The sequence below is a fragment of the Trinickia caryophylli genome (genome assembly GCF_034424545.1).
Lineage (GTDB): Bacteria > Pseudomonadota > Gammaproteobacteria > Burkholderiales > Burkholderiaceae > Trinickia > Trinickia caryophylli.
On record NZ_CP139970.1, the window covers coordinates 57672 to 288357 of the forward strand.

Consider the following 230686-nt stretch of genomic DNA (forward strand, 5'->3'; position numbering starts at 1 on the left):
CGGGCAGGTAAAACAGCGTCAGCACCGTTGCGCTCGTAATGCCGCCCATCAACGCCGTTGCCATCGGCCCGAAAAAATTCGAGCGCAAAAGGGGAATCAGCGCGAGCACTGCGGCAGCGGCCGTCAGGGTAATGGGCCGGAAACGCCTGACCGTCGCGCCGACTATCGCATCGAAGCGGCGATGCCCCGCCGCAATGTCCTGCTCGATCTGATCGACGAGAATCACGGAATTGCGCATGATGATCCCGAACATCGCGATCACGCCAAGCATTGCGACGAAGCCGAACGGCTTGCCGAAGAGCAGCAGCGTTGCGACTACGCCGATCAGGCCGAGCGGCGCGGTCAGCACGACCATCATGACCCGCGCGAAGCTTTGCAACTGAATCATCAGCAAGGTCAATACCGCGATCGCCATGAGCGGCATTTGCGCATTGATCGATGTCTGGCCTTTCGCACTTTCCTCGACCGATCCGCCGACCTCGATCCGGTAGCCGAGCGGCAACTGTGCGCGCTCGGCGGCAAGTGCTCGATCGATGTCGTGCGTGACGTCGATGCCTTGCGCATTGCCGCGCACGTCCGCCTGCACGGTGATGGTCGGCTGGCGGTCCCGTTCCCAAATGACGCCGTACTCGAGCGTATTGCGCACATGCCCGAGGCTGCCGAGCGGCACAGCGCCGTTCGGCGTCGGCATGGCGAGGTTTTCGAGCTTCGCCGGATCGACGCGTTCGCGCTTTGGCGCGCGCAACTCGACACCAATCAGCTTGTCGCGCTCGCGGTATTGCGTGACGGTGTAGCCCGAGAGGGTCATGGCGAGAAAGCTCGAGACGTCCTGCGAACTGACGCCGAGCTGGCGCGCCTTGTTCTGATCTATTTCGAAAGAGATCGAGCGTTCGGCAGGCTCGTCCCAGTCGAACTGCACGTTGCGCGTGCGCGCGTCGGCACGCATGGTGGCCGCCACCTTTTCCGCAACGGCGCGCACGGTTGCGATTTCGTCGCCGCTCACGCGAAATTGCACGGGAAAGCCGACCGGGGGCCCGTTTTCGAGCCGAGACAAGCGTGTGCGCACGCCCGGGTACTCGTTTTCGAGCTTCGTATCGAGCCAGCGTGCGAGCGCTTCGCGTTGCTCCACCGTTTTCGCCGTGACGACGAATTGCGCGAAATTGGGCTGCTGCAACTGCTGATCGAGTGGCAGGTAAAAACGCGGTGCGCCCGTGCCGATGAAATCGACGAAATGATCGATCTCGGGGCGTCCGTCCAGCGTCTTTTCGAGGCGCTTTGCCTCGCGCAGCGTCGCCTCGAATGATGCGCCTTCGGGCAGCCGCATGTCGATCAGCAGTTCGGGACGGTCCGAACTCGGGAAGAACTGCTGCGGCACCAGCGAGAACCCGGCCAGCGCGATGACGAACATGACGACCGTGATCGCCAGCACGACATAGCGGCGTTCGATGCACCAGGTGATCCATACCGACAGACGCCGGTAAAAGCGCGTATCGTAAATGTCGTGCTCGTGCTCGTGCTCGTGCTCGTGCTCGTGCATCGCATCGGGTTGGCTCGCAGCGCCGGCTGTGCGCTTGCGCTCGGGCAGCAGGTGATAGCCGAGCAGCGGAATGAGCACGACGGCCGCGAACCATGAGGCGATCAGCGCGATCGCCGAGACTTCGAAAATCGACCGCGTATATTCTCCGGTGCTCGATTTCGCCAGTGCGATCGGCAAAAAGCCCGATACCGTCACGAGCGTGCCGGTGAGCATCGGAAACGCCGTGCTGGTATAGGCGAAGGCGGCTGCACGCGCGCGGCTCCAACCTTGCTCCAGTTTCACCGCCATCATTTCCACGGCGATGATGGCGTCGTCGACCAGCAGGCCGAGCGCCAGCACGAGGGTGCCGAGCGAGACCTTGTGCAACCCGATGTCGAAGACGTACATGCACAGCGCCGTGACGGCCAGCACGATCGGGATCGAAATGGCGACGACGAGCCCCGTTCGAAGGCCGAGCGAAACGAGGCTCACGACCAGCACGATGGCGACGGCTTCACCCACGGCTTCGAGAAAATCGTTGACCGAGTGCGATACCGCATGCGGCATGCTCGATACTTCTGCAAGCGTGAGGCCCGCCGGCAGATGCTTGCGCAGTTCGTCACGCTTGGCGTCGAGCGCGCGCCCGAGACGGATCACGTCGCCGCCGGGCTGCATCGTGACGCCGATGCCGAGCACGGCGTGCCCGCTCGCACGCATTTGCGTGACCGGCGGGTCGTCGTAGCCGCGCTCGATTTTGGCGATGTCGCCGAGGCGGAAGGTACGCTGGTTGATGCTGATCAACGTGTTTTCGAGCGCGCGGACGTCGTTGAACTGGCCGCTCGGACGCACGAACACGCGGTCGTTGGCCGTCGTCACCGTCCCGCTCTCCGATACCGCGTTTTGCGCATTGATCGCCTGGGCGATCTGCTGCGGCGAAATGGCAAGCCGGGTCAGCGTCGCATTGGGAATTTCGATGAAGATGTGCTGATCGGGATCGCCGAAGTAGTCCACCTTGGCGACGCCGGGCACGCGCAGCAGCACAGTACGCAATCGGTCTGCGTAGTCGTGCAGCTGCGCGGGCGAAAAGCCGTCGCCTTCGAGCGTGTAGACGTTCGTGTAGACGTCGCCGAACTCGTCGTTGAAGAATGGGCCGACCGTGCCGGGCGGCATTGTGGCGGCGATGTCGCTGACCTTCTTGCGGACTTGATACCAGGTTGGGGCGACGTTGCTGACCGGTGCCGAATCCTTCATCGTGAAGAAGATCATCGATTCGCCGGGGCGAGAGTAGCTGCGCTGGAAGTCGATGTCGGCGGTGTCCTGCAGCTTGCGGCCGATCCGGTCGGTGATCTGCTCTTGCACCTGACGCGCTGTCGCGCCCGGCCAGAGCGTGCGAATCACCATGACCCGGAACGTGAACGGCGGGTCTTCGGACTGAGCGAGGCGCGTATAGCCGAGGATGCCCGCGAGTGTCGCCAGCGCAATCACGAAGATGACGAGCGATTGATGACGCAGTGCCCACGCTGAAAGGTTGAAGCGGTCTTCGCTGCCGTGCGCGCTCGCAGCCGGTGCCGGATCGTGGCCCGAACGATGCGCCTCGTTGCGATCGGAGGTGCTCATGACGCGAAATCCTCCGGGTGCAGCGGGGCAACGACACGGACATGCTCGCCCGCGCTCACGGCGTGCACGCCTTGAAGGACGACGCGCTCGCCGTCCGCGAGGCCGGTCGCGACGGAAATGGTGCGCTCGTCGTAGCGCGCAACCTCGATGGGGCGCAACTCGAGCGTATCGCTGCCCGCACGTACGACCCAGACCGCAGGCCGCTCGCCCTGATGGAAGAGCGCCGTGCTCGGCAATGTATAGCGATGGCCTGGCGCGCCGGCGCTCGCGGCTTCGAACGAAACATTGGCGGTCATGCCGAGCCGCACGTCAGGGCCCGGGGCCTGCATTGTGAGCTTCACCCGGTAGGTGCGGCTTTGCGGGTCGGCCGCGGGGGCCACCTCGCGCACGCGGGCCGCGAAGGATTTGCCGGGCAGGGCCGGCAAGGTCACGGTCGCGGTCCGCCCCGCGCCCAGCGCACCGAGCGCGCCCTCGGGCGCGTCGCAGACAACGTCGGTTTCCCCGCTCCAGGCAAGGTGGTAGACGGCTTGCCCGGCCGCCACATTCTGGCCCGTATCCGCGTCTTCCGCCGTAATGACGCCTGAATGGTCGGCATCGAGCGTCGTGTATCGAAGTTGATCCGTGACGAGCGCAAGCTGCGATTGGGCGGCATCGCGTTGGGCACGCGCCGCGGCATAGGCATCCTGCGTCTGCTCCAACTGGGCGGGTGCGATCAGGTTTTCCTGCGCCTGGGCGCGATCGCGCTCGAGCTGTTGTTTCGCATACACGAGGCGGTGGGCGGCAGCATCGAGTTGGGCCTGCGCGTTTGCGACGTTTTTCTGCGCGTCGGCAGGGTCGAGCTTAGCCACGCGTTGCCCCGCCTTGACGGTATCGCCGAGCCGCACGAGGCGCTCGGTGATCTTGCCCGCCACCCGAAACGACAGCGGCGTGCTGTAGCGAGCCTCTATCTGCCCCGGCAACGTGGCTTTCGGGGGCTGACCGTCGGGATGAACGGCCACGGCGACCACCGGTTTCGGCGCCTGGGCTTCCTCGTGCCGGGAATGACAGCCTGCGAGCGCAAGCGCGCCGAGGGCAACGAGCGCGAGGGAGCAGCGGCGCGCGAGCGGGCTGCCGACGGACATGGGCGAACGCGCAGGGCGCGGCGCGGCGATATCGGGTCGATTCACGATGCTCCCGAGGGCAGTGAGAGTGAAAAAAGAGGCGACGCGTGAAACGCGACAGGCGGCTGACAATCGCAACGGGGCTCGCTTGTCCTGAGGTGCCGGCGCATTCTAATACAGATCTGTATTTGAGTGCAAAGATGAATTTTAACGCCGGGCGATGCTACACTTGCAACATGAAACGAGTCCGCCTTACTCGCGAGCAGAGCCGGGATCAGACGCGCGAGCGCCTGATCGAGGCTGCGCGCATCACATTCCTCGAAAAGGGGTATGCCACCACGAGCGTGGAGGATATTGCCTCGGCAGCCGGCTATACGCGCGGCGCGTTCTATTCCAATTTCGAGGGCAAGCCAGAACTGCTGATCGAGGTGCTGAGGCGCGACCATGACCGGATGCAGGCCGACTTTCAAGCGATCATGGACGACGGCGGCACGCGGACGGAGATGGAAGCGCGCGCGCTCGCCCATTACAGCCAGTTGTTTCGTGACGACGCCTGTTTTCCCCTCTGGGCCGAAGCGAAGTTGCTCGCGGGGCGCGATGCGCAGTTCCAGGAGAGCTTCAACGCCTTTCGTCGCGAAAAGCTCAAGTGGATCGCCGCGCATATCGAGGCTTTTTTCGCGCTTACCGGCGCGCCCCTCTCTATGCCGGCCGACGTTCTGGCGCTCGGCCTCGTCAGCCTGTGCGACGGCGTGCAGTCTTTCCGAATGTCCGACCCGCAGCAGGTAACGGATGATCTGGCCGAATCGGTATTGGCGACCTTCTTTTCGAAGGCCATCCTGGGCTGAACCGCGCCAATCCGAAAATTCGAAACGGCTTTTTGCCGGCCCGGTCGTATAACTGTTCTGTAGCACGACTCCACACCCCTGTGCTGGAGCGAGCGCAGTACAGGAGCGATATATGACCAAAGGGTCTATGGGCGTAGCCGTACGATATCCAGCCAACGAATTCATTCTGCGGGAGAACGCAAAACGCCTGGTCAACGCGGGCGTCGAGGCGCAGAGACTGAAACGGGACAACCCCTATCTGCAGGAGACGCTCAGAAGGCTGGAGCAGATCCAGGCGGAAGCGCGTCAGACGATGAGCGAGGTGAGCGCGCACAATGAGCGCAGGCTGGCCGCGCTGCACGGAGCGACAAGAAAAAACGACAGGCGACTCCTTGACCAGATGCATCAGCTGCTTCCCAGGATCGAGCAGCGGACCCGGTACAGGGCCGAGGCGCCAAGCCACAAGGAAAGCAGACAACTTGTCCTGGCCACGCGGGAAGCCATTGCGCGAGAGGAGGCGATAGAGCAGCATGCAAAGGACCTGCCTGACTCGCTTGCGGCTGTGGTCCGGCCAAGCCCGGGCGGCGTGGCCTCGAGGCTGGACTGCTCGTCGCGAGGAGGCGCGGGCAGTTTCAGCTTGATTGGCTCGTCGGCTTTCGAGAAAGCGGCTGAAATCCAAAGTACTGCGGATCTCAACACGACGCGCGCCCTCGATCAGCGCTACTTCAAAACGGATTTCGTGGCGACGGCCGAGTCCCTGGCGCTCCCCTATATCGAAGCGGTCCTCGCCACCCTGCACGAGAACGTTGCAACGCAATTCCTCGATAAACTCGGTGCCGGCGAACTCGGTAGGGAGGTGGCCGACGGTCTCGAGCGCCTGCGCGAGGGCGTGGGCGCATCGATCACGCTCGCCAGGAATATCCCGCTCGCAGGCGCCGTGACGGACGCGCTGAATGTGACCGTTCCCGACGCTGCGGTGACGGTGCTCCAGGATTTCGCCCATCCGGCAAAGATGGCGCTCGACGCCGTTGTCGCCCACCTTCCGGCGCACGGTCTGTTTGCCGCCGCAGCCAGTGTGCAAAGCCTCGCGATGCCCGTGACGAAGCTGATTCAGCCGCTCGCGTCACTGGCCGCGCTGCTGAGCAGATATCCGCAGATCGATGCGATGCATGCGCTTAGTCAACGCCTTCGCGCCGGCGGAGCCTGCCGTGATGCGGCTTTTCAGATCGTCGACAAATGGGAGAACGGCCTCGTCGACAAGATCGGCGCGGGCAACCCGCTGTCAGCGTTCATCACGGCGATGAAAAGCGTTTGCGGCGAAAAGCCGGGCGACCGAACGGAGGGCCCTGCGCAACTGTTGTGGACTGCCGCGCAAAGCTCGCCGACAGGCAAAAGCGCAGACCGTGACGAGGCGCTGCTCGTGCTGGCCACGCTTTTCGGCGGCGGCAACGCGGCGAGCGGAGTCGACGAAGCCGTTGCCGCCGCCGTCTCGGACCAGGCATCGGGCATCGCGGCGATCGATCGCAGAATCGAGCGCTTGCTCTGACCACGGGCCCGCAGGCTGCCTTCCGGCGTGCCGCAGGTCGGGCCGTGCGGCGCTCAGGACGAAACCCCCGGCCCGTAATTGGCGCTGATCAACCGGCCGGCGGATGCGGCATCCGCGTAATCCTGCTCCGGCAATCCGTCGAGGATCGCCAGCAGTTCATTGCTCGCGCCGGCGTCGCGAGCGACGCGCACGATCTCGTCCTTGTTCGCGGGGTAATCGACTGCCCGCAGGACGTCGGCAATCTGAAGGTCGATCGGCTCGCCGGGGATTTCGGATGTCGTCATGGTCTGAGTTCCAGTTCTTGTGTCGATGGGCGCCGCGCGCGGGTGTCGTCACGTGTCGTCATGTCTTGGCCCGCGGCGCGCGAGCCGTGAAGCGGCCGGCGAGTCCGTGTGCCTTCGGCAGTTCGATACGCATCCAATGCTCGTGCTCGGCGCTTACACCAGCGGGCGCGCCCGGGACCGGCGCGGCTACAGGCGCCGCGTTGAAGGCGGCGCGGCCGACCAGCCCGTCGAGCGCCGTGGTATGGTTGGACGGGGCGAATGGCGATGCGGCGAGCAGTGCTATGGCCGTTAGTGTCGAGACTTTCATTGCCCGACCTCCTTCTCGAATCCGCGCCAGACCGAAAACCGTCGGCCAACGTGGCAGGCAAGACGATGCATAACGCATGCCTGCGGCAGCGGGGCGCTAGCGCAGCACCTCGAAGCGCGTCCACGGCCACGATGGCCGATCGCGCATGTAACCGTTGAGCCAATTCCACTGCGGATGGCGTTTCATGAATGCCTGCGCGTCGAACGGGCGCCCGCACGGATGCCCCCAACGTGCCCAGAACGCGAGCTCGCGCGCCATCTCGCTGTCGACGACCTTGCCGTCGTTCGCGCCCCACGGATTGAATGGCCCGAGATCGGAGCCGCCGAAACGGGCATCGTCGAGTTCCAGGTGCCCGCAGATCGTGCGCGAGCAGGGGTTGTCGGCCCGATCGAGATAGACGTCGTGATGGTCGGCGATCATTTCCTTCGCGAGTTCGACGTCGATCTTGCCGCGATGCATCTGCTCGAGCTGCATGAAGCGAAGGCGGCGCGCACCGTTCTTGCGTACGTCGGTGTAGTCTTCGCCCTCGTCCGCGCATTCCTGGTTGCGGATCTTCAGGTCTGTTGCCGTGTTGTAGCCGCTGTAAAAACCGTCTTTTGTGCTTTCGAAGCCGGAGTAATGGAGCCCCAGCTCATAGCGCGCGATTTCACCCGTCTTCGCGTCGCCAAGCAGCCAACTGTTGGCGTAGCCGCCGTTGTTGCTTCGCGCGAACATTTCGCACCATTCCCCGATCGAATTGGCATATTGCGTCGCCCTGCGCGAGCGGTAGAACTCCGGCGCGCCGGATGGCTGATAGCCGGCGAAGTTCGAGATCGTCGTCTCCGTCACCATCAGTCCAGCCGAGGTCAGCCAGAAGTCCGTGAGGCTCGAAATGCAACCCGGCAGACCTTGCATCAGGATCCGGTGGCCGGTGTCGGGCACGATGTCGAATACCACATTGAACGCATCGCCCGCCGCGTAGCGATCCCACGAGTTGTGGGCCATGACGATGCGCCCACCCCGGGTGGCGCTGCCGGTTGCGATGAACGCGCTGCAGTGATGTCCGCGCCGGCCTCGCCACAGCTTGCCGCCGAGCCGTGGGTCGCGCGCGGCAACCTGCGTCGGCCACCAGCTTTGCAGGAGGTCCATATATCCGTTCCATGCCAGTACCTCGGCGAACGGGACTTTCGCGCCGTCGGCAATGCCCTGGATCTCGTCCGCGAACTCGGTGTCGAGCTGCCGGGAGAACTGCTCGAGCGCGGCGCGCGTGAACGTTTCGAACTCCTCGCCCGTGTCCCAGCGCGCCAGATACCTGGCGGTGCGGATCGCGTTCTGGATCTCGGTTGCCAGCAGCTTGCCGTGCTGCTCCCCGCGGTCGTACGGCTCGCCTTCGATGTGGACGAAAATCCAACCCGCGTGGTCACGGCGCACGGCATCGAGGGACGGTTCGCTCATCTTCGCTCCGAATTCGACGAATCGACGAATCAACGAATCGGCCGGGAGCACGCTTCGCCTGCCGTTTCTTGACGGCCGGCCGGCGAGGCCTCGCAGCCTCGTTTCATTGTAGAAAAATTGCCGGGCTTTGCCATCGGCCGGGACGTGCGTTCGGACGCGAACGCCTACACTGCGGGATTCATCCGACGGTAGGCATCGAGCAGCGCGGTCTTGTAGACGGCCCCCACGAGCTTCGGCTCGCGAACGCTCGCGATGACCGGCAGCCGTTCGCCCTGAAACACCAGGAAGTGCTGCAGCGCGACGCTGATCGGCATGTCCGGCGTGAGCGTGGCGAACTCGGGCTGGAGATAGTCCGCCGCAGTGCGCGACGAGGTGTCGCGCTTGTCGAGCAGATCGGACGTGATGTCCTTCAGCGCGACGACGCCGCAAAAACGGCCGCTCTCGTCGGTGACGTACAGGTACTTCACCGGGTATTCGAGGAAGAGGCGCGTCATTTCCTGCACGGGCGCGTTGAGCGGCACGATCGTGTTGGCCGGCTTGATGAGCTCGCGCATCTGTGTGGCGCGCAGGCGCATGCGCTCTTCCTCGTCCGCGAGGCGGCGCAGCGTGATTTCGTACATCGAGGTCTTGCCGATCGCGCGCGCGACGAAGTAGGCGACGACACACGACAGCATCAGCGGCAGAACCACCTGATAGCTGAGCGTCATCTCGAAGATCATGAGGATGGCCATCAGCGGCGCCTGCGTGGCGCCCGCAAGGAAGGCACCCATGCCGACCATCGCGTAGGCGAACGCGCCCGACGTACCGTGCGGCCAGAGGGCGTGCGCGGCGAGGCCGATCAGCGAGCCGAGCGTCGCGCCAACAAAGAGCGTTGGAGTGAATACACCGCCGACGGCCCCCGAGCCGACTGTCGCCGCCGTGGCGACGAGCTTGGCGAGCAGCACGACGACGAGTGCCTGCCAAGTCCATGGCGAGTGGAGAATCGAGTTGACGACGCTATAGCCGTTGCCCCATACCTCCGGCACCCGCACGGAGACGATGCCCACGATCAGCCCACCCGCCGCGAGGCGCAGCGGCAGCGGCAAGGGCAACTGCTTGAAATGCCGCCGCGCGAGCTCGATGATGCGCAGGAACTGCGGCGCGGCGGCTCCGCAGAGCAGGCCAAGGGCAACGAAAAGCAGAATCTCGAGCCCGGCAATCGCTGGGAATTCGGGCATTTCGTACGGCGGCCGGTACCCGGCGAACTCGCGCATCGTGATGTTGGCGACGACCGAGGCGACTACCACAGGGCCGAAATGGTCCATCGCGATCGAGCCGAGCACGATCTCGGTCACGAAAAACGCCCCGGCGATCGGTGCGTTGTAAGCCGACGTGATGCCCGCCGCGGCGCCGCAGGCCACGAGCAGCCTCAGCCGCGGCGGATCGAAATGCACGAGCCGGCCGATGACCGAGCCGGCCAGCGCGGCGAGCTGGACCATGGGCCCCTCGCGGCCGATCGATCCGCCGAAGCCGATCGTGAAAAGCGACGACACCGAGCGCCATGCGCTTTGCCAGACGGGCACCACGCCGTCGCCGATGGCGATCGCTTCCATATAGTCGGTGTTCGAGCGCTTGTCGGCACGGCGCTCGGCCACGAGCAGCAGCGCGCCGGCGATCAGGCCGCCCAGAGCCGGCAGCCAGATGCGCACGCTCCAGGGCAATTGCCGCGCCATCTCGACGAAACTGCCGGCATGGCCGGTGAAGATCCACTGGAAGAACTCGATGCAGCGCCGAAACGCAACCGTGGCGAATGCCCCGAGCACGCCCGTGACGACGGCCCATAGCAGCATCGTATGGGCTTCCGAGAGGCGGAAGACGCGCTGGGCGCGGGTACGCAGGCGAAGAAGGAACGAAAGCACGGGAGCGTCGGCAGTCTGAATGTGTGCGCAAGGATAGCATCGAGGCTTCGCGCACAGGCACGTTTGCGGCGCGCAGCCGCCGGTTCCCGTGGGTTGGGGTTGATGTGTTCGCCGTTCCGTTCGTCACGTGGACTGGTCGAGTTCCGGATAGTGACGGAAGATGCCGGTCTCGTTGAAGGGCAGCCGCCGCTCCGATGCGAGATACGCCGCGATGTTCGGTCGGGCCGCGACGGCTTCGCGCAGCGCGGTGAGCCGCGGATAGCGCGTGGCGAATCGTTTCATCGCACGCGGAAATGCGTAATAGAGGCCTTCGATCAACTGGAACGCAGAAAGGTCGACATAGGTCAGCGTATTGCCGACGAGGTGTGCGTCGCCTTGCGGGTTTTGCGCCAGCACGCGCTCGAAGTAGCGCATGAACGTGGGGAGGCGGTGCTCGAGAAAGTCGGACGCGCGTGCTTTCGCGGCGTCCTTCTGGTCTTCGTAAAACAGGCCGCTCGCAATGGGGTGATGCGTGTCGTGGACTTCGGTGACGACGTCGGCGATCGTCAATTGCAGCCCGTGCACGACATAGCGCAGATCATTGTCGGGCGCCAGCGCGAGCTTTTGCCCGAGATACAGCAGAATGTTGGCGGTTTGCGGCACGATGAGCTGGCCGTCCTTGAGAAACGGCGGGGCGAACGGGAGGTGCGGCTCGCTCCTGCTGTTCATGATCGCGAGCATGGCGCTTTCGCCGAGACCGTCCGCGTGAACGCGCGCCACGTCGACGTACGGCGCCTGCGCCTCTTCCAGCGCGAGCCGCACGAATTCGCCGCGGCCCTGCAGGCCGTTCCAGTAATAGAGTTCGTAAGCCATCGATCTTCCCTCCGAAGCGAATGGAATGCGAAGCATGCGAAAGCGGCGCGTGAGCGCCGCCTGTCTATGATCCCTCGCTTCGCGCATTCGTTCAGCGCTCAGCCGAAAAGGCGTTCGACGCCCCATGTGATCGCGAGCCCGCCGATGCTCAGCCAGACGTAGAGCACGAGGCCCGTGGCGAGCGCGCGCGGTCCTGCCTTGCGCACCTGCGAGATGTGCGTTTCGATGCCGAGCGCTGTCATCGCCATCGTCAGCACGAACGTGTCGAGCGCGTTGATCGTCGTGGTTGCTTCGGTGGGCAGTACATGCAGGGAGTTGACGAGCACGCAGCCGAGAAAACCGAGCGCGAACCACGGTACGGCGAGCTTGCGCGGTGCATGTCCGCTCGCTCCGGTGGGCGCCGCGCTGCGGGCGAGCCATGCACCCACGACGAGTAATACGGGGACGAGCAGCATGACGCGCGTCATTTTGACGATCGTGGCGACGTGCGTGGCCTCGGCGCCGACGTTGCTGGCCGCGCCGACCACCTGGGCCACCTCGTGGATGGTGCCGCCGAAAAAGAGACCGACGCCGAGCGTGTCGAGCCGCAGCCAGCCGGCGTGATAGGCGAACGGATAGAGAAACATCGAAAGCGTGCCGAAGAGCACGACGCTGCCGACCGCGACGGCGCTTTTTTCGGGCTTCGAGCGCAACGTCGACTCGAACGCGAGAACGGCTGCCGCGCCGCAGATCGCGCTTCCAGCCGCCGTGAGCATCGCGGTGTCGCGATCGAGCTTGAATATCTTCGTGCCCACCCACATTCCGACCGCAAGCGTCGTCACGACGACGAGGACCGAGACGGCAAGCCCCGCCGGCCCGACCTGGGCGATTTCCTGCAAGCTGACGCGCAGACCGAAAAACGCGACCGCGAGCCGCAGAAGCTGCCGTGCCGAGAAGTTGATGCCGGCACTCCATGGCGCCGGCATGCCCGCGCGCAGCGTATTGCCATAAAGTGCGCCGCCCACGATGCCGACGATGAGCGGGCTCACGCCGAGACCCGCGATGGCCGGCACCGAGGCGATGCGGGTAACGGCTGCGGCGAACAGTGCAACGAAGAGGATCCCGTTCAACCGGCCACGCGAGAGCGCGGCCGGCGACGGCGCATGAGCAGCGACAGCGGGAGAGTGCGACATGAAGTGACCTTTCAAAAGGAACGCGAACAGGGCTTATGCTAGTTCGAAGCTATGCATATGAAAAATTGTCATTAGTGAGCTAAACTATCGGCTAAGCTGATAGTTGTGCGCCATGACACCCGACCAATTGATCACGTTCGCCGCAGTCGCCGAGCACCTGAACATCAGCCGTGCGGCCGCGGCCTTGCACCTTTCGCAACCAGCCGTGTCGGGGCAACTGCGCCTGCTGGCGGAGGAGTTCGGAGAGCCGCTGTATCGGCGCGACGGACGCGGCGTGGCGCTTACGCCGAGCGGCAAGCAACTGGCCGCCTACGCGTCGCGTCTGCGGGAGACCTACCGGCAGGCACACGCCTATAGAGATGCCCTGCGCGGATTGGCACAGGGAACGCTGCGCGTGGGCGCCAGCACCACACCCGCCAGCTATCTGCTGCCCTACCTGATCGCGGCGTTCCGTCAGCGTTATCCAGCGGTCACCGTTCGGACGGCAGGCGGCAATACGGCGGATATCGTGGCGGCCCTCGGCGAACTCGACATCGCCATCATCGAGGGGCCGCCGCCTGCCGATCTGCCTCCTGGCACGGGCCTTCACCCGGCGCACGAGGACGAAATCGTTGCCATCGTTCCACGCGATCATCCGCTCGCAGGCAGGCCCGGCGGCGCCACGTTCGCCGAACTCGGCGCCTTTGCGTTCGTTTTGCGCGAGGACGGCTCAGGCGTGCGTCAGTTCGTCGAGCAAGCCTTCGAAGGGGCCGGGGTCGACATGGATGTCGCGCTGGTCGTGGCCGGCGTGGAAGGCGTGAAGGAAGCGGTCCGCGCGGGTATGGGCGTGGGATTCGTGTCCCGGATGGCCATGCGGCATGAGGACGGCGCATTGCAGCGCATTTCGATCGCACCGCGGCCACTGATACGCCGATTCACGGTCATGGTGCCGCACGAGGGCGCGCCGTCGCGCGCTGCGGCCTCCTTTCTGCAAATGTGCCTGAACCCGGCCGGCATGCCCCAAGGCTAGGGGTTTCCTCTATGGCGCGGTACGCTGTTGCGGCGCCATCATGCACGCATGAGTTGCGGCTCTTTTTTTAAATAGACAAATGGAACCGGTTCCATCGTTGACAATCCGGGACCCGGAGATGAAGACGGACAAAGGAGCGGGCAGGGCGATGACAGAAGTCGTAATCGTTGCGAGTGCGTTTGGCGCGGAGGCGGTGAGACGCGACGGACATGAGCGGTGGCTCGACGTTGCAGCCGAGGCGGGCGCATCGGGCTTCGAGGTGCGTCGCGAGTTGTTCCGCGACGACGCACAGGCATCGCTCGCATCGCTCGCGCGGCTGGGCAGCGAGATCGGGGGGCGCGGGCTCTGGTGCGTCTACTCGACGCCGGCTGGGCTTTACGACGAAGTCGGCAACCTCGACGCCGCCGCGCTGGCCGAAGCGCAAGCTGCCGCCGATGCACTGGGGGCACGCTTTCTGAAGATGCAACTCGGTGCGTTCACGGGCAGGGCCGCGGTGCCGACTCTTACGGCCACGATCGCCGGCGCACGGGCTCGGTTGCTCGTCGAGAACGGGCAGCGCCCCGAGGACGGCACGCCGCGCCGGTTTTGCGCCTGGTTCGAGGCGCTCGCCGGCGAAGGCGCGGCACCCCTGGCCGGCATGACTTTCGACATCGGCAACTGGCATTGGACGGGCACGGCGCCGGTCGATGCCGCGCGCATGCTTGGCCGCCATGTCGAGTACATCCATTGCAAGGCGGTGCGTGGCAGCGGCACGCGCCGCTACCCGGTCGCACCGGCACCCGAGGACGGGCGCTTCGCTGAAATTTTCCGATCGTTGCCGCACGCGGTGCCGCGGGGGATCGAATTCCCCTTCGACAGCGTGGATCTTTCCGGTGACGCAAGGCGCCGTGTCGCATGGCTCGCGCACGTCTAGCCGCAACGCATAAATAACGAATGGAGCACTCAATGGCTTTCTCACTCGATGTTCTTACCTACGGCGAAGCGATGGCGCTTTTCGTCGCCGACGAGCCTGGGCCGCTCTCGCAGGTCGGTCGGTTCACGAAGCGCATTGCCGGTGCCGACCTCAACGTGGCGATCGGCCTTGCACGGCTACGCTTCAACGTGGGCTGGATGAGCCGCGTGGGCGACGACTCGTTCGGCCGCTATGTGCTCGATACCTTGGCCAAGGAGGGCATCGACGCGCAGCATGTGAATATCGACAAGCGTTATCCCACCGGTTTCCAACTGAAAGCGAAGCAGGACGATGGGCGCGACCCCGGCATCGAGTACTTTCGGAAAGGCTCGGCAGCGAGTCACCTGTCGACCGAAGACTACGCGGCGGATTACGCGCTCGCGGCCCGGCATCTGCACCTGACGGGGGTCGCACCCGCGATCTCGCTCAGTTCCCGCGAGCTGGCCTTTCACCTCGCGCGGGAAATGCGCGCGGCCGGCAAGACAATCTCCTTCGATCCGAACCTCCGCCCGACGCTTTGGCCCTCGCGCGAGGAGATGGTGACGACGCTGAACAGTCTCGCCGCGCTGGCCCATTGGGTACTGCCGGGGCTCGAAGAGGGCGCGGTGCTGACCGGTTTCGAGGCGCCCGAGGACATCGCCGCCTACTATCTCGATGCGGGCGCGCGTGGCGTCGTAGTGAAGCTCGGCGCCCGTGGCGCCTATTACCGGACAGCGCAGAGCACCGGTTACGTCGCGGCGCAGCCCGTTGCCAAGGTCGTCGATACGGTGGGCGCGGGCGACGGATTCGCCGTCGGCGTCATCAGTGCGCTGCTCGAAGGACGGGACCTTTCCGATGCTGTCGCGCGCGGCAATCGGATCGGGGCACTTGCCGTGCAGGTGATCGGCGATTCCGAAGGCTTTCCTACGCGCGACGAACTGGACCGGATAGAGCGGGCGGCCGCGCCCGCCTGATTTCCCTTGAACGACGGAGGAGACACTATGCAGCCAACCCTTGCCCCGCGCCGCTGGTGGGCGATCATGCCGGTCGTGTTCATTACCTACAGCCTCGCCTATCTGGACCGGGCCAACTATGGCTTCGCATCGGCGGCGGGCATCAACAAGGATCTCGGCGTGAGCGCGGGGCTTTCCTCGTTGATCGGCGCGCTCTTCTTCCTTGGTTATTTCTTTTTCCAGATTCCCGGAGCGATCTATGCGGAGCGCCGCAGCGTACGCAAGCTCGTCTTCGTGAGCCTGATTCTATGGGGCGGCTGCGCGGCGCTGACGGGCGTCGTCTCGAGCGTGCCCGCGCTCGTCGCGATCCGCTTCGCGCTCGGTGTAGTCGAGGCCGCTGTCATGCCGGCCATGCTGATTTTCATCAGCAACTGGTTCACGAAAGCGGAACGCTCGCGCGCCAACACGTTTCTGATCCTCGGCAACCCGGTGACGGTGCTCTGGATGTCGGTCGTTTCGGGCTATCTGGTTCACTCGTTCGGCTGGCGCGAGATGTTCGTTGCCGAAGGTTTGCCCGCGGTTGTCTGGGCGGGCGCGTGGTGGATGCTCGCGCGCGACAGGCCGCGCGAGGTGAACTGGCTCTCCGACGCGCAAAAGCGCGACATCGAAGGTGCGCTCGCGGCCGAGCAGGCCGCCCTCAAGCCTGTGCGCAATTATGGCGAGGCGTTTCGCTCGCCTGCCGTCATCAAGCTCTGTGCGCAGTACTTTTGCTGGAGCATCGGCGTGTATGGCTTCGTACTCTGGCTGCCGTCCATCTTGAAAAACGGCTCGGCCCTCGGCATGGTGGCGACCGGCTGGCTTTCCGCTTTGCCGTACCTGATGGCGACGATCGCGATGCTGGCGGTTTCGTGGGCGTCGGACAAGCTGCGCGTGCGCAAGGCGTTCGTCTGGCCCTGCCTGCTCGTCGGCGCCGCGGCGTTCGCCGCGTCGTACGGGCTCGCCGGCACGCATTTTTGGCTCTCATATGGTCTGCTCGTGATCGCCGGCGCGGCGATGTACGCGCCGTACGGGCCGTTTTTCGCCATCGTGCCCGAGCTGTTGCCAAAGAACGTGGCTGGCGGCGCGATGGCGCTCATCAACAGCATGGGCGCACTCGGTTCGTTCGTCGGCTCGTATTTCGTCGGCTATCTGAATGGCGCGACGGGATCCCCAGCCGCGTCGTACGCCTTCATGAGCGCCGCGCTCGTCGCCGCAGTCGTGCTCACGCTATCCGTCAAGGCGCAGCCGGCCGGCGCCGCCACCTTCGCTCATTCGCCTGGAAAATGAATCGATGAAGCACCGAATCGTCGTCTACAAGACCTTGCCTTCCGACGTGCTTGCGGGACTTGCCGAGCATGCCGAACTGGACGTGCTGGAGCCCGCCGCGTTCGATTCGCGCGATGCGTTTTGTGCCGCGCTCGGTCGTGCGCTCGCGCACGCGGACGGTGCGATCGGCGCGAGCGTGACGATTACGCCGGCGATGCTCGACGGCGCGCCGAGGCTGAAGGTGCTGTCGACGATTTCAGTCGGCATCGACCACTTCGACGTGCGAGACCTGACATGGCGCGGCGTCGTGCTTGCGCATACGCCGGACGTGCTGACCGAATCGACGGCCGATACCGTTTTCGCCCTCGTGCTCGCAACGGCAAGACGTATTGTCGAGCTTGCCGAGTGGGTGAGGGCGGGGCAATGGCGCGGCAGCGTCGGCGCGCCGCAGTACGGCGTCGAAGTGCAGGGCAAGACGATCGGCATCGTGGGACTCGGGCGCATCGGCGCGGCCGTGGCGCGCCGGGCCGCGCTCGGTTTCAACATGCGCGTGCTCTATGCGAACCGGCGGCCCAACGAGGCGGCCGAGCAGGCCTATGGCGCCCGCCGGGTCGAACTCGACGATCTGCTCGCGAAGGCCGATTTCGTCTGCCTGCAAACGCCGCTGACGCCCGAGACGCGGCATTTGATCGGCTGCGACCAACTGCGCAAGATGAAGCGTGGCGCGATCCTCATCAATGCGTCGCGTGGCGCCGTCGTGGATGAAGCGGCGCTCGTCGCGGCGCTCGAGGAGGGCACGATAGCGGGCGCCGGTCTCGACGTTTTCGAGCACGAGCCGGTGAGCCCAGACTCGCCCCTGCTTCGTATGCGAAACGTCGTCGCGTTGCCGCACATCGGCTCCGCGACGCACGAGACGCGCCATGCGATGGCGCGATGCGCGGCCGACAACCTGCTCGATGCGCTGGCGGGGCGCCTCGTGCGCAATGTCGCCAACCCCGAAGTGCTTGCGCGGCAAGGCGCGTGAGCTGCCGCACCTGCCAGATCGAGTAGGCCGCAAAAGTGGGCAGGCGGGTGGTGTCGCTCGCCCGGCTGCGCTATGATGCCGCCACCGTATGAGTCGGGAAGCGCGCCAAGGCGCGCTTTTTTCTATGCTTCGGCTGATTGCGGCACCGTTTCCCACGAGGAGATATCCGTTGAATCAAACAATATCGATGAAGCGCGGGCGCACCGAGGGGGCGCCATGAGCGTCAATCCGGCGAGACTCCCTCGCCGCGCGACCATCAGTGATGTGGCGCGCGAAGCAGGAACGGGGAAGACGAGCGTGTCGCGCTATCTGAACGGTGAGACCAATGTGCTCTCCGCCGAGTTGCGGGCGCGCATCGAGGCCGCCATTGCACGCCTGGACTATCGACCGAATCAGATGGCGCGCGGGTTGAAGCGCGGGCGCAATCGCCTCATCGGCATGCTCGTTGCCGATCTCACGAATCCTTATACCGTCGAGGTGCTGCGTGGCGTGGAGGCGGCCTGTCACGCGCTCGGTCTGATGCCTCTCGTGTGCAACGCCGCCAACGAGCTCGAGATGGAGCGTCGCTACGTGCAGTTGATGACGACGTACCGTGTCGAGGGGGTAATCGTCAACGCCATGGGCGTCAACGAGGAAACGCTGCGCCCGCTCGGCGCCAGCGGCACGCCCGCGGTGCTCGTCGACCGCACGGTGGCCGGGCTCGAGGCCGACATGGTGGGGCTCGACAATGTAGCGGCTGTCGAGCTCGGGATGCACCACTTGATCGAGCAGGGTTTCGAGCGCATTCGTTTCGTCGTGCAGCCGTTCGAAAATGTCAGCTCGCGCCGGTTGCGGGTGCTTGCGTTCGGCAATGCGCTCGATGCGGCAAGGCAGGCGGCGGCCATGCCGGCATGGCTCGACGGCAAAACCTTTGTTCTCGATCTGACCGACGCCGAGGCTGTCGCACGCACGTACGCCGAAATCGATGCCGACCTCGACGCGGCCCGCAATGGGGAACGCATCGCTTATTTTGCGGCGAATGGACTCGCGGGCCTATCGCTCGCGCTTCACTTCCATACGCGCTACGGCGACGACTGGCAGCGTCGGGTCGCCCTCATGGCGATCGACGATCCTGAATGGGCCGAGCTCGTCGGCGTGACGACGATCCGGCAGCCTACCTATGCAATCGGCTACCGCGCCGTGGAGTTCCTGCACGAGCGTATCGAAGGCGCGACCGCGCCGGCGCGCGCAGCGATCCTGCCGGGCGAACTCGTTGTGCGAAACTCTACGCGGCGTGCACAATAGCGGCGAGCGCGCGCGAGCCCGAACGTTCGATGCCGCGCGCAAGCCGTTTCAACAGGATCGAACGCACCGATTGCCGCACGCAGGATCATCCCCCACATGGAAGCGTATCGATACGAGTTCGCGGACGCCGAGCTGGAGACGCTGGCACGCGTCATCAGCGACCTTTTTCCCGAGCAGACGTCGTTCGCCGGACGGACACAGGACGACAGTGCGACCGAACTCGTCGTGCAATGGATTGCCATGCGTTTTGGGTCGACGGCCCGCCGCATGGTACTGACGGTGCGCTTCACGCCCGCCGCCTATGCGCGCTATCGGGCGATGCCGCCGCGTGGCCGGGCGCGCAGCTTCGCGGTGCTGCGTGCGTTCGTCGAAGCCGAACTCGGCTCGCTCGAGGAGCGGTACGCCAATGGCGAAACCGTCCCGCGCGAGGCGACGATCGAGCTTGGCGACGAATTCGCCTGAGCCGCGGAGCCGGGCAGCAGCGCGGGGCCGCAGGCAACGCGGGGGCGCGCGGAATCAATCCGCTTGTTTGTAGACGGCTGCGAAGCGCTGTGCCTGCACGACACCGTGGTCGCCAGGGGCATATTGCATGACCCAGTCGCCGGCGTCGCCGCGCAGGACGTCGCCGCCGGTTGCGCGGGCGATCGAGAACGCCGCGTCCATTCGCTTGGCCAGGACGACGACGGGCCGGTTCCGGTAGCGCCCCGCCTTGCCGTGAGCAAGCCCGGGCGAGGCAGGCAGATACTTCGCGTCGAAGCGATCGCGATGGACGACCCAGCGCGCGCCGGCCGTGCCAGTGACGAGGGCGTCGCCCGGGCCGTATCGATTCGGCCCTTCGAGACTCATCAATTCGCCGGCTCGCGCCGCGAATTCGACCTCGACGGTTTCGTCTTTTACATAGCGGCCGGCAGCAGGGTCCTGGCGCAGGTCGACGTCTTTCAATTCAATCATGGCTGAGGCTGGGCTCGTGCGCGGAAAACGCATGAGCTTAGCCTGAAATGGCCCGGCACGCAGGACCCGCGCTGCCGGGCGCTGCGGCGGCTCGGTTCGTTACGGCTGCTGGGCCGGCTTCGGCATTTTCGAATGCGGGATGCGATGCCGCGGGCCGCCCATGCGCTCGCGAAACGTCGTGTCGGCCAGTTGCTTTTGCTGCGCGGAGAAGCTCCCGTAAAGCGGCTCGAATGCTGCGACGAGCTTTTTCGCGCCGTCCGCATGGGCTTGCGTCAGCTCGGCATAGCTGCGCATGTTGTCGAGCGCCGATTCGCTTTCGACGCCTTTGACGCGCTGCGCGTAGAGTTTGCCCATCGTGTCGCCGTCTTCGCGCATTGCGTCGGCAAACGCCTTCCATTGCGTTTCTTGTTCGGGCGTGATCTTGAGTTGCTTGTGCAGATAGGCGATCCGCTCCTCCACGCGCGCCTCGTGCCGCGCCGCCGGCGAGACGGCGGCTGCCGACGAGGCAGGGGCTGAAGCCTGAGCGAACACGCCGTTGGCCGCGAGTGCGCAGGCAAGGACGACGAGTGTCTTTTTCATTGAAGCTCCTTATGACGTGACGTGTGGGAAACGCCCGACACGGCCGGTCGGGCGCGCGTCTTCACGCGGCAGTATTTTTACCACCGCTGTGTTGCACCAGCGCGCGCGGAGATATGTGCTTACAAATGAAACGTGCTGGTAAGGCGGCCTGTCGCGGATCGCATGAGCGATAATGCAGCGCTTCTCCAACATGCGGGAGCGCGAGTCATTCGCGCGATCATCGATGAGACCTCCGCGCCTCGACCAGCTGGACGACCTCGACCGTCAACTCATTGCGTTGCTGCAGGCCAACGCGCGCGACAGTGTTGCCAACCTCGCGCGCCGCCTTGGGGTCGCGCGAACGACCATCGTCGCCCGCATCGAGCGGCTCGAGCGTACGCAGGTGATCTCAGGCTACGGGGTGCGTCTCGGCCAGGACGTGCTCGATGCGAGCCTGCAGGCCTACGTGGGCATCATTCTCGCGCCGAAGTACGGCCCGGACGTTCAGAAACGGCTTGCCCGCATGCCCGAGATCCAGCTGCTTTGCGCGGTAAGCGGCGAATACGACTACGTTGCCTGGTTGCGGGCCGATTCGCCCGAACGGCTCAACGAACTGCTCGATCAGATCGGCTCGCTTCAGGGCGTCGAGCGCACCACGACTTCCATCATCCTCGCGCGCAAGATCGATCGCGGTACCCTGGGCTGAGCACGTTTCGCCGGCCGCGCGTCGTTGGCGCCGCTTCGGAGCGCGCCACATCGTCGCACGATGTCCTTTTCGACGAATCGTCGGAAAACATCGTCGATTCGTCGAAACAGGCCCCATCGGACGGCGGATTGCGCCTGTTTTCCGTTTCCGCGCTTCCCTAGACTGTCGGTAATGACAACGCGCTTCGCGCGGGCGCAGTGCTCGCGCGGGTTCGTTTCCCTACCGTTGAAGACCAAGGAGAACGCGCATGAAAGTAGCTATCGTCGGTGCAGGGCTGATTGGCCATACCATCGCCCACTTGCTGCGGGAAACCGGCGACTACGAAGTGGTGGCGCTGGACCGCGACGCTCAGGCACTCGAGAAGCTCGCGGCGGTCGGCATTGCCACCGAGCGCGTGGATTGCGCCGATGCCAACGCAATGAAAGCGTCGTTGAAAGACTTCGATGCCGTCGTGAATGCGTTGCCGTACTACCTGGCCGTCAACGTTGCCGCGGCGGCGAAGGCGGCGGGTGTCCATTACTTCGACCTGACCGAGGATGTGCGCGCCACGCATGCGATTCGCAGCCTGGCAGATGGCGCCACGCATGCGTTCATGCCGCAGTGCGGGCTCGCTCCAGGCTTCATCGGCATTGCGGCGCATGAGCTCGCGAACCGCTTCGCGCAACTGCGCGAGGTGAAAATGCGCGTGGGTGCGCTGCCGGAGTTTCCGACCAACGCGCTCAAATACAACCTCACCTGGAGCGTGGACGGGCTCATCAACGAGTACTGTCAGCCCTGCGAAGCGATCAGGGATTCGCGCAAGCAATGGGTGCAGCCGCTCGAGGGGCTCGAGCATTTCTCGCTCGACGGCATCGAGTACGAAGCATTCAATACGTCAGGCGGCCTGGGCACGCTCTGCGAGACCTTGTCCGGCCGCGTCGAAACGCTCGACTACAAGTCGGTTCGCTACCCAGGGCATCGGGAACTGATGCAATTCCTGCTCGAAGACTTGCGGCTGTCCAGCGAGCGCGACACGCTCAAATCGATCATGCGGCGCGCGGTGCCAGCCACGCAGCAGGACGTCGTGCTCATCTTCGTGACCGTGACCGGCATGCGCGACGGCCAGCTCGTGCAGGATGTCTTCACCCGGAAAATCTTCGCGAAAACGGTTTGCGGTATGCCGATGAGTGCCATCCAGATCACGACGGCCGGCGCTATGTGCGCGGTGCTCGATCTGTTTCGCGAAGGCAAGCTGCCGCAAAGCGGGTTCGTTCGGCAAGAGCAGGTGTCGCTCGCCGATTTCCTCGCCAATCGTTTCGGGCAGCTCTACGAGGGCGCGGCCTTGCACGCGTCGGCGCAGGTGACGGCCTGAGCGTCAGGCCCGGCCGACCGCTCACTGGCCGGGCGGACCCTTGACGAGTGCGTCGAGCAGGCCGTCATAATCCGCCTGCGTCGGCGCCGTGTTGTCGAACATCAGCAGGCCCTCTCGGGCGGCTTCCGCCGGATGGAAGCGGCGCTGCCGATACTCGTCCCAATGCGCGAGTTTGTAGGCGTCGTTCGGATTGCGGCGCGCGACGATCCGCGCATGAGCCGTCTCCTCCGAGGTGTAGACCCACACGATGCGGATATCGATGTTCTCGCCGATACCGAGCCACGCCCGATCGAAAAGGCGCCGGTCGCGGATTTCGCGCGACAGCGGCCCGACCACGACGGCGCTAATGCCCAGCTCGAGGTTTTCGCGTGCCGTATCGAGCAACCCCTGGTATTCGGGCTCGCGCAAATGCTGCAGATAGAGCGGGCTATCGCGGTCGTTGGCGTCGCCGGTCAGCGCGTGCATGGCTGCCGCACTATACCGGCCGTAAAGCGTGTCTTTGTCGAGCAGGCAGAATGCCTCGTTGGTTGCCCGCATGAGCGGGCCGATCAGGCGTTTGGCAAGCGTCGTCTTGCCGGTGCCCGCATGACCGCAGAAAAATACCAGATGCGTCACGAGCCGATGTCCTCGAAGCTTTTGTCGAAAATGCCGCACGCCGCGCGTGCGTGCCCGATCATGACGAAGATGACGAGGCGCCGCAAGAGGCCGCGACGAGATGGGCCGCTGGCCGCCGCACACGGGCGCGCGCTAAACTGCAAGCCTGCCGTGCCCGGCACGCCTGAAGGACGATTCCGATGCCTGATTCCCGAAACGCCGCTCGTGCGCTGGTCGACAGCCTTGGCCTCGCGCCGCACCCCGAGGGCGGCTACTACCGCGAGACGCACCGCGACCCGGCGCGCGTCGCGCGCCTCGGCATGCGAGGTGCATTGCCTCTCGACGAGACGCGGGCTGCTTCGACGGCCATCTATTATCTGCTCGATGGCGGGGCGTATTCGGCGTGGCACCGCATCGATGCCGATGAAATCTGGCACTTCTATGCCGGCGATCCGCTCGCGCTGCATGTGCTCGATGGCGCCGGCAAGTTGCGCACACGGCGGCTCGGCAATGCGCTCGAGCATGAAGGTGTCACCTTCCAACTGGTCGTGCCGGCAGGCTGCTGGTTTGCGGCCGAGTGTACGACGCAGGGCTTTTCGCTCGTTGGCTGCACCGTCGCACCGGGCTTCGAGTTCGCCGCGTTCGAGTTGGCCGACGTGCGCACGCTGGCTGAGCTGCACCCGTCTCACGAGGAACTGCTGACGCGCCTTGCGCCGCGCGGTGCGGCATGAGCGTCGGCATGAGCGTCGGCATGAGCGTCGGCATGAGCGTCGGCATGAGCGTGAGAATGCGCGCCGATTTCCCCGTCAGCGTATCGGCGTATCGGCCTGATCCCCGACCACCGTGGTCCACGGGCGAATCGTCCAACCCGTGACGATTCCCGCGCGAACATAGGGGTCATTACGGGCAAAGGCATCGACGGTTTCGCGCTCGGCGCATTGAAAAAGCAGCAGCGACTGATCGACCGGATCGGCAAGCGCGCCGCCAAGTACCAGCTCGCCGCGCCCCACGGCTTGCCACGCATACCGCAGATGTTCGGCGCGGTACTGCGGGCGCCGCTCGAGATAATCCGGTGCGAGTTCGTAAAAAAGCAGAAAGTGCATGGCGTGACTCCTGTGGCGCAATGAATTCGTCGGCATCTTAGCAGTGAGGCAGCGACTGGCAAGCGACCGCGCGCCGGGCACGTGCGGTGCTGGCGGTCAACGGCTGAACCGACGCTGAATGCCGCGCGTGGACGCGGCCGGAGAAGCCCATGCGCATTGCTCAAGTTGCTCCGCTTTACGAAGCCGTTCCGCCGCGCGGGTATGGTGCCACGGAACGTGTCGTCCATTATCTGACGGAAGCGCTCGTGGCTCTCGGCCACCGGGTGACGCTCTTCGCGACAGCCGATTCGACCACGTCGGCCGAACTCGTGCCGCTTTGCGCGCGCGGATTGTGGCGCGATGCACAGGTATGGGACACCCTTACGCATCACGTTCGGGAACTCGAAGCCGTCGCACAGCGCGCGGGTCGCTTCGACGTCGTGCATTTCCATGGCGAGCCGCTGCATTTGCCGATTGCGCGCCGACTTTGCTGCGCGCACGTGACGACGATGCATGGAGAATTGCTTGCAGCCGATCACGGGCCGCTTTTTCGCGAGTTTTCCGAGGCGCCGCTCGTGTCGATTTCCGACGATCAGCGTCATCCCGTCGACTGGGCAAACTGGCAGGCTACCGTTTATCACGGGATCTCGCCGCAGGCACTTTCGTTCAACGAGACCCCCGACGACTATCTGCTGTTTCTCGGGCGGATCATGCCGCAAAAGCGTCCGGATCTGGCTATCGAAATCGCGCGTCGCGCCGGCCTTCGGCTGAAGATGGCCGCGAAGGTTCACCCGGGCGAAGCGTCGTACTTTCAGGAGCGGATCGCGCCGCTGATCGAGGCGAACCGGTCCGTGGTCGACTATCTCGGGGAGGTAGGCGGCACCCAACGATCGGATTTGCTCGCGGGCGCGCGCGCGTTGCTCTTTCCGATCGAATGGCGCGAGCCGTTCGGGATGGTGGTGGTGGAGGCGATGGCGTGCGGCACGCCGACCATCGCTTTTCGGGCTGGCGCCGTGCCGGAGATCATCGAGCACGGCGAAACAGGGCTGCTCGTCGACGACGTGCCAGGCGCCGTGGATGCGGTGGCGAGGATCGGCCGCCTGAGCCGCAGACGCTGCCGCGAACGCTTCGAGCAGCGGTTCACGGCGGCACGCATGGCGGCGGACTACGTGCGTGTCTACGAGCGGCTGGCGGCGCCGCGAGCGACGCCGCACGACCGCATTCGCCATCTACCGGGGCGCCATGTCTGAGATGGGGGACAACCGGCTAGCCGCGCCCCTTGTCCTCCTTATCCGTACGAATGGGCCGTGCCGCGCCAAAACGCCAGCAATCCGCGTGCATGGCATCGGGGTATCCCCTCGTACGCGGGTCAAAGTAAGTTTTGGGTAAGTGAAGCCGATTAGCTTAGGGGTCGAGCACCGCAAGCGGGAGGAGGCGGACGTCATGCAACGCATGGCGCCGGCCGCTGCGGAACTGCGCGCCTGGCGCGGGCGCCCATTCGGCGCCTGCAGCAGCGCGCAGCCGGAGGATGACCGCCGACGCGCAGTCAACCCGGCCACCAGACGGCCGGCGGTTCGCGCATTGGCCTGTGCCATGGAGGAGACAGTGGGTATCATCGAATCGGTCTTGCAAGAAGGCCGCATCTTTACGCCGTCCGCGGAGACGGTTGCCAATGCCGCCGTGTCGGGCATGGACGCCTATCAGGCGTTGATGGCCGAAGCGGAGCAGGACTATGAGGGGTTCTGGGCCAAGCTTGCGCGCGAGACGCTGGCGTGGAACAAGCCGTTCACGAAGGTGCTCGACGAGACGCGTGCGCCGTTTTACACGTGGTTCGAAGACGGCGAGCTGAACGCGTCGTACAACTGCCTGGACCGTCAGGTCGAAAGCGGGCTGGGCGAGAAGACGGCGATCGTGTTCGAGGCGGACGACGGCACGCTCACGCAGGTGAGCTACGCGCAGTTGCTGGGGCGCGTGTGCCGGCTGGCCAACGCGTTGAAGGCACGCGGGATCGGCAAGGGCGATCGGGTGGTGATTTACATGCCGATGTCGATCGAGGGCGTGGTGGCGATGCAGGCGTGCGCGCGCATCGGGGCGACGCATTCGGTGGTGTTCGGCGGGTTTTCGTCGAAGTCGCTCAACGAGCGGCTGGTGGATGTGGGGGCGGTGGCGCTGATCACGGCCGACGAGCAGATGCGCGGAGGCAAGGCGCTGCCGCTCAAGAGCATCGCGGACGAGGCGCTGGCCATGGGCGGCTGCGAGGCGGTCAAGAGCGTGGTGGTGTACCGGCGCACGGGCGGGGCGGTGCAGTGGCAGGCGGGGCGGGACGTGTGGCTGCACGAGATCACGCAGGGCGAGGCCGAGACGTGCGAGCCGGAGTGGGTGGGCGCGGAGCATCCGCTGTTCGTGCTGTATACGTCGGGCTCGACGGGCAAGCCCAAGGGCGTGCAGCACAGCACGGGGGGCTACCTGCTGTGGGCGGCGCAGACGATGAAGTGGACGTTCGATCTGAAGCCGTCGGATGTGTTCTGGTGCACGGCCGACATCGGCTGGGTGACGGGGCACAGCTATATCGCGTACGGGCCGCTCGCGTGCGGCGCGACGCAGGTGATGTTCGAAGGGGTGCCGACCTATCCGGACGGCGGGCGGTTCTGGCAGATGATCGAGCGTCACAAGGTGAGCATCTTCTATACGGCGCCCACGGCGATCCGCTCGCTGATCAAGCTGGCCGATGCGGACGAGAAGGTGCATCCGAAGCGTTACGATCTGTCGACGCTGCGGGTGATCGGCACGGTGGGCGAGCCGATCAACCCGGAGGCGTGGGTGTGGTACCACGAGAACGTGGGGGGCTCGCGCTGCCCGATCGTGGACACGTGGTGGCAGACGGAGACGGGCGGGCACATGATCACGCCGCTGCCGGGGGCGACGCCGCTGGTGCCGGGCTCGTGTACGCTGCCGCTGCCGGGGATCATGGCGGCGATCGTGGACGAGACGGGGCAGGACGTGCCGAACGGACAGGGCGGGATTCTGGTGGTCAAGCGGCCGTGGCCGGCGATGATCCGCACGATCTGGGGCGATGCGGAGCGCTACAGGAAGAGCTACTTCCCGGAGGAATTGGGCGGGCGGCTGTATCTGGCGGGCGACGGGTCGGTGCGTGACAAGCAGACGGGTTACTTCACGATCATGGGCCGCATCGACGACGTGCTGAACGTGTCGGGCCACCGGCTGGGGACGATGGAGATCGAATCGGCGCTGGTGTCCAATCCGCTGGTGGCGGAGGCGGCGGTGGTGGGCCGGCCGGACGACACGACGGGCGAGGCGGTGGTGGCGTTCGTGGTGCTCAAGCGCACGCGGCCGCAGGGCGAGGAGGCGGCGAAGCTGGCCAACGAACTGCGTGCGTGGGTGGGCAAGGAGATCGGGCCGATCGCCAAGCCGAAGGACATCCGCTTCGGGGAGAACCTGCCGAAAACGCGCTCGGGCAAGATCATGCGGCGGCTGCTGCGCTCGCTGGCCAAGGGCGAGGCGATCACGCAGGACGTCTCCACGCTCGAAAACCCCGCCATCCTCGAGCAACTCGCCGAGGCGCGCTGAGGACGCTGAGGGAGAAGCTTGCGCGCCTCGTATCCGCGAGGCGCGCGCATGTCACGCGGAGTGATGGACAAACGCGGGGGCGATGGACGCCAGCAGCAGGGCGGCCATCGTCCAGTTGAAGGCGCGCAGCACGATGGGGCTCGAGAGTATGCGCCGCAGACCGACGCCAAATGCGGTCCAGACCGAAATACTCGGCAGATTCACGATGGCAAACGCCAATGCAAGCAGCAGTGCATTCGCGACGAGGTTGTCGTGGAGCCGGAAAGCGGTGACGCCCGTCACGGCCATCATCCATGCCTTGGGATTGACCCACTGAAAAGCGGCGGCTTGCCAGAACGTCATCGGCCGCCGATCGCCGTTGCCGACCGCCGGGCCCTGCGACACCGCGATTTTCCAGGCGAGATACAGCAGGTACGCCACGCTTACGGTTTCGAGCACCGTATAGAGTACCGGCACGTGCTCGAACAGCCGGCCCAGCCCCAGGCCGATGACGATCATCATCACCATGCAGCCGAACGTGATACCGACCATGTGCGGCACCGTCCGACGAAAACCGAAATTGACGCCGGACGCGAGCAGCATCGTATTGTTGGGGCCCGGCGTGATCGACATCACCAGCGCGAAGGTCATTGCGGCCGAGACCACGGCAAAGGGTAGGGAAAGCATCGTTGCGGGCATTGCTCGGAAACAAGAGGAGCAAGCAGTCTATCAAGGGAGTCCGGTACGGTACCGGTACAATCTTTCGGATGGCCAGCAGTACGCGCGGGGCGGGGCTATCAGCACAGCCGATACAATCGCTTCGGGCGCGTCTTCCTGAACGAGGTATCCGGCCGCACGGAACTTTGACTACATATTCGCAGCGAGTGGAGCGTCTCGTTCGGGACGGCGTTCTTGCGCAGGTGAGAAATGCACGGCGAAGTCGGTGCCGGGCTTCAGACGCGACACGCTCAGGTGCCATCCGTGAGCGGTGGCGATTTCCTTGCAGATGGCGAGCCCGAGCCCCGCACCGTCGTATTCCGTGCCGGGTGCACGCCAGAACCGCGCAAAAAGCAGGGGCAGATGCTCATCGGGAATTCCGGGGCCCTCGTCGATTACGTGAATCGACGAAGCCGATACAGCCAGCAGAACGATTCCGTGCGAGGGGCTCGCATGGATGGCGTTCTCGACGAGGTTCTTGAGAAGAATGAAGAGCGCCGAGGCATCGGCTTCGACCGTCGATGCACGAGCCCGCACATCGATGTCGAGCGTGACCCGCTTCTCGTTCGCCTTCGAGGCCATATAGCGCACGACTTCACGGGCGCTATCGGCCGGATCGATTTCGGCGTAGGCAAAATTCTGCGCTTCGCTGACTTCGGCAAGATGCAGAAGCTGGCGGACCTGCCTCGCCATCAGATCGATATCGCGAAACACTTGTTCGTTGTCGGCCAGGCGCGGGTGCAGCTCCAACTGGCCACGCAGCAGCGTAAGCGGTGTTTGCAGTTCGTGGGCGGCCGAAGCGAGAAACTGCTGCTGGACGACGAAACCATGCTCGAGCCGGCCCAGGGCTTCGTTGAAGGATTGGATCAAGGGCTCGAGCTCGGTCGGGACGTCGCGCATGGAAATGCGGGCTGACAGGTTGCGCGTCGTCAGATTGGATGCCTCTGCCGACGCTTGCCGAAGCGGACGCAGTTGGCGTTTGAGTGTCACGGTCAGCGTGAGCCCGAACACCACGATGGCGGTAAAGACGGCTGCCCCGACAGTCACGGGTATCTGACTGATCTTCGAGCGAACGGTCGCTCGAACGATCAGACGGCTGAACGCGACCTGTACGTAGTATTGGCAGGCCCCCGGCGCGAGGCGATGAGTGACGACCTCGAAGGGGCGGCCGTCGAGCGTCGCCGCCTGCTGGGTGCCGGCCACCGCTGACGGTGCGCCCGTCAGCCACGCGCCACCGCCCAGCGCGTTATCGGATGCGTGGATCACTTCGCCGCTCTCGTCGAGCACGCGGTACATCGCCTCCGTGCGCAGCACGTCGTAGAACCATTTGAACTGCTCCGCAGCCAGAGAAACGATGCATCCGTTGCTGTCCAGTGCCATTGCTTCTTCGATTTGCCGAATTTTCTTCGATTGCTCCTTGCGACCGAGCGTCTGTTCGGGATACTGATCGAGAACGTAGATTGAACCGGCGGCGAGCAAGCACAGCGTGACGGAGAAAGCGGCGACGCTCGTGAGCCAGAGCCGGACCGACAAACGACGAACCCAGGCCGTCGTCATGGCACAAGATGCGTGGCGTCGTACTGCAAGGCGAAACCGGCACCGCGCACGTTGACGAGGCGTGTGGCCGCGCCGAGTGCCTGCAGTTTCTTGCGCAAGCGATGTACGGTGACTTCGAGCGCGTTCGGCGTGACGGCGGTGTCGAATCCCCATGCGGCGTGCTCGAGTGTCGCATGCCGCACGATCTGGCCAGAGGCGCTCATGAGACATTGCACGATCTGCAGTTCGGCGGGAGCGAGCAGCACCGAGCGCGTACCACAGGTGAGTCGATGCTGCGGCGGATCGACCGACAGGTCCCACAGCGATACATCGAGCGCCTTGATAGGTGCCGGACGGCGCATCAACGTCCGCACGCGCGCCACGAGTTCGCTCATTGCAAAGGGTTTGGTGACGTAGTCGTCCGCACCGCTTTCGAGCCCATGCACGCGATCGTGCAGCGCGTCTCGCGCGGTCAGCATGAGACACGGCGTGGTGACGCCAAGCGCGCGCAGATTGCACAGGAGTTCGAGTCCATCGCCATCGGGCAGGCCGCGGTCCACGATCAGCACGGCATATTCGGCGCGGTTCACCCCGTATTTCGCTTCGGACACGTTGCGGAAAACGTCGACCTGGATCCCCGCGGCAGCCAGGGCCTGACTCACCATCCGCGCCAAGCGCTCATGGTCCTCGATAACGGCGACTCGCGACATTCCAATAGCTCTATTTGAATCGATACATGTAGCCAAGTCTTGCTTCGGGCAGCCAGCGCCGGCCGGTCAGCGGGCTGTCGGAAATGCCCCGGCCCAAATACGAAACGCCCACATCGAAGGTCACCTGCTGCCGAGGGGTGAGCGAATAATCGACACGCACGCCGCCCGAAGCTTTCCATGTCGAACTGCCGCTGTACGCGGGCCGCCAGGTACGGGCCTCCGGTGCGGTCACGCCGTAATAGTAATCGACATATTCGTTGCTCAGCCATTCGGCGCCAAGCCTCGGCGTGAGCGACCAGTTGCCGGATTTGAACGATTTGGAGAAATCGATCGTCGCGCGCTGCCCCTTGTTGCCGCCGACGAGATAACTGCCTGACAGCGTGCCGAAGGGGCTCTGCCACGCAAGCGCCGGACCGTACCAGAAGGCGATGCCGTCGCGGTCTTCCATGCCGTTCAGTATCGGAGCGTCCGATTGCTTGTAACCGCCGAAAAGCCCGACCTGGCCGCGCAGCGCAACGGAGACGCCTTCCCATTGGCCAATCTTCAAGTCGAGCGTCGTACCGAAGAGGCGAGCCCATTTGTTCTCGAAATAGACGAGCGGCAGCGGTGTCACGTCGGCGCCATCGCCGGCGTAGGGGCTCGCCCGCACGCCGACGCCCGCACCGAGGCCCCAGTGGGTGACGTTGGGCGTATCGCTGAGGAACGTGAAGCCGTTCGAGGCGGCAGTGGCGTCTTCGTCCGCATGCGCGACGCAAGGTAGCCAGGCGGCGGAGCTGAGCGCGAGCAAATACACGCGAAGGGGCCGGTTCGTGGTCAAGGGCACTCCTGACTTCGGTAAACGAGGAAGCCCGAGTCTGGGACCGAAAGGCTTACCGGCGACTTACCGTCAAAAACGGCGACGAGGAGTGGGGCGCAGCCGCGCACAACAGGCACGGACGGCGTGCGCCTGGTTCGGCCGGTGCAAGCCGGCCGCTAGGGAAAACACTTACCCCTGTAGTGAGCCTGTAGTGAGACTACTTTCATAACATGGAATGGCATGAAGTTTGGCTACGCCGTGGGACCGGTCCCGGCCCCTCGGCCCGGGACCGAAGGGCCACGGTGGCAGTGGGGCATCCACTGCGTTTCGAGGTTGCCGGTACCTGCCGGGTACCCGGAGCCGCCAGTTCCGGAGATCGGCGAGACCCGGTGTTATCCGTTGCTTGATTATCAACGTTCATGGAGACACACATGCAGGTCAATCGTTGGCCAATGGCGTTGGCGTTGGCAGCCGTAATCGCGAGCGCTCATGCGGGCGATAGCGATAACGCCGTCACATCGTTTTCTCCCTCGTTTGCTTCCCCCATCAGCGATTATCTCGCTCACCGCCGCGCCGATATGCTCGTCCGGCAAATGACGCTCGACGAAAAACTGCAACTCATTCACTCCAAGTACCAGATGAGCGACGTGCCGGGCGGCGGAGCAGGGTTCATCCAGGGCGTGCCGCGGCTGGGGATCCCCGATCTGAACATGGTGGATTCAGCGACCGGTTCCGGGAGCACGTCGCAACCGAGCACGACGTTCCCTGCGACGATCGCGCTGGCCGCGAGTTGGGACCGGAGGCTTTCCTACGATTTCGGCGCACAGGTGGCGAAGCAGTTGCGCGCGCAAGGATTCTCGATGGGGCTCGGCGGGGGGACGAATCTCGCTCGTGAGCCGCGGGGAGGGCGGTTGTTCGAATACCTGGGCGAGGACCCGGTATTGGCGGGCGAAATGCTGGCGGCGCGCACCGTCGGCACGCAAAACCAGAAGGTCATCGCCACCGTCAAGCACTATGTGGGCAACGAACAGGAAACGGGCCGGTTCGGGGGCAACGATCAGATCGACGAGCGCACGCTGCGCGAGCTTTATCTGTTGCCATTCGAAATCGCAGTCAAACAGGCGCATCCGGGCAACGTGATGTGCAGCTATAACCGGATCAACGGCACCTATGCCTGCGAGAATCCCCACGTGCTGACCGATGTTCTCAAACGTGACTGGGGCTTCCAGGGGCAGGTGCAATCCGACTGGGGCGCGGCTCACAGTACGGCCGCTTCGATCAACGCGGGACTCGACGAAGAAGAAGACGTCGGCCCAACGGTTTTTCTGACGCCTGATCTCGTCAAGCAGGCGCTCAGCAGCGGTCAGATTACGCAAGCCCGGCTCGACGAGATGGTGAGCCGCAAGCTCTACGTGATGATCAAGACGGGGGTATTCGACGATCCGGCAAAAGCCGGCGGGACGATCGATTTCGCGGCAGGTCGCAATTTCGCGCAGTATGCGGAAGAGCAATCGATCGTTTTGCTGAAGAACGACAATGGCCAACTCCCGCTGCCGGCATCGGGGCTGGGCCGTGTTGCGGTGATCGGTGCGCATGCCGATGTGGCCGTGCTGACGGGCGGGGGATCGGGCAACACGCGCGATCCGGTCACGGGCAACTTCGCCGGCTGCGGCGGCCTGACGTTCGGCACGTCGACGGGCTGCAACTGGTGGACGAACCCGTGGATCACGCTCAACGTGCCGCTCACGAAAGCAATTCAGTCACTCGCGCCCTCCGCGCAAGTCAAATATGCGGGCAATCCCGATCAACAATCGCCGTTCAGGGCTTACACGCAGCATGAGATCGATACTGCCGCGACGCTCGCCAGGGACTCGGATGTTGCGATCGTCGTCGTCACGCAATCGTCGGGGGAGGACTTCGGCGAGTTGCCGAGCCTCAGTCTTGCGAACCCTTCCAACCAGGATCAACTCGTCGAAGCGGTGGCTGCTGCGAATCCGCACACGATCGTGGTCGTCCAGAGCGGCAACCCGGTGCTCATGCCATGGAAGGACAAGGTGTCGGCGATCGTCGAAGCCTGGTTCCCGGGCGAGGGCGGTGGGCAGGCGATTGCCAACGTGCTGTTCGGCAAGGTCAATCCTTCCGGCAAGCTGCCGGTGACGTTCCCGGCGCGAGACCAGGATACGCCGACCTGGATTGGCGACGGTACGTTGCCGACCGATCCGGTGTATTCGGAGAAGCTCAACATGGGGTATCGCTGGTATGACGCGAAGAACGTCGCGCCGATGTTCGAGTTCGGCTTCGGGCTCTCGTACACGCACTTCAGCTATTCGGACCTTTCGGTGAAGCGCGGTCCCGGCCATACGCTGCTCGCGAGTTTCACGGTCAAGAACGACGGGCGGATGGCAGGTGCCGATGTTCCGCAGGTGTATCTCGGCGTCAACTACACGGGCGAACCGCCGCGCCGGCTAGCCGGATGGCAGAAGGTCTTTCTGAAGCCCGGCGAGGCGCGCCGTGTCGACGTGCCGATCTCGGAACGGATGCAGAGCGTTTGGGATACGTCGAAGAACGGCTGGCAGTATGTCTCGGGTAGTGCCGTGTACGTCGGGGCCTCCTCGCGCGATATCAGGTTGCAGAGCCGATAATTCGGTAATCGGTGGGCGCCGGCTGAAATGCCGGCGCCCTGTTTGTTTACGGGGCCCATCTTCGCTTTTTATAGAGGCAAAGTTCGGGTGGGTGCCGATTCACCGCACGGTAGGTGCGAAACCAGGGTGCGTGCCTACCCAGGCGCTCGCCACGTCGCCCCGAATGCGCGTTGTATCAGTGCGTGGCCGTCTCATTGGCGATGGCACGAACCTTGAATTGAATCGCTGCATACCGTGCTATCAGGAGCGTGTCATGCGGCATTCCAATGGCAGTGGACCGGTCGGCCCGGGGCCGCTCAATGCGCTTTCCGATCCTGTTTTCGAGCCGCCGACGCGGCGCTTCGATCCGGGGCACGGAGCGGTAGGCAGCGGGCGCGTGCAGCCATCGGAACGTGGCGTACATTCGGCGAGCCGGGAGTTGTCGCCGATGGCTCAGAGCCCCAAGCCGCAGGAGAACACGAACCCGCTGTCGCAGATGCATGCGCCGCCGTCCCGGCCAAGCGGGGAGCCTCTGTCCGCGATGCCGCCATCGAACAGCGGCAGTCCGGTCAGGCATACTGCCGACAATGTCGCGATCGACATAGTCCAACCTTCCGCGGTGCCCGATCCGGTCGTGCGATCGTCGCCGCAACAGCTGGCAAGTACGGAGAGCATGCGGCAGAAGGTGGGCAAATTCGCTCCCGCCGTCGATGCGCTGGCGGCGGGCGCTTCACTGGCGGCGTCGAGGGTTTCATCCGGGTCGGTCGCATCGACGGTAACCGGTGCGGTCAGTGGGCTGCTCTGGGGCGGGAGCGCCGCGATGTCGGAAGCGGGCAATACGCAGCCGGCGAGCCGGCTGGCAAGCGCCGCCAATCTGCTCAACTTCGGTGCCGGCGCATTGAGTACGGCGGCGGTATTCAATACGGACAGCACGCAGACCAATCTCGGCTACGCGTCTTCCGCGGCATGGGGATTGAGTGCGTTCACGAGCATGGCGCACGCCGCCTTCGACACCACGCGCAATAAAGTGAGCCGCGGGCTGCAGATGGCAAGCGGGGTGGCGAATCTCGCTGCGGCAGGGTTGTCGGCGGCATCCGTGCGTGCGTCTTCGCAGGAGGATACGGCGAGCGCGGCGTGGTACGGCACGGCGTCTTCGCTGTCATGGATGGCGGGAGCGGCGCTCGCTTATGGCTCCGCGCGCACGGCGTCGAATTCGTCCGCCCATAACATGCCGCCAGTTGCCTCGGAGTCGACCGTGCTGGGCCCGGGTGCTGTCCGTTCGTTTGGCACGATCCAGTCCGTGTAGGTTGCCATTAGTATCGGCGTATCGGTGTATCGGCGCGCCTGAACGTAAGCGGGCATTTGAACTTAGCTAAAAGCGGACATCTGAACCTGGGACCTGCAGGTGAAACGTCGATAATTCGCGTTATGTCAAATCATCCTAGCCGAGCCGCCCGATGTGTCGCCCGATGAAATGCTCGCATGGGTCGGCGTGCACGCGTCTCATTACTTGTTGAGCCAACGAAGCTTTGTGCTTTATGTCCGAGGCTGGAACGTCGTCGACAAGGTTCGAAGAGCGAAGCACGACGGAACGTTCGCGGTGGTCTTGGCGCAATGGTGCCTTCTCTCCCGCGATTTGCCGCGCCTGTGGCGCAGCGGCCCGTTATGGTCGGCTATCGGGCCTCCGGCCTATCGCCCTCGCGAATGACGCCGAGCAGCCTTACGCGGCGTTCTCACTTGCTTCTCGGGTCAATGTCATGCTTTCGAAGCAGCGCCCGCAGGCGCCGATTTTCAAAGAACATTGAAACGACAGTCAGCAGCGTGATGGCAGGAAAAAACCACTCGCCCGAGTAGTGAAGAATGGCCCACGCTCCCGCTGCGCAGGCCGTGCCAACGAGCAGCAGCGCGATTTTGTCGCCAATCCAGTTCATTGCTTCGCTCCGTGCTGCCGCGCGCGCATCGCATACGACTGACGGCGCGGGCTGTCGTCTATCACTTCCGGGTTGTTTTGTACAAATATCTGGAAATCGATCGGAACCATTACGCCGCGGCTCGCAAGCCAGATCCAGAAGGCGCGGTATCGCTGTACCGACAGATTATTCCGATAGGGGTCTTTGCAGGCCTCCGCTGCTTGTGCAGCGACGAGAATGCTACCGATGGTGGCGCCGATATAGTACGACGCAGCCATGAGGCCCCCGACCGAAAGTTTTTCCTTCAACGTCGTCGCTTTCAGAATCTCCTCCACTGTCGCGGTTGGCCCCACTGCATCGAACGCCCCGAGGAGCGCAGTGAGGTTGCCGAGCGCAGTTGTCAGCGACGAAAACAAGCTTTGCGGGGCGGGCAACCCCAGCGCATTCATATTTTCCTGAAACTTCTTCGAGAATGTTGCGCAATCCATGCTGTGGCCCTCTCAGTGATTTTTGTCTGCCAGTTTTCCGGCTGCCGGTATGGTATCAAATCGATGCCGCGGCACAGCCAGGAACGCCGGCGGGTTCACTTGTCCGACTTGCGAAAGTGCGAGCGGTGCCGGTCGGTGGTCGGCTCGTCGCGAACCTCCAGCGCGAGCTGTGTCGTAAAGCCAGCCAGCTCTTTTCGCGCCGCTCGTGCATGGTGTTCGTCATCGAGGCCGACTTTGCGCGAATCGTCAGAACGTCGGGCGAGCCGCTATGTTCAACTTCGTCGTAAAGCTTCCCTTGCTCGTCAGCGGCTCCCCTGCCCATCTGATAGACAGCTTGATATCGGCGCCGCGACTCGGGATATCGAAGGCGCCCTTCGAGTTATGTCAAATCACTTAGGCACGGCTGCCCGCTAGGAACCGGCATCCGGATCTGGCCGTCGATGAAACTTACCGCGCGAATTCGGTAGCGCGGACTGCGTCGACCAGATAGTCCACAAAGGAAGCAATGCGCGCAGATATCGTGGTATTGCGGTAGTACACGGCGTTGATCGGCTGCCTGACCTCCTGCGTCTGCCGGGCGAGTATCTGTACGAGCCGCCCCTCGCGGCGGTCCTGCGCTGTCATGAAATCGGACAGGCAGACGACGCCCGCCCCCTCGAGCGCGAGATGTCTCAGCGTTTCGCCGCTGGAAGACGAAATCGCGGGCGTGATCCGGTAAAGCTCGTTGTCGGAGCCGAGTATCGGCCATATGTTGAGCGATTCCGGCTGGTTGAATCCCAGCAGGGTGTGCTTCGCCAGATCGCCGGCGTGCCGGGGATGACCGCGGGTTTTCAGATATTCGGGGCTGGCCAGGATCCGTATTCGGCTGCTGCCGATCGGCCTGCTGTGCAGCGTCGAGTCCTTCAGCTTGCCGATGCGGATCGCCACGTCGGTGCGATGCTCCAGCAAATCGATGATGCCCTCGTTGCTCACGAGTTCCAGTTCGACCTGCGGATACCGGGCTCGATAGCCACCCAGGATCGGAACGATCACATGGAGCATGAACGGTGTCGCCGCATCCACCCGCAAACGCCCCGAGGGCCGTTCGCGGCGCACCGCCAGTTGCTCCTCCGCCGTCTCGACGGCATCGATGATTCCGCGCACGCTTTCGAGGAAAGCTTTGCCTTCCTCCGTCAATTCCAGCCGTCTTGTCGTTCTGCGCAGCAGCGTCGTCTGCAACTTCTCTTCCAGCCTTGCCAGCGTCCGGCTGGCGGCCGAAATCGTCAGATCGAGATGCTCGGCCGCAGACGTGATCGAACCGGTATCCACGACTGTGGCGAACGTCTGCAACTCGTCGAGTGTCACTTTCATATTTGATTCGAAATCAAAAGTGTTTCATTTGGGGATCGGTTTTTCTGCAAAAGTAAAGTAGGCACACTTCGTTCGTCAACTGAATATCCGGATGGGTGAACGACCATGCCTCTTGCCCTTTTCGCGCTGACGCTCAGCGCATTCGCCATCGGAACCACCGAGTTCGTCATTGTCGGCCTGATACCGACGATCGCCACCGACGTGCGCGTCAGCCTGCCGTCGGCCAGGTTGCTCGTCAGCCTCTATGCCTTGAGTGTGGCTGTCGGCGCCCCGCTCCTCACGGCCCTGACGGGCCGCGTGCCACGTAAAGCGTTGCTCGTCACGCTGATGGCGCTGTTCACCGTAGGCAACGCCCTCGCATGGAAAGCGCCATCGTACGAATCGCTCGTGATGGCCCGGATCGTCACCGGGCTCGCGCATGGCGTCTTTTTCTCCGTCGGCTCGATCATCGCCACGAACCTGGTAGCGAAAGAAAAAGCCGCCAGCGCGATCGCCACGATGTTCAGCGGCATGACCGTCGCCTTCGTCGCGGGCATCCCGCTCGGCACACTCATCGGTCAGCATTTCGGCTGGCGCGTGACGTTCCTCGTCGTGGCCGCGCTCGGGCTCCTCGCATTGCTGGGCGCCGCCATCTTCATGCCGAACAAACTGCCGCGCGAGCAGCCCGCCTCGCTCCGCGAGCAGGCGCGCGTCATCGTCCAGCCGCGGTTGCTGCTCGTCTACGCGATGACGGCCGTCGGGTACGGTGGGTCGCTCATCGCATTCACGTTCATGGCACCGATTCTCGAGCGGATCACCGGATTTTCGCCCGCCGCGGTCAGCATGGTCTTGGTGGCATACGGTGTATCCGTTGCCTTCGGCAATGTCTGGGGCGGAAAGCTGGCCGACCGCCTCGGCCCCGTCAAGGCACTCAAGCGCATTTTCCTGCTGCTTGCGGCGGTTCTGTTCGCGTTCACGTTCACATCGCACAACGCATGGCTCGCCGTCCTCACGATGCTCGCCTGGGGCGCCGTGGCGTTCGGCAATGTTCCCGGCCTCCAGGTCTATGTCGTCAAGCAGGCGCAGACGTTGGCGCCGCAGGCGGCAAACGTCGCCTCGGGCTTGAACATCGCGGCATTCAATCTCGGCGTGGCCGGCGGCTCTTCGCTCGGCGGATTGATCGTGGCTCGCCTCGGTCTTGGTCACACTCCGTGGATCGCCGCAGCCGTCACCTTGGTCGCGTTCGCTTTGACCGCTTTCAGCGGCCGGCTCGATCGTCGCGCGGCGTCGACGATGGGCGGCGCCGCAGCCGCCGAGCTGGCCCATTGAGCCGGGAGGCCAATGTCGATCGAATCCCGCGGCATTGGCTTCCCGGCTTCATCGTCCTCAATATTTACAACGGAATACCATCATGGGTACGAACACCCTTCCCGCCTTCGGCCTCGGTACGTTTCGTCTGAAAGGGCAAACTGTCATCGACTCGGTTCGCCACGGCCTCGAACTCGGCTATCGGGCCATCGATACAGCGCAAATCTACGGAAACGAAGCGGATATCGGCCAAGCCATCGCCTCATCCGGTGTAGCTCGCGACTCGTTGTTTCTCACGACCAAGATCTGGGTCGACCACTATTCGCGCGACCGCCTCGTTTCCAGCCTGAAAGACAGCCTGGCGAAGCTGCGCACCGATTATGCCGACCTGACATTGATCCATTGGCCGGCGCCCGGCAACGGCGTGCCGCTCGAGGAGTATATGGGCGCACTTCTCGAGGCCAGGACGATGGGCCTCACGAGACTCGTCGGCATCTCCAACTTCAGCATCGCGTTGACAAAAGAGGCCATCGATGCGATTGGCAAGGACAACATCGCCACCAATCAGATCGAGTTGAGTCCGTATCTGCAAAATCGCAAGCTCGTGGCATTCCTGCGCGAACAAGGCATTCACGTGACGTCGTATATGACGCTCGCGTACGGCAAGGTGCTTGGCGATCCCGTCATCGCAGATATTGCGCGGCAACGTCGCGCCACGCCGGCACAGGTTGCGCTCGCGTGGGCGCTGCAACTCGGATATTCCGTGATTCCCTCGTCGACCAAGCGCGAAAACCTTGCAAGTAATCAGCTCGCAGCGAATCTCGAGCTGACCGCGGACGAGATGGACAGAATCGCGGCGCTCGAACGCAACGGCCGCGAAGTCAGCCCCGACGGCCTCGCACCCGTGTGGGATTGATGGGCCCCACGTTCCGCGCTCCCCCCATCGAGCGATCGCAAGCAACTGATGCCTGTGGCGCACGTGCCGCAAGCGAAACACGGAAACCTATCAAATGAACGACCCGCTTTTCGAATCGATCCGGCTCGGCGAACTCTTGCTGCCGAATCGGATCGTCATGCCCCCGATGACGCGTTCGCGCGCGACACAGCCCGGAGATGAAGCCAACAGCCTCATGGCGACCTACTATGCTCAGCGCGCCAGCGCCGGACTCATCGTCAGCGAGGGCACGTACGTTTCCCCGCTTGCGAAGGGTTACGCCTGGACGCCGGGAATCCATACGCGTGCACAAGCCGAGGGATGGTGCAAAGTGACTGCGGCGGTGCATGCCTCCGGCGGGCGCATGTTTGCGCAACTCTGGCATGTCGGCCGGCTGAGCCATACAAGCTTGCTGGGCGGCGAGCAGCCTGTTTCGTCATCCGCTATCCAGGCAAAGGGCGTCAACGTCTTCATCGCGGATGGCGCGGGTGCCATACCGGGGTTCGTGCAGGCGTCGGTGCCACGGGCACTTAGCGTGGCCGAAATCGCCGAGGTGGTCGGACAGTTTCGCGACGCCGCACGCAATGCCATGCAAGCCGGCTTCGACGGTGTGGAGCTGCATGCAGCGAATGGGTATCTCGTCAATCAGTTCATCGATTCAGGTGCAAACGACCGTACCGACCAATATGGAGGATCGCTCGAGAACCGTCTGCGTTTCCTCGACGAAGTCGCCCGCGCGCTGATCGAGGGAACCGGCGATGCGCGCCGCGTCGGCATTCGGCTTGCCCCATTGACGACGCTGAACGGCTGCGTCGATGCGGACCCGGAGGCCACCTATGTGGCGGCAGTCCGGCACTTGGCCGAAATCGGCGTCGGTTATGTCCACATCGCCGAAGCCGATTGGGACGATGCACCGCACATGCCTGTCGAATTCAAGCAGGCGATCCGTCGAGCCTACCCGGGCCTGCTGATCTACGCGGGAAAATACACAGCCGAGCGCGCGCGCGAAGCCATCGTCGCGGGATGGGCCGACCTGATTGCTTTCGGCCGCCCTTTCATCGCGAACCCCGATCTGCCTGAACGCTTGCGTTCGGGCGCGGACCTGGCTCGCCACGACCGCGACACGCTGTTCGGCGGCGGCGCGCACGGGCTGATCGACTACCCGTCGCTCGCGCCAACAGGCTCCCGCATCTGAGGCCGGGCGTCATAAGTCGCGGCTTGCCAACCGCGTAGGATTCTCCCCGCTCGTTTGCGCGGGGGCATGGACCCGCGCCCCCCCTCGCGTGACATGCCTCTTCGGCCGCCGATGGAGCCGGTCAGGCGACCGGCCCGTCTATCAGCCCGCCTCTCGGCCCTTCTTTCGGCCCTTCTCTCGGCCTATCAAGCGCCGGTTTAGGCCAATTCAAATTCTTCTTCCTGGCACGGCCGGATCCGGCCGCGCCCCGCCGCTTCCATCCTCTCCTCACTCGGCTGACCGACTTTCTACCTCGTCGCCAGGTAATCCAGTCGCGTCAGCTTTCATGAGCCCCGAAACATCCGGATCATGACTATCCGACGACGCTCTTCGTAACAAGCCTGCTTCGCATGAAACTCTCGTACCGATCTTGGCTCATCGGATCCGCCGTACTGGCCGGAATTCCCTTGATGGCGATTTTGCTCAGCCCCTTGGCAACCAAGCCAAAGGATCCACCGTTTGCCGTTGTCTCTGTCGAGCACGCCGATATCCAGCAGGTCGTGCTCGCTACGGCCCAACTGAGGCCCAAAGTGATGATGGATGTCAAAGCAGGAACATCGGGGCGCGTGACTGCAGTATTTGCCGCGCCGGGCGATACCGTCGTGCGCGGGCAATTGCTCGCCCAGATCGATCCCGCCGCTGCCGACAACGAGCTCGTTGCGGCACAGTCCGAACTGAAACGGGACCAAACCGACATGCAAGTGGCGCTTTCCGCGCTGCAGCGTGCGAGAAGAAGTCTCGCCAATCAAAAGATCCTCCTCGATGCGAATGCAACCTCTGGAAAGGAGTACGACGACGCGAAGGATGCGGCCCAGCGGGCTCGGGTAGATGTGATCGACCGCGAGTCCAGGCTGCGGGCGGCCCGGGCCAAAATCAGCGCCTGCCAGCAAAAACTCGACGCCACGAGAATTACCGCACCCGAGAGCGGGCAGATCGTTTCGATGAACCTTTTGCGAGGTCAGATGCTGAATGCCGGAAACGACACCCCCGTAGTCAAGATCGCACAGCTTGACGTGATGACTCTCAGCGCACTGGTGAATCAGAGCGATGTGGCGCTTCTGCAACCCGGGCAGGAGGCGTTCTTTACGATTTCACTGCAATCGTCACAACGCTATCACACCAAGCTGCGTTCGATCGCTTTGATATCGGCTGACTACGATGCAAAGCCAGGAACCAGAGACGCCGGGAACGGCAACCCCGCGCTTTACGAAGTGACGTTCGATGTGAATAACGATCACCGCATGTTTCGCGCGGGCATGACGGTTCAGACACACATCACGGTGGCTCAGGTCCGCAACGCGCTGGCGGTACCGCTGATCGCATTGAGTGAAATAGGTGACGACGGCACCTCGAACATTCGCGTTCTGTCGTCCGACGGGCGCGTCTACCCCAGAAAGATCCGGTTGGGCGTGCGCAACGAACGATTCGCTGCAATTCTGAGCGGGCTGCGCGATGGTGAAAAGATCATCGTCGATAAAAGCGAGCCCGCTCGCACCGGGGCGGAGGGATAGTCAGATGACGCAGCCCTTGCTCCGCGTCCGGAACGTGACGCGCTCTTTCCTCTCCGAGCACGGCCAGGTCGACATTCTCGACGAGATCAACCTGGATATCGAGGCCGGAGAGTTCGTCGCAATCATCGGGGCCTCGGGGTCCGGCAAATCGACGTTGCTGAATGTACTTGGATGTCTGGATAGACCGACAAGCGGCAGCTACGAAGTTCAAGGCGTCGATGCCGCGACGCTGTCCGAAGATGGATTGGCCGCGTTGCGGCGCCGCACCTTTGGATTCGTATTCCAACGCTATCACCTCATCCCTTCGCTGACGGCCGCGGAAAACGTGGAACTTCCCGCGCTTTACGCATGCCGGCCGAGAAGTCAGCGAAAGGCCCTCGCCTCCAGGCTGCTGGCTTCTCTGGGGCTTTCGCACCGGGCCAATAACTTCCCATCGAAGCTCTCCGGAGGGGAGCAGCAACGAGTCTGCATTGCCCGGGCACTGGCGAACGAATGCCGCGTGATTCTCGCGGACGAGCCAACGGCCGCGCTCGATCCCGATAACAGTCAGGAGGTAATCCGCACGCTACATCGATTGAACAAGGAAGGCCGCACAGTCGTTCTCGTCACCCACGACCCGTCGATTGCGGCGCAGGCAACCCGGACCATCGAGGTCTCCCGAGGCCGCATCGTCGCGGACCGGTACCGGGGCGAGCATCGCGCAGCCGGCCGGCGGCAAGTGGCCCGGCCGCCAAGCTGCGACGAGACGCAACCCGGCTCGCTCGCGCCGGAGCCGGATGGCCGGGCGCACGCACGGCAACGAGCCAGCGACATCCCGAACTGGCAGCAGTCCCCTGGCTGGATCGAGATCGGTCGAATGGCAGCTGCCAATCTCCTCTTTCATCGCCTCTATTCATGGCTGACCATCATCGGCGTTTCGATCGCAATAGCATCGCTTTCGCTGACTCAGGCGGGAGGCGAGTCGATGCTCAATGACACACTTGCCGATATGAAACCGTTCGACACGCATGTGATAACGTTTTTCTCTTCATCCGCGCGCGGCCGGCCTCAAGGACGCGCATTCACCAGCGAAGACGCCGTAGCGGTTTCCGACGCGCCCTACGTCGAGGGTGCTTCTCTGAGTCAGTCCAAGGACGTCGCCATAAGCGATGGCGCCACGCGCGTGCAGGTTTCAGGAATCGGGGTGGCGCCGCCCTACTTCAAGATCCAAAATCTGAGTTTGAAGCAAGGGGTACTGTTTTCGGGTGCGCACGTAAGCGACGCAGCGCGGGTCGTCGTTCTGAACGAGTCCGCGCAGAAGAAGCTGTTTCGTGACGCACTCGCCTCAATCGGCAAGACGATCCTCGTTAACGGCACACCATGCACAATCGTGGGCGTGGTTAAAAGTGCGGATACAGTGGGCAATCAGCCGCCGTCCGCAGAAGTGTACCTGCCATATACGACGATGCGAACGCGCATATCCGGATCGCCCGGGATGTCGGTTCTCCTGGCAAAGGTTCGCGCGGATGTATCGACAGACGCCGCTGAACGGCCGCTGACCGCCCTGCTGTCTTCGAGGCACGGCAGTCGTGATTTCGACGTATTCAACCCTACCGCGTTTGCGCGCACCCTCCGCAAGGCGGCATACGCGATGACGATGTTTCTGGTTGCCATCGGACTTGCAAGTCTTGTCGTCGGCGGCACCGGCATCTGCAATGCGATGATTATTTCGATTTCCAATCGCACTTCAGATATAGGAATACGGAAAGCGATCGGGGCTCGGCCCGCCGATATCAGGCTGCAGTTCGTTATGGAGGCTGCTTTTCTGTGCGCCATCGGCGGGCTGCTCGGATGTGCCGTTTCGTACGGTGTCGGCATGGTGGCGCCGGCCGTCGGCGGCGGGATGAAACTCGTTCCGTCCGTCCATACGCTAGCGATCGGCATTGTCTGCGCCATATTCACCGGGCTCCTGTTCGGCATCTACCCTGCGAGCAAGGCGGCACGGCTCGACCCCATCGACGCGCTGACGCGAGGTTGATTCCATGATGGAAACACTGTTCCTCTGCAAACGCAGGGCCGTGTGGCTAATCGCCTGTATGAGCTTCGCCACGGCCTGCACGACGATCTGCCCGTCGGCGCCGGACGCGCCTCCGGTGGGCAACGTCATCGCCGAACCGTCGGACGCATCCTTCAAGGGCGAGCGGTTCGAATTGTCGCCGGACATGGCGTGGTGGAAAAACTACCATGACGATCAGCTCGACGCGCTGATGGCCAAACTCGAACCCTCGATCGAACGCGTCACCCAGGAAGCGTCGGCGTCTTCCTCGATCGCTCGTTCGAATTACGCGCGGTTATTCCGGTACCTGCCGAAGCTGACGATCAGCGCAGGCGCCAGCTTGAAAGCAGAACGTAAGCAGGGGAGCAACGCGGACTCCGGCGCAAAGGTGGAGCGTACGCCGGAGATTGCGCTGCCGCGCCTCGAATTCGACGCAAGTCCGATCTTGGGCATCTTCGGGAGTGGGTGGAGCGCGGTTTCCAGCAGCGCGATAAGCAGGCGAACAGCCATTGCCACCCGTTTCCAACAACGTTTGGACATTCAGGCTTCGATCGTCCGCATCTATTTTGCGCTGAGAGCGACCGCGCGCACTCGCGAACTTCTCGACGCGAAACGTACCGTTGTGCAACAAGCGCTCGCTTTGGAAGAGCGACGCGCTGCGCTCGGCGCGTCTGAACCGGGTGCGCTGGCGCGGCGTCGAGAAGAGGTGTCCAGTGTGCGGCAAGCGGTTTTGGACAACACGCGGGATCGCAGGAAGGAGGAGCACGAACTGCTGATGGTTCTGGGAGGGTATCCGTCCGGCATAACGACTGTTTCCACGTTGCCGCTCGCCCCACCCCCGGTACCCCAAATCAACGGAACGTCGCTTTCGAGGCAGTCGCCACCGGTGGCCTTGAGCGCACTCCATGCCGCCCTCGAGGCGGAAAACGTAAAGAGCAAATATATGGATCTCATTCCTCTTCCGAGTTTCTTCGCAACCGGTCTTCTATCTGATGTCTCGCTCTTCCCGTTGGCTTGGGTAGGGCCGATATGGACGGTCGGCGCCCGGTTTGCCGTCAACCTGTTGAATCTTCCGAATTGGTATATCGACCGGCAGGCCAGGATCGATGCCTATCGGAAAGCCGAACTCGATCGCCGCAAGGAAGTGATCGGGATTCGTGACGGCATCATCGAAAATTTCTACGCACTCCGCGATCTCAGGGAGAAATACGAACGATCATCCGCTGAAACATCTCGTCGTGACGATATTGTGGCGGCCACGAAGACCCAATGCAGACTGGGCTTGAAGTCGCCACTGCAGATGCTCGACGTGCAGGCGCGACTGCTCGATAGCCGGATCGATTGCATTCAGAACATAGGGAGCCAATACCGTTACTCCATCGAACTGGTCAAGGCGCTGGGTGGCGGATGGACTGCGTCTTCGAACGGCGGAGGCCAGCCACCCAAAACCGCGCTGCGCCGATGGGATTCGCCGCGGATACAGGCAGTGTCATAGCCGCGAAATGCGTGATCCGGCGCGGCCACGGCATTCGGCAACGGCTTTCGCCTCGAGCGCCACACACGTTTCGGTTACCGTCGAAACAGTGATTACGCTCGTGCGCGATGGCTGTGTCGGCGCCGCAAGCATCGCGCACGGGCGGCCCTTCCTCAAGGAGCGGATGTTCCTCCAGTGCGGCACGCCGGAACACATAAGCGGTCGCCGTCCTGCGGCGACAGGCAGAAGGCGAGGAAACCATCCTCATACGCGAGGCGGAACAGATCGGCGTCTCTCGCCACGCCGAGTTTGGCCATAGCGCGCGCCTTGTGGGCACTTATCGTTTGCTTGCACCTATGGATCGCGTTCGCAACCTCGCATACCGTGCGGCCGGACAACAGAAGCGCCAGCACCTCCCTTTCCCGACGAGTCAGCGCTGGATGAGCGCGGTTACTTTCGCACGCAGCCGGTTGCGCATGCGCTAACGACGGCGAAAAGTAGCGCGCCTTGATATACGCTGCGTTGACGGCGTCCGCCAAGTGCCGGACCGTATCGTTGCGGTGCAAAAGCACGTTGATTCCGCGGCGCTCCATGGCGGCCAACTGCGCAAGGTGACTCATCCCGCCGTGGGCGACGATCCTCAGTTCGGGACAATGAAGGCGAATGAGCGGGATGACCGATTGACAGCAATCCAACCTTGCGCGAATTGCATGGGAATCTGTGACTAGAACGTCAAAAGTATGGTGGGCGGCGAGTTCGAGGATTCCCTCACTATCGATCGCGGTGCCGACAAGGTCGATATCTTCGTACTGTCGAAGCACCTCGCCGACACCAATGTTCACGATCGGCTGACTGTCAGCTGAAACGACCCTGATTGGCATTCCTTCTCCTGAATTTCCATGTTCGAAGCGATTGCGGCCGCGTCGGAGACGTTGACCGGCGGGTACACGTCAGGCACGCTCGAACTCGCACAGCAGGTCCGCCTTGATCGTCAGCGTGAATTCTCCTGGCTTGAGCGGCTCGATCTTGACCCTGATAGAGATTTCCTCCAATTCGATCGAGTCGTAAGCCGGCTCCATCAATGCGCCTGATTCCCCGACGGCGTAGGCTGTAATCGATACACTGTCGGCATCGATCGATGTTTGCGAGATCGTTACTTCAACGCCCGACGTTTCCGTGTGTTCGTGGTCTGGCTGGAAGGCCATAGGTTGTTCTCCGAGAGACTAAAGGGTTACGACCGATCCGACAGCCGGCCAAGGCAGGTAGCGCAGATAGGGTCCGGAGGCAGGCCCGTGGCCCCATTTTTGAGAATGCGCGCGCCGTGTCAGCATGCCGATTCGCTCGGAATGCACGACTGCCACGGACCCAAAGATTCTAAATACGCGAGGTCTTCAACAACTCGATCATGGCCATCACAAAAAGCTCCCGCTGGCGACCATCGAGCTTTCCGATCTCACGAATAAGCCGCTGTTCTGTTCGAGTCAATTTTTCACCCGCCATTTCTCCCGTCAGCACATACAGAATGTCGATTCCGGATGCGAAGAGGCAAAGCCAATAACGAGTATTGGGCGTCCGAAGTCCCTTTTCGTAATTCGCCTGCGACTTTTGCGTGACCGCTCCGCGCTGAGCGAAGACCTCCTGGGTCTCTTTCAATTCATTACGAACGCGACGGAGTCGCGTCCCGACGTCATCTAGATTGTTGCGCATATTGATCGTACGGCCGGTAGGTTGACGGTGGAAAAATCGCCGTTAGGCTGAGCCGGATCGATAGACCCGGCGCTGCTCCCGATGGCGGTGGGCATAGTGCCGGCGGCACGACGAGTCGCCGTCCAAACAACCCTGGACAACTTGTGTTCCACGCTGAAGAGGCACCGTAATTGTCGCGCACATTTCATTCGCAGATGGGCTTCTGCCTCGGTCTTCTGTTGACTCGCCGAAGCGGCACGTGCTATGGCATGCGGCGGAAAAGAGTAATTGCTCATGGTGCGATCTCCTAATCTGAGTATTGGACGACTTGCTAAGTTACTGCATGAATCCAATTCATTAAATGCACGATTGGTTCTATTTTTTTGCGCAAATAGCACATATGCGACTACGCGCTTTAAAGCGCGCCAACAGCGGTGGCAAGATTGCAGGTTTCTGTCCGGGAGCAATACGCTTTCATATCGGCGATGCGACTTCGCACTGTGATTGCCTTTGCATTGGCGTGCTACACGCGTTCGGTGATGGCACGGAGCTTTGAGCAGTTGCCTTCCCCGCTGTCGCCAGAAAGAGCAAGATTCGGAGGGTGCCTTCCCGACGCCGCTGTTAGTGTGGAGATCAGATCATTCCCGGAGCCTTCGGCCATGGATTCCTCCCCGCAGACCATGTTCCATTTTTTGTCCGACGCGCCGCACGGGCACACGCACGAGAGCCGGGGCGCGGCGGTCGGGGCGGCTGTCGAGCGCGTAGCTGCGCTCGATTGGCAAGCGCTCGGCCTTTCCCTCGACGAAGCCGGCTTCGCGGTAGTCCGCGGTCTTCTGAGCGGCGCGCAATGCAGTGCGATCGTGTCTTCCTACGAGGACGACGCGTTCTTCCGCAGCCGCATCGTCATGGCGCGGCACAACTTCGGTCGGGGGGAATACAAATATTTCGCGTATCCGTTGCCGGCGCTCATTCAGGCCCTGCGGACAGCGCTCTATGCCCGCCTCGTTGCCGTGGCCAACGGGTGGAATGCGCTACAGGGCAGTGAAACCCGATATCCAGACGCGCACGCGGAGTTCATCCGCCGATGCCGCGCCGCGGGGCAAAGTCGCCCCACGCCGCTACTGCTTCGATACGAAAAGGGCGACTACAATTGTTTGCACCAGGATCTTTACGGCGAATGTGTTTTTCCGCTCCAGGTTGCGATTCTGCTGTCGCGGCCCGGCCGGGACTTCGAGGGCGGTGAGTTCGTGCTGACCGAGCAGCGGCCGCGAATGCAGTCGCGCGCCGAGGTCGTCCCCCTGAGCGAGGGCGATGCGGTCATCTTCGCGGTTCACCACCGTCCCGTGCGAGGTTCGCGGGGCGCTTATCGGGTGAATATGAGGCACGGCGTGAGCCGGATACGCTCGGGGCATCGGCATACGCTCGGCATCATCTTTCACGACGCGCTCTGAGCATGCCGGGTCGGCGTCTATTCAATGGCATTGCACGCAAATGATGGAATCGTTTTTCAAAGACCGCTCGGAAGCGGGCCGCATGTTGGCCGATCGCCTTCGGCAGCAAGGTTATGGCGGTGGCGGCAATACCGTCGTTCTCGCGCTTGCCCGAGGCGGCGTTCCTGTCGCGTGCGAGGTTGCGCGGGCGCTGGGTGCGCCAATCGACGTCCTGCCTGTGCGCAAGCTCGGCGTACCAAGTCAGCCCGAACTGGCGATGGGCGCCATTGGGCCGGACGGCGCTCAGTTCGTCGACGACGAGATCGTCCGATCAGCGCAGGTGTCGCCGGAGGAGTTCGCCGCCGTGCTCGCCGCCGAGCGAGCCGAACTCGCGCGGCGCGAGGTGCTATATCGCGGCAACCGCGGACCGGTGCCTATCGAGGGAAAAACGGCGATAGTCGTGGACGACGGCATTGCCACCGGCGCCACCATGCAAGCCGCCGCACGCGCACTGCGGGCACGCCATCCGGCTCGTCTGATCATCGCCGTGCCCGTCTCCCCGCCCGGGGCGGCAAAGGACTTCGCGGACGTTGTGGACGCGTTCGTCGTCATCGCGCAGCCCGCCCTCTTCTTCAGCGTTGGGCAGTTCTACGAAGATTTCCGGCAAACGACCGATGACGAAGTGCGCGCGCTGCTCGAGCGCGCGCACGGTAGCGGTGATGGTGATGAGGCCGGCGCGTGAAAACGTGGTTCAGAGCCGCAGCGCGGGCGCCGTATAGGGGCACTCGTATCGTTTCCTGATCGTGCCGGTTTCGTCCACGCTTTCCAGGTAGACATCGAATTGCCAGAGCCGCGCCATGTGCTTGAGCACCTCCTCGGTATCGCCCGAAAGGTGCCGATTGTCGCTCATGAAATGGCGCAGGGTCAGACTGCGGTCGCCGCGCGTGTTGACGGACCACACCTGGATGTTCGGTTCGCGGTGATGCATGTCGTATTGCCGCGACAGTGACTGGCGCACGTGCTGGTAGCCGCTGTCATCGTGGATCGCCGCCACCTCGAGCGCATCGCGCGTATCGTCGTCGAGCACCGAGAAAAGCCGCATTTCGCGGATCAGATGCGGCGACAGATACTGGGCAATGAAACTCTCGTCCTTGAAGTTGCGCATCGCATAGTGCAGCGTCCGCAGCCATGGCGAGCCCGCGATTTCGGGGAACCACTTGCGGTCTTCATCGGTCGGCGATTCGCAAATGCGGCGGATGTCGCTCATCATCGAGAACCCGAGCGCGTAGGGATTGATGCCGCTGTAATACGGCTTCGTGACGGGCGGCTGATAGATCACATTGCTATGCGAATGCAGGAACTCCATCATGAAGCCGTCTTCGAGCAACCCCTGGTTGTACATCGTATTGAGCAATGTGTAGTGCCAGAAGGTTGCCCATCCTTCGTTCATCACCTGTGTTTGGCGTTGTGGATAGAAATACTGCCCTATTTTGCGCACGATGCGGATGACCTCTCGCTCCCACGGCTCGAGTAGCGGCGCATTTTTTTCGGCGAAGTAAAGCAGGTTTTCCTGCGGCTCCGGAGGATAGCGCTCCTCCTCCTCTTCGGCCTGCTGCGCGGGTTTGGCGGGCAATGTGCGCCAAAGCTCGTTGACCTGCGACTGCAAATAGGCCTCCCGCTCGCGGCGCATCGATGCCTCCTTCGCAAGAGAAGGCTTCTGCGGGCGCTTGTAGCGGTCCACGCCGTAGTTCATCAGCGCATGACAGGAATCGAGCAGTTCCTCGACGCGATCGAGACCGAATCGCTCCTCGCACTCGGCGATATAGTTTTTCGCGTAGACGAGGTAATCGATGATGGCGTGCGCGTCGGTCCAAAGGCGGAACAGATAATTGCCCTTGAAGAACGAGTTGTGCCCGTACGCCGCGTGCGCGATGACGAGCGCCTGCATCGTCATCGTATTCTCCTCCATCAGATACGCGATGCAGGGATTCGAATTGATGACGATCTCATAGGCGAGCCCCATCTGACCACGGCGATAGCTCTTCTCCGTGGACAGAAAGTGCTTGCCGAACGACCAATGGCGGTAATTGACGGGCATGCCGACGGATGCGTAGGCGTCCATCATCTGTTCGGCACTGATGAGTTCGAGCTGAATCGGATAGACGTCGAGCTCGTACTGTTCGGCGACATGCGAAATATGCGTGTCGTATTCCTCGATCAGCTCGAACGTCCAATCCGAAGGCCACGGCAGCGGTCTACGGTCTGCGACGGTCATACGTGGTTCCCTTTGCTCCACGGTGGGGGCTTCGGCCTGGCCGCGCGCCGGATCGACATCGGCATGTTTCGCGTGCTCGTGCGACGGGCGGCCATGTCCACCGCGATCGCCCTTGCGGCGCTTCTCCGGCTGATATCCGCGCGCTTCGTTATGCAGATGCTTAGTACTCATGCCGCTTCCACCTGCTTTTCGAACAGCTCCCTGAACACCGGGTAAATATCGGCCGCGGTGTCGACCTTCTTCATCGCGAGCTCCGGCTGCGTCATCGCCAACTGAGTGTACTCGAGCCAGAGATTCTGCTCCTCCGGAGCGACTTGAATATACGCGAAGTAGCGGGTCTTGGGCAGGATGTCATCCTGCAAGATACGCCTGCACTTGGGCGAATCGTCAGTCCAGTTGTCGCCGTCGGAAGCCTGTGCTCCGTAAATGTTCCATTCAGTCGGCGAGTACCGTTCTTCCATGATCTTGCGCATGAGTTCGAGCGCGCTCGATACCACCGTGCCGCCGCTTTCCGTCGAATGGAAGAACGTATCTTCGTCCACTTCCTCCGCCCGTGTATGGTGACGGATGAAGACCACCTCGATCTTTTCGTAGTTTCGCTTGAGGAAGAGATAAAGCAGGATGAAGAACCGTTTGGCGAGGTCCTTGCGCTGCTCGTCCATCGAGCCCGAGACGTCCATCAGGCAGAACATCACCGCCTGGCTCGATGGTTGCGGCTGCTTGACGCGGTTGATGTAGCGCAGATCGAACGGATCGATGAACGGGATCCGCCAGATGCGCCCGCGCAGATGATGAATGTCTTCCTCGAGCCGCCGGATTTCGTCGCCGTGATCGCCCGGCTCGTTTTTGAGCACCTCCAACTGCTGCTCCAGCTCGCGCAACTCGTTTACGAGCGGCGCGCCGAGCGCGATGCGCCGGCCGAGCGCGCTGCGCAGCGAGCGCACCACGTCGATGTTGTTCGGCGTGCCTTCGGCTGCCCAGCCCGCGCGAACGTTTTTCCAGGTCGGTACCGCGAGGAGGTGAGTCTTGACGAGCCGCGGTAATTCGAGATCGTCGAAGAAATACTGCATGAATTCCTCGCGGCTCAGCTCGAAGACGAAATCGTCCTGCCCTTCGCCCTCGTTGCTGGCCTGACTTCCGCCGCCGCCCGCACCGCCGTTCGGCCGTGGAATTTTGTCGCCGCGCACGTAGTCTTCATTGCCGGGGTGGACGATTTCGCGCTTGCCGCCATGCCCGTGGCGGAACATCGGCTCGGCAATGTCCTTGCGCGGGATCGTGATGCTTTGCGTGTTCTGAATGTCTTTGATGCTGCGGTCGCGCACCGCTTCCGATACGGCACGTCGAATATAGTTCTTCACGCGACGCAGGAAGCGTTCGCGGTTTGCAATGCTCTTGTTCTTCCCTGCCAACCTGCGGTCGATGATTTGATGAAGCACATCCAGTCTCCCGCTCTTGATTCCCGAAAGCGACACGCGTAGCCGGTGTGCAGGCGCCATGCCTGCACCGCGCTTCGCGCACCGCGTCGCACTCGCGCAGCCTGCGCCGGGTGCCGACGGGCCTTATTCCCGTCGTGCCCGGCGGTCCGCCGCGAGCGCTTTCGCGCAGGCGGCGGCCGTGGCTGCCCGGGTGCTGCTGCTCCCGTTACGACGACTTGCGTACACGCAGGTACCAGTCGCACAGGAGGCGTACTTGCTTGGGCGTGTAGCCCTTTGCCACCATCCGATTGACGAAGTCTTCGTGCTTGCGTTGCTCCTCGGCCGAACCCTTTGCATTGAACGAAATGACGGGCAGCAGTTCCTCGGTGTTCGAGAACATTTTCTTCTCGATCACGACGCGCAGCTTCTCGTAGCTGATCCACGCCGGGTTCTTTCCGCCATTCGCCGCCCTCGCCCGCAGGACGAAGTTCACGATTTCGTTGCGGAAGTCCTTCGGGTTGCTGATGCCGGCCGGCTTTTCGATCTTCTCGAGTTCCGCGTTGAGCGCGGCACGGTCGAAGCTCTCCCCCGTGTCGTGGTCGCGGAATTCCTGATCCTGGATCCAGAAGTCGGCGTAGGTTACATAGCGGTCGAAAATGTTCTGTCCGTACTCCGAATACGACTCGAGGTAAGCGGTCTGGATCTCCTTGCCGATGAACTCCGCATAACGCGAGGCGAGCACATCCTTCACGAACGACAGATACTTCTGCTCGGTCTCCGGCGGGAACTGCTCGCGCTCGATCTGCTGTTCGAGCACGTACATCAGGTGCACGGGGTTGGCCGCGACCTCGGTCGAATCGAAGTTGAACACGCGCGACATGATCTTGAACGCGAAGCGCGTCGATACGCCGTTCATGCCTTCGTCCACACCGGCGTAGTCGCGATACTCCTGATACGACTTCGCCTTCGGATCGGTGTCCTTCAGATTCTCGCCGTCGTACACCTGCATCTTCGAGAAGAGGTTCGAGTTCTCTGGCTCCTGAAGCCGCGTGAGCACCGAGAACTGCGCCATCATCTTGAGCGTGCCGGGCGCGCAGACGGCATCCGCGAGCGACGAATTGCGGATGAGCTTCTCGTAGATCTTGATCTCTTCCGACACGCGCAGGCAGTACGGCACCTTCACGACATAGATGCGGTCGAGCAACGCTTCGTTGTTCTTGTTGTTTCTGAACGTCTTCCATTCCGATTCGTTCGAGTGAGCGAGGATGATGCCCTCGAACGGAATCGCGCCGAAACCTTCCGTGCCCTTGAAGTTGCCTTCCTGGGTCGCGGTCAGCAGCGGATGCAGCACCTTGATCGGCGCCTTGAACATTTCGACGAATTCGAGCAGGCCCTGATTCGCGAGACACAGGCCGCCCGAGTAGCTATAGGCATCGGCGTCATCCTGCGCGTACTGCTCGAGCTTGCGGATATCGACCTTGCCGACGAGGGACGAGATATCCTGGTTGTTCTCGTCGCCGGGCTCGGTCTTGGCGATGCCGATCTGCCGCAGCACCGACGGATAGCGCCGCACGACGCGGAACTTGCGGATATCCCCGTTGTACTCGTGCAGCCGCTTTACGGCCCACGGGCTCAAAATGCTCTTCAGGTAGCGGCGGGGAATCCCGTATTGCTCTTCGAGAATCGGGCCGTCTTCTTCGTAGTCGAAGAGGCCGAGCGGTGATTCGTTGACGGGCGAACCCTTGATCGAATAAAACGGCACCCGTTCCATCAACTGCTTGAGGCGCTCGGCGATCGACGACTTGCCGCCGCCCACCGGACCAAGCAGATAGAGAATTTGCTTTTTCTCTTCGAGCCCTTGCGCCGCATGCCGGAAGTACGAGACCACCTGCTCGATCACGTCTTCCATGCCATAGAACTCGCGGAACGCGGGGTAGACCTTGATGACCTTGTTCGCGAAGATCCGCGACAACCGTGGATCGTTGCGGGTATCGACCTGCTCCGGCTCGCCGATGGCCGTCAACATGCGTTCGCTGGCAGTAGCGTACGCGGCGGGATTGTCTTTGCAGAGCGCGAGGTACTCCTCGAGCGAGAGCTCCTCTTCTCGCGTTTTTTCGAAGCGGTTCGCGAAGCTGCTGTAAATATCCATGCTACCTCCTCGCCGAAGTATGCGATCGATGCCGTCTACGGAACGTTATACCGAAACGACCTCGCTCGAATTCATCCTAAACCCTTTTAAATTATTTTTCACGGCTTCCGTTGTCCAAGCGACTACTAACTTGGAGAGACCGCGATGCTGGCCTACAATCTTCGTCCGCAACGAAGGCCCCGCGCACGGTGTGGCACACGTGTCGCACGGCATCCCTCTCCCCGCGCCGGGTGTTCGGGGCACGCTCGTACCGATCCCTGCAATCTCGTAGCACTGCCTTTCTCCCACATGGCGGCAATTCGGCTTGGCTTCCCCGATACGGAGATGCTCGGTGCCTGCGTCTTCGTCCACCCGATACGGACGTATACGTGCGGCGTTGCTGTTCCGTCTACGGTTGTAGGCATCCGTTACAACTTTTCGGCAAGCCGGCCGGCAGGCACTCGTTCGCCCCCTAATTCACGGGCATGAATGTACTGCTCTCATGAGCGTGTTTACGGCGTGACGGATGATGCGCTTGATGCGGCGGGGGGGCGGGAAGGCCCCGAGGAAACCCGCAGACGCGCATGTGCGCAAAAGGCGGGGGGCGTTCGGGGTGGTATGGGCAATCGCCGGCGCGCCTCTTTTCGCGGTCCGATCGGCGGACCCGCCGGACCGGCCGGCGTGGCGGGCTCGGCGCCCGCAGGCGCGCTCGAGTCTGCTTAAGTACCCGTGGGCGGATAGACGGCCGTCGATTCGCGCAGCACGAGCCGCGGCGACACGACGCGCCGCTGCGTGGGCCCCGTCACGGAGCCGTTGATGCGGCCGATCAGCAACTCGGCAGCGGTTGCGCCAAGCGCGCGCACCGATTGCCCCACCGTCGAAAGCGCAGGGTAGGTATAAGCCGACAGCGCAATGTCGTCGAATCCGATGATCGAGCACTGCTCGGGTATGCGAATGCCGCGCTCGGCCGCAACCCTTAGCGCACCGATGCCCATCATGTCGTTACAGGCGAAAATCGCCGTCGGCCGAACCGTGTCGAAAAGCCGCCCGGCGGCATCCTGGCCGCCCGGCCCGGAGAAATCGCTTTCGACGATGGCGGCCGGTTCGATCTCGATGCCGCGCTCGGCCATGGCGCGAATGAAGCCGTGCACGCGCATGGCACTCACCGCCGTGGACACGGGCCCCGTGATGCACCCGATTCTGACGTGGCCGAGTTCGAGCAGGTGGCGCGTTGCCAGGTAGGCGCCACGTTCGTGATCGATTTGCACGAGGTCGGCGGACAGCCCTTCGATATTGCGATCGACGACGACGATCGGCTCGCGCGCGTCGGCCAGATTGCGCGCCAGCACGGCATCTTCGCCCGCCGAAGCGATGATGAGGCCGTCGGTTCGCTTTTCCTGCAGCACGCGCAGGTAGTTGCGCTGCTTGGCGGGATCGTCGTCCGAATTGCAGAAGAACATGCAGTAGCCTTCGCGCGCGCAGCCGTCCTCGATGCCGCGAGCAAGCTCCGCCATGTACGGATCGCTGCTGTTCGGCACGACGACGCCGATGGTGGCCGTCGAGCGCGCCTTCAGCGAGCGTGCCACGGCCGACGGCACGTAGTTGAGCTGACTGATCGCGCGCTCGACTTTCGCGCGCACGTCGGCCGATACCGGTCGCGTATTGTTGACTACGTGCGATACCGTGGTGAACGACACGCCCGCCATGGCCGCCACATCCTTGATCGTCGCCATTACCCGTTTCTCTCACGTTTGTTGTTCTTGCCAGCGGCCGAAGCCGCCTTCACACCGTTGCCGGTCTCCCGGCCTTGCCCGCACGCGGCATGACGCCTTCACGCACCTGCGGCGGCTGCGAGGCGTAATCGAGCACCTCCGCAACCGCGATCGCCGCGCCCTTGACGATGCCGACAAGATTGCGCCCAAAAACGGTGCGCGTGAGCACGAGCTGCGCGAGTGCCATGACGGCGAGCGCGTTCGGAAGGGCCGGCGTAATGCCAGGCGCGAGCGGGTCCGACAGGAAACCGATTGCATCGCCGACATAGACCGTGCGCGAATTCGTCATCTGATGAGCCGGCCCGCGCGCGGGTATCTGGCTGACGGTCGTGCTGAACGTATCGTACGTCAGGGCTTGCGAGCTCCGCAGCGAAAAGCGCGCAATCATTGCGGCAAGCGCCGGCTCGCCGCATGACGCCTATCCCGCAGATAACGGCAACGGCTCGGTTTTCTTGAGTATTCGACTGACGATAACGGCGCTGCCGCCGACGCTTTACTTGCCCTTCGTGACGAGTTCGACGGGCGTCTCGACGACGTCGGACAATTCACCCTGTTTCTTGTGCTCCTCGAGCGCCTTCAGCGCAACGTCGATTCCGAAAACCGCCTGCTTCGCGGCGAACTGATCGGCCGTGGCGAGTACCCGCCCGCTCTTGAGCATCGGCTTTACGGCATTGATGTTGTCGTAGCCGACCACGTAGACTTTGCCTTGCTTGCCGGCCGCCCGGACGGCCGACACGGCACCGATCGCCATGTTGTCGTTGCCGCACAGGAGCGCCTTCAGGTCCGGATACTGGTTGAGCATGGCGGCGGCGATGGCATTGCCCTTGTCGATTTCCCAATCGCCCGATTGGACGGAAACGACCTTCGCCCCTGCCTTCTCCATGGCGTCCTTGTACCCTGCCGTGCGCTGCTGCGCGTTCGTCGTCGTGGAGACCCCCTCGATGATGCCCACCTGGTCGCCCGCCTTCAGCCTCCTGGCGAGCGCTTCGCCCACCTTGCGCGCGCCCTTGCGATTGTCCGGACCGACGAACGGTACTTTTACGCCCTTCGACTTCACAACCTCGGGATCGAGACGATTGTCGATGTTCACGACGATGATGCCTGCGTCGATGGCCTTCTTGACGACGGGCACGAGCGCCTTCGAGTCTGCCGGTGCGAGGACGATCGCATCGACCTTCGAATTGATCATCTGCTCGACGATGTTGATCTGCGCGGCGGTGTCCGTTTCGTTCTTGATTCCATTCGTAATCAGATCGAACTTGTTCGCGTTGTGTTTCTGGTAGTCCTTGGCGCCCTCTTCCATCGTCAGGAAGAATTCGTTGGCGAGCGATTTCATGACGAGCGCCACCTTCGGCTTTTTGGCACTTTGCGCCACAGCGTCGCCGACTGAAAACGGCGTGGCGGCGACGGCGGCCAAAACGGCCGCCGCGGCGATCAGGCGACGACGAATACGACGATTCATGAGCTTTCTCTCCTTTTTGCTTATCGTTCGGCTCGCAAGCGCCGCGGCTCCCCCGCGGCGCTTCATCCTGGCGCTCCATCCGGGCGGACCGCCGGCGCCGGACGGCATCGGACGGCTCTTTCACCCGCCCGCGCGTCAGGCGGCGCATGATCTGGACCGCTTATGCTGGACTGTTCCCGCGGCCGGCGCAAGAGCGCTCTGGCCGCGCCGCTTGCGCGAACCACGCTGCGGGCAGTCGGGCGATTTTGAACGGAGTGGAAAGCATACCGGCCGGCGGAGGTGCCGGCGGCCGGCCGATCGCTGCAGTGGACCTACAAATGGCCGACCGAGGAGCCGTCGACCTTGCCGTCGATAATGTCACGGGCGTATTGAAGGCCGACTTTGTGCGCCGCAATCTGATCGTCGAGCGGCTCGTGCTCGGGCACGCCGAACATTTCCGATTTACCGCGCTCGCCGCTTGCCAGGCGCGAGATCATCACCACGATGTCGAAGCGGCGCGGGCCCATAGGCGACTCATTGGGCTCCTTTGCCCGCCGCAGCGCCTGAACCCCGATCGAATAGCCTTTGTATTGCTCTGTGAATGGTTCCGGCATGATTCCAACCTCCGCGCAAAGTGCACGAATGCACGAATCGGCATAGCTCGAGACGGGCAAGACCGGCGCAGACGGATCGCGCAACGGCTACGGCCCGCGCGGACTCCTTCGGCGCCCCCCGGGGCCAGCGCCGTCCCCGCGACCAACGACGACCGGCGGCGCCGCCTGGCAGTGGCTGATGCAAGAGCCGTTCCCCGCCCGCAGGCCGGTGGCCGCGTTCCCACCGACTCGTCGGAGCCGCGCCACGCGCGGGGCTCGGCGGGAAATGCCGGACATGTTGAAGAAATTACCTGATCGGACGCATTCGGCGCCTGCGGGCCGCGACGATTCGTCGCATTTCTTCTATGATGGCTGCCAAGACGGCCCGACTCCTATTCCGACCAGACGCCATGGGCCGCCCCTCGTCGTTGTTGCGCAACGCATAACGGAGGCATGAATGGCATGGAGACAGAACCGGTGGGTGCGGCGCTGGATCGCGACGATCCTCGTCTGGGCCGTGCCGGTAATCATCGTCGCGGTCCACGAGATCCGCGTCGAGATGGCCTACAACGTGGAAGACCGCGATCGCGCACTTACGACCTGGGTGTTTACGGACAGTCAGCGCGCGGCCGGCGCGCCGGCGCGCTGCAGGGGCACGCCCGAGGAGGCCCGTACGGCCGGCTGCCCCGCCGACGTCCTCTCGGCCAATGCGCCGCGGCATCGCGCCGCGATCGAGGAGTTCAGGGTGAGAAGGAACACCCTTATCGGCTATCTTTGGCATGCGTTCGTCGGTTATTGGGTCGTCCCCGCAGCATTCATTTTCGCCGTGGGGCTGCTCGTGGCCGGCGTTCGGCGAGCACTGCGCCGCCCTCCGAGCCCTCCGAAGCGTCCCTTGCCGCACTGAGCAAGCCGAAATCGGGACAGGTCCAGGCATGCACCGTGCTTGAAGGGGCACTGCGTTGTGTGTGATCTACGCTTCGTCCAAACCTGCCGTCGAAGGGTTTGACCGACGGATCAAAACGGAGAGAGCCATGCAAAAAGGAAGTTTCATGCTGAAGGCGGCCACGGCACTCGTGGCCGGCAGTCTCGCATTGGCGGGCTGTACGACGACCACGAACAATGGCAGCCCGACCGCGCAAAGCCAGGGCAGCTCGTCGAGCAAGCGTCAGGAAGTCAACGCCGGAGTCGATGCCGCGCTCTCGCGCATGTACTCGCAGGTGCCTGGTTCGCGGGAGCTGGTCTCGCGGGCGCGTGGGATCCTCGTCTTTCCGAAGGTGCTGCAGGCCGGCTTCGTGGTGGGTGGGGAATACGGCGAAGGCGCGCTGCGCACCGGCGGCACGACGCAGGGCTATTACAACCTGATCTCGGGGTCGTTCGGGCTGCAGGCGGGTGCGCAGTCGAAGGCCGTCATCTTCCTTTTCATGACCGACGACGCGCTCAATGCGTTCCGCTCGCGCCAGGGCTGGTCGGTGGGCGGCGACGCGTCGGTCGCCCTGCTGAAGATGGGGGCGAACGGCGCGATCGATACGACCACGGCGACGAAACCGGTTGAAGTCATCGTGATGACGAACGCCGGTCTCATGGGCGACCTGTCGCTCCAGGGTATGAAGATTTCCCGCATCAACCTCTGAGCCGCCTGCGGCGCGTGCGAGCCTGCTCGGCGCGCGCCGCGTCCGCTATCTTCCCATCTTGCGCCTGAGCGTCGATGCTCGCCGTCGAGCGGCGAGCATCGGTATCAGTTCGATGTGGAATCGATGACCTTGAACCGCGAGCGCTTTTGCGCCCGGATGACGGCCTCGTAAGCCGCGACGTACTGCCTTGCCATATGGTGCGAGGTGAAGCGTTCGTCGAAGCGCTGCCGCACGCGTGCGCGCGGGACGGTATACAGCCGGTTCACCGCCGCCACCGCGCTGATTTCGTCTTCGACGATAAACCCGGTCACGCCCTCCTCCACGACTTCGGGCACCGAGCCGCGATTGAATGCGATCACCGGCGTGCCGCAGGCCATCGCCTCGATCATGACGAGGCCGAACGGCTCCGGCCAGTCGACCGGAAAAAGCAGAGCGTGGGCACCGGACAGAAACTCGGCTTTCCGGTCATCCGCAATTTCGCCGATGTATTCGACGTGCGGCAGATCGAAGAGCGGCTTGATCTCGCGTTCGAAATATTCCCGGTCGGCCGCGTCGATCTTCGCCGCAATGCGAATCGGCAGACCGCAGTGCGCAGCAATCCGAATCGCGGTATCGACACGCTTTTCCGGTGAGATACGTCCCAAAAACGCCAGATAGCGCTGCTCGACCGGCTGCGGCGTGTAAAGCTGCCCGGGCAGGCCGTGATAGACCGTCGTCAGCCATTTCGCCTGCGGCAGCGGGTGACGCTGGGCGTTCGAGATGGAAATGACCGGCGCCGTATTGAACGTATCGAATACCGGCTGCTGCTCGGGAAGGTCCAGACGCCCGTGCAGCGTGGTAACGAACGGCGTGTCCTGCCGCTTGAACAGCGAGAACGAGTAATAGTCCATATGAAAATGGAGTACATCGAACTCGTCGGCGCGCCGGCGCACGAGTTCCATCAGCAGCATGTGCGGTGCGATGCGGTCGCGAATCGCAGGGTCCAGCCGCAGCGCGCGCGGCCAGACAGCCTCGAGGCGCGCACTCGTTTTGGAGTCGCCGCTCGCGAACAGCGTCACATCGTGACCGAGCTCGACGAGCGCTTCCGTGATGTATGACACGACACGCTCGGTGCCGCCGTAGAGCTTTGGCGGCACGGATTCGGTCAGCGGTGCGATCTGCGCAATCTTCATTCGATGGACTCCTTGCAAACGGAGCGACGCCAGCCGCTCCGGCGCGCGCCCGACAGCCGCACGGCATGCGCGAGCCCGCCGACGCGCGGCGCAAGCTCGATTATCGGGCAGGGATGCCCCGACGCCGCGCCCATTTTCATTTGTTCCACGCTGTTACAGTCGCGAAACAGAGCGCGGGGCACCTGCGGCCAAGCGTCGCGCAGGCTTGCCGCGCTCGAACCCCGGCCGCACGAGCCCCCGGGGCGTACGAATCGTCAGTCGTGGCCCTTGCACGGGAAGGCCTTGCCGAGCCCGAGCGAGACCATCGTGCTCGCGTTGTAGTCGGCAAGCTTTGGATTGTCTGCAATGTATCTGCGCACCGCATCGACGAGCTGCTGTTGCTTGACGTCGGCCGGCAGGCAAAAATACTGGCCCACTCGCGGGCCCGTCGTACCGCCGATCGCATCGATCGTGTTGTACACGCCGTCTGCCGCTCCGCGGACGTAGCCGGCGCAGGCGTTACGCGATGCGATGTCCGTGCGTGCGCACAGTTTGTTGAGATCGGCCCCCGAAAACGCGAATGCCGCAACAGGCGCGGCGAGCGTACCGAGGCATATCAAAGCCCGCAACATGGTTTTCCTTTTCTCCGAGCGGTAAATCCGCGGCCTGTCGGGCCGGCGGGACGGCATTGTCTTCCCCGCCCTCACCGGCCCGGCACGCCGCTAAGTGCGCCAAAAGCGCTCATTTTGCACTGTTTTGCCCCGTTGCAGCAGAGGCGCCCGAAGCGCCGGCGGCCGCCGCGTCCCGTGCGAACATGTCCTCCAGCCCCTGCGTGGCGTCCTTGGCGTGATAGCGCTTCGCGAAATCAAGCGCCGTGAGGCCCAGTTGGTTCTTCACGCGCGGGTCGGCGCCGGCATCGAGCAGTACCTTCATCGTCGTGATGTGATTGCCGCGTGCGGCCATCATGAGCGGCGTCGTGCCGTTCGGCGAGGCCGTATCGAGATAGGCGTCGTGGTCGATCAGCAGTTGTACGATGTCATCGTGTCCATTGGCGGCGGCATAATGCAGCGGCGCCCAGCCTTTCTTGTTGACTTCGGCGCCTTTGTCGATGAGCAGCTTGACGAGATCGGTGTCGCCGTTCAGCGCGGCGAGCATCAGGGCCGTCTCGTCGGCCTTGTCGACTTTTTCCAGGTCGACGTTGGCCGCGCCCGCCAGCAGCTTGGCCACGTTATCCGATTTCTCGCGAGCGGCCAGTACGAGCAGCGGCATGCCGTGCTTGTCCGTGGTGTTCGGATCGAGGCCCTCCTTGATCCATTTCGCCACAGATTTCTGGTCGTCGAACTTGACCGCCTTCGCGATCGTGTCCACGTCCGCCGCGTGCGCGAGCGAGCCGCCCAGCGCCGCCAGCGAAGCCGCGCAGACGACGAGCGCACGCGTCAGTGCGGCCCGCGTCGACCGGGCGTATCGGGAATGTGCGTGCGTTTCGATGGTCTTGAGCATCGTTGTTTTTCCTTTGTATGTTCGGCGCGCCGGCACCAGGCGCCGGGCGCTATCGTTGAAGCGGTTCAGCCCGCGTGCGGCGCGGCCGCCGCGAAAAGCCGGAAAAAGTTCCGGGTGGTGGCGGCGGCAAGCTCCGCTTCCGGCATCTCGCGCTCGCGCGCGATGAAACGTCCGACATGGCTCACGTACGCAGGTTCATTTGGTTTGCCTCGAAACGGGACCGGCGCGAGATAAGGCGAATCGGTCTCGATAAGCAGCCGATCGAGCGGCACCCGGCGTGCCACGTCCTGCACGTCGACTGCATTCTTGAACGTGACGATCCCGGAAAGCGAAATATGGAAGTTCTGCGCGAGCGCCCGCTGGGCCACGGGCCATGGCTCCGTGAAGCAGTGCATGACGCCGCCGGGCTCGTGTGCGCGCTCCTCCTGCATGAGGCGCAGCGTGTCGTCCGCCGACGCGCGGGTATGGACGATCAGCGGTTTGCCGGCCTGGCGTGCAGCGCGGATATGGGTGCGAAAGCGCTCGCGCTGCCACTCCATGTCGGCGATCGAGCGGCCTTCGAGGCGATAGTAATCGAGGCCCGTCTCGCCGATGGCGACGACTTTCGGGTGTTGCGCGAGTTCCACGAGCTCGGCTACGGTGGGCTCGCGCGCATCTTCGTGATCGGGGTGCACACCCACCGATGCGTAGATGTTCTCGTGTTCCGACGCGATCGCGAGCACCGACGGCAGCGTTTCGAGGTCGACGCTCACGCACAGCGCGTGCGTCACTTCGTTCGCGCGCATGTTCTCGAGCACTTGCGGCAGGCGCTGTGCGAGATCGTCGAAATTGATATGACAATGCGAATCGACAAACATCAGGGTTCCTGTGCGGCGAATGGCTAAGGATGCGGCGCACCAACGCGCTTGCCGAGGATGACGAGATCGCGCTCCACGCCGTCGAGCACGGCCACGCGCGGCAGACATCCCCAGTCTTCGAAGCCGGCGCGCCGAAAAAGCGCAAGGCTGGGCGTGTTATGGCCGAAGATGAAGCCGAGCGCCGTATCGATGCCGAGCCCGGGGGCCGCCTCGAGCGCCGCGGCGAGAAGACGCGTACCGAGGCCGCGTCCGCGCGCGCGCTCGTCGAGATAAATGCTGATTTCGGCCGTGCGCGCATACGCCGGGCGCCCGTAAAAGTCCGAGAAGCTGAGCCAGGCGATCACGCCCGAGTCGCCTCGTCCGGCTGTGTCTTCCGCGACCCATAGCGGGCGCCGCGACGGGCCGTGTGCGTCGAACCAGGCAAACCGGCTCTCGACACTGACTGGCTCGAGATCGGCCGTGACCTGCCGTGAGGCGATCGTCGAATTGTAGATGGCGACGATGGCGGGCAAATCGTCGCGCGTGGCGTCCCGATAGCGAACTGTCATCAGATCTGGTTCCTTTTTTCTATGGCTGCGGGTCAGGCAAATAGCTCGCGGTAGCCCAGAAAAAGCGCCTCGAAGACAAGGCGCGCATTGAGCGGATGGTTTTCGACCGCACGTTCGCGCGTGACCGTGCGCAAATAGCGGGTGAACGCGTTCGGATCGACCTTCGCGGCGCACCGCGCGAGTTCGCGGGCGCTCGCGGGAAAATACCGGGGCCGCTGTGCCGTGCGCTCGGCGAGCAGGTCGTACACCCAACGCTGCAGCCAGCCGAGCACGACGGGCACCGGCAGCTTTTGCAGCGCCTCGCCGCACGCGAACGCATCGCAGGCCGCGCCCGCGGCAAGCTGCTTGAGCGTGAAATCGCGCAGCGCCCGGTTCTCGTCAGCCGCCAGCGCGAGCGCGCCGAGCGGCGCTCCGCCCGCCTCCGCCAGCAATGCGGCGGGATCGGTCACGCCCTCGCCGGCCAGCCATGCGCGCGCGGTTTCGGGCGCCGGGGTGGGCATCGGCCATTGCCTGCAACGGCTCACGATCGTCGGCAGCAGCCGATCCATGCGCGCCGAGACGAGCAGAAACGCCACGCCAGCCGGCGGCTCCTCGAGCGTTTTCAGGATTGCGTTGGCGGCAGCGGCGTTCAGTGCTTCCGCCGGATAGATCAGCACGACGCGAGCGCCGCCCCGGTGCGCACCCACTCCACAAAAATCGAGCAGCCCGCGCACCTGCTCGATCTTGATTTCCTTGCTCGGCGTACGGCTCTTCTTTCCGCCGTCGTCCGCCTCAGCCTTGTCGTCGCCGTCCGCGGCGCCGCCGCCCGACCCGAGTTCGCCCGCCAGTGCTTCGGGCACGACGGCGCGATAGTCGGGGTGGTTGCCTTGCGCGAACCACGTGCACGCCGCGCACGTGCCGCACGGCTCGCCGTTCGGCAATGCCGATTCGCACAGGAGCCCCTGCGCAAGATGCTGGGCGAAGCGCAGCTTGCCGATACCGGCCTGACCGTGAAGCAAGAGTGCGTGCGGCCACTGGGCGCGCAGCCGTTGCAGCCTGTCCCAATCGTCGCGCTGCCAGGGATAGATCATCGGATGAGTCCTGAGCGAATTCAGTTACGGTCCCGAAACGGTCGAGTGTGGTCAGGGTGGTCCATACGGTCGCGCCCGCGCTTACAGTGCGGCCAGCACCTCACCCAGCGCGGCGCGGATCTGCTCGATGCTTCGCGCCGCATCCACGACCATGAAACGATGGGGGGCCTCCTCGGCGCGGCGCAGATATTCTGCCCGTGTGCGGGCAAAGAAGGCATCGGTCTCGCGCTCGAATTTGTCGGGCTGGCGTACGGCACCCCTGCGGGCGCTGGCGGTGAGCGGTGCAACGTCGAACAGCACCGTCAGATCGGGCTGGAAGCCGCCCTGGACCCATCGCTCGAGCGTCTCCAGCTTGTCCCTCGGCAGGCCGCGGCCGCCGCCCTGGTACGCGAAAGTGGCATCGGTGAAGCGGTCGCTGAGCACCCAGTCGCCGCGCGCGAGCGCCGGCTCGATGACGCGGGCCAGATGTTCGCGACGCGCCGCGAACATCAGCAAGGCTTCGGTTTCGAGATCCATGCGCTCGTGCAGCAACAACTCGCGCAGCGTCTCGCCGAGCGGGGTGCCGCCCGGCTCGCGCGTGGTGATCACACCGCGGCCGCCCTCGCCGACCTTCTCCTCGAGGCGCTCGCGAAACCACGCCAGATGCGTCGTCTTGCCCGCACCATCTATGCCCTCGAAGGTAATGAACTTGCCTCGCGCCATCTTATGGTTGACCTCTTATAAATCTGTCGACGGCCTTGTTGTGGTCGCCGAGCGTATCGGAGAACTCGCTGCTGCCGTCCCCCCGCGACACGAAATAGAGTGCGCCGGTGGCTGCCGGGTTCATCGCGGCCTCGAGCGACGCCGCTCCGGGCAGCGCGATGGGCGTTGGCGGCAGCCCCCGGCGCGTGTAGGTGTTGTAAGGCGTATCCGTCTGCAAGTCGCGCTTGCGCAGCCGGCCCGGATAGCTCTCGCCCATGCCGTAGATGACGGCGGGATCCGTCTGCAGCGGCATGCCGATGCGCAGCCGGTTGGCGAAGACGGCGGCCACGAGCGGACGATCCGACGGCTTGCCCGTCTCCTTCTCGATCAGCGAGGCCATGGTCAGCGCCTCGTAGGGCGTGGCATAGGGCAACCCCGGCACACGCTGCGACCATGCACGCGTAAGCTGCTGCTGCATCAGCCGATAGGCTCGGCGGTACACCTCGATGTCGCTCGCGCCCTTGTCGAACAAATAGGTGTCCGGAAAAAAGAGCCCTTCGGCGCTCGTACGGCCGGCTTCGACGGCGCCGATCGCGGCGAGCAGTTGTGCATCGGTCATGCCGGCCGTGTCGTGCCTGAGCGACGGATCGGCATCGATCTCCGCTCTCATGCGCTTCACGGTCCAGCCTTCGATGATCGTCACGACGTCTTCGTTCGTATCCCCGAGCGCGAGCTTCTGCAGGATCTCATAAGGGGTAACGCCGGCCTTGAATTCGTAATTGCCCGACTTGAGCCGGCTTTGCAGGCCCAGCGCCCGTGTCATGAGCACGAATGGTTCGGTGGCGAGCGGCACGCCGCCGCGCACGAGTTGCAGCGCCACGCTGCGAACGCTGCTGTGCGGCTTGATGGTGACGTCGACGGTACCGGCCAGCGTCACGGGACGCGTCGCCCAGTAATACCCGCCTGCAACGGCGAGTGCAAGCAGTACGACGGCTGCTACCCCTGAAACGAGGCACTTCTTCAACAGGGACATGGAAACAAGGCTCGGATGGACCCCATATAATACTTGTTCGTCTCCGCCGAAGTCAGGATTGACTAGTCACCGAATTCATGAACGCCGCTCCCGCCCCCGATACACCGCACGCACCGACACAGCCCACGCCCCGCCCAAGTGGCGCCGAGTACGAATCGGCCCTCACGCGCGGCGCCTTCATGATGCTGGAGCAATTCGGCGTCATCGAGGCCTCGGGCGATGACGCCGCCGTGTTCCTGCACAACCAACTGACGAACGACGTTCAGCATCTCGATGCCGCCAGCGTACGGCTCGCCGGCTACTGCTCGGCGAAGGGCCGGCTGCTTGCGTCGATGCTCGTCTGGCGCGCCGGCGAGTCCATTCGTCTCCTGAGCGACCGCACCGTCGTCGCGGGCCTCCAAAAGCGGCTCGCCATGTTCGTGCTGCGGGCCAAGGCCAAGCTCGTCGACGCGAGTGCGGAGGTCGCGGCCGTGGGTTTTGCCGGCGACGTGCGCGAGGCGCTGTCCACGCTCTTCGACGCGTTGCCGGATGGCGTCCACGTCCATGTGGCGGGCCCCGCCGGTTCGCTGATCCGCGTACCGGATGCGCGAGGGCGGGCACGCTATCTCTGGATCGGCACGCGGGCCGAGATCGCGGCACGACTGCCCGCGCTCGAAAGCCGGCTCGCCCGTGTTTCGCCCGCAGTGTGGGATTGGCTCGACATCCAAGCCGGCGAACCGCGTATTTCCGCCCCCGTCGTGGAGCAGTTCGTGCCGCAGATGGTCAATTTCGATGTGCTCGGCGGCGTCAACTTCCGCAAGGGCTGCTATCCCGGCCAGGAAGTCGTCGCGCGCAGTCAATACCGGGGCACGATCAAGCGGCGCACGGCGCTCGCACATATCGGCGAAGCTGCCGAGGTGCGCGCGGGCCTCGAACTCTTTCATTCGGCCGATCCTGGCCAGCCTTGCGGGATGATCGTCAACGCAGCCCCGGCGCCGGGCGGCGGGTTCGACGCGCTCGTCGAGATCAAGCTCGCCGCGCTGGACGCGGGCACCGTGCATCTGGGCGCGGCCGACGGTCCCGCCTTGGCGTTCGAGGCGCTGCCTTACGCCCTGCCGGCCGAAATGTGAGCGGCGGCCCGACGTGTGCCTGATCGTGTTCGACTGGCGCCCCGACGTGGCGCAAGGGGTCTTATTCACACTCGCCGCAAACCGCGACGAGTACTTTCGGCGCGCCACCGAACCGCTGGAATGGTGGCGCGATACGCCACGGGTGCTGGCCGGACGTGACCTCGAAGGCGGCGGGACGTGGCTCGGCGTTTCGCGCGATGGCCGTTTCGCCGCGCTCACGAACTATCGCGCGCCGCGTGAAGTTCGACCCGACGCGCCCACGCGCGGAAAGCTCGTGGCCGACTTTCTGGGCGGCGAACCGATGGCGCCGCTCGAGTATCTGACGCGGGTTGCCGAGCGCGGCGCGGTCTATAACGGGTTCAACCTTCTCGCCGGCGATTTCAACCGCCGCGAGCTCGGCTGGTACTGCAACCGTGGAGACCTGCCACCGTCGCTGCTGTCGCCCGGCACACACGGCATCTCGAATGCGGTGCTCGACGCGCCATGGCCGAAGCTCAGGTGCAAGCGCGCCGAACTGGCGGCACTCGTGGCCGAGCGCGGCGGCGACGTGCCGCTTGCGAGCCTCATCGCCATGATGCGCGATACGAGCGTCGCCGGCGATGACGAGTTGCCCTTTACGGGGGTGCCGCTCGAATGGGAAAGAGCGCTGTCGGCCGCCTTCATCGAGACCCCTGAGTACGGCACGCGCGGCTCGACCGCGCTGCGCGTACGAGACAGCGGCGGCAAGCTCGGCTTCGATATCCTGGAAATCAGCGACGACGATGGTTCGCATCGGTTGCGCCGCCCTGGGGACGTCGAACGCAAATTCGCATTCGACGCCGAGCCGTCGCGCTGAGCGCGCGCTACGACGGGGCTCCGGCTTGCGGCTGTGCGGCGGCAGCCGGCAGTGGGCGGACCATCTCGATGTGGGCGAGCCCCTGGGCGTCGAACGCGTCGCCGACGGGTACGAACCCGTGCCGCCGGTAGAACGGCTCGACGCGGCACAGTGCGTAGAGTCTCACCTCGGCGTGACCGCGCAGCGCCGCGTGGGCCAGCAGTGTTTGCAGCAGGCGGGAGCCGACGCCGCCGCGTCTCGCCTCCAGTACGACGGCAAGCCGCCCGATCGCACCTTCGCGCAGCAGCCGCGCCGTTCCGAGCGCGCAGCGCGACTGATTCGTCACGCCGTACGCGACCACATGGAGCGCATCGAGATCCGCATCGTCGGAGTCGTACAGCGCCGCGACGCCCTGCTCCCGCGCGAAAACCGCATTGCGGACCGTCGTGGCGTCGGCACCGAGCCTTGTCCAGTCGCCCACCTCCAACTCGATCTCATGCATCGTTGCCTCCATTCTCGAAAGGGGCAGCCGTTGCAGGCGGGCGAGACGCCCCGCGCCGCTCAGGTGCCGGGCGGCGGCGTCGGATCGCTCGGCGGACGCTGCTCGACGATTTCCTCGTGGCGCCTGCGGATACTGGGCAGGATCGCGGCATGAGGAAAGACGTAAAAGCGCTTCTCGCGCACCGCGTCGAACGCGGCGTCGGCGATCTGCATCGCGCTCAGGCGCCCTGCGCGCACCGCGCTGCGCACGGCCTTGCGGGCGAGGATCTGCGAGGCGGTCGGGGCGGCCTCGTTGCGCCAACGCTCGGGCCTCGCACGCTCGGCATTCGCGATGCCCGTCGGGGCGAATGCCGGGCTCAGCAACGAACAGCCGACGCTCTTACCGACGAGGGCCAAGTCGTGATACAGCGTTTCGGTCAGCGCGACGACGGCATGTTTCGAGGCGTTGTACACGCCCATCATCGGCGGCGCGAGAAAGCCGGCTACCGACGCCGTGTTGACGATGTGAGCCGGTTCGTTCTGCGCGAGCATGATCGGCGCGAAAACGCGCACGCCGTGCGCGACGCCCATGACATTCACGCCGAAGATCCATTCCCAGTCGTGCGCGCTCATCTCCCAAAGCAGCCCGCCCGCGCCCACGCCCGCATTGTTGAAAAGCAGGTGGACCTTCCCGAAGGCGTCGATCGCACGTGCCGCCAACGCTTCGACGGCTTGCCCATCGGATACGTCCGTCGGCACGGCAATCGCGTCCGCGCCTGCGGCGCGGAGCACGTCGACCGCCGCCGATAGAGCAGTTGCATCGATATCGGCCAGTACGAGCTTCATCCCGAGCGCGGCCGCCTTGTCGACGAACGCGCGACCAAATCCGCTTGCCGCACCGGTGACGACCGCAACGTTTCCTGCGAACTGCTCCATGGATCCTGTCTTCCTGCCGTGCCGTCAGCCGAGTTTGACGAGTTGCTTGCCGAAGTTCGCGCCTTTGAGCACGCCCATCAATGCCTGCGGCGCCAGCTCGATGCCTTCGACGATGCTTTCGCGATAGCGCAGCTTCTTTTGCGCGATCAGCGATGCGAGCTCCGACAGCGCCTGCGGCCAGACGTCGAGGTGCTCGGTCACAATGAAGCCTTGAACCATCAGGCGCATCGTCAGGATAATCGACGGATGCTTGATCGGTGCCGGCGCGCCGTCGTAGCCCGAAATCATGCCGCACATCGCGATCCGCCCGAACGGGTTCATGCGCGCGAGCGTCGCGTCGAGCACCGCCCCACCGACGTTCTCGAAGCAGCCGTCGACGCCGTCCGGCGTGGCGGCCGCCAGATCCTTGTAAAGCTGGCCCGCCTTGTAGTCGACACAGGCGTCGAAGCCTAGTGTATCGACGACGTAACGGCACTTCTCCGCACCGCCCGCGACCCCGACCGCACGGCATCCGCTCAGCTTCGCAAGCTGGCCGACGACGCCACCCACCGCGCCGCTCGCCGCGCTGACGACGATCGTCTGGCCGGCGCGGGGGCCGATGATCTTGTTGAGTCCGTACCACGCCGTGACGCCGGGCATGCCGGCCGCGCCGAGGAACGCCGAAAGCGGCACCGCGCGATCGTCGACCTTGCGCAGCCCCGCTCCGTTCGACGTACCGAACGTCTGCCAGCCGAACATGCCCGTAACCTTGTCGCCGACGAGGAACTCGGGATGCTTCGATTCGACGACGACGCCCGCCGTTTCACCGATCATCACTTGGCCGAGCGGCTGCGGCGCCGCATACGACTTTGCATCGTTCATACGGCCGCGCATGTAGGGGTCGATCGAGAGCCATTCGTTGCGCACGCGTAATTGCCCGTCGCGCAGCGGCTCGAGCGGGGTATCGACGAGCTTGAAGTTCTCGGCGCTCATCGCGCCTTCGGGGCGCGACACAAGCAGTATCTGACGATTCGTTGCGGTCATGGCCACTCCTTTTTGCTTGGGGCTGCGCGACTGCGATACGACCGATGCCCGGCGTCCGTCCTCAGCCGTCGCTCGGTCCCGGCTTGCCTGCCGCGGTGGGCCGGCGACGCTGCTCGACTACGTCGCGGCCCACCGCGAGCCGGCGCATGTACTTGAAAGTACCGATCGCCTTGGCGACGAAATGCCCTTCGCTATCGCGCACCTCGCCCTCGCAGTAAGCCATCGTCGTGGAGCGATGCAGCACGCGACCAAACGCGCGCAGCTCGCCGCGGCCGGGCTGCAGGAAGCTGACCTTCATTTCGACCGTGACGACACCGATTCCACCGCCCGCGAGGCTGCGCGCAGCCGTGGCGAGCGCGACGTCGGCGAGCGTCATCGTGACGCCGCCATGCGCGATCTGCCACGTATTCAAATGGCTGTCGGCCAGCGCGAGGGCGACTTCGCTCTCGCCGCCGGCCGCCGCGACGAGACGCACGCCGAGATGATCGATGAATGGGCTTTCGATCGCGAGCCCGGCGTCACCCACTTGCTCATGCGAATCGGACATCGACTGACCTTTCAGCTCAACACGTGTAATCGACGCACTCGCGCGATTCGCGCACCGCGCCGATGAATGCCTTCAACGCTTCGTGAGTGGGGTGCACTTGATAAGCGTCGAGCGCCGCCTTGTCGGCGAAATCGGACACGAGCACGACGTCATAGGTCGATTCGAGGCCCGGCGCCGCGATGCCGACCTCGAGCCGGACAATGCCTGGCACGATATCGCGGCACCCTTCGAGCTTTTCCTTCAGCTTGAGCGCGTTTTCGGTGCGCGTCGCCCCTTCGGCCTGCTCCTTGAGCTTCCACATGACGATGTGTCGAATCAATCTCGGCTCCTTCGTTCGCAAAATGGTTCGGTAGCGACGCATGATACTCGTTTCGCCGGTGCCGGGCTTAGCCCCCGCTTTTCCGTCGCTTTCGCCCTCGTTCCCGCTCGCTCAGTCTCGTGCAAGCGCATCCACGGGCGCGAGGCGCGCCGCTCGTCGCGCCGGGACGTAGCCGAACAACACGCCCACGAGCGTCGAGCATGCAAAGGCCGCGACGACCGAACGCGCCGAATACACCATCCGCCAGCCATCGACGAAAAGCGTAAAAATGCCGCCCGCCACGAGCGACAACGCCACGCCGAGCACGCCGCCCGCGAGGCATACGAGTACCGCTTCGGCGAGAAACTGCTGCATCAGATCGCCGCGGCGCGCGCCGACGGCTGCGCGGATGCCGATTTCGCGCGTACGCTCCGCGACCGACACGAGCATGATATTCATCACGCCAATGCCGCCGACGACCAGCGAAATGACTGCCACCGAGGTGAGCAGCAAGGTCAATGTCCGACCCACGCCCTCCGCCGTTTTCACGACGCTGTCGATGTTGTAGGTGAAGAAATCCTTGCGCCCGTGCCGACGCGTGAGCAGCCCGACAATGGCGGCCTCCGCCGCTTCGGCCGGCTCGCCCGCGCCAATGCGCACCGTCAGGCTGTCGACCCCGCGCTGGCCGAAGAGCCGGGCGCCGGCGGTGGAGTAAGGAACCCAGAGATTCGGTGTCGCACCGGTGCCGAACATGCCGCTGCGGTCAGCCGTCACGCCGATGACGACGCAGGGTACGTTGCCTACGAGCACGATCTGGCCGAGCGGGTTTGCCTGCTCGCCGAACAGTGCGCGGCGTGCATGGCGATCGATAACGGCGACCTGCGCGTACCGGCGCACGTCGCGTTCGCCGAACGCGATTCCGTGCGCGATCGCGAGCCCGCGCACACGAAAGAATTCGCCGCTCACACCCGAGACGAGCGCGTCGACCGCAAGCCGGCCGCGCCGCACCGGCAGCGATCGGCTCGTTGCCGGCGTGACGGCTTCGGCGAAGCGGGCCTCGCGCAGAGCATCGCCATCGGCGGGCACGAGCGTGCGAATCGACGCGGCCTCCGGGTCGCCCCAGTCCTTGCCCGGATAGATTTCGATCGTATGCGTGCCCATGCGGCTCAGATCCTCGAGCATGTAGCGCTTGGCTCCTTCCCCGATGGCGACGATGGATACCACCGACAGAATGCCGATGACGATGCCGAGCATCGTGAGCAGCGTGCGAAGCCGATGCGCGGCGAGGGCCGAGCCCGCCATGCGGCAGGCCGCGAGAAAGCGGCCGAATGCGGCACCGCGGCGCGGTGCCTCGGACCTCGCGGTGCGCTCGCCTGTCATGGCGCGGCCTGGCGCCGCGATCTCCGGCGTTTCGCCTGCCGGCTTACGATCGGCCGTATCCCTGACGATCGCGCCGTCGCGCAGCTCGACGATCCGGCCCGCCTGCCGCGCCACCATCGGATCGTGAGTGACCACGACGATCGTATGACCGAGCGCGTGCAGCTCGTGCAGGATGGCAAGCACCTCGTCGCCGCTCGCGCTGTCGAGCGCGCCCGTGGGCTCGTCCGCGAGGATGACCTCGCCGCCCGTCATCAATGCCCGCGCGACGCTCACGCGCTGTTGCTGGCCACCCGAGAGCGCGTTCGGCCGCCGACCGACGTGTTCCGTCAAGCCAAGGCGCGCAAGCAGCTTTAGCGCACGTGCCCGACGCGCGGCTCGCGGCATGCCCGCGTAGACGGCCGGCACCTCGACGTTGGCTGCCACACTCAGGTGCGGGAGCAGGTGGTATCGCTGGAAAATGAAGCCGAACCGTTCGCGGCGCAGTCGCGCAAGCGCGTCAGGCGACAGTGAGGCCGTGTCGATGCCGCCCACGGTGTAGCGTCCCGTGCTCGGCGTATCGAGACAGCCAAGCAGATTCATGAGCGTCGACTTGCCCGAGCCGGACGCGCCGACGATGGCCACGAATTCGCCCGCCGCGATCGTCAGATCGATGGCGCGCAGGACGGTGACGGCCTCCTCGCCGTCGCCGAAGCGGCGCGTGATGCCGGCGAGCGCGAGCAGCGGCGCGCGGGCCGCCCTCATGCGCCCTCGCCCCCCGCCGACTGAGGCTGCGCCTCGCCAATGACGACGCGCTCGTGCTCGAGCAGTCCGGCGACGATTTCCGCACTCACGTTGTTGTTGATTCCGACCGCCACCGGGCGCACGCGCGCGTGCCCCTTGGCATCGACGACCCGCACGGCGTACCGGCCATCGGCCGTTTTTTCGCCGAGCGCGGATACCGGCACGACCAATGCCCGAGAGGCACTCCCGAGCACGATGACGACCTGCGCGGTCATGCCGATGCGCAAGCGGCCATCCGGATTCGGCACGTCGAAGCGCGCATGATAGTAGACCGCCGCGCCGGATGCCTTGCCCGTCTTCGTTGCGGCGGCTGCATGCGCGCCTTGCGTCTCGGCGAAATCGGCGGGCGCGGGGTCGACACTGGCAAGGCGGCCCTCGTGACGGCGCTCGGGCTCGCCGAGGATCGTGAAATAGGCGCGCTGGCCCGGGACGATCCGTACGACATCCGCTTCCGATATTTCCGCCTTGACCGTCATCGCATCCAACTGCGCCAGCTTCAGGATGACGGGCGCCTGCTGTTCGGCGATGAGCGTTTGCCCTTCCTGCGCAACGATGGCGACCACCTCGCCGTCCATCGGCGCGAGGATCCGCGTATAGCCCACCTTGGCCCGAGCTTTGTCCACCTCCACGCGCGATTTGGCCAGCAGGACGTCCAGCGACGCCAATTGCGCTTCGGCCACGGCGAGTGCGGCATGCGCGCGTTCGGCCAGCTCGCGGGATGCCGCGCCGAGCGACGCCATGGCCTGCGCGCGTGAGTTTGCGCGCCGGGCCTCTTCGAGGCGCGCCGCCGCGGCACGCCGCTGAGCGCGCGTATCGGCTTGAGCCAACCGCGCTTCGCGCAATGCATGCTGCGCGAGCGTGGGATCGATCTGGGCGAGCGGCTGCCCGCGCTTCACGCGTTGTCCGAGCTTCACGAAAACGAACTGTAGTTGACCTGAGACCTGCGCGCCGACATCGACCCCGCGCTGTGCATGCAGCGTGCCGGCTGCCAGCACCGCATCCTCGATGTCGGCGCGCACCACCGCGGTGCTCAGGTAGCGTGCCGGCTCGCGGCCGCCAAAATGACGCACTGCGTACGCGGACAGTGCCGCGCACATGGCGAGGGCAGCGAGAGAGGCCACCACGAGCGGGCGGCGGCGAGCAGGTTTCATGTCGGCCAGATGCGCGTATCGAATGCAAAGCTCGCTACGCTAGCGCACCGTCGGAGGCCGCGCGGCGAGCGCCCGGCGATTCGGACGATCGGCGGACCGTGCCGCGTCTCAGGTGCGTGCCGCCACCTCGTCGGCACGCATGCGCAGCACGCCGGCTGCGGCCATGTCGCGCCAGGCGCGTTCGAGCGAGCCGCCGAGGTCGATGGCACGGCAGGCGTCCTCGACCACGATGGCTTCGAACCCCGCGGCGCGCGCGTCGAGCGCCGTCCAGGCGACGCAATAGTCGGTGGCAAGCCCGCAGCACCAGACACGTCTCGCACCCGATTCGCGCAGATAGCCCGCAAGGCCCGTCGGCGTTTTGCGGTCGGCCTCGATGAAGGCCGAGTAGCTGTCGATGTCGCGCCGATAGCCCTTGCGGATGACGAGGCGCGCGTGCGCGATGTCGAGCGCGGCGTGCAGCGCGGCGCCTCGCGTGCCCTGCACGCAGTGCACGGGCCACAGCACCTGTTCCCCATAGGGCAGCGCCAGCATCTCGAACGGCGCGCGGCCAGGATGGTTGGCGGCGAACGATACGTGCTCGGACGGATGCCAGTCCTGGGTCAGCACGACGTGCTCGAACGTGCGCGCCAGCCGGTTCGCGATCGGAACGACCTCGTCGCCGCGCGCGACCGCCAACGCGCCGCCGGGCATGAAGTCGTTCTGCATATCGACGACGAGCAATGCGTCTTCGCCTCGCCTCATGGTCATGGTGATCCTCTCGCTATCCCCGAGCAAAGTCCGTTGCAAAGCGGTTAAAGGCGGTCACGCGCCGAAGCGCCCGCCGTCGCGGGCCGTCTCGGCCAGCAGCGGCGCGATGACGAACGCCTCGCCATTGGGCTGCGACGCGTACCGTTCGATGGCCGCCGCGACGTTGGCGAGCCCGACCGTCTGCGCATAAAACATCGGTCCGCCGCGCCATGCCGGAAAGCCATAGCCGTTCAGATACACCGCGTCGATATCGGAGGCTTTGGCTGCGATGCCGTCGGCGAGGATCCGGGCGCCCTCGTTCACGAGCGCATAAACGAGCCGCCCGACGATTTCCTCGTCGCCGATCGCGCGCGGTTTGCTGCCGATAGCCTCACGGTGCGCGGCGATGATGGCCTCGATAGCCGGCGACGCGTGCGGCTCGCGCTCGCCCGGGCGATAGTCGTACCAGCCGGCGCCCGTCTTCTGCCCGAACCGGCCGGCTTCGCAAACGCGATCCGCGATGCGCGGATACGGCAGTCCGGGCGCCTCTCGATATCGCCGCTTGCGGATCGCCCAACTGATGTCGTTGCCGGCGAGGTCGCTCATGCGAAACGGCCCCATCGCAAAGCCGAAATGCTCGATGGCGGCATCGATCTGCGCCGGCGAAGCGCCTTCCTCCACGAGGTAAAGCGCCTGCTTCAGATACGGCTCCACCATGCGGTTGCCGATGAACCCGTCGCAGACGCCGGAAACCACAGCGGTCTTGCCGATCGCGCGCGCCACGCGCATCACCGTCGCCAGCACGTCCTTCGCCGTCTGCGCGCCGCGCACGACCTCCAGCAGCTTCATGACGTTGGCTGGACTGAAGAAATGCATGCCGAGCACGTCGCCGGGCCGCTTCGTGACGGCCGCGATACGATCGACGTCGAGTGTCGACGTGTTCGTCGCCAGGATGGCGCCGGGCTTGGCGATCGAATCGATGCGCGCGAAGACCTCGGTCTTTACGTCCATTTCCTCGAAGACCGCCTCGATCACGAGGTCCGCATCGGCGAGCGCATCGTACGACAGCGTCGGCGCGATGCGTGCGAACCTCGCGTCCCGCGTGGCCTCGTCGAGCCTGCCCTTGCGCACACTCGCGTCGTAATTGCGCCGGATATCCGCGAGGCTGCGCTGCAGCGGCGCTTCGGCGATGTCGACGAGCGTGACGGGCACGCCCGCGTCGGCGAAGCACATGGCGATGCCGGTGCCCATCGTGCCCGCCCCCACGATGCCCACGCGGCGAATCTCGCGCACGGGTGTGGACGCCGGCACGTCGGCAATCTTCGTCGCAGCCCGTTCGGAGAAAAACGCATGCCGCAACGCTCGGCTCTCAGGTGTTTGCGACAGCGCCTCGAAACACGACCGCTCGAAAGCGAGCCCCGCTTCGAAGCCCGCCACGATGCCGCGCTCGATCGCATCGATGCATTTGGCAGGCGCCGGCAGCGGCGGCGCAGCCTTGGCAAGCCGTTCGCGTGCCGCCGCAAGTACCTGAGGCACGTGCTCCGCATCGATCGGCCGGTCGCGCAACAGTGCGCCGCGCCCGCTGGCCTGCGGGCCCCCGGCCCGGGCTGCGAACTGTGCTGCGAACCGGAGCGCGGCCTCGCGTAGCTGGGCGTCGTCGACTATTTCGTCGAACAGCGCGGTTTCCGCCAACGCCTGTGCCTTTACCGCATTGCCCGAGACGATGAGATCGATCGCGCGCGCGACGCCAACCCCGCGAGGCAGCCTTTGCGTGCCGCCGGCACCGGGCAAAAGGCCGAGCTTCACTTCGGGCAAGGCGATGCGCGCGCCTCGGCCGGCGATGCGATACCGCGCGCCCATTGCCAGCTCCAGCCCGCCGCCCATCGCGAGACCGCCGAGCGCGGCCACCACCGGCTTTGCGCTTGCTTCGAGCGCGGCAATGACGGCCGGCAAGTCGGGCGAGGCGGTCGCCGCCGGCGTGCCGAATTCGGCAATGTCGGCGCCTCCCGAGAAAACCTCCCCTTTACCGGTCAGCACGATGGCGACCGCCGCCGGATCGGCCAACGCCCGCTCGAGCGCCGCGGCGATGCCTGCGCGCAGCGCCGCACCGAGCGCGTTGACAGGCGGATGGTCGAGCGCGATGAACGCAACCCCGTTGCGAAGCGTGTACTCCACTGGCATCGATGGCCTCCGCTGGCGGGCGCTTTTTCGCCCAATTCAGGTAGGATACAGGCGGCCCGGCCGCCTCGCCGCGGCGAGCGCATCGTTCGGGCGAGGCGGCGCGAATGCTACGCGAGCGACGCGTCCTGCGCGCCGGGAAGCGCATGATGGCGGAACATCTCGCGCAGCTTCATCTTCGAGAGCTTGCCCGTGGCCGTATGGGGAAGCTCGGGGACGAAGACGACGTCGTCGGGTACCCACCATTTCGCGACCTTGCCTTCGTAGAAGGCCAGCAACGCCTCGCGCGTGAGTGCGCTGCCGGTCGGCCGCCGGACGACTACGAGCAGCGGCCGCTCGCCCCATTTCGGGTGCAGGCATGCGATGCAGGCGGCCTCCGCCACGTCCGGATGGGCGATGGCCACGTTCTCGACGTCGCTCGAGCTGATCCACTCGCCCCCCGACTTGATCACGTCCTTGCTGCGATCGGTAATGTGCAGGAAGCCTTCTTCGTCGATCGTGGCCACGTCGCCGGTCGGAAACCAGCCGTCGACGAGCGGGGACTCGTCGCTCCCGAAGTAGCGCTCGATGACCCACGGGCCGCGCACGTAGAGATCCCCAAATGCCGCGCCGTCGCGCGGCAACTCGCGCCCATCGGGGCCGACGACCTTCATGTCGACGCCGAAGATGACCGTGCCCTGCTTCTCGAGCAGTCGCCGCTGCGCGTCCCGCGGTCTTTGCGACTGCTCCCAGTTCAGACGCGCGAGTGTGCCGAGCGGCGACATTTCAGTCATGCCCCATGCGTGGATGACGCGTACGCCGTACTCGTCCTCGAAGGTGCGCAGCATGGCGGGCGGACAGGACGATCCGCCGATGACGGTGCGCTCGAGCGACGAGAACCGCCCGCCGGCGTTGCGTACGTGAGCAAGCAGCCCCATCCAGACGGTGGGAACGCCCGCCGAGAACGTTACGCGCTCGGTCTCCATCAGTTCGTGGAGCGACTTGCCGTCGAGATCCTTGCCGGGCAGCACGAGCTTGGCGCCCGTGAGCGGCGCCGCATGCGGAATGCCCCAGGCGTTGACGTGGAACATCGGCACGACGGGCAACACGGAATCGCGCGCGCTCAGGCCCATCGCATCGGGCAGCGACGCGCCGTAGGCATGCAGCACGACCGAACGGTGCGAATAGAGTGCGCCCTTGGGGTGCCCCGTCGTGCCCGACGTATAGCAGAGATAAGACGCCTGCCGCTCGTCGAACTCCGGCCACTCGAACTCGCCCGATTCCGCGCCGACGAGCGATTCGTAGCACAGGACGGGCACACCGGGCAGCGCGGGCATGTGCGTCTCGTCGGCGAGAGCGATCCAGCCTTTGACGCGCGGGCAGCGCGGCGCGAGCGCGGCAACGAGCGGCGCGAACGTGACGTCGAAGAGTACGTAGCGGTCGTCCGCGTGGTTGACGATGTAGCCGATCTGCTCGGGAAAGAGCCGCGGGTTGATCGTATGGCAGACGGCCCCCAGACCGGGAATGCCGTAGTAGGCCTCCAGATGGCGGTAGCCGTTCCAGGCGAGCGTGGCGATACGCTCGCCTGGCGCCACGCCGAGCCGCATCAGCGCCTGGGCGAGCTGCCGGGCGCGTTTTTCGCAATCGCGGTAGGTATAGCGGTGGATGTCCCCTTCGACGCGCCGCGAGACGATCTCGGTGCCAGCCGCGTAGCGAGCGGCATGGCGGATCAGCATCGAGACATTCAACGGCACATCCATCATTCGGCCCTGCAACGGCATCGTCATGGCAGTTGTCTCCCAGGTGTCGCGCGCCGGTGCCCCGCCACGGCGAGCCCGCGGCGGTGGCCGACGCGTCGCCGGACGGCGCCTTACAATATCGGCTAACCGTGAGGCAACTCAACATGTCGTTTTCCCCAAGCATTGCCGAAGCATCGGCGCCGCTTGCCGCGCTGGGCCAGGCGCTGCGTGCCGAGCGCGACGGCTCGTTCGCCGGGCTCGGCAGCGCGTTTCACACGCGCTTGCCGGCCGCTGCCTTGCCGGCGCCGTACCTCGTCGGCTTTTCGTCCGATGCCGCCAGGCTCCTCGGGCTCGCCCCCGCGCTTGCCGAGGACCCGGCCTTCGCCGAATTCTTCAGCGGCAACGGCACGCGCGACTGGCCCGCTTCCGCCCTGCCGTACGCGTCCGTCTACTCCGGCCATCAATTCGGCGTCTGGGCCGGCCAACTGGGCGACGGCCGTGCTCTTTCGCTCGGCGAACTCGCGCATGAGGGCGAGCGCTACGAACTGCAGTTGAAGGGCAGCGGCCGCACGCCCTACTCGCGTATGGGCGATGGCCGCGCGGTGCTGCGCTCGTCGATCAGAGAGTTCCTCTGTTCGGAGGCGATGCACCATCTCGGTATTCCGACCACGCGCGCGCTGTGCGTGATCGGCTCCGACCAGCCCGTGCGCCGCGAGGAGATCGAAACGGCCGCCGTGGTGACGCGGGTCGCGCCGAGCTTTGTGCGCTTCGGTCACTTCGAGCACTTCTACGCGGCCGATCGCGCCGACGCGCTGCGCGCGCTTGCCGACCATGTGATCGAACGTTTCTATCCGGCCTGCCGCGGCGCGGAAGACCCGTACCTCATGCTGCTCGCCGAAGTGGTGACGCGCACGGCCGATCTGATGGCGCAATGGCAGGCCGTGGGGTTCTGCCACGGTGTCATGAATACCGACAACATGTCGATTCTCGGTCTCACGATCGATTACGGACCGTTCGGTTTTCTCGACGGCTTCGATGCGAACCACGTCTGCAACCACTCGGATACGCAGGGCCGCTACGCCTATCGCATGCAGCCGCAAATCGGCTATTGGAACTGCTTTTGCCTCGCTCAGGCGCTGCTGCCGCTGATCGGCGCCGGCCGCGACGAGCACGTGCGCGCCGAACGCGCGGTTGCCGACGCGCAGCAGGCCCTCGAGGGCTTCAAGGCCCGTTTCGCGCCGGCCTTCGAGCGCCGCATGCGCGACAAGCTCGGCTTGGCGCTCGACGAGCCCGGCGACGACAAGCTCGTCGACCGGCTGCTGGAGCTGATGCATGCGAGCCGAGCCGACTTCACGATTACGTTTCGCACCCTCGCGCGTCTCTCGAAGCACGACGCGGGCGGCGATGCGCCGGCTCGCGACATGTTCCTCGATCGTGACGCGTTCGATCGCTGGGCTGCCGACTACCGCGCGCGTCTCGCGCGCGAGACGCGCGACGACGAAACGCGCCGGGCCGCGATGAACCGCGTCAATCCGAAGTATGTGCTGCGCAATCACCTGGCGGAAACGGCGATCCGGCGCGCGACCGATAAGGACTTTTCGGAGGTGGAGCGGCTAGCGGCGATATTGCGGCGCCCGTTCGACGAGCAGCCCGAGTTCGAGGCTTACGCGGCCCCGCCGCCCGAATGGGCGAGCGAGCTTTCGGTGAGCTGTTCGTCCTGAGCGCGCAGAGCCCCAGACGCCACTGCATCCGTCAGGCCCTGCGCAACGTATCTATCGACGAGCGGCGCACGATCCGCGCCGCGCCCAACCCGGCGCCCGCTTCGCGGGGCGCCCCTCTGATGGAGAGACATCGATATGAACCCTCGCACCGATCCCCATGCTCCAGCATCCATCGGCGAAACGGGCGATCAAGGCTATCCGGTACGCAAGTCCGACGACGAATGGCGCACCGAGCTCAGTGACGTCGAGTACGAGGTCACGCGGCACGCGGCGACCGAGCGGCCGTTTTCCGGACGCTATTGGGACCACTGGGACCGCGGCATCTATGAGTGCGTCTGCTGCGGCACGCCGCTTTTCGAATCGTCGACCAAATTCGACGCGGGTTGCGGCTGGCCCAGCTATTTCAAGCCGATCAACGGCGAAGTGATCGAGGAGCGCACCGACCGCTCGCACGACATGCTGCGCATCGAGGTGCGCTGCAAGCAATGCGGTGCCCATCTCGGCCATGTTTTCGAAGACGGGCCGGCGCCTACGGGCTTGCGCTACTGCATCAATTCGGCTGCGCTACAATTCGAGGCCAAGTAGCGCCACCCCGCCGGGCCGCGACTGCCATGCGCGCTCGCGTCGCTTGCGGGCGTGGCGCGCGTGCCGGCTTTGACGCCGACGGCCGCCCGCGAGGGCGGCCGGTGCCCGGTGGCTGGCGCCCATTTTGTCGCATTACCCCGACGCCCCGGCCTTTCATGAAATTTCTGTTCGACCTGTTTCCGCTCATACTTTTCTTTGCCTCGTTCAAAATCTGGGGCATTTTTGCGGCCACCGCCGTTGCGATCGCGGCAACGCTCGTGCAGGTCGCATGGGTCGCCTTTCGCCATCGCAAGGTCGATACGCTGCTTTGGGTGAACCTTGCCGTGATCGTGCTGTTCGGCGGCGCCACGCTCGTGCTGCACGACCAGAAGTTCATTCAATGGAAGTTCACGGCCGTCTATTGGCTGTTTGCGGCCGGATTGCTCGGCGCCCGCTACGGGTTCCGCAAGAACTTCATCCGCACGATGATGGGCGAGCAGCTGACATTGCCCGATGCCGTATGGGACAAGCTCAACGCGGCATGGGCGGGGTTCTTCTTTACGCTGGGCGTCGTCAATCTCTGGGTCATCGCCAACTTCACCGCCGAGCAATGGTTCAATTTCAAGCTCTACGGAACGATCGGGGCGATGATCGTATTCATTGTCGCGCAAAGCCTCTGGCTCGCGAAATATATGAAGGAGGACTGAACGATGACGAACCTCCCCGCGACCGAGTTCGCTCACGCCGATCCGGCCCGGCGCATCGCGCTCATCGAATCCCGGCTGCGAGACGCGCTCGCAGCCTCGGCAGTGTCCGTGCGCGACGATAGCGCGCAGCATGCAGGCCATGCCGGCGCGGCCGCCGGCGGGCATTACACCGTCACCCTCGTCTCGTCCGCGTTCGGCGGCAAGGCCCGCGTGGCGCGCCACCGGCTGGTGTATGATGCGCTGGCCGATCTGATGCAGCGCGGCATTCATGCGCTCGCGATCATCGCCTACACGCCCGAGGAGTTCGCCCGACTGCACGATGGCGGCGCTTCGGCGCCTTGAGAGCCCCGCCGTCGCAGCCGCGTTCGCACTCCTCCGCATGCCTACTTCGAACCTTTCCAGCAAGGACCGTTAGGAACTTTCGATGACCTATAAGAAAACCCGTCTTTGGGTGCTGCTGGCCGCGTTCGCGGCAGCCCCCGCCTTCGCCCAGAACATCGCCGTCGTCAACGGCTCGCCGATTCCCAAGTCCCGCGCGGACGCGCTCATCGCCCAGCTCGCCCAGCAAGGCCAGCCCGATTCGCCGCAACTGCAGCAAGCCGTGCGCGACGAACTCGTCAACCGCGAGATTCTGATGCAGGAAGCCCTGCGCGAAGGCATCGCGAACCGGCCCGAGGTCAAGGCGCAAGTAGCCGTGGCGCAACAGACGGTCGTGCTGCGGGCGTTCATCGAGAACTACGTGAAGAGCCATGCGCCGAGCGACGCCGAGGTGAAGGGCCGCTATGACGAACTCGTCAAGCAAGCCGCCGGCCAGGAACTGCATCTGCACCACATCCTCGTGGAGGATGAAAAGACCGCAAAGGACCTCATCGCCAAGATCAAGGGCGGTGCCAGCTTCGAAGACCTCGCCAAGCAGTACTCGAAAGACCCGGGTTCGGCGAAGAACGGCGGCGACCTCGAATGGTCGAATCCCAAGGCCTATGTTCCTCCGTTCGCCGAGGCCTCGGAGCATCTCAAGAAAGGCGAGATCACCGATACGCCCGTGCATACGCAGTTCGGCTGGCACATCATCCGCCTCGACGATACCCGCCCGATCGCACCGCCGCCGTTCGAGCAGGTCAAGCCGCAAATCAGCCAACAGATCGAGCAGGAACGGCTGCAGGCCTTCGAGCAGCAGTTGCGCGCCCGCGCGAAGATTCAGTGACGAGCGGCGAGCGCTGTTTCGGCTCGGCCCCGCTCTCGTCGATCAGAACGAACAAAGCCGCCCTCGGGCGGCTTTGTTCTTTGTCGTTCGACCTGCGGCGCGCTCCATACGCATGAATGCCCGCGCCCGCGAGCCGGGGATACAGCCCGGCCCGCGCGGGCGACGTCAGCCGAGCCAGCGACGTGCGTTGCGGAACACGCGCATCCACGGGCTCGCTTCACCCCACCCTTCGGGATGCCAGCTCATCTGCACGGTGCGATGCACGCGCTCCATGTGCGGCATCAGTACCGTGAAACGGCCGTCGGGCGTCGTCACCGACGTGATCCCCTGCGGCGAGCCGTTGGGATTGAACGGGTAGCGCTCGGTCGCCTCGCCCCGGTGGTCGATGTAGCGCATCGCCACAGCGGCACGGGCGGCATCGCCTTGTTGGGAAAAATCGGCGAAGCCCTCGCCGTGAGCCACGGCCACCGGAATCCGCGAGCCTTCCATACCGGCGAAAAAGAGCGACGGCGAAGACTCCACGCGCACGAGCGCGAAACGCGCCTCGAACTGCTCGGACTTGTTGCGCGTGAACTTCGGCCATGCCTCGGCGCCCGGAATCATCGAAGCCAGGCTGCTCATCATCTGACAGCCGTTGCAGATGCCGAGTGCAAACGTATCGGGCCGAGCAAAGAACGCCGAGAACATCTCGGCCAGCATCGGATTGAAGCGGATCGTCTTGGCCCAGCCTTCGCCCGCACCCAGCACGTCACCGTACGAAAAGCCGCCGCACGCCACCGCGCCCGAGAAATCGGCCAGCGTGGCACGCCCCGCGAGCAGATCGCTCATGTGCACGTCATAGGCGTCAAAGCCCGCGCGATCGAACGCGTACGCGGTCTCGAGATGCGAGTTTACGCCCTGCTCGCGCAGAATCGCCACGCGCGGGCGCGCCCCCTTGCCGATGAACGGCATAGCCACATCTTCGGCCGGATCGAAGGCGAGATGCGGCACCATGCCCGGATCGCTGGCGTCGAGCAGTGCATCGTATTCGGCATCCGCACAGGCGGGGTTGTCGCGCAACCGCGCAATGCGCCAGCTCACCTCGCTCCAGGCGCGCTGCAAGTCGACGCGCGGCGCATCGTAGATCTTTTTCGCGTCACGATAGACCTCGATCGCGTCCCGCTCGTTCGGTTTGCCGATCACATGCGAGCAGGCCCCGAGGCCCTGCTCGCGCAACTTCGCGAGTACGGTGTCGCGCTCGTTCGCGCGAACCTGCACGACCGCGCCGAGTTCCTCGGCAAAGAGCGCCCGCAGCGTGCGATCTTCGCGGCGCCCGCTCGTCTGCTTCGCCCAGTCCTTCGCGTCGCCGTAATCGAATTCGTGCGAGGCGTCGAGCGTCAGCATGTCGATATTGAGCGACACCCCCGTATGCCCCGCGAATGCCATTTCACAGACGGTCGCCCACAGGCCGCCGTCCGAGCGATCGTGATACGCCAGCAGCAAACCGCCGGCATTGAGCGACTGAACCGCGGTGAAGAAGCGCTTGAGGTCTTCCGGGTCGTCCACGTCAGGCACCGCGTCGCCGACTTGCTGCGTCACCTGCGCCAGAATGCTGCCGCCGAGCCGCAGCTTGCCGCGCCCAAGATCGATCGCGATCAGCACCGTCTCGCCGACTTCGCTCGCGCGCCGCAACTGCGGCGTCAGATGCCCGCGGACGTCTTCCACGGGCGCGAACGCCGAGATGATGAGGGAAACCGGCGCGGCAACTTCCTTTGCCACGCCGCGCTCGTCCCATTTCGTTTTCATCGACAGCGAATCCTTGCCGACCGGAATGCTGATCCCGAGGGCCGGACACAGCTCCATGCCGATCGCCTTCACCGTGTCGAAAAGGGCCGCGTCCTCGCCGGGGCTGCCGCATGCCGCCATCCAGTTCGCAGAGAGCTTGAGCTTGTCGAGCGACGCGATGGGCGCCGCCGCGATGTTCGTAATCGCCTCGCCGACCGCCATACGACCCGAAGCCGGCGCATCGATGACGGCGAGCGGCGTGCGTTCGGCCATCGTCATCGCCTCGCCGCGAAAGCCCGCATAGTCGATCGTCGTGATCGCGCAGTCGGCCACCGGCACCTGCCACGGTCCAACCATCTGGTCGCGCACGCTCGTTCCGCCCACCGAGCGGTCGCCGATCGTGATGAGGAACGACTTGCTCGCAACCGTCGGGTGCTTGAGTACCGAGACGGCCAGTTCGGCCAGCGAAAGCCCCGTGACGTCTACGTCCGCGCGCACGGCCTTCACGCGCTCGACGTCGCGGTGCATGCGCGGCGGCTTGCCGAGCAGGACGTCCATCGGCATGTCGACCGGGTAAATCGCGGCGCCCTCGGCCTGGGCGTCGATGAGCTGCAACTGGCGCTCCTCGGTGGCCACGCCGACCACGGCGACCGGGCACCGCTCGCGCGCGCAGATCGCTTCGAACGCCGGCAGATCGGCCGGCGCAATCGCGAGTACGTAGCGCTCCTGCGCTTCGTTCGACCAGATCTCGCGCGGAGACAGCCCGCTTTCCTCGAGCGGCACCTGGCGCAGCTCGAAGCGTGCACCCTTGCCCGCGCCGTCCACGAGTTCCGGGAACGCGTTCGACAGCCCGCCCGCACCCACGTCGTGAATGCTCAGAATCGGGTTTTTCTCCCCGAGCTGCCAGCAGGCGTTGATGACTTCCTGCGCGCGCCGCTCGATTTCAGGATTGCCGCGCTGCACGGAATCGAAGTCGAGTTCGGCCGTATTCGCGCCCGTGGCCATCGAACTCGCGGCGCCGCCGCCCATGCCGATGCGCATGCCGGGGCCGCCGATCTGAATCAGCAGCGAGCCGGCCGGCAGTGTCTCCTTGTGCGTGTGCCCGTCCGAAATGTTGCCGATGCCGCCCGCGATCATGATCGGCTTGTGGTAACCGCGAACCTGGCCGCCGACATTCTGTTCGTAGACGCGGAAATAGCCGCCGAGATTGGGCCGGCCGAACTCGTTGTTGAAGGCGGCGCCGCCGAGCGGGCCGTCGATCATGATCTGCAGCGGTGCGGCGATGCGCTCCGGCCGCCCGTAGGGCCCGACGGTGTCGGCCGGATTGCGCTCCGCCAGCGGCGCGGCCGCGTCGCGCGCGTTCTCCCACGGCTCGATCGCGTCGGGAAGCATCAGGTTCGACACGGTAAAGCCCGTCAGACCGGCCTTCGGCCGCGCGCCGCGGCCGGTGGCGCCTTCGTCGCGAATCTCGCCGCCCGCGCCCGTGGCCGCGCCCGCGAACGGGGAAATGGCCGTTGGGTGGTTATGCGTTTCCACCTTCATGAGCGTGTGGGTCTGCTCGACATGGCGCCCATAACGCTCGCTTTCGCCGCTCTCGCCCGAGCCGTCCGCACCGGTGCGGCGCGGGAACCAGCGTTCGGCCTCGCCCCCCGCCATGATCGCGGAGTTGTCCGAATAGGCGACGATCGTGCCGTGCGGATTGAGTTTCTCCGTGTTCTTGATCATCTGGAAGAGCGACATGTCCTGCGGCTCGCCGTCGATCGTCCACTGCGCGTTGAAAATCTTGTGCCGGCAGTGTTCGCTGTTCGCCTGCGCGAACATCATCAGCTCGACGTCGCTCGGATTGCGCCCCAGCTTGCGGAACGCATCGACGAGATAGTCGATTTCGTCCTCGGCCAGCGCAAGGCCCAACTCGGCGTTGGCCCGCTCGAGCGCCCCGCGACCGGCGCCGAGAACGTCGACGGTCGCGAGCGGCTTGGCCGGCAACTCGTCGAACAGATGCAGTGCGTCGTCACGCGAGCCGAGCACGCTTTCGGTCATCCTGTCATGCAGCGCGGCCGCGATCGCGGCGCGTGCCTCGTCCGACACCGTTTTTTTCCCGCCTACCCCGAAAAGCCCCGCCTTGAGCACGATCGTGTACTCGATACCGCGCTCGATGCGGCGTACGTGCGTGAGCCCGCAGTGATGCGCGATATCGGTGGCCTTGCTCGCCCAGGGCGAGACGGTACCGAAGCGAGGCACGACGAGGAACGTCTCCGTGGCGCCGCGCGCCTCGCCCGCCGCGAACGGCGTGCCGTAATGAACGAGCGCCTCGATGCGCTCGCGGTCCGCTTCGCTGAGCGGCGTCAACGCGTTCACGAAGTGCAGATACTGCCCGCGCACGCCGACGATGTTCGGGTCGATCCGCGAGAGCGTTTCGAGCAGGCGGGTTTGACGGAAGTCGGACAGTGCCGAGGCACCGGGAAAACACGAGAAGTGAGCCATGAAAGGACGTGGGCGTCGATGAGCCGACCGATGCGCATTCGACCGCTCGCGCATGCGGAACGACATGAGGCGTAAGGAAGACCGCGATTATACCCCGAAGTCGCCTTCCAATAAGGGCGGACAGCGGATCTTCGTGTGCCCGCGACGCGCGACGGGAACACCGTTTCGCCCGCGCGGGCGAGGCGTATCGCCCGGTTTGGCGCTATCATGCGCGGTTTGCTTCATCGGCGCGCGGGCGCTGCGGCAGCCAGGCGCTTCATGCGCGGGCCGCGGCGCACCGGGCGCGACAAGGACGCGGCGCGCCGTTTGCGGCACTGTCGCGCATTGCCGGGCTCCGAACCAACACTCATGGATGTTATCGTCATAGGCGGCGGAGTCGTCGGCGTCGCCACCGCATACCAACTGCATACGGCCGGACACCGCGTCTGCGTCATCGAGCGCCACGCGACCGTCGCCCAGGGCGCCACCTATGGCCACGGCGGCGCGATCCTGCCCACCCCGCTCGACGTCTGGTTCGGCCCCGTTTTCCCGAAGGCGCCGCGCAGCCCGAAAAGCGGCATCGTCTACAAACCCGGCCTGAACCGCGACACGCGCCGGTTCATGCAGCGCCTCGGGCGCCTGCAGGCGCCCGACGCCTTTCGCGACCAGTACCGGCTGCTCAAGCCGCTCGTCGACGTCTCGCGCGAGACCCTCTGCGCGATCGAGACCCGCTTCGGCTTCGAGTTCGAGCAGCGCAGCGGGCTGCTGCACGTGGTGCGCGAACCGCGCGAGTGGGACCTCTTGCAGCCGGCCCTCGACCTGCTGCGCGAATTCGAGGTTCACCATCATGTGCTGTCGGCGAGCCAGTGCGCGGAAATCGAGCATTCGGTGCCGACCGAGCCGGCCTTCGCCGGCGGCGTGATGTTCGAGCAGGAGCGCATGGCCAACTGCCCGCTCTTCGCGAAACTCGTCAAGCAGGTGCTCGACGAGCGTGCGGGCGTGCAATTCATGTTCGGCCGCACTGTCGAGGCGCTGCGACTGGACAGTCACCGCGCGGCGGTCGAACTGACGCCGATCACGGGAGCACGTGCGAACGCGCGGGAAGTCGACGTGGTCTCGGCCGATGCGATCGTCGTCGCCGCGGGCGCCGGCAGCCTGCCGTTGCTCGCCCGCGCCGGTCTCGAGCTGCCCTTGCACCCGGCGCGCGTCTTCGCCCTGACGGCACCGATCGCCTACGAGGAGTGCGCGCCGCACATGGCCATCGTCGATACGGTTCGGCGCATCACGATGACGCGAGCCAATCAGCGCGTGCGCGTGGCCGGCGCCGCGATCGTGCAGCCGGCGCGGGAGCTGGAAAAGCCGGTGCCCGCAGCCCTTGCCGAAGCGGCAACGGCGGCGCTCGCACAAGCTACCCACGACTGGATTCCCGGCGCGGCAAAAATCTCGGCCGCTCATGCCTGGGACGGCATTCAACTGCTATCGCCCGACGGGCTGCCCGTGATCGGTCAGGCGCTCCACCCGCGGCTATATGTCAACCTCGCTCAGGGCCCTGCCGGCTGGGGGCTTGCCTGCGGGTCTGCTAGAGTGATCGCAGACCTCGTGAGCGGCACCGAGTCGAGCGTGCCATCCGACACGCTTGCCGCGCTGCGCGTGGATCGTTTCGCCGACTGAGCCGCCTTCTCGGGGGCAGCCCGGCCGAGCGCACCTTTTCCTGTCGTCCATGCCGGAGCCGGGACTCCCACCGCCATGACCGAAGCCGCTTCGTCCGCCCCGCCTCTTCTCGTCAATCCGCAAGAACGGCCCGTGCCGCTGTACACGGCCGCGCAACTGCGCGAGATCGAAACGCAGGCGGCAGCCGGCCTGCCAGCCAACACCCTGATGGCCCGCGCAGGCACCGCCGCCGCACGTTGCCTGCGCGAGATCGCGAGCCACGACGGTTCGCTCGGCGCCGGCCAGACCGTATGGCTCGCCGCGGGGCCCGGCAACAACGGCGGCGATGCGCTCGTGTGCGCCGCGGAGTTGCACAAGGCGGGGATCGCGGTTGAGGTGTGTATGCCCGCGGAGGCAAAGCCTGCCGACGCGCGTTGGGCGCTTGCGAGCGCCCGCGCGGCCGGGGTACCGATCTCGCATGTGCCGCCCCCATCTTTCGACGCGTACGGCTGGCTCGTCGACGGCCTGTTCGGCATAGGCCTTGCGCGCGGGCTCGACGGCGCGTTCGCGGCGCTCGCCACCCGCATTGCCGCGCGCGCCCGGGGCAAGGGCCATGTGCTCGCGCTCGACGTGCCGAGCGGGCTCGACAGCGACACCGGCAACGTCGCGGGCGGCGCTGTCGCGGCAAGCGCCTCGCATACCGTGACGTTCATCGGCGCCAAGCCGGGGCTTTACATGACACATGGGCGCGATCTTGCCGGCACCGTCACGGTCGCGCCACTGGGCATCGCTGCGTCGTGCGGCGCGGATGGCGGAGATTGGGCCGATCGAGCCGATCGAGCCGATTGGGCCATCACTCGCCTCAATGCGCCATCGCTTTTCGCGAGCGCGTTTCCCGCGCGCCGGTTCGCGTCGCACAAGGGCACGTTCGGAAGCCTGGCGGTGGTCGGCGGCGACACCGGCATGTGCGGTGCGCCGATCCTCGCGGCGCGCGCGGCCCTGCACGCCGGTGCGGGCAAAGTACACGTCGCCTTGCTGGGCGCCGGAGCGCCGCCTTACGATCCACCGTTTCCCGAGCTGATGCTGCACCCGCTCGATAGCCTGCCGCTCGGCGGCATGGACGCGCTCGCAATCGGCTGCGGAATGGGCACGAGCCCCCGCGCGGCCGATACGCTCGCAGACGTGCTCGCGCTCGACACCGCCATGATCATCGATGCCGACGCACTCAATCTGCTCGGGCAGGCGCCGCATCTGGCGGAGGCGCTGGCCAGCCGCGGCGCGTCGGGCGCCGCGTGCGTGCTGACCCCGCATCCGCTCGAAGCGGCACGCCTGCTCGGCGTGGATGCCGCCACCGTTCAACGCGACCGGATCGCGGCCGCCCACGCGCTTTGTACCCGCTTTGGCGCCGTGGTGGCGCTCAAAGGCGCGGGCACGGTCGTCGCAAGCCCCGATGGCCGCACAGCCGTCAACCCCACCGGGAATGCGGCTCTAGCAACCGGAGGCACAGGGGACGTGCTCGGCGGCATCGTCGGCGCGTTGCTCGCGCAAGGACTGCCGCCGTTCGAGGCCACGCTCGCGGGCGTTTATCTGCACGGGCTGGCGGCCGAAACCCTGACGGCGCGGGGGGGCGGGCCCGCGGGACTCGCCGCCGGCGAACTCGCTCCGGCCGTTCGCACATTGCTCAATCGCCTCGTTTATCCGCCCCGGGAGTAACGCCGGCATCGCGCGTTTCGACGAGCGCATCCCGCGCCGCGTCGAACGCAAGAACGACCGTTTTGGGCACCGTGGGCGCACTCGCCATGGGCTCTCCCGGGCGCCGATCGAGAAACGTCGCCACGAGCCGATCGCCGCGGAAGACGATCGAGCGTGGCTGGATCCGGTCTCCAATCGGTGCCGGAACCGTAGCGTGCCCGTTGCCGAACGCCACTCCGACATAGAAGAACTGACCCGAGCCGCCGCCGTCGTCGGCAACGAACACCGCCGCAGCCGGCAGTCCCGCGAGCGTACCGAAGGCCGGCGTTCCGACCACTCTGGTGTGCCGCTCGGCCGCCGATCCCGGCACGGCAGGCGCAGCGCGCTGGCCGCCGGCGAGCTGCAGCCTTTGGCCGTCGATCGAAAACGCCGCATTCGCGTAATCGATGCCGCTGGGCGCGGTGCCCTGGGCCAGCACGTCCGCGGCGGCGAGCGAAAGGAGCGCCGCGAGGCCTGTTCGGGCAAATGAACGAGTCGAACGAATCATGGCAGAACGAATCATGGCATCTTCCCGCGTGCGCAATGATCGGATGATAACCCCGCGCCGCAGCACTTCGCCCGGCCTGCCCAGCCTGCCACGGCATTCATGCGCACGCGATGCTGCGGGACGGCATCCAACGCCGCTATACTGATCGACCGCGCGATTGCGCCTCGCTTCGGCCGCTCGCCCCTGCGGGCATGAGCGGCATTACGCGAAGCGATGATAGACAGGCTGCAGCCCCGCGCCCGGCGCAGCCTTCGTTCGAGCCCCTTCCACCGACGGACAGTTATGACGCCGAACTCGCTTTCCTCCTGGACCGCGCTCACCGCGCATTACGATTCGATCCGCGACGCCCGCGTTGCCGACTGGTTTGCCGCCGACAGCGGCAGCCCCTCCCGCGCCGAACGCCTGACGTTCGAGGGCGCCGGGCTCGTTGCGGACTTTTCCAAGAATCGGGTAACCGACGAAACGTTGAAACTGCTTGTCGCGCTTGCCCGCGAAACGGGCGTCGAGGCGCGCCGCGACGCCATGTTCAACGGCGAGGTCGTCAATCCGACCGAAGGCCGAGCCGCCCTGCACACGGCGCTGCGCGCCGCGAGCGCAGATGCGCCGTTCCACGCCCAAGTGCTGGCCGAGCGCGCCAGGATGGCCGCCTTTGCCGAACGGGTGCGCAGCGGCGCATGGACGGGCCACACGGGCAAGCGCATCCGCCATGTGGTCAATATCGGCATCGGCGGCTCGGATCTCGGCCCGAAGATGGTCGTGCACGCGCTCGATCATCTGAAGGCGCCGGGCTTGTCGACCTATTTCGTCTCGAACGTCGACGGAGCCGATCTGGCCCGCGTACTCGATCGCATCGATCCCGAGGAAACGCTTGCGATCATCGTCTCCAAAACGTTCACGACACTCGAAACGATGACGAATGCGCGCTCGCTGCGCGACTGGTTCATCGAAAAAGGCTGCCCCGAGAGCGGATTGGCGAAGCATTTTGTCGGCGTCTCCGCCAATCCGGCCGAAGTCGTGAAGTTCGGCATCGACAAGGACAACGTCTTCGAAATGTGGGATTGGGTCGGTGGCCGCTACTCGCTTTGGTCGGCCGTTGGCCTTTCGATCATGATCGCGGTTGGGCCACAGCATTTCGACGCCCTTCTCGACGGGGCCGACGCGATGGACACGCATTTTCGCGAGGCTCCGCTCGAGCGCAATCTGCCCGTACTAATGGGGCTCGTGGGCATTTGGTACCGCAACTTCTTCGGCTCGCAGAGCTATCTGGTCGCCCCCTACTCTGAGGCGCTTCACTTTCTGCCGGCGTACCTGCAACAACTCGAAATGGAGAGCAACGGTAAATCCGCGCGGCTCGACGGCCGGTTCGTAGACTATCCCACCTCCGCGATCACGTGGGGCGAGCCCGGCACCAACGGGCAGCATGCGTTCTTCCAGATGCTGCATCAGGGGCCGACGATCGTCCCCATCGATTTCATCGCAGTGCTGCGGCCCGAGCATCGGCTCGCAAGCCATCATCCGAAGCTGCTGGCCAACTGCTTCGCGCAGAGCGAGGCGCTCATGCTCGGGCGCACGGAGGAAGAAGCGCGCAAGGTTGCCGGACCCGACAAACCCGAGCTGGCGCCGCACCTCGTGTTCCCCGGCAATCGCCCGTCGACCACACTGCTGCTCGACGCGCTCACGCCGCGCGCATTAGGCGCGTTGATTGCGCTTTACGAGCACAAAGTGCTCGTGCAAGCCACGGTATGGAACATCAACCCATTCGATCAGTGGGGCGTCGAACTCGGGAAAATACTCGGCAAGGTCGTCGAGGCCGATCTGACCGCACAGGCATTCGACGCGCACAAGCACGACTCGTCCACCTCGACGCTGATCGCGCGCGCGCGGCGCGCGGGGGGACTCGGCGGCTGAACCAATCCACTGCGGGCGGGCCCGGCTGCAGCCTGGCCCGCATGCTACGGACGCGCAGGGCCGGGATGCGAACCGTCATACCCCGGGAAGCGCGAGTTTCCTGTAATCGTCCGGCGCCGGGGCGCCTCTCTCCGGCATTCCTTTGATTTCATGCAGTCCGTCCCTCGTGGGCAAGGTGAATTTGCCATCGTTCCTGGCCAGAACCAAGCTGTCGATGCTCTGGCCGGATTTCAGATGCCGGATCACATCGTCAACACCAAACTCTCTCGACTCGTTCAGCGGATGATCCGCCTTGTTCACCCACACATGGAGGTGCAAAGTGGCTGTCGAAGTCGCCACCGGAAAATGAAAAAACAGGTTAATCTTGTCTTTTTGATCCGATGCCCCATAGACCTCGGACAAATGATCGAGAATATCGGATTTCAGCTTCTCCAGCATCGCCACGTCGCCCCCATCCAAGTCCAAAATGGAAGTCAGCGATTTGATACCCGATTTAATCTCGGCAGATTTCTGATTTAATTCCTCGCTCCGGGGGGCTTGTTCCTCTGCCGCCGATTTGTTTCCACTAATTTCATCGATCAAATCGTGAGGTAGCGCCGGGTGAACTGCCCAGGCCGTCAGTTGCACGCCTTCCCGCCGTTGGGTAAGGTTCGAAATGTTCCCATTTACATAGTTCTCCGACATATAGGGAATATTGGGGTAGATAAGAAATCCATTGCCCCGATCCATAGGCGCAGAATAGTAAAAAGCCTCGGGATTTTTCTTGAAGACCTCACCATATACGGTGTCGCCGAGCTTCTGTCCTCGTAGAACGTCGACCAGGAACTGGGTGGCATTCTCGTTTTTGTACGTCTCCCGCAGGGCATCGAGATGGCGAGACGATAATTTCACCTGGGCCAAATCATTCGTTTGGTATTTCTTCAAGGATCTGGGGTTCAGCCATCGGAAACTCCCGTACTCGTCGTCCCCGCGTTTCGATACATACGCGCCGTGCGCCAGATCGGACTTTCCAGATCCGTCTTTTTTGACGAATACGTTATATGCATCCTTGTTAACGGCGCTCAATTTTTCGCGATTGTCGTCTATCCCATAAGCGTTCAGCGTCCCATGAATCGCAGATCTCCCCTCCTGATTCGGACCAACCTGGATGTTACGCGCCGCGCTTACATCGATAGTCGGCGCCTGCCGGTCGCGAGCCTCAGTCAGAGGGGGAACCATAGCGCCACGCAACCCTTGGATCGAGTTCATAGTTTATTGCACCAGCAAGAATTACAGTGGAAGATTCAGGGTATTATCGCGAATACCCTTGAAGGGGATGCCGGAAATATCTTTGATGGAATCCGAGGTCGGCAAGAAATATGACCCTCCATTTCGATTCAACACGAGATCGTCTACATCGCCGCCGGAGCGAAGATGATCGATAATTGTATCGAGATCGAAAGATCTTGGCTCATTTAGTGGGTGGTCACCCTTGTTGACCCAGGTGTGCAGATGAAGGGTGGCGGTTTTCTCGGCGACGGGGAAATGAAAGAACATCCTGACACTGTCGCTTTCATCTACCGCATAAACATCATGCAAATGCCGCAACGTCTCTTCCCTCAACTTTTCGAGCTGGGGAAGATGCTCTTTCTTCAAACTCAAAATACTGGTCAGGGACTCGACATTTGTCTTATTGTCGATTTCTCGTTGCGTCGTCGGCGTGCTAGCATCCAGTTTTTCGAGGCCGGATTTATGGTTCCGCCCCTCGAGGAAGGCCGACTGTATGCCGGGGTGTATGGCGTAAGTGCACAGGATGACGCCGTCCCGGCTGTTTTTAAGCGTTTCGGGCGCATGGACGTAAGTATCCAAAACGCTTTTGCCGCAGTATGGCGTATTGGGTGCAATCAGATACCCATGCTGCGAGTCGCTGAGCGGAGGCACGAAGTCAGCCAACCTCGGACTTCTCTCGTATAAATTCGTATCCAGGCAATCTTCCCCGTTGAGAACCTTGACAAGAAATTCCGGCAGCGGCCTCTCGGCGTAGGTGCGAGCAAGCTGCTCGAGCTCCGCCTTGCTACTGAAGCTGACCACGGCAACTTCCTTCGTCTGATATTTTGTCAGGCCTTTCGGATTCAGCCATTTAAAGCTGCCGTATTCATCCTCGCCCCGCTTGGATACGTAAGCGCCTTGAGATAAATTGGGGGACCCGGATTTATCTTTTTTGATAAAAACATTGTACTTGCCATCATTAAGTCGACTCAACGTCGGTCTATTATCGTCCACCCCGTAAGCATCGAGCTTTCTGCGGATCGAGGAGCCGCCAGCTGGCGTCCAACCATCACTGACGTTCCGTACCGCCCTCACGTCGATGCTTTGCTGGTGTCCGATATTCAGATCGTCGGATGCAACAACCGCAGGGCGATGCAATGCCTGAATTTCCTTCATATAATTCGCCGAAATCAAAAGAAAATAAAATCTTCTCGCAGGTTACCGCAGCACCCCGACACTCTGTCGCGCCAAGCGACTAGCTGGCACACCTATCGATCAGCGCCTCGATCTCGTTCCGGGACATATCTTTCGCATGAATATCCAATCCAGCCACGGCCACGCCTTTCTCAACCATCTTTTCCAGAAAGTTTTTCAACTGAGGCGTTCCCGGCATGTAATGTCCGGAGTCCAAATGAAACGATTTGGCCTTCCCTTGCTCGATTGCGACCATGCCGGCCGACAGGACTGCCCGCGCCCCCGTGGTGGACGTATGTTGCCATTTCCCTTTCTCATAGGGATGAACGAAGACTTCGCCATTCGCATGAATAACGAGCGCCGCGTGACCTTTCATCCCCGATTTGCCCGGCAGTTGGGTCGTATCCAACAATGCGCCCCCTGTCGTCCACTGCCCGCACGAAATATCGACCCGGTACCTGGCAGCCTCGCTCGGTTGCAAGTAGTGGATGTAGCCGACTTTTTCGGAAAAAGGATGCTTGGGGCCGCCCTTGAGCGTGCTTACTTCAACTTCAGGGTGTCGATCGATCCATTCGAACAGGCCCAGCCGGTTATGACGATCGTCCTGCCATGCACCGAAGGCGCCGGACTGCGAATCGAATCCGCTCAACGAGATGCGATCGCGGTGCTTCGGGTCTCTGATTTCAAGCCAATATTTGGGGTGAACGCCCGCCTCCCCACGCCTTTCTCGCGGCATCATCCGCGCGACGAATCCCGCAACCTCCTTGAAACGCATCAGGCTCGAAGAGTTTTTTACCTCTTTCGCGGGCAGCGATGGTTCGCTTTGAGGGCCGTTGCCGCCCGCAACCACGTTGACGTTGCTCGTATTGATCGTCAGCACGATCCACCTCCCCTATGCGCACCCAGCAATGACCCGCAAGGCGCCGTAGAAATCGTTTATGACCTCATGGAGCCGGTCCCCCGCCAGCGCTTCGACGTTCACGAGCCCTTTCAACTCGAAACCATCGTTGCACCTGCCCAGCGTCAGATGTCCCGTTTCGATGTCCCTCATCGGAGTCGTGATGATCGGAAGCACGACCGCGGAACCGTCTATCAATCGCTCTTCACTGATTTTTATCGGGGACCAGATAAAGAGCCGATCGTCTGACACGGAGATATTGATGACCGCCCCGCCCTCGGTTTCGATCGATATCGTCGAATGCGAATCAAAGTCATCTAATATGCGATCCGGAACACCGAGCTGCATCAGGGCACCGCGAACGGTCACACTCAACTCCTGATGGACGTTTTGAGAGAAAGACAGAGGATTGGGGTTCATGAATACTTGGGAATATCGAATCTACTGTGGCAGCGGGCTCGGCATGACCAGGGACCAGGCACTTGCCGAGCAGGTGATCTGTCATCCGCGAGGGCGTGGTCGAAAGCAACTCGGCTATTGGCCTTGGCTTCGATGATAGGAACGTTGTGCTCGTCCGCCTTGCGAAAAGTGCCCGTTCTTATTGCTTTCCTCGCCACGACCTCTCCGGCTGGCGCCGGCACGGCACCCGTTGCGGGTGGCCGGTTCGGTAACATGGTCGTGTCGTCCGCCCTCTTCCGCCATGAAGGCGCGCGGCGGCTCCTGCAGTGCGCCGCGTCGGCCGCAGATCAGAGGTTCAGTGCGCCGCGATCCTGCCTGCGTCGAGCGTAACGATGCGTGAACAGCGGCGTGCGAGTTCGATGTCGTGGGTCACGAGCACGAGCGTGGCGCCGTGAGCCGCGTTCATGCTGAACATGAGGTCGATGACGGCATGCCCTGTAGCGGCGTCGAGACTGCCCGTAGGTTCGTCGGCGAAAAGGATGGCCGGATGTGTGACAAAAGCGCGGGCGAGCGCCACGCGCTGCTGCTCGCCGCCCGAGAGCAGCTTCGGGTAGTGCCCGACGCGTTCGCCAAGCCCGACTTGCTCGAGTAATGCTCGCGCCCGCTGCGTCGCTTCGCGCGACGATACGCCCCCTTGCAGTTCCAGCGGCAGCCGCACGTTTTCGAGCGCGGTCAAGTGAGGCATCAATTGGAACGACTGAAAGACGAACCCGACGGCACCGTTTCTCAGCCGCGCGCGTTCATCTTCCGAAAGTGCAGCCAGTTCGCGCCCGAACAGCCGAACGGAGCCCGCACTCGGATTGTCCAACCCCGCGAGCAGCCCGAGCAACGTCGATTTACCGGAGCCCGACGCACCGACGATCGCCACGCTCGTACCCGGCATCACATCGAACTCGATGCCGTCGAGTATAGTCAGCTCGCCCGTGGCATCCTTGACCCTCTTGCTCAAACTTCGTACTTCAATGATCGGATCGGCTTGTTTTTGCATGAAGAAGAAGCATCGCTCGAGAGTGGGTTCGCTCGCCGCGGTATCGCGTCGTACGACTGCTGCGCTGTCGCTGGCGGTTGCAGCCGCTGCTGCAGCCTTCGCCTCCGCGCCTGCCCACGCGGCGGAGCGCGCCAAGCCGGTAATCGTGGTCCTGGGCGACAGCCTTTCCGCCGAATACGGGCTGCCGCGAGACACAGGCTGGGTCGCGCTCTTGCGCCGGCGTTTGGCCGACGAGCGGATCGATTATAGCGTCGCGAACGCGAGTATCAGCGGCGACACGACGAGCGGTGGCCGCGCACGCCTGCCAGCGGTCATCGCACGGCTCAAGCCCGCCGTCGTCATCGTCGAGCTGGGCGCGAACGATGCATTGCGCGGGGTGCCGCTCGCGACAACAGAAGAGAATCTGCGCACGATCGTCAGCGCGGCCAAGCAGGCGAAGGCAAAGGTCGTGCTCGTCGGCATGTACGTGCCGCCGAACTACGGTCCTGCCTATACGCAGCGCTTTCACGCACTCTTCGGCTCGCTCGCGAAGGAGCTCGGGGTCGACCTCGTGCCGTTCCTGCTGGCGGGCATCGAAAATCGGTCAGATCTGTTCCAGCAGGACCAGATGCACCCGACTCAGCAGGCCCAACCGATGTTGCTCGACAATGTGTGGCCCGTGCTAGCCCCACTCTTGCGGCGCAACGCCGGACATTGAAAAAACGAACCCCGCACCGGCGCGAAGCGCGATGCGGGGTTCGTTGCGGCGGGGAGCGTCGCCCGCCCGGAGACTATCGGGAGCGCCGCTCAGTCGCCGCTGGACGCTTTTGTGTCGAGCGAGCCGTAGAGCTTCACCTTCGAGCGCGCGCGCAGCGAATCGATGTAGGCCTGCATCTCGCCTTGCGCGTTCACCTGCGCGATCTGCTGCTGGGCAGCCGCCAGACGCGCCGCATCGATCGGTGCAGCAGGAACCAACGCGTTCACACGGTAAATGCCATAGCCGCCGTTACCCAGATCCATGCCCACGTAGACGGGCAGCTTGGTCGCGTTTGCCTTGAAGATCGCCGACATCGCCGCAGGCGAGACGCCCTGCGGATCGGTACGCGACACCTTCGCTTCCGTCGAGAAGCCTGTGGCCGAATTCGACTTTTGCAACTGCGCCAGTTTCGCTTCGCCATCCTTGCGCGCGAGCTCGGCGGCTTGCTCGGCCACGTAGCGTGTGCGCACGGCGTCCTTGACCGATGCGAGCGGCGGCGTGGCGGCCGGTTTGTAGTCGGTCACGCGCGCAGAGATCAGCGTGTTGTTGCCGACGTCGATCGCCTGGGTATTGTTGCGGTCCTTGATCGAATCACCGGCAAACACCGCCGCCAGGAACTTCGGGTTGTTGAGCGGGCTGTCGGGCGGCAGCGCCGGGTTCGGCTTGTCGGTGACCGCGGCGGTCTGAATCGTCAGCTTGAACTTGTCAGCCGCCGGCTGCAGGGTCTTCGACTGCTCGTAGACCGTCGAGGTGAACGCATCGGAACGCTCGGTGTAGGTCTTCGCGGCCTGCTGCATTTTCAGATCCTTCTCGATCTGGTCCTTGAGCTGCGCAAACGGCTGAACCACGGCCGGCTTTTCGTCGGTCAGCATGATGATGTGATACCCGAACGAGGTACGAACGAGATCGCTGACGTCGCCCTTCTTTTTCAGTGCAAAGGCCGCCGAGTCGAACGCCTTGTCGCCTGTAAGGACGTCGCGCGTCGACCAGCCAAGATCGCCGCCCTTCGAAGCCGAGCCCGGGTCGTTGGATGTCTTTTGCGCGATCTGTCCGAACTGGTCAGGGTGAGCCTTGATCTCCGCCAGCACCTCCTGCGCCTTTTTCTTCGCGCTGGCATCAGCGTCCGTTTTCGCGCCGGCGGGCACCGAAATCAGGATCTGGCTTACGCGTACTTCGCGGGGCGTCGTATAGCGCGCCGAGTTGTCGTCATAGTATTTCTTCGCATCGGCTTCGGACACGGCGATGCCCGCACCAAGCGTGGCGGGCGAAAAGACCACGTACTGAATCGCCGCCGTCTGCGGGGCCGCAAACTCGGCCTTATGCGCATCGTAATAGGCCGAAAGCTGTGCATCGGTAGGCTGGACCTTCGCGGCATAGTCGGCCGCGCGCAGCACGAGCGACTGCACCGTGCGCTGCTGCTCGGCCAACTGCGCCAGATGCTCGGCAAGGCTCTTCGGCGTGAATGCGCTCGACTGGATGCTGTCCGGGACCTGGTCGAGCGAAAGGCCGTAGCGCACGCGTTCCTGGTACTGGTCGGGCGTCATCCCCTGCATGGCCAGCAGCTCCGTGTAGCGCGCGACGTCGATCGAGCCGTCCGGCTTGCGCAGCGACGCGATCGTCGGGTCAGCGAGCAGCGCCCGGCGTACCGCGTCGTCCGACGCGGTCAAGTGTTCGCGCTGCGCTTCGTCGGCGAGCACGCGCTGCTGGATCAGGCTGTCGAGCAGATCGCGACGCCGCTCGGGCGTGTCGAACATTTTCGCATCGAAATTGGCGCCCAATATTTGGCGAGCCTGGTCGAGCTGGCGGCGCATTGCGTTGTCGAACTCGGTGCGGGCGATCTTGTGGCCATTGACGCTTGCCACGTTGGCACTTTCGTCGAAGAACCCGCGGAAGCCCTGAATGCCGACGAAGCCCAGCCCCGGCACGACGACGAGGATGAGCATGAGCATCATCAGGCGCTTGTGATTGCGAAAGAAATCGAGCATGCGTGACTGGTTACGTTGGACAAAAACGCCCAATAGTACAACAACAGCGGCACCCGATCGGCACCGGGGCGGGAAAGCACCGGTCGGACGTTGACCGAGGTCAAGCACCGCCCGGCGCGCCGCCGCTATCGTCGAAGCGTTAAACGATTGGTTTGATCTCGCGCGGCGCGGACTATTTGCCTCGGCTGCGCCTTCGAAGGAGCCTTGCAATGAGCGACAACCCGCTTCTGAGCTACGAACCCGCCCCTGCGCTCACGGCGCGCCCAGCGACGGGCGAGGCCGTGTCCGTGATTACGCTGCCGCGCCCCGATCTGCGCTCGGGCCTGCCGTTGATGACCGCACTCGCGTTTCGTTCGAGCACGCGCGAATTCTCGCCCCACGCGCTCTCGCTTGCCACGCTCGGCGAGCTGCTGTGGGCGGCAAACGGCATCAATCGCCCGATCAGCGGTGGACATACGGCACCGTCCGCCCACGGATTTCACGAGATCGACGTCTATGCCGCGCTGCCGCAAGGCGTCTACCGCTACGAGCCCGACGCGCACCGGCTCGTACTCAAGCGCGCGATCGATGCGCGCAACATGACCGGCTATCAGGATTTCGTCGGTGCCGCTCCGCTCGATCTCGTCTACGTGGTACGCGCCGCGAAGCTGCTCGACATGCCCGCGCCGCTGCGCGAGACGTTTTCGGCCGTGGCCGCTGGCGCCATTGCCGAAAACGCCGCGCTTTACTGCGCGTCGGCCGGGCTCGCGAACGTCGTGCGCGGCTGGATCGATCATCGGCTGCTGGCCGATGCACTGAGCCTGAACGAGGACGAACTGCCGATCCTCGCTCAAACCGTAGGCTTGCCAGCCGATACGCCCGGTCTGCAAAATAGCTGATCGGTTCGGCGCCGCGCGCCGGGTGCGCCGGGTGCGCCGAGAGGAGACGGCTATGCTCTACGACTGGCTGGAAGCGCAACGCGCGCTCGCACGGGCGGCCGGCGTCTGGTCCGCCTGCGTAGGGCAGCTCTGCGGCCTGCCAGCCCGGACGGACGAACCGGTCGGCCTGCCCGGCTATGGCTGGTTATGGCGCTTTTTTCAGCGCCCCCCGGCGCCGCCGCCCTTCGGCATTACCTGTATCTCCAACGGCCGCGAACGCATCGCCATCGACGAAACGGTGGTCGAGCGTACGCCGTTTTGCGCGCTGCGGCTCTTTTCCCGGCGGCAACCCGGTGCTGCTCCGGCCGACTCCCCGCACGACGCGATCTTTCTCTGCGCGCCGTTGGCCGGGCACCATGCGGTCATGCTGCGGGAGACCGTGGAAACGCTGCTGCAAGAGAGCGATGTCTATGTAACCGATTGGGCCGACGCGCGCGACGTGCCCCTCGCGGATGGTGCATTTGGCCTCGACGACTATGTCCTGACGCTCGAGCGCTTCATGCTGCGCGCGGGGCCGCGGCGCCTGCACGTGATTGCGGTCTGTCAGGCCACGGCGCCGACGCTTGCCGCTGCCGCGCTGCTCGCGGCGCGCGGCGAGCCCGCCCCGCTCAGCCTTACGCTGATGGGGGGGCCGATCGACACCCGGTTCAATCCGACTTCGATCGATCGGCTCGCCACTGCGCACGACGTCGAATGGTTCCGGTGGGCCGTCATCGATACGGTACCGAGCGGCTATCGCGGCGCCGGACGACGCGTCTATCCCGGCTATCTGCAGCATGCGGCGATCGTGGCGGCGCACCCGCACCGACAGCTTGCGCTCGAGTCTCGCTATTGGGCGAGCCGCGTGAGCCACGACGCCGCTCGGATCGCCGCAAGCCAACGCGCGCTCGACGAATATGCGGCCGTACTCGACATGACCGAGGACTACTTTCTCGACACAGTCAGGGTCGTCTTTCGCGAGCAACGGCTCGCACGCGGCACGTGGGAAGTCGGCGGGCAGCGCGTGCGAGGCGACGCGCTCGTCGATACGGCGCTCGCGACGGTGGAAGGCGACCGGGACGACATCACCGGCGCAGGCCAGACGCATGCGGCGCATGCTCTATGCCCGCGCGTGCCGGAGGCAATGCGCATGCGGCTCTCGATCCGCGAGTGCGATCATTACGACCTGTTCTCGGGGCCGCGCTGGCGCGAGGAGATCCATCCGGCGCTTGCATGCTTTCGGCGCGCCGTACGGCACCGCGTACGGCAGCATCGGCAATCCATGGCCAGTTGAGCACCGCACGCCGCGGACAAACCCGCGGACAAACCGGCCACCTCTGCCCCGGCAGCCGCTCAGCGCTCGTGTACGTACTGGCCGGGCGCGTCGTACAACGACGGCTCCAGGCCACGGGCCGCCGTCGCGCCACTCGTATGCGTGCCGAGCCAGTCGATCCAGCAGGGCCACCAGGATCCTTCGATGGGCGCATGCTCCGCAAGAAATGCGTCGGGACTTTGGTACTGATCTTCGGCACCGCGTGTCGCCACGCGGTAGTGGCGCCCCTTGTGCCCCGGTTCGGAGACGATCCCGGCGTTGTGCCCGCCCGACGTCAGTGCGAACGTGAGGGGGTGGTGCGTAAGCAGATGAAGCTTGTAGACCGAGCGCCACGGCGAAACATGGTCGCGCTCGGTGCCGACGGCGAAGAGCGGCGTTTCGATATCGGCGAGCGCAACCGGGCGGCCGCCGACGCAATAGCGCCCTTCCGACAAGTCGTTATGCAGAAAGAGACGCGTCAGGTATTCGGTATGCATGCGATAAGGCATGCGCGTCGTGTCTTCGTTCCACGACATCAAATCGTTCGGTTTCGAGCGGCGGCCAAGCAGGTACTCGCTCATCATGCGCGACCAGATCAGATCGCGCGCATTGAGCAGTTGGAAGGCGGCGGCCATCTGCGAGCCGTCGAGATACCCCTGCTCCCACATCAGCGCATCGAGCGCAGCGAGTTCGCTTTCGTCGATGAAAAGGCCGAGTTCCCCAGGGTCGCTGAAGTCCACCTGTGCGGCGAGCAGTGTAATGCTCGCGAACGGCTCCACGTGGGCAGCATCGGTTCCGTGCCCCCTGCCGGCGGCGCGATGTGCATCGCGTGCAAGCGCAGCCGCCGCGATCGCGAGCAGCGTGCCGCCGAGACAATAGCCGACGGCGTGCACACGCTCGCCCTCGCAGCGTGCCCGTACGGCCGCGAGCGCTTCGAGCAACCCCTGCTTCAGATAGTCGTCGAGGCTCAGTTCCCGTTCGTGCGCGGCCGGGTTGTGCCACGACACCATGAAGACCGTATAGCCGGCGTCCACGAGATGGCGAACCAGCGAGTCGTGCGGCTGCAGATCGAGAATGTAGTACTTCATGATCCACGACGGCACGATAAAGACCGGCTCGCGCCCGACACGCGGCGTTGCCGGTGCATATTGCAGCAATTCGCACAGCGCATTGCGGAATACGACCTTGCCCGGCGTCCTCGCCACGTCCTTTCCGGGCACATACGCTGGTTGCGGCTTGCCCGAGACGCCGGCCCCGTGAGCCGCCGTCTCGGCGAAATCTTCCAGCCAGTTGCGCGCGCCGAAAAGGAAGTTGGCGCCGGCCGTCGACCACGCCGTAGCGAGCGCGCGCGGATTTGTCGCCACGAAATTGCTGGGCGCGACGGCGTCCAGCCACTGGCGCGCGAAGAACTGCACGAGCCGCTCGTGATGCGCTTCGACGCCGCGCACCCCGGTCGACGCGTGCCGCCACCATTGCTCGGCGCGCCCGAAGGCCCGCTGATAGGCGACGAACGGCCAACGCTGCCAGTGCGCGTCGGCGAAACGAGGATCAGGCTCGCTCGGCGCCACCGGCCCGGTCTCGCTGCGGAGTTCGTGCGCCTCGGCAGGAGTCCAGCCCGGGATGCACTCGGGCAGCGTCTCGAGCGTGCCCGTCACGGCCTCCGAGGCCAGCGCCCATGCTTTGCCCGGCGAGACGGCCATATGCATGCTCCAATCGAGCCAGGCAAGCAGGGCCGAGGCCGGCGACAGGCCCGCTGTCGCCGCCGCCACACGTGCGTGAGCGGCCCGGTCCAGGGCCGTTGCGGGCTCGGCGGCGGCCGGTGCGCATTCAGCGCATGCGGCGCGCGCGGTTACCGCGGCCGCGCGCTGTATCGTGGCCCCCGCCCGCTTGCCGTGCCTCTTCGACGGCGCCGGCGCCGGCACCGGCTGTGTCGCCTGCCCCGAATCGCGCTTCATTGCATGTGCATCCCGCCGTTGACGGCGAGATCCGCGCCCGTGATGAACGCTGCGTCGTCGGTGCACAGAAACGCGACGAGGGCCGCCACTTCCTCGGGGCGGCCGAGGCGGCCCACCGGGATCTGCGGCAGGATTTTCGCATCCATGACCTCTTTCGGAACCGCGGCCAGCATCGCCGTGTCGAGGTAACCCGGCGAGATCATGTTCACCGTGATGCCATGGCGCGCGCCTTCGAGCGCGAGCGTGCGCGTGAACCCATGAATGCCGGCCTTGGCGGAGGCATAGTTCGCCTGCCCGAATGCCGCGCGCGACCCGTTGACCGAGCCGATGTTGACGATGCGCCCGAAGCGCCGCTCGAGCATACCGCCATAGAATTGCTTCGTGACGTTGAAAAGCGCGTCGAGATCGGTATGCATCACCTCGTCCCACTCGCGCTTCGTCATCTTGGCGAATGTGGCGTCGCGCGCGATGCCCGCGTTGTTGACGAGCACGTCCACGCGGCCGTGCTCGGCCAGCACGCGAGCGGCACACCGCTCGCACGAATCGAAATCGGCGACATTGGCCTCGTACGCATGAAAGACGCGGCCTGCCTCGCGTTCGTGCATGAGCCAGGTCGATACGTGATCGTTGTGGGCAGAATGAGACATCAGCACCTTCATGCCGGCGTCATGAAGGCGGCGGCTGATGGCGGCGCCGAGGCCGCCCATGCCGCCGGTGACGAACGCCACAGGCTGAATCGAAGCGGACATTCTCGTCTCCTCGAAGGTGGAAAACGACACGCGACGGGCGGTGCTGCGCTGCGTGCGCAGCGACCCTGGCGCGAACCCGATCGGCCGATCGGGGTTGTCGCTCCACTCTAGGCTCTGCGCGCGTGGCGCGAATTGATCCGCGTCAAGAGGCGCGTCGTACACGACGTCTACAGTCGATCCCATGCCAGAGGAGTCGTCCGATGAATGCCCAGCCCGCCATTCTCGTTCTCAATGCCGGTTCGTCGAGCATCAAGTTCGGCCTTTTCGACTGTGGTGCCGGAGAACCGCCCCGCCGTGCGATCAGCGCAGGCGAAGTAGCCGGCATCGGCACAGCCACGACAACACTGACGATCGACGGGCAGCCTTCGCGCCGCCTGAGCGCCCCGGTTGCCGACGGCCCGCCGCCCAATGTTCCCCCGGACCCTTACCGGGCGGCGCTCGCGCCGATCGTCGCGTGGATCGCCGACGAGTTGCCGCAGGTACGCCTGACAGCCGTGGCGCATCGCGTCGTGCATGGAGGTCTGCATTACTCGGCCCCCGTGGTGGTCGACGAGCGCGTGCTGCAGGAATTGCGCACATTGATTCCATTGGCCCCGCTGCACCAGCCCCACAACATCGATGCAATCGAAGTCATGCAGCGGGCCTGCCCCGGCGTCGCGCAGGTCGCCGTATTCGATACGGCGTTTCACCGCACCTTGCCGCGCGACGAGCAACTGCTGCCGCTACCCCATGCCTGGTTCGACGAGGGCGTGCGCCGTTATGGCTTTCACGGCCTTTCTTACGAGTACCTGAGTATCGCGCTCGCCGAAGCGTTCGGCGAGGCCGCGCGCGCACGCGTGATCGCCGCGCATCTCGGCAGCGGCGCCAGCCTGTGCGCGCTTTCGGGCTTGCGCAGCGTCGCCACGACCATGGGCTTTTCGGCGCTCGACGGCTTGATGATGAGCACGCGCTGCGGCGCCATCGATCCCGGTGTCGTGCTGCATTTGATGGACGTTCGAGGGCTCACGCACGAAGCGCTCGGGGCGCTCCTTTATCACGACGCGGGCCTCAAGGGTGTTTCCGGCGTATCGGGCGATCCGCGCGTACTGCTCGCGCGCGAAGCCGATGACGAACGCGCGCGCGACGCGCTCGCGCTCTACGTGCATCGGATCGTGCGCGAAACCGGCGCGCTCGCCGCGCTGCTCGGCGGCCTCGACATGCTCGTGTTCACGGCCGGAATCGGCGAGCACAGTGCACCGGTTCGCGCCCGCGTCTGCGCCCGGCTCGGGCTTTTCGGCGTCGAACTCGACGACGAGGCCAACGCGGCGAATGCCCATGTCATCTCGCGGGCATCGAGCCGCGTGACAGTCGTCGTCGAGCCGGCCAACGAGGAATGGATCGCGGCGCGCGCTGCCTGGCAGCTCCTCGGCACCTGCAGTGCCGGCTCGCTTGATCCAGATCAGGACGACACGCGCCCCGTTTGCCGATGATCGGAGCATCGACTCGTTCGCAAACGGAGGTTTTCATGTATCGACGCATCATTGCCCCCATCGATGGCAGTCCGACGTCGGCCCGCGCCTTCGACGCGGCGCTGGATTTCGCCAAAGACAGCGGCGCCACGCTTGCGCCGCTTTACGTCGTAGACGTGCCGCTCATCGGTGCCGACGCGCCCGGCTACGATCCGTCCATCGTCCGCAACGCGCTGTTCGAGGAAGGCGAGCGGCTGATGTCCGAAGCCCGCGCGAAGATGGAAGCGGCAGGCGTGACGGGCGAGCCGCACCTGGCCGAGACGACGGGCCTGGGGGACGATATCGCCCACTGCATCCTGAAGCTTTGCAGGGAATGGCCCGCCGATCTCGTGATCATGGGCACGCACGGACGCCGCGGCTTTCAACGCCTCGTGCTGGGGAGCGTGGCCGAACAGTTCCTGCGCATCTCGTGCTGCCCCGTGCTGTTGATTCCGGCGGGCGAAGCCGGCGTGCCGCAGCACGGCTGACCGTGTGCGACGGCGGCCTCTGTCACCGGCCGCCTTTCCCGATCCTTTGCCGAAGCCGCGCTGGTGCACGAATCAATAAACCTGATCTCCACGCCAGGCACACCAATTACCGTAGGGTAACAATGGTGTTACCGCCTCCATTAAGATAATCCTTACAATCAATTCCGCAATTTACTTACGATCTTTTAAGGAATCATGAGATTTTAAATTTCGACGTCCCACAGTCAAGAGTCGCGAATGGATTCGACCAATTCAATGTCTTCACCATGTAAAAAAACTCTGCTAGAGTGATATGCGATTTGGCTCATTCGCCATAAGCGGTGGCCGAATCGCTCTTATTTCACAAACTCGCGGAGTTGCCATGAAGAACATGATCAGTGTGGTGTCGAAGCTCGTCCGTATCCTCGGCGGTCATAAGCTGGGCTATATCTACACCTACTAAAGGCACGTAAAAAGGGAGGCCCGCGTGCCTCCCTTTTCTCCACTCCGCTGCTGCGCGTGATGGCGAGCGTACATACCATGTTTCGTGCCGAGAACGTTCCTCCAGGCCCCAAAGGCAAGCCGTTCATCGGCAACGTCAGCGCATTTTCTGAAGACCCGTTGCAATTCCTGCTGGATTGCTCGCGGCGGTATGGCGCGCTCGTGCGCATCGCGAAGCGTACATACCTCGTGAACGATCCGGAGCTGATCAAGCAGGTATTTCACGAAAGGGACGGCCTGTTTTCAAAGACAGATCCGACCGAAGGCGAGCGCCGCTCCGCTTTTCCGGCGTCGGTCATGAATAGTTCGGGCGAAGACTGGCAAAACAAGCGGCGAAAGCTTCAGCCGGCTTTTCAAAAGGCGCTGGTCCTTCGCAGCGCGGAACAGGCATTCTCTTCGGCGAATGCATTCCTGTCCCGTTGGCATGGCGCTCCATTCACACACGACGCGCGGGAAGATATGGGCACGCTGTGCATGGATATCGGCAGCCGCTTTCTTTTCGACGCGCCCGCGCAGGACGCGGAAACGGAGAGTATCGCCGAGACGGTCGATGCCATCATGAAACTTACGCGCAGCCAGCTCCGGATACCATCGTGGGTGCCTACGGCAGGCAACCGCCGCCTTCGTCGCGCCCGCGCCCGGCTGGATGAGGCGATGAGCCACATCGTCCAACGCTACCGTCAGTCGGCATCGGGCCGCCCTTGCCTTCTCGGCACGCTGTTCGCCGAAGACGAGAGCGGGCAATCGGCTTGGCTGCGCGACGAACTGGCGACGATGATCATGTCCGGGCTCGAACCGATGGCCGACGGACTGACGTGGACGCTCTGGCTGCTGGCCCGACATCCTGGCATCCAGCATGACGTCTACCGCGAAATCACCACGGTCATGGGCGAGCGCACATCGATGGCGGCAGAGGACCTCGCCCGGCTGCGTGTCACGGAGGCGGCCGTCAAAGAATCGCTGAGACTCTACCCGCCCGCGTGGATGACGGGACGCATCGCCACACGCGAGTGCGTGTTCGGCGGTTTTCATGTTCCGGCGGGCACGATGCTGATGATCAGCCAATGGGTCTCGCATCGCGATCCGCGCTATTTCGCGTATCCGGACGAATATCGGCCCCAGCGCTGGCTTGACCGCGAGGGCGCGGCCGCGTTACCGGCCTACGCCTATTTCCCGTTCGGCGGAGGCCAGCGCAAGTGCATCGGCAGCCATCTGTCGATTACGCAGATGATGGCAGTGGTCGCCGCGGTCATTCGCGGCTTCGATCTGCAAATGGCACCCGATGCAAAGGTCCAGCCCTATCCCGCGCTCGTGCTCCGCCCCCAGGGCGTCCGACTGACTGTCGCCCCGCGGTCCCCGTCATTTCCTCTCGACCTGGATCCGGAAGCCCGAGCGGCCGAACCGACGGCATCGACATTCTGGCGCTCCAAGCCAGCGCTATTGGAACCCGACCATGAGTGAAACACGCTACCCGACCAAGCAGCGCGAATACCCGAGCAAGTTCTTCGATTCGGCCGTGTGGAACGATTTCGCGTTCCGCGAGGGCGATATCGTGATAGCCAGCTACGCAAAAGCGGGCACGACCCTCACGCAGCAAATCGTTGCACAGTTGCTGTTTGACGGCGCCGAAGAGACCGATGTGTCCAAAATCTCGCCCTGGCTCGATGCTGTCTATCCAGACAGGCCAACGCGGCTCGCGCTCGTGGAATCGCAGCGCCATCGGCGTTTCCTGAAAACCCACCTCCCGGTGGACGCGCTCGTGTTTTCGGCGAAGGCCAAATACATTTACGTGGCGCGGGACGGCCGCGACATTGCGTTGAGCCTCTACGATCATCAATCAGCCATCTCCCAGCAGCCACCGCTGAGCACGGACGGCGGCACACCGGGGCGCCTGCGCGTCGTCGCCCCGCCGCCGCTCTCGGCCGTCGACCATTTCAATGGCTGGCTCGACGGGAACGGGCATCCGTTCTGGCCTTTCTGGGAAAGCGTGCGCTCATGGTGGAACGTGCGGTCACTCCCGAACGTGCTGATCGTGCATTTCGCGGACCTGATATGCGACATGCCCCGCGAAATCCGGCGCATCGCCGAATTTCTCGACATATCCGTCGACGCATCGCGTTGGCCGGACATCGTGCGGCACTGCGGTTTCGACTACATGAAGGCACATGCAGCCCGCTACGTCCCGCAGGGCGCGGGGCTTTGGAAGGACGGCGGGCGGGCCTTTTTCAGCAAGGGACGCCACGGCCGCTGGCAAGGCGTGCTGCCTGCCGAGGCCAGTGAGCGGTACAAGCGGCGTGCTGTCGACGAACTAGGCGGTGAATGCGCCTTGTGGCTCGCAGCCGGCAACGCCGGAGATACGCAATGAGCACGCCGTACGCGGTCGCATCTTGCGCAACCCGCGAGCGCACGATTTTTTCACGAGCCCCAAGATGAACACGTCTGCAACACAGAACGCCTCCCAGACCAATTACGACGCCTTTGCGGCCTTCTACGACACCTGGCACGACCGATGGCCGGAAAACGCGAAGGCCAACTGTGTGGAGACGCTCTCGCGACTGGCGAACGGCACGGATGTCCTCGAACTGGCGATCGGCACCGGCCGAATCGCGCTGCCCCTGTCCATGCGCGGGTTGAAAGTATCGGGCGTGGACAACTCCGTCCGCATGCTCGACAAACTGCGCGAAAAACCCGGCGCCGAGCAACTGTCGCTCGTGTGCGGGAACTTCGCTGACATCCCGGTCCAGGGACAATTCGGGCTCATCTATATTGTCGTGTCGTTCGGCTATTTGCTGAACCAGAAAGAACAGCTGCGCTGCCTCGAGAATGTCCGCGCAAAGCTGGCGCCCGGCGGCGCGTTCGTCATTCAAACGGTCGTCCCCGGCCCCGAAATCTTCAACGGCACCGGTACGCTGGACGATCTGTTCGACGTCCCCTCGACGGCAGGGGGTGAAACCGATGCGGTCATGCTGCTTTGCTCGAAGACCGATCTGGTCCGGCAGGTGATCGACCAGCGCGTGATCGTACTTGGCGACGACGCGCCGAAGATCTACACGCACCAGCGGCGCTACGTATGGCCGTCCGAACTCGACATGATGGCGCGCGCTGCCGGCCTGGAGCTCGAGTCGCGCTGGGGTAGTTGGACCCAGGAGCCATTCACGCAGAAAAGCCGAAGCCAGATCTCGGTCTATCGGCGGCATCGAGACGCGGCGAGCGAACGCAAAGGCCTCGAATGAGCTTGAAAGTGATCGGCGCCGGATTAGGGCGCACGGGCACGCTCTCTTTGAAGCTGGCGCTGGAGCATATCGGCTTCGGCCCGTGCTATCACGCCATGGAGATCGGCGCCACGCTGCGGAGATCGCTGCCTTTATGGCTCGACGCGATACACGGCGAGCCCGACTGGGACGCAATCTTCGACGGCTACGCGGCCACGGTGGATTATCCCGCTTGCTGTTTCTGGCCTGTGCTGCTCGCACGTTTTCCCGACGCACGGGTGATTCTCTCCGTTCGCGACGCCGATGGCTGGTTCGACTCGGTTCAGGAGACGATTTTTTCTCCGCGGGGCGCCAATCCGCTATTCGGTACGGCAGGGCGCGCGCTGAGCGAGTTTCTAAGGCGCGATTTCGGCGAAAGGATCGCCGACCGGGCGTTCATGACCGACTATTTCAGGCGCTGGAACCAGGCCGTCGTAGACTCGGTTCCGGCCGAGCAACTGCTCGTCTTTCCGGCGGAAGCGGGTTGGGAGCCGTTATGTGCTTTTCTCGGGGTCCCCGTGCCGAACGTACCCTACCCGCGCCTGCATGAGCGCAAGACGCGCGCAGACGGAGCACGGCAGCGTGCGCTTCCGTCCGACCCCGCCGAGCTCGAAACAAGGCTGCGCGCCTATTTGGACAGTTTGAGCGCCGGCTCATGACGCGAAGCGCGGCATGCCCTGCCGCTCGAATATTGCGCCGGCTTCATTGCGCGAGCCGGCCGTGATCGCTGCCGGCGGGCGATCAAAGCTCGGCCACCGGCTTTCCCGCTTCGGCATCGTGGCGCACGAGCAGCACCGGCACGTCGGCCGCACGCAGCAGCGACTCGGCGACGCTGCCGAGCAAGACGCGCCGCACACCCTGCCGGCCGTGCGTGCCCATGACGATCAATTCGGCCTCGAACTCGTCAGCCACGCGCGCGATGACGGCGGCGATACTTTCTCCATACGCATCGACGGCACGCGTGGTGCCTTGCACGTGGCAGGCAGCGAAGCGCTCCGCCGCCTCCTCGAGCGCCGCCGTGGCCGACTCAATCGCGGCCGCGCTCGCGCCTTCCTCCCCCTGGTAGACGGCCCCGACGTCGACGAGCTGGGGGGCATGCTCGACGACGCTGATGGCGACGACCGATGCGCCCGACGTCCTGGCGATTTTCACCGCCTCGTCGAGCGCGAGACGAGAGGCGCGACTGCCGTCGACGGCAGCGAGAATCTTCTTGTACATGAGAGTCCTCCGGGGCTGTCGCCCGTTGCACGGATGTGTTCGTGCAATAAGTGTGCGATGGCTGCGCCCCGCCCGGCTTGACCGAAATCAACGGCTGCCGCCAATCCGCACGCCTGACGAATCGGCGCTTTCCGGTGCCGCCGTAGGATAATCCTTACAACGCTTCGCGAACACTTACCGCAGTTTCGTACGCCGCCGATAGGTTTTCTCCGAGTGAACTTCCATACTTTCGCCATGGAAACCACTGCGGTGCCGATGTGCCCGCGACCACCGGCGGAGGCCAAGATGCTGCTCGAACTAGACCGTAACGACGACGTATGCACCGCACCGTCCGCCGCGCAAATCTCATGGCAACCGCGTGCAGCTCAGCCCGCACGTGCAACCGCACGTTGCTCGAGCTGCGCCATGCGCTCGGTCTGCATGCCCAATACACTCGCGGCGAAGGACCTCGCGCGCTTCGACACGATCGTGAGCGCAACGCGCGTCGTGATGCGCGGCGAAGCGCTTTATCGCTCGAGCGACGAGTTCCAAAGCGTGTATGCGGTGCGCTCGGGCTCCTTCAAGACAGTGGTGATGCATCGCGACGGACGCGAACAGGTCACGGGCTTTCATCTCGCCGGCGAAGTGCTGGGGCTCGATGCCGTGTGCGCGGAGCGCCACAGCAGCGACGCCATCGCGATCGAAGACAGCAGCGTCTGCATCATCCCTTACGCACTGCTCGAAGCGCTGTGCGCCGAGTCGAAATCGCTGCAGCATCAGGTCCTGCGCACGATGAGCGGCGAGATCGTGCGCGAATCGTCGCTGATGATGCTGCTCGGCACGATGAGCGCGGAGCAGCGCGTCGCCACGTTCTTGCTGAATCTCTCCACGCGCATGCAGGCGCGCGGCTATTCGGCCGCCGAATTCAACCTGCGCATGACGCGCGAGGAAATGGGCAACTACCTTGGCATGAAGCTCGAAACGGTGAGCCGCATGTTCTCGAAGTTCCAGCGCGACGGTCTTCTCGAAACGCACGGCAAGCAGATCCGCATCGTCGACCTCGAAGCACTCGCCCGGGTCTGAACGCGGTGGGCTGGGCCGCCGCTACCGCATCGTCAGCACGGCCGCGCCGGCAAGCCGCCCTTCGCGCAAGTCGGATAGCGCGACGTTCGCCTGCCGCAGCGGGTAGGCCGTCGTCTGAAGTTCGAGCGGTACCTGCCGGGCAACCCGCATGAAGGCGTGCCCGTCTTCGCGTGTCAGGTTCGCCACCGAGACGATTCGCCGTTCTCCCCAGAGCAGGTCGTAGGAAAAGGCCGGGATATCGCTCATGTGAATCCCGCCGCAGACCACGATGCCGCCCTTGACCACCGCCTTGAGCGCGGCCGGCACGAGTGCGCCCACGGGCGCGAAGATCAGCGCCGCATCGAGCGGCTCCGGCGCCGCTTCGTCGCTCGCGCCAGCCCAGGCGGCACCAAGCCGCCGGGCGAGCTGCTGCGCGGCCGTATCCCCCCGTCGCGTGAACGCATGGACGCTGCGCCCTTCGTGGTGCGCCACCTGCGCGACGATGTGCGCCGCCGCCCCGAATCCGTAGAGCCCGATGCGCTGCGCATCGCCCGCCATGGCGAGCGTCCGGTAGCCGATGAGGCCCGCACAAAGCAGCGGCGCCGCCGAAACGTCGTCGTACTGCGGCGGCAGATGAAAGCAGTAGCCGCTGTCGGCAACGGTGCGCTCGGCGTACCCACCGTCGATCGTATAGCCCGTGAATGCCGGTGCGTCGCAAAGGTTTTCCCGGCCGTGCCGGCAATAGCCGCAGTGGCCGCAGGTATGGCCGAGCCAAGGCACGCCTACCCGGTCGCCAAGCGCGAAACCCGTTACACCCTCGCCGAGCCCGGCCACGGTGCCGACGATTTCGTGCCCCGGCACGAGCGGCGTTTTCGGGTGCCGCAGTTCGCCGTCCACGACATGCAGGTCGGTGCGGCATACACCGCATGCATGCACGTCGATCAGCAACTGGCCCGGGCCGGGGCGCGGATCCGGCAGCTCGCGCTCCTGCAACAGGGGCGAGGTGCCGTCGAAGACCATTGCGAGCATTGCTTCGCCTCCTTTTTGTTCGGTGTTCGACGATGAGCGGCGCTGAGCCGCTTCGAGCCATTTCACCGCAATTCGATCCCACTGTCTTGACCCATCTCAACGCGCGCGGCCGCGCCGGGCGCGACGATGCGCCTATCGGCGCATGCCGCCGCTTTCGAGAGCCGCACACGGCAAAGGAGACGTTGCTCATGGACAAGTCCGCGCACAGCGCCGCGTGGCGCATCAACGACAAGCTCGCCCCCGACGCGAGCATCGCCGACAAGCTGCGCTTCGCGGTGCGCTATGCCGTGCTCGCGCCCTCGAGCCACAACACGCAGCCATGGCGCTTTGCCGTCGACGGGCAGACGCTCGTGCTCAGCGCCGACCGCCTGCGCGCGTTGCCGGTCGCGGACCCGTACGACCGCGAACTGATCATCAGTTGCGGCGCTGCGCTCATGAATCTGCGCATTGCCCTCGCCCATCTGGGGCTCGGCTATGCGATCACCGTATTTCCCGCTCGAGCCGACCCGGACGTCCTCGCGCAGGTGCGCATCGAGCCGGGCGCGGCGCGCGACGAACGCCTCGCGCCGCTCTTCGACGCGATCGCCCAGCGTGTCACGACGCGTCTGCCGTTCGCCGACGAGCCCGTGCCCGGCGACGTCTGCCTGCGCCTCGTCGACGCAGCAGCCGCCGAGGGCGTGGAAGCGATTTGCATCAGCGCAGCCGCGGAGCGCGAGCGGATCGCCGATGCGATCGGCGAGGCCGATCGCGCGCAGTTCGACGACCCGCGCTTTCGCCGCGAATTGGCGGGCTGGATTCACCCGCGCCGGCGGGGCGACGGCATGCCGGCTCAGGCTGAGGGGATCGAGGCGCTGCTCGACTTCACGACGCCTCTGGCTGCGTTGGCGATTCGCACGTTCGATCTGGGCGGCGGCGTGGCGGCGGCGCATCATGCGCTGGCCGCCGGTTCGCCGCTGCTCGTGTGCCTTGCCACAGGTGCCGATGACGCCGAGGCATGGCTCGCAACAGGGCAAGCGCTCGAACGGCTGTTGCTGACCGGGGTGCGAGAAGGACTCAGCGCTTCGTATCTGAATCAGCCGATCGAAGTGGATACGCTGCGAGCCAGGCTGCGGCAAACGCTCGCACTCGACGCGACACCGCAACTGCTGCTGCGAATGGGGCGCGGGCCGCATGTCGAACACGCCCCGCGCCGGCCGCTGGAAGACGTGCTGAGCTGACGCGATAATCAGCGGCACGGCGGGTGCCTTCCACGCTGCCTACGCGCCGCCTGCGCTCCGACAGCCCCGACAGCCCCGACAGCCCCGACAGCCCCGACAGCCCGGCGCCCCGGGCACTGACGCCGGACCGAGGAAGCCGCCTTAGCCGGCCTCGTAGAAGCGGAAAAATCCACTGTGCAGCAGCACGGGCTTCTTGCCGAGCTCGTGCAGCATGCGTCGCGCAGCCTTTTCGATGGCATGCCGATTCCGCTCGAAAGCCTTGACGACGTCTTCCTCGCGCAGCGACTCCGCTCCGAAGTGATCTTCGAGCGCTTCGGCGGTGATCGCGCATTGAACGCGCTCTCCGTCGACGACGGCCGAAAAGGCGAGCACGAGATCCCGGCCGCAATACTCGGCCGGCTCCGGGGGAAACGTGATATGCATGACTGCCACCTCGCTACGCAGCTCGAAACGGCGGGCGAGCCGCATGGAACGCGCCGCCCATGGATTCAGCATAGTCGAATGCCGGCAAGGCACGGCTTGACTTGCATCAACGATACCGGCGCAGCGCATCCGTACACTGATCCTCAGCGTCCACGACCGTCTTCGAGGGTGTTTCGTATGAATGCGCCGCACAGCCTTTCGCGATCGGCCGTTGCCGTGCTCGTCTGCTTCGCGGCGACGAGCGGAACCGCCCTCGCGCAACGGTTCGAGCCCACCGCGCTCATCGATCAACAGCATTGCATGTTCTGCCACACCGTGGACGCGCCTTTTCTTGCGCCGTCGTTCAGGCAGATCGCCGAGCGCTACCGCAGTGAACCTGGTGCGCGGGTCATGCTCGAACACAAACTCGTCAAGGGCGGCAAGGCCCATTGGGGCGATATGTCCATGCCCCCGGCGGCCGAGCGCGGCGGACCGCTTTCGGAAGAGGACGCGCACACCCTCGTCGAATGGGTACTCGATCAATAGCCGGCAACCCTGCTTCATGCCGACACTAGTGGAGAGCACGATGCGCATCACCGTTCATCTCAGCACCTTCGATCGTCTCAACCCGTGCGCTTACGCGATACTCTGGCTCGATCGCGAGCGGCGGCAATGGTCACGCGAGAGTCATTTCGGCGTCAACCTGCCCGCGTGGGGCGTGCTGCGCACCGAGCCGCACGCGACCTCGGTCTGCGCACAAGGCGGCGAGGTGCCGATCTTCGAACTCGACGGGCTCGAACTCGACGGCGACGTGGGGCCGTTCGAAGGCGAAACGGGTGGCGCGCAGTGGATTGGCAGCCGCAGAAGTTCGCCGGGCCACTGGTACGTGCAGTGCGTCGACGAAGAGACGGCGCCGCCCGAGCATGGCATTTTCGCCGGTGACGACGCCGACGCGGCCTCGCCCGCTTGAGCCTTGGCGGCGCCCTCTCATTGCGCCGCTTTTCATTTTTTTGATTGCAGCGCTCTAACCGAAGCGCAGCCGCCGCGCGTGCATTCGATCGCGGCTACTGCGCTTCCGCTACCCGCTACTGCGCAGCCACGACGCGCTGACGCTGTTCGCCGAGGCCCGAGATGCCGAGGCGCATGGCCTGCCCCGCCTTCAGATAGACGGGCTCGGGCTTGATCCCGAGACCGACGCCGGGCGGCGTGCCGGTCGAAATCACGTCCCCGGGCTGCAAGCTCATGCATTGCGACAGATATGACACGATCTTCGCAACGGAGAAGATCATCGTGCGCGTATTGCCGTTCTGATAGCGATGCCCGTCGACTTCGAGCCAGAGATCGAGTGCTTGCGGATCGGGCACTTCGTCGCGCGTGACAAGCCAGGGTCCGAGCGGGCCGAACGTGTCGAAGCCCTTGCCCTTGTCCCACTGCCCGCCGCGCTCGATTTGCCATTCGCGCTCGGACACGTCGTTGATGACGCAATAGCCGGCCACGTAGTCGAGCGCGCTCGCCTCGTCGACGTATTTGCACGGCTTGCCGATCACGACGCCCAGCTCCACCTCCCAGTCGGTCTTCTTCGAGCCTCGCGGAATTTCCACGTCGTCGTTGGGACCAATGATCGCGCTCGTCCACTTGTTGAAGATGACCGGCTCGGCGGGGATCGGCAACCCCGACTCCGCCGCGTGATCGGCATAGTTCAGACCAATGCAGACGAACTTGCCGACGCGGCCCACGCATGCGCCGATGCGGGGCTCGTCGCCAACGAGCGGCAGCGCGGCCGGATCGAGCGCACGCAGGCGCGCCAGCCCCGCATCGGAGAGCGCATCGCCCGCGACGTCGTCGATGTGTGCCGAGAGATCGCGGAGGTGGCCTTGGGCGTCGAGCAGGCCCGGTTTTTCCTGGCCTTTCGGCCCATAGCGAAGCAGTTTCATAGCGTTGCCGTGGCAGTGAGAATAGAAATGGGGTTCAGCGCGGGGCGCTCGGATTCAATTCGACCAGCCGCCGTCGATCAGATGGATCTGGCCGGTCGTGAACGCCGACTCGTCCGACGCGAGATAGGCAGCAAGCGCCGCGATTTCCTCCGGACGGCCGATGCGGCCCATCGGCTGGCGCGCGACGAATGCCGCCTCGACTTCGGCTACCGTCTTGCCCTGTGCCTGGGCCTGCTCGGCGATACGCGCGGAAAGCGACGGCGAGGCCACCGTGCCGGGGCAGATGGCGTTGCAGCGCACGCCGCGCGTCACGAAATCGGCGGCGACCGCTTTCGTTAGCCCGACCACGGCGGCTTTCGACGCGCCATAGACGAACCGGTTCGGCACGCCCTTCACGCTCGATGCGGCCGACGCCATGTTGACGATCGAGCCGCCGCCGCGCTCGAGCATCGCGGGCAGGAATGCGCGGATCGTCCGATACATCGACTTCACGTTGAGGTCGAACGAAAAGTCCCAATCGGACTCCTCGCATTCGAGCACGCTCCCCGCATGCACGAAGCCGGCGCAGTTGAGCAACACGTCCACGCCACCGAGCTCGCGGGCCAGCGCGGCAACGGCTTGCGAATCGCGCACGTCGAGCCGATGGGTCTCGAACGGCACGGCGCCGAACAGATCGGTGCGCACGTCGGTTGCGACGACGCGCGCGCCCTCGCGTGCGAAGCGCTCCGCGCAGGCGCGGCCGATGCCTTGTGCGGCAGCCGTGACGAGGGCCGTCTTGCCGGCGAGCCGGCCGGACGGCGGTTGCGGAAAACCTGTGTCGGTGGCGTTCATGAATGCTCCATGAAAAATGGAATGATCGTTATCCTCGATGCCGCGCGCATGGCTTAGAGCCGGTAGCAGATGCTGGCCGTGCCGCCGAAGATCGCTTCGCGATCTTCGCGCGCGAGCGCTTGTGTCAGACGCTGCGCGCTCGAATGCCACGCGTCGTAGCCGCCGCGCAAGTCGACCACGGGCCAATCGCTGCCCCACATCAGCCGCCGCGGGCCGAAATGCTCGAGCAGATGGGCGACATAAGGCGCGAGCGTTTCATCGTCCCATTCGGCAGACGCTTCGGTTACCAGGCCGGAAAGCTTGCAATAGATCTGCGGCAACCGCGCGAGCGCCGCGATGCGCTCGGCCCACGGGTGCCAGCCGGCTTCGGCGTCGCGAATCGCTGGCTTCGCGCCATGATCGACGACGATGCGCAAGCGCGGATGGCGCTCGGCGAAGGTCTGCAAAAATGGCAAGTGCCGCGCGAACACGAGGGCATCGAACACGAGCCCGTGCTCGATCAATGCCTCGATGGCTGCGTCGAGCGGGCGTGTGGCGATCCAGTCGTCCTCGGGCAGGTCCTGCAGCATCGGCCTCACCCCTTTGAACTTCGGCGCGCGCGCCAGCTCGGCAATCAGCGCGGGACAGCCGGGCTCGTCCAGCGGCACCCAGCCGACCACGCCGGCGACGGACGGCGCCTGGCGGGCGAGTTCGAGCAGATAGCGCGTTTCCTCGACGGTGGGCGCCGCCTGCACCACGACGCTGCGCTCGATGCCCGCCGCACGGGCGAGCGGCGCCAGATCGGATGGCCCGAAATCGCGGTAAAGCGGCACGAGTTCCGGCGTAAGCCAGCCGTAATCGCCTCGCGCAAGCGCCCAGAAATGCTGATGTGCATCGACAGTCGTCATCCCGCCCGCCTCCCCTCGAGCGCCGCAACGGCAGTGTGAAGCGTGATGATACGCGCCGAGGCGCCGCCTCGGCAGCCCCAGCCGCACGACAGTGCGAGCGCGCTCACGCGGGCACCCGTGCGGGTGCGATCGGCAGGCACGACGGGCCGACCGGCTCGAACGCCTTGTAGGTGAGAATGAATTCCTGGTGGCCGAGCATTTCGGATTTCGAGCGCCGGCCGTTGGCCACGGCTGCCGTCAGTTCGTACACCTCGTGGCCGACCTCGTCGAGTGTGCCGCGCCCTTCGAGGATGCGTCCCGCATCGACATCCATGTCGCCCGAGAGGTTGCGGTACGTCGCGGGATTCGCGCAGACCTTGATGACGGGCGAGATCGCGGAGCCGACCACCGAGCCGCGCCCGGTCGTGAACAGGATCACATGACAGCCACAGGCAATAAGCTCGCCGATCTCCGCGTTGTCGCTGATGTTGGGGAAGCCGAAACGCGGCTCGCCGTCGGGCACGACGTCGAGCAGATAGAGCCCGCCCGTGGGCGGGACGTCGCCGGGTTTGATGATGCCGACGATCGGCGATGCACCGCTTTTCGCATAGGCGCCGAGCGACTTTTCCTCTTGTGTGGTGAGGCCGCCGTCGGCATTGCCGACCGCGAAGCTGCCGTGGCCCATGATCGTGTAGTAGCGGGCCGCCTTGGCCACGCACTGGACGATCGCATCGCCGAGCTCGGGCCGCACGGCCCGCGAACGCATGTGATATTCGCAGCCGACGAGTTCGCCCGTTTCTTCGAACACGCAGCTCGCGCCGCGCTCGATCAAGGTATCGAAGGCCCGGCCGACTGCCGGATTCGCCGTGATGCCGCTCGTGCCGTCGGAGCCGCCGCAGATCGTGCCCACGATGAGCTCGCTCACCGCCATCGGCACCGTCTGCTGCCCGCACAGCGTGGCACGCGCACGGCGCACCCAGTCGACACCGCGCAAAACAGTGCCGCGGGTGCCGCCCGTCTCCTGGATCGTGAGCACCTCGACGGGCCGGCCGCTTTCGCGCACGAGGTCGACCAGGTAGTGCTTGTTCATACTCTCGCAGCCGAGCGAGACGAAGAGCACCGCACCGACGTTCGGATGCGTGGCAATGCGGGCCATCATCTTTTCCGCGTATGCGTTCGGATAGCAGCCGGGAAAGCCGATCAGATGCACGTCGGGCTCGGCATCGTGCGCGTTCGAGGGTTCGAAATCGGCGTCGAGCGCGTCCGTAGTGTCGTCATAGCGCGGGCCGAACCGGGATACGATTTCGCGGGCGACGTGATGCGCGCATTCGACGAGATAAGCCACGGCGACGACGTTGCGAATGCCCTTGCGCCCGTCGCTGCGCAAGTAGCCACGCAGTTGCACATCGGAGGTGAAAGGCTCGGTCATGGGGTTCTCCGGCGATGGACGATCGGGGCCGCTCACGGCGCGTCGCGGTCGTGGTCGTGGTCCACGAAGCTGTGCCCTGCTTCGTGCGTGTAGGTGGGCAGGTAATCGCTCACCAGGTTGTGCATGTGAAGATGCGCGCCGCGCTCAACTGCCAACGTCACATGGCCGATCGGCGCACCGTAACGCAGGACCTTCTCGTCCGCGGCCAGTGGCCGACGCGCCAGCTTGTGTCCGAGCGGCACGGTACTCGCGAGCACGACCTGCTCGCCGTCGATGACGAGCGCCGTGCCGGCCTCGAGCGTGGTTGCCGCGATCACGCAGTTATCCTGCGGCGCAAGCAGGATCACGCGCGGATCGAATGCTGAAGAATCCGTGCTCATGCGGCCCCCTCAGGCAGTTGGGAAGCGGTCTGCCACCCATGCATGATGGCACCGTGGCGGGCGATCGTGTGCCGCGCGCCGGCCCGCGCATGCCGCGCGGCGTCGCACGCTGCGGCGACAGGAGAATCAGCGTTCATGGCAATCGTCTCCTTCGATTGATGCAAGCACTTCACGGTCGCCCCAGAAAGGGCCGAACTCGGCGGCGATGCGGCCTCGGCTCATGACGAACAAGCGGTCGCACCCCCGCAGGCCGTCGAGTTCGCTGCTCGCCAGAACGACGGCGCACCCGGCGTCGCGCGCATGTTCGGCCATCGCCGAAATCATGTCTTGCGTGCGCAGATCGACGCCGGCGGCGGGCTCGATCAGAATGAGCACCTTCGGATCGGCTGCGAGCGCGCGCGCCAGCGCCAACGTGAGGCGCTCGCCGCAGGAAAGCGCCGCGGGCACTTGCTCGCCCGTATCGCCGTCTTGCGGCACACACCGGACGCCGAGCGCCATCGCCGCATTGCGGTTACCTCCCGGCAGCGTGACGGCGTGGCCGTCGCTCGCGGGAAGGCGCACGACCCCCGAGTGCGGCGAGGTCATCCCGGCGAGCACCCTTGCAACGTTCAGATAGCCGCTACCCTCCGCCCCGGTAAGGCCGATCAACTCGCCTCGCCTCAGTGCGAGCGACACGTCGCGATAGTCTGCGCCGCTAAGCCGTTCGGCTTCGATTGCGAACGGCGCGCAAGCGAGGAAGGGGCTGGACGGCTCGACGCCCGCCACTGCGCCACTCAGCGCACCGACGGTCAGCCGATGGGGGAAGTCGAGGAGCATCGCCATGACAGCCTCCGATCGTCCGTTCAGGCGGGCCAGCCGCGCAAGGCGCGCCCCCTGCCCGTGCACGGGGCCGTGCTGCCCAGTCGCACGCGCACCTCGGCCGCCGGCGGCCGTTGTTCTGCGCCTGCCGTCTCGCTGATCCTCACTGCCGTCTCCTTCGTCGCGCCTGGGGCGATATCCGATGAGCAACGTTTGCCGGGACTTTTCGCCCGCCGCGCGGCGGGTTGGTTATGCTGCGGATCGACGCCGCACCAAGCGACATCTTTTTTCCGCAGCAGTTCATGTATGAATCTATTATTCATATACGAACCGACCAACGTCAAGCGCAACGCTTGCCGTGTTTTCCCTAACTATTTGCGACCACAACGACCGTGAAGAAGACCGATCCGGCTGCCGAGGCCAACGAAATGCCCGCGGGCGAGGAAGCCGAGCGCTATCGCGCGCCGGCGCTCGACAAGGGACTGGACATCCTCGAGTTGCTCGCCGAACAAAAAGAGGGGTTCACGCGTGCGGAGATCATGAAAGCGCTCGGGCGCAACGCGAGCGAGATCTACCGGATGCTCGAGCGACTCGTCGCACGGCAGTACGTCATGCGCTCGTCGGGCGGCGACCGCTATACGTTGAGCCTGAAGCTCTTCGCGCTCGCGCACCGGCACCCGCCAATGAACCGCTTCCTCGCCGAAGCCCTGCCCCAGATGCAGCGGTTCGCCGAGCGCGCCGAGCAGTCATGCCATCTGACCGTCTACGACCGCGGCAATCTGCTCGTGATTGCACAGGTGGACGGCCCCGGCACCTGGGGGCTCTCGATCCGGCTGGGCTCGCGGGTGGGGCTCGTGGACACGGCCTCCGGCCACGTCATGCTGGCCTTCCAGCCCGACGGCGAGCGCGAGCATATGCTGGCCGAGCACACAAAAGTCAAAGGCGAGATTGCCATGGCGAGCGCCGAACTCGCGGCGATATTCGAACGAATCCGGGCGGACGGCCATCTGCGCAAGGACAGCGCGCAGACATTCGGCGTGACGGACATCTCGTTTCCGATTCTGGGCCCATCGGGCCAGGCAATTGCGTCGCTGACGAGCCCCTACATGCGGCGGATCGACAGCTACGTCGCGCCGTCGCTCGACGCCGTCACGACCTTGCTCGGAGAGACGGCCGGCAAGCTCTCCATGCATCGCACCGCATGAGTGCGGACAAGGCGCTTGACAATCTATCTATCACAAGGTAGATTATTGGCATGGAAACGACGAAGCCAGTCCGCGAGCAGGTCCTGGAGCACGCTATCACGCTGATGATGATGCGGGGCTATCATGGGTTCAGCTATCGCGACTTATCGGCACTCGTCGGCGTGAAGACGTCGAGCATCCATTATTACTTTCCGTCGAAAGACGATCTGGTGCTCGAGGCCGTCAACGCCTACAGCGACGAAGTGCTCAAGGCCATTCACGGGCTCGATGCGTCGTTGTCGGCCGAAGCGAAGCTCGAGAAATACGCCAGGCTTTTTGGGCGCGTACTCGGTGATGGCGATCAGATCTGCCTGTGCGGAATGCTCGCGGCCGATATCGAGTCGCTGCCGGAACGCGTGCGCTCGGCCGTCCAGGCCTTTTTCAGGGCCAACGAGCACTGGCTCGCGAAAGTGCTGGAGCAAGGCAAGCGTGACGGAAGCATCGTAGTTGCGGGAGACCCCGAGCGGGCCGCCCGCGCACTCTTCGCCACGTTTCAAGGCAGCGTCATAACGAGCCGCCTGTTCCAAACGCGCAGCCGGCTTGAAGATGCCGATGCGTTGTGGAAGACTGCCCGCTGAGGCAGCGAAGCAAAAGGAAGTCGGAAACAGCAAGGCGGGGAACCGCCTCTTTAAAGCCGCAGAAATCTATCTACTGGTAGATATGTATTGGAATCAGCAGTCCTCATCAACCCAAAGCAACAGGAGTCTCACATGTCGATCGAAAAAGTCCTTTACCGTGCTCATGCCCATGCCACCGGTGGCCGCGATGGCCGCGCCGTGGTGCCCGAAGGCAACCTGGAACTGAAGCTCACGACGCCGCGCGAACTCGGCGGTGCCGGCGGGGAAGGCACGAACCCCGAGCAACTGTTCGCGGCGGGCTACAGCGCCTGTTTCCTGGGCGCGATGAAATTCGTCGCATCGCGCGAAAAGATCGCGATCCCAGCAGACGTGGCAGTGGACGGTAGCGTCGGCATCGGCGCGATTCCGACCGGCTTCGGCATCGAAGTCGAGCTGAAGATTTCTCTGCCCGGGCTGGACCGCGCCGTCGCGCAATCGCTGATCGACAAGGCGCACACCGTCTGCCCTTACTCGAACGCCACGCGCGGCAACATCGACGTGACGCTGACGCTGGTCTGAACGTTCGCGGCAGCCGTACTCGCGGCCTCGCGCAGCGCTTCACGCGCGAGCCGCCATCCGCCATGTCCAAACGGTCTCGCCCGCCATGCGGAACGAGACCGTTCCGTTTGCACGCACCCGCACGTGGGTGGGCGCGCAAAGAAAAAAGCCCAGACGATGTCTGGGCAAACACCACCGGGAACCCAGCGGCTCGGAGACTGCGTGCGAGACTTTCGCAGTTGCGGCAGAATCGGCGGCGAGCCGCGCGTGCAGCGACGCAAGCGAAAGAACCGGCATCACGCTCGTTCGAGCATGACGCCGGCGTGCTCGTCAGTTGTGCTGATAGATCGTGACGGGCGGCGAGTAGCTGCTGCGGGTGCCGTCGCTCAGGCTCGGGCGGCCGGACTCCGCGCTCGCCTGTACGCCGCCGACGCCGGTCGCATCGGCTTGCGGCGCCGCGCCTGCGGCCGCGTCTTGCGCGGCGAGGCGCGCCTCGACGGCCTGAATGTTTCCGGGGTAGTGCAGCCAGTCGGTCGGACGATAACCTGCCGCGACGACCCGCTCGAGGTCCGCACGGACCTCGGCGCGTGTGAGCGGACGATTCGCCGACGCCTGGGCGAACGATGCGACAGGTGCGGCGAGAACCAGGGCGACAGCCGCTGCTTTGACGATTGATTTCATGATGACCTCCGATTCGATGTTCTGTAAGAAGCCGCGAGTGTTCGTTCGCAGCTGGTGATGCCAGTGTAGGAGTCGCGCGGCAGGCAATAAATGGGCTATTTCAGAATTCACTGGTGCATTGGGAAGAACAATCACGATCGCCGCGGGGCCTGGCCAACGCCCGCTGCAACCGAAAAGAAGGAGCAAGCCGGTCATGGACCGCTTCATCGCAATGAAAGTGTTTACGCGCGTGGTCGAGTCGCGCAGTTTCGTGAAAGCCGGCGAATCGCTGCAACTCGCGACGCCGCAGGTATCGAGAATGGTGCAGTCGCTCGAAGCCCATCTCGGTGCCCGGCTGCTGAACCGCACGACACGCAGCATCAGCCTGACTGAGGACGGCGAAGCGTATTACGAGCGCTGTCTGCGCGTACTCGCGGAAGTCGACGAGATGGAAGCCGAACTCACGAATGCGAAGCTCAACCCGTCGGGCAAGCTGAAGGTCAACTTGCCGTCGCTGCTCGCGAAGACGACGATCATTCCCGCACTGCCCGAGTTTTTCGCGGCCTACCCGGACATCCAGATCGAAATGGGCCTCAGCGACCGGCAGGTCGACATCATCGAGGAAGGCGTCGACTGCGTGATCCGCACGGGCGATCTGGAAGACTCGGGGCTGGTCGCCCGGCGCATCGGCCTTTTGCCGCGCGTTACGTGCGCCGCGCCCGCCTACCTCGAAAAATATGGCGAGCCCGAGACACTCGAGGATCTCGGCGAGCACATCGCCGTGAATTACGTTTCGAGCAACACGGGCCGCATTCGTACGTGGGATTTTCTCGTCGACGGAAAAATCGAATCGATCGACATGCGCAGCATGATTGCGGTCAACGACGTCGACGCATACGTGACTTGCGGCCTGTATGGCCTGGGCATTCTGAAAGGCGCCTTGCATCCCCTTTCGCCATATCTGCAAAGCGGTGCACTGCGCCAGATCCTGAAGGACTACCCCTCCCCGCCGCGCCCGGTGTCGATCATGTATGCGCGCAATCGGCATCTGCCGCGCAAGGTACGGCTCTTTGCAGATTGGGTGGCCGACGTCTTCGCCCGCTCGCCGCTCACGCAGCCCGTGGCCGCCGCTCGAAGCATCGAAGCGGTTTGACGGCGCACCGGCGCGCGCGCCGCTTCACGTGTCAATCGCCTGCGTCCGGACGCAAACGCAGCTTCAGGCGCAGCGGTTCTCGCAGCGGTTGCGGCGGCCGCGCGCTCAACGCCGCGTCGCTCAACAAACGATGCAATGCCGCATCCGCCTGGGCGTTGCCGAGCGAATCGAACTCGACGCGCACCGGGCGCCCCCCGGCATCGGGCCATACCGCCAGCGCAACGTCGCGAGGCGGACTCGCTGCGGTGACGGCGGCCTGCTCGTCGAGGAAGCGGCGCAGCGCCTGCGCATCGTCGCCATCGGCATCGAGCGCCGATTGGAATCGCTGCCCGACGGTGCTCGCGTAGTCGACCCACGATGCGGGAACCGGCTCGCTCATTGGCTGTGCATGCGCGCAGACTCCAGCCGCCAGGAACGGCGCGAGCAGCCATGCGCCGAGCCGCCCGCCGCAACGCGGCCGGGCATGCCGGAAGCTCGCGCGCCGGCGCAGGAATCGCAGTACCGCCGGCACAAAAAAGGCCGGCAAGGATGCGCGCAGCGGCAAAACTGCGAGCGCGACAGCAAACACAGCGGCGCTCGTGACGCCGCTATCGAGTGCCAGCGGAATAATCAGCGCAATACCCGGGCTCATGCATCTGCCTCCTTCGTTTCAACTGCTCGGCAGCAGCGTCCACAGAGCTGCATGACCGATCGCATCGCCATGCACCGCCATCGCACCCGCCGCGATTTCATCGTCAAAGGCGGGCTGCCGCCCTGCCCGATCCGCTGCATGGCTCCCCGATCGATGCCCGGTCGCTCAAGGGCGCGTTGCCGGAGTCGGCTGCGGGCGCTGAGGAACCGCCGACTTCCCCCAGTTCGACCCGAACCGGATACTTTCCGAGGAATAGTTGAACGTGCCCACACGATTGGACGGCGACGTTACGATCCCTTCAGCGGGATTCGATGCGGCAGCCGCCGCACGATTACCGCCACCTGAGAGACGTTGCGAAAGACAGCTATAAGATAGCGCGCGCTCGCCGCCAACTTCCGCATCGACACAGACGGGCTGCCCGTCCGATGCGCCGCCTGCTGCCTGAGCTTGCCCCCGGTCCGGCTCCTGAGCCGGCATCGGCTCGAGCGCCCGGACCGGTGACGGCGCCAAGCCGGCCAGGGCCGCTGCCATGCATGCCGTTGCCGCGCAAACCTTCATGTAACGCCGTGTCATCGGTGCCTCCCACAAGACGACCCACGCTTATTCCGGGCTCCCGTCGAAATCCACGCCATCGCGTCCGTCATTCGCCTCCCGCCTCGCCCGCTCTCGCGCCGACTCGTCGAGAAACCGTGCGAAAGCGCGCAACTCGGGCCGCGCAACGACAGGCGTCCGGATGTCGGCAAGCCGCGCAGCGCGTTCGACCGGCTCCCAATGCAAAAGGTCCGCACCGCTCGGCAACGGCGTGTGCAATGGGTTGCGATAGACGAGCCTGAAAAGCCGCGGCTCGGCCGCACGCCCGGCGTCCCACAGCTGCCCCACCTCGCGCACCGTCCAGTCGAACCAGAACCGCACGCGCACCGGCTCGCCGCGCTCGTCGCGTTGTGCCATGAAGCCGGCCATCGCGAGCAGCACATACGGCAGATCGCGTTGATCGAGCGACGGATAGGACCAGAGGTTCAGCACGTCCGCGAGCGCGACGAGTTCGCTGAAGCGCTCGAGCGTCAGGCCCGGCGCGCTCGCGCGCGCCATGCGATAGTGTCGCCGCCAGAGGCGCACGAAACGGGCTCTTTGCACGGGACCGACCTCGGGGTCATAAGGACGGCCCACCGCGATGCCTTCCGGCTGGTAGCTCGGCGTGGTGAGCGGGCAGCGCTCGTCGTCGGCGCCCGATGCGTGGCGATAATAGCGATGGCCCGCGCGGTGCCGACGGCTCGGGACGAGCGGCGCGCCGCACAGCGGACAGCGCACCAGCCCGTCGCCGGATACTTCATCGCGCGCGTATGCCGCCACATATCGCTCATCGAGCGGATGAACGCCCGGGACGCTCTCGCGCCGTTTTCGCCTGGCGGCACTCATTGCGCGGCGTCGACCGCCTTTTTCAACGCCGCTTCGTCGATCGAAAGCGCACTGTCTCCGCCCGCCTTCGCCAGGTAGGCCTCGGCGTTTTGCTGGGTGCGCGAGCGCCGCAACGACGCGCGCAGCATCTCCTTTACATCCGCCAGCGGGCGCACGGAGGGAACCCGCGACTCGATGAGCTTGACGATATGGAACCCTGACGCCGTGCGCACCGGCTGCGATATGTCGCCGGGCTTCATCGCCTGGACCACCTTGCGGATCTCGGGCACTAGCAGCGTGTCCGGCAGGAAACCCATGTCCCCACCGCGCGCCGCGCTGGCCGATTCGTCCGAGTTGGCCTTCGCCAGCGCCGCGAAATCCGCGCCCGCTGCGCGCGCCGATTTCGCGAGCGAGTCCGCGCGCTTTTGCGCCTTGTCGGCCGCGCTTTTATCGGCGCCGGCCGGCACGGCGACGAAGATCTGCGCGAGGTGCGCGGCAGCGGGAACGGTCCACGCCGTCGTATTCGCGTCGTAGGCCGCCTGCAGTTGCGCATCGGAGGGATAGTCGGCCGGCGGTTCGCTGACCGATGCGAGGTAGCTGCGCACGATGACCTCGCGCTTCGCACTCTCGATCATCTGCGCGACCTCCTCGCGCCGGTCCCAGCCCTTCGACTTCGCTTCGGCCAGCACCGCGGCCTGCGCCACGCGCGCCCGTACAATCGCGTCGGCGCTCTTGGGATCGCCCGCGATGCGCGCGCGGGTCGGCGCGTCGAGCGCGTGGAGCAGGCTCGTGATATCCGACTGCTTGACGGCAACGCCGCCCGCGCGCGCGACGACGTCGTCCTGCGCCCACGCCGCCGCGGGCGCACAGGACGCCGCCATGCAAACCAGCCATGCGAATCGTTTCATGTCAGACCTCCTCGGCGACGGGCGCCGCGCGCTGCGCGCTGTCGGTGGCCGCCAACGCGGGCCGATTGCGCAAATGAAGCAGGAACTCCTGGATGAGCCGATCCCAAAGCTCGATCGTCGCGCGCAGGTGACGTACGCTGACACCGCCCGCCACGACCACATCCATTTCCAGCACGAGAAAGGCGCCCTGCAGAGATAACCGCGCAAAACGCTTCGTCGCGTTCCAGCCCGCCACGAGTTCGGGCGGCAATTCGCCCTGCACCCGCAGCACGCAGCTGAGCGTGTAGTCGATGAACGTACCCGGCTCGGTTCCCGCGTTGCCGAAGCGCACGGCGAAACCGATGCCCTGGCTCGCGCTCATCAGTTGGGTAACGCCTGCTTGTTCGGCGAGCGTCACGCGATAGCCCGCGGACTTGAAACACTCCGCGACGCGATCGACGCTCGCCTCGGTCAGCAGCGCCTTTTCTCCTGCCTGGTCATGATCGGTCATGTCGAATCCATCCTTCTGACATCGTGTCGGCGCGCGTCATCCCATGCGGGCCGCGCCATCCCGCTACCGTTTCCGGCTGCCTCGCCGCGGCGGGCCTAAGGTCCGACCTCCGGCGCGGAAGCGGGCCGCGGAGCCGATGCGGGCGCCGCTGTCGTCGTCATGCGCCGGTCGAATCTGCCCGCGTAAAGCGCATCGCCGTATTGCTGCGCGATCTCGTCGTACTTCACGCGCGCGCGCTGTGCGAAGGGCTGCCGTGTTTGCAGGAACGTGCCCAAATCCACGTGCTCGTACGCGTCGAGCAATTCGTGCCCCACCCGATAGAGCTGGGCGTTCTTCGCCTCGCAGCGTTGCAACTGGCCGCTCGCGGCGTCGAGCCTGGCCTGCACGCCTGCGAGCTCGGTTCCTTGGGTACGCCGCTCGGCCACCAGTTGCGCGGAAGACGTGCGCGCTTTTTCAAGCTCGGCTCTATCGCGCGCATGACTCGCCCGTTCCTGCGCCAGCGCGCGCTCGCTCGTTTGCGATGCGCGTGCGCGGGCCAGCTCGGCCTTCGCCGCGTCGCGCTCGGATATCGCCTTGTCTCGCGCGGCCTCCACGGCTGTCTTCTCGTTTTGCCATTGCGCCTGCGCCTCCTGGAGATCGCGCAGTTGCTGCACGGTCGTGCGCAACTGCGCCCGCAAGCGCTCCTCCATGCTTTGCCCGGACGCGCCGAGTGGCACGAGCGCCGCGGCGCACAGGACGATGAGCGGGCGAATCGGTTTCATGTCGGCCTCAGAAGCGCGCGTTGAGTTCGATCTGCAGCACGTCGATCGTCATCGGCGGCCCGTACACTTCGCGCGCGCTGAGGTAGCGCGCCGCAAGCCACGCGTCGCGCGCGATGCCGTATTGCGCGCCGATCACGTAACCCTTTGCGTTCGTGCCGCCGAGATGGAAGTCGGGATCGGTGAGCGCCGCAAGCACGGCGTCGGGCTCGAGATACTTGTAGGTCACCGAAAAATTCCAGTCGCCCTTGCTCACCGTTTCCGGTTCGCCGAGCGTCGCCTTGAACATGTAACCGTTCGGCCCGCTCTTGTAGTCCGCCTGAGTCACCGTGGATGACGTGCTGGCGTTGTTGTAGTTGTTTACCGGCAGCGACGGCGCCGCAAATGCCTTGTTCGTGTTGTATGCCAGATTGCGCACGTACTCGCCGTCGAGACGTAATTTGAACCGGTCGGCCACCACCGTATCCCATTGCAGCCTGGCATCGAAGAGCCGGTAGTTGTAAGCGAGGCCGAAGTACTGCGGATCGGGCGTGAGACCAGGCGCGAGATTCGGGTTCTGCACGATGTTGCGCAGCGCGACGAGCGTATTGCCCTTTTGCATGAATGCCGGCGCTTCGTTGTCGGTGCTGCAGCTCGTGGCGCCCAGATAAAGCGCGCATGGCGCGGACAGATTGCCGCGCAGGTTCATGAAATCGTAGTAGGCAATCGCGCCCGTGAGGCGGTTCCGCGGGTTGATCTTCCACTGTGCGCCGGCTTGCATCCCGAGCATCCAGCGCGTATCGGTGCCGCTCTTTTCGATCTGCGTGGCGGGGAAATTCTCCCCTGTGTATTGGATCGGAAAAACGCCCAGCGTGCCGAACAGCGTGAGCTCGGGCGCCGAGGGCAGCGCACGACGGGCCGTTGCCGCAATCCCGTCGAACTCGAGATCGTTCGAATAGACGAGATCGGACGAGAAGAACGGATTGTCGAAGCGACCGGCCGTGACGTTGAGCCACGGCGTGGGCGTGTAGCGGATATAGGCCTGGTTCAACCAGATGTTCTTTTTCGAGAACCCCCCGCCGAGTGTCGAGGTGGTCGATACGGGGCCGTTGTCGTTGCCCGAGGCGAGTTGCATGCCCGCTGCCAGTGTCTCGGCGATCTGCGCCGTCACGCCGAGGCGTGCACGCACGCGCAGCAGGTTGTTGCGGTTCTCGGTCGTGTTCAGCGTGGGCGGCAAACCCAGGTTCGTATTCGGGTTCACGTCGTAGGCGCTGCCTGCGTTGATCGCGGCGAAGTCGGTCACGCCCGTCGCATTGCGCGGCGAATAGAAATGGTATTCGTCGCGCACGCGAATATCGCCACTGATCCGGATTCTCGATACCCAGTCGGGAAACGTGTTCGGCTGCGCCCAGTTCTCGGCCTTTGCCTGCGCGACCACTTCCTGCTTCACCTGCTCGCGGATCTGATCGCGCACGAGCTGCGGTACGTACGGCACGGCCACATCGCCGGGCTGCGTCGGCGCGTTGACGATTGCCGCGCTCGCACCCGCGCGCGTACGCGATGCCTTCGTCTGCGCCGCCTCGTCACGTGCCTCGCGAATCAGGTCGTTGGCGTTTTGCTGCGTGAGCACGCCGCGCTTGACGAGCAGGTTGATCAGATTGACGACGACGCTTTCCGTCGGCGCAGCCAGACCCGCGGCGGCTGCCTCGGCCGCCTGGGTCTCGAGCGATTGCGCGTGCGCCGTCGCGGCGAGCGTCATACCCGCCATCGCTAGTGCTGCCGCACGCCGCTCCACGCGCGGCAAGCGGCCGATCCCCGTTCTGTTGCGGCCACCGTTGCGCCGCGTTTCGATCGTCATTCCGATTCTCCACATGACATGCCGTTGTTCTTCCATTCGCTCGCGGCGAGCCGCGCGTGCCCCCGCGTTCACAGTCCCGTCTTGCGCCCCTGCAGTTTCACCAGCACCGGGTAGGTCGCGTTCGGCGGCGGCGCCTCGTCCATGCGGCCGATTGCCTGGATCGCGCTTGCGATGGCGTCGTCGAGCGCCGTATCACCGGTCGAACGAGCGATCGCCACCTTGACGATGCGCCCCGATGGCTCCATCCACACATTCAGGTTCACGTCGAAGCGGCTCCCGCCACCCGCCTGCTGCACGCGCTTGTCGCGCTCCACCGCCTGCTGCAGCAGATAGGCCATGTACTGCCGATACGTCGCGTTGCCGAATGCGCCTGCCCCGCCACTGCCCGCCATGCCCGTACCATCTCCCGCACCGATGTTGAAACCGTCGGTGCCCGCCTGCGCCGGCGCATTCATCGTCAACTGCCTGGGCGTGTTGTCGGCGGGCTTCGGCGACTGCGCGGGCTTCGGCACCTCGGTGGGCCGCTCCACGGGCGCCTTGGTCTGCTGCTCGACTTTCTCCGGCGGCTTTTGTTGCGGCGGCGGGGGCGGAGGTGGCGGCGGCAACGGAATAACCGTCGTTACCATCGGCGCCTGCGCCCGCTTGACGCCCGCCTGATCGCCGGCGAAGTGGCGCATGAGCCACGCGACGGCGATCAGCACCGCAAGCAACGCCGCCCGCTTGATCCACCGGCTCGCGCGCGCCGTGTCCGGGTTGTCGTAGCCATTGTCGAAAGGCGTTTCCATCGCGCGCCGCTAGCCTCCCGAAGGCGATTTACCGGTCACGAGGCCTACTTGCGCGAGGTCGAGCCGTCGCAGCAGGTCCAGCACGTCCATCACCTTCTGGTAGGCGACGGCCGAGTCGCCCTTGAGCACGATCGGGAAATCGGGCGTCATCGCCTTTTGCGAGCGCAGGCGGCTCTCGAGCTCGTCCATGCTCACGGGATAGGCGTCGAGGTAAATCTGCCCCGAATCGGAAACCGTGATCGCCTTCGTCTGCGGTTTCGCGAGGCTCGTCGATGAGCTTGCCTTCGGCAGATCGACGCGAATGCCCTGTACGGATGCGGTCGTCATGATGATGAAGATCACCAGCAGCACGTACGCGAGATCGAGCATCGGCGTGATGTTGATGTCGTCGTAGGGCTTGTCGTCGTCCTGGACCTGCATGGTGTGGATCCTCCGTGCGTGGCTTCAGTCGATGCTCAGCGCGCGATCGACGCTGCGATGCGCTTCGGCAAGACGCGTCACGAACTCGTCGACGAACACCTGCATGTTCGCCGTCACGTTCTTGTTGCGAATGAGCAGGTAGTTGTAGCCAAAGAGGGCCGGAATCGCGACGAAGAGGCCCGTCACCGTCGCGAGCAGCGCGGCCGCGATACCCGGTGCGATCGCATTGACATTGACGTCGCCCGCCGCGGCGATCGCGGCAAACGTGATCATCACGCCCACCACGGTGCCGAGCAGGCCGAGGAACGGGCCACCCGAGATCGCGATCGTGAGCAGCACCATCGATCGGGAAAGCCGCTGGTTTTCGCGCACGAGCGTGGCGTCCATCGTCGCGCGGATCGCCTCGATCGATTCGCTCGTGATGAGCTTGCGGCCCTCGCTGTCGATACGGCTGTCGATTTCGGCAACGCCCGCCCGGTAGAGCCGGTAGAGCGACGAGGCCCGCAGGCGCCGGCCCTCTTCGGAGCGCTCGTCCACTTTGGCCAGCCCCGTCAGATGGCGTCCGGCCAGTTCACGGAAGCGCCGCATGAAGTGGTCGTTCGCGCGGTCGATCGTCGACACATAGCGGGCCTTCGTCCACATGACCCACCACGAAATCGCGGCCATGACGAGCAGGATGGCGATGACGACCCATGCATCGACCGTTACGGATTTGACGATCACGCCGAAGTAGCCGAATCCGAAGCCGGCCTGCTTCTCGTCTGCGCCATAGGCGACGAGCTTCGACTCGGCGCCCTGACCGATCGCATCGGCCGCGACGAGCGCGGCCGGTCGCGCGACCTTCGACAGACGCAGTTCGTCGATTTCGCCGATGAAGCCGGCAAAGCTGCCGGTAGTCGTCCCTTGCGTGCCAGCCACATCCGCGCCCACGGCCGCGGCGCCGTCGAGTGCCGGCAGGACCGCTGCAACTTGCGCATAAGGCTTGCCGCCGACGTAAAGCGTCACGGCCTTGCCGTCGGCCACCACCGCCAGATGGGTCCATTGATTGGCGGTGACCGGCTGGCCGGGTGCGGTGCGCGACGATGCGCCGTCCGCATCCACTTCGACGAAGGGCACACCGTTGTCGAGTCCGATCAGGAGCGCGTTCGCCCCGTCCCGCCGCGCGTAGAGCAGCGCGCGTGGTCCGACGGCGCCCGGCTTGACCCATGCGCTCAAGGTGAATGCGCCGCCGCGTGCGAGGGCTAGCGACGGGCTCGCCACCAGGTTGAGCGGCGAGGCGCCGTTGAACTGCGCCGCACGGCCGATGATGCCGTCCTCGGCGGTGCGCACCGGCGCGTTTTGCGCCTGATTCCCGTACGCCGTGGCATCCTTCGGCGGCATGCCTGTCGCCTCGTTGAAGTGATAGACGAGCGTATAGCCGGGATCGAATGTTTCGGCCGGCTTCGCGCCGGGCTGCGCCTTCTTGTTTCCGTAATACATCCAGATCGACTGGGCGGCACCGGCCGGCCAGTGCGGCAGATCCACCCAGATCAGCGCAACGCCGAGCAGCGGGTCGTAACGATCGATCTCGTAGCTGAGCGGCGTTTTGTCGTCCGATGCCACGAAGCGGATGTCCGCACCGTTTTCGCCGATGCCGTCGAACTGAAAATTGCCCGCATGCAGCCGGATCAAAAGCGGTGCGCGTCCGGCCGATTCGGCGATGTTCGCGCCTTTGGACGATGTGTCGATCGTGATCGCCTTCCTGTAGGACCAGTCGTCCTGCCACCAGGCGTGCGCCATGCCCGGCAGCGCCGCGCAGACGAAGGCCAGCCAGAGGAATAAAGCTCGCTTCACTTTATGCTCCCGATGATGCGCCACGGGCCATGACGTTCGAAGAACGTCAGAAACTCGCGCGCAGATAAAAGTCGAACCGTGGGTTATAGGCCCGCGTATTGACGCCGGCCTTCAATGGAAATGCCATCTCCACATCGGCTGCCGCGTAACGAAGCAGCTTGATGCGCGAGCCGATGCCGACCGACAGCAGGTTGAAGCTCGCGGTCTGTTCGGGCAGCGGGCTCAGGAGCCACAGATGCGCGGCGTCGACGAAGGCGTGAAAACGCCACTCGTTGACACCGCTGCCGAGGTACCTTGCGATCGACGGGCTGCGCCACTCCAGCGATGCGATCACGCCGTTGTCCCCGGTCTCCTCGGCTTGGAGATAGCCGCGTACGGTATTCATGCCGCCCGCCGCGAACTGCTCGCTCGAAACGAGCGGCGAGTTCGCGAATTGGGCGTCGACACGCGCATTGACCTGCATGTCGTGCGCGAGCGTCTGCAGATGCGTGAAGTCGAGCTTGCCGTAGAGAAAGTCGGACGTCGCGTTATAGCGTTTGTTGTCGAACTCGTTGGCATTGCTGCCGATGCCGCGCAGATTGGTGACGAGCGAGGCACCGATCGTCGTCACCGAGGTCCTGCGGTTGAGCTGCCCGTTGTACGAGAGCGTGAGCGGCGCATAAGTGAGCGGCGCGGTGGTCGTGAACCCGGCGAACGTATCGCGCTCGTCGAAGTGTCTATAGTCGACGCCGACACTCGCCGATTGGCTGTATGTGTCCGACGACGGCAGCGCATAAACCGCCGACAAGCCGAACGCCGTGCCTTTGCCGAGCACGTTGGTGCCGCCGAGCGACGCCACATTGCTGTTCGAATGGAATGCGGTTGCGAGCAGACTCCAATGCGAGCGTTCGAGCGGCGCCAGATACGAGAGCGAATACACCTGTGCATCGCGCGGGCGTTGCGGCGCGATCAGGAAGCTGCCCGACAGCACATGGCCAAGCTGCCAGACGTTCGAGTAGCTCAAAGATGCAACGGTGCGCAGCGGCGCCGTGTCGGGGCTGCGATCATTGTTGAGTTCGAGACTGCCGTGCAGTGGGCGATGATCGTCGACCTTCAGGTCGACGTCGACCGTCTGAGGCATGACGCCCGGGCGCAGCAGCGGCACCACCTGGCGGTCCGCCGTCTTGTTCAGATCCGCGAGCTGCGCCTGCGCCCGGGTAAAGTCGGGCACCGTCCCCTCGGTCAACGCGGGCACGGCGTCGCGTATCAGTTGCGGCGATGCGTAGGTGGCGCCCTCGATACGCACGCGGCCCACCTTCGTCTCCACCACCTGCAGATAGATGACGCCGTTCGTCACCCGCTGCGACGGCAATTCGACCACGACCGACTGGTAGCCCTTATCCTGATACGTCTTTTGCAGCGCGTCGCGCGCCGCTTCGACGTCGTGCAGCGAACGGCCAGGCCCCGCATACGGATAGACGGCTTTCTCGATGTCGATGGGTTGCAGCACGGAATTGCCGCGCACGATGTATTCGTTGACATCGAATGTGTCGGACGGCGTCACGGCCGGTTGTGCCGTGGTTTGCGCCTGCGCCTGCGCGGCAGCTACAACGGCAGCGGCAGCGGCAAGCGTTCCCATCGATATGGCGCCCCACCATCGACGTCGCGTCCCGCGCCCCACCCGCACCTCCACCCCGTTTACCGCTGGCGTCATTGCGCCGCTCCGTCCGTTTCGTCCGTTTCGTATCGTCATCGATCGGGCTTACACGCGGCCCGTCACTCGGTTAAGTCCGGCACGATACAAACACCCAGAGTCACGCGCATGACTCGTTGTCCGTACAACGAAACGCCCGCGGGGTTTCGCGCCAGTACCCGAATCGCCGGGAATAACATGTCGAAAGCGCGACACGATGTGGGCAAAACCTGTCACGTCTTCGCGCCACGCGCTCGCGTATGCTCGCGCCGTCGAGACGCTGGCCGGCCTGATCCGGCTCGGGAGAAGCCTATGCATGGCACGCGGTGCAGACGCACGCGCCGGCGCGCGAATATGCGTGTCCGCAACGATCGCGGCATGGCCATCGTCACCGCCCTGCTCGTCGTGGCGCTGGCGGCCACGCTTGCCGCCGGCGTGGCATGGCGCGAACTCGTAGCATTGAGGGATGTGCGCAATCAGCGCACAGCAGTGGAGCTGCGCTGGCTCGAGCGCGGCGCCGTGGAGTGGGCGCGTGTCGTGCTGCGCGAGCAGGCGCGCCGATCGAACGTCGCCTTTTACGGCCAGCGATGGTCGAATCCGGTGCGCGACATTCGTCTCTCGAGCGTCTTGCCCCGGCAAGCACTGGCGACGAGCGGCGAACTCGCCGATGCGGCGATATCGGGGTGGATCGAAGACGCGCAGGCGAAATTCAACCTGATGAATCTGGCGTCGCGCGCAGGGCCCGGTCAGCCGTGGCAAGTGGATGGGAGAGGCGTGGCGGCCTATCGGCGCCTGCTGGCGCCGCTCGCGATCGATGCGGGCCTCGCCGAGGCAACGGCCATACATATCGTGCGCTCGCTCGGTGCGGGCTCGGGCATCGACGGGCGCCCGCTGCAACTGGTATCGCTAACCGATCTCGCGCGCATCCCGGGCTACGGGCCGCACGCGATCGCCGCACTGTCGGAAGTCGCGACACTGCTGCCCGACTATACGGAAGTCAACGTCAATACGGCCTCCGCGGCGGCCTTGATGGCTGCGATCCCCGCACTCGATCCGTCACAGGCCGAACGGCTCGTCGAGCGGCGCAAAACCGCCTATTTCGTCAGCACGGCCGACATCGCACTGCAACTGCGCGCTGCCGGCGGCGAAGCAGCACTGCCGGACGGCGCACTCGCGGCCGTCAACAGCGGGTATTTCATCGTTCACTGTCGAATTCGCTCGAAGCGTATCGACGCGCGCGTCGATACGCTGATCGCCCGGTATGGTATCGGCAACGGTGTCTGGACGTCGGTGATCTGGACGCGCCGCGCGCCGGGTTGACCGCGCGGCGAAATGGCCTCGCGCCGCCGATGGATCAACCGCTTTGCGCGACGCACGGCACCTCATTGATCCGCTCTTCGAGCACCCGGTTTCGCTGTTCCTGGATGAGGTCGTTCCAATGCTCGATCGATACGAGGCAGGCTATCGGCTGCCCGTACTTGGTCACCATCACAGGATGATCGTTCGCCTCTCTCAGTGCCTTGGAAGGATTTTTGCTGAATTCGCGCGCGGCCATCGCCAGCGCATGACGTTGAAATAGAATCTTCACAGATAGCCCCTGTTGCCGTTTGTATGTCGGATGCAGCCGTGAATCGCCCTCGGGACGGCAGCATCCGAATTTCCGCATCGGTGTCGATATTTTTGTGGCAAGGCGATTCTATATATTCGCCTTTTTCCGAACAAGCCTGTTCGAGAATTATTTCAAAAGTTGTTTGATCGGGCAATTCCCTTCCGCCCGTCCCATCTGGTGAGAAAAACAGCCCCCCGATAAATGTACAACGTGCAACGTATCGCCCGTCAGGTCGCGACGGATATTTTTGCACAAAACTGTCACATTTCAATTAACGCACAAAGCCTTGCTGTAAAAGCATTTACGTCCGTCGAATGAATTCTTCATTATCTGCTCCGCTTTTATTGACGACGCAAGCAGCAATATCGCATGCTTTATCGCCGCTTATCGGCCTGTTCAGGGCGCGCTCCTTGTGTCATGGCGATGAAGCGGGCTCGAAAAGCGCCGAAACGGTTACTCGGCCTCGCTCGGCCTCGCCCGTGAGGCGCGTCTCGACAAGGCGCGCGCGCTCCGTCACGCGCACGCGATCGACCCAGGCGATCCAGGCAGCGAACGACGCGTTGTGCGCTTCTATTCTCACGGTGTTGCCAGCCACGACGGCCTGAGCGTCGCGTATGCCACCACGTGCGAGTGACGTCGCCAGTGCATCGCGCAAGCCGGCGCCGCTCGGCCCGGGCAAGGAAGCGGCGCGCAGGCGCGCCATGACCTGCCCCTGCATTTGCATCTGGGCCAACTGCTGCTCGAGCACGGGCAGTGCCGAGCGGATCCGCGCGATTCCATCGAAAGCGGGTGCCCATAGGCCGCTATAGGCACCCCACCCCATGCACGCGGCGGCGAGCGCCGCCAGCATCCAGCGCTCGCGCGGCGAGCGCGCCGCAAACCATGCGCTCAGCGCCGTGCGGGCACCTGCAAAGCGAGCGTCCATTTGCCGTCGTCCTCCTTTTCAGACAGACCATTACGCACCAGGGCATGCTTGAACGCGTCCTTGTCGATCGACGCGCCGGGTTTGAACGTCAGTTCGAGCATGCCGCCGCGGTAGCTCAGCGACGCCATTGACGCCGACATCGCAGGCGTCAGCGAACGTCCGAGGCGGCCGGCCAGCGAAACGAAATCGTCGTCGGCGAGCTCCCCGCTGCGACGGCGTACGCGCGCGAGCCCAGCCGTCATCTGCGCCGGCGCGTCGAGTATCACCGTGGTATCCGGCAATGCCGCCGTCACGATTTGCGTCATTTGCGCTTCGATGGCCTCGCGCCGATGACGGTACTGTGTCCAGCGGACGTTGACGGCAATCAGCGATACCACGAGTGCCAATGTCATGAGAGCGAGTGCCGATCGCCATGGCCTGATGGCCCCCGCGTGCGGGCCGCGCCGCAGCGAAGCGTCGCTCAGATCGAAACGGCAGGCCATTGCCTCGCGCGCGAGGTTCTCGAACGTGATCGTGTGATCGGCGTCCGTCATATCGACGTCCCGTATCTCGCAGCCGGTCGGCGCGGCGACGCCCGGTTCCAGCCGGTACACCGTCAACGGCTGCTGCTCGCGCAGCATCGCCAGTGTCGGCGCGAGCGTGTCGTCGGCGATCGACATCCCGAAGCCAAGTGCGCCTTTGCGTACCGCCAGCTCGACGGCGGTACCATGCTCACTGTCCGCATGACACCTTGATGTCACCACCAAGGCCACAGCCCGGCGAGGCTCCGTCGCCGGCTCGGTCGCGACGTCTGCCGCCGCCTCGCCATCGCCATCGTCACCGCTGCGGTCACCCGGCGCAGGGCGAAGCACCACCGATCCCGCGTCGCCGTTTTCGGCGAAACGGTCAAAGCCGCTACCGTCGCCGCACCGCGAGCGTGCCACGGCTGCCAGGTTCGGGGCTTGCGGCAAGCAACGCACGAGCGGCACCACGCGCAGCCGGCCACGCCCGACTGACGCGAAGGGCGCAATCGCCGCTGCGAGCCGTTCGCGGTCCACCACCGCGACATACCGCTCGCCGCCCTCGCCCGCCAGTGGATCGAGCGCAACGTGGCAATGCCGCATGTCGTCGAGCACGTGTTCCTCCACTACATTCGGCAAGAGTTTTTGCAACTGCGTCCCCTTGACGGGCGGCAGCGTGACGCTCAACAGCAAGGTGTCGCTCGCCGCGAGAACCAGCACCGTCGCACGCGCCTGCGGCATCGCGTGTGGCGTCGCGATACCCGAATCGACCGTCGCCCCACGAGCGTCGAGCACGACGTAATGCAGCGACGTGGCGCGCTCCCGCCTTTGCTCGAGTTCGAGTTCGAGGGGCGCAAGCAGAACGATCAAAGTCGACATAGATCCACGGTCCGATCAATCATGGGCGTCTCGCTTCGAAACTGCCGAAACCGGTGCCGGCCACACTCGCGCGGGCGCCGTCCGAAGACAGCGTGATGGTGACTGCGCTGTCGACGCTTTCTTCGCCGAGCACCACGCGGCTCGTCTGCTCTTCGCCGCCCGTATAGTGAATGGAAACGCCGGTCACCCACGCCTGCCAGCGATACGGGCGCAGCACGCCGTCCCGAAGCTCCGCCCATCGCCCTTCGGCCGTACGGACGAGAAAGCGATAGCCGCCGCGCGACGGCTCCCAGGCGATCGGGCTCGCGCGCAGTTGAGCCTCGTCGCTCGCGGCGTCGAGCATTGCCGCAAGCCGAGCGGCTTCCTCCGCCAGATCGGTGCGCCGATTGCGCGTGGGCGCCAGGGCGACAAACGAAACGAGCAGCCCCGCGATCACGAGCACGACCAGCATCTCAAGCAGCGTGAAGCCGCGCGTGGCCGCGCGCGGGCGGCTACTGCCACGAGCCGATGTTCGCATGACCCTCACCGCCGCCCTTGCCTTCGGGCCCAAAGCTGAAGACATCGATTTCCCCGTGCACACCGGGGTTCAAGTACTGATAGCCATTGCCCCACGGATCGTTCGGGAGGCGTTCGAGGTATCCGTCCGTCTTCCAGTTCGACGGAACCGGCTCGGCCTGCGGCCGCTGCACGAGCGCACGAAGTCCCTGGTCCTGCGTGGGGTAACGGCCATTGTCCAGCCGGTAGAGATCGAGCGCCTGCATCATCGTACCGATGTCCTGCCGCGCCGCGATGCGGCGCGCCTCGTCAGGGCGGCTCATGATCTTCGGCACGACCAGCGCGGCAAGAATGCCGAGGATGGCGATCACGACCATGATTTCGATGAGCGTAAATCCGCGAGGCCGCCGTGCAGAACGTGCGCGCCTTATGGAAACATCGCGCGTGGCAGTCGTTTTGGTCATCATGCGTTCACCCTCCGGTTCAAGAATGAGTCGACCCGTCGCATCGCGTTTTTCCGCTGCGGCTGCAGCCGCACGCGGTCGCTCCGCGGACCTCCATCGGACTTCCTTCGAACTTCTCTCGGACCTCGCTACCATGCCCGCCCTGCCTCGAGTCGCGCTTGTGCTCCGCCTTCCGGCTATCGCCACCGTGCTGGCCGCCGTCGTGCTCGCGGCCGCGTTGGCGGGCTGGACCCGCGTTCTTCTCACGCCGCTGCCTTCCACGAAGACCACCGCGGACCTGCCGAAAGCCCCCGATACGCGGCCCGCTGCGCGTCTTTTCGGTGCTCATCCCGAACGAATGCGCAGCGAAGACGTGCGGCTCGTCGGCATCCTGGCGTTCGATGCGCGGCATGCAGCCGCCCTGCTCGCCGTCGACGGCAACCCGCCGCGCGCGGTGCCCCTCGGTGGCGAGTTCGCCGACGCATCGACCCTCGTCGAAGTACGCGAGCGCTCGGTGATCGTCGAGCGTCGGGGCGTGCGCCGGGAGGTCGCGTTGGCCGTGCCCGCGCATCCCGACGTGTTCTTGCGCTGATGTCGCCGGTTGTCGTGCCATAGGTCCGGAACTCGTCACTGCACCATGTTGTTCAAGTCGATGATCGGCAGCATGACGGCCAGCACGATCACGAGCACGACGCCACCCATGGCCAGAATCAACAGCGGCTCGAGCAGGCTCGTAAGAAACATCGTGCGCCGCTCGAGTTCGCGCGCCTCGCCCTCGGCCGCGCGATCGAGCATCGTCGTCACGTCGCCCGTGGCCTCGCCCGAACGGATCAGATGCACGAGCACGGGCGGAAACGTGCGCGTATTGCCGAGCGCGCGCGAAAGCGACGTCCCCTCGCGCACGCGCACGATCGCATCGTCCACGTTGCCGCTCATCGCCCGATTGTTCAGCGTTTCTCCCGCCGCCTGCAGCGCACGCAGAATCGGCACGCCGGCCGCCGTCAGAATCGCCAGCGTGCTCGCAAAGCGCACCGTGTTGTAGCCGCGCACGAGCTTGCCCGCGAGCGGCGCGGTGAGCAGCCACCGGTCGAACGCAAGCCGCGGCCCCGCCTGCGCGAGCACGCCGCGCACGCCGTACACGACGATCGCCACCGCAATCAGCATCGCCCACCACCAGTGCCGCACGAAACCCGAGAGCGCCATCATCATCACGGTGAGAAACGGCAGTTGCTGCTTCGTGCTCGCGAAGACGTTCACCACCTGCGGTACCACATAGCTGAGCAGGAACGTGACGATGCCGAACGCAATGAGCGTCACGATGGCCGGATAGGTGAAGGCCAGCACGATCTTCTGCGTGAGTGCGTTGCGCTGCTCGATGTAGTCGGCCAGCCGCGAGAGCACGAGCCCGAGCTTGCCCGTATGCTCGCCGGCCGCCACGAGCGCGCGGTAGATGTCGGGAAAGTCGCGCGGATGCTGCTCGAGTGCGTTGGCCAGCGAATGCCCGCCGAGCACCTCGGCACGGATCGCGGCCACGAGCTCGCGGATGTAATCGCGCTCGGCCTGATCGGTCAGTACGGCCAGCGCCTCGTCCAGCGGCAGCCCCGCCGTGAGCAGGCTCGCGAGCTGGCGCGTGAGGATGGCCTGCTCGCGCTGCGACAGCTTGCGCCCGAGCGCGAGGCGGCGGCTGCGCTCGCCGCGCGCGGCGCTGCCCGCCAGCTCGACCACCAGCGGCGTCAAGCCCTGCGTGCGCAGCTGCGCACGCGCCGAGCGCGCGCTGTCCGCATCGAGCACGCCCTTTTGCGCGTGGCCCGCCGTGTCGATCGCCTCAAAGCGGAATGCCGGCATATCGCTCCCCGATCGGTTGCTGATGCGCCATCACGCGCCGCCCGTCACGCGGATCAGCTCCTCGAGCGACGTCATGCCCGAGGCGAGCCAGCGCTCGCCGTCCTCGCGCAGCGTGCGCATGCCCTGCGCGCGGGCCGTGCTCAGGATCTCGGCATCGGCCGCGTTGTGGTGGATCATCGTGCGGATCGCATCGTCGATCACGAGCAGTTCGTAGATGCCGCGCCGGCCCGCGTAGCCCGAGCGCGCGCACTTGTCGCAGCCCACCGGGTGCCAGTGCACGCGGCCTTCCTCCACCCGCTCTTCCTTGCACACCGGGCACAGCCTGCGCACGAGCCGCTGCGCGAGCACGCCGAGCAGCGAGGAGGCGAGCAGATAGGGCTCCACGCCCATGTCGGTCAGACGCGTGACGGCGGAGGCCGCGTCGTTCGTGTGCAGCGTAGCCAGCACGAGGTGGCCCGTGAGCGAGGCCTGCACGGCGATCTGCGCCGTTTCCAGATCGCGGATCTCGCCGATCATGATGATGTCGGGGTCCTGACGCAGGATCGAGCGCAGCGCACGCGCGAACGTCATGCCGATACGCTCGTTGACCTGCGTCTGGCCGATGCCCGAGAGGTCGTACTCGATCGGATCCTCGACCGTCATGATGTTGGTCGTGGCCGTCTCCAGGCGCGAGAGCGAGGCGTAGAGCGTGGTCGTCTTGCCCGAGCCGGTGGGCCCGGTGACGAGCACGATGCCGTGCGGCCGCGAGATGAGCTTGTCGAACTGCGCAAGCGTATCGGGGCCCATGCCGAGCGCTTCGAGGTTCAGATGCTGGGCGTCTTTTTCGAGCAGACGCAGCACGGCGCGCTCGCCGTGCCCCGTGGGCAGCGTGGACACGCGCACGTCCAGCGCGCGGCCGCCCACGCGCAAGGTGATGCGGCCGTCCTGCGGCAGACGTTTCTCGGCGATGTCGAGCTGCGCCATGATCTTGATGCGCGAGATCAGCGCGCCGTGCAGCGCTTTTTTCGGGCGCACGACGTCGCGCAGCGTCCCGTCCACGCGAAAACGCACGACGGACGCATTCTCGAACGGCTCGATGTGGATGTCGGAAGCATGTTCGCGCGCGGCCTGCGTGAGCAGTGCGTTGATCATGCGGATGATCGGCGCGTCGTCTTCCGATTCGAGCAGGTCCTCCACCTCCGGGATGTCCTGCATCAGGCGCGACAGATCGACTTCGCCTTCCACTTCGCCCACAACCTGCGCCGCGCTGCCGTCGTTGCGCTCGTATGCCTGGTTGATCGCCTGGGCCAGTTCGTCGGCCGGCAGGCGAACGATGCGTAGTACGCCGAAACGGCGTGCTACCTCGGCCAGCGCACTATCGCGGGTATTGGCGCCCACCCACACCTCGCACTGTTGCGCGTCGCGCCGCGCAATCAGCAGTTGCCCCGCTCGTGAAAACGCGTAGGACAGCAAGCGGACCGCTTCCTCTTCCACTTCCATCGAGCGGGAGGCCGCCGTTCCGAAGGCTGCTGCACCGGTGTCACGCGCTCCAAGCGTTTCGGCCTTCGCCGCAGCCAAGGGGGGGACGTCCGTCCCAACGGCCTCGATCATGGGCATCGCATTGGTCATGGCGTGACGCCTCCGTTGCGGGGCGAAAGTGCGGTGCCTGCCGCGTCCGTCGAAGGCGTCCTCGCATGCCGCGCTTCGCCGGAGCCCGCGCTGCCCTCGCGTTGCGCGTCTTCGCCAACCCCGCCCCGCTCGTCCCGCTCCCGCCGGTCCCACCCGCTCGGGGCGGGGCCTGACTGCAGCGGCGGAACGATGGGGCGGTCCCGGTCACCGACGATCCGGTTGTCGGTGGTATTTCGTTCGGACTCCTGACGGATCTCCCCATAGCGTTTCTCGGAAACGCTGGCGGTCATTTCCGCGTCGCGAATGATCACGGGACGCAGGAACACCATGACGTTCGTCTTGGTGCGGCTCTTGTTCTCCGCGCGAAAGAGCGAGCCGATCACCGGGATATCGCCGAGCCACGGCACCTTGTTGTTGCCCTCCGCGTAGTCGTCCTGAATCAAGCCACCGAGCACGATGATCTCGCCATCGTCGGCGAGCACCGTCGACTGAACCGAACGCTTGATGATCGTCACGCCACCCGGGTTGTTCGTCGACGCCGGGTCGACCGAAGAATCCTCGGAGTAGATGAGCAGCTTGATCACACCGCCTTTGGTGATCTGCGGCTTGACATGCAGTACGATGCCGACGTCCTGGCGCGTATAGGTGTTGAATGCCGTGACGCCGGTGCTCGAGGTGGCCGTAGCCGTCGCATACGACCCCGTCTCCACCGGTACGTTCGCGCCCACGACGATGCGCGCTTCCTCGTTGTCGAGAGTAATGAGGTTCGGCGAGGACAGAATTGTGGCGTTGTTGATCGTGGAAAGCGCCTGGACGAGCGCGCCGAGCCCGAAGAACTTGCCGAAGTTGTGAATCAGGCCGATGTTGATGCCGTTGTTGAGCAGCGTGGTGGCGGCTGCGTTCGACAGACTCTGGCTCAGCGTCTGGCCTTGCGCCGTGAGGTTGACGATGCCCTGGCTCGTCGACGTATTGAAGTTCGTGCCGCCATAGACCGCATTATTGCCGCCCTTCGACTGGATGGCGCCTTGCCATTGCACACCGAGATTGGCCGCGCTCGTAGCCGTCATCTCCACGATCATCGCTTCCAGATAGACCTGCGGGCGTCTCACGTCGAGTTGATCGATGACGTTGCGCAGGCTCCTGTAGACAGGCTCGGGCGCGGTGATGACGAGCGAATTCGTGGCCGGGTCCGGTTGAATCATTCCCGTTCCGTTTGCCATATCGTCGCTTTTGGCCTCGGCGATCAGTCCTCCTTCGCTCGTCTTCGTAGCGCCATAGCCGCCCGAGGAAGCGCCGCCCGATCCGGACAGGCCGCCGCTCGGGAGTGGCGGCACGCCGGCAGTGCCGGTGGAATCGCTCGAGCCCCCGATCGCGCCGGTGCCGCCGGCTCCCGTCGTTTTGCCGTCGCCGAAGCCTTGCGGTTTCGACTTGTCGTTGCTACTGTCCAGACCGGACGATTGACCGAGCATGCCGCGCAGCACCCTGGCAAGATCGCGTGCGTCCGCATGCTCCAGGTGCACGACATGCATGTTGCCGGCCACGCGGGTTGGCGCATCGAGCTGCGCGATGAGCGCACGGGCCTCGGCGATACGCGACGGATCCGTTGCCTTCAGCAGCAACGCGTTCAGGCGCGGATCGGCCGTCACGAGCACTTTCAGCGACGCGTCGGTATTGCCGAGCGCGCCGGGGTCGAGCAGTTTCAGCACGACGGGTGCGAGATCGACGGCGCTCTCGTGCTGCAGTTCTATCACGGCGGTATTGCGCGTCTCGTTCTTGTCCAACCCCGCGATGATCGAGGCAATGCGGCGCACGTTATCCGCGTAGTCCGTCACGATCAACGCGTTATCGCCGGGATAGGCGGCAATCGCATTGTTCGGCGTAATCAGCGTTCGGAGCGCGGGCATCAGGTTCGCGGCCGACGCGCTCTTCAGCCGGAAGACCTGCGTGACGACCGTATCGCCGCGGGCTTGCGGCGTATTGCCGACATACGTCGGCACGCCCTGCAGCTTCGCGTCGGCCTCGGGTACGATCTTCATCACGTCATGATCGGTCACGAGCGCGAAACCGCGCATGCGCAGTGCGGCACCGAGCGTCTTCAGTGCGTTGTCCCTGCCGACGGGATTGTCCGAAACCAGAGAAATCTCGCCTTTCACGCGCGGATCGACGACGATCGTGCGCCCCGTCGCGGCCCCTATCGTCTTGGCGACCTGGGTGATCTCCGCATTCGTGAACGCAAGCTTCACCTGCGCATGCACCGGTTGCGCCCATGCCCACCACGCGGCGAGCATCGAATATCCGGCGCGACGAATGGCGGTTCTCATACAAGTCATACGTTCCGTGTCATGTGGATGCGTACTTGATTGGTATGCGGCGGCTCGCCGAACCGTTTGCTCAACGTCCGTCGGCCCGCCCCGTATTACGCGGCTGGTTCCCTGACCGTCCAGCCCGTTTCGCGTTGCCGGAGCGCACAAGCTAGACCCCGAGTGCTTCAATCAGATGTCGTAATTGCCGTACTTCGCGGCGGTAACGTTTCGTATCGAAGCGCATTTCTCGCCAGAAGACCGTCACAACAAGATCAGAACCATTTTTCATTCCATTGACTCAGCGCCTCTGCAACATCGGCTGGCTTTATAAAACAGAATAAATAGCCGACGTTATGCGCACCCCACATTGAAGAGAGATGCACAGGCGCATGGCCGCGCATTGCCGATCACCTATAACGTTTTCAGGGAATAACCAAACCCGGCATGAAAGAACGGCCCATTCTCGAGTACGCCCTTCATCCGGCCGACGGCAGCCGCGTCACGCCCGAGGCCTATCTGAACGAATACGGGAATCTGCCGCCCGGCGTAAGGCCGGCGGTGCGGTGCCCCGTCTGCCACGAAGACGTACGCATCGCGCGCCTGCACGATCGCGCGCAAACGCGGCACTTCGTGCACGCATCCGGCATGGAGGCGCTGTGCCCACTCGTCAATCACGGCATGCCGGACGCCGTGCCCGTCATGCAGCGTGCCCCGGATGCCGCTCGTGAACGACGGCATAGAGACGACTTCCTGGCGCATTGGCGGCTACACCTGCAGGCCATGCGCGAGGTCGCGCCGGAGTTCAGCGTGCTGCGCTTCACCCGCGCGATCGAGCATGCCGATGTACTGCGTTTGTGGGCGTGCCCGACGCTCGCTCAAGCGGATGTTCCCTATATTCTGCTCGTGCTTTCTGCTTTCATTGCGGCCGTACCCGGCCCCCCTTATCGGGCCTGGCTGCGCTTCTGGTTCGACGCATCCGTCAAGGAGGTGGCCGACCTCCGGGCGCCTCGCGACATGCCGGCGCGCCTTTTTCGTCTCCGCTATCGCGGTACGCAGGCCGCGATGTTTCCCGACGCGCGGCACCTGATCGAATGGGCCGAGGTGCCGATGGCGGCTGATTTCCTGAACCAGGCGACGCCGAGATTTCTGAGCTCGGAGGTCTTCGCGTTCGAGGCTTTCGCCCGCCAAAACAGACTGCGCGCAGCGAACGAAGAGAAACTGACGCCCCGTTCCGAATAAATCGGATTGATCGTTCGATCGAAAATTATCCGAACAATTTGTTGCCAAAGCGACGCATGCAATTCATGGACGTTTCACGATTTACCGAGGAACTCGAATCTATATTTGACGCGCAGTTGGGGTGGTATGCGGACTGCAATTCCAGTCTCTCCTTACTTGTCTTAAAAGGAATCTCCATGAAATCCCGCAAGCACAAGATCTGCCAGGCAATTGCACTAGTGATTTCGGCCCTGGGCGCCTCGGCGGCCATGGCCCAAACGGCGCCGGCCCTGCTCGGCGGCGGCTCGTCGCTCGTCGCACCCTCGATCGGTTCGGAAATCTCGCTGTTCCCGGCCGCCGACGGCACGATTCGTTACTTCTCCGTTGGCTCGGGCGCGGGCCAAACGGCTTTCCTGCAAAACCGCGCTTCGAGCCTCGGCTCGACGGTGACGGGTACGGTCGACTTCGCGAACAGCGATGCGGCACTTTCGACGGCGCAAGTCTCGGCTTATACGACGAGCGGCCGTGGCCTGACCGATGGCCCGATGATCCAGATTCCGTTCATCGTCACGCCGATCACGATCCCTGTCGTCAACGGGCCGACCGGTACGGGCCCTTCGCTTCCCGGCGACACCGCCAAGACCGTCGCGCTCAACGACGACGACCTTTGCGGCATTTTCTCGGGCAAGCTGACGAACTGGAATCAGGTCAAGAATCCCGACACGAATGCGGCATACTCGCTCAACGCCCCGATCACGGTCGTCTACCGTTCGGACAACAGCGGCACGACCGACCTGCTCACGCGTCACCTCGCCGCGGTCTGCACGACCGGCACGTCGGGTAACTCGAACATCGCGTTCACCGAGACGCAGAACTTCGCGAGCCTGTTCACGACGCTGCCCACGCGCTTCGTCGCGGCGAGCGGCAGCGGCGGCGTGGCCTCGCAGCTCGTGTCGTTGCGTTCGGCCGGCACGGCAGGCGTAGGCTATCTGAGCCCCGACTACACGAACACGTTCCTCGCACCGAAGAGCGCGCCCGCGCAGACGAACAACCTCTCGGTGGCCAGCCTGCGCAACCGCTTCACGAACGCCGACGTTACGCCGACGGCCGACAACGCGGCGACCGCGCTGGCCGCGTTCGCTCCGCCCACGTTCGACAATGGCGGCGATCCGACCGATCCCACGCAATGGGTACCGAACGCCGGTAACCCGACGGTTGGCTATCCCGTCTCCGGCACGAGCCAAATCATCCTGAGCCAGTGCTACGCCAACCCGAGCAACAACAACCCGAGCCCGGGCCAGGGGATGCTCGCCTTCCTCAACGATCATTACACCAACGCGAGCTTCACGTCGATCGTGACGGGCAATGGCTTCAAGACGGTGCCGGCAAACTACCTGACCGAGATCCAGAACGACTTCCTGAGCAACGGAAGCGGATTGAACCTCGATCTCAACAACGCCGGCACCTGCTCGGCGTACGCTGGCCGGTAATGCTGGGGGGCACATCCACACCCTGATGCAGTAACGATAGCGGGGCCCGGTCATCCGGGCCCCTTTGGTTTTCAGACACGACGGGCCGACGGCAATCCGCCGCGGCCCTCGTCAACGCATCAGGACCGCTCCGCCGCGCATCCCTGTTGCCCCGCACATGCGTGCTGGTTTGCCGCCGCCTGCCCGAAGCCATCCACCTCAACGGTCACCACCCATCTGCGCGTCGCGCCCCCCGAGGCGTTCTGCTTCACGAGATCCTGGGCCATCTTGCCGGCAGCGGACGCCGCAGCGCCCGCGCTTGTCAGTGCCCCCGCATCGGCTGTTTGCGTCGTCGTCGCACCGGTCGCCGTTCCCTGCGCCTGAATGTTGACCGCATTGGCGACATGCAACGCGGCAATATTGAGGTTGCCCGATGCACGCACACCGGCTGCCCCGGCATCGACGGTGCCGCGCGGCGCAAGCAGATTCACTTCGCCGGGTGGCGCGCCGGGAATCGTCTGCAACGTCGCGATCCCCGCGCCCGTGACTTCGCCCCGTGCGTCCAGCGCGCAATAGTGATTCGCGTCACAAAGGTAATTCGGTGGCGGAATGTCGGCTGCGGTACTCGCCCCCTTGCCGGCATTGATATCGCCGTTCGAACTCCAGATGGTCATGTTGCCGCCCTGCTCGGTGAAGACCCGGCTTTGCGCAAGCAGCAGGCTGCTGTCCGTGAAAATATTGATGTCGCCCTTCTCGAGCGTGAGAATACCCATCGTGCCGGGCCCCGCCACCACCTTCCCGTCACTGACGATGGCGGGTGGCGACGACGAACCGCCCACCATCGCACGCCCGCCGGGGCCAAGGATCGAGATGTTTCCGCCCTGTTGCGTCTGGATCGTCGAACCGCGCATATCGAGATTGCCCGTGACGACCGACGCAGCCGTGCCGTTCGAGCCGCCGCCAAGGCTGTTCGCGGTATACCCCAGCGAGGCCGGGAACAAAGTGTTGATGGCCTGGTAGCCGCGCGCGTACTGATGGTAGTAGGGGTTCGACGACGCGTCGCCTCTGTTGTAGTCCTGACCAACGGCCGTCAGGACATCGAAGAATACTTTCTCGACGAGAACCCTTTGCACAAGGGACGGCAACGTCTCGAACCGTGCCCACGCTTCGCTCGGTGTCAGCGGGCCGCCGCTCGCCGCATTGCCGTACCGCCGCATGAAGTCGACGAGCGCCTGGGGCGTGCCGGCGATCCCTGCCCCGCTGCCGGCGGGGTCGATATAGGATGCGATGAAGCGGCTCGTATCGATACCGGGCGCCACTCCGAACAGGACGTCGATATCGGCGCTTTCATGCTGCAAATTCGGATTGATCGCGTTGCCGACCGTATTGATTCCGGTGTACACGAGTTGGCCATTACTGTAGTTCGTCGGGTTCACGCCGAACGACTCTTGCTGATTCGTGAAAGGCCCGAGATTTCGGCCGGCTTCGACCTCCAGCGTGCCGGGGCCGCCCAGCACGATACTCGGCACCCGGTCGCCGCCAGCGAACGGTGCATCGTAGATGTCCCGGCCCGCCACGATCCGGGTGATATCGCCGTCGGCCCCGTTTTGCCCACGGAACACCAGATTCACGATATCGTCGCCCGCTTGAACGACGGACGGCTTATCCACGCGTAGCACGGCCAGTCGCCGATAAAGGCCGTCCGCTCCCGCCGCGCCGTCAACCACGCTTCCGGTCAAGCTGTAGACATGCGCCGGCTCGGAGCTTGAAGTGTGCGCCGCGGTACTGGCGTAATCCGCTTCGTCGAATCCCAGCGTCTGGGAGGTTGGCGACGGCATGGCCGAAGGATCGATGTCCGCCAGCCCGAACTGATCGAACACTTTTCCCCGACTATCCGCGCTGGCGAACACATTGATCGTTCCATCGCCGATCAGATTGAGATTGCCCGTTGCCGAGGGATACAGCAGCCCGCCTGACGACACGTCGATCCCCCCGGAGAATGCCACCAGGCCGAGCCCCGCGGGAAGTACCCACGCTGCATTGGCCGACGAACCAGGCAGCGTTGCCGTGAACGTGCCACCCATGAAGTCCAGATTCGGCAGCGATCCAAACGTCACGTCTCCCGTAGCGGCGAACACATTGACCGCCGAATCCGGCGAATATCCCTGACCGTCGGCATGCTGGTGGTAGGTGTTGAGGAGCGCATCGCTTTGCACATACGAGGGGTTGAACACCCCGCCGATATCGACGCCCTGCCGCGCAACGACGTTCCATTGCGTATCCTGCGCCGCGAGCAGCGTACCAACCGCGGAAGGCGTCCCTGGAACGGTGAAATCGGCGCCGATACGACCGCCCGCAGTAATGCTGCCCGTGCCTTTCGCAACGAAATAGTCTCCGCTCAGCACATCGCCGCCGGCCTTCACGACGAGGTTCCCGCCACCGACCGTGACGACGTTGCCGCTCGCATCCTTGTACCAGGTGGTCGGCAGCGACACCCCGAGATCCGAGATGTTGCGCCCGGCGGTGATCGATACATCTCCGCCGACGCTCATCACACCTTGGCCGAATGCCCCGAAATTGATCGAGGTGCGTGAAATGTCCGCAAGGACCGGCGTACCGCCATTGAACGTCACGGTGGGGACTGGCCCGACCTCCATCCACGGCCACCAGAACTGGCTGAGATTGGCACCGGGCTGGCCCGTGATCGAGCCGTCCGTATCCTGGACGCTCTCGACGCCTCGAATGTCGTGTTGCGCATGAATCGTGATATCGCCGGCCGAGTCGGGATTGACCTGGGTCGTGACAAGGAGGTCCGGCCGACCGAAAACGCTATCGCCTTTGGCGATCGCAGCGCTCCGGCCGGCTGGGGAGCCCGCCGCCGGCGCGCCCGCCGTATAGACAACGCCGGGCGCTGTGGAATCGGTCAGTTGCAGATCGTTGCGCGCGGCGATATCGATGCTGCCGGTACCCGTGCGAATCATCGTCGGCTCCAGCAGCGTCGCCCCGTTGGAATCGACGTAGGACGTGTGCCCGTTCAATGTCACGTTGCCGGAGCCGCTCGGCGGTACACCCGCCGAAGACTGCGCCGCCCAGGCCGCCTGAAGCGCCAACGGATTCGCACTCTGGGTGTCGGAACCTGCCACGATGCGATAGGAACTGCTTTGCCCGCCGCTTAGCGTAGCGAACGCCAGCGGCAGTGGATTGTTGACGGTCGGCACGCTGGCCGGAGCGTTACCCGGCAGGATGCCGATGTTGCCGCCGGCCATGGGTAGCGGTGCGGCGGGCGCGTAGAAGAAGTTGAGCGTGCCGGCAAGGGCTCCGCTCGCGCTCAATTGCGAGACTCTGCCGAAGTAACGTGAGACGTACGTACTGATATAAGTGGCATAGTCCGTGGCCAATGTCGGCAACGACAGGGGCGTTGGCGTCCCCCAGGTCGCCACTGCATTGCCGGGGGAGTAGGTCGACATGTATTTGGCGTAGTAGTCGGCGGCATACAGCGCATACGTGGCATAGTTCGACAAAAGCGGCGCCACCTTCACCGAAGGCGAAATAGGAAAGATCAGCTTGCCCGCGCGATTGTTCGTCTGCCACCGTTGGTAATCGTTATTCCAAGCGGTTGCATACGCAACGTAGTTCGCGTAATAGTCGCCCGATTGCCCTTGAAGCGGCGCACTCAATGCGTAATTTGCCGGGTCGAGACTCGGAAGCGACGCACTGCCGCCCCCGCGAAACGAGACCACCGTCTGTGCGGTATCCGCATTGACATATTGATCGAAGAGGACCTTGGCGTCATCGTAGCTGGCCGACGCACCGCCGCTCGCCCCCAGAATCGTCGCCGCCTGACTCTGATAGAACCCGTCTGTGATGCTCGCATTCAACGTGATGTCACCGGCCGCTTGCAGCGTGAGACGCGGTGCAATGCTGCCTTGATAACGAAATGCGGGCGTAATGGTGCCGCTGTTGTTCGGCAACCCTGCGCCGAGATTCCAGTTCGTCAGCACCGAAATGCCGCCATTGTTGATCGATGCATCCGGATTGACGAGTGCGACGCCGGGCACGGCTTCGAAGTTGGCAAAGCCCGACATCCTGCCGGCGAACGCGGGCGTCGCGCCGAGGCCGTTTTCGATGAAGCTCATCAACGTACCGGGCTGCGCGGCCGTCATGTCGTTGTTGATATAGCCGTAAAAATTCTGATGCGCGGTGTTCGCAACCGTCGGCGTGAAATATCCGTTGGTCGTGGTCCCCGCCAACTGATTGCCGTTGCCGTCGTACCAGCCCGCTGGATCGACGATGCCATCGAAATGCTGTGCCCCCGTGCTGGGGTCCGTCGTGCTCCATATCGCGTACGCTTCGAGCTTCACCGCCCCCGCTCCGCGAATCCGCGGCCCGGGCGCCCCGCTCGCGGCCCCGAGTTCGACATTGACGTCGCCGCTCGACAGCAACGGTGCACGCAGATTGACGCTGCCCGCCAGCGTCGGATCCGCCCGCCCGCCGGAGACGTCGATCAACGCGTTAGGCCCGAGACGGATGACGCCCGATTCGGCTGCCGATATGTTCTCGTATCCATAGCTACCGTTGACCGTCACCGTACCGCGCGGCGTGGCCGTCGTGCCGATGTTCACGCTTCCGCCCCGCTGGCTGCCATCGATTGCCGAGGCGATCAGGCTGCCTTCCACGTCCACACCACTCTTGCCATAAAGCGCGATCTGACCGCCCGCCGTGCCCGACGCATCGATCGTGCCGTCGATCCGCACGTTGCCGCCGGTCGCATCCTGGCCGCCGGCCCCACCGTCGGCCGTCAATGAAACACGCGCTGCTTTAAGCCGGTTGCCGGACGAGAGCGTCAGGTTGCCGGATCTCGTCCATACCGAAAGCGCGTCATCGACGCCGCTTGCCGCCAGTTCGATCGCGAGGCTGTCGAGATCCACGGCGCCGCCCGTATCGACGGACAACGAGCCGCCCTGATAATCGCCCGCGGCCTGCCCCTTGATCGTGCCTGCGAGTTGTACGGTTCCTTTCGGGGCGGACAACGCAAGGCTACCCGCGGCTGCCCCGCTGCCGGCCCCGGCAAAGTCGAGCGTTGCCCCGGGCCGAACATCGACGGTACCGGCATCCGCCTTCAGCGAAATAGCGCCGCCCGGCGCGTATTGCGTCACGTCGTAAAACTGCTTCGCAACGCCGGACGTGCTCACGCGCGCCCCATCGTGAATCGTCAGGTTCCCGCTCGTCGCCTCGAGCGTCACGTTGCCAGCCGGCGCCTCGATCAGCGCACCATCGTCGAGCGTACCGCCGATGAAGGTCAATGCGCCGCCCACGGGCTTCATGGCCAACGGGGTACCCGCGCCCGCATTGAGTGCGAGCGCGCCGGTCGTGCGCACCGTCTGCCCGGAGCCCTGATCCGCGATGAAGACGGGCGCATTGAACGTAACCGTCGCGCCGCCGAAATCGAACACCCCATTGCCCTGCCCGACCATGCCGCCGTTGGCATTCATCGTCACCGCCCCGAATCCGTTCGTCGAACGGTTGCCGGTGCCCAGATCGATCTCGTCGGCGTTGACCGTCAACGATCCGCCGCCGCCGGACGCAGCCGGTGCGGCCGTCCCCACCTCGTTGGTCAACGCCACGCGCCGCCCGCTGATCGTCACGGCCCCACCGTCGCCGGTGAACGACGCGGCGCTGAGATCCACGCCGTGCGTGAATGCGGCGTCGATATCGCCGATGAAATTCATCGCGCCACTGCTGCGCAGATTGACCTGCTGCGCGTTCGCGAACTGCGCGAGCTGCCCGGCGCCGACGATGAACCCTGACGGCAGGACGGCATGCGTATCGTTCGCGAACGTGATACTCGAACCGTCCACCGTGATGACGTTCGCTGCGAACGTTGCGGCTGGGTCCGAGAACACACTGCCCGACGAGTCGAGCGTCAGAGATTGACCGCCGTTCAATATGGCGCCGGCCTGAATCGTCAGTTGCCCCGTACCCGTCGTGTTCGCGCGAGTAACCACCGAGGGCGCGCCATTCGACACCTCGAGCAGCGCACCGTCGCCCGAAACCGCCGCCGCGCCCGTCGTGCTGTTCGCGACCTGACCGATCGAGATGGGCACGTCCTTCACCGCCGGGTAGTCCCCCTTCGCGGTGACGACACTGCCCGCATCGATGCGCAAACCGTTGGCCGCATTCGGATCGCTGCCGCTCGTATCGGTCTTCGTCACGAGAATGATTTCGGGGCCTTGCAGCGGATGCGCCGCATCGTTCGACACGACGACACTGTTGGCAAGCGCGTTGATGGTGATGCCGCTCGTCGTTTGCGTACGCGTGCCGCCGATAAGCAGGCTGCCCGCATTGAGCGCGCCGAGCTCGGTCGCGCCGATGGCGAGGTATCCCGGCAGCGCGGCCTGGCCGTCGCCCACGATTTGAATATCACGCGATGCAATGTCGACCTCGGCCGGCGCACCGTCGCTGTCCGCGCCCGTCTGGAGCTTCGCCCCGAGGGTGAGCGCGTTTTGCGCCGCCAGCACCAGTTGGCCCGCGTCCTTCGGCAACTGCGGTGCGACATGGCCCGCGTTCGCTGCGAGACTGGAGAAGAACGCATTCGCCCCCGTCACCGTGTAGTCCGAATACTGCTGCCAGACGGGCACCGCCTGCACGTCGAAGTAAACCGGCGTCGCACTGCGGCTGCCCGTGAGCGCGTTGCCGAAATACCCCGCGGTCACGATCGTGCCGTCCGGCAGCGTTTGACTCGCGCCCGGTTGCACCGCGCCGCTCGCATTGGCAAGCGTGACGCGATACGCTCCCGGCAACGTTGCATACTTCGCCGGCAACAACGTATAAAAACCCGCCGGTAGGCCAGGCACGCCCGACAGATACACCGATTGTCCGACGGGGCTGTCGAGCCCGGCCTGTCCGACGCCGATGCTCGAAGTCGTGTAGCCGCCAGTTGCAGGCTGCGCCGTCTTCGTGAGCGACGGATCGTACGCGGCCACCGGCGATTGCACCCCGGGCATGACCGCAAAGACATTCGCGCCGCCCGCATTGACGGGCACCGCCACGCCCGCCGACGAGCTGGCATAGCTGATCGTGTATTGCGAAAGCACGTCGCGCGTTCCCCCCAAGCCCGGAACCCACTCCGCCGCCTGCAGGTTGCCGCCGCCCGACAAATCGATCGTTGCGCCCGCATCGAGCGAAACAGCGCCCGCATTGACGCCGACATATTTGGCCGGCGGCGCGGTCATGTTTCTTGGGAGGACGCCGGTGCCGATCGGATCGAATCGCCAATCGGTGCCATCGACGGTCGCGCCGTAGGGAATCGTCAGTCCGCCGTTGGAAACGGACGTGACGCTGCCGTTTGCCAAAAGGACGGAATCGGTCGCAACGAGCGGCAGATTATTGAACTGGCTCTTCGTCGCCGCATCCGATGGATCGCCCACGCCGAATACCAGGGCGCCGGAAGGTGCGCGCACGGTGCCGGCCTGAACGATCCGATTCGCGTCGACGAGCAGTGTCCCTCCCGCCGAAAGCGGGGCGCCGGCGCTGCCGTTGGACGCAAACGCGATCGTCGTCGGCTTGTCGGCCGCGGGGCCGACCGCATCGAGAATGAACGTGGAGCCGGTGGAAGGATAGAGGCTGGCCGCCTTGAACGTCATGTTGCCGGGACTGAACAACTCACCGGGCTCGAGCGCATCCCCGCCCGCCGAGATCTGCGTCACCGAGCTGAGCCGGATGTCGCCTGTGCTCGTGAAATTGGCCTGGCCGAAATTCGCCAGCTGCGCCTTGTCGACGATATCGATGAACGAAGCGTTGACATCGAGCGTCGCGTCCGCCAATGCGCCAATGGGTGCCAACGTCTTGCCCTGCCCCCCCTGCCCTTGAATTTCCACGTACGGCGCATCGATCGTCACATGCGGCGCGCCGATGGAGGCCGTCCCGCTTGCCAGATCCGGGAGCGACACGGCGCCAGCCTGCAGCGCGATGAGCGCCCCCGTTTGAAAGATAGCCGCGCCCGGCAGCGTGAGCGTCACATCGCCGGCGAAGGCGACCGGCGCAAGCGAAAACAACGTGGGGTTTTTCGACCCTCTCACGACGAGCGTCGAGATCCCCGAATCCGTCAGGCGGTCGGCAGCGAATTGCAGCACGCCGCTCGGCGTACCGAGGCTCTGCCCGGGCGCCAGATCCGCGGGCACATCATCGCCGCTTTGCCGGAACAGTATCGCCGTGGCGCCCGGCAAACGGGTCGTCGTGCCGCCGCTGCCCGGCGCGATGCCGTTGTTGCTCCCGACTTGCGCGAGTAACGTCAGCGTCCCGCCCTGCGCCTCAGGCGCACCGGGCCGGGCCCGCAGCGTGCCGTCGAACAGCAGGCCGCTCGTACCCGACAGCGTGATCGATCCCGCATCGCTCCAAACGGTCTGGGACGCGTAACCGCCGCTCGGCTGCAGTCGATCGAGCGTTGCGGCTGCACCGGAAACATCGATGACCGAGCCGGCCTGCGCGACGATGAACCCCGAATCGTCCGAGATCGTCACCGATCCGCCAGGCAGCACCCTGCCCGTCGTGGGCACATCCGAGCGCAGTCCATTCTTCGCCGGTGCGCCGAGCGGGTCGATCAATGCAACCCCTCGGGCGTCGAGTACGGCATCGGCACCGAGCCACACCGACTTGCCGGCCGTCGTGACGAGCCCCCCGCTCGCATATTGGCCCGGCTGCGAATAGTCGGACGGGCCGGAATCCGCGCTCAACGTAATCGAGCCGCCGGGCGCCACGAGCTTGCCGAGCACCGTCACCTGCAGCGGCGAGCCGAGGCCGATACTCGCGCCCGCATCCGCGACGATCGCGGCCCCTTCGCCTACCGTCACCGCCCCGGTCGTACCCGCGTATTGCGGCACGTTCAACCATTGCATCTCGCCGCCTGCCGTGAGCACGAGGCTCGTCGGCTGACGACGATAGGCGTCGAGCGTACCGACCGAGGTGAGCCCGCCCGCCGCGATGTCGCTGCCGCTCACCGTCTGCTGCAATGCCCGGACGTCGGGCAGGAGATTGCGCTGCGTCAGCACGACGTTCGCGCCCGGCGCGACAGTCGTGTCGTACATCGCGTTGAGCACGTACTTGCCGAAGCCCTGTGTCGAGAAAAAGCTTTCGGGCAGAACGAGATCCCATGCGGGCGCCGTGGCGGCGTCTCCCCCAATCTGGAAGCCCGGCGCCTGCAGCGTAAGCGTGCCTCCGCCCGCGAATCCATAGCTTTTGATGAGGCCGGCCATGGCGATGCGGCCCGCGCTCGGCTGGCTTGTCGGCAAGGGCGGTGCCGAATCCTCCGAATTGAAATGCGGGCCCTGGTAAGTCAGCAGCGACAAGCTGCCGGCGGTGCCGAGCGGCACGCCATTGGCCATCGCAAGTTGCCCGTTCGCCAGCATTTCGCCACCGCTCGACAGATCGATCACGCTCCCCGGCTGCAGGATGATCGAGCCCGTGGTGTCGATGCCGTTCAGGCTCCCATCGCGGGTCGCGAGCGTGATGCTGCCGCCGTTGATGAACTGCTTGCCGCCCGCCTCGCTCGCCGGTGCGCTCATCTGATCGTTGTTGACCCACTGCCCGGCGACGTTCAACGTGGCATTCGCGCCGAGTACGAGATCGCCCGCCGCTTGGATGGCGATCGTTCCGGCCGGCACGGCGATATTGCCGAGAATGGTCGCGGGACCAAGCGCGTCGATGTTGACCGAGCCTCCAGGCTGCAGGGCCAGCTGTGTGCCGGCGGCCACCTCGAGGCCCTTGCCTCGCCGCTTGTCTTCGGTCACCGCGAGCTTCGAGAAACCGCCCTCGTTGAGCGTGCGCACCGGCACGACGGTCGTCGCCAGCACATTGTCGGGATCGGTCGACGACAGCCCTGCAAACGCGGACGGATCGAGCGCCGTGACGACGTTGAAGCCAGGAGCGATGCCGCCGAGTTGCGGCGCCCGATCCTGCAGGATCACATATCCGCTCGCACCGCTCGTTGCCGTGGCCGCGCCCTCGGTAAGCGCCGCCCCCACCCCAAGGGCGAACGTACCGCCCGCGGGTGCGCTGCCGCCCTGCACCTGCCTGGCGCCCGCGAACGATTCCGCGGTGATCGTGCCGTCGAGCACGGTCGCCTTCGAGGCGAACACATTGAGCGTGCCCGCATTGCCGCCCACGATGAAATCGGGCTGATAGACGCCGCCTGCAAGCAGCGGGTCATGCCATTGATTGGTGACATTCCAGCGCGGGTGCTTATCGACGAAAGTCCCAGCGACGGCCACGAATCTGTCGTTCGGATCCGCCTGCCCGATCGGCACGATCGCACCGCTGGCATCGATGAGCCGCGTCGTCGCCACGGTCCCGCCAAGGTAATGCACGTACCCGCCATTCAGATTCAACACCGATCCCGGTGCCGTCAGGACTTCCTGCCCCGACAGGTTGATCGTGCCGCCATTCGTCAGCAGTTGGTCGACCGTGCGCGGCATCAGGTTGACCGCGCCCGCCAGGTTCAGCAGCGGGCTGCCTACCCACTGCACGCCGTCGCCGCGAGTGCCGGTCTGCGTGCTGTCGACGATCACGCCTTTCAATCCGTTCAGCAACCCGGTGCGCTGCAAAGGGGAATCGGCCAGATCGTTCTGATTGAGCGTATTGATCGCGAGCAGGATGCTCGACATCGGCAGCGTATAGTTCGCGATGCCCGATACGTCGATGGCCGCACCGTCGTCGAGGTAGACGCGGCCCGGCACGAGCGTCATCTCGGACGGTGTCCGGTTCAATGCCGCGGAAGGCGTCAGCGCCGCCACGGTGACGGTGGAGCCCGGAGCTTCGATGAGCGAGCCGCTCTGGAGCCAGACCGCGCCCGCCGTCATGGTCACCGCGCCCGCGGCGAACGTCGTGCCCGGCGTCGAGGTAGCGGTTTGTCCGTTGCCGTCGGGGAGAACCGCGGTAACCGAGCCGCTGCCGAACACGAGTTCGCCGGCCCGGCTCGTTGCATCGGCCGTACCGCTCGCGCCTGTCTGTACGAGCGGCACACCTGGATACGCCGTACCGGCAGGCGTGTTGGCGACATATTCGTCGACGGTGGAAATCGTGATCCGCCCGGGCGTGTTCACGCTCGTCGTCGCGGCCACGACGCCGTTCTGATAGATATTCGTGCCGAGCAGATTGATGTTGCCTCGGGCAGCCGAAACCAACCCGCTATTCGTCAGCACACCCACCGGCGTGACATCGGTGCCGCCGAGGTAGAGCGCGCCGCTCAACTCGGGCAAAAGAACCTGCGGCGTCGTCGGATTCGGCCGCAGCGCCACGCCCACGCCCGCCGCCAGCACCACTTGTCCGTCGTTCGCGACGATGCTGCCGCCGTTGTTGACGCTCGGCGCGGCAATCAGCACGAAGCCGCCATCGCTTGCGGTGCCGTTCGCATGCGTCGTGATCGATGCACCCGGTGCGATCGTCACCGCGCCCGGCGTTTGATAGTCGCCTGGCGAGGCGATCGTAACCTTGTTGCCGAGCCCGAGCACCTCGTTAGGCGGAAGGTTGGCCGCCGTCCCGCCCGACTGGCCCTGCTCCAGCGAGGCGAGCCCGCCCGCGCTGCCCGACAGCCCGAGGAACAGTTTGTTGCTGTTGACGACGTCGGCCGTCGTTTGTATCGGACGATCGTTCTGATTGAGGAAGTCGAGCGACGACGCCACGAGCGAGTGCAGGTTGACCTGCGATCCCGGGCCGAAAAGAATGCCGTTCCGATTCACGACATAAACGGAGCCCTGCGCCGTGATGTTGCCGAGGATCTGACTCGGCTTGCCGCTCGGATCCTGGATGCGATTGAGCACGACCCAGTTGTTCGCCCCGTTTGCCTGCGTGCCGGCCGACTGATCGAAGTTCAGCGTGGTTTGCCGGCCGACGTTCATCGTCTGCCACGTGAGCACCGCGCTTTGCGCCGTCTGCTTGACGTCGACCTTGACGGTGCCGTCCGCGTTGCGGGTCTGCGCCGGCAGGTTTGCGTTGATCCAAAGCGCCGGGTTGTTCGGATCGCTGCTGGCACCGGGCGCCACCTCGAGCCCGCCCGGCGCGAGACCGTTCGGTACGTTCGCTGTGGCCAGAGCCGCCGCAGCCTGCTGCGCCGCGACCTGGGCCGCGATCGCGCGCGCTGCCTGCCCGAGGTTTTGTATCGAACGTTGACTGCCTTGAAGCGCCTGCGCCGGCGAAACGCCGAGATTGACGGTGCGGCCGCCGCCCGCTCGCGCCGCGGCGGCCTGGGCGCCGACCTGCCCGAGGTTGACCATACCCGCCGCCTGAGCGCTGCCGGTACCGGCCCCGGCGGCTAGCGCGAGCGCAATCGCGCGATAAAGCGGATGCGGTCCGCAGCGAAGCGGCCTGCGGGCCGAAGCCGGGCGTTGGATCGATTGGCCTGTGCGCGTGCGTGATGTCATCGTCGAGTCTTCCCCATAGGTCGTATCGACCTGTCAGGGAAGGACGAGCGTCGCCACTGCCGCCGGTGCAAGGCCGCTCGTCGACCTGGCGGTCGGCTGATCGCGGGAGCTTACGACCGCGCGATGGCAGCTTCGTTGCCGATGGTTCGCACAAATTTGCACGCCAATGTCCGGACATTCCGACATATTTCGGAATCCTGATCGCTCGGCCTCATCCAGCCGCCCATGCGCAATGTCTGCCATCTGTTCGCCCGATTGCGGGAGCGTCAGGTGCTCGGCGCCATGCGGTCGATCTCGCGCTGCACCGCCTCGCAGAGCGCGACGAGTTCGCGCACGCCGGGTTTGACGACGAGCGCCAGCCGATAGCTGCGCAACGCGTCCTCACGGCGCCCGATATCGCGCTGCGCATGAGCGCGGCTCACAAGCGTGCGGTAATCGTGTGGCGCGAGCGCGAACGCGCGGTCGAGGCTGATCAGCGCGTCGGCCGGTCGCCCGAGCGCGCGCAGCACGATGCCGCGGTTCGTCCATGCTTCCGGCAGCAGCGGGTTGATCGAGAGCGCCTGATCGTAGGCTTGCAGCGCCTCGTCATGGCGCTCGAGCGCCAACAAAGCATGGCCGCGGCACAGGTGCGCCGCCGGATACCGCGCATCGGCGAGCAACGCATCGCGCAGTACGTCGAGCGCTTCGGCGTGACGCCCGAGCTTCACGAGCACGCCGGCATGATTGGCGAATGCCCAGGCATGGCGCCGGTCGATTTGCAGCGAGCGCGCCAGCAACGGCTCGGCGCTCGCGGGGGCACCAGACGCATCGTAGGCCATACCGAGCAGGTGCAAGGCCTCCGCGTGCTCGGGAGACATCGACAGCACGCCGCGGCAAAGCCGTTGTGCCTGCTCGTATTCGGCACGGGCGAAGTGGACGCGCGCGCGCTCGAGGCTGTCGCGCACCGCGTGCTCGACAAACGCCGCGGGTCCCGGCGCTTCATGCGCCGCGGCCATCGCCTCGACCGGGGCCCGCTTCGCGCGCGTCATGACGTGGTATGCGCGAGCCACTGCTGCCGCAGCGCAGCCGCAACCTGCTCGAGCACGGCATCCCAGTCACCCGCGCGCGGCTGCCGAAAAAGCGTCGCGCTCGGATACCACATGCTCGCCGCGCCGCTCAGGCGCCAGCGCCAGTCCGGCAGCCACGGCAAGAGCAGCCATAACTGCCGTGCCAGCGCGCCGGCCAGATGCGCGACCGACGTATCGACGCTGATCACATGGTCGAGCGCGCCGACGAGTGCGGCGGTATCGCCGAAATCGCCCAGTTCCTCGCCGAAATGACGGATGCCGGATTCTTCGAGCGTTTCGCGGTCTTCGTCGCGAACGACCTTCTGCAGGCTGACCCATTCGACACCTTCGATCAAGAGCGGCCTGAGCCGCGCGAGACCGATCGATCGATTGTGGTCGTCCAGATGCTGCGGATTACCGGACCATGCGATTCCGATGCGCGGCCTGGTCTTCGTTCCGAGCCGCTCGTGCCAGTGCGCGATTCGCGCGGGCACGGCGGCAAGGTACGGCACGTCGGCCGGAATCGACGCCTCATCGGTCTTGAACGCGAGCGCGAGGCTCAGCAGCGGGCAGTGACAGTCGAACGGCGGCAACGGATCGCCGCGCGCGACGACGACATCCGCGCCCCGGACGGTCGACATCAAATTCACCACAGGCCGCTGCACCTCGAGCACGACCGTGGCGCCGAGCGCCTTCACGCGTTCGACGTAGCGACAAAACTGCAGCGTGTCGCCCAGCCCCTGCTCCGCGTGCAACAGGATCGTTCTGCCCGCCAGCGGCGCATCGCCGAGCCACAGCGGCTGCGGGAAGTCGCGTGCAAAGGCGCCGACCTGCTCCTCGCGCCAGCGCCACTCGTACTCCGCCCAGCCACGTGCGAAATCGCCGAGGGACAGCAGGACGAACGCCTTCGAAAAATGCGTCTCGATGTGGCCGGGGTCGGCATCCAGCACCCGGTCGTACGCCTCGAGCGCTTCGTCGTGGCGCATCATCATCCGCAGCGTGTTGGCGCACTGGAACCGCGTGGCCAAATCGTCGGGCGCCAGCTGGTGCGCGCGCTCGAGATCGGCAAGCGCTTCATCGTAACGATGCAGATACTGCAGCGCCTGCCCGCGCGCGTACCATGCGGGCGCAAAATCATCGTTTTCCTTCAGGGCCCGCTCGGCGCTCGAAAGCGCCGCCTCCGGACGCCTCGACTGCCTGAGGACCCGCGAGCGGTTGCAAAGCGCCTCGACGAAGCGCGGGGAAACATCAATCGCGGCATCGTAGCTCGCGATTGCCTCGTCGAGACGCCCCAGCCTGGCGAGCACGTTGCCGCGATGGGCAAGCCCAAGCAGGTGCCGGGGCTCCAATGCAAGTAATCGCTCGGTGCGCGCAAGCGCTTCATGCAGGCGACCGAGTCGCTCCAATGCCACCGCACTGTTATAGAGCGCCTCGACGCTGTCCGGCCGCGCAGCCAGCGCGTCGTTGAAGCACCCAAGCGCCGGTTCGAGTCGTCCCAGCCGGGCGAGCGTCTCGCCTCGGGCCATGGCCATGGCCACGCTCGCCGGCTGCAGCGCGAGCGCAAGTTCGTAGTCGACGAGTGCCGCTTCCCACTGCTGTTCAGCCCGCAACGCGTCGCCGCGCAGACTGTGCGCATCGAACGAGCCCGGCTCCAGCGACAGCGCACGCTCGCACGCATCGATCGCTTCCCGATGGCGGCCGATCCGGTGCAGAGCCGCCGCGCGCTTCGTCCAGACGAGCGCCGGCGGCTGCCCCGGCAGCGATGCGATGATCCGGTCCAGCGTATCGATCGCCTGCTCGTTGTGTCCGCTCTCGGCCAGCAAGTCCGCACGCAGCAAGAGCGCCCGTGGGTGATCGGGATGCATCCGCAGCGCGGCGTCGAGGCGCTCGAGCGCCTCGGCACGCCGCTCCAGCGCCAGCAGTACCGACGCATGATTGGCCAGTGCGAGCGCCGACGGCTGCCGTTCGATCGAACGGTTCAGATATCCATGCGCCTCGAGCAGACGCCCGTCCTGGAATCGCAGCAGCCCGAGCATATGCAGCGCGTCCGGATCGTCTGGCTGCGTCCGGAGCAGCGAACGATATCCGCTTTCCGCCTCCTCCCATGCCCCGCGGGCATGAGCGGCACGGGCTCGCTCGAGCAATTCGGCCCGGCCGGTAGCTAGTGCGTCGGCATTCATTGCGCCCCCTCCAATCGTGCGGCAAGCGCCGAGCGCACCGCATCGATCGCTGCGTCCCATCTCCCCCGCGCCGGCTGCCGGAAAAGCCGTGCACTCGGGTACCAAGGGCTGTCGGAGCGGCCGTTCAACCAGCGCCATTCGGCGAGATAAGGCAGCAGGATCCACACTGGCACCGCGAGCGCGCCCGCGAGGTGTGCGACCGCGGTGTCGACAGCGATCACGAGATCGAGCGAGAGCATGAGCGCGGCGGTCTCGCTGAAGTCGGTCAACTGCGCATCGAACGTCCGAATCGGCATGGCGGCGAGCGTGGCCCAGTCGCGCTCGCGCACCCCCTTTTGCAGGCTGACCCATTCGACGCCGAGCGACATCAGCGGATCGAGTGCCGCAAGCGGCAACGATCGGGCGCGATCGTTGCGATGCTCGGCATTGCCCGACCACGCGAGGCCGATGCGCATGCGCGTGCGCATGCCGAGCCGACCTCGCCAGGCCTTGACGCGCGACTCGGCGACGCCAAGATAGGGGACCTCGGCGGGAATGGTATGCGGCGCGGTGCCGAAGGCGTACGGCAGGCTCAGCAGCGGAATGTGGAAATCGGCGGGCGGGGCCGACGGCTGCGTGCCGATCACGTCGATCCCCTGGAGCGAGCCGGCCACCAGTGCGTGAAGCGGGGGCTGCACTTCGAGCACGACACTCGCGCCCCGCTTGCGCAAAAGCGGCGCGTAGCGGCAAAACTGTAACGTATCGCCGAAGCCCTGCTCGGCGTGTACATGGATCGTCTTGCCGAGCAGCGGCTCGTGCCCGGACCAGCGCGGGCTGGCGAGCGTGCGCTCGGTACCGCGCTTCGCCGGCACATGCTGTCGCCACTCGTACTTCGGCCAGCCACGGGCGAAGTCGCCCTCGAGCAAATGGATGTATCCCTGCGCGAAATGCGCATCCACATGATCGGGGTCAGCCACCGTGGCGCGCCCGTGTGCGTCGATCGCCTCCTCGAACCGCGACATCTCGAACAATGCGTTTCCTCGACCGAACCACGCGGGCGCATGGTCCGCGCCGAGCGCGAGCGCGCTGTCGAACGCCGAGAGCGCATCGTCGAACCGCTGCAGATCGTGGAGCACACTGCCGCGATTGCACCACGCCTGCAGCAATCGCCGATCGAGCTCGAGCGCGGCATCGTAGCTTGCGAGCGCGTCATCGAAGCGATTCAAGCTGCGCAGCGCCGATCCGCGGTTGCACAGCACCTCCGCGAACGCGGGCCCGATCGCCAGCGCGCGGTCATATTCGGCAAGCGCATCGTCAAAGCGCTCGAGGCTCAAGAGGGCATTGCCGCGGCACGCCAGCGCGCGTGCATGGCGCGGCTCGCGTTCGAGTACGCGGGCGCAGCGCTGCAACGCCTCGTCGGCCCGGCCGAGGCGCTCGAGCGCCACAGCACTGTTGTAAAGTGCATCGACGAATTCGGGCTGAGCCGCGATCGCCTCGTTGAAGCTCGCAAGCGCCTCCCCCTCACGCCCGAGAGCGACGAGCGCGCGGCCCCGCGCGCAGAGAACGGACGGATGCCCCGGCATGACCGCCAACGCGGCCTCGTAGTCGCGCAGGGCCTCCTGATGGCATCCGATGCCGCTATATGTATTGCCGCGATTGCAGAGCGATTCGAACGACTGCGGATCGACTGTCAGCGCGCGCTCGAAACTTTCGAGTGCTTCCCGATGACGCCCGAGCGCCCGCAAGGCACTGCCCCGGTTGCAGAGCGCGTCGAGCGTCAGCGGCGCGATCTCCAGCACCCGGTCGTACGCCTCGATCGCGTCCTCGTGGCGCTGCAGCGCGATGAGCGTATTGCCGAGCCGCACGAGTGCATGCAGATGGCGTGGATCGAGCGCGAGCGCCGAACGGAAATGCCCTAGCGCCTCCTCCATCCGGCCCAACTGCGCCATGATCGCGCCGAGGTTCGCCAGAGCCAGAGGTGCTGGCGCGAGTGCGACAGCGCGGCTCATGAGCGTCATGGCCCCGTCGATGTCGCCACGCTGGTAGCGAAGCACACCGAACAGATGCTGCGCCTCGGCATCGTTGGGCTCCTGTTCGAGCCACGCCTCGTAAGCTTTCTGTGCTTCGTCGAGCCGGCCTTGTTCGTGCAGCGCCCTCGCGACCGCAAGGTCGGTACGGTGCCGAGGCACGTGCTGCTGTGCGGCGCCTGCGGCATGCGCGAGGCCGGTCAGTCCTTGTCCCCACTCCATATGTCCCCTCCGTCGAGCAGCCCAGGCGCCGCGGTTCGCGCCGATCCGATCCGTTCTTCGATGAACGATGCCGAAACCGCGTCAGGTTATCGGCGAGCCCATAACCGCCGTGTGACGCGTTGTACGCACCATCGGATGGATCGCCGGCAGCGCTATTGGCCGATGGGAATCACGCGCGAGTACTCCAGCGCCGGCGAACCGAGCCGGACGACGAAGCGCAGCCCCTTCGGCAGCGGCATGCCGATGCTGGTGAAACTGCTGATGCCATGCGTTGCGAGAAATCGTTGATACGACTGAGCCACCTCCGCTTGATCCGAGACCCATCCCAGCGAAGGAATCCACACGGCAAGGCTCATGGAGACAACCCGATCGCTTGCCGCCGCGCTCGGGAAACGCTCCATGTGCTGCAACGTGTCCGCGAGGCGCGAAAGCGTCGACACCGGCTCGGACGCGCTGCGCGCGAGCACCCCGCCGTGCAGGCGATAGCGGACCACTTGCAGCCTCGTCGGTTCGTCGCTTCCCACCCCGATGTGCCGGATAAGCACAAGTTCGCCGGGCATGATGCGCAGCGGCGGCCCGAATACCTCGTCAGGGGTGACCAGATTCGCCATGTCGTACTGCAATTGGGAGAAACAACGGCCAAGCGTACGCGTGCGCGCAAGATTCGCGACGAGACCCTCGCGGGCGCGCATCGCGCTGTCCAGGCCGCGCCACGATACGAGGGCAACGACGGCCATCAGCGCGATCGCAATCAACATTTCGAGCAGCGTGAAGCCGGCTGCGGAGCGTGCGCGGGCAATAGGCCGCAAGCCCACGGCGCGATGCGTGCCCGCACGCTCAACGCCTGCGCTCATCCTGCATCACCGTGGCGGATTGAGCGAGTATTTCCCGGCTGGATGCGGACGGATAGACGTCAATGACCACCGCGCGCAGCAGCGGCTCGTCCAGCGATGTGACGGTTTGCCGGCAAACAAACCGGTACCGGCCCTGCGGACAGGGCTGGACCGTCTCGCCCAGGTCGGGCCAGCTCTGCGAGACGCGCAGTGCCGCCAGCGCATTGTCTGCACTCCAGACCGCCAGCAGCCGGGAAGTGGCCGCCTCGGTACCGGACGCGAGCGCGCCCATCGCGCGCACGACGGCGCCGAGCGCGACGGCAACGATCGCCAGCGCGATCAGCACTTCGATCAACGTGAAACCCGCGTGATACGTGGGCGCCCGGCCACGCCGCCGCGCACAGTAGTGACTGTCCATCGTTCACCGCCGTTAAAACCATCCAGGCCGCCGCCAAAAGCGCGACGTCGCCCCGCGGCTGCGGGGAGTCGTGATCGGTCAATATAGAGCGCCCGGATGGCAGGGCGATTTCGGTTGATCCGGACAACGGCACACGAGCGGCTCGATCCTGGCGCGCGCGCCCGGGAGAAGAAACGCGTTCCCGGTTTATCATCACGGCCTCAGACGGTTGAATCTCGTGAGTCGCTTATCGTATGAATCCCGCAACGAATGGCTTTTTGCTTTCTTTATCTCTTTGCCTCGACATCGGCATCGTGAACATCGCGATCATGACCGTCTCCATGCAGCGCGGATATTGGACCGGCTTCTGGCTCGGGCTCGGCTCCTGCGTGGGCGATCTCGTCTATGCCCTCCTTGCGTTGGCGGGCATGACGGCATTGCTGCGGTTTTCCGCCATCCGCTGGGGCATGTGGCTCGGCGGGACGTTCGTGCTGGTCGCACTCGCGCTCAAAATGGCCATTTCGGCGATCAGATCGGCACGGTCCCCACAGGACGGCAACGAGCCGGCCGCCAGCGGAACGCATCGTCAGCAGTTCGTGAAGGGCGTTTTGCTTGCGCTGTCGTCGCCGTCGGCGATCATCTGGTTCGCGGCCGTCGGCGGCGCGCTGATTGCGCAATCGGGCGTACGCGGATGGGAAGCGACGAGCAGCTTTCTCGGAGGATTCTTCGCGGCCGGACTCGCATGGACGGCGGCGTTATGCCTCGTCGCGGCCAAAGGCGGAAAAGTGTTCGGCGCGAAAGCACTGTCGTTTTGCTACTTTGCCTCGGCTGCGCTTTTTGCCTTCTTCGCTTGGCAGGTCGTTTCCTCCGGCTACAAGACGCTCATTCTGGGCGCCGCGTCGTAACCGGCCGCCGGTTCGGGCAGCGCTCATTTGAGCACGCTTGCGCCCGCCTCCGCGATCGCTTCATCGTGCTGCGGCTTATCGGCGGATACGCCGATCGCGCGACTACGCTGCCGTTCGAGACCGGGGTTGCCCGGCGTGGCGTTTGATGTACTTTCCGGCTCAGTCTTCGTCGCTCAGCAGCTTGTCGAGCGGCACACCGTGCTTGACGAACGGCGATCGGATCACGATATAGCTGAAGTATTTCTCGATGCCCAGATTGCGATCCAGCAGCCGTTCGACGACTTCCTGGTAATGCCCGATGTCCTTCACGACGAATTTGAGCAAATAGTCGTAACCGCCGCTCACCAGATGGCATTCGGTGATTTCGTCGATGTCGCGTACGTTCGCCTCGAACCGGACGAAGTCGTCGCGTCGATGATCGCGAAGCATGACCTCGGTAAACACGCTCACGGTGTTCGTCAGCTTGGCCATGTTGATATGGGCACCGTATCCCGAGATCACGCCCGCCGCTTCCAGACGCTTGACACGCTGCAGGCACGGGCTGGCCGACAGACCCACGGCTGCGGCGAGGTTCGCATTCGTGGTGTTGCCGTTTCTCTGCAGCTCGGCGAGGATCTTGATGTCGATCCGGTCGAGTTTCGCTCGGGTGCTCATATCGCTCTATTCTCGAATCGGCGTGCGAACCGGCTTTGCACAGCGCTCAGGCAAGCGCTTCGTGGTGCGCCTTGACGAATTGCGCCATGCTGGTGAACTTGAAATCGACGGTCGGCTCGGCAAGCGTACGGATCGTCGCGCCAAGCCCCCGCTGCTCGAATCGCCGATGAATCCAGCAAGACCGGATGCCGAGCCGATTGGCCGGCTCGTGATCGTGGTACATGCTGTCCGCCACGTGCAAAATCTCGTGTTTTCTGACACCGAGTACCGAGAGCACATCCAACATATATTCGAAATTCCGGTTCGACGGCTTATAGGTGCCCACGTCCTCCGCGGTGACCACGGCGTCGAGCGGGACCTGCAGCGTGGCCTGCGTATGGGCGAAATTGTCGTTGTCGACGTTCGATATGACCACCAGCTTGAAGTACTTTTTCAAGTATTGAAGCGTGCTCGTCGAATCGGGAAAGGCGGGCCAGTCACGCACCGATCTCCCGTACGCCACTGCCTGCTCATGCGTATAGGCCGCGCCCCACTCTTCCGCCAGCCGCTTATAGACGACTGCGAGCAACCGGTCATATGGCATGTCGGGGGTCGCGATCTGCTGGTAGGACTCGTGACGGGCGTGCGCCTCCAGCACCGCGTCGCGTGCCGGTGCGCACTGAAGAGACGAGGTCAATGCCGACAGGCTCGCAACGATGCCCGACTCCCAGTCGATCAGCGTTCCGTAGCAATCGAAGGTCAGCGCCTTGAAATCCGTCAGTCGCATGCGCGACTCCTTGCTGTGCATGTTCCGGGTCTCACGAATGATGCGATGGCCTGCATGTCACGCCTTACTGAAACCGGTGCGCAGACAACGAACCGGCCCCATGAGTGGCAACAGCCGGCGGTGCTTATGGCTGCAGCAGCGCTTCCTGATGCGCCTTCGCGAGTTCCGCCATGCTGTTGAACCGGAAATTGACCGCCGGCTGTTCGCCCGGGTTCATCGTTGCGCCGAACCCCTCTTGCGAGTGGCGACGATAGATCCAGCACGATGCAAGGCCGAACGCATTCGCGGGCCTGTGGTCGTGAAAAAGGCTTTCCGCCGTGTGAAGGATGCGCTCCTTCCTGATACCGCGGGCACCCAGTTTATCGAGCATGTACTCGAAGTTGCGCGGCGACGGCTTGTACGCACCCACGTCTTCGGCTGTGATGATCGCGTCGAATTCGACCCGAAGCTTGGCATTGCTGTAGGTAAAGCTCTCGTTGTCGATGTTCGAGAGAATCACGAGCCTGTAGTGCTGCTTCAGATACTGAAGCGCGGCCGCCGAGTCGTCGAATGCGGGCCAGTTGCGAATCGACCGCCCGTATGCCACGCACTCCTCATGCGTGAAAGGCACGCCCCATTCCTCCGCCACGCGTTTGTAGACGATCGGCAGCAGTTCCTGGTACCGCTTGCCCGGCGTATACAACTGCTGCGAGGATTCATGGCGAGCATGAGCCTCGAGCACCTGATCGCGCGAGAGCGGCGTTTTCACGCGATCGAGCAGCGGTCGCAACCCCTCGAAGATGCCCGATTCCCAGTCGATCAGCGTGCCATAGCAGTCGAACGTCAGCGTATCGAAGTCGGTCAATTTCACGGAAGCTTCTCCTGTTGGTTGGTGAGCGAGAATAGTCTATTGCGCCTGCCCGGCAACCATGACTCATCTTGCGTCGCACATCGGCAACGGCTGCGGCGAAGAGGAGCCCGATCCGCAGAATCTGCCGCAGCGATCGACTGAAATCGACAGTCGTGCACGTGTATGGGCTCTCGACGCTGGGCCAGGCGAGCGACGTCCCGCCGCCCCCAGGCCTTGCCCGAGCGGACACCGCGTCGAACCGGTCACCCGCAAACGCCCCAACAGCCGAGAGCCTGACCAAGGGGGGCCGTCCAGGCAGGACGCCATTACTGCCCGGGCGACCGCCCAGAGGCGGTCGGCGAGATCGCCCCATAAAGGTCGCGCGTCACGTTTCTGTCCGCTGAGATCGGCTTCGTCCTCGAGCTTGGGCGGGTTGTTTTTCTAGATTCGCCCCGCCTGCGACCGAAACTACTTCCGGTCGAGCGGCACGGGATTGTCCTGCCTGTAAGTATGGCGCGGATTGATGACAAGGCGTTTGGCTTGTTGCTCCAATTCCCGGCTGTGGTAAAGATCCAGGCACTTGAGAAAATCGAACTTCACATCTTTCGTTTCCGATTCCGCCAGTGGATTACGATAATCACGCGCCAAATAACGATCCACTAATGCGCGTATTACATCCGGACTCTTTTCAAGATCGTAATAGGTCCAATCGCGCAACGCGCTCACGCTGCTTCCGGCGTCGACAGCGGCACGTTGGTCGCCCTTGTATGCATTGGCGATACAGGTGGCCAAGACCATGTCTTTGAAGTTCTGCGCGTACGTTCGCGTTGCCGCTTCAGGAGAAGAATGCGCGATGTCCTTCGCGTCGCTCGCCAATGCGGTCAGAAGTGCCGCGGCCGAAAGAGCGGCCCCGATCATGGCCTTGTTCACGGCAAGCTCCAGAAATTCGCACGGTCGGTGCGATACCTTGCCTCGGGCTCGTTGAAATAACAATGGTCATAGCATGTCTTGCCGTCGAACAGGGTCGCGTGACCCGCGGCGTCTGTCCATCCACTGACTTCGAACAAAACGAGACCTCTTTTGCCTGCCAGTGCACCGCCGCCCGATGGCGGATAGCTGATGACTTCCGGCTGTCCCCACCGTCCCCGGAGGAATGCAATAAGATCTTTAACGCGGAAGAAATACTGGCGCTTATCCGCACCAGAAACAGTCTGGCCAGGCAATCCGGGAATGGCGAACCCGGATTCGTTCAGAATGTAGCTCATCCGCACGGCGCAGGTGTTGCTCCACCGCTGCTTAGGATCGGGATTGTTGATATTTTTTTCGACATAGCCACCGATTACCTGCGCCACTCGGCCCGCTGCGTTCGCGGGATCGTAGATTCGCATCGAAGCCGCCCAGGCGGCGGAAAAAGACGGTCTCCTCATCTGTCCTCTCCTTTTGGGTACAGCCGTCACAGCATCGATTACACGGGTAGTGGCCGCTCGTTACCGCTTCGCTTGGCGCCCCCTCTCAAATGCTTTCGCGATAATACATCACATGAAAGCGAATTGTTAGCAGGTGCACTGAATCGATATTCAGCGCTCATAGCCGTAAGGTTTAACCGTCAAGCTTGAATAGCACGTGCCGCCTTGATAGAAAGGCTCGGTGAAGTTGCGTCGGATGGGGAAACAGCTGGTGAAATATTCCGGCCCAAGCGTTATGCAGCAGAAAAAACAAAACCCGCACGCCATCGACGGCTATGCGGGTTCTATTCGATACTGCCTGCAGCGCGAGACCGGCGAAGCGGCCTCCAACCTTGGTCGCGAACGGAAAATGGTGGGTGCTGAGAGGCTCGAACTCCCGACCTACGCCTTGTAAGGGCGCCGCTCTACCAACTGAGCTAAGCACCCGTTCGCGCTTCCGATGCCAGTGTGATGCACGGCTGACATCGTTCGCTGATTTTGCTGATTGGTGCCTTGTAATAGCCTTGTCAGCGACCTTGATCGGCAACTTGTGCGTTACAGGGCTTCCTAACCAGCGAGCCCGCTAGTTTAGCGCATCTTTCAGTGCTTTGCCAGGCTTAAATTTCGGAACCTTGGCGGCCTTGATCTTGATCGCCGCTCCGGTGCGCGGATTGCGGCCCGTACGCGCGGTGCGCTTGCCGACCGCGAACGTGCCGAAGCCCACAAGCGTCACCGAGCCGCCCTTTTTCAAGGTGTTCTTGACGCCGGCGATGACGGCGTCGAGCGCGCGCCCTGCCGCCGCTTTCGATAAATCCGCTTGTTCCGCGATGTGGTCGATCAATTCCGTCTTGTTCATCCAAACCCCCGAGAATGAATATTGGCATTCCAAACTTGCGCCCCCTGGCGCCGCCCGGCGCCAGGCGCTGAGCCCGCTCATTTAAAGTAGCCGAAACACAGGTGTCAACCGGGATCGGCCCGATCTTCGTAGTCTGGCGCCGCAGTGGAAAAGAAAAAACCCGCGGAGCAGTCGCATCCGCGGGTTCGGGTCGGGCGTCGAGCCGCCACGGCGGCTCGGTCGCTCGCAGGTTCAGTGCTTGACGACTTCGCTCGTCGCCGCGTCCTTCGCGGGCTCAGCCACCGGAGCGGCCTTGGGCTCTTCCTCGGGCAGTGCTTCCGGCACGCGCTCCAGCGCAAGCTCGAGCACACGATCGATCCAGCGCACCGGCACGATCTCGATCGCGTTTTTCACGTTGTCGGGGATCTCGGTCAAGTCCTTCACGTTCTCTTCCGGGATCAGCACGAGCTTGATGCCGCCACGGTGCGCGGCCAGCAGCTTCTCCTTGAGCCCACCGATCGGCAACACTTCGCCGCGCAGCGTGATCTCCCCCGTCATCGCGACATCGGCGCGCACCGGAATGCCCGTCAGCACCGACACGAGCGCCGTCGTCATCGCGATACCGGCAGACGGACCGTCCTTCGGCGTCGCGCCCTCGGGCACGTGGATGTGGATGTCCTGCTTCTCGAACGCCTCGTCCTTCACACCGAGACGGCGCGAGCGCGAGCGCACCACCGAACGGGCCGCCTCGACGGACTCCTTCATGACGTCGCCGAGCGAACCGGTGCGGATCACATTGCCCTTGCCCGGCATCACCGCCGCTTCGATCGTCAGCAAATCGCCGCCGACCTCCGTCCAGGCAAGGCCCGTGACCTGACCGATCTGGTTTTGCTTCGCCGCCAGGCCGAAGTCGTACTTGCGCACGCCCAGGAAGGTGTCGAGGTTTTCGCCGTCCACCTTCACGGCACTGTCGGCCTTCTTCAGCAGTAACATCTTCACGACCTTGCGGCAGATCTTCGACACTTCCCGCTCGAGCGAACGCACACCGGCTTCGCGCGTGTAGTAGCGGATGATGTCGCGGATCGCAGACTCGGTCACGTCGATCTCGCCGTCGCGCAGGCCGTTGTTCTTCTTCTGCTTCGGCAGCAGATAGCGTTGCGCGATGCTGACCTTCTCATCCTCGGTATAGCCAGACAGCCGGATCACTTCCATCCGGTCGAGCAGCGGAGGCGGAATGTTCAGCGAGTTCGACGTCGCGACGAACATCACGTCCGACAGGTCGAAGTCGACTTCCACATAGTGGTCGGCGAACGTGTGGTTCTGTTCGGGGTCGAGCACTTCGAGCAGCGCCGACGAAGGATCGCCGCGGAAATCCATGCCCATCTTGTCGACTTCGTCGAGCAGGAAGAGCGGGTTGCGCACGCCGACCTTCGTCAGGCTCTGCAGGATCTTGCCCGGCATCGAGCCGATGTAGGTGCGACGGTGGCCGCGAATCTCGGCCTCGTCGCGCACCCCGCCCAGCGCCATGCGCACGAACTTGCGGTTCGTCGCGCGTGCGATGGACTGGCCCAGCGACGTCTTACCGACGCCCGGAGGCCCCACGAGGCACAGGATCGGCGCCTTCACCTTGTCGACACGCTGCTGCACCGCGAGGTACTCGAGAATGCGTTCCTTCACCTTCTCGAGACCGTAGTGGTCTTCGTCGAGCACACGCTCGGCATTCGAAAGGTCGTTGTTGACCTTGCTCTTCTTGCGCCACGGCAGCCCGATCAGCGTATCGATGTAATTGCGCACGACGGTGGCCTCGGCCGACATCGGCGACATCAGCTTCAGCTTCTTCAGCTCCGCGTCGGCCTTCTTCTTGGCCTCCTTGGGCATGCGCGCTGCCTCGATCCGCTTTTCGAGTTCCTCGAGATCCGCGCCTTCCTCGCCCTCGCCGAGTTCCTTCTGAATCGCCTTGACCTGCTCGTTCAGGTAGTACTCGCGCTGGCTCTTCTCCATCTGGCGCTTCACACGCCCGCGGATACGCTTTTCCACCTGAAGAATATCGATTTCGGCCTCGAGCTGCGCAAGCAGGTGCTCGAGCCGCTCCACGACCGGGAACATCTCGAGAATGTGCTGCTTCTGGTCGAGCTTGAGCGGCAGATGGGCCGCAATCGTATCGGCCAGACGCCCCGCTTCGTCGATACCGGCGAGCGAAGTCAGGATCTCGGGCGGGATCTTCTTGTTCAGCTTCACGTACTGATCGAACTGCGAGACGATCGCGCGGCGCAGCGCTTCGGTCTCCGCGTTATCGGCGTGATCCGGCTCGAGCGGCATGACCTCGCACGAGAACTGCGTCTCCTGCTCTTCGATCGAAAGCGTCTTCGCACGCTGCAGCCCCTCGACGAGCACCTTCACGGTGCCGTCCGGCAGCTTCAGCATTTGCAGGATGTTGGCGATACATCCTACTTCGTACATGTCTTTCTCGGTCGGCTCATCCTTGGCCGCCGTCTTTTGCGCGACGAGCATGATGTGCTTGCCGCCCTCCATGGCAACCTCGAGCGCCTTGATGGACTTCGGCCGCCCCACGAAAAGGGGAATCACCATATGCGGGAAAACGACAACGTCTCGCAAAGGCAGCAGCGGGAGCGTAATGCGCTCCGGAGGGAGGAGTTGGGTTCCTGACATTTTCATTTCCCCATGAGTGGAATCAGAACATTCGGTAGTTGAGGCCCGCGATGCGGATTGCAAGCCTGTGCGAGTGGGAAAAAGTTCAGTTCACCTGTCGAAGCAGTCAGTGTTACCCACAAGATAAACGAAAAAAGCCGTTCACGTTGCCATGAACGGCTGTTTCACAGAAAACCTTGAGGCCGATCAATCAATTCGAGCCCGCAACCTTCGGGGCTTCCTCGTAGATCAGGAGCGGCTTTCCGTCACCGTCGATGACGTTGTCGTCGATGATGACCTTGCTGACTCCCTTCATCGTCGGCAACTCATACATCACGTCGAGCAATGCCTGTTCCAGAATGGAGCGCAGCCCGCGCGCCCCCGTCTTGCGGCGGATGGCCTTGCGCGCCACGGCTTGCAGGGCATCCGGACGGATTTCCAGTTCCACGCGCTCCATCGCGAAAAGTTTGTGGTACTGCTTGACGAGCGCGTTCTTCGGCTCGACCAGGATCTTCATCAGCGCAGCTTCGTCGAGCTTGCCGAGCGTCGCGACCACCGGCAGGCGCCCGATCAGCTCGGGGATCAAACCGAATTTGATCAGATCCTCGGGTTCGACCTCGCGCAGCACTTCGCCGGCATCGCGCTCCTGCTTGCTCTTCACGGTCGCACCGAAGCCGATGCCCGTCTTCTCCGTGCGGTCCGTGATGACCTTCTCGAGGCCGTCGAACGCGCCGCCGCAGACGAAGAGGATGTTGGTGGTATCGACCTGGATGAAGTCCTGGTTCGGGTGCTTGCGTCCGCCCTGCGGCGGCACCGACGCCATTGTGCCCTCGACGAGCTTTAACAGCGCCTGCTGCACGCCCTCGCCCGACACGTCACGCGTGATCGACGGGTTGTCCGACTTGCGGCTGATCTTGTCGATCTCGTCGATGTAGACGATGCCGCGCTGGGCCTTGTCGACTTCGTAATTACAGTTTTGCAACAGCTTTTGGATGATGTTCTCGACATCCTCGCCAACATAGCCGGCCTCCGTGAGCGTCGTCGCGTCGGCGATGACGAACGGCACGTTGAGCAGGCGCGCGAGCGTTTGCGCGAGCAGCGTCTTGCCCGAGCCGGTCGGCCCGATGAGCAGGATGTTGCTCTTCGAAAGCTCGATGTCGTCTTTCTTGTCGAGGTGCTTGAGCCGCTTGTAGTGATTGTAGACCGCAACCGCGAGAATCTTCTTCGCGCGCTCCTGCCCGATCACGTACTGATCGAGGATGTCGCGAATCTCCTGCGGGCTCGGCAGGTCGGACTTCGACAAGCCGGAGTCCGTGCCTGCACCCGCGGCTTCATCGCGAATGATCTCGTTGCACAAGTCGATGCATTCATCGCAGATGAACACCGACGGGCCGGCAATCAGCTTCTTGACCTCATGCTGGCTCTTTCCGCAAAACGAGCAATACAACAGCTTTTCGCTGTTCGAACCTTTTTTGTCCGCCATGGATATACGAGCCTCCGGACACTCCCAATGACCAGGCAACGCCTCATCCACCCCAATTCGGGGCCGGATGACGCAGGCAAAAACACGTGTTCGCGTTCCTGCCTTCAGCGCCTGTAGCTATTATCGACCATTTATAACACCGCTTGAGCCGGCGTCTACACCCATTGTGCGAAATGGCGCGCACGCGCGCGAGCGCGCCCCCTTCACGAACGCTTGTGCAGGACCTGGTCGATCAGTCCGTAAGCCTGGGCGTCCTCGCCCGACATGAAGTTGTCGCGGTCGGTATCGCGTGCAATCCGCTCGACCGACTGGCCCGTATGCTGCGCGAGCAAGTGGTTGAGTCGCTCCCTCAAATAGAGGATTTCGCGTGCCTGGATCTCGATGTCCGACGCCTGGCCACGCGCGCCGCCGAGCGGCTGGTGGATCATCACACGGGCGTTCGGCAACGCAAAGCGCTTACCCTTCGCGCCCGATGCCAGCAGAAACGCACCCATGCTCGCCGCAAGACCCATGCACAGTGTCGATACGTCAGGCTTGATGAACTGCATGGTGTCGTAGATCGCCATGCCGGCCGAAACCGAGCCGCCCGGACTGTTGATGTACAGGTTGATGTCCTTGTCGGGATTCTCGCTCTCGAGGAAAAGGAGCTGCGCCACGACGAGGTTCGCCGTCTGGTCGTTGACTTCCCCGACCATGAAGACGACGCGCTCCTTCAAAAGGCGCGAATAAATGTCGTACGAACGCTCTCCCCGGCCGCTCGTTTCCACGACGATCGGCACGAGCCCCAGCGCCTGGGCTCCCAACGCCTGCGTTTCCAGATCCCGCGGTGCCTGGGAAGCCAACGTGTCCAGCAATTGAGCGCGAAAGGTCATGCAATGGTTCCTTGTTCGGAATGGTCCCGGATAGCCGCCGGCCGCGGCGGCCCTGCCGCGCGCCGACGCAAAAACGGCGTGGGGCCGCCGCTCCGACAGCCCGCACGCCGCTCGAGGCGATGCCTTACGCTTGCGCCGAGGCGCTCGCCAATGCTTCGAAGCTGACTTCCTTGTCCGTCACCTTGGCCTTGCCGAGCACGAACTCCACGACGTTGCTCTCCACGACGTAGGCTTCCATTTCGGCCAGGCGCTGCTTGTTGGAATAATACCAGCGGATGACTTCTTTCGGGTCTTCGTAGCTTTTCGCGAATTCCTCGACTTCGGCACGGATCTGCTCCGGCTTGGCTTCGAGGCCATTGGCCTTCACGAGTTCGGCGAGTACGAGGCCCAGCTTGACGCGGCGCTCGGCCTGCTCCTTGAACATTTCGGCCGGGATCGGTGCGCTGGCCGCATTGGGCACGCCGCGCTGCACGAGGTCCTGACGCGCCATTTCCACGAGGCGCTCCTGGTCCTGTTCGATCAGTGCCTTCGGCACCTCGAGTTCCGAAATCTTCAGCAGCGCGTCCATGACCTGGTTTTTCACGATCGTCTGCGTGCGGCGCTTCGCCTCGCGCTCGAGGTTTTCCTTGATCTCCGCGCGCATCTTGGCCATATCGCCGTCGGCAATGCCGAGGGACTTGGCGAAATCGCCGTCGACCTCCGGCAGGTGCGGCCACTCGACCTTCTTCATCGTGATCGTGAACTGTGCCGTCTTCCCTGCCACTTCCTTGCCGTGGTAATCCTCGGGGAACTTGAGATCGAACTCGCGCGACTCGCCCACTTTCAGGCCCGTAGCCGCCTGTTCGAATTCGGGCAGCATCCGGCCTTCGCCGAGCACGAACGAGAAATCTTCGGCGCTGCCGCCCGCGAATGCCTCGCCGTCGAGCTTGCCGACGAAATCGACCGTCACGCGGTCACCGCTTTGCGCCGCCTGGTCGGCACCGCCGTCGCCATGCTCGCCGCCCTCGCCGCGCGCGTGGTAATGCACGCGCTGCTTGCGCAGGATGTCGAGCGTACGGTCGACTTCAGCGTCGCCAATCGTCGTGGTCGTACGTTCGACTTCGGCCGCGGCCAGATCGCCAATGGCGACCTCAGGGTATACCTCGAACGTGGCGTCGAACGCGTAAGCGTCGTCGCCCGCGTTTTCCTTCGGGCTGAAGCTCGGCTGGCCCGCCACGCGCAGGTTCTCGGTGCGGCTGATGTCGAAGAACTGCTTGCCGACCTTGTCGCTCAGCACCTCGGCCTCTACCTGGCCGGCGTACTGCTGCGTGACCATCTTGAGCGGCACCTTGCCCGGACGGAAGCCCGGCATACGCACGTTCTTCGCGATCTGACGGATACGGGACTCGATTTCTTTTTGTACCGCATCCTTCGGCAGGGAAATCGTCACGCGGCGCTCGAGCTTGCCGAGGTTTTCAACAACGTTAGCCATGGCTTCAATCGTCCTAAATGATCATGCGAATCGGGTTTTCTTGGCCGTGCCCGCTACGAAACGTCGTGCGAAACGGGTGCCGCATCACCAGGTTCGCCGTGTTCCCCGCAGTGTTCCCGGCTGGCAGCCGGCGGCACGGGTCGGATCGGAAGAATCGAGTATTCTAGCAAACTATTGCCGTGCCGAGCCCGGCACGCGGCATTTGCCGCAAAAAGGCCGCCTTCGCCGCGTGCCTCGTCTCCGTCCCCTCCCGACAATCCCCAATGCGCTATCCGCTCGCCCGATGGCGCTGCTAAGCTGTCGGCCGACACGCCGGCACGCGTCCGGCCCCGACAATCGATCGATTCAATTTCGGAGACACCATGCCCAGCCCGCTGCCCGCGCCGATCGTCGTGATCGCTCCCGACTCGTTCAAGGGGTCGCTCAGCGCCCAAGCGGTAGCCGAGGCCATCGCCGCCGGTGTGCGCCGCGCTCGCGCCGATGCCGTCGTGCGGCTCGCACCGATGGCCGATGGCGGCGAAGGCACGCTCGACGCCATGCTCGCGCGCGGCGGCGAACGGCGGGTCCTCCGGGTGCGCGGCGCGAGCGGGGTCGAGCGCGACGCCGCGGTCGGCATTCTGCCCGACGGCAGCGCCGTGGTGGAGACAGCCGAGATCGTCGGCATCACCGACGCCGTCGCGATGCGCGAGCCCGTGACGGCGCGCGGCACACGCGGCATGGGCGAGGCCGTTCGCGCGCTGCTCGATGCGGGCGTCACGCGCTTTTTTGTCGCGCTGGGCGGCAGCAGTACCAACGACGGCGGCGCGGGGCTGCTCGTCGGGCTAGGGTTGCGGCTTTTCGACGAAGCCGATCACGCACTGGAACCGACGCCGGCCGGGCTCGCACGGCTCGCGCGCGTAGATGCTTCGATGCTCGATGCGCGCCTCGCGAGCGCCACGTTCGTCGCCATGTCGGACGTGGATAACCCGCTCACGGGCGAGCACGGCGCGACGGCGGTCTTCGGCCCGCAAAAAGGCGTGCAGCCGGCCCATATCGCCGAGATCGACGCCACGCTCGCGCGTTTCGCCGCACTGGCCGAAGCCGCGCTCGGCCGCGCCGTACGCGATCTGCCGGGTTCCGGCGCAGCGGGGGGGCTTGGCTTCGCGCTGCGGCTGCTTGGCGCCAGGTTCGAGCCCGGCGCCGAAGTCGTCGCGAGCCAGGTGGGGCTCGATGCCGCACTCGACGGCGCGAGCTGGCTCATTACCGGCGAGGGCCGCTCCGACGCGCAAACGCTGCGCGGCAAGGCGCCTTATGTCGCCTGCCGCCATGCGCGCGCGGCGGGAGTGCCGGCATCGCTGCTCTCGGGCGGCGTCGACCCGGCCGCGCTGCCGGCCTTGTCGGCACATTTCACCGGGTGTTTCTCGCCGGCACCGGGCCCGATCACACTCGACGTCGCAATTCGCGACGCCGCACGCCTGCTCTCCAACGAGGCGGAGCAACTCACACGCTTACGGTATGGCGCCGGCGAAGCCTGAACGCGACGCACCGGGCATCCGCACATGAAAACCACCTGCGCCCCCCGCCGCCGGCCCGGGGCTTTTCGGAGCAATGGATGAAGGCTGCCACAGCCGGTCTCGAACAATTCCTGACCTACCGGATGCACGTTCTCAACAAGCTTTCCGAGCGCGGCATCAGCGAACGCTATCAGGCGAAACTCGGCATCACGTTGCCCGAGGCGCGCGTGATCGCTTCGGTCGGCTCGTTCGGGCCGTTCTCGATCATGGACCTGGCCAAGCATGCGAATCTCGACAAGAGCCAGGCGAGCCGCGCGGCGGAGGCACTGATCCGGCGCAAGCTCATGCAACGCGAGGCCAGCAACGACGACGGGCGCATCGTGCTCGTCTCGCTGACCGCCGAAGGGCGTGCGCTCTATCGCAAAGTCATGCCGATCGCGCGCAAATGGAATGCCGATCTCTTCAGCTGTCTTCGCGAGGAGGAAAAAGCCGCGCTCGGCCGCGCGCTGGACAAGGTCATCGCCAGCGCATTCACCGACGCCGTTTAACAACGAGCAAAGAGCACGGGCAAAGGCGGCAAGCGCGACTTCGACTTCTACGGCGACGCGTCGATACGCGCGGCCGCCGTATGCGTCAACTCGCCCGATGCGTCCGCCCGTGCGTCTCGAAAGACGCCGCCCGCTGACGCAGCAGCCCGAGCACGGCGTCGCAATAAGGTGTGACCACGCCGAACTTGCGCCCCAGTTCGGGGAACACACCGAGGATTGGATCGATCTCGAGGGGTCGGCCCGCCTCGAGATCCTGCAACATCGAGGTTTTCACGGCGCCGAGCTGCCGCGTCACCGCCATCCGCGCTTCGGCCGACATGCCGGTCGACACGCCGAGATGCTCTCCGATCGCCTCGGCCTCTTCCATCATGCGCAGCGCCAGCGCATGGGTGAACGGGTCGTCGAGCAGCCGGTCGAGCGTCGAACCCGTCAATGCGGAAAGCGGGTTCATGTTCATGTTGCCCCAGAGCTTCGCCCAGACCTGCGATCGAATATCGTCCGTCAATTCGACGTCGAACCCGCCAGCCGCGAGCGCGGCGCCCAGCTCGCGCGCACGCTCGCCGAGCGCCGCCCGCGCGGCACCGACGACGAGCCGGTTGCCGCTCGCGCGGCGCACGATGCCCGGCGCGGGAGTCGATGCGGATAGATGTACGACGCAGCCGATGGCGCGGCTCGCAGGCAACGCGCGCGAGACGCCTCCATCGGGATCGACCGCCTCGATGCGCCCGCCGTCGCGGCCGTCGAGGAACCACCATGGCAGCCCGTTGGTTGCACTCACGACGACCGTGTGCTCGCCGATGAGCGACTGCAGGCTCGCAGCAAGCGACGGCAACGCCTGTGCCTTCAGCGCGATGATCACCACGTCCTGCATGCCGAGCGCAGTGGCGGCGTCGCTCGCGCGGACGGCCACACCGGGTGCCTGCTCGCCTGCGCTTTCGACGCGAATGCCATGAGCACGGATCGCACCAAGCGTTTCGCCGCGCGCAAGCACGCTTACGTCATGCCCTGCTTGCGCGAGCGCAGCCGCAAGCAGGCCGCCGATGGCTCCGGCGCCCACCACGGCCGTACGCGTACGCGCGGTCGAGTAATCGCTCGTATTGCTCATAGTGTCGTTCTCCGCACGCAGAATCGAGATGGCGGCTCGCTGCGCGCCGCGAAAGTCGCGTTCGGCAATGAGACGGGGAATTCAGCATCGACGCGCTTCGACCTCGTTGCCCGCCCCGTATCGGCACCACGGACGACCACGCCCACGCAGGTTCGTTGTGTCAGCAACCGATTATGGACGATGGACGATGGACGGCAGGACGCCGGCCCACACGGGGCTCGACGTCGCGCAACAACACAGGGGAAACAAAGAAAAAATGGTGCGAGGAGCGGGACTCGAACCCGCACACCATTGCTGGCGTCAGGACCTAAACCTGGTGCGTCTACCAATTTCGCCATCCTCGCAGCCGGAAAGGTGCGCCGCATCTTCCGCGCATCTTCCGCGCATCTTCCGCGCATCTTCCGCGCATCTTCCGCGCATCTTTCCGCGCATCTTTCCGCGCATCTTTCCGCGCATCTTTCCGATATCCGGCTTTCGATGCTTCGTGATTCGGGCAGGACGCCCGCGCATCGGCACGCCTTGGCAGGCGTTAAGCGCGAGATTGTAACCGATTCGTTGCCCTATGTCGCGCACTGGCTGACGCCGAACCGCGGGCGCAAGCTTCTCGGCTCAGCCCACGAACACGTGCGGCTCGCCGCGCGCCATCTCGCCAATCACCGACGCCTCCTCGAAGCCGCCCTGCCGCATGCAGGCAAGCACCGCTTCCACGGCGTCCGGCGCGCAGGAAACCAGCAGTCCGCCCGATGTCTGCGGATCGGTCAGGAGCGACTGTGCGATCGGCGGCAGCGACGGTGAAAGCGTGACCTGCGCACCGTACGCGGCCCAATTGCGCCCCGAGGCCCCCGTGACCAACCCCGCTTCGGCCAGCGCGGCAACGCCGTCGAACCAGGGCAGCGACGCATAATCGACGCGCGCACGCAGCCCCGCGCCGCGACAGAGCTCGAGCAGGTGGCCAAGCAAGCCGAAACCCGTGACATCGGTCATCGCGTGCACACCCTCCAAGGCGGCAAGCGCCGTACCGGGGCGGTTGAGCCGCGTCGTCGCCGCGATCATTGCCGCGTAGCCCGCTGCGTCGAGGCGCCCCTTTTTCAGCGCCGCCGACATGATCCCGACGCCGAGCGGCTTGCCGAGCACAAGCACGTCTGCGGCGCGCGCGCTCGCATTGCGCAGCACCCGGCGCGGATCGACGACACCGATCGCGGCAAGCCCGTAGATCGGCTCGACGGAATCGATCGAGTGCCCGCCGGCGACCGGAATGCCCGCCTCCGCGCAGATCGATTCGCCGCCTTGCAGCACACGGGCGATCGTCTCGCGCGGCAGCACGTTGATCGGCATGCCGACGATCGCCAGCGCAAAGAGCGGCTTGCCGCCCATCGCATAAATATCCGACAAGGCATTCGTTGCCGCGATGCGTCCGAAGTCGTAGGGATCGTCGACTATCGGCATGAAAAAGTCCGTCGTCGCCACGATCGCCTGTTCGTCGTTGAGGCGGTAGACCGCCGCATCGTCGGCCGTCTCGGAGCCCACCAGGAGATCGGCAAACAAAGGCTGCGGCGTCGTTCGCTTGAGCAGTTCCGCGAGCACGCCGGGCGCGATCTTGCAACCGCAGCCGCCACCGTGCGAGAGCTCGGTCAGCCGCGGTACGTTCGTGCCAGCACTCGATGAGGCATTCATGGCTTGTCTCCGTGAGCTCAGAACAAGGTCGCCGCGATGAAGCCGGCCAGCACCCCCACAGCCAGCACGGACAGCACCACGGTCGCAATCGTGCGCGCGCCGAGCGTCCGCGCCGTCATGGCAAGCGAGGGGATGCTGATCGGGGGCAGCGTCATCAACAGCGCCGCGGCCGGCCCGGCCTGCACACCAAGCGCAAGCATCGCCTGCACGATGGGCACTTCGCCCGCCGTCGGAATCACGAAGAGCGTGCCGGCCGCGGCAAACGCCAGAATCCATCCGATCGTGTTGTCGACTTCAGGGCCGACATGCGGGAACAACAGCGCGCGCGCCGCGCCGAGCAACAGCACGAGCGCGATGTATTCGGGAATCAGCCGCACAGCCATCTGCGCAAGCAGCTTCATCCAACGTCCGAAGACCGATTGGCCCTCGGACTGCGCGGGCACCATCGCGTCGAGTTGCGAACGCGCGGAGGCTCGTTCGGCGGCCGTTGCGGTGCGATCGACGAGCCAGCCGCCGCCGAAGACGAGCAGCGCGCCGAGCGCGAGGCGCAGCGCGCTCCAATGCCAGCCGAGCACGAAGCCCATGAAGACGAGCGTGGCCGGGTTCAGTACGGAATTGCCGAGCCAGAAGGCCACGGCCGCGCCCTGCGACGCGTGACGCTTGCGCAAGCCGACGACGACGGGCGCCGCGCAGCAGGTGCACATCATGCCGGGCAGCGCGAGCAGGCCGCCGGCAGCGACGCTGCGCAGCCCTGCCCGTCCGAGCGCGCGCGCCACCCAGTGCGCCGGCAACAGGGCTTGCACCGCGGAACCGAGCAGCAGGCCGAGCACCATGGCCTGCCAGATCGCGCGCCCATAAGCGAGCGCATAGTGCAGCGCGGCCTGCCACGACGGCGACTCGATCGCGCTGCCCTGCCCCCCGGTCAGAATCGACGAACCGATCGCATGCGTAGCTGCGGCAACATGCGCGCGATGGTAGTACGGCGACCACTTGACGTAGTAAAGGCCAATGACGGCGATGAGCAGAAAAACCGCCACGGCAATCGGCGAAGCGGCCGGGCGCCGCGGCTGAGCAAGTGAATTCATATTCGTTGGTCGATGTTCCTGGTGTTCGTGTTTATCGGAATAGCGCGGCAGCGGCGGCTGGTCGCATCCCGCGGGTACCGCAGGCCCCGTGCCGCCGTCGCATCGGTATTGCCATCAGCGTTCCGCTGCAACAGCTTCGGCCACGCTCGGCCGTTGCGTGCCGTTTGCAGCCGTGGCAGTTGCGTCTGCCGCTGCGATTTCAATGCCCCACTTCGCCTCCGCCAGCGCGACGAGCCTGCGTGCCTGGCCCGCGATGTCCGCGTCGCCGGGATCGAACTCGAATTCGAGCGCGCCGTCGAGCCCGCCGAACGAACGCTCGCTGCTGCGCGCGTACGCCGGATCGTAGTGGAGTTCGAGCAGTTCGGTCGAAAGGCGCTCGCGTTCGTTCGCGTCGATATACGCATGCCAGCGCTCGACCGTCTGCCGGCTTTGCAACCCGATCAAGCGCGCGAGTTGCTCCTTGAAACGCTCGGGCGCATCGAAGAGATGCCCGTAGTCCTCGAGCAGGAATGCGACGCGCGAGGAAAGCGGCGCGGCCACCTGCACGCACCGCCCCGCGCGGAAGGCGTCGAGCAGCGCCGCCGGCACCGTTACGCGCCCGATACGGCGGCTCTCCGCTTCGACGAACACGGGTCGATCGATCCGGAACCGTGCAAGCTCGGCTGCCAGCGCCGTATCGAAAGCCTTCTGCGAAGGCTGGCCGCACTCGGGCAAGCCGCCGAGCAGCGAGCCCCGGTGCCGGGCGAATCCTTCGAGATCGAGCACCTGCGCGCCCGCTCCGCCAAGCGCATGCAGGAGCCGCGTCTTGCCGGAGCCCGTATGCCCCGCCAGCACGATGTAGCTCAGCCGCGGCGGCACCTGCTCCAGCCGCTCGAGCACGGAGCGGCGGTAAGCCTTGTAGCCGCCGTCGAGCTGACGTGCCTGCCAGCCGATCATGCCGAGGACCACCGTCATCGATCCGGAGCGCTTGCCGCCGCGCCAGCAGTAGACGAGCGGGCGCCAGCCGCGCGGCCGATCGGCGAAGAGCGTGTCGAGATGCGTGGCGATATTGCGCGCGACCATTGCCGCACCCACCCGCGAGGCTTCGAACGGCGACGCCTTGTACAGCGTGCCGACGATCACGCGCTCCTCGTTGCTGAGCACGGGCGCATTGATTGCGCCGGGGATATGGTCTTCGGCGAACTCGAGCGGCGTACGCACGTCGATGATCTCGTCGAACGACGCGAGCGCATCGATTGGGACGACTAGGTTCTTCACGGATTGCTTGCATCGGGGCGCGCCAGAAGGCCTGCGCCGCCGAGAATGCGAAAGGAATGATCCGCCATTATCGCATGCGGATACCTGTGAGCACTCCTGCGCCGCGGCCGGGCGGGATGCGGCCTGCGCGCGCGTTACCTGCCCAGGGCACGCGCAAAACGCTGACGCAGGAATTGTGTAAACGCACGCACCGTGATTGCACTTTCCCGGTGTCGCGGATAAACGGCGTAAAGCGCAAGCGGAGGCGCAGCATACTCGGGCAGCACTTCCAGCAACGCGCCGTTGCCCAGCGCCGAAGAAACAATGAATTCGGGCAACAGCGCGATGCCGAGGCCCGCGATGGCGGCGTCACGGATGACTTCGCCGTTGTCGGCCCGCAGCGGCCCGTGGACTTCGAACGCGCGCTTGGCGCCGTCCACGAAGAACTCCCAGCCGGTTCGTCCTTCCCGCCCATACAGCAGGCACGGATGGCGCGCAAGGTCGTCCGGTGTGGCGGGCAGCCGACGCGCCGAGCCGTAGCCGGGCGAGCAGCAGGCCACCATCCGGATGTCCGTGAGTTTTTGCGCGATCAACGTGGAATCGGCCAGTGTTCCGATGCGCAGCGCCATATCGAATCCATCGCCGATAAGGTCCACGAGACGGTCGCTCAGCTCGATGTCGATACGCACCTGCGGGTTGGCGCACATGAAGTCGGCAACGAGCGGGGACAGATGCGCGGTGCCGAACGAGAGCGGCGCACTGAGGCGCAAGAGCCCCCGCGGCTCGGAGCGCCCGAGCGACAGCGCCTGCTCGGCGTCGGCCACCTCGGCCAGAATCCGCTTCGCCCGCTCGTAAAGGTCCTGCCCGAGATCGGTGACGGCCAGCTTGCGCGTATTTCGCACGAGCAGGCGCACGCCCAGCGTCTGCTCCAGTGCCATTACGCGGCGGCTCACGAACTGCTTGGAAAGCGCCAGCCGGTTCGCCGCGGCCGTCAGGCTGCGTGCGTCCACCGTCGCCACGAATACGCGCAAATCATCGAGATGCATCGTCATCGCCATCGTCCACCAATTTGAGACAGTGATTCGCATTCTGACACAATTCGCATCACCCAAGGCGACATACACTGTCGTCACGGTGAACGGCAGCGAACGGTCGCTGCCCCGAACGATGAATCCGGAGATCGATATGCTCGAAATCAGACACGCCGACGAACGTGGCCGCGCGGAACACGGATGGCTCAGCTCGCGCCACACCTTCTCGTTTGCGAGCTACTACGACGCAAAGCAAATGGGTTTTTCGGACCTGCTCGTAATCAACGACGACCGGGTGATGCCGGGCCGCGGTTTCGGCAAGCACCCGCATCGCGACGTCGAGATTTTTTCCTACGTGCTGGAAGGCGCGCTCGAGCACAAGGATTCGATGGGCAACGGCTCGGTGATCACGCCGGGGGACGTGCAACTGATGAGCGCCGGCACGGGCGTGCTGCACAGCGAGTTCAACCCGTCCGCCGCCGAGCCCGTGCATTTCCTGCAGATCTGGCTGGCAACGGCCACGGCCGGCGCGACCCCGCGCTATCAGCAGCAACGATTCGAGGCGTCGGAAAAGCGCGGCAGGCTGCGGCTCATTCTGTCGCCCGACGGCGACGGGCAGTCGCTGCAGCTGCGGCAGGACGCGCGAATCCATGCGGGCCTCTTCGATGGCGACGAAACGGCGGCGCTCGCGCTCGACGCCGATCGCTACGCGTACGTGCATGTGGCGCGCGGCAGCATCGAGGTCAACGGCCAGAAGCTCGGTGCCGGCGACGGCGTGCGCATTCGCGGCGAGCGCAATCTGACGTTCGCCAACGGCAAGGATGCGGAAGTGCTCGTCTTCGACCTGCGCAACATCGAAGTTTCGGACTTCTGGTCGTAGGCTGACAAGCCATCGGGGCGGTGCCGGGCGGTGCCGTTCCGATGGCCCGATCGGCGCCCGCCCCGTGCGCCCCGCCCGCAGCGCCACCGTGGTTGCCGGTGGCGTCAGCTCTGTTTGCGCAGCGCCATGACCCGTTCCAACGATGCCTTCAGGTGGCGCTGCATCGCCGCCTGCGCCTGCACGGCGTCGTGCGCCTCGAGCGCATCGAGGATTTCCGCGTGCTCCGCCAGCGCCGCGCGCCATGTGCTTTCGCTTTCGAAGTGCCCGCGCAGCTTCGTCGAAAGCGGGCTATGCCGCTCGTCGAACAGCGAGCCGATCATACGCACGACGACCTCGTTGCCCGACATCTGCGCAATGGCCATGTGAAACGCCCGGTCCATCGCAATCGGCACCGCTCCCGCGTCCACCTCCTGCGCCATCTTCTCGAAGATCGACCGCAGCGCCTTCAACGCCTTCGGCTTCGCGAACGGCGCGACGCTCGCCGCCACGGCCCCTTCGATGAGCGAGCGAGCGCCCATGATGTCGACGAGGCTGTCGCCGAGTTCGCTCTCGCCCGGCGCACTGGCGCCCGCGGCTTGCGACGCCGCGCACACGTATACGCCCGAACCCCCGCGAATCTCGACGCGGCCCTCCAGCTCCAGCGCCACGAGCGCCTCGCGCACGGACGGCCGCGAGACGCCGAGCCGTTCGGCCAGTTCGCGCTCGGGCGGCAGGCGGCCGTTGCGTGCGAAGTCGGGCTGGGCCATCAGCGCGCGCAGTTTGTCGGCGATTTGCAGGTAAAGGCGGCGGGTCTCGGCGGGTTTGGCTGCCACGTAACGGTTCCTGTCGATGAGCGGGGCGAGCGCTCGAAGCGCGGCGCCGATTTATCCGCCGATTTGTCCGATTTGTGCAACTCGCTCGGCTTGCCGGTTTTCGGCAGGCACTTGCGGCTGTTGCCGAATCGGCGGTCCATGGGGCGGCGATTTTAAATCGAACCAGCGAGCGTGCAAACGCCGCCAATGTGGCCTGACCAGTGAGCAATAGGTACTACCCCCAATCAAATTGGCTTGACCAGTTCCCAGGGATTTTATATTTTGCTAACCGGTAAGGCCAAACGAATATTTCCGGACGCCAGTTGGCGGCCGGCACTCGCCTCCGTCACCCGAGTCCCCATGAAAACCGTCATTTGCGAACAACCGGGCAAGCTTGCCCTTGCCGAACGGCCCATTCCCGAAACCGGTCCCGACGATGTGCTTTTGCGGATCAAACGTGTGGGCGTCTGCGGCACCGATCTGCACATCTTCACAGGCAATCAGCCCTACCTTGCGTATCCGCGCGTAATGGGCCACGAACTCGCCGGCATCGTCGAGTCGGCCCCGGCCGGTGCCCGTGTCGCCGCTGGCGATCAGGTCTACGTCATGCCGTACATCTCCTGTGGCCACTGCGTCGCATGCCGCGCAGGCAAGACGAACTGCTGCGTCAACATCCAGGTGCTGGGCGTGCACGCGGACGGCGGCATGACCGAGTATCTGGCCGTACCGCAGGCCTTCGTGTTCAAGGCCGATGGCGTGACCCTCGATCAGGCTGCGATGCTCGAGTTTCTCGCCATTGGCGCTCATGCGGTCGCACGCGCCGACGTCGCTGCGGCTCAACGCGCGCTCGTGGTCGGGGCGGGCCCGATCGGCATGGCGGCCGCGCTGTTCGCGAAGCTGCGCGGCGCGCAGGTGTGCGTGCTCGACTCGCGCGCCGACCGGCTCGCCGTCTGCGCGCAGGCGCTCGGGGCCGATCACACGGTCGTGCTCGATACGAGCGGTGCGGCAGCCGACGCCAGGCGTCTCGCCGAGCTGACCGGCAACGAGTTCTTCGACGTGGTCTTCGATGCGACGGGCAATATCAAGGCGATGGAACGCGGGCTCGATTTCGTCGCGCACGGCGGCAAGTACGTACTGATCTCGATCGTGCGCGACCGCCTATCGTTCTCGGATCCGGAGTTCCACAAGCGCGAGACCACGCTGCTGGCGAGCCGCAACGCGACACCGGCCGACTTCGAAACCGTACTCGAAGCAATGCGCGCGGGGCGCGTGCCCACCGATGCGCTCAATACGCACCGGCTCGCGCTCGCGGAGCTGCCCGACGAGTTTCCGAAGCTGCTCGATCCGAACGCGGGCGTGATCAAAGCGCTCGTCGCCTGCTGATCCGCCACCGAAACGAACCGTCATGGGCAATCCGATACTTCAATTCGGCACAAGCCGCTTCCTGCAGGCACACGCCGATCTTTTCATCGCCGAAGCGCTCGAAGCCGGGCGCGCGCTCGGGCAAGTCACGGTCGTACAGACGACGAGCAACCCCGAGAGCCGCGCGCGCATCGAGGCGCTGCGCACGCGCGGCAGCTATCCCGTGCGCATCCGCGGGCTGCGCCGCGAAGCCGTCGTCGATACGACCGTCGAATCGCGCGCGGTCAGCGAGGCACTCGACGCGAACGCTGATTGGCCGCTTGTGGTCGAGCGCTTCGTTCACGATGCCCGCGTCGTCATCTCGAATACGAGCGACAGCGGCTATGCATGCTTCCCGGAAGACACGGCGCAATTGCTCGCGCCCGGCGCCGGCGTGCCGCGCGGGTTCGCCGCCAAACTGGTCGTCTTGCTCCGCGCGCGGTATGCGGCAAACGCCGCCCCGCTCACGTTGCTGCCGTGCGAACTCGTCTCGAACAATGGCGACACGCTGCGCGCGCTCGTCGCCGGGCTCGCGCACGAGTGGACCGGCGACGAGGCATTCGAGCGCTACGTCGAACACACCTGCGTCTGGGTCAACTCGCTCGTCGACCGCATCGTGTCCGAGCCGATCCGCCCCGTCGGTGCCGTTGCCGAGCCGTACGCGTTGTGGGCCATCGAACGGCGCCCCGGGATGGTGCTGCCCTGCGAGCACGACGCGATGATCGTGACCGACGATCTCGCGCATTACGAACGGCTCAAGCTGCTGCTGCTCAACCTCGGGCATACCTTTCTTGCCGAGCGCTGGCTCACCGATGGTCGCCCCGCCGACGAAAACACGCTGCAGGCGATGCGCGACCCAGCGTTGCGCGGCGAGCTGGAAGGTCTCTGGCAGGAGGAAGTGCTGCCGGTGTTCGACGCGCTCGGGCAAGGCGAAACGGCCCGCCGCTATCTAGCCGACGTGCGCGAGCGCTTCGAGAACCCATTTCTCGATCACAAGCTCGCCGATATCGCGCGCAACCACCAGGAAAAAAAGCTGCGCCGGCTGCGGCCCGTGGTCGAGCTCGCCGCCTCCCTCGGCCTGAAGCTTGCTCAACCGCGGCTGAACGAAGCGCTGCGAACGAACGCCTTGGCCTGAAACCGATGCGATGTGCCGACGCGCATCGCATCGAACAGGACAATGCCGACACGCGCGGCGCGGCGCGGCGATTGCCGACGCCGGCTGCCGGAAAAAACGAAGCCCCCTATATCAACGAAATCGAAGGAGACAAAGTCATGCGGAAAATGCGCTGGGTCGTGATCTTCCTATGCTTCATCGCGATCGCCGTGAACTACATCGATCGCGCCAATCTGGCCGTAGCCGCGCCCGAGATCGAAAAAGCGCTCGGCATCGGCCCGGCGCAGATGGGGCTCATCCTGAGCGGCTTTTTCTGGACCTACGCCCTCATGCAGATTCCGTTCGGATGGTTCGTCGATCGCGTCGGCGCGCGTATCGCCCTGCCGCTCGCCGTAGGCTGGTGGTCGCTTTTCACGGCGGCCACGGCGGGCGTCACGAGTGTCGCCGGCATGTTCGGCTGCCGGCTCTTGCTCGGCATAGGCGAAGCCGGCGCCTATCCGTCGTGCGCAAAGCTCGTGAGCCAATGGTTCCGTCCCAGCGAACGCGCGCTCGCAACGAGCATCTTCGATAGCGGCTCGCGCGTCGGCTCGGCGCTCTCGATTCCCGTCGTCGCGCTCATCATCGGCACGCTCGGCTGGAAAGCGGCCTTCGTCATCACGGGCGCGCTCGGCGCCGTCTGGATCGTCGGCTGGTTCATCATCTACCGCAGCCCCGCGCATGGCGACATGACGGGCGAACGCGACGTGGTGCCGCCCTCCGCCCAGGCCGACGACGGCATCACCTGGAGCTCGCTTTTCCGGCACCGCACGCTCTGGGGCATGATGCTCGGCTTCTTCTGCCTGAACTTCGTCATCTACTTCTTCATCACCTGGTTTCCGAGCTATCTCGTGCAAACGCGCGGCTTCTCGCTCAAGTCGCTCGGCACGCTCGGCATGATTCCCGCGCTGATGGCGATTCCCGGCGGCTGGATCGGCGGGCTCGTGTCCGACGCACTGTATCGGCGCGGCTGGAGCCTCACGGCTGCCCGCAAGACCTGCATGGTCGGCGGCATGCTGATGTCGTCGGTGATCACGCTTTCGACGCTCACCTCGAACGTCTACCTCATGCTCGCGTTCTTCGGCATCGCCTACGGCAGCCTCGCGTTCGCGGCGGCGAGCATCTGGTCGTTGCCCGCCGACGTCGCGCCAACGCCACGCCACGTGGCCTCGATCGGCGGCATCCAGAACTTTGCGTCGAACCTCGCAGGCATCGTCATCACGACGTTCACCGGCGCGATGGTCGCGATGACCAAGGGCTCGTTCACGATTCCGCTCGTCGTGGCCGGCGGATTTTGCGTGCTCGGCGCGTTCAGCTATCTCTTCATCGTGGGCAGGATCGAACCGCTTCCCATCGAGCCCAACCGGGACCGCGCAGCGGCGGCCGCGCGCTCGCCGGTGTGAGCACATTCGCTGCCTGTTTCAGCGCTTTCAGATTCAGATTCGAGAGGCACACTCATGTCCATCGCCCCAGCCGCCGCGCATGCGGTCATCCGCCTGCACCCGAACGACGACGTCGTCATCGCCACGCGCCAGCTCATACCGGGCACGCGCCTCGAGGCGGAGGACCTCGTCGTTGCCGGGCTCGTGCCTCCCGGCCATAAAGTCGCGACCCGCGCCATCGCGCAGGGAGAGCCCGTCAAACGCTACAACCAGATCATCGGCGTGGCGCGCGAGCCGATCGCCCGCGGACAGCACGTTCACGTGCACAACCTGGGCATGGCCGAGTTCGCCCGCGAGCACGCGTTCGGGGCGGACGTCCATCCCACGCGCCACGTGTCCGACCCGGCGCAGTTCATGGGCATCAGGCGGGCCGACGGGCGCGTGGCCACACGCAATTTCGTGGGCATCCTGACGAGCGTCAATTGCTCCGCTACCGTTGCGCGCGCCATCGCCGATCACTTCCGACGAGACGTCCATCCCGAGGCGCTGGCGGAGTTCCCGAACGTCGACGGCGTGGTGGCGCTCACGCACGGCCTGGGCTGCGGCATCGACTCGCAAGGCGAAGGGATCGCCATCCTGCGGCGTACGCTCGCCGGCTATGCCGTTCACCCGAACTTCGCCTCGGTGCTCTTCGTCGGACTCGGCTGCGAGACGAACCAGATCGGCAGTGTGCTCGAAGCGGGCGGGCTGCGGGAAGACCCGGCTCGCCTGCGCGCATTCACGATCCAGGAGAGCGGCGGCACGCGCAAGACGGTCGAGCGCGGCATCGCGATGGTGCGCGAGCTGCTGGCCGATGCCAACCGCGTCACGCGCGAGCCCGTGCCGGCCTCGCACCTGAGCGTCGGGCTCCAATGCGGCGGTTCTGACGGCTATTCGGGCATTTCGGCGAACCCGGCGCTCGGCGCGGCCGTCGACCGGCTCGTCGCGCACGGCGGCACCGCCATTCTGTCCGAGACACCGGAGATCTACGGCGCCGAACATCTGCTCACTCGCCGCGCGGTGAGCCGCGAAGTTGGCGAGAAACTGCTTGCGCGGATCGCCTGGTGGCAGGACTACTGCGCGCGCAATCATGCGGCGCTCGACAACAACCCTTCGGCCGGCAACAAGGCCGGCGGCCTCACCACCATCCTCGAAAAGTCGCTCGGTGCCGTGGCCAAGGGCGGTACGACGAACCTCGTGCAGGTGTACGAGTATGCCGAACCCATCGACGCAAGGGGGTTCGTGTTCATGGATTCGCCCGGCTACGATCCCGTTTCGGCCACAGGCCAGGTGGCGTCGGGCGCAAACCTGATCTGCTTCACGACAGGCCGTGGCTCCGCCTACGGATGCGCCCCCGCGCCGTCGCTGAAGCTCGCGACGAACAGCGCACTCTGGGAGCGGCAGGAGGGCGACATGGACATCAACTGCGGCGGTGTGATCGACGGGACTGCGTCGATCGACGCGCTCGGCGAAGCAATCTTCCGCATGATGCTCGATTGCGCGTCGGGCGTGCGCTCGAAAAGCGAGTTGCTCGGCTATGGGCAAAACGAATTCGTCCCCTGGCAGGTTGGCGTCATCGCCTGACGCGCGTTCGCATCCCCATTCGAAAAGGAACCGCCGATCATGAAAATGACGTTTCGCTGGTACGGCGACACCGATCCCGTGCCGCTCGCCTACATCAGGCAGATACCGGGCATGCAGGGCATCGTGTCCGCAATCTACGACGTACCCGTCGGCGAAGTCTGGCCGATCGAGAAGATTCGCGCGCTCAAGGAAAAGATCGAGGCGCACGGCCTCGCGCTCGAAGTGATCGAGAGCGTGCCCGTGCACGAGGACGTCAAGCTCGGCAAGCCGAGCCGCGACCGGTTCATCGCGAACTATGCCGAGACGCTCGCGAACCTCGGCGCCTGCGGCGTGAAAGTGGTTTGCTACAACTTCATGCCCGTGTTCGACTGGACACGCACCTCGCTGGAAATGAAACTGCCCGACGGTTCCTCGACGCTCGCATTCGACGCGAAAGCGGTGGACGCGCTCGATATCGACAACGGCATCGCCCTGCCCGGCTGGGACACGAGCTACCGACCCGAAGCGCTCAAGGCGCTGCTCGCCGAGTACGCCACCCTCGACGAGGAAGGCTTGTGGTCCAATCTCGCTTACTTCCTGCGCGCCATCGTGCCCGCGGCCAAGGAAGCCGGAATCCGGATGGCCATTCATCCCGACGATCCGCCGCGCCCCATTTTCGGGTTGCCCCGCATCGTCAAGAATCGCGACGATCTCGCGCGGCTGCTTGCCATCGTCGACGATCCGGCAAACGGGCTCACCCTCTGTTCCGGCTCGCTCGGCGCCGACGAACGCAACGACATCGCCGCACTCGTGCGCGAGTTCGGCGGCCGCGGCCGGATCCATTTCGCGCATCTGCGCAACGTCAAGACGACGCCGGACGGCGACTTCCACGAGACGGCGCATCGCTCGGCCGACGGCTCGCTCGACATGGCCGAAATCCTGAAAGCGTATTTCGAAATCGGCTTCGACGGTTATGCCCGGCCCGACCATGGACGAATGATCTGGGGAGAAACCGGTCGCCCGGGCTACGGCCTCTATGATCGCGCGCTCGGCGCCGTTTATCTCAACGGAATCTGGGAAGGACTGCACAAAACCGGAACGTGACGGTGGGTAGGTAGGTGGGTAGGTAGGAACGACCGGCTGGCACTGTCTGCTATCATACCTGTACAGATATACAGGTTCTTCTCCCGTGCAGCCCGATGCCCGTTCCTTCTACTATCTGCTGAATTTCGAGCGCGCGCTCGCATGGCTCTCGGCGCGCTACGCGGATCTGCTGGCCGCCGAGGAGCGGGATTTCATCGCCGGATTCGCCGCGCTGCCGCTGCCCTCGCGCGCGTTGCTCGTGCGCATGCTGATGCGCAAGGGCAACCTCTTTCGCGCAAGCCGGCTCGTCTATCCCGAGATCGGCAGCAGCCTGGACGCCGCCGCGCCGCTCGTCGGCCTCGGCTGGCTCGAGCGCGACCCCACCGTCGACGCAGACGAACTGGGCGCGTTGCTCACCCGCACGGAACTGCTCTCGCTGGTGGGCAACGCCCAGGCACAGCGAACCAGCCGCAAGACGGCGCTCGTTGATGCGGTGCGCGCCGCCTTTCCCGAAGCGGCGCAGCCGTACAGCGCCTGGGGCGCGCCCGATATCGCGCTGAGCGTCACGATCGCCGCGCTCTGCGAACGGCTGCGGCTGCTCTTTTTCGGCAATCTGCATCAAACGTGGTCCGAGTTCGTGCTGGCGGATCTGGGCGTCTATCAGTACGAGGCCGTTTCGTTCGAGCCGTCTGCGCGCGCGTTCCAGCAACGCGCCGACGTCGACGCTTACCTCGCGCTCGCGGCGTGCCGCGACGCCCTCGAACTGCTGGCCGCGCAGGATCCGCATCGCGAGCCCGAAGCCGCAGCGGCGCTCTTCGTGGAGGTGATGTCGATCGAGATCGCCGGCGACTGGCTCGAGATGCGCCGCGCGAAGCTGCTGTACCGGCTCGGCTATCGCGCCGAACAAATCGGAGCGTGGAGTCTCGCGCTCGACGCCTATGCAGCCAGCCGGTGGCCCGATGCGCGGTATCGGCGCGCCCGGGTGCTCGAGCGTCGCGGCTGCTTCAGCGAAGCGTTCGACATGGCGAGCCGCGCTGCGTGTGCGCCCGAGAGCGAAGCGGAACAGCAGCGGCTTGCGCGCATGCTCCCGCGGCTGAGGCGCCGACTGGGCCTGCCGGTGCAGCGCCCGGCCGCCGCGCCGCGCATCGAACGAAGTACGCTCGTGCTCGATCGGCCCGAGGACGCGGCATCGGTCGAAGAGGTCGTGCGCAATCACCTGCATGTGCCCGACGCCCCCACTTTCTACGTCGAAAACGCGCTCATCAATTCCCTCTTTGGCCTGCTTTGCTGGGAAGCCGTCTTCGCGCCGCTGCCGGGCGCCTTTTTTCACCCGTTTCAGCGCGGCCCCGCCGACTTGCACGCGCCCGATTTCCGCACACGCCGCGCCGAGCGCTTCGCGCAGTGCTTCTCGCAGTTGGAGAGCGGTGCCTATCGCACAACGATCACACGGCACATGCAAACGAAAGCGGGTATCCAGTCCCCGTTCGTGTTTTGGGGCGTGCTTACACCGGAATTGGTTTCGCTTGCGCTCGACTGCCTGCCGGCCGAGCATCTGAAGCACTGCTTCGCCCGCCTCTCCGACGATATCCGTGCCAACCGTTCGGGCCTGCCCGATCTGATCCGCTTCTGGCCGGCCGAAAAGCGCTACGAGCTGATCGAAGTAAAAGGCCCCGGTGATCGTCTGCAGGACAATCAAATCCGTTGGCTCGCCTATTGCGCACGCGTGGGCATACCCGTGAGCGTGGTCGACGTACGTTGGCGCGAAGCAGCCGCGGCCGCTGAAGCCGCTGAAGCCGCCGAAGCCGCCACTGCAATCGAGCCGGCGCCAGCGGGCGGAGCCGCGGCATGAGCTATGTCGTCGCCGTGCGAACGCTTTGCGAGTTCACGGCCAAATGCGGCGATCTCGACCTGCGCTTCACGCCTGCCCCGACCGCGCTCGAGGGCATGGCCGGACACGCCAAGGCGGCGGCGAGACGAGGCAGCGAGTACGAGGCCGAGATCGCGTTGTCGGGCGAATACGGCGTGCTGACCGTCCGGGGCCGGGCCGATGGGTACGACGCGCGCGAGAACCGGCTCGACGAAGTGAAGACCTACCGCGGCGAGCTCGACGCGATGCCGGCAAACCACCGGGCGCTGCACTGGGCTCAGGCGCGCATCTACGGGCACTTGCTCTGCCACATGCGCGGCCTTGTCTCGATTTCGATCGCCCTCGTCTACTTCGATATCGCCAGCGAACGCGAAACCGTGCTCAGCGAAGCGTGGGAGGCAACGGCGCTCGAAGCGTTTTTCAAGCAGCAGTGCGAACGGTTCGTCGAATGGGCCGAACAAGAGGATGCGCACCGGCACGCACGCGACGCGGCGCTGCGCGCCCTCGCATTCCCGTTTCCCCGGTTCCGCAGCGGCCAGCGCGAGTTGGCCGTCTCCGTCTACCGCACCGCTCGCGATGCGGGCGTACTCATGGCGCAGGCACCGACGGGCATCGGCAAGACACTTGCGACCCTCTTTCCGGCGCTCAAAGCCTGCGGCGAGGGGCACATCGAGCGCATCTTCTTCCTGACGGCGAAAACGTCCGGTCGAGCGCTCGCGCTCGACGCCGTCGACGCGCTTCATGCAAGCACCCCCGCGTTGCCACTGCGCACACTCGAGCTCGTCGCGCGCGACAAGGCCTGCGTACATCCGGACAAGGCCTGCCACGGCGAATCATGTCCGCTCGCTCGCGGTTTTTACGACCGTCTTGCGGCCGCGCGGCGCGACGCGCTCGGCGAGGCACGCCTCGATCGGGCGACGCTTGCCCGCGTGGCGCAGGCTCACGACGTCTGCCCCTACTATCTCGGGCAGGAACTCGCGCGCTGGTGCGACATCGTGGTCGGCGACTACAACTACTACTACGATGGCAGTGCGCTGCTCTACGCCCTGACGCGACTCAACCAATGGCGCGTGGCAGTACTCGTCGACGAGGCCCACAACCTGCTCGAGCGGGGCCGCAGGATGTATACGGCCGCGCTCGAGCAAACTGCCTTGCGTGCGGCGACGAAATCGGCGCCACCGCCCCTGAAAAAGCCCCTGCAACGCGTCGCACGCGCGTGGCGAGCGGCCGTTCGGGAGCAAGCGGCACGCTACGCCGTGCTCGAGGCCGTTCCGCCGCGGTTGGTCGACGCCGCGCAGCGGTTCGCGAGCGCCGTGAGCGATCACCTCGCTCAGCAGCCTGGGGCGATCGAAGCGACACTGCTGGACTTCTTCTTCGATGTGCTGCGGTTCGTCTCGCTCGCCGAACAGTTCGGCGATCACTCGATCGTCGACAGCATCGTCGATGCGCGCGGTGGCAACCGCCATGCGACGCTCAGCATCCGCAACGTGATTCCAGGCGCCTTTCTCGCCACGCGGCACGCTGCCGCGCAGGCGACAGTCCTGTTCTCGGGCACGTTGAGCCCCGCGCCGTTTTACCGCGACACGCTCGGCCTGCCGGACACCACGTGCACCCTCGACGTCGAGGGCCCGTTCAGGCCCGAGCAGCTCAGCGTGCGCGTGGCGGCCCATGTTTCCACGCGCTGGCGCGACCGCGACAAGTCGCTCGCACCGATCGCGGATCTGGTCGCGCAACAGTACGCCGGGCGCCCCGGCAACTATCTGGCGTTTCTGAGCAGCTTCGACTATCTCGAGCGCGTGGCCGCGCTAATCCGCGAGCGGCATCCGGCGCTGCCGCTGTGGACGCAGGCACCGCGCATGGACGAAGCGCAACGCGACGCGTTTATCGCCCGATTTCGCGAAGGCGGGCGCGGCGTAGGCCTCGCCGTACTCGGCGGCGCCTTCTCCGAAGGGGTCGATCTCGTCGGCGAGCGCTTGATCGGTGCGTTCATCGCCACGCTCGGGATGCCGCAGGTCAACGAGATCAACGAACAGATGCGCCGCGCGATGGACGCCCGCTTCGGCAACGGCTACGACTACACCTACCTGTTCCCGGGACTGCAGAAAGTCGTGCAGGCGGCGGGACGCGTCGTGCGAACCGAAAGCGACACCGGTGTGCTGCATCTGATCGACGACCGCTACCTGCGCGCCGACGTACGCCGTCTCTTGCCGCGCTGGTGGGCGTTTGCTTGATACGCGTCCGGCACGCCCGCATTGCACCGCCGTGCCCGAACGTCAGGAGACCGAGACGCCGAGCAGTCTTCCCACGCCGAATGTGAACGCGGCGGCGACGAGCCCGATCGCAACCTGACGCAGCGCGGAGAACGCCGCACCGCGCCCGTTGAACAGCGACGTGAACACGCCGATAGCCGCAAGCGCTGCCGCGCTGAACGCCGTGCACTGCGCAATGGCATTGACGCCGTGCGCCCAGACGAAGGGCAGCGCAGGAAAGATTGCGCCGACGGAAAAAAGCCCGAACGAAACAGCCGCGGCGGACCAGGGGTTGCCGCCGAGTTCGGCCGGGTCGAGGCCCAGTTCCTCGCGCGTAAGCGTATCGAGGGCCTTGTCCTTGTCGCGCATGAGTTGCGAAGCGACGCGGTGCGCACTCGCACGGTCGAGGCCTTTCGCGCGGTAGATCAAATAGAGTTCCCGTTGCTCCGATGCGGGGGCCATCGTCAGTTCGTCCGCTTCCTTGGCGATCTGCGTGCGCGCAAGTTCGCGCGCGTTCGTCACGGACAGCCATTCGCCGAGCGCCATCGACGACGCACCCGCTATCAGCCCGGCAAAGCCCGTGAGCAGGATGGACGGGTTCGCCGCGCCGGCCCCGGCCACGCCCATGATCAGGCAGAAGTTCGAGACGAGACCGTCGTTGGCGCCGAGCACCGCCGCGCGCAGGTCGTTGCCCGACGACACGCCCCGGTGCCACGATTCCGCTGCCGCGATGCGCGCACCCTGCGTCATGCCCGGCGACTCGGTATGCGCGAGCTCCTGCACGATGCCGGCGTGATAGCGTTCTTCGGCGGAAAGGCCCCCTGCGTCGGGCTGGCCCGCATACTTGTTGCGATCGGCATACTCGGCGGCGGCGAGCGCGGGCAGCACGAAACGCGGGCCGAACAGGCGCACGAGCCCTTGCATGAGAACGGTCTTGATCGCTGGGCCAGGATGGGGCCGCGCGGCACCACACGCTTCGAGCTTGCTCGCCCACACGCGTGCATGCTCGCGTTCCGACTTCGCCAGTTCCCGGAAAACGTCCTTGCGCACGGAATCGCGCTCGACACGAGCGAGCGTGTCGTAGAGCGCCGCACTGTGCAGTTCGTCCGTCAGGTTAGCCCGATACCGCTTGATTTCCTGCTTCGAAGCCATCTCGCCGCCTTTGCGCGTGCCGCCACGACGTCGATGGTATATCGAATCGGCTGCGGACCGGCGGCCACGCCGCCGCCGGCGAATCAACGGCTGAGCGTCTCCGTCGCCAGCATAGGTTCGGGCTGGACGGTCGCGCCACCCGACGAGCTTCGGCACTCGTGTCCGCGAGCAAGATGACGCGGTGCCGCCCAGTGTGCGAGCGTGTCGACGAGATACTTCGCGCGTGGCCACGGCCCGAAGCCCGATGCCGGGTTGACGTGTCCCGCCTCGCCCAGATTGAGGAAAGCGGCCCCCCACGATTCCGCGAGGGCGCGCGCCCCGGCCGCCGGCAACCAGGGATCCGTTTCGCTGCCGACGACGATGGAGGCAATGGGCAACCGTTCGCGCCACAGCGCGAGCCCGACGCCGAAACGCACCGGGCTCGCGGGTGCCACCAAGAGCGCGCCCGCCACATTGCGCAGGCCATGCCCGAGCGCATGAGCGGCAACGAGGCAGCCGAAGCTGTGCGCAGCAATCACGAACGGCCCGCGCTCATGCTCGAGCCGCCGTTCGAGGGCCTCGCGCCAGCGCTCGAGATCGGGCTCGTCCCACATCGCCTGTTCGATGCGAATCGAATACGCGAACTGACGTTCCAGCCATGTCTGCCAGTGCGCCGGCCCGCTGCCGTGCAGTCCGGGAACCGTGACCAGCCTGGGTGGCCAATCGCATCTGTTTGCACGGATCGACATTTCGTTCTCCTAACCTTGCCGGAAAGCACTGCGTCATCGCGTCGTCTGACTCGAAGGCGACGCCGCACGTGCGGCCGTGCGGCGTTTTCGACGATTCTGAGCCGCGCGGAACGTGGCGCAAACGAATTTATCGCGCTATCGATCGCATGAAATGTTCTTTTGGGCGGCGCGGCACGAAGAGAATCATGCGTGCCAGTCGAGATACAGGCGCAGCCGCGCCACGCCGGCGTCGATGCGGGCACCGTCGCAGGCATGACACCAGCATGAGTGCATTCACGCCCGCACTCGTCACGGCCACGTGATCGACTTCTGTCCGGCCGTACTCCTCGGACGGACGGGGCATGGCTTACCGTCCTTCCGGGGCCGCTGCCCGCTTGATTTGGCTGCGGCCGCCCTCAAATGGGCGGACATAGGGCTGGCGCAACGGACGGGCGTCCGACTGCCGCGCCCGCCAACACGTGACCGCGGTAAAACCGCTGACGAAATGAATTCGACCGAGCGCGCATCGCGCGCGAACCTTGACACGCAAGCCATCGGCCCGTTGCTCGCGCTCGCCGGCCGGCAAGGCTACCTCTTGCGCGACGACATCGTCGACGCGCTGCCGCCCGACGTCTGCTCGCCGGAAACACTGGACGCGATGCTGGCGACGCTCACACAAGCCGGTATCGAGGTGCTCGACGAGCGGCCGGACAGAGAAGCGTCGGCACACACGTCGCAGTCCCTCGTCGAGCGCGAGGCGCTAGAGGAAGCGGGCGTGGCGCTCGCGGAAATTGCCGGCAGCGGCGGCGCCTCGCTCGATACGCTCGCAGTCTTCACGCGCCGCATGCAAGCGGTGCCGCTGCTCACGCATCAGGAGGAGATCGCGCTCGCGCAGGAAATCGAGGCGGGACGTGCTGCCTTGAACCGTCTTGCCGCCCCCCCGCAAGGGACGGAAGCAGCCTTGGCGTCCGATGCGCGGCATGCCGAGCGGCGTATCGAGCGGGCAACATCGAAGATGGTGGAGGCGAACCTGCGGCTCGTGCTATCGATCGCCAAGCGGTATCAAAACCGCGGGCTCGATCTGGCGGACCTCGTGCAGGAAGGAACGATCGGGCTCATGCGCGCCGTAGAGAAATTCGAGTACCGGCGAGGCTTCAAGTTCTCGACCTACGCCACCTGGTGGATTCGTCAAGCCGTGGCGCGCGCCGTGGCGGACCGCGGCCGAACCATCCGCATTCCGGTTCACGTGAACGACGAACTGGCACGCGTGCGGCGTACGCGCGAGCGGATGCGGCGGGCGGCGGGGCACCGGCCCGCGCTCGACGAACTCGCCGCCGAATGCGGCTTGTCGCAGCAGCGGGTCCGCGCGTTGCTGGATTTGCCGAGCGAGCCCGCGTCGCTCAATGCACCGTTGCCCGACGGCGAAGCCGAGTTCGGCGATCTCATCGAGGATCCGGCCGGCCCCTCGCCGCTCGACACGGTCGTCGAGCGACGCATGCGCGAGTGCATGGCGGCGCTTTTGGCGAACGCCGCCCCGGCGGATGCCGATGTGCTGCGGCGGCGTTTCGGCCTTAGTGATCAGGCGCCGCGCACGTACGAGCAGATCTCGCACGACACGGGATTTTCACGCGAGCATGTCCGCCGCATCGAACGGCGCGCACTGAAAGCGCTGCGCGAATCGGCCGACGCACTCGCCGCGCACAGCTTTCTCGACGTGGACGCCTGAGCGCTCGCGGTTTCGACGCCGCGCGGCGCGTCCGCCGCGGGCAAACTACGCGGCGAGGTGCCGCGCGGGCGCCGCCGGCACGGCACCCGCTTCGCCGTCGTGAAGATGAAACACGCTGACGGCCGAGTCGAGCGACTCGGTCTGCTGCCGCAGGCCGACCGACGCGGCGGCCGATTGCTCGACGAGCGCCGCGTTGCGCTGGGTAAGCTCAGCCACCTGGCTCACGGCCTCGTTGATCTGCGCGATCTGTGCGCTCTGATTGCGGCTGGCTGTCGCGATCTCACGCAAGGTTTCGGTGAGCCGCGTAATGAACTGCTCGACCGTGCCCATCGTCTCGCCCGCCCGGCTAGCCGCCTGCGCGGCCGTGCCGACGGTATCGAGAGAACTGTCGACCAGCCCCTTGATTTCCTTGGCCGCCTGAGCGGCGCGCTGCGCGAGGCTGCGCACCTCGGTCGCCACGACGGAGAAGCCGCGCCCGTACTGCCCGGCCCGCGCCGCCTCCACCGAGGCGTTCAGCGCGATGATGTTGGTCTGGAACGCGATGCCGTCGATGAGCGACGTGATTTCGGCGATCCTGTGCGCATGATCGCGCACCTGCGCCATCACATCGACCGTGCGTTGGACTTCGCGCGCGGCCGCCTCCGCCGATTCGGCGGTTTCGTGCCCCGTCGCATTGGCGCGCTCGGCACCCGCCGCGTTGCGCTGCGCGGTTTCGGTGATTTCGGCCAGGCTCGCCGTGGTCTGCTCGATGGCGCTTGCCTGCTCGTCGGTGCGATTGGCCAGATCGGCCGTACCGTTTGCAAACTCCTGCGCCGCATTCTGAATCACGTCGATCGACAGCTTCGCGTCGATGAGGATGCCGACGAGCTTCGCGTTCATCTGATTGAGCATTCGCCCGAGCTTGCGAACCTGGGCATCGCCGCGTTCGGCGAACCGCTCCTCGATATGTCCGCACAGCACGCCGAGCGCTGTCGCGTTGAGCGCCTTCAACGGCGCGAGGACTTCGCGTGTGAGATAGATGCCGGCCGCGAGCGCGGACAATGCGCCAAGCACGCCGAAGAGCCACACCTGTGCATCGCGTGCGAGGCCGGGAATGAGCGTGTAGCGCATCCCGAGCGCCTGCGCCGCAAACATCGCGATCAGAAAAACCATGACGGCCCACAAACGCAAATCGACGGGCAGCCGCAGCACGCGCTCGACGGCGGCCCCGGCGCCGGTACGCAACACTTCGCCGCCGGCGAGCCGCACGGCCGAGCCACGCGGGCCGTTCAGCACGGCGTAGAGCGCGTCGGCTTCGGCGATCAGTTCCGGCGCAGGACGGGTGCACACGGACATGTAGCCGACCTTGACGCCGTCCTCGAACACGGGTGTGACGTTCGCCACGACGCGATAGAACTGCCCGTTCTTGCGGCGGTTCTTCAGGACGCCGGTCCAGGGTTGATCGCACGCGATCGTCTCCCACAGATCGCGGAATATCTCCCGCGGCGTATCCGGATGGCGCACGAGGCTTTGCGGCCGCCCGATTGCCTCTTCGCGCGTGTAGCCGCTCGTTCTCAGGAAAGTTTCGTTGGCGTAGACGATACGCCCTTGGACATCGGTGCGCGTAATGACGACATCGTGCTCGGAGAGCACGAGTTCTTCGTCCGCGCGCGTCGGGAGGATCTGCTCTTGCATTCTCAGGTCGGCTCGGTAGCGGTGTTCACATGACGGACATTGTCGTAACCGGCACCTTCCCTGTCCGTGAAAAGAGGTGCCTTGTTGCGTGAGAGCGTCCGGGCAGCACCGGGGCGCGCGAGCCAGTAGCCCTGCGCGCGATCGCAGCCGATCTCGCGCAAGAACCTCAGTTGCGCGGGCTGCTCGACACCCTGCGCGACGACAGGCAGACCCAGCGTTTTCGCCATGGCGACCATCGCCTTGACGATCGCTGCCTGCTTGCCTTCTATATCGATTCTGCCGAGAAACGAACGGTCGATCTTCAACGTGTCTACCGGCAGCGCGTGCAGATACTCGAATGCCGAATAGCCGGTACCGAAGTCGTCCACGGCGAGGCTCACGCCGCGCCGCGAGAGGTCGTTAAGAACGGCTTTCGTTTGCTCGCGCCCGGTCATCGTGGCGGTCTGCACGAGTTCGAGCTGCAGGCGTGCGGGCGGCAGCCCGGCTTCGGCGAGCACGTCGGCAAGCAGGTGCAAAAAACCCTCGTCGCGGCATTGCACGCCGGACAGGTTCACCGCGATGCGGCCGAAGTCGAAGCCCTCGTCGAGCCAGGTCCGTGCCTGACGGCAAGCTTCGTTGAGCACCCAGGCTCCGATGGGGACGATCAGGCCGCACTCCTCGGCCAGCGGAACGAATTGCGCGGGCAACAGCATGCCGCGCTGCGGATGGTTCCAGCGGATCAGCGCTTCCACGCCGACGATCGCACCGCTCGCCAGATCGTACTGCGGCTGATAGTGCAGGCAGAACTGTCCGGCGGCGAGCGCGTCATGCAAAGCCGCTTCGAGCGTCATGCGCTCGAGCGCTGCCGCATGCATCTGCCCGCTGAAGAATCGGAAGCCATTCTTGCCCGCGTCCTTCGCGTCGTACATGGCACGGTCCGCTTGCATCAGCAGTTGTCGCGTCGTGCCCCCGTCATCCGGAAAAAGGCTGATGCCGATACTGGGCGTGACGAACACGTTCGTCCCCGCCGCGCGAATCGGCTGACCGACGGCAGACAGCACCGTCTGCGCGATCTGGCCGGCATCGCGCACGCTATCGATATCCTCCACGACGATCGTGAATTCGTCGCCTCCGAGCCGCGCCACGGTGTCGGTCGCACGCACCGCGCGCTTCAGACGCTGCGCGACGACCTTCAGCGTTTCGTCGCCCACGGCATGCCCCAGCGTATCGTTGATGAGCTTGAACCGGTCCAGGTCCACGAACATGACGGCCACGCGCCGTAGCGAGCGGCGCGCACGCGCGAGTGCCTGTTCGAGCCGCTCGTTGAAAAGCGTGCGGTTGGGCAGGTCGGTCAGCACATCGTGCGTGGCGAGATAGCTGAGCCGTTCTTCGGCAACCCTGCGCTTCGTGATGTCGGAGAAGATGGCGGCAAAATGCGAAGGCTGCCCCTGCGCATCGCTGATCGAGGACACCGAGAGATGCGCGAGAAACAGTTCGCCGTCCTTGCGGCGATTCCATATCTCGCCCTGCCAATAGCCGCACTCCGCGAGCGCCGCCCAGAAAGCGCGATGAAATGCCGCCGATTCCCGGCCCGACGACAACAGACGCGCGTCCCGGCCAACGACTTCCGCCTGCTCGTAGCCCGTCAGCTCGACGAAGGCCGGGTTCACGCGCTCGATCGTCCCGTCGAGGCCCGTGATCATCACGCCGTCGCGCGTCGATTCGAACACGCGGTCCGCAAGCCTCAGGTGTCGCTGCGACGCGAGGAGCGCCCCGTCGCGCTCGCGCAGCGCGGCCTGCAGTTCGTGGATGAACTCCGATTCGACGTTGTTGAGGATGTCGGAAAGGCTCAGCAGCCCCACGAGCGCTCCCTTGTCGTCGAGCACACCGACATGCCGCATCTGGTGCTCGATCAGAAACTGCCGCGCCGTATAGAGCGTCTGCGATTGCCGCAACGAACGCAACATGCGCGTCGCATACGGCGCGATTGCGCCGGCAGCGTCACCCTGCGCATCGCCCGCGGCGAGCACGCGCACGACGTCGCGTTCGGTGAGAATGCCGTAGTCGTCGGTGCCGTAGCGAACGACGACCGCGCTCGCCCGGCACTCGCGCATCCGGTGCGCAACCGCGGCGAGCGGCGTCATCGCATCGACGACGAGCGGCGCCGGTGGACACGCCGATTCGATCGAGCGCATTTGCAGGTAGAACTCGGTTCCCTGGCTCATGACGAGATCGGTCTCGCTCAGCACGCCGAGCGGCTGCCCCGCGTCACCGACAACAAGGCCATGGCGGATTCCCTTGTCGCGAAACGCGCTCGCCGCGTCGCACAAGCGCGTGCGCGCGGCGAGCGAGAGCACCGGGCGGCTCATCACGGCGTCGATCCGCTGGGCACCGAGCGCGGGATATTCGGCGAGCGCCAGCGCGTCGCGCTCGGTCCAGATGCCGACCGCAACCGCGTCGTGCATGACGATGATCGAACTGCAGGAGGCGGCGGCCATTCTTCGAGCCGCGTCGACCACCGCCGTATGCGCTTCGCACGTCAGAATCCGCTCCGATACCAGTTCCCCGATTTCGATATCCAACGTGTTACGGCTGTTCGGCATAGGTCGGCGTGAGCGAGGCTCACAGCTACTTTTCTGATCTCCGTAACATATCGGACAACCCCGTATGCGGGTCTTGATCCATGTCAAGGGAAGCATTGCCGCAGCGCGCGGGCGCGCATTGGCGCCGGGCATCGTCTTGCCGGCCCGGGCACGAGCGTTCGCCGCTCCAGGGCTTGCCTGCTTGATCCGCGTCAAGCCGCCTCGCAGCCGACGCAAGACAATGAAGACTCAGTCTCACACCCCGATTCGGGCATCTTCTCTTTCGACAGGTATAGCGAATGAAACTCCCGCTGGAGATCTCCTTTCAAGGCATGGCGCACTCCGAAGCGCTCGAAGCATCGGTGCAACGTCATGCGGCCAAGCTCGAACGTTTTTGCGCCGACATCGTCCGCTGCCGCGTGAGCCTCGTGCTCGACGAAAAGCACAAGCAGCAAGGCAAGCCGTTTACGGTCGCCATCGATGTGACCGTGCCCGGGCAGGAACTCGTCGCGAATCGCAACGCGCATGAAGACCTTTACGTCGCGCTCGGCGACGCGTTCAAGGACATGACGCGCATGCTCGAAGACGCCGCGAGCAAGCGGCGCGATCTGCGGCGCGCCTGACGCGAACGCCCGCATCCTGTCGAGGCACGCATCTCGAGCGCCGTCGCGGGACGCGTCCCACGCCCTTGATCTGCCTCAATGCGGCACCGCACGCACTGCGGATACTGGCAAGGTTTGCAACCGCACTCGGATAAGGAGTATCTGATGGCAAAGTTCATGAAAGCCGCAGTCGTGCACGCCTTCGGCGAGCCGCTTCGTATCGAGGAAGTCCCCGTACCGACGCCGGGACCGGGCCAGATCCTCGTCAACATCAAGGCATCGGGCGTATGCCACACCGACCTCCACGCCGCCGACGGCGACTGGCCGGTAAAGCCAACGCTGCCGTTCATCCCCGGCCATGAAGGTGTCGGCATCGTTGCCGCCGTCGGCGCGGGCGTAAACCACGTGAAGGAAGGCGACCGCGTCGGGGTACCCTGGCTCTATACGGCCTGCGGACACTGCGAATACTGCCAGACGGGCTGGGAAACGCTCTGCCACGATCAGCAGAACACTGGCTATTCGGTCAATGGCAGCTACGCCGAATATGTCGTCGCCGATCCGAACTACATCGGCCACCTGCCTGACAATGTGGAATTCGACGAAATCGCGCCGATCCTGTGCGCCGGCGTCACGGTCTACAAGGGCATCCGCATGACCGATACGCGCCCCGGCCAGTGGATCGCCATTTCCGGCGTCGGCGGGCTCGGACACGTTGCCGTCCAGTATGCCGTGGCCATGGGCCTGCACGTGGCCGCGATCGACGTCTCGCCCGAAAAGCTCGCGCTCGCGCGCAAACTCGGTGCGCAGCTCGCCATCGACGCATCGAAGACCGATCCGGCAGCCGTGATTCAGAAGGAAATCGGCGGCGCACACGGCGTGCTCGTCACGGCCGTATCGCGCAGCGCCTTCGCGCAGGCACTCGGCATGGTCCGCCGCGGCGGTACCGTTTCGCTCAACGGCCTGCCCCCGGGTGACTTCCCGCTGCCGATCTTCTCGACGGTGCTCAACGGCATCACAGTGCGCGGCTCGATCGTCGGCACGCGCCGCGATCTGCAGGAGTCGCTCGACTTCGCCGCAGAGGGCAAGGTGCGCGCGCACATCCACCGCGACAAGCTCGAAAACATCAACGAGATCTTTGCTGCATTGAAGGCCGGCAAGGTCGACGGCCGGATCGTGCTGACTGGCCACTGAGCCGGACTCCGCGACGGCGCGCTCGTTCAGCGCGCCGTCGGCCGCTCCTCCCGCTTTTCCCGTTCCCGCTCCTCCCGCTCCCTCTCCCAAGCCTGCGAAACAGCCCGCCCCCTGGCGTGATCGTCGACCACGAGCACCAGCCGGTGGTCATGGTCGCTGTACATCACTTCGAGGTTCACGCCGGCATCGGCCATGCGTCGCGCGATCGCGCCGAGCTGGCCGGGAAGCGCCTGATCGAGACGTTGGACGAGCACGTCGCGCACCGCCCGCACGACAATGCCGGCGTCCTCGAGCACGCGCCTCGCAGCCTCGCCGTGCTCGAACAGAAAGTGCGCGACGGCACGGCCGTCGACGGCCCAAACGCCGCCGCCTTCCACGCTGAGTCCAGCGGCGCCCAGTACTTCGCCCATGCGGGCCAGCGCGCCCGGTTCGTGATCGAGTTCGATCGACAAGTCTTGCATCGTCTGCTCCGGTTCGGATTGGAGCTGCAAGACTAGCGGCGAAAGGCCGCGCGATGCTTCACGCTGCCGCGAACTGTCGATGCACGACTCAGCCCGGTTTGCCGTCGATACGCGGCGACATCAGGAACGGTCCGTACCTGAAGAGATAGACGACGAGCGCCGCGCACCACGCAGCGCCGGCGGCATCGATCCAAAGCGCGGTTGCCGCCGGCACTGCAAGCGGTCCGACGACGCGCAGCAGCGCGGCCGCGATCATGAGCCAGTAGCTCGTCACCTCGACGCGCCCCGCAACGAGCATGCGCCCGGTGTGGCCAAGTGCCGTACGCGTGATCATCGCAATGATCGCGCCCCCCATCGCGCCGACAGTCAACGCGTGGATCGCGAGCGAATGCGCCACGAAACCCAGCGACGAACATGCCAGCATGGCGAATCCGACCGGAATCCAGAAGCACGCCGCATGCAGTATCCAGAGGATCGGCCTGGCACCGACGCGCCACGAGCGCCACCCCGCCATTCGCACGAGATGAACGAGCGCGGCCGCAAGCGCGCAGACGAACACGATCGGTGCGGGTGCGCCTGCCGCATCGAGCACGAGTGCCAGGAGCGGCACCGGATACGCGAGCGCATCGATCCACTTCCAGCGGCGCACGGTGAAGCCGGGAATCGCGTTCATCGTGAACATGGGCACGACGCGGCCCGTGATCACGGCGATGAACATGACGATGAGGCCCGTTGCCGCATAGGCGGAGCGCAGCGCGAGATCGAAGCGCCCCTCCCAGGCCCACCAGTGATAGAGCACGTTCAGGATGCCGAGCAAGCCGAGCGCAATCGGCAGGAACACGTTATGGCGGTTTTTCGCCGAAATGAGCACGCGCGCGAGCACGAACGCCATCAGCGGCAAAAACGCGCAGTCGACGATCGCCGCGAGCCATGCCGGCCCCGTGAAGACGAAGAGCCGCCCGGCCGCCCAGACGAGCCAAAGCCAGCCGAGCGAAGCGCCGTGCGGCGTTTCGCGCGAGGTCCAGGCGCGCACGGCCGTGAGCAGAAACCCCACGACGATCGCGGCAACGAACCCGAAGATCATCTCGTGCACGTGCCAGATCACGCCGTTCATCGTAGCCGTGCGTCCCGCGACGGGGTAGCCGTGCAAGCCGAAGAGCCAAAGCGCCACGGCAATCGCGCCGAATGCGGCGCCCCCGAGGTAAAACGGCCTGAAACCGAGCCGCAATACCGGCAGCCCCCGCACCTGATTCGGCGCGACGCGCGGCGCGGGTTCGTTGATCTTCATCATCTTCTCTTTCCTGTCATGAAACTGCGTCATGCTGACGATCTTAGTGCTGCGTGCACTCCCGGCCCAAGATTCCCTGCCGACAGCGATGGCATGCGCATCCACATTCCTCATGTCGTGATATAAACACGAACAGCGGCGGGAGGTCTGAGCAGGATCAAGGTTTCGAGACATGCGGCAAAATGCGCCGCGTTGGTGCACGTGAAGCATCTATCCTTGAAACACTCCCTAGCGAATCAGGTGGCGGCGCATCGCGGCGGCTCGCGTACTGCTTTTCGCATCGTGCAGTTCGCGCATCGAGTCATGTGCCGGTCGTCACCCCATTCGCATCCGATTGCAGGAGATCACCATGCTCAGCCCGCACGAATTCGCCACGTTGCTACTCGTCGATAGCGACCTGGATCCCACCGATCTCAATCGCGAGGATCTGGCCGCGCTCGTCGAGCGACAACTTGTCGCGCTCGAGCGCCCGGCGTCGGGGCACGCGCAACCCAAGCTCACCGCCGACGGCCAACTCCTTCTCAAAGCCGTCGCGACGACACGGCACTGAAATGCGCCGAGGGCCCTCGCGGCGCCCCGGCCTCTCCGGTCACCTATTTGGGCACCTGTCGCCGCTCGTGACGCGAACCGGTTCCGATGGAATGCTCCGCGGCATGCATCCCTTGCCCTGGCCATAGCAGGCCGCCAATCGTCCTCGCCCACTGCCTCGCCAGAGCGCTATTAGTTTCGCGCCGTTAGTTTCGTGCCGTTATATGGAGCCGAGCGCGGCACACACGGCAGGCCCGTCGCGCGCACGAGAGAACAATCTGTCTATCCGTATCCGCTCGACCCAACCGCCGGTGCCACATTGAGCGAGTACTTGCACGGCAAGCCGCGCGTACGCGATCATCTGGCAGGTTACGGTCGCGCGCGTAACCGATGATCACGCCCGGGCCCGACGATACGGCACCCGGCGCTGAACGGCCCTCCGACACGCTCGTCGCACAAACGGGCGAACGGGCTCGCGTCGTCGAGGTTCGGTTTCGCGCTCGACTTGCTCGAGGAGACGACATGAAGCCCTCGGTCCGCATCGCCTTGCTCTCGGTCGCGGGGGCGGCTGTGGCCGGCTATGGTTCGGCGCTCGCCACGCTGCTCTGGCTGCAAGGCCGCCTCATCTATCCGCTCGAGCGCATCCGCGACGTCCCGCCGAATCCGGCTGCCGACCGGCTCGAACGCGTGACCGTCACGACGCGCGACGGCCTCGCGCTGGCCGTTCGCTACCGGCCGCCGACCGCGCCCGACAAGCCGGCAGTCGTGCTCTTTCACGGCAATGGCGAAGATCTTTCGCAGCGCGCGCACATCGCCCACGACCTGATCGCGGGCGGCTACGGCGTATTGCTCGCCGAATACCGCGGCTATGGCGGCAATCCCGGCAAGCCGCACGAAGCCGGCTTGTACGCCGACGGGCGCGCGGCGCTCGAATTCGTACTGCAACGCACGCCGCGCGTCGTCGTGCACGGCTACTCGCTGGGCTCGGGCATCGCCGTGCAACTGGCCACCGAGTTTCCGATCGACGCTTTGATCCTCGAGGCGCCGTTCACTTCGATGGTCGATGTCGCCTGCGCACGCTATCCTTACATGCCGGTACGCTGGCTGCTGCGCGACCGCTACGACAACCGCGCGAAGATCGGCGCGGTCAGCGCGCCCGTGCTCATATACGGCGGCGATACCGATGGCGTCATTCCTCCGCGCCACTTCGCCCAGCTCTTCGCCGCAGTACGCTCGCCGCGGCGGCTCGTGATCGTCGAGGGCGCCGATCACGTCGATGTCTGGACGCGGGGCGGCCGCGCGCACGTACTGGCTTTTCTCGACGGGCTCGGCGGGCGGCTCGCGTCCGGATGAACCCCTTGCCGGACGCCGCGGGAGCGCCGCATCGCCAGCGGATGAGGTAGTATCCGCACTCCATCGTTTGCGTCGCTTCAGGCTTTTCCGACGTGTCACAAGAATCGAACCCCACCTCCGATAACTTCGACGAGTACTGCGCGCAAAAAGCGGCGCCGCCTGGCTCGAGCGTCTATTACGCGCTGCGTCAGGCACCGCTCGCCCGTCAGCCGCTGTTGACGGCGCTTTTCGCGCTGCGGCGAGAACTCGAGCAGACTGCCAAGGAAACGAGCGACCCCGCCATCGGCAGGACGAAGCTCGCCTGGTGGCAGCAGGAGCTTGCCGCACTGGCGCAAGGGCGTCCGTCACACCCGGTTTCGATCGCACTGGCCACGCATCGCCCGGACATCGGCGACGAAGCCGAGACGCTGCAAGCGCTCGTGGCCGGCTATGAGATGGATCTCAATCAGGCGCGCTATCTGGACTTCGCCAACCTGCGCGGCTATATCGACAAGGTGGGCGGCGCCTTCGCCAGCGCGGTCGCGCGTGCCACCGCTCGCGACCCTTCTGCTGCGGCTTCATGGGCGCGCCCGATCGGCAACGCGCTGATGCTGGCGGAGCTCGTGCAGGAACTCGGCAACGATGCGCGGCATGGCCGCGTCTATGTGCCGATCGACGAGTTGCAGCGGTTCCAGGTGACCGCGGCGGAGTTGATCAATCGCCGCTACAGCCCCGCATTCACCGAACTGATGCGATTCCAGACGGAGCGCGCGAGAGACGCGATACGCGCCGGGCTCGAAGGCATCCCGGCTGCCGAGCGCCGAACGCAGCGAACGCTGCGCGCGCAATCGGCGATGGCGATCTCGTTGCTCGACGAGATCGAGCGCGACGGCTATCAGGTGCTGCACCAGCGCATCGCGCTCACGCCGATCCGCAAGCTCTGGATTGCCTGGCGCGCGGCTCGCGCGCGCTAGTAAGTGGCTGAAGAACCGATGAAGCGCCGCGTTCAGCGCTTGTAGATTTCGCGCACGGCGTCTTCGATGTGCTGACGCAGCAGCCGCCGCTCCTCGGGTGTCAGGTGCCCGTCGCGCTGCTGGCTGTCGAAGTCCAGCAGCGTGTTGGTGCGTACGATCGGGGCAGAGGCGGCGCTTGCGCCGTGCTGACGCTGCGCGGCGGCGTTGCGCCGGGCGGGAACGGACGGGTGCGGCTCGGGCGCGCCGCGCCGTTGCGGCGTTTGCGCTTCGACATCGAGCGACCCGACGGTGCCAACGAGCGCGCCGGCGATCGCGATCGCGAAGACCTGCGCCCGCATGCGCGGCCACGCTACCACCGTCATCTTGTTCCCTTCGTCATGCGGCAAACGGCTACCTCGAATTACGTGTGCTGGCGCCCGTCAGAACGCGGAGCGCATAAAAAGTGTTTATCTGTCGAAGTATCCACCGAAGAGGCGCCATCCGTGAAGCAGTTTATGTGCGCCCTGTTTACGGCACCCCTCCGAGCGGGGTAAATTTTGTAACGGACTGTTACTCCATAATTCGGACTTTCCCGTCCCTCTTTGCAATCGCGCTAAGATGCCGCCCATGGAAACGAAAAACCCCTCGAAGATTCTCGTCGTCGACGACGACCCGCGCTTGCGCGACCTGCTGCGCCGCTACCTGGGCGAGCAGGGCTTCAACGTCTACGTGGCGGAAAACGCCCCCGCGATGAACAAGCTCTGGGTACGCGAGCGGTTCGACCTTCTCGTGCTCGACCTGATGCTGCCCGGCGAAGACGGCCTTTCGATCTGCCGGCGCCTGCGCGGCAGCAACGACCGCACGCCGATCATCATGCTCACGGCCAAGGGCGAGGACGTCGATCGTATCGTCGGCCTGGAGATGGGTGCGGACGACTACCTGCCCAAGCCGTTCAACCCGCGCGAGCTTGTCGCGCGGATTCACGCCGTATTGCGGCGGCAGGCGCCGTCCGAGCTGCCCGGCGCGCCCTCGGAAACCACCGAAGTGTTCGAGTTCGGCGACTTTGCGCTCAACCTCGCCACGCGTACGCTGACGAAGGCGGGCCAGGAAATTCCGCTCACTACCGGCGAGTTCTCGGTGCTCAAGGTGTTCGCGCGCCATCCGCGCCAGCCGCTGTCGCGCGAAAAACTGATGGAGCTCGCGCGTGGGCGCGAATACGAAGTGTTCGATCGCAGCCTCGACGTGCAGATATCCCGCCTGCGCAAACTGATCGAAGTCGATCCGAGCAGCCCACGCTTCATCCAGACCGTCTGGGGTCTCGGCTACGTCTTCATCCCCGACGGCTCGGCGTGACGCGCGCCGTGCCCAATTTGCCGTCTCGCCCTTGCTTCCAGTAGGCCCCATGCGGATCGACCGGCGTTTTCTCGCCAACGTCTTCGGGGGCCTTTTCTGGCGCACGTTCCTGCTGATCGCCCTGCTCATCGCGGTGAGCCTGGCTGCATGGTTTCAGAGCTTTCGGGTGATCGAGCGCGAACCGCGCGCCCAGCGCGTCGCCCTGCAACTCGTGGCGATCGTCAAGCTCACGCGTACGGCGCTGCTCTATTCCGATCCCGACTTGCGCAGGGCGTTGCTGCAAGACCTCGAAAGCAATGAAGGGGTGCGCGTCTACCCGCGCGAAACCACTGACAAATTCACGCTGCAGCCCGACGAATCGTTGAACCGGCTCATCGAGCACGACATCCGCGGCCGGCTCGGAGACGACACGATCATCGCTCAGTCGGTCAACGACATCGCCGGCGTGTGGATCAGCTTCAAGATCGACGATGACGATTACTGGGTCGCGCTCGATCGGGAGCAACTCGACAGTGTGACGGGGCTGCAATGGGCCGGCTGGGGTGTCTTCGCGCTCGCGCTGTCGCTCTTCGGCGCAGCCTTCATCACGAGCCTCGTCAACCGGCCCTTTGCACGGCTCGCGGCGGCTGCCCGCAAGGTGGGCTCGGGCCAGTCACCGGAGCCGTTGCCGGAGCGCGGCCTGGGCGTGGCGGCGGAAACCAACCGCAGCTTCAACCAGATGGTGCAGGACCTCGAACAGCTCGAGGCCGATCGTGCGCTGATGCTGGCCGGCATCTCGCACGACCTGCGCACCCCGCTGGCTCGCCTGCGCCTCGAAACCGAAATGAGCCCCTCCGACCAGACAACGAAGGATGCGATGATCGACGACATCGAACAGATGGACATGATCATCGGGCGCTTCCTCGATTACGCGCGGCCAGTGCAGCGAACGTCCGAATCCGTCGATCTGTCGCATATCGTCGCCGAGATGAGTGCGCGCATGGCCAGCGAGGACGGCGTGCGCATCATCACCCGGCTCGCGCCGTCGGCTGTCATCGAAGCCGATCCTACCGACGTGCGCCGCGTGGTCGGCAACTTGCTGGAAAACGCCAGGAAGTACGGGCATAGCGAGGCGGATGGCATTCCTCACATCATGCTCGAGACACGCGTGTCGCATTCGCGCGTCGAGTTGTCGGTCCTCGACGAAGGTCCCGGCATTCCGGAAGACCAGCTCGGGCTCGTCACGCGACCGTTTTACCGGGTCGACTCGGCGCGCAGCCAGGCGAACGGCACGGGCCTCGGCATGGCCATCGTGCAAAGGCTCGTCAGCCGCTACCGTGGCACGCTGCGGCTGCGCAACCGCACGCCAGGGCCGGGACTCGAGGTCACCATCGAGTTTCCGCTGGCGAAAAACGGCTAGGAACGGCCACGCGGGCGCCGCGGATGCGAGATCGGGCCTTGCGAATCGCAACGGCAAGGCGACCCGCCACGGTAGACAAAGCCTATTGATAACAAAATCCAATAGCAGTATAGTGTCGCCCCTGTAACGCGTTCGTTACAGCGACCGAGTAACTTTGAAGAGCGCAGTTTTTTCAACCCCTACACAGGAGTCACTGCATGAAAACCGTGGGCGATAAACTGGAAGCGTTCACCGTCACCGCCGCCAAGCCGGGCTTCAACAATCATGAAGAAAACGGCCAGTCGGCGTTTGAAGAAATCACCGAACAGTCGTTCCCGGGCAAGTGGAAAATCATCTATTTCTACCCGAAGGACTTCACGTTCGTGTGCCCGACCGAAATCGTCGAATTCGCGAAGCTGCAAAAGGACTTCGAAGAGCGCGACGCCGTTCTGCTCGGCGGCAGCTCGGACAACGAATTCGTCAAGCTCGCATGGCGCCGCGAACACAAGGACCTCGACAAACTGAACCACTACGGCTTCGGCGACGTGCGCGGCGAGCTCATCGATCAACTCGGCGTGCGTGACAAGGAAGCGGGCGTTGCCCTGCGCGCCACGTTCATCGTCGATCCCGACAACACGATCCAGCACGTATCGGTGAACAACCTCAACGTCGGCCGCAGCCCGCAGGAAATCCTGCGTATTCTCGACGGCCTCCAGACCGACGAGCTCTGCCCTTGCAACCGCGCTGTCGGCGGCGCCACGCTGTAAGCCGCTCAGGCACCGAGCCCGCTATGCTTGCAGCCGGCGGGCTTTTTTATCGAATCACCGATAGGAGTTATCAATGGAATTCTTGTCTGCGATTAAGGCGCGTATCCCCGATTACGCCAAGGACATCCGACTGAACCTCGACGGCACCATTGCACGCTCGTCGCTCGAGGGCAACGACGCGGTGGGGGTGGCACTGGCCGCCGCTTTCGCCGCCAGGTGCACCGTGATCGTGGATGCCATCAAGGCCGCGGGCGTGTTGTCGCCCGAAGAACTCAACGGCGCGCTGACCGCCGCGGCGCTGATGGGCATGAACACCGTCTGGTATCCGTACGTGGAGATGGCGGGCGACGCGGATCTGAAGACGCAGCGCGCCGAACTTCGCATGACGGCCTACGCCAGCCATGGCGGTGTCGACAAGCGCCGCTTCGAGATGTATGCCCTCGCCGCATCGATCATCGGCAAGTGCCACTTTTGCGTCAGCTCGCACTATGCGTTGCTGAAAAACGAGCAGGGCATGTCGGCGCAGCAGTTGCGCGACGTCGGGCGCATCGCGGCCGTCGTCAACGCGGCGGCGCAGGTCATCCAAATGGAAGCGAAATAAAAGGCACGGGCTGACGCGCGCGCGCCAGCCCGTGCCGCTTCGACGCGCAGCGCCCCCCTTTGCAGGCCGTTATGCCTCGACGTGCTCCAGCAACACGACCGCCTGCGCCTCGATGCCCTCGCCTCGCCCCAGGTAGCCGAGCTTCTCGTTGGTCTTCGCTTTGACGTTCACGCGCGAAGGCGCGAGCCCGAGATCCTCGGCGATGTTCGCGCGCATGGCTTCGATGTGCGGCGCGAGCTTGGGCGCCTGCGCGATCACGGTGCTGTCGACGTTGCGGATCGAAAAGCCCGCCTGCGCGAGTCTTGCCGCGCACTCGCGCAGCAGCACGCGGCTGTTGGCGCCGGCGAAGCGCGCGTCCGTATCTGGAAAATGACGACCGATGTCCCCAAGCCCCGCTGCGCCGAAGAGCGCATCGGTGATGGCATGCAAGAGCACGTCCGCATCCGAGTGGCCTAGCAGGCCGCGCTCGTAAGGTACCGTCACGCCGCCGATGATGAGCGGGCGCCCCGGCACCAACGCGTGTACGTCGTAGCCTTGTCCGATCCTGTAGTCCATCCGTGATCCCATTCTCAATTGTGTGAATTCGGTGCGGCCGGCGAGGTGCGGCCGGCGAGGTGCGGCCCGCTGGCCGCCTCAGGCGCTGGCGTCCCGCCGCAGGAACGCATCCGCCAGATCGAAATCCTCGGGATACGTCACCTTGAAATTGCGCAAGCTGCCCTGCACCAGCCGCGGCGCATGGCCGAGCCATTCGATCGCGCTGGCCTCGTCGGTGAGGTCGTGGCCATCGCGCTGCGCACGCTCGATCGCCTCGCGCAGCATGCCGATGCGAAACATCTGCGGCGTTTGCGCCTGCCACAGGCCGTTGCGCGACTCGGTGCGCGCGATCCGATCGCCGTTGTCGACATCGACCCGCTTGAGCGTATCGGCGACCGGCAGCGCCATGATGCCGCCCACCGCGTCGTCCTTGAGCGCGGCGACAAGCGTGCGAATCAGCCCGGGCGTGATGCCTGGGCGAGCCGCGTCGTGCACGAGAACCCAGTCGTCGGCCGCCGCGCCGAATTCGGCCAGCGCCGCAAGCCCGTTCATGACCGACGCCTGACGCGATGCGCCGCCGCAGCGCCGCACGGCGAAGCGCAGCCCCGCGAAGCGGCGCGCATCGAAATGCGTGTCGTCCGGCGCAAGCACGACAAGCGTCTGCGCGAACTCGTTGCAGGCGTCGAACGCAGCCAGCGTAAAATGCAGCAGCGGGCGGCCGGCGACGGTGCGGTACTGCTTCGGCATCGGCGCGCCCGAGCGGCTGCCGGTGCCGGCACAGGGAATCAGGGCAAAGAGGCGGGAAGTCACGAACGAATCGCGCGTCAAAATAAAGGACGGATTTTATAATAGGTTCTTTGCGCGCAGCGCCCCCGTTCCAGGGTGATGCCCGCGCATCGTCCACGGCGGCGTGTCGAAGCCGGTGTGTGCGCCGTCCGCGCGCATGTCGTGCCTGTTTCTTGCGCACCCGCCGTCTATTGCAAAGGCCGCTTTTTCTTCGTCATGCCTCAAACTGCCGCATCGCCCGCCGCCCTCCCCCTGCCGTTTCCGGTCGTCAAGGCCGGTCAGCGCCACGTGTTCGATGGAACGCACGGCTCCTCCGATGCGCTCGCCATCGCACGCTATCTGCAGGCTGGGCGCGAAGCCGTGCCGCTCCTCGCCGTCGTCTGCGCCAGCGCGGTGGACGCGCAGCGGTTGTCGCAGGAGATCGGCTGGTTCGCGCCGAACGCGCGCGTGCGGCTGCTGCCCGACTGGGAAACGCTGCCCTACGATACTTTTTCGCCGCACCAGGATCTCGTCTCCGAGCGGCTGGCCACGCTGCACGATCTCGGCGAAGGGCGTTGCGACGTGCTCATCGTGCCCGCCACGACCGCGCTTTACCGCATGCCGCCTGCCTCGTTCCTCGCGGCCTACACGTTCTCGTTCGCGCAGGGCGAGCGGCTCGACGAGGCGAAACTGAAGGCGCAGCTGACACTGGCCGGCTACGAGCACGTGAGCCAGGTGGTACGGCCCGGCGAGTACTGCGTGCGCGGCTCGCTCATCGATCTTTATCCGATGGGCTCGCCCCTGCCTTATCGGATCGACCTTTTCGACGATCAGGTCGATTCGATCCGTGCGTTCGATCCCGATTCGCAGCGCAGCCTCTACCCGGTGCGTGACGTACGGCTGCTGCCGGGACGAGAGTTTCCGTTCGACGAAGCCGCGCGCACTGCGTTTCGCAGCCGTTGGCGTGAAGTATTCGAGGGCGACCCGAGCCGCTCGTCGATCTACAAGGACATCGGCAACGGCGTGCCGTCGGCCGGCATCGAGTATTACCTCCCGCTCTTTTTCGACGAGACGGCTACGCTCTTTCACTACTTGCCGGCCGCCGCGCATCTCGCCTTCATCGGCGATCTCGACAGCGCGATCCGCCGCTTCACAGCCGATACGAAGCAGCGCCATGCCTTCCTCTCGCACGATCGCGAGCGGCCCATCCTCGAGCCGCAGCGCCTCTTTCTGAGCGACGAAGACTTCTACGCGCTCGCCAAACCGTTCGCTCGCCTCTCGCTGCCGATCGACGCGGGCGGCGGGTGGGCCACGGCGCTGCCGTCGCTGGCGCTCGACCGTCATGCGGAAGACCCCGTTGCCGCGCTGCGTGCCTATCTGGCCACGAGCGGGCGCCGCGTGCTGATCGCCGCCGAGTCGGCCGGCCGCCGCGAGACCATCGCGCAGCTTCTGGCCGAGCACGGACTTCGCCCCGACTCGAGCGACAGTTTCGAGAGCTGGCTCGAAAGCGACGCGCCGTTTGCGCTCGGGGTGGCGCCGCTCGCGCGGGGCTTCGCGTTGCCCGGCGAGGGTTTCGCCATCGTGACGGAAACCGAGCTCTATGGCGGGCTCGTGCGGCGCGCGGGCCGCCGACGTCAGGAGCAGGCGAGCAGCGTCGACGCCATGGTGCGCGACCTGTCCGAGCTGAAGATCGGCGACCCGGTCGTGCATGCCCAGCACGGCATCGGGCGTTACATGGGGCTCGTTGCGATGGATCTCGGCGAGGGCGAGACGGAGTTCCTGCACCTCGAGTACGCAGGCGACAGCAAGCTCTATGTGCCCGTGTCGCAACTGCATGTTATTTCGCGTTACAGCGGCGCCGATCCCGAAAGCGCCCCGTTGCACGCGCTCGGCTCGGGCCAGTGGGAAAAGGCGAAACGCCGCGCGGCGCAACAGATCCGGGATACGGCGGCCGAGCTGCTGAACCTCTATGCGCGGCGCGCGGTACGCGAAGGTCATGCGTTCAAGCTCGAGCCGCGCGACTACGTCAAGTTCGCGGAGAGCTTCGGTTTCGAGGAAACGCCCGATCAGGCAGCGGCCATCGCTGCCGTGATCGGCGACATGACGGCGGGCCGCCCGATGGACCGGCTCGTCTGCGGCGACGTCGGCTTCGGCAAGACCGAGGTCGCCTTGCGCGCGGCCTTCATCGCCGTGATGGCGGGCAAACAGGTCGCGTTGCTGGCCCCCACGACGCTGCTCGCCGAGCAGCATACGCAGACCTTCACCGACCGCTTCGCCGACTGGCCCGTGCGCATTGCCGAGCTCTCGCGCTTCAAGTCGACGAAGGAAGTCAACACGGCCATCTCGCAGATCAACGACGGCTCCGTCGACATCGTGATCGGCACGCACAAGCTGCTTTCGTCGGACGTGAAGTTCAAGCGCCTCGGGCTCGTCATCATCGACGAGGAGCACCGTTTCGGCGTACGGCAAAAGGAGGCGCTCAAGGCCCTGCGCGCCGAGGTGGACGTGCTCACGCTGACCGCCACCCCGATCCCCCGCACGCTCGGCATGGCACTCGAGGGGCTGCGCGACTTCTCCGTCATCGCCACCGCGCCGCAAAAGCGGCTCGCGATCAAGACGTTCGTGCGGCGCGAGGAAGACAGCGTCATCCGCGAAGCGATGCTGCGCGAGCTCAAGCGCGGGGGGCAGGTGTACTTCCTGCACAACGAGGTCGAGACGATCGAAAACCGCCGCGCCATGCTGGAAGCACTCGTACCCGAAGCCCGCATCGCGGTCGCGCACGGGCAGATGCACGAGCGCGAACTCGAGCGTGTGATGCGCGAGTTCGTCGCGCAGCGGGCGAACGTGCTGCTTTGCACGACCATCATCGAAACGGGCATCGACGTACCCAGTTCCAATACGATCATCATCCATCGCGCCGACAAGTTCGGCCTTGCCCAGTTGCACCAGTTGCGCGGGCGCGTCGGCCGCTCGCACCATCAGGCCTACGCCTACCTGCTCGTGCACGATCCGCAGGGCCTCACGAAGCAGGCGCAGCGGCGGCTCGAGGCAATTCAGCAGATGGAAGAGCTCGGCTCGGGCTTCTACCTCGCCATGCACGACCTCGAAATCCGCGGAACGGGCGAAGTGCTCGGCGACAAGCAGTCGGGCGAGATTCACGAGATCGGCTTCCAGCTCTACTCGGAAATGCTCAACGACGCCGTGAAGGCGCTGAAGAATGGCAAGGAGCCCGACCTCACGGCGCCGCTCGCCGCCACGACCGAGATCAATCTGCATACGCCGGCCATCCTGCCCGCCGACTATTGCGGCGACGTGCAGGAGCGTCTGTCGATCTACAAGCGTCTTGCCAACTGCGAAAGCGACGATGCGATCGACGATATCCAGGAGGAACTGATCGACCGGTTCGGCAAGCTGCCGCAGCAAGCCCACGCGCTCGTCGAAACGCATCGCCTGCGGCTGGCGGCGAAGCCGCTCGGCATCTCGAAGATCGATGCGAGCGAAACGGCAATCAGCCTGCAGTTCGTTCCCAACCCGCCGATCGACGGCATGCGCATCATCGAGATGGTCCAGAAGCACCGACACATCAAGCTGGCCGGCCAGGACAAGCTGCGCATCGAAACACGCAGCCCCGATCTCGTCGTGCGTGTGGGCACCACGAAGGAGACGCTTCGCGCCCTCGGGGCGCCCGCCCGGCAAAGCGCCGCCGTCGCGAAGTAGACCGTGTCCTGCGCGGGGACGGGCGGGCTCGCGACCTGGCCCCGCACAGGGTCCGCTTGGCCCGCTCGCCGCCATGCGCTCCATTGCGGCGGTGCAGCATCGCATTCCCCGCGTGCGGCATTTGGGTTGTAGAGGTTTTTTTCGGTATTATCGAAAACACCTACGCGAAGGAGCCCTAGCCATGCCGCAAGACGCTGAAACGGCGCACCGATTCCCCTCTTCCTCGCAGTCGCCGGCACCGGCTCCCTTCCCCGCTTCGCCCCTTCCTCTCAGCCTGCAATGGGTGGAACGGCTGGTATCGATCGATACGACAAGCCGCCGGCCCAACATCGAACTGATCGAGATCGTGCGCGAAGCGCTGAGCGCGCATGGCATCGTCTCGACGCTCACGCGCGACGAGCGGGGCGAGCGCGGCGAATGGGCCAATCTCTTTGCGACGATCCCCGCGCACGACGGCGCGACGACAGGCGGGGTCGTTCTGTCGGGTCACACCGATGTGGTGCCCGTGGATGGCCAGCAGTGGGACAGCGACCCGTTCCGCGCCGAAATCCGCGAGCAGCGCCTCTACGGCCGCGGCACTTGCGACATGAAAGGGTTCATCGGTGCGGTGATGGCGCTGGTACCCGAGATGCAGGCAGTCAAGCTCGCCAAGCCGATTCACCTCGCTTTCTCGTTCGACGAAGAAATCGGCTGCGCCGGGGCGCCGCTCATGATCGCCGAGTTGCAAAGGCGCGGCGTCAATCCCGACGGGTGCATCGTCGGGGAGCCCACGAGCATGCGCCCGATCGTTGCCCACAAAGGCATCAATGTTTATCGCTGTTGTGTGCGCGGCCACGCGGCCCATTCGTCGCTGACGCCAAAGGGCCTCAACGCGATCGAGTATGCGGCGCGGCTCATCTGCCATATCCGCGACGTGGCGGACGAAATGCGCCGCGACGGTCCCTTCGACGAATTCTACGATGTGCCATTCACGACGGCGCAAACGAGCACGATCGAAGGCGGCAACGCCGTCAACACCGTGCCGGCCGAATGCCGGTTCGCTTTCGAATTCCGCAATCTGCCGACGCTCGATCCGGCCACGGTGTTCGAGCGCATCGAGCACTACGCGCAGCAAACGCTGCTGCCGCAGATGCGGCGCGAGCATCCGGATGCGGCGATCGAGTTCACGCGCATCGCATCGGCGCCGGGCCTCGATGCCACGGAGCAAGCCGCGATCACCGAACTCGTACGCGCGCTGACGGGCGATCGCCAGACGCGCAAAGTGGCCTATGGGACCGAAGCCGGACTCTTCGCGCGCGCGGGCGTACCGAGCATCGTCTGCGGGCCCGGTGACATCGAACAGGCACACAAGCCGAACGAATACGTCGAGCTTTCCCAGTTGGCCGCGTGCGAAAGCTTCCTGCGCAAGTTCATGCGCAGCATGTCCGTCGACGCGCGCGCATGACGCGTCACCCTTCCCCGCTTTCGATAATCCCTTCCCCGCACATGTCCACCGCCTCGCCGCAACACACCGACCATACGATCGACGCGGAACCCATCCCGACGCTCGACGCCATCGCCAGTCAGCATTTCGCACTCGCGCCGTGGGTCATGCGCACGCCCGTCTTCGAGCGCCACGACTTCCCCTCCCTCGAAGGCACGAGCGTCAACTTCAAGTTCGAATTACTGCAGGCGAGCGGCAGCTTCAAGGTGAGAGGCGCTTTCACGAACCTGCTCGCACTCGATGCATCGCAGCGCGGCGTCGGCGTGACGTGCGTGTCGGGCGGCAATCATGCGGCAGCGGTCGCGTATGCGGCCATGCGGCTCGGCACGAGCGCCAAGGTCGTGATGTTTCGGACCGCAAGCCCGGCGCGCGTCGCGCTATGCCGGCAATATCGCGCGGAAGTGGTCCTGGCCGACACGCCGGCCGAGGCGTTCGAGCTCGTTCGACACATCGAGGCCGAGGAAGGCCGCTTCTTCGTGCATCCGTTCAACGGCTATCGCACGGTGCTCGGCACGGCCACGCTCGGCTACGAATGGGCTACGCAGACGCCCGACCTCGACGCCGTGATCGTGCCGATCGGCGGCGGTGGGCTTGCAGCCGGCGTTTCCACGGCGCTGCGCCTCGCCAACCCGCGCGTGCATGTCTACGGCGTGGAGCCCGAAGGCGCCGACGCCATGTCACGGAGCTTCGCGGCCAACCACACGGTGAAAATGGGTACGATGCACACCATCGCCGATTCGCTGATGGCGCCGCATACCGAGCAATACAGCTATGAGCTCTGCCGGCGGCACGTCGACCGGATCGTCACGGTATCGGACGATGCCCTGCGCGCCGCGATGCTCAAGCTCTTCACGCAGTTGAAACTCGCGGTCGAGCCCGCCTGCGCAGCGGCAACGGCCGCCCTGCTCGGCCCGCTGCGAGAAACGCTGCAAGGCAAGCGCGTTGGCGTGCTGCTGTGCGGAACCAACACCGACCCCGCCACGCTCGCGAATCACCTCGGTCAGGCCAAGGGCTGACGGCGCCGCGGGAGCCGCCTCGCCGCGAGCGCTGCGCGCCGGGCGGGCGCGCGGTCAGTGATGGTCGAACATGTTGAGGATCTGCGTTCGCTCTTGTGACGAGACGTTGGGCGGCGGCGCAGCGGGCGCCGCAAGCCCCGTCGGCCCGATACTGCCCACGGCGTCGCTCGCTGCCGGCGCACCCGCGAGCGCCGTGCCCGAATCCACGCCGATGCTGGCGACAAAGCCATTGCCGGGCGTCATATCCGCGTAATAAAGCTCGCCGTTGAGCGTGACCACGCTGTCGGGCATCGGCATTTGCACCTGCGGCACACCGCGCAGTGCACGCGACATGTACTCCACCCAGATCGGCAATGCGAGTTGCGCACCGAACTCGCGGCTGCCCAGGCTTCGCGGCTGATCGTAGCCCATCCATGCCACAGCGACGAGCGTCGGCTGATAGCCCGCGAACCAACCGTCCTTCGCCTCGTTCGTCGTACCCGTCTTGCCGGCGAGGTCCGAGCGATGCAGCACGTTCGTGCCCGCGCCCGTGCCGGCGGTGGCCACCGAATGCAGGAGGCTGTTCATCACGAAGGCATTGGCCGCGCTGATCGTGCGCGGTGCGTCGCGTCCGGCGACGATCGGTTGCGCCTTCGAGATCGGCTGGCCGCGCGCATCGTCCACTTCCGCGATCAGGTAGGGGTTGACGCGATAACCGCCATTGGCGAATACCGAGTAGGCAGCGGCCGACTGCAGCGGCGTGACGAGGCCCGCGCCGAGCGCCATCGGCAGATACGGCGGGGTCTTGTCGGCATCGAAGCCGAAGCGCT

The 230686-nt window shown here is 65.0% G+C and carries 198 protein-coding genes, 2 tRNA genes and 2 pseudogenes (2 of these 202 only partly in view); 81 read left to right on the top strand and 121 right to left on the bottom strand.

Annotated features, from left to right (window positions below):
- Both U0034_RS00250 and U0034_RS00255 read right to left on the bottom strand, forming a co-directional pair.
- Positions 1-3133: the 5' portion of an efflux RND transporter permease subunit gene (locus U0034_RS00250; protein WP_085229235.1), read on the bottom strand. 80 nt of this gene lie to the left of the window's left edge; only the first 3133 of its 3213 coding nucleotides appear in the window; the start codon lies at positions 3131-3133; its stop codon lies off the left edge, out of view.
- On the bottom strand, positions 3130-4254 hold the full coding sequence (locus U0034_RS00255; protein WP_085229236.1) for an efflux RND transporter periplasmic adaptor subunit: 1125 nt from the start codon (positions 4252-4254) through the stop codon (positions 3130-3132). The genes U0034_RS00250 and U0034_RS00255 overlap by 4 nt, the downstream gene beginning before the upstream one ends.
- Positions 4255-4469: 215 nt before the next feature.
- Between U0034_RS00255 and U0034_RS00260 the strand changes: the two genes are divergently transcribed.
- Both U0034_RS00260 and U0034_RS00265 read left to right on the top strand, forming a co-directional pair.
- The gene (locus U0034_RS00260; RefSeq protein ID WP_085229237.1) at positions 4470-5078 is read left to right on the top strand and encodes a TetR/AcrR family transcriptional regulator; all 609 of its coding nucleotides are present in this window, start codon (positions 4470-4472) and stop codon (positions 5076-5078) included.
- 112 nt (positions 5079-5190) lie between these two features.
- Positions 5191-6603, top strand: a complete 1413-nt coding sequence (locus U0034_RS00265; RefSeq protein WP_139831190.1) for a DUF3422 domain-containing protein — start codon at positions 5191-5193, stop codon at positions 6601-6603.
- A 53-nt stretch (positions 6604-6656) separates the two neighbouring features.
- Here U0034_RS00265 and U0034_RS00270 read toward each other — a convergent pair whose 3' ends face one another.
- The 6 genes from U0034_RS00270 to U0034_RS00295 all read right to left on the bottom strand — a co-directional run bounded on the left by U0034_RS00270 (position 6657) and on the right by U0034_RS00295 (position 12550).
- Positions 6657-6887 (bottom strand): DUF2795 domain-containing protein, encoded by a 231-nt coding sequence (locus U0034_RS00270; protein ID WP_085229239.1) that lies wholly within the window; start codon positions 6885-6887, stop codon positions 6657-6659.
- 58 nt (positions 6888-6945) lie between these two features.
- Complete coding sequence (locus U0034_RS00275; protein ID WP_085229240.1) at positions 6946-7194, bottom strand: hypothetical protein; 249 nt, start codon at positions 7192-7194, stop codon at positions 6946-6948.
- A gap of 96 nt (positions 7195-7290) precedes the next feature.
- Positions 7291-8628 carry a C45 family autoproteolytic acyltransferase/hydolase gene (locus U0034_RS00280; RefSeq protein ID WP_085229274.1) on the bottom strand — a complete coding sequence of 446 codons (1338 nt, stop codon included), beginning with the start codon at positions 8626-8628 and terminating at the stop codon, positions 7291-7293.
- A 164-nt stretch (positions 8629-8792) separates the two neighbouring features.
- Complete coding sequence (locus U0034_RS00285; RefSeq protein ID WP_085229241.1) at positions 8793-10526, bottom strand: ClcB-like voltage-gated chloride channel protein; 1734 nt, start codon at positions 10524-10526, stop codon at positions 8793-8795.
- 123 nt (positions 10527-10649) lie between these two features.
- The gene (locus U0034_RS00290; protein ID WP_085229275.1) at positions 10650-11378 is read right to left on the bottom strand and encodes a glutathione S-transferase; all 729 of its coding nucleotides are present in this window, start codon (positions 11376-11378) and stop codon (positions 10650-10652) included.
- Positions 11379-11476: 98 nt separating this feature from the next.
- Positions 11477-12550 (bottom strand): YeiH family protein, encoded by a 1074-nt coding sequence (locus U0034_RS00295; protein WP_085229242.1) that lies wholly within the window; start codon positions 12548-12550, stop codon positions 11477-11479.
- 112 nt (positions 12551-12662) lie between these two features.
- Here U0034_RS00295 and U0034_RS00300 point away from each other — a divergent pair, with 112 nt between their 5' ends.
- From U0034_RS00300 to U0034_RS00330, 7 genes are all read left to right on the top strand, one after another.
- Positions 12663-13559, top strand: coding sequence for a LysR family transcriptional regulator (locus U0034_RS00300; protein WP_085229243.1), 897 nt, complete (start codon positions 12663-12665; stop codon positions 13557-13559).
- Positions 13560-13707: 148 nt separating this feature from the next.
- Complete coding sequence (locus tag U0034_RS00305) at positions 13708-14472, top strand: TIM barrel protein (protein ID WP_085229276.1); 765 nt, start codon at positions 13708-13710, stop codon at positions 14470-14472.
- 32 nt (positions 14473-14504) lie between these two features.
- Positions 14505-15464, top strand: coding sequence for a sugar kinase (locus U0034_RS00310; RefSeq protein ID WP_233211953.1), 960 nt, complete (start codon positions 14505-14507; stop codon positions 15462-15464).
- A gap of 27 nt (positions 15465-15491) precedes the next feature.
- Positions 15492-16769, top strand: coding sequence for an MFS transporter (locus U0034_RS00315; RefSeq protein ID WP_085229245.1), 1278 nt, complete (start codon positions 15492-15494; stop codon positions 16767-16769).
- Positions 16770-16773: 4 nt separating this feature from the next.
- Positions 16774-17772 carry a 2-hydroxyacid dehydrogenase gene (locus U0034_RS00320; protein ID WP_085229246.1) on the top strand — a complete coding sequence of 333 codons (999 nt, stop codon included), beginning with the start codon at positions 16774-16776 and terminating at the stop codon, positions 17770-17772.
- A gap of 216 nt (positions 17773-17988) precedes the next feature.
- Positions 17989-19056 carry a LacI family DNA-binding transcriptional regulator gene (locus U0034_RS00325; RefSeq protein WP_085229247.1) on the top strand — a complete coding sequence of 356 codons (1068 nt, stop codon included), beginning with the start codon at positions 17989-17991 and terminating at the stop codon, positions 19054-19056.
- A gap of 96 nt (positions 19057-19152) precedes the next feature.
- Positions 19153-19518 carry a DUF3022 domain-containing protein gene (locus U0034_RS00330; protein WP_085229248.1) on the top strand — a complete coding sequence of 122 codons (366 nt, stop codon included), beginning with the start codon at positions 19153-19155 and terminating at the stop codon, positions 19516-19518.
- Positions 19519-19572: 54 nt separating this feature from the next.
- Here U0034_RS00330 and U0034_RS00335 read toward each other — a convergent pair whose 3' ends face one another.
- Both U0034_RS00335 and U0034_RS00340 read right to left on the bottom strand, forming a co-directional pair.
- On the bottom strand, positions 19573-20007 hold the full coding sequence (locus tag U0034_RS00335; protein WP_085229249.1) for a PGDYG domain-containing protein: 435 nt from the start codon (positions 20005-20007) through the stop codon (positions 19573-19575).
- Between the two features lie 99 nt (positions 20008-20106).
- Positions 20107-20586, bottom strand: a complete 480-nt coding sequence (locus tag U0034_RS00340; protein ID WP_085229250.1) for a Spy/CpxP family protein refolding chaperone — start codon at positions 20584-20586, stop codon at positions 20107-20109.
- Positions 20587-20809: 223 nt separating this feature from the next.
- On the opposite strand from U0034_RS00340, the gene U0034_RS00345 reads away from it, so the two are divergent.
- Positions 20810-21271: an Lrp/AsnC family transcriptional regulator gene (locus U0034_RS00345; RefSeq protein WP_085229277.1), complete on the top strand. Its 462-nt coding sequence runs from the start codon at positions 20810-20812 to the stop codon at positions 21269-21271.
- Positions 21272-21518: 247 nt separating this feature from the next.
- On the top strand, positions 21519-22622 hold the full coding sequence (locus tag U0034_RS00350; protein ID WP_085229251.1) for a saccharopine dehydrogenase family protein: 1104 nt from the start codon (positions 21519-21521) through the stop codon (positions 22620-22622).
- A gap of 21 nt (positions 22623-22643) precedes the next feature.
- On the opposite strand, the gene U0034_RS00355 is transcribed toward U0034_RS00350, so the two are convergent.
- Entirely contained in the window at positions 22644-23237 is a 594-nt protein-coding gene (locus tag U0034_RS00355; RefSeq protein ID WP_085229252.1) for an AAA family ATPase, read from the bottom strand.
- A gap of 179 nt (positions 23238-23416) precedes the next feature.
- Here U0034_RS00355 and U0034_RS00360 point away from each other — a divergent pair, with 179 nt between their 5' ends.
- Positions 23417-23947, top strand: coding sequence for a cupin domain-containing protein (locus U0034_RS00360; RefSeq protein WP_085229253.1), 531 nt, complete (start codon positions 23417-23419; stop codon positions 23945-23947).
- Positions 23948-24022: 75 nt separating this feature from the next.
- Here U0034_RS00360 and U0034_RS00365 read toward each other — a convergent pair whose 3' ends face one another.
- Positions 24023-24319: a YciI-like protein gene (locus U0034_RS00365; protein WP_085229254.1), complete on the bottom strand. Its 297-nt coding sequence runs from the start codon at positions 24317-24319 to the stop codon at positions 24023-24025.
- 149 nt (positions 24320-24468) lie between these two features.
- Between U0034_RS00365 and U0034_RS00370 the strand changes: the two genes are divergently transcribed.
- Together U0034_RS00370 and acs are read left to right on the top strand one after the other, a co-directional pair.
- On the top strand, positions 24469-25548 hold the full coding sequence (locus tag U0034_RS00370; RefSeq protein ID WP_085229255.1) for a glycosyltransferase family 4 protein: 1080 nt from the start codon (positions 24469-24471) through the stop codon (positions 25546-25548).
- Between the two features lie 355 nt (positions 25549-25903).
- The gene (gene acs / locus U0034_RS00375) at positions 25904-27886 is read left to right on the top strand and encodes an acetate--CoA ligase (RefSeq protein WP_143795490.1); all 1983 of its coding nucleotides are present in this window, start codon (positions 25904-25906) and stop codon (positions 27884-27886) included.
- A 51-nt stretch (positions 27887-27937) separates the two neighbouring features.
- On the opposite strand, the gene U0034_RS00380 is transcribed toward acs, so the two are convergent.
- The 4 genes from U0034_RS00380 to U0034_RS00395 form a co-directional block, all read right to left on the bottom strand.
- Positions 27938-28552 (bottom strand): LysE family translocator, encoded by a 615-nt coding sequence (locus U0034_RS00380; protein WP_085230549.1) that lies wholly within the window; start codon positions 28550-28552, stop codon positions 27938-27940.
- A gap of 180 nt (positions 28553-28732) precedes the next feature.
- Entirely contained in the window at positions 28733-30139 is a 1407-nt protein-coding gene (locus U0034_RS00385) for a sensor histidine kinase (RefSeq protein WP_085230416.1), read from the bottom strand.
- Positions 30136-30828 (bottom strand): response regulator transcription factor, encoded by a 693-nt coding sequence (locus U0034_RS00390; protein ID WP_085230417.1) that lies wholly within the window; start codon positions 30826-30828, stop codon positions 30136-30138. Before U0034_RS00390 ends, U0034_RS00385 begins: the two co-directional genes overlap by 4 nt.
- Before the next feature lie 10 nt (positions 30829-30838).
- A complete protein-coding gene (locus U0034_RS00395; RefSeq protein WP_233212123.1) occupies positions 30839-31645 on the bottom strand; it encodes a MipA/OmpV family protein in 807 nt (268 codons plus the stop codon).
- Positions 31646-32055: 410 nt separating this feature from the next.
- Here U0034_RS00395 and U0034_RS00400 point away from each other — a divergent pair, with 410 nt between their 5' ends.
- The gene (locus tag U0034_RS00400) at positions 32056-34266 is read left to right on the top strand and encodes a glycoside hydrolase family 3 C-terminal domain-containing protein (protein WP_085230419.1); all 2211 of its coding nucleotides are present in this window, start codon (positions 32056-32058) and stop codon (positions 34264-34266) included.
- 253 nt (positions 34267-34519) lie between these two features.
- Positions 34520-35551, top strand: a complete 1032-nt coding sequence (locus U0034_RS00405) for a hypothetical protein (RefSeq protein ID WP_085230420.1) — start codon at positions 34520-34522, stop codon at positions 35549-35551.
- A 427-nt stretch (positions 35552-35978) separates the two neighbouring features.
- Here the strand turns inward: U0034_RS00405 and U0034_RS00410 are convergent, their stop codons facing one another.
- The 4 genes and pseudogenes from U0034_RS00410 to U0034_RS00425 all read right to left on the bottom strand — a co-directional run bounded on the left by U0034_RS00410 (position 35979) and on the right by U0034_RS00425 (position 37993).
- On the bottom strand, positions 35979-36176 hold the full coding sequence (locus U0034_RS00410; protein WP_085230421.1) for a hypothetical protein: 198 nt from the start codon (positions 36174-36176) through the stop codon (positions 35979-35981).
- Entirely contained in the window at positions 36173-36604 is a 432-nt protein-coding gene (locus U0034_RS00415; RefSeq protein WP_139831221.1) for a hypothetical protein, read from the bottom strand. The genes U0034_RS00410 and U0034_RS00415 overlap by 4 nt, the downstream gene beginning before the upstream one ends.
- Before the next feature lie 223 nt (positions 36605-36827).
- Positions 36828-37024: pseudogene (locus U0034_RS00420) on the bottom strand (phage late control D family protein); the annotation flags it as partial.
- Between the two features lie 66 nt (positions 37025-37090).
- Positions 37091-37993 (bottom strand): LysR family transcriptional regulator, encoded by a 903-nt coding sequence (locus tag U0034_RS00425; protein ID WP_085230423.1) that lies wholly within the window; start codon positions 37991-37993, stop codon positions 37091-37093.
- Between the two features lie 105 nt (positions 37994-38098).
- On the opposite strand from U0034_RS00425, the gene U0034_RS00430 reads away from it, so the two are divergent.
- The 6 genes from U0034_RS00430 to U0034_RS00455 all read left to right on the top strand — a co-directional run bounded on the left by U0034_RS00430 (position 38099) and on the right by U0034_RS00455 (position 46489).
- Positions 38099-39301 (top strand): MFS transporter, encoded by a 1203-nt coding sequence (locus tag U0034_RS00430; RefSeq protein WP_085230424.1) that lies wholly within the window; start codon positions 38099-38101, stop codon positions 39299-39301.
- 82 nt (positions 39302-39383) lie between these two features.
- Complete coding sequence (gene dkgB / locus U0034_RS00435; RefSeq protein WP_085230425.1) at positions 39384-40196, top strand: 2,5-didehydrogluconate reductase DkgB; 813 nt, start codon at positions 39384-39386, stop codon at positions 40194-40196.
- Positions 40197-40290: 94 nt separating this feature from the next.
- Complete coding sequence (locus tag U0034_RS00440; RefSeq protein ID WP_085230426.1) at positions 40291-41409, top strand: alkene reductase; 1119 nt, start codon at positions 40291-40293, stop codon at positions 41407-41409.
- A 389-nt stretch (positions 41410-41798) separates the two neighbouring features.
- Complete coding sequence (locus U0034_RS00445; RefSeq protein ID WP_085230427.1) at positions 41799-42959, top strand: efflux RND transporter periplasmic adaptor subunit; 1161 nt, start codon at positions 41799-41801, stop codon at positions 42957-42959.
- Between the two features lie 4 nt (positions 42960-42963).
- Positions 42964-44976, top strand: coding sequence for an ATP-binding cassette domain-containing protein (locus U0034_RS00450; RefSeq protein ID WP_158243591.1), 2013 nt, complete (start codon positions 42964-42966; stop codon positions 44974-44976).
- Between the two features lie 4 nt (positions 44977-44980).
- Positions 44981-46489 (top strand): TolC family protein, encoded by a 1509-nt coding sequence (locus U0034_RS00455; protein WP_085230429.1) that lies wholly within the window; start codon positions 44981-44983, stop codon positions 46487-46489.
- 152 nt (positions 46490-46641) lie between these two features.
- Here U0034_RS00455 and U0034_RS00460 read toward each other — a convergent pair whose 3' ends face one another.
- From U0034_RS00460 to U0034_RS00470, 3 genes are all read right to left on the bottom strand, one after another.
- Positions 46642-47349: a response regulator transcription factor gene (locus U0034_RS00460; protein ID WP_085230430.1), complete on the bottom strand. Its 708-nt coding sequence runs from the start codon at positions 47347-47349 to the stop codon at positions 46642-46644.
- Positions 47350-47418: 69 nt separating this feature from the next.
- Positions 47419-47673, bottom strand: a complete 255-nt coding sequence (locus tag U0034_RS00465; protein WP_085230431.1) for a hypothetical protein — start codon at positions 47671-47673, stop codon at positions 47419-47421.
- A 169-nt stretch (positions 47674-47842) separates the two neighbouring features.
- Positions 47843-48175 carry a helix-turn-helix domain-containing protein gene (locus U0034_RS00470; protein ID WP_085230432.1) on the bottom strand — a complete coding sequence of 111 codons (333 nt, stop codon included), beginning with the start codon at positions 48173-48175 and terminating at the stop codon, positions 47843-47845.
- Between the two features lie 638 nt (positions 48176-48813).
- Between U0034_RS00470 and U0034_RS00475 the strand changes: the two genes are divergently transcribed.
- A complete protein-coding gene (locus U0034_RS00475; protein ID WP_386092058.1) occupies positions 48814-49605 on the top strand; it encodes a 2OG-Fe(II) oxygenase in 792 nt (263 codons plus the stop codon).
- A 43-nt stretch (positions 49606-49648) separates the two neighbouring features.
- Complete coding sequence (locus U0034_RS00480) at positions 49649-50326, top strand: phosphoribosyltransferase (protein WP_085230552.1); 678 nt, start codon at positions 49649-49651, stop codon at positions 50324-50326.
- Between the two features lie 9 nt (positions 50327-50335).
- On the opposite strand, the gene U0034_RS00485 is transcribed toward U0034_RS00480, so the two are convergent.
- From U0034_RS00485 to U0034_RS00515, 7 genes and pseudogenes are all read right to left on the bottom strand, one after another.
- Positions 50336-52030, bottom strand: a complete 1695-nt coding sequence (locus U0034_RS00485; protein WP_085230434.1) for a SpoVR family protein — start codon at positions 52028-52030, stop codon at positions 50336-50338.
- The gene (locus U0034_RS00490; protein ID WP_085230435.1) at positions 52027-53295 is read right to left on the bottom strand and encodes a YeaH/YhbH family protein; all 1269 of its coding nucleotides are present in this window, start codon (positions 53293-53295) and stop codon (positions 52027-52029) included. The genes U0034_RS00485 and U0034_RS00490 overlap by 4 nt, the downstream gene beginning before the upstream one ends.
- Before the next feature lie 205 nt (positions 53296-53500).
- Complete coding sequence (locus U0034_RS00495) at positions 53501-55423, bottom strand: PrkA family serine protein kinase (RefSeq protein ID WP_085230436.1); 1923 nt, start codon at positions 55421-55423, stop codon at positions 53501-53503.
- A 698-nt stretch (positions 55424-56121) separates the two neighbouring features.
- Positions 56122-57135, bottom strand: coding sequence for a LacI family DNA-binding transcriptional regulator (locus U0034_RS00500; RefSeq protein WP_085230437.1), 1014 nt, complete (start codon positions 57133-57135; stop codon positions 56122-56124).
- A gap of 166 nt (positions 57136-57301) precedes the next feature.
- Positions 57302-57574: pseudogene (locus tag U0034_RS00505) on the bottom strand (hypothetical protein); the annotation flags it as partial.
- Between the two features lie 93 nt (positions 57575-57667).
- Positions 57668-58636 (bottom strand): sugar ABC transporter substrate-binding protein, encoded by a 969-nt coding sequence (locus U0034_RS00510; protein ID WP_085230440.1) that lies wholly within the window; start codon positions 58634-58636, stop codon positions 57668-57670.
- 311 nt (positions 58637-58947) lie between these two features.
- Entirely contained in the window at positions 58948-59229 is a 282-nt protein-coding gene (locus U0034_RS00515; RefSeq protein ID WP_085230442.1) for a hypothetical protein, read from the bottom strand.
- Between the two features lie 436 nt (positions 59230-59665).
- Here U0034_RS00515 and U0034_RS00520 point away from each other — a divergent pair, with 436 nt between their 5' ends.
- Complete coding sequence (locus U0034_RS00520) at positions 59666-60112, top strand: hypothetical protein (protein WP_085230443.1); 447 nt, start codon at positions 59666-59668, stop codon at positions 60110-60112.
- A 127-nt stretch (positions 60113-60239) separates the two neighbouring features.
- Positions 60240-60839: a BPSL1445 family SYLF domain-containing lipoprotein gene (locus U0034_RS00525; RefSeq protein WP_085230445.1), complete on the top strand. Its 600-nt coding sequence runs from the start codon at positions 60240-60242 to the stop codon at positions 60837-60839.
- Positions 60840-60943: 104 nt separating this feature from the next.
- Here U0034_RS00525 and U0034_RS00530 read toward each other — a convergent pair whose 3' ends face one another.
- The 8 genes from U0034_RS00530 to mltG all read right to left on the bottom strand — a co-directional run bounded on the left by U0034_RS00530 (position 60944) and on the right by mltG (position 67679).
- A complete protein-coding gene (locus tag U0034_RS00530) occupies positions 60944-62011 on the bottom strand; it encodes a glycosyltransferase family 4 protein (protein ID WP_085230446.1) in 1068 nt (355 codons plus the stop codon).
- 254 nt (positions 62012-62265) lie between these two features.
- Complete coding sequence (locus tag U0034_RS00535) at positions 62266-62622, bottom strand: Rap1a/Tai family immunity protein (RefSeq protein WP_085230447.1); 357 nt, start codon at positions 62620-62622, stop codon at positions 62266-62268.
- 109 nt (positions 62623-62731) lie between these two features.
- Complete coding sequence (locus tag U0034_RS00540; RefSeq protein ID WP_085230449.1) at positions 62732-63490, bottom strand: ankyrin repeat domain-containing protein; 759 nt, start codon at positions 63488-63490, stop codon at positions 62732-62734.
- 65 nt (positions 63491-63555) lie between these two features.
- Complete coding sequence (locus U0034_RS00545; RefSeq protein WP_085230451.1) at positions 63556-64347, bottom strand: TatD family hydrolase; 792 nt, start codon at positions 64345-64347, stop codon at positions 63556-63558.
- 23 nt (positions 64348-64370) lie between these two features.
- The gene (locus tag U0034_RS00550; protein ID WP_085230453.1) at positions 64371-64895 is read right to left on the bottom strand and encodes a GNAT family N-acetyltransferase; all 525 of its coding nucleotides are present in this window, start codon (positions 64893-64895) and stop codon (positions 64371-64373) included.
- A gap of 32 nt (positions 64896-64927) precedes the next feature.
- Positions 64928-65965, bottom strand: coding sequence for a DNA polymerase III subunit delta' (locus U0034_RS00555; protein WP_085230455.1), 1038 nt, complete (start codon positions 65963-65965; stop codon positions 64928-64930).
- An 81-nt stretch (positions 65966-66046) separates the two neighbouring features.
- Positions 66047-66667, bottom strand: a complete 621-nt coding sequence (gene tmk, locus U0034_RS00560) for a dTMP kinase (RefSeq protein ID WP_085230457.1) — start codon at positions 66665-66667, stop codon at positions 66047-66049.
- 1 nt (position 66668) lies between these two features.
- Positions 66669-67679, bottom strand: coding sequence for an endolytic transglycosylase MltG (gene mltG / locus U0034_RS00565; RefSeq protein WP_085230459.1), 1011 nt, complete (start codon positions 67677-67679; stop codon positions 66669-66671).
- Between the two features lie 77 nt (positions 67680-67756).
- Between mltG and ygfZ the strand changes: the two genes are divergently transcribed.
- Positions 67757-68788, top strand: coding sequence for a CAF17-like 4Fe-4S cluster assembly/insertion protein YgfZ (gene ygfZ, locus U0034_RS00570; RefSeq protein ID WP_085230460.1), 1032 nt, complete (start codon positions 67757-67759; stop codon positions 68786-68788).
- A gap of 13 nt (positions 68789-68801) precedes the next feature.
- The gene (locus U0034_RS00575) at positions 68802-69623 is read left to right on the top strand and encodes an NRDE family protein (RefSeq protein ID WP_085230461.1); all 822 of its coding nucleotides are present in this window, start codon (positions 68802-68804) and stop codon (positions 69621-69623) included.
- 7 nt (positions 69624-69630) lie between these two features.
- On the opposite strand, the gene U0034_RS00580 is transcribed toward U0034_RS00575, so the two are convergent.
- The 10 genes from U0034_RS00580 to U0034_RS00625 all read right to left on the bottom strand — a co-directional run bounded on the left by U0034_RS00580 (position 69631) and on the right by U0034_RS00625 (position 80867).
- Positions 69631-70104 carry a GNAT family N-acetyltransferase gene (locus tag U0034_RS00580; protein ID WP_085230554.1) on the bottom strand — a complete coding sequence of 158 codons (474 nt, stop codon included), beginning with the start codon at positions 70102-70104 and terminating at the stop codon, positions 69631-69633.
- A gap of 59 nt (positions 70105-70163) precedes the next feature.
- Positions 70164-71018, bottom strand: coding sequence for an SDR family NAD(P)-dependent oxidoreductase (locus tag U0034_RS00585; protein WP_085230462.1), 855 nt, complete (start codon positions 71016-71018; stop codon positions 70164-70166).
- 24 nt (positions 71019-71042) lie between these two features.
- Positions 71043-72041, bottom strand: a complete 999-nt coding sequence (locus U0034_RS00590) for an NADP-dependent oxidoreductase (RefSeq protein ID WP_085230463.1) — start codon at positions 72039-72041, stop codon at positions 71043-71045.
- 61 nt (positions 72042-72102) lie between these two features.
- On the bottom strand, positions 72103-72588 hold the full coding sequence (locus tag U0034_RS00595; RefSeq protein ID WP_085230464.1) for a PaaI family thioesterase: 486 nt from the start codon (positions 72586-72588) through the stop codon (positions 72103-72105).
- Positions 72589-72604: 16 nt separating this feature from the next.
- Positions 72605-72907 (bottom strand): Dabb family protein, encoded by a 303-nt coding sequence (locus tag U0034_RS00600; protein WP_085230465.1) that lies wholly within the window; start codon positions 72905-72907, stop codon positions 72605-72607.
- Positions 72908-73018: 111 nt separating this feature from the next.
- Positions 73019-75007 carry a MacB family efflux pump subunit gene (locus tag U0034_RS00605; protein WP_085230466.1) on the bottom strand — a complete coding sequence of 663 codons (1989 nt, stop codon included), beginning with the start codon at positions 75005-75007 and terminating at the stop codon, positions 73019-73021.
- The gene (locus U0034_RS00610) at positions 75004-76197 is read right to left on the bottom strand and encodes an efflux RND transporter periplasmic adaptor subunit (protein WP_085230467.1); all 1194 of its coding nucleotides are present in this window, start codon (positions 76195-76197) and stop codon (positions 75004-75006) included. Before U0034_RS00610 ends, U0034_RS00605 begins: the two co-directional genes overlap by 4 nt.
- Before the next feature lie 108 nt (positions 76198-76305).
- Positions 76306-76938 carry a bifunctional nicotinamidase/pyrazinamidase gene (gene pncA, locus U0034_RS00615; RefSeq protein WP_085230557.1) on the bottom strand — a complete coding sequence of 211 codons (633 nt, stop codon included), beginning with the start codon at positions 76936-76938 and terminating at the stop codon, positions 76306-76308.
- A 60-nt stretch (positions 76939-76998) separates the two neighbouring features.
- Entirely contained in the window at positions 76999-79104 is a 2106-nt protein-coding gene (locus U0034_RS00620; RefSeq protein WP_085230468.1) for a 3-hydroxyacyl-CoA dehydrogenase NAD-binding domain-containing protein, read from the bottom strand.
- 107 nt (positions 79105-79211) lie between these two features.
- Entirely contained in the window at positions 79212-80867 is a 1656-nt protein-coding gene (locus U0034_RS00625) for a 3-(methylthio)propionyl-CoA ligase (protein WP_085230470.1), read from the bottom strand.
- Positions 80868-80983: 116 nt separating this feature from the next.
- Between U0034_RS00625 and U0034_RS00630 the strand changes: the two genes are divergently transcribed.
- The 5 genes from U0034_RS00630 (at position 80984) to U0034_RS00650 (ending at position 85015) form a co-directional block, all read left to right on the top strand.
- Positions 80984-82540 carry a protein adenylyltransferase SelO gene (locus tag U0034_RS00630; RefSeq protein ID WP_085230471.1) on the top strand — a complete coding sequence of 519 codons (1557 nt, stop codon included), beginning with the start codon at positions 80984-80986 and terminating at the stop codon, positions 82538-82540.
- 135 nt (positions 82541-82675) lie between these two features.
- On the top strand, positions 82676-83125 hold the full coding sequence (msrB, locus tag U0034_RS00635) for a peptide-methionine (R)-S-oxide reductase MsrB (protein WP_233212076.1): 450 nt from the start codon (positions 82676-82678) through the stop codon (positions 83123-83125).
- A 155-nt stretch (positions 83126-83280) separates the two neighbouring features.
- On the top strand, positions 83281-83811 hold the full coding sequence (locus U0034_RS00640; RefSeq protein ID WP_085230473.1) for a septation protein A: 531 nt from the start codon (positions 83281-83283) through the stop codon (positions 83809-83811).
- Between the two features lie 3 nt (positions 83812-83814).
- On the top strand, positions 83815-84153 hold the full coding sequence (locus U0034_RS00645; RefSeq protein WP_085230474.1) for a BolA family protein: 339 nt from the start codon (positions 83815-83817) through the stop codon (positions 84151-84153).
- 82 nt (positions 84154-84235) lie between these two features.
- Positions 84236-85015, top strand: coding sequence for a peptidylprolyl isomerase (locus tag U0034_RS00650; RefSeq protein ID WP_085230476.1), 780 nt, complete (start codon positions 84236-84238; stop codon positions 85013-85015).
- Between the two features lie 165 nt (positions 85016-85180).
- Here the strand turns inward: U0034_RS00650 and purL are convergent, their stop codons facing one another.
- Positions 85181-89263 (bottom strand): phosphoribosylformylglycinamidine synthase, encoded by a 4083-nt coding sequence (purL, locus tag U0034_RS00655; protein ID WP_085230478.1) that lies wholly within the window; start codon positions 89261-89263, stop codon positions 85181-85183.
- Between the two features lie 348 nt (positions 89264-89611).
- Between purL and U0034_RS00660 the strand changes: the two genes are divergently transcribed.
- Both U0034_RS00660 and U0034_RS00665 read left to right on the top strand, forming a co-directional pair.
- On the top strand, positions 89612-90913 hold the full coding sequence (locus U0034_RS00660; RefSeq protein ID WP_085230560.1) for an FAD-dependent oxidoreductase: 1302 nt from the start codon (positions 89612-89614) through the stop codon (positions 90911-90913).
- A 75-nt stretch (positions 90914-90988) separates the two neighbouring features.
- Entirely contained in the window at positions 90989-92605 is a 1617-nt protein-coding gene (locus U0034_RS00665) for an NAD(P)H-hydrate dehydratase (protein WP_085230480.1), read from the top strand.
- On the opposite strand, the gene U0034_RS00670 is transcribed toward U0034_RS00665, so the two are convergent.
- A complete protein-coding gene (locus U0034_RS00670) occupies positions 92574-93146 on the bottom strand; it encodes a hypothetical protein (protein ID WP_139831222.1) in 573 nt (190 codons plus the stop codon). The genes U0034_RS00665 and U0034_RS00670 overlap by 32 nt on opposite strands.
- Positions 93147-93413: 267 nt before the next feature.
- On the opposite strand from U0034_RS00670, the gene pgi reads away from it, so the two are divergent.
- Entirely contained in the window at positions 93414-95039 is a 1626-nt protein-coding gene (gene pgi / locus U0034_RS00675) for a glucose-6-phosphate isomerase (protein WP_085230483.1), read from the top strand.
- 75 nt (positions 95040-95114) lie between these two features.
- Here pgi and U0034_RS00680 read toward each other — a convergent pair whose 3' ends face one another.
- From U0034_RS00680 to U0034_RS00700, 5 genes are all read right to left on the bottom strand, one after another.
- Positions 95115-96287 carry a hypothetical protein gene (locus tag U0034_RS00680; protein WP_085230484.1) on the bottom strand — a complete coding sequence of 391 codons (1173 nt, stop codon included), beginning with the start codon at positions 96285-96287 and terminating at the stop codon, positions 95115-95117.
- A 21-nt stretch (positions 96288-96308) separates the two neighbouring features.
- The gene (locus tag U0034_RS00685; protein ID WP_085230485.1) at positions 96309-97463 is read right to left on the bottom strand and encodes a m7GpppX diphosphatase; all 1155 of its coding nucleotides are present in this window, start codon (positions 97461-97463) and stop codon (positions 96309-96311) included.
- Between the two features lie 79 nt (positions 97464-97542).
- Positions 97543-98361: a hypothetical protein gene (locus U0034_RS00690; RefSeq protein ID WP_085230486.1), complete on the bottom strand. Its 819-nt coding sequence runs from the start codon at positions 98359-98361 to the stop codon at positions 97543-97545.
- Between the two features lie 12 nt (positions 98362-98373).
- Complete coding sequence (locus U0034_RS00695; RefSeq protein ID WP_085230488.1) at positions 98374-98799, bottom strand: InvB/SpaK family type III secretion system chaperone; 426 nt, start codon at positions 98797-98799, stop codon at positions 98374-98376.
- 334 nt (positions 98800-99133) lie between these two features.
- Positions 99134-99826 carry an ABC transporter ATP-binding protein gene (locus tag U0034_RS00700; RefSeq protein WP_085230490.1) on the bottom strand — a complete coding sequence of 231 codons (693 nt, stop codon included), beginning with the start codon at positions 99824-99826 and terminating at the stop codon, positions 99134-99136.
- Here U0034_RS00700 and U0034_RS00705 point away from each other — a divergent pair.
- On the top strand, positions 99825-100523 hold the full coding sequence (locus U0034_RS00705; RefSeq protein ID WP_085230491.1) for an arylesterase: 699 nt from the start codon (positions 99825-99827) through the stop codon (positions 100521-100523). The two genes, U0034_RS00700 and U0034_RS00705, sit on opposite strands and share 2 nt — an antisense overlap.
- An 89-nt stretch (positions 100524-100612) precedes the next feature.
- Here the strand turns inward: U0034_RS00705 and U0034_RS00710 are convergent, their stop codons facing one another.
- Complete coding sequence (locus tag U0034_RS00710) at positions 100613-102547, bottom strand: SurA N-terminal domain-containing protein (RefSeq protein ID WP_085230493.1); 1935 nt, start codon at positions 102545-102547, stop codon at positions 100613-100615.
- A gap of 209 nt (positions 102548-102756) precedes the next feature.
- On the opposite strand from U0034_RS00710, the gene U0034_RS00715 reads away from it, so the two are divergent.
- Both U0034_RS00715 and phaZ read left to right on the top strand, forming a co-directional pair.
- Positions 102757-103425, top strand: a complete 669-nt coding sequence (locus tag U0034_RS00715) for a nitroreductase family protein (protein WP_085230494.1) — start codon at positions 102757-102759, stop codon at positions 103423-103425.
- A 52-nt stretch (positions 103426-103477) separates the two neighbouring features.
- Positions 103478-104737, top strand: coding sequence for a polyhydroxyalkanoate depolymerase (gene phaZ / locus U0034_RS00720; protein ID WP_085230495.1), 1260 nt, complete (start codon positions 103478-103480; stop codon positions 104735-104737).
- 59 nt (positions 104738-104796) lie between these two features.
- Here phaZ and U0034_RS00725 read toward each other — a convergent pair whose 3' ends face one another.
- On the bottom strand, positions 104797-106710 hold the full coding sequence (locus U0034_RS00725; RefSeq protein WP_085230496.1) for a PHA/PHB synthase family protein: 1914 nt from the start codon (positions 106708-106710) through the stop codon (positions 104797-104799).
- Entirely contained in the window at positions 106707-107459 is a 753-nt protein-coding gene (locus tag U0034_RS00730; RefSeq protein WP_085230561.1) for a beta-ketoacyl-ACP reductase, read from the bottom strand. The genes U0034_RS00725 and U0034_RS00730 overlap by 4 nt, the downstream gene beginning before the upstream one ends.
- 200 nt (positions 107460-107659) lie before the next feature.
- Here U0034_RS00730 and U0034_RS00735 point away from each other — a divergent pair, with 200 nt between their 5' ends.
- From U0034_RS00735 to U0034_RS00760, 6 genes are all read left to right on the top strand, one after another.
- Positions 107660-108928 (top strand): acetate/propionate family kinase, encoded by a 1269-nt coding sequence (locus tag U0034_RS00735; protein ID WP_085230498.1) that lies wholly within the window; start codon positions 107660-107662, stop codon positions 108926-108928.
- A gap of 35 nt (positions 108929-108963) precedes the next feature.
- Positions 108964-109434, top strand: a complete 471-nt coding sequence (locus tag U0034_RS00740) for a universal stress protein (protein WP_085230562.1) — start codon at positions 108964-108966, stop codon at positions 109432-109434.
- Between the two features lie 519 nt (positions 109435-109953).
- Positions 109954-111375, top strand: coding sequence for a cytochrome P450 (locus U0034_RS00745; protein WP_158243578.1), 1422 nt, complete (start codon positions 109954-109956; stop codon positions 111373-111375).
- A complete protein-coding gene (locus U0034_RS00750; protein WP_085230501.1) occupies positions 111368-112279 on the top strand; it encodes a sulfotransferase domain-containing protein in 912 nt (303 codons plus the stop codon). Before U0034_RS00745 ends, U0034_RS00750 begins: the two co-directional genes overlap by 8 nt.
- Before the next feature lie 64 nt (positions 112280-112343).
- Positions 112344-113147 carry a class I SAM-dependent DNA methyltransferase gene (locus tag U0034_RS00755; protein ID WP_085230563.1) on the top strand — a complete coding sequence of 268 codons (804 nt, stop codon included), beginning with the start codon at positions 112344-112346 and terminating at the stop codon, positions 113145-113147.
- The gene (locus U0034_RS00760) at positions 113144-113824 is read left to right on the top strand and encodes a sulfotransferase family protein (protein ID WP_085230503.1); all 681 of its coding nucleotides are present in this window, start codon (positions 113144-113146) and stop codon (positions 113822-113824) included. Before U0034_RS00755 ends, U0034_RS00760 begins: the two co-directional genes overlap by 4 nt.
- Positions 113825-113906: 82 nt before the next feature.
- Here the strand turns inward: U0034_RS00760 and U0034_RS00765 are convergent, their stop codons facing one another.
- Complete coding sequence (locus U0034_RS00765) at positions 113907-114383, bottom strand: universal stress protein (protein WP_085230505.1); 477 nt, start codon at positions 114381-114383, stop codon at positions 113907-113909.
- Positions 114384-114668: 285 nt separating this feature from the next.
- Here U0034_RS00765 and fnr point away from each other — a divergent pair, with 285 nt between their 5' ends.
- Entirely contained in the window at positions 114669-115445 is a 777-nt protein-coding gene (fnr, locus tag U0034_RS00770; protein ID WP_085230564.1) for a fumarate/nitrate reduction transcriptional regulator Fnr, read from the top strand.
- 21 nt (positions 115446-115466) lie between these two features.
- Here the strand turns inward: fnr and U0034_RS00775 are convergent, their stop codons facing one another.
- A complete protein-coding gene (locus U0034_RS00775; protein WP_085230565.1) occupies positions 115467-116453 on the bottom strand; it encodes a zinc-dependent alcohol dehydrogenase family protein in 987 nt (328 codons plus the stop codon).
- A 188-nt stretch (positions 116454-116641) separates the two neighbouring features.
- Here U0034_RS00775 and U0034_RS00780 point away from each other — a divergent pair, with 188 nt between their 5' ends.
- Positions 116642-117670 carry an Acg family FMN-binding oxidoreductase gene (locus U0034_RS00780; protein WP_085230566.1) on the top strand — a complete coding sequence of 343 codons (1029 nt, stop codon included), beginning with the start codon at positions 116642-116644 and terminating at the stop codon, positions 117668-117670.
- A 141-nt stretch (positions 117671-117811) separates the two neighbouring features.
- Here the strand turns inward: U0034_RS00780 and U0034_RS00785 are convergent, their stop codons facing one another.
- On the bottom strand, positions 117812-118093 hold the full coding sequence (locus U0034_RS00785) for a DUF1488 family protein (protein ID WP_085230568.1): 282 nt from the start codon (positions 118091-118093) through the stop codon (positions 117812-117814).
- A gap of 177 nt (positions 118094-118270) precedes the next feature.
- On the opposite strand from U0034_RS00785, the gene U0034_RS00790 reads away from it, so the two are divergent.
- Entirely contained in the window at positions 118271-118618 is a 348-nt protein-coding gene (locus U0034_RS00790) for a c-type cytochrome (protein ID WP_085230506.1), read from the top strand.
- A gap of 40 nt (positions 118619-118658) precedes the next feature.
- The gene (locus U0034_RS00795; RefSeq protein ID WP_085230570.1) at positions 118659-119042 is read left to right on the top strand and encodes a DUF3564 family protein; all 384 of its coding nucleotides are present in this window, start codon (positions 118659-118661) and stop codon (positions 119040-119042) included.
- Between the two features lie 115 nt (positions 119043-119157).
- Here U0034_RS00795 and U0034_RS00800 read toward each other — a convergent pair whose 3' ends face one another.
- From U0034_RS00800 to U0034_RS00830, 7 genes are all read right to left on the bottom strand, one after another.
- A complete protein-coding gene (locus U0034_RS00800) occupies positions 119158-120006 on the bottom strand; it encodes an ureidoglycolate lyase (protein WP_085230507.1) in 849 nt (282 codons plus the stop codon).
- A gap of 54 nt (positions 120007-120060) precedes the next feature.
- Positions 120061-120837, bottom strand: coding sequence for an SDR family oxidoreductase (locus U0034_RS00805; RefSeq protein ID WP_085230508.1), 777 nt, complete (start codon positions 120835-120837; stop codon positions 120061-120063).
- Positions 120838-120890: 53 nt separating this feature from the next.
- Positions 120891-121724, bottom strand: a complete 834-nt coding sequence (locus U0034_RS00810; protein WP_085230511.1) for an amidohydrolase family protein — start codon at positions 121722-121724, stop codon at positions 120891-120893.
- 103 nt (positions 121725-121827) lie between these two features.
- Positions 121828-123132, bottom strand: a complete 1305-nt coding sequence (locus U0034_RS00815; protein WP_085230513.1) for a UxaA family hydrolase — start codon at positions 123130-123132, stop codon at positions 121828-121830.
- A 32-nt stretch (positions 123133-123164) separates the two neighbouring features.
- The gene (locus tag U0034_RS00820) at positions 123165-123512 is read right to left on the bottom strand and encodes a UxaA family hydrolase (RefSeq protein WP_085230514.1); all 348 of its coding nucleotides are present in this window, start codon (positions 123510-123512) and stop codon (positions 123165-123167) included.
- The gene (locus U0034_RS00825; RefSeq protein WP_158243579.1) at positions 123509-123649 is read right to left on the bottom strand and encodes a hypothetical protein; all 141 of its coding nucleotides are present in this window, start codon (positions 123647-123649) and stop codon (positions 123509-123511) included. Before U0034_RS00825 ends, U0034_RS00820 begins: the two co-directional genes overlap by 4 nt.
- Positions 123639-124334, bottom strand: coding sequence for a P-loop NTPase family protein (locus U0034_RS00830; RefSeq protein WP_085230516.1), 696 nt, complete (start codon positions 124332-124334; stop codon positions 123639-123641). The genes U0034_RS00825 and U0034_RS00830 overlap by 11 nt, the downstream gene beginning before the upstream one ends.
- A 404-nt stretch (positions 124335-124738) precedes the next feature.
- On the opposite strand from U0034_RS00830, the gene U0034_RS00835 reads away from it, so the two are divergent.
- The 3 genes from U0034_RS00835 to U0034_RS00845 all read left to right on the top strand — a co-directional run bounded on the left by U0034_RS00835 (position 124739) and on the right by U0034_RS00845 (position 126690).
- Positions 124739-125515, top strand: a complete 777-nt coding sequence (locus U0034_RS00835) for an IclR family transcriptional regulator (RefSeq protein WP_085230571.1) — start codon at positions 124739-124741, stop codon at positions 125513-125515.
- 50 nt (positions 125516-125565) lie between these two features.
- The gene (locus U0034_RS00840) at positions 125566-126132 is read left to right on the top strand and encodes a TetR/AcrR family transcriptional regulator (RefSeq protein WP_085230518.1); all 567 of its coding nucleotides are present in this window, start codon (positions 125566-125568) and stop codon (positions 126130-126132) included.
- Positions 126133-126264: 132 nt separating this feature from the next.
- Positions 126265-126690 (top strand): organic hydroperoxide resistance protein, encoded by a 426-nt coding sequence (locus U0034_RS00845; RefSeq protein ID WP_085230520.1) that lies wholly within the window; start codon positions 126265-126267, stop codon positions 126688-126690.
- A 309-nt stretch (positions 126691-126999) separates the two neighbouring features.
- Here the strand turns inward: U0034_RS00845 and U0034_RS00850 are convergent, their stop codons facing one another.
- Positions 127000-127350, bottom strand: a complete 351-nt coding sequence (locus U0034_RS00850) for a DUF4148 domain-containing protein (protein WP_085230521.1) — start codon at positions 127348-127350, stop codon at positions 127000-127002.
- A gap of 193 nt (positions 127351-127543) precedes the next feature.
- Here U0034_RS00850 and U0034_RS00855 point away from each other — a divergent pair, with 193 nt between their 5' ends.
- Positions 127544-128482, top strand: coding sequence for a LysR family transcriptional regulator (locus U0034_RS00855; RefSeq protein WP_085230523.1), 939 nt, complete (start codon positions 127544-127546; stop codon positions 128480-128482).
- 31 nt (positions 128483-128513) lie between these two features.
- Here U0034_RS00855 and U0034_RS00860 read toward each other — a convergent pair whose 3' ends face one another.
- The 10 genes from U0034_RS00860 to U0034_RS00905 all read right to left on the bottom strand — a co-directional run bounded on the left by U0034_RS00860 (position 128514) and on the right by U0034_RS00905 (position 139232).
- Positions 128514-129113, bottom strand: coding sequence for a hypothetical protein (locus tag U0034_RS00860; protein ID WP_085230525.1), 600 nt, complete (start codon positions 129111-129113; stop codon positions 128514-128516).
- Between the two features lie 600 nt (positions 129114-129713).
- Entirely contained in the window at positions 129714-130529 is an 816-nt protein-coding gene (locus tag U0034_RS00865) for a zinc ribbon domain-containing protein (protein WP_085230527.1), read from the bottom strand.
- On the bottom strand, positions 130526-131416 hold the full coding sequence (locus U0034_RS00870) for a peptidylprolyl isomerase (RefSeq protein ID WP_102623107.1): 891 nt from the start codon (positions 131414-131416) through the stop codon (positions 130526-130528). Before U0034_RS00870 ends, U0034_RS00865 begins: the two co-directional genes overlap by 4 nt.
- A gap of 1 nt (position 131417) precedes the next feature.
- Positions 131418-131906 carry a YbjN domain-containing protein gene (locus U0034_RS00875; protein WP_085230530.1) on the bottom strand — a complete coding sequence of 163 codons (489 nt, stop codon included), beginning with the start codon at positions 131904-131906 and terminating at the stop codon, positions 131418-131420.
- A 95-nt stretch (positions 131907-132001) separates the two neighbouring features.
- On the bottom strand, positions 132002-132667 hold the full coding sequence (locus U0034_RS00880) for a hypothetical protein (protein WP_085230532.1): 666 nt from the start codon (positions 132665-132667) through the stop codon (positions 132002-132004).
- Between the two features lie 7 nt (positions 132668-132674).
- Positions 132675-134501 carry a putative porin gene (locus tag U0034_RS00885; protein WP_085230533.1) on the bottom strand — a complete coding sequence of 609 codons (1827 nt, stop codon included), beginning with the start codon at positions 134499-134501 and terminating at the stop codon, positions 132675-132677.
- A gap of 68 nt (positions 134502-134569) precedes the next feature.
- Entirely contained in the window at positions 134570-135286 is a 717-nt protein-coding gene (locus U0034_RS00890) for a TonB family protein (protein ID WP_085230535.1), read from the bottom strand.
- Between the two features lie 9 nt (positions 135287-135295).
- Positions 135296-135706 (bottom strand): ExbD/TolR family protein, encoded by a 411-nt coding sequence (locus U0034_RS00895; protein WP_085230536.1) that lies wholly within the window; start codon positions 135704-135706, stop codon positions 135296-135298.
- A gap of 24 nt (positions 135707-135730) precedes the next feature.
- A complete protein-coding gene (locus U0034_RS00900) occupies positions 135731-137539 on the bottom strand; it encodes a DUF2341 domain-containing protein (RefSeq protein WP_386092045.1) in 1809 nt (602 codons plus the stop codon).
- Positions 137540-137585: 46 nt separating this feature from the next.
- Positions 137586-139232, bottom strand: coding sequence for a ShlB/FhaC/HecB family hemolysin secretion/activation protein (locus U0034_RS00905; RefSeq protein WP_233212077.1), 1647 nt, complete (start codon positions 139230-139232; stop codon positions 137586-137588).
- 357 nt (positions 139233-139589) lie between these two features.
- Here U0034_RS00905 and gspK point away from each other — a divergent pair, with 357 nt between their 5' ends.
- Positions 139590-140531 carry a type II secretion system minor pseudopilin GspK gene (gene gspK / locus U0034_RS00910; protein WP_233212078.1) on the top strand — a complete coding sequence of 314 codons (942 nt, stop codon included), beginning with the start codon at positions 139590-139592 and terminating at the stop codon, positions 140529-140531.
- Positions 140532-140565: 34 nt separating this feature from the next.
- Here gspK and U0034_RS00915 read toward each other — a convergent pair whose 3' ends face one another.
- The 5 genes from U0034_RS00915 to gspG form a co-directional block, all read right to left on the bottom strand.
- Positions 140566-140799: a type II toxin-antitoxin system prevent-host-death family antitoxin gene (locus tag U0034_RS00915; protein ID WP_233212079.1), complete on the bottom strand. Its 234-nt coding sequence runs from the start codon at positions 140797-140799 to the stop codon at positions 140566-140568.
- Positions 140800-141235: 436 nt separating this feature from the next.
- Positions 141236-141745 carry a type II secretion system protein GspM gene (gspM, locus tag U0034_RS00920; RefSeq protein ID WP_085230541.1) on the bottom strand — a complete coding sequence of 170 codons (510 nt, stop codon included), beginning with the start codon at positions 141743-141745 and terminating at the stop codon, positions 141236-141238.
- Positions 141709-143124 (bottom strand): type II secretion system protein GspL, encoded by a 1416-nt coding sequence (gene gspL / locus U0034_RS00925; RefSeq protein WP_085230542.1) that lies wholly within the window; start codon positions 143122-143124, stop codon positions 141709-141711. Before gspL ends, gspM begins: the two co-directional genes overlap by 37 nt.
- Positions 143125-143143: 19 nt before the next feature.
- Positions 143144-143641 carry a GspH/FimT family pseudopilin gene (locus tag U0034_RS00930; protein ID WP_085230544.1) on the bottom strand — a complete coding sequence of 166 codons (498 nt, stop codon included), beginning with the start codon at positions 143639-143641 and terminating at the stop codon, positions 143144-143146.
- Positions 143616-144086 carry a type II secretion system major pseudopilin GspG gene (gene gspG, locus U0034_RS00935; protein WP_085230546.1) on the bottom strand — a complete coding sequence of 157 codons (471 nt, stop codon included), beginning with the start codon at positions 144084-144086 and terminating at the stop codon, positions 143616-143618. Before gspG ends, U0034_RS00930 begins: the two co-directional genes overlap by 26 nt.
- A gap of 157 nt (positions 144087-144243) precedes the next feature.
- On the opposite strand from gspG, the gene U0034_RS00940 reads away from it, so the two are divergent.
- Positions 144244-144654, top strand: a complete 411-nt coding sequence (locus U0034_RS00940; RefSeq protein ID WP_139831223.1) for a general secretion pathway protein GspC — start codon at positions 144244-144246, stop codon at positions 144652-144654.
- A gap of 35 nt (positions 144655-144689) precedes the next feature.
- On the opposite strand, the gene gspF is transcribed toward U0034_RS00940, so the two are convergent.
- The 3 genes from gspF to gspD all read right to left on the bottom strand — a co-directional run bounded on the left by gspF (position 144690) and on the right by gspD (position 149836).
- Entirely contained in the window at positions 144690-145907 is a 1218-nt protein-coding gene (gene gspF / locus U0034_RS00945; RefSeq protein ID WP_114718014.1) for a type II secretion system inner membrane protein GspF, read from the bottom strand.
- Between the two features lie 30 nt (positions 145908-145937).
- Entirely contained in the window at positions 145938-147386 is a 1449-nt protein-coding gene (gspE, locus tag U0034_RS00950; RefSeq protein WP_170257519.1) for a type II secretion system ATPase GspE, read from the bottom strand.
- Positions 147387-147511: 125 nt separating this feature from the next.
- Positions 147512-149836: a type II secretion system secretin GspD gene (gspD, locus tag U0034_RS00955; protein WP_102623054.1), complete on the bottom strand. Its 2325-nt coding sequence runs from the start codon at positions 149834-149836 to the stop codon at positions 147512-147514.
- A gap of 426 nt (positions 149837-150262) precedes the next feature.
- Here gspD and U0034_RS00960 point away from each other — a divergent pair, with 426 nt between their 5' ends.
- Complete coding sequence (locus tag U0034_RS00960; RefSeq protein ID WP_102623055.1) at positions 150263-151057, top strand: hypothetical protein; 795 nt, start codon at positions 150263-150265, stop codon at positions 151055-151057.
- A gap of 176 nt (positions 151058-151233) precedes the next feature.
- Entirely contained in the window at positions 151234-152526 is a 1293-nt protein-coding gene (locus tag U0034_RS00965) for a substrate-binding domain-containing protein (protein ID WP_085226383.1), read from the top strand.
- Between the two features lie 119 nt (positions 152527-152645).
- On the opposite strand, the gene U0034_RS00970 is transcribed toward U0034_RS00965, so the two are convergent.
- The 6 genes from U0034_RS00970 to gspI form a co-directional block, all read right to left on the bottom strand.
- Positions 152646-164918 carry a filamentous haemagglutinin family protein gene (locus U0034_RS00970; protein ID WP_085226380.1) on the bottom strand — a complete coding sequence of 4091 codons (12273 nt, stop codon included), beginning with the start codon at positions 164916-164918 and terminating at the stop codon, positions 152646-152648.
- Between the two features lie 266 nt (positions 164919-165184).
- Entirely contained in the window at positions 165185-165946 is a 762-nt protein-coding gene (locus U0034_RS00975; protein WP_085226378.1) for a tetratricopeptide repeat protein, read from the bottom strand.
- The gene (locus U0034_RS00980; RefSeq protein ID WP_085226376.1) at positions 165943-168144 is read right to left on the bottom strand and encodes a tetratricopeptide repeat protein; all 2202 of its coding nucleotides are present in this window, start codon (positions 168142-168144) and stop codon (positions 165943-165945) included. Before U0034_RS00980 ends, U0034_RS00975 begins: the two co-directional genes overlap by 4 nt.
- A complete protein-coding gene (locus tag U0034_RS00985; protein WP_085226374.1) occupies positions 168141-170372 on the bottom strand; it encodes a tetratricopeptide repeat protein in 2232 nt (743 codons plus the stop codon). The genes U0034_RS00980 and U0034_RS00985 overlap by 4 nt, the downstream gene beginning before the upstream one ends.
- Positions 170373-170524: 152 nt before the next feature.
- Entirely contained in the window at positions 170525-171226 is a 702-nt protein-coding gene (locus U0034_RS00990) for a PulJ/GspJ family protein (RefSeq protein WP_085226372.1), read from the bottom strand.
- Positions 171210-171623 carry a type II secretion system minor pseudopilin GspI gene (gene gspI / locus U0034_RS00995; protein ID WP_085226370.1) on the bottom strand — a complete coding sequence of 138 codons (414 nt, stop codon included), beginning with the start codon at positions 171621-171623 and terminating at the stop codon, positions 171210-171212. The genes U0034_RS00990 and gspI overlap by 17 nt, the downstream gene beginning before the upstream one ends.
- Before the next feature lie 233 nt (positions 171624-171856).
- On the opposite strand from gspI, the gene U0034_RS01000 reads away from it, so the two are divergent.
- Positions 171857-172507 carry a LysE family translocator gene (locus U0034_RS01000; RefSeq protein ID WP_085226368.1) on the top strand — a complete coding sequence of 217 codons (651 nt, stop codon included), beginning with the start codon at positions 171857-171859 and terminating at the stop codon, positions 172505-172507.
- A 159-nt stretch (positions 172508-172666) separates the two neighbouring features.
- Here the strand turns inward: U0034_RS01000 and U0034_RS01005 are convergent, their stop codons facing one another.
- From U0034_RS01005 to tig, 11 genes are all read right to left on the bottom strand, one after another.
- Positions 172667-173161 (bottom strand): Lrp/AsnC family transcriptional regulator, encoded by a 495-nt coding sequence (locus U0034_RS01005; protein ID WP_085226366.1) that lies wholly within the window; start codon positions 173159-173161, stop codon positions 172667-172669.
- Between the two features lie 46 nt (positions 173162-173207).
- Entirely contained in the window at positions 173208-173927 is a 720-nt protein-coding gene (locus U0034_RS01010) for a haloacid dehalogenase type II (protein ID WP_085226521.1), read from the bottom strand.
- 124 nt (positions 173928-174051) lie between these two features.
- Positions 174052-174777, bottom strand: coding sequence for a haloacid dehalogenase type II (locus U0034_RS01015; RefSeq protein WP_085226364.1), 726 nt, complete (start codon positions 174775-174777; stop codon positions 174052-174054).
- 447 nt (positions 174778-175224) lie between these two features.
- A complete protein-coding gene (locus U0034_RS01020) occupies positions 175225-175674 on the bottom strand; it encodes a type VI secretion system amidase immunity protein Tai4 (protein WP_085226519.1) in 450 nt (149 codons plus the stop codon).
- 8 nt (positions 175675-175682) lie between these two features.
- Positions 175683-176183 (bottom strand): type VI secretion system amidase effector protein Tae4, encoded by a 501-nt coding sequence (locus U0034_RS01025; RefSeq protein WP_085226362.1) that lies wholly within the window; start codon positions 176181-176183, stop codon positions 175683-175685.
- 389 nt (positions 176184-176572) lie between these two features.
- Positions 176573-176648, bottom strand: a tRNA-Val gene (locus tag U0034_RS01030).
- A gap of 136 nt (positions 176649-176784) precedes the next feature.
- Positions 176785-177057: an HU family DNA-binding protein gene (locus tag U0034_RS01035; protein ID WP_085226360.1), complete on the bottom strand. Its 273-nt coding sequence runs from the start codon at positions 177055-177057 to the stop codon at positions 176785-176787.
- Between the two features lie 231 nt (positions 177058-177288).
- Positions 177289-179706, bottom strand: a complete 2418-nt coding sequence (lon, locus tag U0034_RS01040) for an endopeptidase La (RefSeq protein WP_085226517.1) — start codon at positions 179704-179706, stop codon at positions 177289-177291.
- 190 nt (positions 179707-179896) lie between these two features.
- Positions 179897-181168: an ATP-dependent Clp protease ATP-binding subunit ClpX gene (gene clpX / locus U0034_RS01045; RefSeq protein ID WP_085226358.1), complete on the bottom strand. Its 1272-nt coding sequence runs from the start codon at positions 181166-181168 to the stop codon at positions 179897-179899.
- Between the two features lie 203 nt (positions 181169-181371).
- Complete coding sequence (gene clpP / locus U0034_RS01050) at positions 181372-182040, bottom strand: ATP-dependent Clp endopeptidase proteolytic subunit ClpP (RefSeq protein WP_085226356.1); 669 nt, start codon at positions 182038-182040, stop codon at positions 181372-181374.
- Positions 182041-182164: 124 nt separating this feature from the next.
- Positions 182165-183511 (bottom strand): trigger factor, encoded by a 1347-nt coding sequence (gene tig / locus U0034_RS01055; RefSeq protein ID WP_085226354.1) that lies wholly within the window; start codon positions 183509-183511, stop codon positions 182165-182167.
- 362 nt (positions 183512-183873) lie between these two features.
- Between tig and U0034_RS01060 the strand changes: the two genes are divergently transcribed.
- Positions 183874-185025, top strand: a complete 1152-nt coding sequence (locus tag U0034_RS01060) for a glycerate kinase (RefSeq protein WP_085226352.1) — start codon at positions 183874-183876, stop codon at positions 185023-185025.
- 77 nt (positions 185026-185102) lie between these two features.
- Positions 185103-185552 (top strand): MarR family winged helix-turn-helix transcriptional regulator, encoded by a 450-nt coding sequence (locus U0034_RS01065; RefSeq protein ID WP_085226350.1) that lies wholly within the window; start codon positions 185103-185105, stop codon positions 185550-185552.
- Positions 185553-185637: 85 nt separating this feature from the next.
- Here U0034_RS01065 and U0034_RS01070 read toward each other — a convergent pair whose 3' ends face one another.
- The 6 genes from U0034_RS01070 to U0034_RS01095 form a co-directional block, all read right to left on the bottom strand.
- A complete protein-coding gene (locus U0034_RS01070; RefSeq protein WP_085226348.1) occupies positions 185638-186657 on the bottom strand; it encodes a 2-dehydropantoate 2-reductase in 1020 nt (339 codons plus the stop codon).
- 257 nt (positions 186658-186914) lie between these two features.
- A tRNA-Leu gene (locus tag U0034_RS01075) sits at positions 186915-187001 on the bottom strand.
- Between the two features lie 265 nt (positions 187002-187266).
- Positions 187267-188331 carry a selenide, water dikinase SelD gene (selD, locus tag U0034_RS01080; RefSeq protein ID WP_085226346.1) on the bottom strand — a complete coding sequence of 355 codons (1065 nt, stop codon included), beginning with the start codon at positions 188329-188331 and terminating at the stop codon, positions 187267-187269.
- Between the two features lie 17 nt (positions 188332-188348).
- Entirely contained in the window at positions 188349-189416 is a 1068-nt protein-coding gene (locus tag U0034_RS01085; protein ID WP_085226344.1) for a permease, read from the bottom strand.
- A gap of 114 nt (positions 189417-189530) precedes the next feature.
- Entirely contained in the window at positions 189531-190673 is a 1143-nt protein-coding gene (gene mnmH / locus U0034_RS01090; RefSeq protein ID WP_085226342.1) for a tRNA 2-selenouridine(34) synthase MnmH, read from the bottom strand.
- 134 nt (positions 190674-190807) lie between these two features.
- Positions 190808-191698 (bottom strand): LysR family transcriptional regulator, encoded by an 891-nt coding sequence (locus tag U0034_RS01095; protein ID WP_085226515.1) that lies wholly within the window; start codon positions 191696-191698, stop codon positions 190808-190810.
- 139 nt (positions 191699-191837) lie between these two features.
- Here U0034_RS01095 and U0034_RS01100 point away from each other — a divergent pair, with 139 nt between their 5' ends.
- Positions 191838-192563, top strand: a complete 726-nt coding sequence (locus tag U0034_RS01100; RefSeq protein WP_085226513.1) for a pirin family protein — start codon at positions 191838-191840, stop codon at positions 192561-192563.
- A 104-nt stretch (positions 192564-192667) separates the two neighbouring features.
- Here the strand turns inward: U0034_RS01100 and U0034_RS01105 are convergent, their stop codons facing one another.
- A complete protein-coding gene (locus U0034_RS01105; protein ID WP_085226340.1) occupies positions 192668-193375 on the bottom strand; it encodes a FadR/GntR family transcriptional regulator in 708 nt (235 codons plus the stop codon).
- Positions 193376-193714: 339 nt separating this feature from the next.
- Here U0034_RS01105 and U0034_RS01110 point away from each other — a divergent pair, with 339 nt between their 5' ends.
- From U0034_RS01110 to U0034_RS01140, 7 genes are all read left to right on the top strand, one after another.
- Positions 193715-194737: a zinc-binding alcohol dehydrogenase family protein gene (locus tag U0034_RS01110; RefSeq protein ID WP_085226338.1), complete on the top strand. Its 1023-nt coding sequence runs from the start codon at positions 193715-193717 to the stop codon at positions 194735-194737.
- Between the two features lie 22 nt (positions 194738-194759).
- The gene (locus tag U0034_RS01115) at positions 194760-195890 is read left to right on the top strand and encodes a mannitol dehydrogenase family protein (protein ID WP_085226336.1); all 1131 of its coding nucleotides are present in this window, start codon (positions 194760-194762) and stop codon (positions 195888-195890) included.
- A 137-nt stretch (positions 195891-196027) separates the two neighbouring features.
- Positions 196028-197308 (top strand): MFS transporter, encoded by a 1281-nt coding sequence (locus U0034_RS01120; RefSeq protein ID WP_085226510.1) that lies wholly within the window; start codon positions 196028-196030, stop codon positions 197306-197308.
- A 54-nt stretch (positions 197309-197362) separates the two neighbouring features.
- The gene (locus U0034_RS01125; RefSeq protein ID WP_085226334.1) at positions 197363-198910 is read left to right on the top strand and encodes a UxaA family hydrolase; all 1548 of its coding nucleotides are present in this window, start codon (positions 197363-197365) and stop codon (positions 198908-198910) included.
- 39 nt (positions 198911-198949) lie between these two features.
- Positions 198950-199993: a mannonate dehydratase gene (uxuA, locus tag U0034_RS01130; protein WP_085226332.1), complete on the top strand. Its 1044-nt coding sequence runs from the start codon at positions 198950-198952 to the stop codon at positions 199991-199993.
- 85 nt (positions 199994-200078) lie between these two features.
- A complete protein-coding gene (locus U0034_RS01135; protein ID WP_085226330.1) occupies positions 200079-201821 on the top strand; it encodes a VRR-NUC domain-containing protein in 1743 nt (580 codons plus the stop codon).
- Positions 201818-204070, top strand: coding sequence for an ATP-dependent DNA helicase (locus tag U0034_RS01140; RefSeq protein ID WP_085226328.1), 2253 nt, complete (start codon positions 201818-201820; stop codon positions 204068-204070). Before U0034_RS01135 ends, U0034_RS01140 begins: the two co-directional genes overlap by 4 nt.
- 42 nt (positions 204071-204112) lie before the next feature.
- On the opposite strand, the gene U0034_RS01145 is transcribed toward U0034_RS01140, so the two are convergent.
- Positions 204113-205240, bottom strand: a complete 1128-nt coding sequence (locus tag U0034_RS01145; protein ID WP_085226326.1) for a VIT1/CCC1 transporter family protein — start codon at positions 205238-205240, stop codon at positions 204113-204115.
- A gap of 83 nt (positions 205241-205323) precedes the next feature.
- A complete protein-coding gene (locus U0034_RS01150) occupies positions 205324-205968 on the bottom strand; it encodes an RBBP9/YdeN family alpha/beta hydrolase (protein WP_085226324.1) in 645 nt (214 codons plus the stop codon).
- Positions 205969-206452: 484 nt separating this feature from the next.
- On the opposite strand from U0034_RS01150, the gene U0034_RS01155 reads away from it, so the two are divergent.
- Entirely contained in the window at positions 206453-207673 is a 1221-nt protein-coding gene (locus U0034_RS01155; protein ID WP_085226322.1) for a sigma-70 family RNA polymerase sigma factor, read from the top strand.
- Positions 207674-207718: 45 nt separating this feature from the next.
- On the opposite strand, the gene U0034_RS01160 is transcribed toward U0034_RS01155, so the two are convergent.
- The gene (locus tag U0034_RS01160) at positions 207719-209347 is read right to left on the bottom strand and encodes a methyl-accepting chemotaxis protein (protein WP_085226320.1); all 1629 of its coding nucleotides are present in this window, start codon (positions 209345-209347) and stop codon (positions 207719-207721) included.
- A 2-nt stretch (positions 209348-209349) separates the two neighbouring features.
- Positions 209350-211929: an EAL domain-containing protein gene (locus U0034_RS01165; RefSeq protein ID WP_085226317.1), complete on the bottom strand. Its 2580-nt coding sequence runs from the start codon at positions 211927-211929 to the stop codon at positions 209350-209352.
- Positions 211930-212207: 278 nt separating this feature from the next.
- Here U0034_RS01165 and U0034_RS01170 point away from each other — a divergent pair, with 278 nt between their 5' ends.
- Both U0034_RS01170 and adhP read left to right on the top strand, forming a co-directional pair.
- Positions 212208-212531: an HPF/RaiA family ribosome-associated protein gene (locus tag U0034_RS01170; RefSeq protein WP_085226315.1), complete on the top strand. Its 324-nt coding sequence runs from the start codon at positions 212208-212210 to the stop codon at positions 212529-212531.
- Positions 212532-212675: 144 nt separating this feature from the next.
- Entirely contained in the window at positions 212676-213701 is a 1026-nt protein-coding gene (gene adhP, locus U0034_RS01175) for an alcohol dehydrogenase AdhP (RefSeq protein WP_085226311.1), read from the top strand.
- Between the two features lie 26 nt (positions 213702-213727).
- Here adhP and U0034_RS01180 read toward each other — a convergent pair whose 3' ends face one another.
- Positions 213728-214153, bottom strand: coding sequence for an amino acid-binding protein (locus U0034_RS01180; RefSeq protein WP_199187087.1), 426 nt, complete (start codon positions 214151-214153; stop codon positions 213728-213730).
- 97 nt (positions 214154-214250) lie between these two features.
- Entirely contained in the window at positions 214251-215450 is a 1200-nt protein-coding gene (locus tag U0034_RS01185) for an NnrS family protein (protein ID WP_085226506.1), read from the bottom strand.
- 349 nt (positions 215451-215799) lie between these two features.
- Here U0034_RS01185 and U0034_RS01190 point away from each other — a divergent pair, with 349 nt between their 5' ends.
- The 3 genes from U0034_RS01190 (at position 215800) to hpnD (ending at position 218284) form a co-directional block, all read left to right on the top strand.
- Positions 215800-216000, top strand: a complete 201-nt coding sequence (locus U0034_RS01190; protein ID WP_085226308.1) for a hypothetical protein — start codon at positions 215800-215802, stop codon at positions 215998-216000.
- Positions 216001-216500: 500 nt separating this feature from the next.
- Complete coding sequence (locus U0034_RS01195) at positions 216501-217331, top strand: alpha/beta hydrolase (protein WP_085226305.1); 831 nt, start codon at positions 216501-216503, stop codon at positions 217329-217331.
- A gap of 92 nt (positions 217332-217423) precedes the next feature.
- Positions 217424-218284, top strand: coding sequence for a presqualene diphosphate synthase HpnD (gene hpnD, locus U0034_RS01200; RefSeq protein WP_085226302.1), 861 nt, complete (start codon positions 217424-217426; stop codon positions 218282-218284).
- A 32-nt stretch (positions 218285-218316) separates the two neighbouring features.
- On the opposite strand, the gene U0034_RS01205 is transcribed toward hpnD, so the two are convergent.
- Positions 218317-218646, bottom strand: coding sequence for a hypothetical protein (locus U0034_RS01205; RefSeq protein ID WP_233212013.1), 330 nt, complete (start codon positions 218644-218646; stop codon positions 218317-218319).
- A gap of 235 nt (positions 218647-218881) precedes the next feature.
- Here U0034_RS01205 and ompR point away from each other — a divergent pair, with 235 nt between their 5' ends.
- The 4 genes from ompR to U0034_RS01225 all read left to right on the top strand — a co-directional run bounded on the left by ompR (position 218882) and on the right by U0034_RS01225 (position 222362).
- Positions 218882-219616 carry an osmolarity response regulator transcription factor OmpR gene (gene ompR / locus U0034_RS01210; RefSeq protein WP_386092040.1) on the top strand — a complete coding sequence of 245 codons (735 nt, stop codon included), beginning with the start codon at positions 218882-218884 and terminating at the stop codon, positions 219614-219616.
- Positions 219617-219665: 49 nt separating this feature from the next.
- Entirely contained in the window at positions 219666-221015 is a 1350-nt protein-coding gene (locus U0034_RS01215; RefSeq protein WP_085226296.1) for an ATP-binding protein, read from the top strand.
- Between the two features lie 197 nt (positions 221016-221212).
- The gene (locus U0034_RS01220) at positions 221213-221761 is read left to right on the top strand and encodes a peroxiredoxin (RefSeq protein WP_085226293.1); all 549 of its coding nucleotides are present in this window, start codon (positions 221213-221215) and stop codon (positions 221759-221761) included.
- Positions 221762-221834: 73 nt separating this feature from the next.
- Positions 221835-222362 (top strand): carboxymuconolactone decarboxylase family protein, encoded by a 528-nt coding sequence (locus U0034_RS01225; RefSeq protein WP_085226290.1) that lies wholly within the window; start codon positions 221835-221837, stop codon positions 222360-222362.
- A 69-nt stretch (positions 222363-222431) separates the two neighbouring features.
- On the opposite strand, the gene ispF is transcribed toward U0034_RS01225, so the two are convergent.
- Together ispF and ispD are read right to left on the bottom strand one after the other, a co-directional pair.
- Positions 222432-222917, bottom strand: a complete 486-nt coding sequence (gene ispF, locus U0034_RS01230) for a 2-C-methyl-D-erythritol 2,4-cyclodiphosphate synthase (protein WP_085226287.1) — start codon at positions 222915-222917, stop codon at positions 222432-222434.
- 78 nt (positions 222918-222995) lie between these two features.
- Positions 222996-223706, bottom strand: coding sequence for a 2-C-methyl-D-erythritol 4-phosphate cytidylyltransferase (gene ispD, locus U0034_RS01235; protein ID WP_085226502.1), 711 nt, complete (start codon positions 223704-223706; stop codon positions 222996-222998).
- A 192-nt stretch (positions 223707-223898) separates the two neighbouring features.
- Here ispD and mfd point away from each other — a divergent pair, with 192 nt between their 5' ends.
- The 3 genes from mfd to U0034_RS01250 all read left to right on the top strand — a co-directional run bounded on the left by mfd (position 223899) and on the right by U0034_RS01250 (position 229877).
- On the top strand, positions 223899-227378 hold the full coding sequence (gene mfd, locus U0034_RS01240; RefSeq protein WP_085226501.1) for a transcription-repair coupling factor: 3480 nt from the start codon (positions 223899-223901) through the stop codon (positions 227376-227378).
- Between the two features lie 181 nt (positions 227379-227559).
- Positions 227560-228822, top strand: a complete 1263-nt coding sequence (argE, locus tag U0034_RS01245; protein ID WP_085226284.1) for an acetylornithine deacetylase — start codon at positions 227560-227562, stop codon at positions 228820-228822.
- A gap of 41 nt (positions 228823-228863) precedes the next feature.
- Positions 228864-229877, top strand: coding sequence for a threonine/serine dehydratase (locus U0034_RS01250; RefSeq protein ID WP_085226281.1), 1014 nt, complete (start codon positions 228864-228866; stop codon positions 229875-229877).
- 54 nt (positions 229878-229931) lie between these two features.
- Here U0034_RS01250 and U0034_RS01255 read toward each other — a convergent pair whose 3' ends face one another.
- On the bottom strand, positions 229932-230686 hold the end of the coding sequence (locus U0034_RS01255; RefSeq protein WP_085226279.1) for a penicillin-binding protein 1A. It continues 1720 nt past the right edge of the window; only the last 755 of its 2475 coding nucleotides appear in the window; its start codon lies off the right edge, out of view — the gene reads right to left on this strand; its stop codon occupies positions 229932-229934.

What these genes read in the sequence shown, in the direction of transcription:
- U0034_RS00545 (WP_085230451.1), bottom strand. Translation starts at nt 64,347, where the DNA reads ATGTTTGTCGATTCGCATTGTCATATCAATTTCGACGATCTCGCACAG.
- U0034_RS00640 (WP_085230473.1), top strand. Translation starts at nt 83,281, where the DNA reads ATGAAATTTCTGTTCGACCTGTTTCCGCTCATACTTTTCTTTGCCTCG.
- U0034_RS01000 (WP_085226368.1), top strand. Translation starts at nt 171,857, where the DNA reads ATGAATCCCGCAACGAATGGCTTTTTGCTTTCTTTATCTCTTTGCCTC.
- U0034_RS00555 (WP_085230455.1), bottom strand. Translation starts at nt 65,965, where the DNA reads ATGATCTATCCCTGGCAGCGCGACGATTGGGACAGGCTGCAACGGCTG.
- U0034_RS00500 (WP_085230437.1), bottom strand. Translation starts at nt 57,135, where the DNA reads ATGGCGACGATCAAGGATGTGGCGGCCATGGCGGGCGTGTCGTTCACC.
- U0034_RS00685 (WP_085230485.1), bottom strand. Translation starts at nt 97,463, where the DNA reads ATGAAGGAAATTCAGGCATTGCATCGCCCTGCGGTTGTTGCATCCGAC.
- U0034_RS00320 (WP_085229246.1), top strand. Translation starts at nt 16,774, where the DNA reads ATGAAGCACCGAATCGTCGTCTACAAGACCTTGCCTTCCGACGTGCTT.
- U0034_RS00335 (WP_085229249.1), bottom strand. Translation starts at nt 20,007, where the DNA reads ATGATTGAATTGAAAGACGTCGACCTGCGCCAGGACCCTGCTGCCGGC.
- msrB (WP_233212076.1), top strand. Translation starts at nt 82,676, where the DNA reads ATGAACCCTCGCACCGATCCCCATGCTCCAGCATCCATCGGCGAAACG.
- gspK (WP_233212078.1), top strand. Translation starts at nt 139,590, where the DNA reads ATGGCCATCGTCACCGCCCTGCTCGTCGTGGCGCTGGCGGCCACGCTT.
- U0034_RS00755 (WP_085230563.1), top strand. Translation starts at nt 112,344, where the DNA reads ATGAACACGTCTGCAACACAGAACGCCTCCCAGACCAATTACGACGCC.
- U0034_RS00265 (WP_139831190.1), top strand. Translation starts at nt 5,191, where the DNA reads ATGACCAAAGGGTCTATGGGCGTAGCCGTACGATATCCAGCCAACGAA.
- U0034_RS00630 (WP_085230471.1), top strand. Translation starts at nt 80,984, where the DNA reads ATGTCGTTTTCCCCAAGCATTGCCGAAGCATCGGCGCCGCTTGCCGCG.
- ompR (WP_386092040.1), top strand. Translation starts at nt 218,882, where the DNA reads ATGCCGCCCATGGAAACGAAAAACCCCTCGAAGATTCTCGTCGTCGAC.
- U0034_RS00365 (WP_085229254.1), bottom strand. Translation starts at nt 24,319, where the DNA reads ATGCACTTTCTGCTTTTTTACGAACTCGCACCGGATTATCTCGAGCGG.
- U0034_RS00550 (WP_085230453.1), bottom strand. Translation starts at nt 64,895, where the DNA reads ATGACAGTTCGCTATCGGGACGCCACGCGCGACGATTTGCCCGCCATC.
- U0034_RS00515 (WP_085230442.1), bottom strand. Translation starts at nt 59,229, where the DNA reads ATGCCGGAACCATTCACAGAGCAATACAAAGGCTATTCGATCGGGGTT.
- U0034_RS00850 (WP_085230521.1), bottom strand. Translation starts at nt 127,350, where the DNA reads ATGAAATCAATCGTCAAAGCAGCGGCTGTCGCCCTGGTTCTCGCCGCA.
- U0034_RS00430 (WP_085230424.1), top strand. Translation starts at nt 38,099, where the DNA reads ATGCCTCTTGCCCTTTTCGCGCTGACGCTCAGCGCATTCGCCATCGGA.
- U0034_RS01160 (WP_085226320.1), bottom strand. Translation starts at nt 209,347, where the DNA reads ATGCAAGAGCAGATCCTCCCGACGCGCGCGGACGAAGAACTCGTGCTC.
- U0034_RS00820 (WP_085230514.1), bottom strand. Translation starts at nt 123,512, where the DNA reads ATGAGCACGGATTCTTCAGCATTCGATCCGCGCGTGATCCTGCTTGCG.
- U0034_RS00475 (WP_386092058.1), top strand. Translation starts at nt 48,814, where the DNA reads ATGGATTCCTCCCCGCAGACCATGTTCCATTTTTTGTCCGACGCGCCG.
- gspE (WP_170257519.1), bottom strand. Translation starts at nt 147,386, where the DNA reads ATGGAAGTGGAAGAGGAAGCGGTCCGCTTGCTGTCCTACGCGTTTTCA.
- U0034_RS00730 (WP_085230561.1), bottom strand. Translation starts at nt 107,459, where the DNA reads ATGTCCGCTTCGATTCAGCCTGTGGCGTTCGTCACCGGCGGCATGGGC.
- U0034_RS00340 (WP_085229250.1), bottom strand. Translation starts at nt 20,586, where the DNA reads ATGAAAAAGACACTCGTCGTCCTTGCCTGCGCACTCGCGGCCAACGGC.
- U0034_RS00485 (WP_085230434.1), bottom strand. Translation starts at nt 52,030, where the DNA reads ATGAGTACTAAGCATCTGCATAACGAAGCGCGCGGATATCAGCCGGAG.
- U0034_RS01010 (WP_085226521.1), bottom strand. Translation starts at nt 173,927, where the DNA reads ATGCGACTGACGGATTTCAAGGCGCTGACCTTCGATTGCTACGGAACG.
- U0034_RS00410 (WP_085230421.1), bottom strand. Translation starts at nt 36,176, where the DNA reads ATGAACTGGATTGGCGACAAAATCGCGCTGCTGCTCGTTGGCACGGCC.
- U0034_RS01115 (WP_085226336.1), top strand. Translation starts at nt 194,760, where the DNA reads ATGGGCAATCCGATACTTCAATTCGGCACAAGCCGCTTCCTGCAGGCA.
- U0034_RS01170 (WP_085226315.1), top strand. Translation starts at nt 212,208, where the DNA reads ATGAAACTCCCGCTGGAGATCTCCTTTCAAGGCATGGCGCACTCCGAA.
- U0034_RS00870 (WP_102623107.1), bottom strand. Translation starts at nt 131,416, where the DNA reads ATGAAACGATTCGCATGGCTGGTTTGCATGGCGGCGTCCTGTGCGCCC.
- U0034_RS00620 (WP_085230468.1), bottom strand. Translation starts at nt 79,104, where the DNA reads ATGCCAGTGGAGTACACGCTTCGCAACGGGGTTGCGTTCATCGCGCTC.
- U0034_RS01145 (WP_085226326.1), bottom strand. Translation starts at nt 205,240, where the DNA reads ATGGCTTCGAAGCAGGAAATCAAGCGGTATCGGGCTAACCTGACGGAC.
- U0034_RS00990 (WP_085226372.1), bottom strand. Translation starts at nt 171,226, where the DNA reads ATGAGCGCAGGCGTTGAGCGTGCGGGCACGCATCGCGCCGTGGGCTTG.
- U0034_RS00595 (WP_085230464.1), bottom strand. Translation starts at nt 72,588, where the DNA reads ATGTCCGATTCGCATGAGCAAGTGGGTGACGCCGGGCTCGCGATCGAA.
- U0034_RS00750 (WP_085230501.1), top strand. Translation starts at nt 111,368, where the DNA reads ATGAGTGAAACACGCTACCCGACCAAGCAGCGCGAATACCCGAGCAAG.
- U0034_RS00305 (WP_085229276.1), top strand. Translation starts at nt 13,708, where the DNA reads ATGACAGAAGTCGTAATCGTTGCGAGTGCGTTTGGCGCGGAGGCGGTG.
- U0034_RS01035 (WP_085226360.1), bottom strand. Translation starts at nt 177,057, where the DNA reads ATGAACAAGACGGAATTGATCGACCACATCGCGGAACAAGCGGATTTA.
- U0034_RS01085 (WP_085226344.1), bottom strand. Translation starts at nt 189,416, where the DNA reads ATGAATTCACTTGCTCAGCCGCGGCGCCCGGCCGCTTCGCCGATTGCC.
- U0034_RS01095 (WP_085226515.1), bottom strand. Translation starts at nt 191,698, where the DNA reads ATGCATCTCGATGATTTGCGCGTATTCGTGGCGACGGTGGACGCACGC.
- U0034_RS00800 (WP_085230507.1), bottom strand. Translation starts at nt 120,006, where the DNA reads ATGAAACTGCTTCGCTATGGGCCGAAAGGCCAGGAAAAACCGGGCCTG.
- U0034_RS00930 (WP_085230544.1), bottom strand. Translation starts at nt 143,641, where the DNA reads ATGCGAACATCGGCTCGTGGCAGTAGCCGCCCGCGCGCGGCCACGCGC.
- U0034_RS00960 (WP_102623055.1), top strand. Translation starts at nt 150,263, where the DNA reads ATGAAAGAACGGCCCATTCTCGAGTACGCCCTTCATCCGGCCGACGGC.
- U0034_RS00405 (WP_085230420.1), top strand. Translation starts at nt 34,520, where the DNA reads ATGCGGCATTCCAATGGCAGTGGACCGGTCGGCCCGGGGCCGCTCAAT.
- U0034_RS00380 (WP_085230549.1), bottom strand. Translation starts at nt 28,552, where the DNA reads ATGCTTTCCCTACCCTTTGCCGTGGTCTCGGCCGCAATGACCTTCGCG.
- U0034_RS00425 (WP_085230423.1), bottom strand. Translation starts at nt 37,993, where the DNA reads ATGAAAGTGACACTCGACGAGTTGCAGACGTTCGCCACAGTCGTGGAT.
- U0034_RS00470 (WP_085230432.1), bottom strand. Translation starts at nt 48,175, where the DNA reads ATGCGCAACAATCTAGATGACGTCGGGACGCGACTCCGTCGCGTTCGT.
- U0034_RS00325 (WP_085229247.1), top strand. Translation starts at nt 17,989, where the DNA reads ATGAGCGTCAATCCGGCGAGACTCCCTCGCCGCGCGACCATCAGTGAT.
- U0034_RS00450 (WP_158243591.1), top strand. Translation starts at nt 42,964, where the DNA reads ATGACGCAGCCCTTGCTCCGCGTCCGGAACGTGACGCGCTCTTTCCTC.
- U0034_RS00805 (WP_085230508.1), bottom strand. Translation starts at nt 120,837, where the DNA reads ATGAACGCCACCGACACAGGTTTTCCGCAACCGCCGTCCGGCCGGCTC.
- U0034_RS00970 (WP_085226380.1), bottom strand. Translation starts at nt 164,918, where the DNA reads ATGACATCACGCACGCGCACAGGCCAATCGATCCAACGCCCGGCTTCG.
- U0034_RS00295 (WP_085229242.1), bottom strand. Translation starts at nt 12,550, where the DNA reads ATGTCGCACTCTCCCGCTGTCGCTGCTCATGCGCCGTCGCCGGCCGCG.
- U0034_RS00710 (WP_085230493.1), bottom strand. Translation starts at nt 102,547, where the DNA reads ATGCTCGATTTCTTTCGCAATCACAAGCGCCTGATGATGCTCATGCTC.
- U0034_RS00440 (WP_085230426.1), top strand. Translation starts at nt 40,291, where the DNA reads ATGAACGACCCGCTTTTCGAATCGATCCGGCTCGGCGAACTCTTGCTG.
- fnr (WP_085230564.1), top strand. Translation starts at nt 114,669, where the DNA reads ATGCTGCTCGAACTAGACCGTAACGACGACGTATGCACCGCACCGTCC.
- U0034_RS01120 (WP_085226510.1), top strand. Translation starts at nt 196,028, where the DNA reads ATGCGGAAAATGCGCTGGGTCGTGATCTTCCTATGCTTCATCGCGATC.
- U0034_RS01155 (WP_085226322.1), top strand. Translation starts at nt 206,453, where the DNA reads ATGAATTCGACCGAGCGCGCATCGCGCGCGAACCTTGACACGCAAGCC.
- U0034_RS01190 (WP_085226308.1), top strand. Translation starts at nt 215,800, where the DNA reads ATGCTCAGCCCGCACGAATTCGCCACGTTGCTACTCGTCGATAGCGAC.
- U0034_RS00980 (WP_085226376.1), bottom strand. Translation starts at nt 168,144, where the DNA reads ATGAATGCCGACGCACTAGCTACCGGCCGGGCCGAATTGCTCGAGCGA.
- U0034_RS00895 (WP_085230536.1), bottom strand. Translation starts at nt 135,706, where the DNA reads ATGCAGGTCCAGGACGACGACAAGCCCTACGACGACATCAACATCACG.
- U0034_RS00535 (WP_085230447.1), bottom strand. Translation starts at nt 62,622, where the DNA reads ATGTTGCGGGCTTTGATATGCCTCGGTACGCTCGCCGCGCCTGTTGCG.
- U0034_RS00760 (WP_085230503.1), top strand. Translation starts at nt 113,144, where the DNA reads ATGAGCTTGAAAGTGATCGGCGCCGGATTAGGGCGCACGGGCACGCTC.
- U0034_RS00300 (WP_085229243.1), top strand. Translation starts at nt 12,663, where the DNA reads ATGACACCCGACCAATTGATCACGTTCGCCGCAGTCGCCGAGCACCTG.
- U0034_RS00835 (WP_085230571.1), top strand. Translation starts at nt 124,739, where the DNA reads ATGCCCGCGGGCGAGGAAGCCGAGCGCTATCGCGCGCCGGCGCTCGAC.
- U0034_RS00390 (WP_085230417.1), bottom strand. Translation starts at nt 30,828, where the DNA reads ATGTCGCGAGTCGCCGTTATCGAGGACCATGAGCGCTTGGCGCGGATG.
- U0034_RS01205 (WP_233212013.1), bottom strand. Translation starts at nt 218,646, where the DNA reads ATGACGGTGGTAGCGTGGCCGCGCATGCGGGCGCAGGTCTTCGCGATC.
- U0034_RS00795 (WP_085230570.1), top strand. Translation starts at nt 118,659, where the DNA reads ATGCGCATCACCGTTCATCTCAGCACCTTCGATCGTCTCAACCCGTGC.
- mfd (WP_085226501.1), top strand. Translation starts at nt 223,899, where the DNA reads ATGCCTCAAACTGCCGCATCGCCCGCCGCCCTCCCCCTGCCGTTTCCG.
- U0034_RS00650 (WP_085230476.1), top strand. Translation starts at nt 84,236, where the DNA reads ATGACCTATAAGAAAACCCGTCTTTGGGTGCTGCTGGCCGCGTTCGCG.
- U0034_RS00385 (WP_085230416.1), bottom strand. Translation starts at nt 30,139, where the DNA reads ATGACGACGGCCTGGGTTCGTCGTTTGTCGGTCCGGCTCTGGCTCACG.
- U0034_RS00465 (WP_085230431.1), bottom strand. Translation starts at nt 47,673, where the DNA reads ATGGCCTTCCAGCCAGACCACGAACACACGGAAACGTCGGGCGTTGAA.
- U0034_RS00480 (WP_085230552.1), top strand. Translation starts at nt 49,649, where the DNA reads ATGGAATCGTTTTTCAAAGACCGCTCGGAAGCGGGCCGCATGTTGGCC.
- U0034_RS00740 (WP_085230562.1), top strand. Translation starts at nt 108,964, where the DNA reads ATGTATCGACGCATCATTGCCCCCATCGATGGCAGTCCGACGTCGGCC.
- U0034_RS00745 (WP_158243578.1), top strand. Translation starts at nt 109,954, where the DNA reads ATGTTTCGTGCCGAGAACGTTCCTCCAGGCCCCAAAGGCAAGCCGTTC.
- U0034_RS00860 (WP_085230525.1), bottom strand. Translation starts at nt 129,113, where the DNA reads ATGAGCCCGGGTATTGCGCTGATTATTCCGCTGGCACTCGATAGCGGC.
- gspD (WP_102623054.1), bottom strand. Translation starts at nt 149,836, where the DNA reads ATGAGAACCGCCATTCGTCGCGCCGGATATTCGATGCTCGCCGCGTGG.
- U0034_RS00315 (WP_085229245.1), top strand. Translation starts at nt 15,492, where the DNA reads ATGCAGCCAACCCTTGCCCCGCGCCGCTGGTGGGCGATCATGCCGGTC.
- U0034_RS00530 (WP_085230446.1), bottom strand. Translation starts at nt 62,011, where the DNA reads ATGAAGATTGCGCAGATCGCACCGCTGACCGAATCCGTGCCGCCAAAG.
- U0034_RS00705 (WP_085230491.1), top strand. Translation starts at nt 99,825, where the DNA reads ATGAAGAAGAAGCATCGCTCGAGAGTGGGTTCGCTCGCCGCGGTATCG.
- U0034_RS00775 (WP_085230565.1), bottom strand. Translation starts at nt 116,453, where the DNA reads ATGCTCGCAATGGTCTTCGACGGCACCTCGCCCCTGTTGCAGGAGCGC.
- clpX (WP_085226358.1), bottom strand. Translation starts at nt 181,168, where the DNA reads ATGGCGGACAAAAAAGGTTCGAACAGCGAAAAGCTGTTGTATTGCTCG.
- U0034_RS00855 (WP_085230523.1), top strand. Translation starts at nt 127,544, where the DNA reads ATGGACCGCTTCATCGCAATGAAAGTGTTTACGCGCGTGGTCGAGTCG.
- gspM (WP_085230541.1), bottom strand. Translation starts at nt 141,745, where the DNA reads ATGGACGCTCGCTTTGCAGGTGCCCGCACGGCGCTGAGCGCATGGTTT.
- U0034_RS01065 (WP_085226350.1), top strand. Translation starts at nt 185,103, where the DNA reads ATGAAGGCTGCCACAGCCGGTCTCGAACAATTCCTGACCTACCGGATG.
- U0034_RS00825 (WP_158243579.1), bottom strand. Translation starts at nt 123,649, where the DNA reads ATGAACGCTGATTCTCCTGTCGCCGCAGCGTGCGACGCCGCGCGGCAT.
- U0034_RS00890 (WP_085230535.1), bottom strand. Translation starts at nt 135,286, where the DNA reads ATGGAAACGCCTTTCGACAATGGCTACGACAACCCGGACACGGCGCGC.
- U0034_RS00725 (WP_085230496.1), bottom strand. Translation starts at nt 106,710, where the DNA reads ATGAAGCGCGATTCGGGGCAGGCGACACAGCCGGTGCCGGCGCCGGCG.
- phaZ (WP_085230495.1), top strand. Translation starts at nt 103,478, where the DNA reads ATGCTCTACGACTGGCTGGAAGCGCAACGCGCGCTCGCACGGGCGGCC.
- pncA (WP_085230557.1), bottom strand. Translation starts at nt 76,938, where the DNA reads ATGAGGCGAGGCGAAGACGCATTGCTCGTCGTCGATATGCAGAACGAC.
- U0034_RS00310 (WP_233211953.1), top strand. Translation starts at nt 14,505, where the DNA reads ATGGCTTTCTCACTCGATGTTCTTACCTACGGCGAAGCGATGGCGCTT.
- selD (WP_085226346.1), bottom strand. Translation starts at nt 188,331, where the DNA reads ATGAATGCCTCATCGAGTGCTGGCACGAACGTACCGCGGCTGACCGAG.
- U0034_RS00965 (WP_085226383.1), top strand. Translation starts at nt 151,234, where the DNA reads ATGAAATCCCGCAAGCACAAGATCTGCCAGGCAATTGCACTAGTGATT.
- U0034_RS00735 (WP_085230498.1), top strand. Translation starts at nt 107,660, where the DNA reads ATGAATGCCCAGCCCGCCATTCTCGTTCTCAATGCCGGTTCGTCGAGC.
- U0034_RS00695 (WP_085230488.1), bottom strand. Translation starts at nt 98,799, where the DNA reads ATGAACCCCAATCCTCTGTCTTTCTCTCAAAACGTCCATCAGGAGTTG.
- U0034_RS01060 (WP_085226352.1), top strand. Translation starts at nt 183,874, where the DNA reads ATGCCCAGCCCGCTGCCCGCGCCGATCGTCGTGATCGCTCCCGACTCG.
- U0034_RS00275 (WP_085229240.1), bottom strand. Translation starts at nt 7,194, where the DNA reads ATGAAAGTCTCGACACTAACGGCCATAGCACTGCTCGCCGCATCGCCA.
- U0034_RS00905 (WP_233212077.1), bottom strand. Translation starts at nt 139,232, where the DNA reads ATGACGCCAGCGGTAAACGGGGTGGAGGTGCGGGTGGGGCGCGGGACG.
- U0034_RS00400 (WP_085230419.1), top strand. Translation starts at nt 32,056, where the DNA reads ATGCAGGTCAATCGTTGGCCAATGGCGTTGGCGTTGGCAGCCGTAATC.
- U0034_RS00580 (WP_085230554.1), bottom strand. Translation starts at nt 70,104, where the DNA reads ATGCATGAGATCGAGTTGGAGGTGGGCGACTGGACAAGGCTCGGTGCC.
- U0034_RS00445 (WP_085230427.1), top strand. Translation starts at nt 41,799, where the DNA reads ATGAAACTCTCGTACCGATCTTGGCTCATCGGATCCGCCGTACTGGCC.
- gspI (WP_085226370.1), bottom strand. Translation starts at nt 171,623, where the DNA reads ATGGACAGTCACTACTGTGCGCGGCGGCGTGGCCGGGCGCCCACGTAT.
- clpP (WP_085226356.1), bottom strand. Translation starts at nt 182,040, where the DNA reads ATGACCTTTCGCGCTCAATTGCTGGACACGTTGGCTTCCCAGGCACCG.
- lon (WP_085226517.1), bottom strand. Translation starts at nt 179,706, where the DNA reads ATGTCAGGAACCCAACTCCTCCCTCCGGAGCGCATTACGCTCCCGCTG.
- U0034_RS00585 (WP_085230462.1), bottom strand. Translation starts at nt 71,018, where the DNA reads ATGGAGCAGTTCGCAGGAAACGTTGCGGTCGTCACCGGTGCGGCAAGC.
- ygfZ (WP_085230460.1), top strand. Translation starts at nt 67,757, where the DNA reads ATGAACGCCGCTCCCGCCCCCGATACACCGCACGCACCGACACAGCCC.
- U0034_RS00360 (WP_085229253.1), top strand. Translation starts at nt 23,417, where the DNA reads ATGCCTGATTCCCGAAACGCCGCTCGTGCGCTGGTCGACAGCCTTGGC.
- U0034_RS00785 (WP_085230568.1), bottom strand. Translation starts at nt 118,093, where the DNA reads ATGCATATCACGTTTCCCCCGGAGCCGGCCGAGTATTGCGGCCGGGAT.
- U0034_RS01005 (WP_085226366.1), bottom strand. Translation starts at nt 173,161, where the DNA reads ATGAGCACCCGAGCGAAACTCGACCGGATCGACATCAAGATCCTCGCC.
- dkgB (WP_085230425.1), top strand. Translation starts at nt 39,384, where the DNA reads ATGGGTACGAACACCCTTCCCGCCTTCGGCCTCGGTACGTTTCGTCTG.
- U0034_RS00840 (WP_085230518.1), top strand. Translation starts at nt 125,566, where the DNA reads ATGGAAACGACGAAGCCAGTCCGCGAGCAGGTCCTGGAGCACGCTATC.
- U0034_RS01025 (WP_085226362.1), bottom strand. Translation starts at nt 176,183, where the DNA reads ATGAGGAGACCGTCTTTTTCCGCCGCCTGGGCGGCTTCGATGCGAATC.
- U0034_RS00865 (WP_085230527.1), bottom strand. Translation starts at nt 130,529, where the DNA reads ATGAGTGCCGCCAGGCGAAAACGGCGCGAGAGCGTCCCGGGCGTTCAT.
- U0034_RS00670 (WP_139831222.1), bottom strand. Translation starts at nt 93,146, where the DNA reads ATGATTCGTTCTGCCATGATTCGTTCGACTCGTTCATTTGCCCGAACA.
- U0034_RS01125 (WP_085226334.1), top strand. Translation starts at nt 197,363, where the DNA reads ATGTCCATCGCCCCAGCCGCCGCGCATGCGGTCATCCGCCTGCACCCG.
- U0034_RS01150 (WP_085226324.1), bottom strand. Translation starts at nt 205,968, where the DNA reads ATGTCGATCCGTGCAAACAGATGCGATTGGCCACCCAGGCTGGTCACG.
- U0034_RS01110 (WP_085226338.1), top strand. Translation starts at nt 193,715, where the DNA reads ATGAAAACCGTCATTTGCGAACAACCGGGCAAGCTTGCCCTTGCCGAA.
- adhP (WP_085226311.1), top strand. Translation starts at nt 212,676, where the DNA reads ATGGCAAAGTTCATGAAAGCCGCAGTCGTGCACGCCTTCGGCGAGCCG.
- argE (WP_085226284.1), top strand. Translation starts at nt 227,560, where the DNA reads ATGCCGCAAGACGCTGAAACGGCGCACCGATTCCCCTCTTCCTCGCAG.
- U0034_RS01250 (WP_085226281.1), top strand. Translation starts at nt 228,864, where the DNA reads ATGTCCACCGCCTCGCCGCAACACACCGACCATACGATCGACGCGGAA.
- U0034_RS00345 (WP_085229277.1), top strand. Translation starts at nt 20,810, where the DNA reads ATGAGACCTCCGCGCCTCGACCAGCTGGACGACCTCGACCGTCAACTC.
- gspG (WP_085230546.1), bottom strand. Translation starts at nt 144,086, where the DNA reads ATGATGACCAAAACGACTGCCACGCGCGATGTTTCCATAAGGCGCGCA.
- U0034_RS00290 (WP_085229275.1), bottom strand. Translation starts at nt 11,378, where the DNA reads ATGGCTTACGAACTCTATTACTGGAACGGCCTGCAGGGCCGCGGCGAA.
- U0034_RS01215 (WP_085226296.1), top strand. Translation starts at nt 219,666, where the DNA reads ATGCGGATCGACCGGCGTTTTCTCGCCAACGTCTTCGGGGGCCTTTTC.
- uxuA (WP_085226332.1), top strand. Translation starts at nt 198,950, where the DNA reads ATGAAAATGACGTTTCGCTGGTACGGCGACACCGATCCCGTGCCGCTC.
- U0034_RS00590 (WP_085230463.1), bottom strand. Translation starts at nt 72,041, where the DNA reads ATGACCGCAACGAATCGTCAGATACTGCTTGTGTCGCGCCCCGAAGGC.
- U0034_RS00330 (WP_085229248.1), top strand. Translation starts at nt 19,153, where the DNA reads ATGGAAGCGTATCGATACGAGTTCGCGGACGCCGAGCTGGAGACGCTG.
- U0034_RS00520 (WP_085230443.1), top strand. Translation starts at nt 59,666, where the DNA reads ATGGCATGGAGACAGAACCGGTGGGTGCGGCGCTGGATCGCGACGATC.
- U0034_RS00880 (WP_085230532.1), bottom strand. Translation starts at nt 132,667, where the DNA reads ATGAAACCGATTCGCCCGCTCATCGTCCTGTGCGCCGCGGCGCTCGTG.
- U0034_RS01100 (WP_085226513.1), top strand. Translation starts at nt 191,838, where the DNA reads ATGCTCGAAATCAGACACGCCGACGAACGTGGCCGCGCGGAACACGGA.
- purL (WP_085230478.1), bottom strand. Translation starts at nt 89,263, where the DNA reads ATGGCTCACTTCTCGTGTTTTCCCGGTGCCTCGGCACTGTCCGACTTC.
- U0034_RS00415 (WP_139831221.1), bottom strand. Translation starts at nt 36,604, where the DNA reads ATGAATGCGCTGGGGTTGCCCGCCCCGCAAAGCTTGTTTTCGTCGCTG.
- U0034_RS00605 (WP_085230466.1), bottom strand. Translation starts at nt 75,007, where the DNA reads ATGAGGGCGGCCCGCGCGCCGCTGCTCGCGCTCGCCGGCATCACGCGC.
- U0034_RS00270 (WP_085229239.1), bottom strand. Translation starts at nt 6,887, where the DNA reads ATGACGACATCCGAAATCCCCGGCGAGCCGATCGACCTTCAGATTGCC.
- U0034_RS01225 (WP_085226290.1), top strand. Translation starts at nt 221,835, where the DNA reads ATGGAATTCTTGTCTGCGATTAAGGCGCGTATCCCCGATTACGCCAAG.
- ispF (WP_085226287.1), bottom strand. Translation starts at nt 222,917, where the DNA reads ATGGACTACAGGATCGGACAAGGCTACGACGTACACGCGTTGGTGCCG.
- pgi (WP_085230483.1), top strand. Translation starts at nt 93,414, where the DNA reads ATGACGCCGAACTCGCTTTCCTCCTGGACCGCGCTCACCGCGCATTAC.
- gspL (WP_085230542.1), bottom strand. Translation starts at nt 143,124, where the DNA reads ATGTCGACTTTGATCGTTCTGCTTGCGCCCCTCGAACTCGAACTCGAG.
- U0034_RS00495 (WP_085230436.1), bottom strand. Translation starts at nt 55,423, where the DNA reads ATGGATATTTACAGCAGCTTCGCGAACCGCTTCGAAAAAACGCGAGAA.
- U0034_RS00790 (WP_085230506.1), top strand. Translation starts at nt 118,271, where the DNA reads ATGAATGCGCCGCACAGCCTTTCGCGATCGGCCGTTGCCGTGCTCGTC.
- U0034_RS00810 (WP_085230511.1), bottom strand. Translation starts at nt 121,724, where the DNA reads ATGACGACTGTCGATGCACATCAGCATTTCTGGGCGCTTGCGCGAGGC.
- U0034_RS00370 (WP_085229255.1), top strand. Translation starts at nt 24,469, where the DNA reads ATGCGCATTGCTCAAGTTGCTCCGCTTTACGAAGCCGTTCCGCCGCGC.
- U0034_RS00660 (WP_085230560.1), top strand. Translation starts at nt 89,612, where the DNA reads ATGGATGTTATCGTCATAGGCGGCGGAGTCGTCGGCGTCGCCACCGCA.
- U0034_RS00875 (WP_085230530.1), bottom strand. Translation starts at nt 131,906, where the DNA reads ATGACCGATCATGACCAGGCAGGAGAAAAGGCGCTGCTGACCGAGGCG.
- mltG (WP_085230459.1), bottom strand. Translation starts at nt 67,679, where the DNA reads ATGTCCCTGTTGAAGAAGTGCCTCGTTTCAGGGGTAGCAGCCGTCGTA.
- U0034_RS00815 (WP_085230513.1), bottom strand. Translation starts at nt 123,132, where the DNA reads ATGACCGAGCCTTTCACCTCCGATGTGCAACTGCGTGGCTACTTGCGC.
- U0034_RS00350 (WP_085229251.1), top strand. Translation starts at nt 21,519, where the DNA reads ATGAAAGTAGCTATCGTCGGTGCAGGGCTGATTGGCCATACCATCGCC.
- U0034_RS00255 (WP_085229236.1), bottom strand. Translation starts at nt 4,254, where the DNA reads ATGTCCGTCGGCAGCCCGCTCGCGCGCCGCTGCTCCCTCGCGCTCGTT.
- tig (WP_085226354.1), bottom strand. Translation starts at nt 183,511, where the DNA reads ATGGCTAACGTTGTTGAAAACCTCGGCAAGCTCGAGCGCCGCGTGACG.
- U0034_RS00665 (WP_085230480.1), top strand. Translation starts at nt 90,989, where the DNA reads ATGACCGAAGCCGCTTCGTCCGCCCCGCCTCTTCTCGTCAATCCGCAA.
- U0034_RS01185 (WP_085226506.1), bottom strand. Translation starts at nt 215,450, where the DNA reads ATGAAGATCAACGAACCCGCGCCGCGCGTCGCGCCGAATCAGGTGCGG.
- U0034_RS00260 (WP_085229237.1), top strand. Translation starts at nt 4,470, where the DNA reads ATGAAACGAGTCCGCCTTACTCGCGAGCAGAGCCGGGATCAGACGCGC.
- U0034_RS00625 (WP_085230470.1), bottom strand. Translation starts at nt 80,867, where the DNA reads ATGACGATGCCGTTGCAGGGCCGAATGATGGATGTGCCGTTGAATGTC.
- U0034_RS01165 (WP_085226317.1), bottom strand. Translation starts at nt 211,929, where the DNA reads ATGCCGAACAGCCGTAACACGTTGGATATCGAAATCGGGGAACTGGTA.
- U0034_RS00700 (WP_085230490.1), bottom strand. Translation starts at nt 99,826, where the DNA reads ATGCAAAAACAAGCCGATCCGATCATTGAAGTACGAAGTTTGAGCAAG.
- U0034_RS01195 (WP_085226305.1), top strand. Translation starts at nt 216,501, where the DNA reads ATGAAGCCCTCGGTCCGCATCGCCTTGCTCTCGGTCGCGGGGGCGGCT.
- U0034_RS00885 (WP_085230533.1), bottom strand. Translation starts at nt 134,501, where the DNA reads ATGACGATCGAAACGCGGCGCAACGGTGGCCGCAACAGAACGGGGATC.
- U0034_RS00540 (WP_085230449.1), bottom strand. Translation starts at nt 63,490, where the DNA reads ATGCTCAAGACCATCGAAACGCACGCACATTCCCGATACGCCCGGTCG.
- U0034_RS00610 (WP_085230467.1), bottom strand. Translation starts at nt 76,197, where the DNA reads ATGAAACCTGCTCGCCGCCGCCCGCTCGTGGTGGCCTCTCTCGCTGCC.
- U0034_RS00845 (WP_085230520.1), top strand. Translation starts at nt 126,265, where the DNA reads ATGTCGATCGAAAAAGTCCTTTACCGTGCTCATGCCCATGCCACCGGT.
- U0034_RS01140 (WP_085226328.1), top strand. Translation starts at nt 201,818, where the DNA reads ATGAGCTATGTCGTCGCCGTGCGAACGCTTTGCGAGTTCACGGCCAAA.
- U0034_RS00525 (WP_085230445.1), top strand. Translation starts at nt 60,240, where the DNA reads ATGCAAAAAGGAAGTTTCATGCTGAAGGCGGCCACGGCACTCGTGGCC.
- U0034_RS01220 (WP_085226293.1), top strand. Translation starts at nt 221,213, where the DNA reads ATGAAAACCGTGGGCGATAAACTGGAAGCGTTCACCGTCACCGCCGCC.
- tmk (WP_085230457.1), bottom strand. Translation starts at nt 66,667, where the DNA reads ATGGCGCGAGGCAAGTTCATTACCTTCGAGGGCATAGATGGTGCGGGC.
- U0034_RS00780 (WP_085230566.1), top strand. Translation starts at nt 116,642, where the DNA reads ATGGACAAGTCCGCGCACAGCGCCGCGTGGCGCATCAACGACAAGCTC.
- U0034_RS00460 (WP_085230430.1), bottom strand. Translation starts at nt 47,349, where the DNA reads ATGCCAATCAGGGTCGTTTCAGCTGACAGTCAGCCGATCGTGAACATT.
- U0034_RS00510 (WP_085230440.1), bottom strand. Translation starts at nt 58,636, where the DNA reads ATGAATCGTCGTATTCGTCGTCGCCTGATCGCCGCGGCGGCCGTTTTG.
- U0034_RS01020 (WP_085226519.1), bottom strand. Translation starts at nt 175,674, where the DNA reads ATGATCGGGGCCGCTCTTTCGGCCGCGGCACTTCTGACCGCATTGGCG.
- U0034_RS00455 (WP_085230429.1), top strand. Translation starts at nt 44,981, where the DNA reads ATGATGGAAACACTGTTCCTCTGCAAACGCAGGGCCGTGTGGCTAATC.
- U0034_RS00830 (WP_085230516.1), bottom strand. Translation starts at nt 124,334, where the DNA reads ATGGCGATGCTCCTCGACTTCCCCCATCGGCTGACCGTCGGTGCGCTG.
- U0034_RS00680 (WP_085230484.1), bottom strand. Translation starts at nt 96,287, where the DNA reads ATGAACTCGATCCAAGGGTTGCGTGGCGCTATGGTTCCCCCTCTGACT.
- U0034_RS00645 (WP_085230474.1), top strand. Translation starts at nt 83,815, where the DNA reads ATGACGAACCTCCCCGCGACCGAGTTCGCTCACGCCGATCCGGCCCGG.
- gspF (WP_114718014.1), bottom strand. Translation starts at nt 145,907, where the DNA reads ATGCCGGCATTCCGCTTTGAGGCGATCGACACGGCGGGCCACGCGCAA.
- U0034_RS00715 (WP_085230494.1), top strand. Translation starts at nt 102,757, where the DNA reads ATGAGCGACAACCCGCTTCTGAGCTACGAACCCGCCCCTGCGCTCACG.
- U0034_RS00975 (WP_085226378.1), bottom strand. Translation starts at nt 165,946, where the DNA reads ATGACGCGCGCGAAGCGGGCCCCGGTCGAGGCGATGGCCGCGGCGCAT.
- U0034_RS00280 (WP_085229274.1), bottom strand. Translation starts at nt 8,628, where the DNA reads ATGAGCGAACCGTCCCTCGATGCCGTGCGCCGTGACCACGCGGGTTGG.
- U0034_RS01070 (WP_085226348.1), bottom strand. Translation starts at nt 186,657, where the DNA reads ATGAGCAATACGAGCGATTACTCGACCGCGCGTACGCGTACGGCCGTG.
- U0034_RS00985 (WP_085226374.1), bottom strand. Translation starts at nt 170,372, where the DNA reads ATGGAGTGGGGACAAGGACTGACCGGCCTCGCGCATGCCGCAGGCGCC.
- U0034_RS00765 (WP_085230505.1), bottom strand. Translation starts at nt 114,383, where the DNA reads ATGTACAAGAAGATTCTCGCTGCCGTCGACGGCAGTCGCGCCTCTCGT.